The organism is Chryseobacterium paludis (assembly GCF_025403485.1).
GTDB lineage: Bacteria > Bacteroidota > Bacteroidia > Flavobacteriales > Weeksellaceae > Chryseobacterium > Chryseobacterium paludis.
On sequence record NZ_CP099966.1, the window covers coordinates 2,306,859 to 2,537,544 of the forward strand.

General features: G+C 34.7%; 204 protein-coding genes, 6 tRNA genes, 3 rRNA genes, 1 pseudogene and 1 riboswitch (2 of these 215 only partly in view). Of the genes and pseudogenes, 115 read left to right on the plus strand and 99 right to left on the minus strand.

All coding sequences use genetic code 11. The features are described from left to right. On the minus strand, window positions 1-1,768 hold the 5' portion of the coding sequence (locus NG806_RS10295; RefSeq protein ID WP_261512960.1) for a TonB-dependent receptor. 1,337 nt of this gene lie to the left of the window's left edge; only the first 1,768 of its 3,105 coding nucleotides appear in the window; the start codon lies at window positions 1,766-1,768; its stop codon lies off the left edge, out of view. 242 nt (window positions 1,769-2,010) lie between these two features. On the opposite strand from NG806_RS10295, the gene ligA reads away from it, so the two are divergent. The 6 genes from ligA to NG806_RS10325 all read left to right on the plus strand — a co-directional run bounded on the left by ligA (window position 2,011) and on the right by NG806_RS10325 (window position 13,392). Then, window positions 2,011-4,017 carry an NAD-dependent DNA ligase LigA gene (ligA, locus tag NG806_RS10300; RefSeq protein ID WP_261512962.1) on the plus strand — a complete coding sequence of 669 codons (2,007 nt, stop codon included), beginning with the start codon at window positions 2,011-2,013 and terminating at the stop codon, window positions 4,015-4,017. Between the two features lie 113 nt (window positions 4,018-4,130). Beyond that, on the plus strand, window positions 4,131-6,428 hold the full coding sequence (locus NG806_RS10305) for a T9SS type A sorting domain-containing protein (protein ID WP_261512963.1): 2,298 nt from the start codon (window positions 4,131-4,133) through the stop codon (window positions 6,426-6,428). Between the two features lie 210 nt (window positions 6,429-6,638). Further along, window positions 6,639-9,344: a DUF7619 domain-containing protein gene (locus NG806_RS10310; protein ID WP_261512964.1), complete on the plus strand. Its 2,706-nt coding sequence runs from the start codon at window positions 6,639-6,641 to the stop codon at window positions 9,342-9,344. A 114-nt stretch (window positions 9,345-9,458) separates the two neighbouring features. Beyond that, a complete protein-coding gene (locus NG806_RS10315) occupies window positions 9,459-10,106 on the plus strand; it encodes an MgtC/SapB family protein (RefSeq protein ID WP_261512967.1) in 648 nt (215 codons plus the stop codon). Window positions 10,107-10,277: 171 nt separating this feature from the next. Beyond that, entirely contained in the window at window positions 10,278-12,416 is a 2,139-nt protein-coding gene (locus NG806_RS10320) for a S46 family peptidase (protein WP_261512968.1), read from the plus strand. A 181-nt stretch (window positions 12,417-12,597) separates the two neighbouring features. Next, entirely contained in the window at window positions 12,598-13,392 is a 795-nt protein-coding gene (locus NG806_RS10325; RefSeq protein ID WP_261512969.1) for an MBL fold metallo-hydrolase, read from the plus strand. Between the two features lie 127 nt (window positions 13,393-13,519). On the opposite strand, the gene NG806_RS10330 is transcribed toward NG806_RS10325, so the two are convergent. From NG806_RS10330 to NG806_RS10370, 9 genes and pseudogenes are all read right to left on the minus strand, one after another. Beyond that, window positions 13,520-13,645, minus strand: a complete 126-nt coding sequence (locus NG806_RS10330) for a hypothetical protein (RefSeq protein WP_261512970.1) — start codon at window positions 13,643-13,645, stop codon at window positions 13,520-13,522. A 30-nt stretch (window positions 13,646-13,675) separates the two neighbouring features. Continuing rightward, window positions 13,676-13,783 (minus strand): 5S ribosomal RNA (gene rrf, locus NG806_RS10335). A 158-nt stretch (window positions 13,784-13,941) separates the two neighbouring features. Then, window positions 13,942-16,696, minus strand: a 23S ribosomal RNA gene (locus NG806_RS10340). Window positions 16,697-16,903: 207 nt separating this feature from the next. Then, window positions 16,904-16,977 (minus strand) — tRNA-Ala (locus NG806_RS10345). An 88-nt stretch (window positions 16,978-17,065) separates the two neighbouring features. After that, a tRNA-Ile gene (locus NG806_RS10350) sits at window positions 17,066-17,139 on the minus strand. A 218-nt stretch (window positions 17,140-17,357) separates the two neighbouring features. After that, window positions 17,358-18,874 (minus strand): 16S ribosomal RNA (locus NG806_RS10355). Together the 16S, 23S and 5S rRNA genes with 2 tRNA genes alongside form the textbook arrangement of a ribosomal RNA operon. A 636-nt stretch (window positions 18,875-19,510) precedes the next feature. Next, entirely contained in the window at window positions 19,511-19,837 is a 327-nt protein-coding gene (locus NG806_RS10360; RefSeq protein ID WP_261512971.1) for a hypothetical protein, read from the minus strand. Further along, window positions 19,812-20,363 (minus strand): annotated as a pseudogene (locus NG806_RS10365) (TonB-dependent receptor plug domain-containing protein); the annotation flags it as partial. The gene NG806_RS10360 and the pseudogene NG806_RS10365, both read right to left, overlap by 26 nt. 131 nt (window positions 20,364-20,494) lie before the next feature. Next, window positions 20,495-23,374 carry a M16 family metallopeptidase gene (locus tag NG806_RS10370; RefSeq protein WP_390882588.1) on the minus strand — a complete coding sequence of 960 codons (2,880 nt, stop codon included), beginning with the start codon at window positions 23,372-23,374 and terminating at the stop codon, window positions 20,495-20,497. A gap of 335 nt (window positions 23,375-23,709) precedes the next feature. On the opposite strand from NG806_RS10370, the gene NG806_RS10375 reads away from it, so the two are divergent. The 19 genes from NG806_RS10375 to NG806_RS10465 all read left to right on the plus strand — a co-directional run bounded on the left by NG806_RS10375 (window position 23,710) and on the right by NG806_RS10465 (window position 46,400). Beyond that, complete coding sequence (locus NG806_RS10375) at window positions 23,710-26,037, plus strand: DUF4347 domain-containing protein (RefSeq protein WP_261512972.1); 2,328 nt, start codon at window positions 23,710-23,712, stop codon at window positions 26,035-26,037. Window position 26,038: 1 nt separating this feature from the next. Continuing rightward, complete coding sequence (locus tag NG806_RS10380; protein ID WP_261512973.1) at window positions 26,039-26,530, plus strand: hypothetical protein; 492 nt, start codon at window positions 26,039-26,041, stop codon at window positions 26,528-26,530. Between the two features lie 184 nt (window positions 26,531-26,714). Then, window positions 26,715-28,040, plus strand: a complete 1,326-nt coding sequence (locus NG806_RS10385; protein ID WP_214829187.1) for a sigma-54-dependent transcriptional regulator — start codon at window positions 26,715-26,717, stop codon at window positions 28,038-28,040. Between the two features lie 442 nt (window positions 28,041-28,482). Next, entirely contained in the window at window positions 28,483-30,177 is a 1,695-nt protein-coding gene (kdpA, locus tag NG806_RS10390; RefSeq protein WP_261512974.1) for a potassium-transporting ATPase subunit KdpA, read from the plus strand. A gap of 173 nt (window positions 30,178-30,350) precedes the next feature. Further along, window positions 30,351-32,390: a potassium-transporting ATPase subunit KdpB gene (kdpB, locus tag NG806_RS10395; RefSeq protein WP_214829178.1), complete on the plus strand. Its 2,040-nt coding sequence runs from the start codon at window positions 30,351-30,353 to the stop codon at window positions 32,388-32,390. A 12-nt stretch (window positions 32,391-32,402) separates the two neighbouring features. After that, window positions 32,403-32,960 (plus strand): K(+)-transporting ATPase subunit C, encoded by a 558-nt coding sequence (locus NG806_RS10400; protein ID WP_261512976.1) that lies wholly within the window; start codon window positions 32,403-32,405, stop codon window positions 32,958-32,960. A gap of 259 nt (window positions 32,961-33,219) precedes the next feature. Then, window positions 33,220-34,590, plus strand: a complete 1,371-nt coding sequence (locus NG806_RS10405) for an outer membrane beta-barrel protein (RefSeq protein WP_214829174.1) — start codon at window positions 33,220-33,222, stop codon at window positions 34,588-34,590. Window positions 34,591-34,615: 25 nt separating this feature from the next. Further along, on the plus strand, window positions 34,616-35,701 hold the full coding sequence (locus NG806_RS10410) for a porin (protein ID WP_261512978.1): 1,086 nt from the start codon (window positions 34,616-34,618) through the stop codon (window positions 35,699-35,701). Window positions 35,702-35,758: 57 nt separating this feature from the next. Continuing rightward, complete coding sequence (locus NG806_RS10415; protein WP_214829170.1) at window positions 35,759-36,868, plus strand: sensor protein KdpD; 1,110 nt, start codon at window positions 35,759-35,761, stop codon at window positions 36,866-36,868. Window positions 36,869-36,873: 5 nt separating this feature from the next. Next, the gene (locus NG806_RS10420; RefSeq protein WP_261512980.1) at window positions 36,874-38,589 is read left to right on the plus strand and encodes an ATP-binding protein; all 1,716 of its coding nucleotides are present in this window, start codon (window positions 36,874-36,876) and stop codon (window positions 38,587-38,589) included. A 398-nt stretch (window positions 38,590-38,987) separates the two neighbouring features. After that, window positions 38,988-39,152: a hypothetical protein gene (locus NG806_RS10425; protein ID WP_261512981.1), complete on the plus strand. Its 165-nt coding sequence runs from the start codon at window positions 38,988-38,990 to the stop codon at window positions 39,150-39,152. 113 nt (window positions 39,153-39,265) lie between these two features. Beyond that, entirely contained in the window at window positions 39,266-40,228 is a 963-nt protein-coding gene (locus NG806_RS10430) for a S41 family peptidase (RefSeq protein WP_261512982.1), read from the plus strand. Window positions 40,229-40,250: 22 nt separating this feature from the next. Beyond that, on the plus strand, window positions 40,251-40,724 hold the full coding sequence (locus NG806_RS10435; RefSeq protein ID WP_261512983.1) for a hypothetical protein: 474 nt from the start codon (window positions 40,251-40,253) through the stop codon (window positions 40,722-40,724). Between the two features lie 15 nt (window positions 40,725-40,739). After that, the gene (locus NG806_RS10440) at window positions 40,740-41,492 is read left to right on the plus strand and encodes a helix-turn-helix domain-containing protein (protein WP_261512984.1); all 753 of its coding nucleotides are present in this window, start codon (window positions 40,740-40,742) and stop codon (window positions 41,490-41,492) included. A gap of 21 nt (window positions 41,493-41,513) precedes the next feature. Further along, window positions 41,514-42,665, plus strand: coding sequence for an FAD-dependent oxidoreductase (locus tag NG806_RS10445; protein WP_261512985.1), 1,152 nt, complete (start codon window positions 41,514-41,516; stop codon window positions 42,663-42,665). 168 nt (window positions 42,666-42,833) lie between these two features. Further along, a complete protein-coding gene (locus NG806_RS10450) occupies window positions 42,834-44,147 on the plus strand; it encodes a DUF389 domain-containing protein (RefSeq protein ID WP_261512986.1) in 1,314 nt (437 codons plus the stop codon). Between the two features lie 96 nt (window positions 44,148-44,243). Then, window positions 44,244-44,801, plus strand: coding sequence for a YdeI/OmpD-associated family protein (locus NG806_RS10455; RefSeq protein WP_214829156.1), 558 nt, complete (start codon window positions 44,244-44,246; stop codon window positions 44,799-44,801). A gap of 7 nt (window positions 44,802-44,808) precedes the next feature. After that, window positions 44,809-45,474 carry a hypothetical protein gene (locus NG806_RS10460; RefSeq protein ID WP_261512987.1) on the plus strand — a complete coding sequence of 222 codons (666 nt, stop codon included), beginning with the start codon at window positions 44,809-44,811 and terminating at the stop codon, window positions 45,472-45,474. 116 nt (window positions 45,475-45,590) lie between these two features. Next, entirely contained in the window at window positions 45,591-46,400 is an 810-nt protein-coding gene (locus tag NG806_RS10465) for a TraB/GumN family protein (RefSeq protein WP_261512988.1), read from the plus strand. Window positions 46,401-46,481: 81 nt separating this feature from the next. Here NG806_RS10465 and NG806_RS10470 read toward each other — a convergent pair whose 3' ends face one another. The 3 genes from NG806_RS10470 to NG806_RS10480 form a co-directional block, all read right to left on the minus strand. Then, window positions 46,482-47,042: a cysteine hydrolase family protein gene (locus tag NG806_RS10470; protein WP_261512989.1), complete on the minus strand. Its 561-nt coding sequence runs from the start codon at window positions 47,040-47,042 to the stop codon at window positions 46,482-46,484. Window positions 47,043-47,053: 11 nt separating this feature from the next. Continuing rightward, window positions 47,054-48,319, minus strand: coding sequence for an MFS transporter (locus tag NG806_RS10475; RefSeq protein ID WP_261512990.1), 1,266 nt, complete (start codon window positions 48,317-48,319; stop codon window positions 47,054-47,056). A gap of 85 nt (window positions 48,320-48,404) precedes the next feature. Next, the gene (locus NG806_RS10480; RefSeq protein ID WP_261512991.1) at window positions 48,405-49,019 is read right to left on the minus strand and encodes a TetR/AcrR family transcriptional regulator; all 615 of its coding nucleotides are present in this window, start codon (window positions 49,017-49,019) and stop codon (window positions 48,405-48,407) included. 202 nt (window positions 49,020-49,221) lie between these two features. Here NG806_RS10480 and NG806_RS10485 point away from each other — a divergent pair, with 202 nt between their 5' ends. The 5 genes from NG806_RS10485 to NG806_RS10505 all read left to right on the plus strand — a co-directional run bounded on the left by NG806_RS10485 (window position 49,222) and on the right by NG806_RS10505 (window position 51,500). Beyond that, window positions 49,222-49,824: a suppressor of fused domain protein gene (locus NG806_RS10485; RefSeq protein ID WP_261512992.1), complete on the plus strand. Its 603-nt coding sequence runs from the start codon at window positions 49,222-49,224 to the stop codon at window positions 49,822-49,824. 9 nt (window positions 49,825-49,833) lie between these two features. Further along, window positions 49,834-50,130 (plus strand): hypothetical protein, encoded by a 297-nt coding sequence (locus NG806_RS10490; protein ID WP_261512993.1) that lies wholly within the window; start codon window positions 49,834-49,836, stop codon window positions 50,128-50,130. Between the two features lie 36 nt (window positions 50,131-50,166). Next, window positions 50,167-50,802 carry a LysE family translocator gene (locus NG806_RS10495; RefSeq protein ID WP_261512994.1) on the plus strand — a complete coding sequence of 212 codons (636 nt, stop codon included), beginning with the start codon at window positions 50,167-50,169 and terminating at the stop codon, window positions 50,800-50,802. A 90-nt stretch (window positions 50,803-50,892) separates the two neighbouring features. After that, window positions 50,893-51,267 carry a hypothetical protein gene (locus NG806_RS10500; protein ID WP_261512995.1) on the plus strand — a complete coding sequence of 125 codons (375 nt, stop codon included), beginning with the start codon at window positions 50,893-50,895 and terminating at the stop codon, window positions 51,265-51,267. Between the two features lie 98 nt (window positions 51,268-51,365). Continuing rightward, on the plus strand, window positions 51,366-51,500 hold the full coding sequence (locus tag NG806_RS10505) for a hypothetical protein (RefSeq protein WP_261512996.1): 135 nt from the start codon (window positions 51,366-51,368) through the stop codon (window positions 51,498-51,500). Between the two features lie 91 nt (window positions 51,501-51,591). Here NG806_RS10505 and polA read toward each other — a convergent pair whose 3' ends face one another. The 23 genes from polA to tssO (NG806_RS10620) form a co-directional block, all read right to left on the minus strand. Then, on the minus strand, window positions 51,592-54,417 hold the full coding sequence (polA, locus tag NG806_RS10510; protein WP_214829136.1) for a DNA polymerase I: 2,826 nt from the start codon (window positions 54,415-54,417) through the stop codon (window positions 51,592-51,594). A gap of 113 nt (window positions 54,418-54,530) precedes the next feature. Then, window positions 54,531-55,031, minus strand: a complete 501-nt coding sequence (locus NG806_RS10515) for a hypothetical protein (RefSeq protein WP_214829134.1) — start codon at window positions 55,029-55,031, stop codon at window positions 54,531-54,533. Between the two features lie 7 nt (window positions 55,032-55,038). After that, window positions 55,039-56,697 carry an ICP22 family protein gene (locus NG806_RS10520; protein WP_214829132.1) on the minus strand — a complete coding sequence of 553 codons (1,659 nt, stop codon included), beginning with the start codon at window positions 56,695-56,697 and terminating at the stop codon, window positions 55,039-55,041. 111 nt (window positions 56,698-56,808) lie between these two features. Further along, the gene (locus NG806_RS10525; RefSeq protein ID WP_214829130.1) at window positions 56,809-57,204 is read right to left on the minus strand and encodes a hypothetical protein; all 396 of its coding nucleotides are present in this window, start codon (window positions 57,202-57,204) and stop codon (window positions 56,809-56,811) included. A gap of 6 nt (window positions 57,205-57,210) precedes the next feature. After that, window positions 57,211-58,809: a hypothetical protein gene (locus NG806_RS10530; RefSeq protein WP_261512999.1), complete on the minus strand. Its 1,599-nt coding sequence runs from the start codon at window positions 58,807-58,809 to the stop codon at window positions 57,211-57,213. A gap of 1 nt (window position 58,810) precedes the next feature. After that, window positions 58,811-59,068, minus strand: coding sequence for a hypothetical protein (locus tag NG806_RS10535; RefSeq protein WP_214829121.1), 258 nt, complete (start codon window positions 59,066-59,068; stop codon window positions 58,811-58,813). Continuing rightward, window positions 59,043-59,933 (minus strand): hypothetical protein, encoded by an 891-nt coding sequence (locus NG806_RS10540; RefSeq protein WP_261513000.1) that lies wholly within the window; start codon window positions 59,931-59,933, stop codon window positions 59,043-59,045. The genes NG806_RS10535 and NG806_RS10540 overlap by 26 nt, the downstream gene beginning before the upstream one ends. 8 nt (window positions 59,934-59,941) lie before the next feature. Then, window positions 59,942-62,107 (minus strand): type VI secretion system Vgr family protein, encoded by a 2,166-nt coding sequence (locus NG806_RS10545; protein ID WP_261513002.1) that lies wholly within the window; start codon window positions 62,105-62,107, stop codon window positions 59,942-59,944. A 253-nt stretch (window positions 62,108-62,360) separates the two neighbouring features. Continuing rightward, window positions 62,361-62,774, minus strand: a complete 414-nt coding sequence (gene tssD / locus NG806_RS10550) for a type VI secretion system tube protein TssD (protein WP_214829116.1) — start codon at window positions 62,772-62,774, stop codon at window positions 62,361-62,363. A gap of 394 nt (window positions 62,775-63,168) precedes the next feature. Beyond that, on the minus strand, window positions 63,169-64,167 hold the full coding sequence (locus NG806_RS10555) for a DUF2931 family protein (protein WP_261513003.1): 999 nt from the start codon (window positions 64,165-64,167) through the stop codon (window positions 63,169-63,171). 63 nt (window positions 64,168-64,230) lie between these two features. Further along, on the minus strand, window positions 64,231-65,223 hold the full coding sequence (locus NG806_RS10560) for a DUF2931 family protein (protein ID WP_261513004.1): 993 nt from the start codon (window positions 65,221-65,223) through the stop codon (window positions 64,231-64,233). 63 nt (window positions 65,224-65,286) lie between these two features. After that, a complete protein-coding gene (locus tag NG806_RS10565) occupies window positions 65,287-66,282 on the minus strand; it encodes a DUF2931 family protein (protein ID WP_261513005.1) in 996 nt (331 codons plus the stop codon). A gap of 72 nt (window positions 66,283-66,354) precedes the next feature. Further along, complete coding sequence (locus tag NG806_RS10570) at window positions 66,355-67,359, minus strand: hypothetical protein (RefSeq protein WP_261513006.1); 1,005 nt, start codon at window positions 67,357-67,359, stop codon at window positions 66,355-66,357. Next, entirely contained in the window at window positions 67,352-69,031 is a 1,680-nt protein-coding gene (locus NG806_RS10575) for a T6SS phospholipase effector Tle1-like catalytic domain-containing protein (RefSeq protein ID WP_261513007.1), read from the minus strand. The genes NG806_RS10570 and NG806_RS10575 overlap by 8 nt, the downstream gene beginning before the upstream one ends. A 2-nt stretch (window positions 69,032-69,033) precedes the next feature. Continuing rightward, window positions 69,034-70,971, minus strand: a complete 1,938-nt coding sequence (locus NG806_RS10580; RefSeq protein WP_214829106.1) for a type VI secretion system Vgr family protein — start codon at window positions 70,969-70,971, stop codon at window positions 69,034-69,036. A 39-nt stretch (window positions 70,972-71,010) separates the two neighbouring features. Then, window positions 71,011-71,880: a lytic transglycosylase domain-containing protein gene (locus tag NG806_RS10585; RefSeq protein ID WP_214829104.1), complete on the minus strand. Its 870-nt coding sequence runs from the start codon at window positions 71,878-71,880 to the stop codon at window positions 71,011-71,013. An 80-nt stretch (window positions 71,881-71,960) separates the two neighbouring features. Continuing rightward, window positions 71,961-74,456, minus strand: coding sequence for an ATP-dependent Clp protease ATP-binding subunit (locus NG806_RS10590; protein WP_261513008.1), 2,496 nt, complete (start codon window positions 74,454-74,456; stop codon window positions 71,961-71,963). Window positions 74,457-74,499: 43 nt separating this feature from the next. Continuing rightward, window positions 74,500-74,664, minus strand: coding sequence for a hypothetical protein (locus tag NG806_RS10595; protein ID WP_261513010.1), 165 nt, complete (start codon window positions 74,662-74,664; stop codon window positions 74,500-74,502). 192 nt (window positions 74,665-74,856) lie between these two features. Further along, window positions 74,857-75,261, minus strand: a complete 405-nt coding sequence (gene tssD, locus NG806_RS10600) for a type VI secretion system tube protein TssD (RefSeq protein WP_214829098.1) — start codon at window positions 75,259-75,261, stop codon at window positions 74,857-74,859. Window positions 75,262-75,585: 324 nt separating this feature from the next. Continuing rightward, window positions 75,586-77,985, minus strand: a complete 2,400-nt coding sequence (gene tssR / locus NG806_RS10605) for a type VI secretion system protein TssR domain-containing protein (RefSeq protein ID WP_214829096.1) — start codon at window positions 77,983-77,985, stop codon at window positions 75,586-75,588. A 45-nt stretch (window positions 77,986-78,030) separates the two neighbouring features. Further along, on the minus strand, window positions 78,031-78,942 hold the full coding sequence (locus tag NG806_RS10610; protein WP_214829094.1) for a PKD domain-containing protein: 912 nt from the start codon (window positions 78,940-78,942) through the stop codon (window positions 78,031-78,033). A 41-nt stretch (window positions 78,943-78,983) separates the two neighbouring features. Continuing rightward, a complete protein-coding gene (gene tssO / locus NG806_RS10615; protein WP_214829092.1) occupies window positions 78,984-79,505 on the minus strand; it encodes a type VI secretion system TssO in 522 nt (173 codons plus the stop codon). A gap of 5 nt (window positions 79,506-79,510) precedes the next feature. Continuing rightward, on the minus strand, window positions 79,511-80,041 hold the full coding sequence (gene tssO / locus NG806_RS10620; protein ID WP_214829090.1) for a type VI secretion system TssO: 531 nt from the start codon (window positions 80,039-80,041) through the stop codon (window positions 79,511-79,513). A 210-nt stretch (window positions 80,042-80,251) separates the two neighbouring features. Between tssO (NG806_RS10620) and NG806_RS10625 the strand changes: the two genes are divergently transcribed. The 8 genes from NG806_RS10625 (at window position 80,252) to NG806_RS10660 (ending at window position 87,178) form a co-directional block, all read left to right on the plus strand. Beyond that, a complete protein-coding gene (locus NG806_RS10625) occupies window positions 80,252-80,899 on the plus strand; it encodes a LuxR C-terminal-related transcriptional regulator (protein WP_390882591.1) in 648 nt (215 codons plus the stop codon). Window positions 80,900-81,037: 138 nt separating this feature from the next. Further along, on the plus strand, window positions 81,038-81,328 hold the full coding sequence (locus tag NG806_RS10630) for an HU family DNA-binding protein (protein WP_002984212.1): 291 nt from the start codon (window positions 81,038-81,040) through the stop codon (window positions 81,326-81,328). A 365-nt stretch (window positions 81,329-81,693) separates the two neighbouring features. Beyond that, a complete protein-coding gene (locus NG806_RS10635; RefSeq protein WP_214829086.1) occupies window positions 81,694-83,253 on the plus strand; it encodes an Rne/Rng family ribonuclease in 1,560 nt (519 codons plus the stop codon). 73 nt (window positions 83,254-83,326) lie between these two features. After that, window positions 83,327-83,794: an OsmC family protein gene (locus tag NG806_RS10640; protein ID WP_261513017.1), complete on the plus strand. Its 468-nt coding sequence runs from the start codon at window positions 83,327-83,329 to the stop codon at window positions 83,792-83,794. 121 nt (window positions 83,795-83,915) lie between these two features. Then, a complete protein-coding gene (locus NG806_RS10645) occupies window positions 83,916-84,545 on the plus strand; it encodes an NUDIX hydrolase (RefSeq protein WP_214829083.1) in 630 nt (209 codons plus the stop codon). Between the two features lie 27 nt (window positions 84,546-84,572). Next, on the plus strand, window positions 84,573-85,379 hold the full coding sequence (locus tag NG806_RS10650; RefSeq protein WP_089029229.1) for a lysophospholipid acyltransferase family protein: 807 nt from the start codon (window positions 84,573-84,575) through the stop codon (window positions 85,377-85,379). Window positions 85,380-85,396: 17 nt separating this feature from the next. After that, window positions 85,397-85,834 (plus strand): hypothetical protein, encoded by a 438-nt coding sequence (locus NG806_RS10655; RefSeq protein ID WP_214829077.1) that lies wholly within the window; start codon window positions 85,397-85,399, stop codon window positions 85,832-85,834. A 6-nt stretch (window positions 85,835-85,840) separates the two neighbouring features. Then, window positions 85,841-87,178 (plus strand): UDP-N-acetylmuramate--L-alanine ligase, encoded by a 1,338-nt coding sequence (locus NG806_RS10660; protein ID WP_261513019.1) that lies wholly within the window; start codon window positions 85,841-85,843, stop codon window positions 87,176-87,178. Window positions 87,179-87,215: 37 nt separating this feature from the next. Here NG806_RS10660 and NG806_RS10665 read toward each other — a convergent pair whose 3' ends face one another. The 3 genes from NG806_RS10665 to NG806_RS10675 form a co-directional block, all read right to left on the minus strand. Continuing rightward, window positions 87,216-87,662, minus strand: a complete 447-nt coding sequence (locus NG806_RS10665; RefSeq protein ID WP_261513020.1) for a lipocalin-like domain-containing protein — start codon at window positions 87,660-87,662, stop codon at window positions 87,216-87,218. A 43-nt stretch (window positions 87,663-87,705) separates the two neighbouring features. Continuing rightward, on the minus strand, window positions 87,706-88,767 hold the full coding sequence (locus NG806_RS10670; protein ID WP_261513021.1) for an NAD(P)H-dependent flavin oxidoreductase: 1,062 nt from the start codon (window positions 88,765-88,767) through the stop codon (window positions 87,706-87,708). Window positions 88,768-88,959: 192 nt separating this feature from the next. Then, window positions 88,960-89,835 carry an aldo/keto reductase gene (locus NG806_RS10675; RefSeq protein WP_261513022.1) on the minus strand — a complete coding sequence of 292 codons (876 nt, stop codon included), beginning with the start codon at window positions 89,833-89,835 and terminating at the stop codon, window positions 88,960-88,962. A gap of 125 nt (window positions 89,836-89,960) precedes the next feature. Here NG806_RS10675 and NG806_RS10680 point away from each other — a divergent pair, with 125 nt between their 5' ends. Further along, a complete protein-coding gene (locus NG806_RS10680; RefSeq protein WP_261513023.1) occupies window positions 89,961-90,395 on the plus strand; it encodes a GNAT family N-acetyltransferase in 435 nt (144 codons plus the stop codon). Continuing rightward, on the plus strand, window positions 90,396-90,872 hold the full coding sequence (locus NG806_RS10685; RefSeq protein WP_214829059.1) for a GNAT family N-acetyltransferase: 477 nt from the start codon (window positions 90,396-90,398) through the stop codon (window positions 90,870-90,872). It abuts the gene before it with no gap. Here the strand turns inward: NG806_RS10685 and NG806_RS10690 are convergent. Next, window positions 90,849-91,745: a LysR family transcriptional regulator gene (locus NG806_RS10690; RefSeq protein ID WP_214829057.1), complete on the minus strand. Its 897-nt coding sequence runs from the start codon at window positions 91,743-91,745 to the stop codon at window positions 90,849-90,851. The two genes, NG806_RS10685 and NG806_RS10690, sit on opposite strands and share 24 nt — an antisense overlap. A gap of 119 nt (window positions 91,746-91,864) precedes the next feature. Between NG806_RS10690 and NG806_RS10695 the strand changes: the two genes are divergently transcribed. Continuing rightward, window positions 91,865-92,449, plus strand: a complete 585-nt coding sequence (locus NG806_RS10695; protein WP_261513024.1) for a Crp/Fnr family transcriptional regulator — start codon at window positions 91,865-91,867, stop codon at window positions 92,447-92,449. 15 nt (window positions 92,450-92,464) lie between these two features. Here the strand turns inward: NG806_RS10695 and NG806_RS10700 are convergent, their stop codons facing one another. Next, window positions 92,465-93,211, minus strand: a complete 747-nt coding sequence (locus NG806_RS10700; protein WP_261513025.1) for a metallophosphoesterase family protein — start codon at window positions 93,209-93,211, stop codon at window positions 92,465-92,467. Between the two features lie 192 nt (window positions 93,212-93,403). Here NG806_RS10700 and NG806_RS10705 point away from each other — a divergent pair, with 192 nt between their 5' ends. The 8 genes from NG806_RS10705 (at window position 93,404) to NG806_RS10740 (ending at window position 99,121) form a co-directional block, all read left to right on the plus strand. Next, on the plus strand, window positions 93,404-94,018 hold the full coding sequence (locus NG806_RS10705; protein WP_261513026.1) for an NAD(P)H-dependent oxidoreductase: 615 nt from the start codon (window positions 93,404-93,406) through the stop codon (window positions 94,016-94,018). Then, a complete protein-coding gene (locus NG806_RS10710; protein WP_261513027.1) occupies window positions 94,018-94,902 on the plus strand; it encodes an NAD-dependent epimerase/dehydratase family protein in 885 nt (294 codons plus the stop codon). The genes NG806_RS10705 and NG806_RS10710 overlap by 1 nt, the downstream gene beginning before the upstream one ends. Window positions 94,903-94,912: 10 nt before the next feature. Next, the gene (locus NG806_RS10715) at window positions 94,913-95,200 is read left to right on the plus strand and encodes a putative quinol monooxygenase (RefSeq protein ID WP_261513028.1); all 288 of its coding nucleotides are present in this window, start codon (window positions 94,913-94,915) and stop codon (window positions 95,198-95,200) included. Between the two features lie 80 nt (window positions 95,201-95,280). Further along, window positions 95,281-95,955: a type 1 glutamine amidotransferase domain-containing protein gene (locus tag NG806_RS10720; RefSeq protein WP_261513030.1), complete on the plus strand. Its 675-nt coding sequence runs from the start codon at window positions 95,281-95,283 to the stop codon at window positions 95,953-95,955. Window positions 95,956-95,979: 24 nt separating this feature from the next. Then, window positions 95,980-96,963: an aldo/keto reductase gene (locus NG806_RS10725; protein ID WP_261513032.1), complete on the plus strand. Its 984-nt coding sequence runs from the start codon at window positions 95,980-95,982 to the stop codon at window positions 96,961-96,963. Window positions 96,964-97,047: 84 nt separating this feature from the next. Then, entirely contained in the window at window positions 97,048-98,019 is a 972-nt protein-coding gene (locus tag NG806_RS10730) for a cyclase family protein (protein ID WP_214829041.1), read from the plus strand. A 57-nt stretch (window positions 98,020-98,076) separates the two neighbouring features. Beyond that, window positions 98,077-98,601: a PPC domain-containing DNA-binding protein gene (locus tag NG806_RS10735; protein ID WP_214829039.1), complete on the plus strand. Its 525-nt coding sequence runs from the start codon at window positions 98,077-98,079 to the stop codon at window positions 98,599-98,601. 28 nt (window positions 98,602-98,629) lie between these two features. Further along, a complete protein-coding gene (locus NG806_RS10740) occupies window positions 98,630-99,121 on the plus strand; it encodes a VOC family protein (protein WP_214829037.1) in 492 nt (163 codons plus the stop codon). 78 nt (window positions 99,122-99,199) lie between these two features. Here NG806_RS10740 and NG806_RS10745 read toward each other — a convergent pair whose 3' ends face one another. From NG806_RS10745 to NG806_RS10765, 5 genes are all read right to left on the minus strand, one after another. Then, window positions 99,200-100,744 carry a RagB/SusD family nutrient uptake outer membrane protein gene (locus tag NG806_RS10745; protein WP_261513033.1) on the minus strand — a complete coding sequence of 515 codons (1,545 nt, stop codon included), beginning with the start codon at window positions 100,742-100,744 and terminating at the stop codon, window positions 99,200-99,202. A gap of 10 nt (window positions 100,745-100,754) precedes the next feature. After that, complete coding sequence (locus NG806_RS10750; protein ID WP_261513034.1) at window positions 100,755-103,655, minus strand: SusC/RagA family TonB-linked outer membrane protein; 2,901 nt, start codon at window positions 103,653-103,655, stop codon at window positions 100,755-100,757. 397 nt (window positions 103,656-104,052) lie between these two features. Continuing rightward, window positions 104,053-104,496: a carboxymuconolactone decarboxylase family protein gene (locus tag NG806_RS10755; RefSeq protein WP_214829025.1), complete on the minus strand. Its 444-nt coding sequence runs from the start codon at window positions 104,494-104,496 to the stop codon at window positions 104,053-104,055. 4 nt (window positions 104,497-104,500) lie between these two features. Further along, entirely contained in the window at window positions 104,501-104,932 is a 432-nt protein-coding gene (locus NG806_RS10760) for a DoxX family membrane protein (RefSeq protein WP_261513035.1), read from the minus strand. Window positions 104,933-104,995: 63 nt separating this feature from the next. Beyond that, window positions 104,996-105,568, minus strand: coding sequence for a Crp/Fnr family transcriptional regulator (locus NG806_RS10765; RefSeq protein ID WP_214829021.1), 573 nt, complete (start codon window positions 105,566-105,568; stop codon window positions 104,996-104,998). 66 nt (window positions 105,569-105,634) lie between these two features. Here NG806_RS10765 and NG806_RS10770 point away from each other — a divergent pair, with 66 nt between their 5' ends. After that, a complete protein-coding gene (locus tag NG806_RS10770) occupies window positions 105,635-106,000 on the plus strand; it encodes a DUF1304 domain-containing protein (RefSeq protein ID WP_214829019.1) in 366 nt (121 codons plus the stop codon). A 159-nt stretch (window positions 106,001-106,159) separates the two neighbouring features. Here the strand turns inward: NG806_RS10770 and NG806_RS10775 are convergent, their stop codons facing one another. After that, window positions 106,160-106,540: a winged helix-turn-helix transcriptional regulator gene (locus NG806_RS10775; RefSeq protein WP_214829017.1), complete on the minus strand. Its 381-nt coding sequence runs from the start codon at window positions 106,538-106,540 to the stop codon at window positions 106,160-106,162. A 92-nt stretch (window positions 106,541-106,632) separates the two neighbouring features. On the opposite strand from NG806_RS10775, the gene NG806_RS10780 reads away from it, so the two are divergent. Both NG806_RS10780 and NG806_RS10785 read left to right on the plus strand, forming a co-directional pair. Further along, on the plus strand, window positions 106,633-107,622 hold the full coding sequence (locus NG806_RS10780) for an NADP-dependent oxidoreductase (RefSeq protein ID WP_261513036.1): 990 nt from the start codon (window positions 106,633-106,635) through the stop codon (window positions 107,620-107,622). 4 nt (window positions 107,623-107,626) lie between these two features. After that, window positions 107,627-108,097 carry a cupin domain-containing protein gene (locus NG806_RS10785; RefSeq protein WP_261513038.1) on the plus strand — a complete coding sequence of 157 codons (471 nt, stop codon included), beginning with the start codon at window positions 107,627-107,629 and terminating at the stop codon, window positions 108,095-108,097. A 150-nt stretch (window positions 108,098-108,247) separates the two neighbouring features. Here the strand turns inward: NG806_RS10785 and NG806_RS10790 are convergent, their stop codons facing one another. Together NG806_RS10790 and NG806_RS10795 are read right to left on the minus strand one after the other, a co-directional pair. Next, complete coding sequence (locus NG806_RS10790) at window positions 108,248-108,715, minus strand: thioredoxin family protein (RefSeq protein ID WP_214829012.1); 468 nt, start codon at window positions 108,713-108,715, stop codon at window positions 108,248-108,250. Next, complete coding sequence (locus tag NG806_RS10795) at window positions 108,712-110,781, minus strand: TonB-dependent receptor plug domain-containing protein (RefSeq protein ID WP_261513039.1); 2,070 nt, start codon at window positions 110,779-110,781, stop codon at window positions 108,712-108,714. Before NG806_RS10795 ends, NG806_RS10790 begins: the two co-directional genes overlap by 4 nt. Window positions 110,782-110,898: 117 nt before the next feature. On the opposite strand from NG806_RS10795, the gene NG806_RS10800 reads away from it, so the two are divergent. From NG806_RS10800 to NG806_RS10830, 7 genes are all read left to right on the plus strand, one after another. Further along, complete coding sequence (locus NG806_RS10800) at window positions 110,899-112,050, plus strand: homogentisate 1,2-dioxygenase (RefSeq protein WP_214829228.1); 1,152 nt, start codon at window positions 110,899-110,901, stop codon at window positions 112,048-112,050. 65 nt (window positions 112,051-112,115) lie between these two features. Then, complete coding sequence (locus NG806_RS10805) at window positions 112,116-113,390, plus strand: acetyl-CoA hydrolase/transferase family protein (protein WP_261513041.1); 1,275 nt, start codon at window positions 112,116-112,118, stop codon at window positions 113,388-113,390. A 108-nt stretch (window positions 113,391-113,498) separates the two neighbouring features. Continuing rightward, window positions 113,499-114,278 (plus strand): hypothetical protein, encoded by a 780-nt coding sequence (locus NG806_RS10810; RefSeq protein WP_214829008.1) that lies wholly within the window; start codon window positions 113,499-113,501, stop codon window positions 114,276-114,278. Window positions 114,279-114,508: 230 nt separating this feature from the next. Continuing rightward, window positions 114,509-115,639 carry a 4-hydroxyphenylpyruvate dioxygenase gene (hppD, locus tag NG806_RS10815; protein WP_214829006.1) on the plus strand — a complete coding sequence of 377 codons (1,131 nt, stop codon included), beginning with the start codon at window positions 114,509-114,511 and terminating at the stop codon, window positions 115,637-115,639. Between the two features lie 71 nt (window positions 115,640-115,710). Then, a complete protein-coding gene (locus NG806_RS10820; protein ID WP_214829004.1) occupies window positions 115,711-116,166 on the plus strand; it encodes a hypothetical protein in 456 nt (151 codons plus the stop codon). 224 nt (window positions 116,167-116,390) lie between these two features. Then, window positions 116,391-117,638, plus strand: coding sequence for a fumarylacetoacetase (gene fahA / locus NG806_RS10825; RefSeq protein WP_261513043.1), 1,248 nt, complete (start codon window positions 116,391-116,393; stop codon window positions 117,636-117,638). 104 nt (window positions 117,639-117,742) lie between these two features. Then, the gene (locus tag NG806_RS10830) at window positions 117,743-118,564 is read left to right on the plus strand and encodes a flavin reductase family protein (RefSeq protein WP_214829000.1); all 822 of its coding nucleotides are present in this window, start codon (window positions 117,743-117,745) and stop codon (window positions 118,562-118,564) included. Between the two features lie 69 nt (window positions 118,565-118,633). Here the strand turns inward: NG806_RS10830 and NG806_RS10835 are convergent, their stop codons facing one another. The 4 genes from NG806_RS10835 to NG806_RS10850 form a co-directional block, all read right to left on the minus strand. Next, window positions 118,634-119,449 carry an arylamine N-acetyltransferase family protein gene (locus tag NG806_RS10835; protein ID WP_261513044.1) on the minus strand — a complete coding sequence of 272 codons (816 nt, stop codon included), beginning with the start codon at window positions 119,447-119,449 and terminating at the stop codon, window positions 118,634-118,636. Window positions 119,450-119,473: 24 nt separating this feature from the next. Beyond that, entirely contained in the window at window positions 119,474-120,133 is a 660-nt protein-coding gene (locus NG806_RS10840; protein ID WP_261513045.1) for a hypothetical protein, read from the minus strand. Window positions 120,134-120,200: 67 nt separating this feature from the next. Further along, window positions 120,201-121,097 carry a helix-turn-helix domain-containing protein gene (locus NG806_RS10845; protein ID WP_261513046.1) on the minus strand — a complete coding sequence of 299 codons (897 nt, stop codon included), beginning with the start codon at window positions 121,095-121,097 and terminating at the stop codon, window positions 120,201-120,203. A gap of 27 nt (window positions 121,098-121,124) precedes the next feature. Continuing rightward, complete coding sequence (locus NG806_RS10850; protein WP_261513047.1) at window positions 121,125-121,964, minus strand: alpha/beta hydrolase family protein; 840 nt, start codon at window positions 121,962-121,964, stop codon at window positions 121,125-121,127. Between the two features lie 153 nt (window positions 121,965-122,117). Here NG806_RS10850 and NG806_RS10855 point away from each other — a divergent pair, with 153 nt between their 5' ends. The 9 genes from NG806_RS10855 to hxpB all read left to right on the plus strand — a co-directional run bounded on the left by NG806_RS10855 (window position 122,118) and on the right by hxpB (window position 130,054). Then, on the plus strand, window positions 122,118-122,891 hold the full coding sequence (locus NG806_RS10855; protein ID WP_261513049.1) for a HipA family kinase: 774 nt from the start codon (window positions 122,118-122,120) through the stop codon (window positions 122,889-122,891). Beyond that, window positions 122,878-123,261 (plus strand): DUF3037 domain-containing protein, encoded by a 384-nt coding sequence (locus tag NG806_RS10860; protein WP_214828991.1) that lies wholly within the window; start codon window positions 122,878-122,880, stop codon window positions 123,259-123,261. The genes NG806_RS10855 and NG806_RS10860 overlap by 14 nt, the downstream gene beginning before the upstream one ends. Before the next feature lie 23 nt (window positions 123,262-123,284). Beyond that, window positions 123,285-124,304 (plus strand): alpha/beta hydrolase, encoded by a 1,020-nt coding sequence (locus tag NG806_RS10865; RefSeq protein ID WP_261513051.1) that lies wholly within the window; start codon window positions 123,285-123,287, stop codon window positions 124,302-124,304. Between the two features lie 262 nt (window positions 124,305-124,566). After that, a complete protein-coding gene (locus tag NG806_RS10870) occupies window positions 124,567-126,408 on the plus strand; it encodes a carbon starvation CstA family protein (RefSeq protein WP_261513052.1) in 1,842 nt (613 codons plus the stop codon). 49 nt (window positions 126,409-126,457) lie between these two features. Then, window positions 126,458-126,551: riboswitch (TPP riboswitch) on the plus strand. Window positions 126,552-126,612: 61 nt separating this feature from the next. Beyond that, window positions 126,613-127,410: a hydroxyethylthiazole kinase gene (gene thiM / locus NG806_RS10875; RefSeq protein WP_261513053.1), complete on the plus strand. Its 798-nt coding sequence runs from the start codon at window positions 126,613-126,615 to the stop codon at window positions 127,408-127,410. After that, window positions 127,407-128,042 carry a thiamine phosphate synthase gene (gene thiE, locus NG806_RS10880; RefSeq protein WP_261513054.1) on the plus strand — a complete coding sequence of 212 codons (636 nt, stop codon included), beginning with the start codon at window positions 127,407-127,409 and terminating at the stop codon, window positions 128,040-128,042. Before thiM ends, thiE begins: the two co-directional genes overlap by 4 nt. Further along, window positions 128,039-128,872: a bifunctional hydroxymethylpyrimidine kinase/phosphomethylpyrimidine kinase gene (gene thiD, locus NG806_RS10885; RefSeq protein WP_261513055.1), complete on the plus strand. Its 834-nt coding sequence runs from the start codon at window positions 128,039-128,041 to the stop codon at window positions 128,870-128,872. Before thiE ends, thiD begins: the two co-directional genes overlap by 4 nt. Next, window positions 128,859-129,509: a thiaminase II gene (gene tenA / locus NG806_RS10890; RefSeq protein ID WP_261513056.1), complete on the plus strand. Its 651-nt coding sequence runs from the start codon at window positions 128,859-128,861 to the stop codon at window positions 129,507-129,509. Before thiD ends, tenA begins: the two co-directional genes overlap by 14 nt. Then, a complete protein-coding gene (gene hxpB / locus NG806_RS10895; RefSeq protein WP_261513057.1) occupies window positions 129,500-130,054 on the plus strand; it encodes a hexitol phosphatase HxpB in 555 nt (184 codons plus the stop codon). The genes tenA and hxpB overlap by 10 nt, the downstream gene beginning before the upstream one ends. A 114-nt stretch (window positions 130,055-130,168) precedes the next feature. Here hxpB and NG806_RS10900 read toward each other — a convergent pair whose 3' ends face one another. After that, a complete protein-coding gene (locus NG806_RS10900; RefSeq protein WP_214828969.1) occupies window positions 130,169-132,898 on the minus strand; it encodes a TonB-dependent receptor plug domain-containing protein in 2,730 nt (909 codons plus the stop codon). A 123-nt stretch (window positions 132,899-133,021) separates the two neighbouring features. Next, the gene (locus NG806_RS10905) at window positions 133,022-135,352 is read right to left on the minus strand and encodes an ATP-dependent helicase (protein WP_214828958.1); all 2,331 of its coding nucleotides are present in this window, start codon (window positions 135,350-135,352) and stop codon (window positions 133,022-133,024) included. A gap of 258 nt (window positions 135,353-135,610) precedes the next feature. Between NG806_RS10905 and NG806_RS10910 the strand changes: the two genes are divergently transcribed. The 5 genes from NG806_RS10910 (at window position 135,611) to secG (ending at window position 140,013) form a co-directional block, all read left to right on the plus strand. Further along, on the plus strand, window positions 135,611-135,772 hold the full coding sequence (locus NG806_RS10910) for a bacteriocin-like protein (RefSeq protein WP_214828956.1): 162 nt from the start codon (window positions 135,611-135,613) through the stop codon (window positions 135,770-135,772). 54 nt (window positions 135,773-135,826) lie between these two features. Continuing rightward, complete coding sequence (locus NG806_RS23090) at window positions 135,827-135,976, plus strand: bacteriocin-like protein (protein WP_449243640.1); 150 nt, start codon at window positions 135,827-135,829, stop codon at window positions 135,974-135,976. A gap of 165 nt (window positions 135,977-136,141) precedes the next feature. Continuing rightward, the gene (locus tag NG806_RS10915; RefSeq protein WP_214828955.1) at window positions 136,142-137,455 is read left to right on the plus strand and encodes a M16 family metallopeptidase; all 1,314 of its coding nucleotides are present in this window, start codon (window positions 136,142-136,144) and stop codon (window positions 137,453-137,455) included. A gap of 51 nt (window positions 137,456-137,506) precedes the next feature. Continuing rightward, window positions 137,507-139,540, plus strand: a complete 2,034-nt coding sequence (locus NG806_RS10920; protein ID WP_261513059.1) for a M16 family metallopeptidase — start codon at window positions 137,507-137,509, stop codon at window positions 139,538-139,540. Window positions 139,541-139,662: 122 nt separating this feature from the next. Then, the gene (secG, locus tag NG806_RS10925; protein ID WP_214828951.1) at window positions 139,663-140,013 is read left to right on the plus strand and encodes a preprotein translocase subunit SecG; all 351 of its coding nucleotides are present in this window, start codon (window positions 139,663-139,665) and stop codon (window positions 140,011-140,013) included. Window positions 140,014-140,063: 50 nt separating this feature from the next. On the opposite strand, the gene NG806_RS10930 is transcribed toward secG, so the two are convergent. Both NG806_RS10930 and recR read right to left on the minus strand, forming a co-directional pair. Next, on the minus strand, window positions 140,064-140,903 hold the full coding sequence (locus tag NG806_RS10930) for a glycosyltransferase family 2 protein (protein ID WP_261513060.1): 840 nt from the start codon (window positions 140,901-140,903) through the stop codon (window positions 140,064-140,066). A gap of 1 nt (window position 140,904) precedes the next feature. Beyond that, on the minus strand, window positions 140,905-141,516 hold the full coding sequence (recR, locus tag NG806_RS10935) for a recombination mediator RecR (RefSeq protein WP_214828947.1): 612 nt from the start codon (window positions 141,514-141,516) through the stop codon (window positions 140,905-140,907). Between the two features lie 111 nt (window positions 141,517-141,627). Between recR and NG806_RS10940 the strand changes: the two genes are divergently transcribed. From NG806_RS10940 to NG806_RS10950, 3 genes are all read left to right on the plus strand, one after another. Next, complete coding sequence (locus NG806_RS10940) at window positions 141,628-142,233, plus strand: LURP-one-related/scramblase family protein (RefSeq protein WP_261513061.1); 606 nt, start codon at window positions 141,628-141,630, stop codon at window positions 142,231-142,233. Window positions 142,234-142,252: 19 nt separating this feature from the next. Further along, window positions 142,253-142,741 carry a hypothetical protein gene (locus NG806_RS10945; RefSeq protein WP_261513062.1) on the plus strand — a complete coding sequence of 163 codons (489 nt, stop codon included), beginning with the start codon at window positions 142,253-142,255 and terminating at the stop codon, window positions 142,739-142,741. A 194-nt stretch (window positions 142,742-142,935) separates the two neighbouring features. Beyond that, window positions 142,936-144,381 (plus strand): aminoacyl-histidine dipeptidase, encoded by a 1,446-nt coding sequence (locus tag NG806_RS10950; protein ID WP_261513063.1) that lies wholly within the window; start codon window positions 142,936-142,938, stop codon window positions 144,379-144,381. Window positions 144,382-144,565: 184 nt separating this feature from the next. Here NG806_RS10950 and NG806_RS10955 read toward each other — a convergent pair whose 3' ends face one another. Both NG806_RS10955 and NG806_RS10960 read right to left on the minus strand, forming a co-directional pair. After that, window positions 144,566-144,895, minus strand: a complete 330-nt coding sequence (locus NG806_RS10955) for a 2Fe-2S iron-sulfur cluster-binding family protein (protein WP_089029176.1) — start codon at window positions 144,893-144,895, stop codon at window positions 144,566-144,568. 12 nt (window positions 144,896-144,907) lie between these two features. Continuing rightward, a complete protein-coding gene (locus tag NG806_RS10960; protein WP_214828939.1) occupies window positions 144,908-145,963 on the minus strand; it encodes an NAD(P)/FAD-dependent oxidoreductase in 1,056 nt (351 codons plus the stop codon). A gap of 150 nt (window positions 145,964-146,113) precedes the next feature. Here NG806_RS10960 and NG806_RS10965 point away from each other — a divergent pair, with 150 nt between their 5' ends. After that, window positions 146,114-146,884 carry a DUF3108 domain-containing protein gene (locus NG806_RS10965; RefSeq protein WP_214828937.1) on the plus strand — a complete coding sequence of 257 codons (771 nt, stop codon included), beginning with the start codon at window positions 146,114-146,116 and terminating at the stop codon, window positions 146,882-146,884. Between the two features lie 86 nt (window positions 146,885-146,970). Here the strand turns inward: NG806_RS10965 and pheS are convergent, their stop codons facing one another. Both pheS and NG806_RS10975 read right to left on the minus strand, forming a co-directional pair. Continuing rightward, window positions 146,971-147,981, minus strand: a complete 1,011-nt coding sequence (pheS, locus tag NG806_RS10970; protein ID WP_214828936.1) for a phenylalanine--tRNA ligase subunit alpha — start codon at window positions 147,979-147,981, stop codon at window positions 146,971-146,973. 132 nt (window positions 147,982-148,113) lie between these two features. Then, window positions 148,114-148,773 (minus strand): YceI family protein, encoded by a 660-nt coding sequence (locus NG806_RS10975; RefSeq protein ID WP_214828934.1) that lies wholly within the window; start codon window positions 148,771-148,773, stop codon window positions 148,114-148,116. A gap of 75 nt (window positions 148,774-148,848) precedes the next feature. On the opposite strand from NG806_RS10975, the gene NG806_RS10980 reads away from it, so the two are divergent. Then, entirely contained in the window at window positions 148,849-149,784 is a 936-nt protein-coding gene (locus NG806_RS10980) for a sulfate/molybdate ABC transporter ATP-binding protein (protein ID WP_261513066.1), read from the plus strand. A gap of 339 nt (window positions 149,785-150,123) precedes the next feature. Here the strand turns inward: NG806_RS10980 and NG806_RS10985 are convergent, their stop codons facing one another. Further along, window positions 150,124-150,468 carry a zinc ribbon domain-containing protein YjdM gene (locus NG806_RS10985; protein WP_214828930.1) on the minus strand — a complete coding sequence of 115 codons (345 nt, stop codon included), beginning with the start codon at window positions 150,466-150,468 and terminating at the stop codon, window positions 150,124-150,126. A 253-nt stretch (window positions 150,469-150,721) separates the two neighbouring features. Here NG806_RS10985 and NG806_RS10990 point away from each other — a divergent pair, with 253 nt between their 5' ends. The 18 genes from NG806_RS10990 (at window position 150,722) to NG806_RS11075 (ending at window position 168,217) form a co-directional block, all read left to right on the plus strand. After that, window positions 150,722-151,927 (plus strand): RsmB/NOP family class I SAM-dependent RNA methyltransferase, encoded by a 1,206-nt coding sequence (locus NG806_RS10990; protein ID WP_214829224.1) that lies wholly within the window; start codon window positions 150,722-150,724, stop codon window positions 151,925-151,927. 246 nt (window positions 151,928-152,173) lie between these two features. Continuing rightward, a complete protein-coding gene (locus tag NG806_RS10995; protein WP_261513068.1) occupies window positions 152,174-153,838 on the plus strand; it encodes a GLPGLI family protein in 1,665 nt (554 codons plus the stop codon). A 319-nt stretch (window positions 153,839-154,157) separates the two neighbouring features. Further along, the gene (asnB, locus tag NG806_RS11000) at window positions 154,158-155,828 is read left to right on the plus strand and encodes an asparagine synthase B (protein WP_261513069.1); all 1,671 of its coding nucleotides are present in this window, start codon (window positions 154,158-154,160) and stop codon (window positions 155,826-155,828) included. 231 nt (window positions 155,829-156,059) lie between these two features. After that, window positions 156,060-156,869: a hypothetical protein gene (locus NG806_RS11005; RefSeq protein WP_214828924.1), complete on the plus strand. Its 810-nt coding sequence runs from the start codon at window positions 156,060-156,062 to the stop codon at window positions 156,867-156,869. Window positions 156,870-157,093: 224 nt separating this feature from the next. Beyond that, window positions 157,094-158,494 (plus strand): MFS transporter, encoded by a 1,401-nt coding sequence (locus NG806_RS11010; protein WP_261513070.1) that lies wholly within the window; start codon window positions 157,094-157,096, stop codon window positions 158,492-158,494. Between the two features lie 120 nt (window positions 158,495-158,614). Beyond that, window positions 158,615-159,490 (plus strand): pirin family protein, encoded by an 876-nt coding sequence (locus tag NG806_RS11015; RefSeq protein WP_214829218.1) that lies wholly within the window; start codon window positions 158,615-158,617, stop codon window positions 159,488-159,490. 131 nt (window positions 159,491-159,621) lie between these two features. Continuing rightward, a complete protein-coding gene (locus tag NG806_RS11020; protein WP_261513071.1) occupies window positions 159,622-159,939 on the plus strand; it encodes a GNAT family N-acetyltransferase in 318 nt (105 codons plus the stop codon). 56 nt (window positions 159,940-159,995) lie between these two features. Then, a complete protein-coding gene (locus NG806_RS11025) occupies window positions 159,996-160,895 on the plus strand; it encodes a pirin family protein (RefSeq protein WP_261513072.1) in 900 nt (299 codons plus the stop codon). A gap of 32 nt (window positions 160,896-160,927) precedes the next feature. Then, complete coding sequence (locus NG806_RS11030; RefSeq protein WP_261513073.1) at window positions 160,928-161,461, plus strand: NADPH-dependent FMN reductase; 534 nt, start codon at window positions 160,928-160,930, stop codon at window positions 161,459-161,461. Beyond that, on the plus strand, window positions 161,461-162,039 hold the full coding sequence (locus NG806_RS11035) for a TMEM175 family protein (RefSeq protein WP_214828907.1): 579 nt from the start codon (window positions 161,461-161,463) through the stop codon (window positions 162,037-162,039). The genes NG806_RS11030 and NG806_RS11035 overlap by 1 nt, the downstream gene beginning before the upstream one ends. Beyond that, window positions 162,039-162,257 carry a (4Fe-4S)-binding protein gene (locus NG806_RS11040; RefSeq protein WP_214828905.1) on the plus strand — a complete coding sequence of 73 codons (219 nt, stop codon included), beginning with the start codon at window positions 162,039-162,041 and terminating at the stop codon, window positions 162,255-162,257. Before NG806_RS11035 ends, NG806_RS11040 begins: the two co-directional genes overlap by 1 nt. Beyond that, window positions 162,257-162,655 (plus strand): OsmC family protein, encoded by a 399-nt coding sequence (locus tag NG806_RS11045; protein WP_214828903.1) that lies wholly within the window; start codon window positions 162,257-162,259, stop codon window positions 162,653-162,655. The genes NG806_RS11040 and NG806_RS11045 overlap by 1 nt, the downstream gene beginning before the upstream one ends. 1 nt (window position 162,656) lies before the next feature. Then, window positions 162,657-162,941 carry a GNAT family N-acetyltransferase gene (locus NG806_RS11050; protein WP_214828901.1) on the plus strand — a complete coding sequence of 95 codons (285 nt, stop codon included), beginning with the start codon at window positions 162,657-162,659 and terminating at the stop codon, window positions 162,939-162,941. 110 nt (window positions 162,942-163,051) lie between these two features. After that, entirely contained in the window at window positions 163,052-164,581 is a 1,530-nt protein-coding gene (locus NG806_RS11055; RefSeq protein WP_214828899.1) for a sodium:solute symporter, read from the plus strand. Between the two features lies 1 nt (window position 164,582). Then, window positions 164,583-165,104 (plus strand): hypothetical protein, encoded by a 522-nt coding sequence (locus tag NG806_RS11060; RefSeq protein WP_261513075.1) that lies wholly within the window; start codon window positions 164,583-164,585, stop codon window positions 165,102-165,104. 104 nt (window positions 165,105-165,208) lie between these two features. Beyond that, the gene (locus tag NG806_RS11065) at window positions 165,209-166,063 is read left to right on the plus strand and encodes a transketolase (RefSeq protein WP_353050475.1); all 855 of its coding nucleotides are present in this window, start codon (window positions 165,209-165,211) and stop codon (window positions 166,061-166,063) included. A 32-nt stretch (window positions 166,064-166,095) separates the two neighbouring features. Continuing rightward, entirely contained in the window at window positions 166,096-167,259 is a 1,164-nt protein-coding gene (locus NG806_RS11070; RefSeq protein ID WP_261513076.1) for a hypothetical protein, read from the plus strand. A gap of 10 nt (window positions 167,260-167,269) precedes the next feature. After that, complete coding sequence (locus NG806_RS11075) at window positions 167,270-168,217, plus strand: transketolase family protein (protein WP_214828891.1); 948 nt, start codon at window positions 167,270-167,272, stop codon at window positions 168,215-168,217. A 53-nt stretch (window positions 168,218-168,270) separates the two neighbouring features. On the opposite strand, the gene NG806_RS11080 is transcribed toward NG806_RS11075, so the two are convergent. The 5 genes from NG806_RS11080 to NG806_RS11100 all read right to left on the minus strand — a co-directional run bounded on the left by NG806_RS11080 (window position 168,271) and on the right by NG806_RS11100 (window position 175,233). Beyond that, window positions 168,271-168,687: a nuclear transport factor 2 family protein gene (locus NG806_RS11080; protein ID WP_261513077.1), complete on the minus strand. Its 417-nt coding sequence runs from the start codon at window positions 168,685-168,687 to the stop codon at window positions 168,271-168,273. Window positions 168,688-168,689: 2 nt separating this feature from the next. Then, a complete protein-coding gene (locus NG806_RS11085) occupies window positions 168,690-169,214 on the minus strand; it encodes a TetR/AcrR family transcriptional regulator (RefSeq protein WP_261513078.1) in 525 nt (174 codons plus the stop codon). 165 nt (window positions 169,215-169,379) lie between these two features. After that, a complete protein-coding gene (locus NG806_RS11090; RefSeq protein ID WP_214828879.1) occupies window positions 169,380-169,757 on the minus strand; it encodes a hypothetical protein in 378 nt (125 codons plus the stop codon). 68 nt (window positions 169,758-169,825) lie between these two features. Beyond that, complete coding sequence (locus NG806_RS11095; protein ID WP_214828877.1) at window positions 169,826-170,296, minus strand: Lrp/AsnC family transcriptional regulator; 471 nt, start codon at window positions 170,294-170,296, stop codon at window positions 169,826-169,828. Window positions 170,297-170,430: 134 nt separating this feature from the next. Then, window positions 170,431-175,233 carry a translocation/assembly module TamB domain-containing protein gene (locus tag NG806_RS11100; protein WP_261513080.1) on the minus strand — a complete coding sequence of 1,601 codons (4,803 nt, stop codon included), beginning with the start codon at window positions 175,231-175,233 and terminating at the stop codon, window positions 170,431-170,433. Window positions 175,234-175,237: 4 nt separating this feature from the next. On the opposite strand from NG806_RS11100, the gene tsaD reads away from it, so the two are divergent. Together tsaD and NG806_RS11110 are read left to right on the plus strand one after the other, a co-directional pair. Further along, on the plus strand, window positions 175,238-176,254 hold the full coding sequence (gene tsaD, locus NG806_RS11105) for a tRNA (adenosine(37)-N6)-threonylcarbamoyltransferase complex transferase subunit TsaD (RefSeq protein WP_261513081.1): 1,017 nt from the start codon (window positions 175,238-175,240) through the stop codon (window positions 176,252-176,254). Between the two features lie 270 nt (window positions 176,255-176,524). Beyond that, a complete protein-coding gene (locus NG806_RS11110) occupies window positions 176,525-177,235 on the plus strand; it encodes an RsmE family RNA methyltransferase (protein WP_214828866.1) in 711 nt (236 codons plus the stop codon). 10 nt (window positions 177,236-177,245) lie between these two features. Here the strand turns inward: NG806_RS11110 and NG806_RS11115 are convergent, their stop codons facing one another. Continuing rightward, window positions 177,246-177,908 carry a TrmH family RNA methyltransferase gene (locus NG806_RS11115; RefSeq protein WP_390882589.1) on the minus strand — a complete coding sequence of 221 codons (663 nt, stop codon included), beginning with the start codon at window positions 177,906-177,908 and terminating at the stop codon, window positions 177,246-177,248. Between the two features lie 163 nt (window positions 177,909-178,071). Here NG806_RS11115 and NG806_RS11120 point away from each other — a divergent pair, with 163 nt between their 5' ends. Both NG806_RS11120 and NG806_RS11125 read left to right on the plus strand, forming a co-directional pair. Beyond that, window positions 178,072-179,088 (plus strand): asparaginase, encoded by a 1,017-nt coding sequence (locus tag NG806_RS11120; protein WP_214828862.1) that lies wholly within the window; start codon window positions 178,072-178,074, stop codon window positions 179,086-179,088. 55 nt (window positions 179,089-179,143) lie between these two features. Next, a tRNA-Ser gene (locus NG806_RS11125) sits at window positions 179,144-179,230 on the plus strand. A 194-nt stretch (window positions 179,231-179,424) separates the two neighbouring features. Here the strand turns inward: NG806_RS11125 and NG806_RS11130 are convergent. Together NG806_RS11130 and NG806_RS11135 are read right to left on the minus strand one after the other, a co-directional pair. Further along, window positions 179,425-179,757 carry a hypothetical protein gene (locus NG806_RS11130; protein WP_261513083.1) on the minus strand — a complete coding sequence of 111 codons (333 nt, stop codon included), beginning with the start codon at window positions 179,755-179,757 and terminating at the stop codon, window positions 179,425-179,427. Between the two features lie 349 nt (window positions 179,758-180,106). After that, the gene (locus NG806_RS11135) at window positions 180,107-180,838 is read right to left on the minus strand and encodes a hypothetical protein (RefSeq protein WP_261513084.1); all 732 of its coding nucleotides are present in this window, start codon (window positions 180,836-180,838) and stop codon (window positions 180,107-180,109) included. Between the two features lie 293 nt (window positions 180,839-181,131). On the opposite strand from NG806_RS11135, the gene NG806_RS11140 reads away from it, so the two are divergent. Both NG806_RS11140 and NG806_RS11145 read left to right on the plus strand, forming a co-directional pair. Continuing rightward, window positions 181,132-182,322: a glycoside hydrolase family 88 protein gene (locus tag NG806_RS11140; RefSeq protein WP_261513085.1), complete on the plus strand. Its 1,191-nt coding sequence runs from the start codon at window positions 181,132-181,134 to the stop codon at window positions 182,320-182,322. A gap of 14 nt (window positions 182,323-182,336) precedes the next feature. Further along, on the plus strand, window positions 182,337-183,443 hold the full coding sequence (locus NG806_RS11145) for a DUF4861 domain-containing protein (RefSeq protein ID WP_261513086.1): 1,107 nt from the start codon (window positions 182,337-182,339) through the stop codon (window positions 183,441-183,443). 108 nt (window positions 183,444-183,551) lie between these two features. On the opposite strand, the gene NG806_RS11150 is transcribed toward NG806_RS11145, so the two are convergent. The 3 genes from NG806_RS11150 to NG806_RS11160 all read right to left on the minus strand — a co-directional run bounded on the left by NG806_RS11150 (window position 183,552) and on the right by NG806_RS11160 (window position 187,648). After that, window positions 183,552-184,253 carry a hypothetical protein gene (locus tag NG806_RS11150; RefSeq protein ID WP_261513087.1) on the minus strand — a complete coding sequence of 234 codons (702 nt, stop codon included), beginning with the start codon at window positions 184,251-184,253 and terminating at the stop codon, window positions 183,552-183,554. 108 nt (window positions 184,254-184,361) lie between these two features. Then, window positions 184,362-185,894, minus strand: coding sequence for a M20/M25/M40 family metallo-hydrolase (locus NG806_RS11155; protein WP_261513088.1), 1,533 nt, complete (start codon window positions 185,892-185,894; stop codon window positions 184,362-184,364). Window positions 185,895-186,001: 107 nt separating this feature from the next. Continuing rightward, the gene (locus tag NG806_RS11160; RefSeq protein ID WP_261513089.1) at window positions 186,002-187,648 is read right to left on the minus strand and encodes a helix-turn-helix domain-containing protein; all 1,647 of its coding nucleotides are present in this window, start codon (window positions 187,646-187,648) and stop codon (window positions 186,002-186,004) included. Window positions 187,649-188,015: 367 nt separating this feature from the next. Here NG806_RS11160 and NG806_RS11165 point away from each other — a divergent pair, with 367 nt between their 5' ends. Next, window positions 188,016-188,240 (plus strand): hypothetical protein, encoded by a 225-nt coding sequence (locus tag NG806_RS11165; RefSeq protein WP_261513090.1) that lies wholly within the window; start codon window positions 188,016-188,018, stop codon window positions 188,238-188,240. 218 nt (window positions 188,241-188,458) lie between these two features. Here the strand turns inward: NG806_RS11165 and NG806_RS11170 are convergent, their stop codons facing one another. The 4 genes from NG806_RS11170 to NG806_RS11185 all read right to left on the minus strand — a co-directional run bounded on the left by NG806_RS11170 (window position 188,459) and on the right by NG806_RS11185 (window position 194,715). Next, window positions 188,459-189,916, minus strand: a complete 1,458-nt coding sequence (locus NG806_RS11170) for a TolC family protein (RefSeq protein WP_390882590.1) — start codon at window positions 189,914-189,916, stop codon at window positions 188,459-188,461. Continuing rightward, window positions 189,888-193,079, minus strand: a complete 3,192-nt coding sequence (locus tag NG806_RS11175; protein WP_261513091.1) for an efflux RND transporter permease subunit — start codon at window positions 193,077-193,079, stop codon at window positions 189,888-189,890. Before NG806_RS11175 ends, NG806_RS11170 begins: the two co-directional genes overlap by 29 nt. A 22-nt stretch (window positions 193,080-193,101) precedes the next feature. After that, window positions 193,102-194,184, minus strand: a complete 1,083-nt coding sequence (locus NG806_RS11180) for an efflux RND transporter periplasmic adaptor subunit (RefSeq protein ID WP_261513092.1) — start codon at window positions 194,182-194,184, stop codon at window positions 193,102-193,104. 141 nt (window positions 194,185-194,325) lie between these two features. After that, a complete protein-coding gene (locus NG806_RS11185) occupies window positions 194,326-194,715 on the minus strand; it encodes a hypothetical protein (RefSeq protein ID WP_214828833.1) in 390 nt (129 codons plus the stop codon). A 364-nt stretch (window positions 194,716-195,079) separates the two neighbouring features. Here NG806_RS11185 and NG806_RS11190 point away from each other — a divergent pair, with 364 nt between their 5' ends. Continuing rightward, on the plus strand, window positions 195,080-195,472 hold the full coding sequence (locus NG806_RS11190; protein WP_214828831.1) for a hypothetical protein: 393 nt from the start codon (window positions 195,080-195,082) through the stop codon (window positions 195,470-195,472). Between the two features lie 40 nt (window positions 195,473-195,512). After that, window positions 195,513-195,947, plus strand: coding sequence for an META domain-containing protein (locus NG806_RS11195; protein WP_214828829.1), 435 nt, complete (start codon window positions 195,513-195,515; stop codon window positions 195,945-195,947). 54 nt (window positions 195,948-196,001) lie between these two features. Here NG806_RS11195 and NG806_RS11200 read toward each other — a convergent pair whose 3' ends face one another. From NG806_RS11200 to NG806_RS11240, 9 genes are all read right to left on the minus strand, one after another. Continuing rightward, complete coding sequence (locus tag NG806_RS11200) at window positions 196,002-196,256, minus strand: SemiSWEET transporter (RefSeq protein WP_214828827.1); 255 nt, start codon at window positions 196,254-196,256, stop codon at window positions 196,002-196,004. A 79-nt stretch (window positions 196,257-196,335) separates the two neighbouring features. Further along, window positions 196,336-197,370 (minus strand): NAD(P)/FAD-dependent oxidoreductase, encoded by a 1,035-nt coding sequence (locus tag NG806_RS11205; RefSeq protein WP_261513093.1) that lies wholly within the window; start codon window positions 197,368-197,370, stop codon window positions 196,336-196,338. Window positions 197,371-197,424: 54 nt separating this feature from the next. Then, window positions 197,425-198,363, minus strand: a complete 939-nt coding sequence (gene porN / locus NG806_RS11210; RefSeq protein ID WP_214828818.1) for a type IX secretion system ring subunit PorN/GldN — start codon at window positions 198,361-198,363, stop codon at window positions 197,425-197,427. A 23-nt stretch (window positions 198,364-198,386) separates the two neighbouring features. Then, a complete protein-coding gene (gene porM, locus NG806_RS11215; RefSeq protein ID WP_214828816.1) occupies window positions 198,387-199,979 on the minus strand; it encodes a type IX secretion system motor protein PorM/GldM in 1,593 nt (530 codons plus the stop codon). Window positions 199,980-200,029: 50 nt separating this feature from the next. Continuing rightward, complete coding sequence (gene porL, locus NG806_RS11220) at window positions 200,030-200,725, minus strand: type IX secretion system motor protein PorL/GldL (protein ID WP_214828814.1); 696 nt, start codon at window positions 200,723-200,725, stop codon at window positions 200,030-200,032. Window positions 200,726-200,787: 62 nt separating this feature from the next. Beyond that, window positions 200,788-202,206: a T9SS ring complex lipoprotein PorK/GldK gene (gene porK, locus NG806_RS11225; RefSeq protein ID WP_214828812.1), complete on the minus strand. Its 1,419-nt coding sequence runs from the start codon at window positions 202,204-202,206 to the stop codon at window positions 200,788-200,790. Between the two features lie 107 nt (window positions 202,207-202,313). Further along, entirely contained in the window at window positions 202,314-204,167 is a 1,854-nt protein-coding gene (glmS, locus tag NG806_RS11230; protein WP_214828810.1) for a glutamine--fructose-6-phosphate transaminase (isomerizing), read from the minus strand. Window positions 204,168-204,193: 26 nt separating this feature from the next. Further along, window positions 204,194-205,750: a DUF4270 family protein gene (locus NG806_RS11235; protein ID WP_214828808.1), complete on the minus strand. Its 1,557-nt coding sequence runs from the start codon at window positions 205,748-205,750 to the stop codon at window positions 204,194-204,196. Between the two features lie 11 nt (window positions 205,751-205,761). Continuing rightward, window positions 205,762-206,532, minus strand: a complete 771-nt coding sequence (locus NG806_RS11240; protein WP_214828806.1) for a glycogen/starch synthase — start codon at window positions 206,530-206,532, stop codon at window positions 205,762-205,764. A gap of 171 nt (window positions 206,533-206,703) precedes the next feature. On the opposite strand from NG806_RS11240, the gene panC reads away from it, so the two are divergent. Then, on the plus strand, window positions 206,704-207,552 hold the full coding sequence (gene panC, locus NG806_RS11245; RefSeq protein ID WP_214828804.1) for a pantoate--beta-alanine ligase: 849 nt from the start codon (window positions 206,704-206,706) through the stop codon (window positions 207,550-207,552). 97 nt (window positions 207,553-207,649) lie between these two features. Here panC and NG806_RS11250 read toward each other — a convergent pair. The 3 genes from NG806_RS11250 to NG806_RS11260 form a co-directional block, all read right to left on the minus strand. Then, window positions 207,650-207,722: transfer RNA gene (locus NG806_RS11250), tRNA-Lys, on the minus strand. A gap of 67 nt (window positions 207,723-207,789) precedes the next feature. Next, a tRNA-Leu gene (locus NG806_RS11255) sits at window positions 207,790-207,872 on the minus strand. Between the two features lie 35 nt (window positions 207,873-207,907). Beyond that, window positions 207,908-207,980, minus strand: a tRNA-Lys gene (locus NG806_RS11260). Between the two features lie 116 nt (window positions 207,981-208,096). Here NG806_RS11260 and NG806_RS11265 point away from each other — a divergent pair. Next, window positions 208,097-208,612 carry a shikimate kinase gene (locus NG806_RS11265; RefSeq protein WP_214828795.1) on the plus strand — a complete coding sequence of 172 codons (516 nt, stop codon included), beginning with the start codon at window positions 208,097-208,099 and terminating at the stop codon, window positions 208,610-208,612. On the opposite strand, the gene NG806_RS11270 is transcribed toward NG806_RS11265, so the two are convergent. Beyond that, window positions 208,607-209,050 (minus strand): RNA-binding S4 domain-containing protein, encoded by a 444-nt coding sequence (locus NG806_RS11270; protein ID WP_214828792.1) that lies wholly within the window; start codon window positions 209,048-209,050, stop codon window positions 208,607-208,609. The genes NG806_RS11265 and NG806_RS11270 overlap by 6 nt on opposite strands. Window positions 209,051-209,104: 54 nt before the next feature. Here NG806_RS11270 and NG806_RS11275 point away from each other — a divergent pair, with 54 nt between their 5' ends. Next, window positions 209,105-209,854, plus strand: coding sequence for a hypothetical protein (locus tag NG806_RS11275; RefSeq protein ID WP_214828789.1), 750 nt, complete (start codon window positions 209,105-209,107; stop codon window positions 209,852-209,854). A 70-nt stretch (window positions 209,855-209,924) separates the two neighbouring features. Here the strand turns inward: NG806_RS11275 and NG806_RS11280 are convergent, their stop codons facing one another. From NG806_RS11280 to NG806_RS11300, 5 genes are all read right to left on the minus strand, one after another. Continuing rightward, a complete protein-coding gene (locus NG806_RS11280) occupies window positions 209,925-211,442 on the minus strand; it encodes an FMN-binding glutamate synthase family protein (RefSeq protein WP_214828786.1) in 1,518 nt (505 codons plus the stop codon). A gap of 53 nt (window positions 211,443-211,495) precedes the next feature. Continuing rightward, complete coding sequence (mtaB, locus tag NG806_RS11285; protein WP_214828769.1) at window positions 211,496-212,842, minus strand: tRNA (N(6)-L-threonylcarbamoyladenosine(37)-C(2))-methylthiotransferase MtaB; 1,347 nt, start codon at window positions 212,840-212,842, stop codon at window positions 211,496-211,498. A gap of 66 nt (window positions 212,843-212,908) precedes the next feature. After that, window positions 212,909-213,499: a DUF1572 domain-containing protein gene (locus NG806_RS11290; protein WP_261513094.1), complete on the minus strand. Its 591-nt coding sequence runs from the start codon at window positions 213,497-213,499 to the stop codon at window positions 212,909-212,911. Between the two features lie 70 nt (window positions 213,500-213,569). Next, window positions 213,570-215,657, minus strand: a complete 2,088-nt coding sequence (locus tag NG806_RS11295; RefSeq protein WP_261513095.1) for a T9SS type B sorting domain-containing protein — start codon at window positions 215,655-215,657, stop codon at window positions 213,570-213,572. Between the two features lie 163 nt (window positions 215,658-215,820). Then, window positions 215,821-216,618, minus strand: a complete 798-nt coding sequence (locus NG806_RS11300; RefSeq protein ID WP_214828760.1) for a hypothetical protein — start codon at window positions 216,616-216,618, stop codon at window positions 215,821-215,823. A 200-nt stretch (window positions 216,619-216,818) separates the two neighbouring features. On the opposite strand from NG806_RS11300, the gene glgP reads away from it, so the two are divergent. Then, window positions 216,819-218,480 carry an alpha-glucan family phosphorylase gene (gene glgP, locus NG806_RS11305; RefSeq protein ID WP_214828757.1) on the plus strand — a complete coding sequence of 554 codons (1,662 nt, stop codon included), beginning with the start codon at window positions 216,819-216,821 and terminating at the stop codon, window positions 218,478-218,480. A gap of 87 nt (window positions 218,481-218,567) precedes the next feature. Here glgP and NG806_RS11310 read toward each other — a convergent pair whose 3' ends face one another. Then, a complete protein-coding gene (locus NG806_RS11310) occupies window positions 218,568-218,753 on the minus strand; it encodes a DUF6496 domain-containing protein (RefSeq protein ID WP_200244190.1) in 186 nt (61 codons plus the stop codon). An 11-nt stretch (window positions 218,754-218,764) separates the two neighbouring features. Then, on the minus strand, window positions 218,765-219,238 hold the full coding sequence (locus NG806_RS11315; RefSeq protein ID WP_214828755.1) for a hypothetical protein: 474 nt from the start codon (window positions 219,236-219,238) through the stop codon (window positions 218,765-218,767). Between the two features lie 119 nt (window positions 219,239-219,357). On the opposite strand from NG806_RS11315, the gene NG806_RS11320 reads away from it, so the two are divergent. The 6 genes from NG806_RS11320 to recG all read left to right on the plus strand — a co-directional run bounded on the left by NG806_RS11320 (window position 219,358) and on the right by recG (window position 229,576). Beyond that, complete coding sequence (locus tag NG806_RS11320) at window positions 219,358-221,487, plus strand: S9 family peptidase (RefSeq protein ID WP_261509726.1); 2,130 nt, start codon at window positions 219,358-219,360, stop codon at window positions 221,485-221,487. Window positions 221,488-221,631: 144 nt separating this feature from the next. Continuing rightward, entirely contained in the window at window positions 221,632-223,287 is a 1,656-nt protein-coding gene (locus tag NG806_RS11325) for a peptide MFS transporter (RefSeq protein WP_214828749.1), read from the plus strand. 132 nt (window positions 223,288-223,419) lie between these two features. Further along, window positions 223,420-225,171, plus strand: coding sequence for a peptide MFS transporter (locus NG806_RS11330; protein WP_214828746.1), 1,752 nt, complete (start codon window positions 223,420-223,422; stop codon window positions 225,169-225,171). Between the two features lie 109 nt (window positions 225,172-225,280). Further along, window positions 225,281-226,753 carry a peptide MFS transporter gene (locus NG806_RS11335; RefSeq protein WP_214828743.1) on the plus strand — a complete coding sequence of 491 codons (1,473 nt, stop codon included), beginning with the start codon at window positions 225,281-225,283 and terminating at the stop codon, window positions 226,751-226,753. Between the two features lie 44 nt (window positions 226,754-226,797). Next, window positions 226,798-227,331 (plus strand): thioredoxin family protein, encoded by a 534-nt coding sequence (locus NG806_RS11340; protein WP_214828740.1) that lies wholly within the window; start codon window positions 226,798-226,800, stop codon window positions 227,329-227,331. A 160-nt stretch (window positions 227,332-227,491) separates the two neighbouring features. Beyond that, entirely contained in the window at window positions 227,492-229,576 is a 2,085-nt protein-coding gene (gene recG / locus NG806_RS11345; RefSeq protein ID WP_261509729.1) for an ATP-dependent DNA helicase RecG, read from the plus strand. 599 nt (window positions 229,577-230,175) lie between these two features. Here the strand turns inward: recG and NG806_RS11350 are convergent. Together NG806_RS11350 and NG806_RS11355 are read right to left on the minus strand one after the other, a co-directional pair. Continuing rightward, the gene (locus NG806_RS11350; protein ID WP_261509730.1) at window positions 230,176-230,622 is read right to left on the minus strand and encodes a response regulator; all 447 of its coding nucleotides are present in this window, start codon (window positions 230,620-230,622) and stop codon (window positions 230,176-230,178) included. Continuing rightward, window positions 230,615-230,686, minus strand: partial view of a helix-turn-helix domain-containing protein gene (locus NG806_RS11355; RefSeq protein ID WP_214828731.1) — the end only. Its footprint extends 510 nt past the window's final position; 72 of the gene's 582 nt are visible here — the last part of the coding sequence; its start codon lies off the right edge, out of view; its stop codon occupies window positions 230,615-230,617. Before NG806_RS11355 ends, NG806_RS11350 begins: the two co-directional genes overlap by 8 nt.

The window sequence follows — 230,686 nt, forward strand, 5'->3', positions numbered from 1 at the left end:
GATTCAATTCTGCCTTTGGATAACCTCCGTAATCTAGTCTTAAACCAGCCATTAAATCAAGACCTTTAGCGATCTTAGTTTGAATCTGACCGTATACACCTAAATTGTAAATATTCGATTTCACAGAAGGATCATCCATCAAAGGAACTTCTCTGTAATATCTGTACGCAATAAGATTGTTGAAATTATATAGATTATCTCCCCCATTCACTGTAGGATTTTCCCTGAAATGGAATCTTCCGTTCACCTCACTTCCGTATATAGATTTTGCCATTGTATACATTAAATCTGCTCCGAAAGTATATTTAATTTTATCTGTATTGTAATATAAATTATCAACAATCTGGAAAACATTATTTCTAAAACTTTCCTGTCCAAAACGGTGACCTCCAATCTGGATATTTGTCGCTTTATCTTTTCCGTCTATACTTGAAACAACGTTCTCAACGATCGCTCTGGGAACAGCATGTCCCAATTCGTCATTCTGATAACTATCTTGTGATGTGAATAAATACTGGGCTTTTAATTCGTTCGTCATATTAGGCTTTAAGTTGGATCTTAAAGTCAATAATAAACTGTTATCTAAGTTCTTATCATTTCCATAAGATTCAAATGCATTAATTGACGTATTGTCTCCTAATCCGTTTTTATTTAAATCGTACGTAAAGTTGTTTCTTAATGTTAATAAGTTATTAGGATTGATCTGCCAGTCTAAACGTAAAAATGCTGCATCAGAATTTCTTACTTTGTCAAAACTTCCAAACTGAGGGGTATTTCCAACTCCGTATTTAGCTCTTGCAATATCTAAGAATTTATTTAAAGTAGCCGTTGTTGTATTTAATCTCAATTCATCATCATGCGATTTAATATCTGCAATCTGCAAAGGTCTTGAATCTAACTGATGATCCCAAGCCACAAAAAAGTGTAATTTATTTTTGATAATTGGGCCTCCCAATGAGAAACCAAACTGAGAAGTCGAGAAATCATTATTAATCTTGTTCCCTCTGATATCATACTTACTGGAAAGCCAATTTGTTCTTAAATATTCCCAGGCACTTCCTGAAAATTTATTGGTTCCGGACTTTGTTACAGCACTTACTGTTCCCCCCCCACTTCTTCCTAAGGTAACATCATATTGATTGGTTGTGATTTTAAATTCACGAACCGCCTCTATTGAAATAGAAAACGGAGCACCACTTCGACTTGTCGTAGAACCTGCAGAAGTTGGATTTTTTGCTGTCATTCCGTCAATAGTAAAGTTAGTAGAAGATCCTAACTGACCTGAAATACTTCCGTTTTTACCACTTAAAGGAGATAAATCACTAAGACTGGTGAAGTTTCTTCCATTTACTGGTAGAATTCCGATGTTTTTAGCAGAAATAGCTGTAGTTGCCCCAAGGTTTCCAATTTTATTTTTCAGATTTCCTGTTACAACTACTGTTTCAATCACCTTTTCATTACTTCCAAGATTGACATCTACAGTAACCTGATCTCCAAAATTGACATTGTAACCTTCTCTTTTTTCATCATTTACAATAACCGTATAAGGTCCACCAAGTGGAATCTCCTTGAAGATATACTCCCCTTTTGAATTCGTCTCCGTTTCTGTTCTAAAACCCGTTGACTCATTCACAATGGTTACCTTCACTTTTTCCTGGGTGTTAGTTCCGGTGATTTTTCCGATAATAGAGGCCTGCGTTGTCTGTGCATAAGCCAGTGTTCCAAAGCTTAAAAACAACAATCCTAATACAATCTTTACTTTTCTCATCTTTTCAAATTAGCTGGGGCAAAGGTATTGGGTCTGATGTGGCTAAGTGTTTACGAAAGCTTTAACATTTTTTTAATTAAATTATAACCATATGTTAAATAATTACTAATAAAACATTTATCAATTACATTATCAACCACTTATACCACATTACAAAATCTTAATTTTCTGTGATTATTTAATTGTCTTATTTTCTAAATGATATTTGTTTTAGTTATTTTTGCTCAAAAGAAAGAATCGCAATGTCCGAAAACATTCAACAAAAGATAGAGCAGCTTCGTAAAGAGCTTCATCAGCATAATGAAAATTATTATTTACTGGATGAACCTACCATTTCAGATTTAGAATTTGATCTGTTACTAAAGGAGCTTCAGGATCTTGAGGCAAAACATCCTGAATTTCACGATGTGAATTCTCCCAGTATGCGTGTTGGTGGTGGGATAACCAAAAATTTCCCAACCATTCTGCATCAATTCAGAATGTATTCTCTAGATAATTCTTATGACTTTGATGATCTTGAAGATTGGGAAAAGCGTATTATTAAAACCATTGATGATCCGGTAGAGTTTGTTGCTGAACTAAAATATGATGGAGCTTCCATTTCTATCCTTTATGAAAATGGGAAGTTGATACAAGGGGTTACCCGTGGGGATGGATTTCAGGGAGATGAAATCACAGCTAACGTACGTACCATTTCAGATATTCCATTAACCTTGAAAGGTGATTTTCCTTATCGTTTTTTTATGCGTGGTGAGATATATCTGACCAGAAAAAATTTCGACAAAATCAATAAACTCCGTGAGGAAGAAGGTCTGGATCCTTTCATGAATCCAAGAAATACCGCAAGCGGAAGTCTAAAGATGCAGGACAGTGCTGAAGTTAGAAAGCGTGGACTTTCATCTGTATTATATCAATATATTTCTGAAGAAGTCCCAGCAGAAACGCATTGGGAATTGCTTCAAAAAGCCCAGACCTGGGGTTTTAAAACATCTCAACAGGCAAAGCTTTGTAAAACGTTAGATGAGGTAAAAGATTTTATCACTTTCTGGGACACAGAGCGACATAACTTACCATTTGAAATCGATGGAATTGTATTAAAAGTTAATTCTTTACAACAGCAAAGACAGCTTGGATATACTGCAAAATCACCTCGTTGGGCCATGGCTTATAAATTTAAAGCTGAAAAGGTAGAAACAGAGTTACAAAGTGTTTCTTATCAGGTAGGAAGAACGGGTGCTATTACTCCGGTTGCGAATTTAAAACCTGTTTTACTAGCCGGAACGATTGTCAAGAGAGCCTCCCTTCATAATGAAGATATCATTAAAAAACTTGAGCTTCATGAACATGACTTTGTTTATGTAGAAAAGGGTGGCGAAATTATTCCTAAAATTGTTGGGATCAACAAAGACAAAAGAAACAACGCAAGCAAAGAAATTGAATACATCAAACATTGTCCTGAATGTGGAACAGAACTTATAAAAGTGGAGGATCAAGCCATCCATTTCTGCCCGAATGAGCTGCATTGTCAACCACAGGTGGTTGGAAGAATGATCCATTATGTTTCCAGAAAAGCTTTAAATATAGAAAATTTAGGAAGTGAAACGATTGAACAATTATATAGAGAAAAACTGATCGAAAACCCTGCAGATTTTTATACTTTAACGAAGGAACAGCTTCTACCCCTGGAAAGAATGGCAGAAAAGTCAGCTCAGAATATTATCTCAGGAATTGAGAAATCAAAAGAAATTCCTTTTGAAAAAGTTCTTTATGGAATTGGTATCAAACATGTTGGTGAAACGGTTGCAAAGAAACTGGTTAAAAATTTTGCAACCATAGATGATTTAAAAGCTGCTACTGCTGAAGAACTCTGTCAGGTTGAAGATATAGGATCAAAAATCGCCTATAGTATTGAAGCCTTTTTCAATAATTCTGAAAATATTTTAATGTTGGAGCGCCTAAAATCTTATGGAGTTCAGCTGGAAAAAGGAGAAAACACAAATGAAGTTTTATCGAACGTCCTTGATGGAAAAACATTTCTCTTTACCGGAAAACTATCTTTATTCACAAGAGAATCTGCTGAAGATATGGTAGAAAAGCATGGTGGAAAAAATATTTCTGCTGTTTCTAAAAATCTTAATTTCCTTGTTGTAGGTGAAAAGGCAGGAAGCAAATTAAAAAAAGCTCAGGATATCGGAACAATTGAAATACTTGATGAACAGCAGTTTTTGGATTTGATAGAAAAACAATAAAAATTTTATAGTTTTCACTAATAATTAACAAATAAGCCATTGAGATATAGTCTTAATGGCTTACTTTTGCTCATCTACTAATAAACTAAAAAATAACAAACTAATAATAATCCATGAAAAAAATCTACTTAATCATTGGTATGATTATGTTTACTGTGTTTCAAGCACAGATTGTAAATATTCCTGATGCAAATTTTAAAAGCTTACTGGTCTCTGATTATCCATATATGGCCAAAGACCTTTATGATAACAATACAATCATCGACACAAATCATGATGGAGAAATTCAGCTGTCCGAGGCTGCTAATATCAGTAAATTAGATTTAGATATAGATCAAATGCCAAGCTATTCAAGTCTTTTTAATAATATTGTTTCAACAGTAGGAATAAAAAGCTTCACTAATCTTACAAACCTTTCTATAGATAACTTCCCGTTATTGCAAACCATTGATCTAGGTAATAGTCCTTTATTGCACAAATTAGATATTAGCAGATGTTATGTACTATCATCAGTAAACATTCAAGGTTGTACTCAATTATATGATCTTGACATTTTTTTTAGTAATATACCTTCTATTGATCTGTCCGGATTAACAAACTTGTACGAAGTGAGCATGACGCAATGTCAGCTTTCTAATATATATTTTAACAATAATATTAATCTCAACAGCCTATCGTTAACATCAAATCATCTTCAAACATTGCCTTTAAATCAAACACCCAATTTAAAATTTTTAGTTATTGCAGGTAATCAATTTACAACACTTAATTTTAATGCTTTCCCAAATCTTCAATCTTTAAATTGCACATACAATCATTTTACAACTATTGATCTATCTCAAAATGCAAGTCTACAATCTTTTGCCTGCGACATGAATCCTAATCTTCAATCTTTATTTATTAAGAATGGAATCAATAACTTTACACAAAACTATAATTCAACTTTCTCCAGTACTCCAAATCTTGTTTATATTTGTGCAGATGACTCTGAAATTTCCAATGTAGTTGCTCTATTACCATCTACAAGTTCATGTGTTGTAAACTCATATTGTTCCTATACTCCAGGTGGAACATTTTACACAATCTTAGGGAAAACAAAGTATGATGGCAATAATAACGGATGTGATATTAATGATATAAGCAAAGCTTTTCAAAAATTCAACATTACTAATGGAACTACTTCAGGTAGTGTGATAGCAAACAACTCTGGAAATTATTCGATTCCTGTACAAGCAGGTTCCCATACAATAACACCTGTTCTTGAAAATCCAACCTATTTTAATATTTCACCTATAAGCGTCACAGCTAACTTTCCAGCTCAAGCAAGTCCATTAACTCAAAACTTTTGCATGACAGCTAATGGGACTCATAATGACCTTGAAGTAGTTATAATCCCTGTTACTGCTGCAACACCCGGTTTTGATACAAAATATAAAATCATTTATAAAAATAAAGGTACTACAACACAATCAGGAACTTTGATTTATAATTTCAATGACGATCTGATGAACTATCTAAATTCTACGATTGCTCCCAATTCACAATCAACGGGAATTCTATCATGGAATTTCACCAATCTTTTGCCTTTCGAGACCAAAGAAATTATAGTAACTTTTAAATTAAATACACCAACACAAATACCTGCTTTAAATGGTGGGGATATATTGCATTACACTGCACAGGTTAATGCAGCCACAGATGATACACCGGTAGATAATACATTCACTTTAAACCAAACTGTAGTTAATTCTCTCGATCCGAATGATAAAACGTGTCTTGAAGGAACTTCTATTACTCAGGCTAAAGTTGGAGATTACGTTCATTATCTTATCAGATTTGAAAATACGGGTACAGCCAACGCGCATAATATTGTGGTAAAAGATGAAATTGATGCTACGAAATTTGATATTTCAAGCTTAGTATCTCTTCATGGAAGTCATAACTTTGTAACAAGAGTAAATTCGAATGTTGTAGAATTTATATTTGAAAATATTCAACTTCCTTTTGATGATGCCAATAATGATGGATATGTTTCATTTAAGATCAAAACAAAATCCAATTTGGTTATTGGGGATAGTTTCAGCAATACAGCTAAAATCTATTTTGATTATAATGCACCTATCATTACCAATACTTCTACGACTACTGTTCAAAATACTTTAGGAACAATCGAAAGTAATAATGATAAAACTCAATTCAGTATTTATCCGAACCCTGTAAAAGATGTTTTATTCATTAAATCAAAAGAGAATATTGTAAAAGCTGAAATTTATGATGCAACAGGAAGAATTTTGAGTTCTGTAAGCGTAACCGATAATTCGATCAATACTTCTGAACTTACGAAAGGAAATTATATCATCAAATTATTCACAAAAGATAAATCTATCATGCAGAAGTTTATCAAGAATTAATTTAAACTCATTTATAAAGCGCCAAGACTGTCTAATAAGACAGTCTTTTTTATTCAAATTATGACAATAAAAAAATTGAAAACCTTATTGAAAACCAATAAATTAATTTAATACAAAAGGAAAAAAATAAACCATTGAGATTACATCTTAATAGCTTACTTTTGTGCGTTTTTAACTAACGAAAAAATTTAATGCAATAATATAAACCGCATGAAAAAAATCTACATCATTATTTCTTTAATTTTATTTTCTGTGTTTAATGCGCAGATTGTGAATATTCCGGATGCGAATTTTAAAGCAAAACTCTTATCTTCAACTAATTCTAATGAAATAGCAGTAAATGCTTCAGGAAATGGCTTTAAAATTGATGCAAATGATGATGGAGAAATTCAAGTGTCAGAAGCATTAGTTGTAGCCAAGCTTAAGATTGAAAATAATTTAGGTTCAATTGTGGATGTTACTGGAATTAATGCATTTATAAATCTTAAAGTACTTACTATTAGTGATAACAATTTAACTTCTTTAAGTTTAAATTTACCATTTTTGAATTATTTAAGTGTAGGTTCAACTCAGTTATCGGTAATAAATATTGCAGCTTGTACCAGTCTTGAAACAGTATGGCTTTCTAGTAATAATACAAGCTTATCTCTTAATAATAGTAATGTAACTTTTTTGAGCTTAGATGGGCTTAATCTTCAGACAATAAATTTACAGGGTTGTCCTGCCCTTAAAAATGTGCAATTAAGTGGTATAGTTCTTCAAAATATAAATGGAAGTAATATGTCCAATCTGGAAGAGGTAACTATTACTGATGCACCTCTTTTATCACAAATAAACTTTAGCGCTTCGCCAATGATTGAAAAATTCACCATCAATAATACTGGCCTACCTAATTTAAATCTTGCAAATTTTACTAGTCTTGAGCTTTTAAGCGGTACAAATAATTCATTTCAAAATGTTATTTTAGATGGTTGTATCTCTCTTTTAAGTATTAATTTGCCCAATAATCATATAGCAAGCTTAAGCATGGGTAATGTAAATAACATTGCATCTATTACTTTATCAAAAAATAATTTAACATCTCTTTCTCTAAACAATCTCAATAACTTGGGTCATTTGGATTGTAAAGAAAATAATATTTCAAATTTAACTTTAAACAATTTACCAAATCTCCAAAATTTATATCTCACTTCCAATCATCTAACAAGTCTTAATCTTTCAAGTACACCAAAAATTAGTTCATTACTATGTAGTTATAATCAATTAGCAAATTTAGATTTGAGTTTACTTACTAAGTTGCAAACTATTGAATGCTCAAATAATTTATTACCAGAGCTTAATTTTACTAATAACAAATTATTATCTTATTTACAGTGTACAAACAATCCTAATCTTACAAAAATATTTCTCAAAAACGGCTCATCTCAACCTATTTCTTCCACTTACTTATTTCCAAATCCAAGTCTAACATATATATGTTGTGATGATGAGGAAATGGCTCTTTTCAATTATGCATACAGTAACAACGGTAGTACCGTTATTAACAGTTATTGTTCATTTACACCTGGAGGCCCTTTCTACACTATTGAAGGAAATACAAAGTACGATTCAAATAATAATGGATGTGATGTCAATGATAATAATAAAGCCCTTCAACATTTTAAGGTAATTGGTGGTGGATTAACTGGAAATGCCTTTGCTAATAGTTCGGGGAACTATTCAATCCCTGTACAAGCCGGTTTTCAAACAATAATTCCTGTTCTTGAAAATCCAACCTATTTTAACATCTCGCCTTCAAGTTTTACCGCAAATTTTCCAACTCAAGCAAGTCCATTAATTCAAAATCTTTGTGTGACAGCTAATGGGACTCATAATGACCTTGAAGTAGTTATAATCCCTATTATTGCTGCAGCACCTGGTTTTGATACAAAATACAGAATCGTATATAAAAATAAAGGTACTACAACACAATCAGGAACTTTAATTTATAATTATAATGATGATCTGATGAATTATCTAAATTCTACGATTTCTCCCAATTCGCAATCAACAGGAATTTTATCATGGAATTTCGCCAATCTTTTACCTTTCGAGACCAGAGAAATTATAGTAACTTTTAAATTAAATACACCGACACAAACACCTGCTTTAAATGGTGGGGATATATTGCATTACACTGCACAGGTGAATGCAGCCACAGATGATACACCGGCAGATAATACATTTACTTTAAATCAAACGGTGGTTAATTCTTTTGACCCAAATGATAAAACTTGTTTGGAGGGATCTTCTATTACTCAGGCCAAAGTTGGAGATTACGTTCATTATTTAATTAGGTTTGAAAATACCGGTACAGCTAATGCACATAATATTGTGGTAAAAGATGAAATTGATGCCACGAAATTTGACATTTCAAGCTTAATACCTCTTCATGGAAGTCATAATTTTGTAACAAGAATCACTAATCCAAATGTTGTAGAATTCATATTTGAAAATATTCAGCTTCCTTTTGATGATGCTAATAATGATGGATATGTTTCCTTTAAGATCAAAACAAAATCTAATTTGGTTATTGGAGATAGTTTCAGCAATACAGCTAAAATTTATTTTGATTATAATGCACCTATCATTACAAATACTTCTACAACTTCTGTTCAAAATACTTTAGGAACATCGGAAATTAATAATGATAAAATACAATTCAGTATTTATCCGAACCCTGTCAAAGATGTTTTATTCATTAAATCAAAAGAGAATATTATAAAGGCTGAGATTTATGATATAGCGGGAAGAATTCTAAGCTCTGTAAGTGTAACCGATAATTCGGTCAATACTTCTGAACTTACAAAAGGAAATTATATCATCAAATTATTCACAAAAGATAAATCTATCATGCAGAAGTTTATCAAGAATTAATTTAAACTTATTATAAAAATCTAAGACTGTCTTAATAGACAGTCTTTTTTTATCTGCTTTCGTTATCACTTAAGAATTTATTGTACTTTTATTCAAGGTTTTAATTTTAGACAAATGGATTTTCTACAAGATCACTATTCTATACAAAATGAGTTGTTATTGATATTCATCTCAGTAATGCTTGGGCTTTTTATAGGGGCAGAAAGAGAATACCGAAATAAATCAGCGGGACTCCGAACTTTTATCCTGGTATGCTTCGGATCTTGCCTATTCACTATTTTATCTATAAAAATAGGAGTTGAAAATCCCGACCGTATTGCTGCAAATATTATTACAGGTATTGGTTTTTTAGGAGCCGGAGTTATTTTTAAAGGTGATAACAAAATAGATGGAATTACGACAGCCACAACGATATGGGCAACAGCTTCAATAGGAATGGCCATCGGTTCTGGATATGTTTACTTTTCTTTATTAGGAACTGCTTTAGTGCTATTGGTTCTTAGTTCACTTAGCTACCTTCAAAACTTTATTGATAACAACCATAAAATCAGAGAATATAAAATAGCTATTTCAGCTTCAGATCATATTAGTCATTGTGAAGAATTATTCAGAAATAATCATTTAAAGTTTCTTATTATGAGGCAACAATATGCCCAAGGAAGTTTAACAACAACATGGAGGCTTACAGGAAATACTAAACATCATGAATTCTTAATCAAGCAAATGATGAATGACCCCAAAATTATATCTTATCAGTTTTAAAGTAATAATACTTTATGCTATATCTCAATCAAAAATACCTTTATCACAATACAAATATATTTTTCACCAGAAGGTATTAAGTACCCTTTTATTTATATCTGCGCGTGTTTTCAGCACATTTTGTAACCTATAATTTTAATTTTCTTCGTAAATTGAGCAAAATTTTTGATTATGATAAAAAAGATACTTTTATCTGCATTTCTTTTGCCTGCTGTGATGGCTTTTGCTCAGCAATACGGAGGAATGTGGATCCCCACGGAGCTGAATGAAAAGGAAATGAAGGACCTGGGAATGAAAATCTCTGCAAAAGACATCTTCAACCCTCAAAAAGCAAGTATTAAAGATGCTGTTGTACAATTCAACGGTGGTTGTACTGCTGAGATCATTTCACCAAAAGGGCTACTACTGACGAATCATCATTGTGGTTACGGGCAGATTCAGGCTCATTCTACCGTACAAAATGATCTTTTATCTAATGGTTTCTGGGCAAAAAACATGAGTACAGAACTTCCTAACCCGGGAGTAACAGTAGATTTTATCGTAGATATCAAAGAAGCAACTGATCAGATTTTAGAAGGAACAGATAACCTTACAGAGCCTGAACTTTCAAAGAAAATCAACACCAATATTGAGATTTATAAAAACGCTCAAAAAATAGAAAACTACCAATCTATTTCTGTAAAATCTATGTATTATGGTAATAAATATTACGCTTATACAATAGAGACCTATAAAGATATTCGTTTGGTCGGTGCACCACCACAAAGTATCGGAAAATTCGGAAGTGACACAGATAACTGGGTTTGGCCGAGACATACAGGGGATTTCTCTATGTTCAGAATTTACGCCGATAAGAATAACAAACCCGCAGAATATTCAACAGACAATGTTCCTTATGTACCGAAACATTATCTTCCGGTTTCTATCAAGGATAAAAATGAAAATGATTTCACATTTGTATTCGGTTTCCCAGGAAAGACAACGGAATATCTTCCAGCTATTGCAGTTGAAAAGATCATGAATGAAATTGATCCTGCGAAAATAGCGGTTCGTGATGTTGCTTTAAAAACCTTGGACGAGAAAATGCGTACTGATAGCGGAACACGCATAAAATATGCATCAAAATATGCATCTGTAGCCAACTACTGGAAAAAATGGATCGGTGAGACTGAGGGTCTTAAAAAGTCCAATGCAGTTGAGAAAAAAGTAATGTATGAAGGTTCTTTGGTTGCTAAAAATCCTGAAATTAAAACAACTTTAGATCAATTAAATAAACTGTACACAGAACAAGCTCCTTATGCTTTAAACAATGCATATTACTCTGAGGTGATCAGAAATGCAGAAACTTTAGCATTAGCTAACTTGTATTCTAATTATATTGCTTCTGTAGAAGCAGGAAGAATGGATGAAAAGGCAATTACTGCTTTAAAAAATAAATTAACTTCATTTTACAAGGATTACAGTCCTGAACTTGATGCAAAAGTAACTGCTAAATTGCTAGCATTGTATGCAAACAAAACAGCACCACAATTTCTACCTTCCGGGTTTGATAAGTTCAAAAATGAAACCCAGAATATCCAGAATATAGAAGAAATTTCTAAAAATTCTGTTATCACAGGTAGAACAACTGTAAATGGAGCTTCTCTAAGTTCTGATATCGACAAAGCATTTTCTAATCAGGATAAGTTGATCAAAACGCTTAAAAAAGACCCTGTTTATCAATTATTTTCAAATATAAAAGATACTTATACTAAAACCGCTGATCCTCAGTTTACAGGAATTCAGACAAAAATTGATGCTTTACAGAAAAAATTCATGGCGCAGCAGATCACAACAGATAAAGACAGAAAGTTCTTTCCTGATGCGAACTCTACACTTCGTGTAACGTATGGTAAAGTGAAAGGTTCTAGTCCCAGAGATGCTGTTTCTTATGGTTATCAGACACACCTAGCTGGGGTTATAGAAAAATATGTTCCTGGAGATTATGAATTTGATGTTCCAAAAAAACTAATTGATCTTTATAACAAAAAAGATTTTGGAAATTACAAAGATAAAGGTGGTGATGTTCCTGTAGGATTTACAGCTACCAATCATACAACAGGAGGAAATTCCGGAAGCCCTGCTCTAGATGCTTATGGAAATTTGGTAGGATTGAATTTTGACAGACAATGGGAGGGAACAATGAGTGACATTAATTATGATCCTCGTTTCAGCAGAAATATCATGGTTGACACTAAATATATTCTATTCATTATTGATAAATTTGCCGATTCCAAATGGCTGATCGATGAGATGAAAATTATAAAATAATTGTTTCTACAACTATAAATTTTAAAACCTATTTAATCACTTAAATAGGTTTTTTTGTTTTTATATAAACTTGCAAATCATTCTATTGGAATCTAAGGATAACTGTTACACATAGGTAAAATCTATAGAAAATTAATTTAATGAGATCAAAGCAGTTTGTAACTTTAATAAAAACTCTTTTATGAATGATAATCATCTTAAAATGTGTACAGAATGTGGCACACAATATCCCGAAGACCTTACAAATAATATATGCATCATTTGTGAAGACGAAAGACAAGCAGTGCCTCAAAGTGGACAGTCCTGGACAAATCACGAAAAGCTATTAGAAAATCATAGTGTAGAAATAAAAAAGCTCAACGACAGGCTATATGAATTCTTAATTACACCTAGATTCTCTATCGGACAGCGAGCTCTATTTGTAATCTCGGAAAGTGGTAATATACTTTGGGACTGTATCCCTCTGCTTGATGAAGGGGTTATAGAATTCATTAAAATTAATGGTGGCCTAAAAGTTATTGCATTCTCTCATCCACATTACTATTCAAATATGAAAATGTGGGCAAAAGCTTTTGGTTGCAAAATTTATATTCATGAAAAAGATAAAGAATGGATAGTGAATGGTGGAAGTTTCATAGAATTGTGGAATGGCAATAATATCAAGCTATGGGACGAATTCAGGCTCCATAATATTGGTGGTCACTTTGAAGGAAGTTCTGTCATAGAAATACCTTGGATGAGCGAAAACGGAACTCTTTTAATTGGAGATACTATGTATTTATCTCCATCAATGAAACATTTTGCAACGATGAGAAGCTATCCAAACAGAATCCCACTTCCGCTAAATGAAATTAAAAGAATTGAAAAACGCTTTGAAGAAATAAACTTTGATACCATTTATGGCTTTTACTCTTATCAGAATGTTGAAAAAAATGCAAAAGAAATTGTAAATAACTCATTTGACAAATATCAGTAATGGATGGTACTTAAAAATGTAAAATGGAAAGTTTACCAGCAGAGTTTTAAGTTTTGGCTAAAGCCTAGTGGATTTTGATTTATATGGAAGGTGGGCTAAAGCCCACCTCTATTGATAAAGCTATTATTTAAAAAGTAGTAGTAGTAGTAGTAGTAGTAGGAGGAGGAGGAGGAGGAGGAGTAGGAGGAGGTTCATTATTCATCATTGATACTGGGTTCTTTTTACATGATGTAGGTAACAAAAAAAGTCTCATACAAACTAATGTATGAGACTTTTAAATAAAAACTGGCGGCGACCTACTCTCCCGCTTTCGCAGTACCATCGGCGCTGGTGGGCTTAACTTCTGTGTTCGGAATGGGAACAGGTGAGCCCCACCGCTAAAACCACCCTAAAGAAGGTATATAACGTAGAATGTACTTTGTATTAACGTAAAACCTATTGATCATTATCATTAATACTTTTTACTATTGTACATTTTACATGTTTTTTATCGATAAAAACGTTCACAAAGACAAAACCTTTATTGCGCAATTAAGTGCCTACCAATTAGGCTATAAATCTACGGGTAATTAGTACTACTCGGCTATGCTGTTACCAACTTTACACCTATAGCCTATCAACGTGGTCATCTCCCACGACCCTTAAAAGATGTCTCATCTTGAGGCGAGTTTCGCACTTATATGCTTTCAGTGCTTATCTCTTCCAAACGTAGCTACTCAGCGGTGCACCTGGCGGTACAACTGATACACCAGAGGTTTGTTCAATTCGGTCCTCTCGTACTAGAATCAAGCCCTCTCAAACATCTAACGCCCGCAATAGATAGAGACCGAACTGTCTCACGACGTTCTGAACCCAGCTCGCGTGCCACTTTAATGGGCGAACAGCCCAACCCTTGGGACCTTCTCCAGCCCCAGGATGTGACGAGCCGACATCGAGGTGCCGAACCTCCCCGTCGATGTGAGCTCTTGGGGGAGACTAGCCTGTTATCCCCGGAGTACCTTTTATCCTATGAGCGATGGCCCTTCCATGCGGAACCACCGGATCACTATGTCCTGCTTTCGCACCTGATCGACTTGTAGGTCTCACAGTCAAGCACCCTTATGCCATTACACTCTACGCACGGTTACCAAGCGTGCTGAGGGTACCTTTGAAAGCCTCCGTTACTCTTTTGGAGGCGACCACCCCAGTCAAACTACCCACCACGCAATGTCCTTCTAAAAGAAGTTAGGCTCCAAGTAAGTAAAGGGTGGTATTTCAACGTTGACTCCACAAACACTAGCGTGCCTGCTTCAAAGTCTCCCACCTATCCTACACATTACTTACTCAAAGTCAATACGAAGTTATAGTAAAGGTTCACAGGGTCTTTTCGTCCCATTGCGGGTAATCGGCATCTTCACCGATACTACAATTTCACAGAGCTCATGGTTGAGACAGTGCCCAGATCGTTACACCATTCGTGCAGGTCGGAACTTACCCGACAAGGAATTTCGCTACCTTAGGACCGTTATAGTTACGGCCGCCGTTTACTGGGGCTTCAGTCAAACGCTTCGGTTACCCTAACGCCCTTCCTTAACCTTCCAGCACCGGGCAGGTGTCAGACCCTATACAGCATCTTTCGATTTAGCAGAGTCCTGTGTTTTTGATAAACAGTCGCCTGGGCCTCTTCACTGCGGCCAGCATTGCTGCTGGCGTCTCTTCTTCCGAAGTTACGAGACTATTTTGCCTAGTTCCTTAACCATGATTCACTCTAGCACCTTAGGATTCTCTCCTCGACTACCTGTGTCGGTTTTGGTACGGGTTGCTTCACTTCGGCTTTTCTTGGAAGCACTTTCCCTGCAGCAGCTTCGCCCGAAGGCTAGGCCTTGACTATTCCGTCAGTCTCCAGCAAGTACGGCACTCCGTCCCCTTTTTAGTGTGAGCAAGTATGGGAATATTAACCCATTGTCCATCCACTACCCCTTTCGGGTTCGCGTTAGGTCCCGACTAACCCTCAGCTGATTAGCATGGCTGAGGAAACCTTAGTCTTTCGGTGAGGGGGTTTCTCGCCCCCTTTATCGTTACTTATGCCTACATTTTCTTTTCTGTACGCTCCACAATGGCTCGCGCCACTGCTTCTGTGCAAACAGAATGCTCCCCTACCAGATGTACATAAGTACAAATCCATAGCTTCGGTAATATGTTTATGCCCGATTATTATCCATGCCGGACCGCTCGACTAGTGAGCTGTTACGCACTCTTTAAATGAATGGCTGCTTCCAAGCCAACATCCTAGCTGTCAATGCAGTCCAACCGCGTTGCTTCAACTTAACATATATTTGGGGACCTTAGCTGTTGGTCTGGGTTCTTTCCCTCTCGGACATGGACCTTAGCACCCATGCCCTCACTGCCGTAGAACATTTATTAGCATTCGGAGTTTGTCAGGAATTGGTAGGCGATGAAACCCCCGCATCCAATCAGTAGCTCTACCTCTAATAAACTTATATACGACGCTGCACCTAAATGCATTTCGGGGAGTACGAGCTATCTCCCAGTTTGATTGGCCTTTCACCCCTACCCACAGGTCATCCGAAGACTTTTCAACGTCAACCGGTTCGGTCCTCCACTCTGTGTTACCAGAGCTTCAACCTGCCCATGGGTAGATCACAAGGTTTCGCGTCTAATCCTACTAACTATACGCCCTATTCAGACTCGCTTTCGCTCCGGCTCCGGACCTGAAGTCCTTAACCTCGCTAGTAAAATTAACTCGTAGGCTCATTATGCAAAAGGCACGCCGTCACCCAACATGTGGGCTCCGACCGCTTGTAGGCGTACGGTTTCAGGTTCTATTTCACCCTTCTATTCGAAGTGCTTTTCACCTTTCCTTCACAGTACTTGTTCACTATCGGTCTTTCAGGAGTATTTAGCCTTGGAGGATGGTCCCCCCATATTCAGACAGGATTTCACGTGTCCCGCCCTACTCATTTATCATCAAAATATACCTTTCAAATACGGGGCTATCACCCTCTATGGCTGTTCTTTCCAGAACATTCTTTTAAATATATAAAGACTTTTGGGCTAATCCGCGTTCGCTCGCCACTACTTACGGAATCTCTTCGATTTCTTTTCCTCCGGGTACTTAGATGTTTCAGTTCTCCGGGTTTGCTCCTCTTACGAGGTGACTGGTCTTCAACCAGCCGGGTTGCCCCATTCGGACATCTCGGGATCAATTCGTGTGTGCCAATCCCCCGAGCTTTTCGCAGCTTACCACGTCCTTCGTCGCCTCTGAAAGCCTAGGCATCCGCCATACGCCCTTAACGATTTCTTTCCTAATTATTAATTAGTTCAGTATTTTTTGCTCAGCATTGCTGCCAAGCTATTTTTTGTAAACTCAAACGCTTAATTGCGCTCGGTTTTCTCTTTGTGATATTTTTACCGTTAATGTCAATGATCTTAATGTCTTTCTGCTTGTCTGATGAATGAATATTTGTTTTGGCTCTATTCATTATACTTTTAAATCAGACTCACAAAACTGTGGAGAATAAGGGAGTCGAACCCTTGACCTCCTGCGTGCAAGGCAGGCGCTCTAGCCAGCTGAGCTAATTCCCCCTCTAGTCAGACTTCAGATTACAGATTACAGATCCCAGAATTAAATCTGATCCCTACCATCTATTATCTTCCCGTCTTTTTCAATTAGTAGTCTCGGGCAGGCTCGAACTGCCGACCTCTACATTATCAGTGTAGCGCTCTAACCAGCTGAGCTACGAGACTGTCTTGTTAGACTTTTAGATTAAAGACTCCAGATATCAGACCTCATTGTCTTTCTTCTTTTATCTTTCATCTTGCCTCTCTTCCCTATACTAATTTCTAGTGGGTTTTGTATTTTTATATATATAATCAACCAAATAAAAAACTAAAGCATACTTTAAGTAAGTACATGATACACTTAAGTATCTTTAATTTTGTTTATCGTCCCGAAAGACGCTCTAAAATGAGATGTTCCAGCCGCACCTTCCGGTACGGCTACCTTGTTACGACTTAGCCCTAGTTACCTGTTTTACCCTAGGCAGCTCCTTTTACGGTCACCGACTTCAGGTACCCCAGACTTCCATGGCTTGACGGGCGGTGTGTACAAGGCCCGGGAACGTATTCACCGCGCCATGGCTGATGCGCGATTACTAGCGATTCCAGCTTCATAGAGTCGAGTTGCAGACTCCAATCCGAACTGAGACCAGCTTTCGAGATTAGCATCCAGTCACCTGGTAGCAGCCCTCTGTACTGGCCATTGTATTACGTGTGTGGCCCAAGGCGTAAGGGCCGTGATGATTTGACGTCATCCCCACCTTCCTCTCTACTTGCGTAGGCAGTCTCACTAGAGTCCTCAACTTAATGCTAGCAACTAGTGACAGGGGTTGCGCTCGTTGCAGGACTTAACCTAACACCTCACGGCACGAGCTGACGACAACCATGCAGCACCTTGAAAATTGTCCGAAGAAAAGTCTATTTCTAAACCTGTCAATTCCCATTTAAGCCTTGGTAAGGTTCCTCGCGTATCATCGAATTAAACCACATAATCCACCGCTTGTGCGGGCCCCCGTCAATTCCTTTGAGTTTCAAACTTGCGTTCGTACTCCCCAGGTGGCTAACTTATCACTTTCGCTTAGTCTCTGAATCCGAAAACCCAAAAACGAGTTAGCATCGTTTACGGCGTGGACTACCAGGGTATCTAATCCTGTTCGCTCCCCACGCTTTCGTCCATCAGCGTCAGTTAAGACATGGTAACCTGCCTTCGCAATTGGTGTTCTAAGTAATATCTATGCATTTCACCGCTACACTACTTATTCCAGCTACCTCTACCTTACTCAAGACCCGCAGTATCAATGGCAGTTTCATAGTTAAGCTATGAGATTTCACCACTGACTTACGAGTCCGCCTACGGACCCTTTAAACCCAATAAATCCGGATAACGCTTGCACCCTCCGTATTACCGCGGCTGCTGGCACGGAGTTAGCCGGTGCTTATTCGTATAGTACCTTCAGCTTTCCACACGTGGAAAGGTTTATCCCTATACAAAAGAAGTTTACAACCCATAGGGCCGTCGTCCTTCACGCGGGATGGCTGGATCAGGCTCTCACCCATTGTCCAATATTCCTCACTGCTGCCTCCCGTAGGAGTCTGGTCCGTGTCTCAGTACCAGTGTGGGGGATCACCCTCTCAGGCCCCCTAAAGATCATTGACTTGGTGAGCCGTTACCTCACCAACTATCTAATCTTGCGCGTGCCCATCTCTATCCACCGGAGTTTTCAATATCTAATGATGCCATCAAATATATTATGGGGTATTAATCTTCCTTTCGAAAGGCTATCCCCCTGATAAAGGTAGGTTGCACACGTGTTCCGCACCCGTACGCCGCTCTCAAGATTCCGAAGAATCTCTACCGCTCGGCTTGCATGTGTTAGGCCTCCCGCTAGCGTTCATCCTGAGCCAGGATCAAACTCTCCATTGTATGTTTGTCTGACTCACTCAAAGTTATTTTACGCTTTAGTTTTTCCTTACTTGGTTGTTATATTATTTTTCAATGATCTCTCTTCTTCCGCTTTATACCGTAGCCTCATTTTCTGTCGTTTGGACTACTGATTTGCGAGTGCAAAAGTAAATGTTTTTTTTGATGTGACCAAATTTTTCCGAAAGAAAATTTAAAGTTTTTTTAGTAACCTTAATCCCTATCTCTTATTCAATCCTATACTCTCCTGCGCTCCCTTAATTGGGACTGCAAAGATACAAACTTTTATCAATTATCAAAATAAAATATTATTTATTTTTCTAACCTTCAGTCCTATTTACTTATCGTCTGCGCTACCTACTATCTCTCGTTTTCAGTGGGGCAAAAGTAGAAACTTTTGGTATATCTACCAAGCTTTTCACAAACTTTTTTAATGTAAAATATATAACTAACTGACTTTCGGTATTAAAAATTTTAATCAAGATCTCAAAACGTACAAAAAATAAGACGACTGACACATCTTAAGCTATCCAAATATAAAAAACTGACCTAAAAAAGTCAGTTTTCATATACTATATTATATGTATCAATAATGATGAACTATGTACTCATTCTCAAATGAGCCATCATCATAGAATTTTAATATGACATAACCAGGAGGTGTTTCCTGATAATAGAAGGGTTTCGCGGAATGTTTATCACCTTCACCCCACCAAAATCCAGACATCGCGCCATTACAGAAATAGTATACATCATTATACCAGCTCTGTCTAGCAGGTGCTGATGCCCACTAAGGCATCCTTTTACTTTATCTCTATGTTTATAAAAAAGATCTTTAAGGACTATGTGGTCTTTATGCTGTCCTCCTTCCCAGGTTCCGGTAACAGTAAGTATAGGATAATGCGACATGATCAATACATATTCCCCCTGAGGAATATTATAAATTATATAATGGAGTTGCTGCATCGTGTTTATATTCCATAACAGTTAATGGATCAGTTACCAGCTCCGGTAATTTCCCAACCGTTCTACTAGGCAGTATTGGTATTCACAGATACATTTAACTGTCCTCCCTTTGCTAACTGTCCTCCTTTTGCACTTTTAGTCGTGATTAATACGACTCCAAATGCTGCTCTTGCTCCATATATTGCAGCTGAAGATGCATCTTTAAGAACTGATACGTTTTCTATATCTGCAGGATTCAATCTTGGGAGCTCTTCACCACTATAAGGTACATTATCTACTAATATCAAAGGCCTGCCTCCGTTCACACTGGTAAAACCTCTTATATTAAAGTTCGCTGCTGAAGTAGCCCTTCCATTATCAATAGTAATATTAAGGTTAGGAATAAGTCCTTGAAGTCCAGCTCCAATATTGGTAATAGGTCTGTTTTCAAGTTTCTTGGCTGAAATCATATCTACCGCTCCGGTAAGATTAATTTTTTTTGCTTTCCAAAGCCTACAACCACTACCTCATCTATATCTTTAGATATGGCAAGTGTATCCGTTTTTGGAGAATTTTCTTTCTTTACACGTTTTTAAACCAATACAAGTAGATTAAGGTTTCTGAATAGAATAAGAATAGAATAAAAATAAACCCCGAACTAAGTCGGGGTTTATATATTTAGTGTCCAAAAATGTCTTTCAGACCTATTTCTTTAAATGTTCCCATTTCATTAACGGCTTCCATATTCAGGTTTTCTTTCTTCCCGATAATAGCTGTATTAAAATGCAATGGTTTTATCTCTGTTTGATAGAATTTTTTTACAACTGCAAAGTCCAGGCTTTGGATCTGTTCATAAATATCTTTTCTGAAATCGTGAGCAACTCCTATTTTTTTTAACCTTAATGTATTAAAGAAAATATTTGTTCTTGTTACTCTTGTTGAAGCAATCTGCTTCATGGCAGTATTTTTAGCATTCTCAAATTGAATGGATACCTCTGGAAGATCGTTCATCAGTTCAGACATGGTATCTACGGCAATTTGTAATTTATCCGGTTGCGTTCCAATATAGGTTGAAACATAATCCGGATGTCCCAATTCTGAATTAGCTGAATAGGAAACATATGCTGAATAGGCTAAACTTTTACTTTCGCGGATCTCCTGAAAAACAATAGACGACAAACCTCTTCCGAAATATTCATTGAAAACATTGATCTTCCCAAAATTCAAAATATTGACATTCTTTCCTTTGCCGATTTTACTCATTTCCATCTGCACCATATCGTAATTTGTGAAGTAAACATTTCCCTTGGTTTCTGGCTCAGGGTATTCTTTAGGTTCAGGAATTACAAGACTTGATACCTCAACATAGTGATCAATATAATTTTTGAAGCTTTCATAGTTTTTCCCGTAGAAAAATAACTGATAAGGAAATTTGAATAAGTTTTTCATCCGATCAGTAAATTTCTCTACGGCACTGCTTTCCAACTCTTCTTTAGAGATAACATCTGTAAAACGTGAGAATTCTCCCAATTTTGTATAATTCGTTAAAGCTGTCATGATTCGGTTTTTATCCTTTTTCACAGCTTCACGATTTTCTAAAACCGTTTCTACAAACTGACGATAGACTTCCTGATCAGGTTTTATATTCCGCATCCAATGCTGGAGGAGTTCAATTCCCTGTTGAATGTTTTCTTCCAAACCGCTTAATGAAATTAAAAGCTGATCATTGGTCGTTTTGAAATCATTACTCACTCCTATTTTAAAGAATTCTTTCTTCAAGTCTTCAGGTGAATACTTATCGGTTCCTAAATACTGAAGTAATTGTGTTGAGATTCCTAAATCACGTTCATTATCACTTCCAAAAGGAAAAATAAAATACGCTTGCGCAATATCATTATATTTATTCTTAACGAAACTCAGCTTTTTATCTTTAACAGTATCTGTTAGGATCTCTTTATCATAATCAATAAACTCCGGTTGAATATCTTCAGTTTTTTCCGCTAAAATCTGTTTTAAAAACTCTGACTGTGCTTCTCTATTAATTTTAATTGGCGTAATTCCAGGATTTTCAACCCTAATCAGTTTGTCATTAACTCCTTTTTCTTTGTTGATAATTACATAATTATCAACAAAGAAATCTTTCGCAAAATCTACAACATCTTGTTTAGTAAATGCAGCATATACATCCATTTCATTAAGTTCCTCCGCCCAGGTTCTTCCTTTAATATAGGTATCATAAAGATTTGTTGCCAAGCCATCTGCTGTCTCCAGCGCTTTCATTCTCTGAAGCTTGAAATCATTAATAATAGCCGGAAGCATCCAATCCGGAAATTCTCCTTTTTTTACCAGTTCGATTTGCTCTAAAACCATATCCTTTGCTTCATCCAAAGTCTGCGTCTCCTTAGGAACCGCTACAATTGAAAAATAGCCATATTGTTTTAAACCTACAGAAAAGGCTTGTGCCCACAGCATTCTTTGAGTTTGATTAATATGGAGATCCAATAATCCGGCCTCTCCTCTATTACTCATAATGTTAGCTGTAATATCAGCCAATATTGCTTCCTTAGTTCCATAACTATCCGTTCTCCAGGCCAATTGGACTCTTGGAGTCGTAGGGCTTTTTACCGTTCTTTTTACAATTGCTGTAAGTGGTTTCTCAATAACAGGCGTTTTCTTTGGTAATTCCTTGTATGGAATAGCTCCAAAATATTGATCAATAAGCTGAATAGCATCTTCAAAAACCAAATCCCCAACCATGACCATAGCATAATTATTAGGAACATAATATTCATCAAAATATTTATGAATTGCCTTCATAGAAGGGTTCTTTAAATGTTCCGGCTTTCCTAAAGTAGTTTGCTGACCATTAGCATGCGTTGGAAAAAGTGCATCCATCAGTTCATAATTCACAAGCCTTGAATCATTATCCTGAGCTCTGTTAAATTCTTCATATACAGATTCCAATTCTGTATGGAAAAGGCGTAAAACAACTTCCGAGAATCTCTCTTTCTCAACTTTCAGCCATTTTTCCAACTCGTTATTCGGAATATTATTCTTATAAACCGTTTCATCAAACCAAGTATGGGCATTGGTTCCGCTAGCTCCCAATGAAGAAATTACTTTATCGTATTCATTGGCAATAGCATATTGACTGGCTTCCTGAGATACCGCATCAATTTTTTTATAAATATCCTTCTTTTTTTCGGCGTCCGGTTCTGCTTTATGCTGTTCGTAAAGTTCTGAAATCTGATCAAGCAAAGCTTTCTCCTGAGTCCAATCCTGAGTTCCGATTTTGGAAGTTCCTTTAAACATCATATGCTCAAGGTAATGTGCTAAGCCTGTATTATCAGAAGGATCATTATTACTCCCGGTTCTTACAGGGATATAGGTCTGAATTCTTGGCGCATCAAAATTTTGAGCAAGAAAAACCTTTAATCCGTTCTTAAGAGTATACACTCTTACCCCGTTTTCATCGTGAGTGATGCTTATATATTCGTAGTTGTTTTTATCTGTATGAATCGTCTCCTTATATCTTTTGTCCGTCATATGTAAATTCATTTTCATTCTTTAAATAGAATGCCTTACAAATGTAAGGAATAGAAAAAGAAGACTTTCCAATTTTATTAATTTTTAAATCTATGGTGACGATTTATTATTCCAAATGAATTAACATTAATTTTTCGTATTTACCACAAAACTTAACGGAAAGCTTCTCATAGCCGGATTATCGTTAAAAATAATCACAATACAGTGAAAACTAATTGCAAATATTAACTTAAAATTACATTATCAATAATTATATTTTATTATTTTTATATAACCAACACCTAAGCACCCAAAATATTATGAGAAAAATTTTATTCAGCATTTTTTTGTTCATATTTATATTACATATGTGCAAAACGTCACCATCTGTTTTTATAGACGCTTCACTATCAAACTTTCCAACCGTAAAAATCAAGGAAGAGAAAAAGGCTTTTCACATTTTCTCTCATGGAAGGCCTGGTGAACTTTTTATTAATGGACAATGGTTAGAAAAAGAGAAGATATTATATTTTTTAAAAGACAAAATAAAAGAGCAAAAAGAACTTCTTATTTACGGCTGTGAATTCGCAAAAGGTAAAAAAGGAAAAGAAGCTGTTCATTATCTTGAGAAAAAATTAAATATAAAGATCTCAGCCTCTACGGATCTTACAGGTTTGGATGGCAATTGGACTCTTGAATATGGTAAAAGCCTCCAAACACTAAAATTATCAGCATATAAGGGAAGTTTACAATTAGATAATCTTCATTATCTTAATCCTATTGTATTTACCAATTATCCACTTGATATTACTCAGGAGTTCATTTATCTTTCTACACCATCCCTGTCAAATATTACAATTTCTGTCAATTACGCTTCAGGAAATGGTAATCCGAGAATGTCTGTTTTAGATATCAACAGTAATACCTCTGCAATTATCACTGACGGGTTGATTACGATAAGCAATACCCAGCCTAAAAGAATCAGTTTTATCAATCCATCCAATACCGTAATTACACCAGGACAATCTCCTATCACATTACCTTCTACAAGCGCAGGAACAATTATTTCCGGTGATACTGCAGGACTTGTATTTGCATCCACCGGTAATTTTTATGTTAACTATAGGGGGCGGCAGACCAATCATGCAGGAACAGTTCTTACCAAGGGCGAATCAGCTTTAGGAAAAGAATTCAGATGGGGAGGCTCTCCAACGCAAAATCCCACAGCTACCGAAGATGTAGGTAACATCCTCTCTGTAATGGCCACTGAAGACAATACAAACATAGACATATCAGATATTAAACCTGGTGTGGAGTTCCTAAACGGTACTAATCCCACACCACTTATCGGCACTTCATTCCATAGAACCTTACAGAAGGGGGAAACATTTATACTTTACGCACCAGTAAAAACAGGTGGAATAACAATACAAGATACAGGATGGCTGGGATCAAAAATTATATCAAATAAAAACGTAAGTGTCGTTGTAGGAGGACTTATGATGTTAGGAGCTTCTGGCACAGCGAGAGATTTTGGTCTGGATCAGCTTATTCCCGTTAATCAAATAGGTGTTGAATACATTGTTATGCAGGGAGCAGGTGGAAATAATGAAAGGTTAATTGTTGTAGCAACTGCGGACAACACTACTATTACTTTAAATGGATCTCCTACTCCTTTATTAACATTAGCAAACGCCGGGGATTATGCCGTTATCAATGCAGCTGGAAACTTTAATGCAAATGGGAATTTATATCTTAAAGCCAGTAAGCCATCCTATGTATTTCACAAAATATATGGGAGTGCTGGAGGTGCTACCAATAATATTGTTCTGGTCGCCCCATTATCGTGTTTTGGTCAGAATGAAATTGATCTGATTCCCGATGCCCATAAAATTGGCAATACCGGTTATGCAAATACCATATTATCAATTCTTACGACGGCAGGAAATACACCTACTGTTACCATTAACGGAAATGCTGTTGTGCCTTCTCAAAGTGCAGGAACAGTAGATGGAAACAGCACCTGGGTAAGTTATAGATATCCGATAGGAGATGCAGTAAATGATGTAAAAAATGTAAAAGTAACATCCACAGGAACTATTCAGGCGGATCTGCTGGGAGCTGATACAAATGCTGGTTTCGGAGGTTATTTTTCTGGTTTTGGAACTACTCCAATAGTAACCATCTCACTAAGCACTCCTTATCCCCAGGCTTGTATAGGACAATCTATTTTATCTGTCCCTACAGGTTTGGGTACCTACCAGTGGTATAAAGACGGAGTCCTTATTCCGGGAGCAACAAATAATACTTACACATTGCCTATTACAGATATTTCCCCTGCCGAATACAGTATTATAGTAACTACACCCGGAGGATGTACTATTAGTTCTAACTTCGTTAAAAGTGATACATGTCCTTGTTCTAAGCCCGGCACAACCGGTACTCCCAACTCTGGAACTAAGTTCGGCATATCGATTAGAAATGCAAGAAGTTCGAGTAACTGGCCTCATGACGTTAACAATGGATTTGTAGCTCTGGAAGGTAATAGCAAAGGTTTTGTTATTACAAGGATCAGTAATCCTGAAACATCGATCACACAACCGGTGGAAGGAATGATTGTTTATGATACAGATGACAGCTGTATTAAGCTTTATAATGGAACATCTTGGAACTGTATACAACAAACCTGTAATTAATATGAAAAAGCTAATATTATTAATATTTATACCTGTTGCGTTAAACGCACAAGTTGCTATAGGAAAAGAACAAGTAGATGGAAGTGGTATTTTAGATTTTACTACGGGAACTACTAATGGGATCATCTTACCTCAGGTATTGGATAGTGAAACCATGACTTCTACGGAGCCCGGAACATTGGTTTTCGATTTAACCACATCCAGAGTAAAATATTTTAATGGTGCATGGGTAGATCTTTCTGACAAAACGGGAACCAGCCCTACCCTTATTACTGGAAATGATATTACCGATCGTGGGGTTATTATTGGAGCTGCCTCTTCAACTGCAAATGGAGTTTTGGTTTTAGAATCAGCTGATAAAGCACTTATTCTTCCTAAAATAACAGATCCTGTAACGAATGTAAAATCCCCAGTTGCGGGAATGATCTGCTATGACCCTACTACCAAACTTATTTGTGTTTATAATGGTAATGAATGGTTTTTCTGGAAATAAAACTCATTAAAAAAGAAGAAAAATATAAACCTTTACCGAATCTGGTAAAGGTTTTTATTTAAGAATAGTTTTTTTGTTATTTTCTATTTGGTTTTATCTAATCTTATCTAAAATATCAGGAATATTGGGTTTGTATCTTGAACTTTGTTTAAGTTTGCATAAGGTTTTACCTAAAATATATACCATGTCCGGAAATATTCTTATCATCGATGATGAGCTCAAACTTCTCAAACTTTTGGGAATGATCCTTTCTCAGGAAGATTTTAATGTAAAAGAAGCTTCTACCGCACGTTCTGCTATGACGATGCTCGAACAATATGAGTTTGATGTTGTTTTAAGTGATGTCAGACTTCCCGATGCATTTGGAGTTGAACTTGTAAGATCCATCAAAACAAAATATCCACATCAGGAGATCATTTTGATGACCGCTTTCGGGAATATTACTGATGCTGTTCAGGCCATGAAGAACGGAGCTTATGACTATCTGGTAAAAGGAGATGATAACGATAAAATTATCCCTCTGGTGTATAAAGCTTTGGATAAAGTAAAAGATAATAAATCTAAAATTGTTCAGAAAAGTGATATACAAAAGGGGTTCGATCAGATTATAGGAAGCTCTTCTGCCATTCTTCAGGCTAAAAAACTGGCTGAAAAAGTTGCTTTAACAGATGCTACTGTACTGTTGACAGGAGAGACGGGAACCGGAAAAGAGGTTTTTGCCAATGCCATTCATGAAGGAAGTGATAGAAAGAAAAATAATTTTGTCGCCATCAACTGCTCTGCATTCAGTAAAGAAATTCTTGAAAGTGAACTTTTTGGCCATAAACAAGGATCTTTCACAGGAGCAATTAAAGATAAAAAAGGATTGGTAGAAGAAGCCAACGGCGGTACTTTATTTTTAGATGAAATCGGAGAAATGCCTATTGAGCTTCAGGCTAAATTACTTCGTGTACTTGAAACCCACGAATTCATGAAAATGGGTGAAACAAAAGTTTCAAAATCAGATTTCAGATTAATTGCTGCAACAAACAGAAATCTGGAAGACGAAATCAAACAGGGAAATTTCAGGGAAGATCTGTATTTCAGACTGAATGTTTTTGAAATCAACCTCCCTCCACTTCGTGAAAGAAAAGAAGACTTAAAAGTATTAGCCAAAAACTTCGTTGATATCTTTTCACATAAACTTCACCTCACTTCTGTAGAGGTTTCGGCAGATTATTATAAAACATTAGAAAAAAACGACTGGAAAGGAAACATCCGTGAGTTAAGAAATACGATAGAAAGGAGTTTAATTTTAATGAATGACCATACTCTGGATGCTGAAAGCCTTCCCCATTATTTAGAAAAAGTAACAGGCGATAAAGATTCTTTAAGCATCAGGTCTTTAGAAAAAGAACACATCCAGAAAGTTCTGCATTACACCAAAGGTAACAAAGCTGAAGCCGCGAGACTGCTCGAGATTGGTATTGCCACGTTATACCGCAAGTTGGAAGAGTATGGATTAAGATAAATACTACCCTATCATTTTAATAAAGAGCCTATCATTTTGATAGGCTTTTCTGTTTTTGGCAGGTTCTCAAATAGCACACAACACTCTATTACAAAGCAACTTAACAAAAAAAACAAAAAAATGGATTCTTTTTTGGCATTAGAGATATAGAATAAAATATTTTAAAATGACTATTTCAAAAAAAACATTCAAAAAACGAGATCATTCGAAGTTTAGCTTCCTGATCGTGTCGTATGTACTGTTTACCCTTTTAACTTTAATTGTAACGCTATGATGTTGGTAATTTTATTAGTACTGAGTGCCATTTTATTTTGGCTTTTGTATAAATCCGTTGAATTTTTTGATAAAATATAAAGCTATGTGGAGTTTATTTTTTCTTTCAATACTAGCCTTTGTGTATATCTGCTATGTTTTAATAAAACCTGAAAAATTTTAATCAGCCATGAATACAGAAATTTTAGGCATCGTAGCGATGTTCGCAATCACATTGGTAATAGGGATATTTTTAGGTAAATATATTGCTAATGTCTATGGTCATAAAAAGACTTTTTTAGATCCTGTTTTTCAGCCTCTTGAAAACTTTGTTTATAAGATATCAGGGATTAATCCTAACCGTCAGATGAATTGGAAACAGAATATGTTTGCCATGCTGACGATCAATCTTGTTTGGTTTGTCATTGGATTTTTTATCCTGCTCAACCAATCCTGGCTTCCACTAAATCCCGATGGAAATCCAGATATGTCACCCGATCTTGCTTTCAATACAGCAATTTCTTTTTTAGTGAATTGTAATTTACAGCATTATTCCGGAGAAACGGGAGTAAGTTATTTAAGTCAATTATACTTAATGTTCCTTCAGTTTGTAACTGCTGCAACGGGAATGGCAGCTATGGCTGTACTTTTCAAAGCGTTTAAGGAAAAATCAACGTCGGAATTAGGAAATTTCTTCGATTTTTTTACAAAATCTATGGTCAGAATATTAATTCCGATCAGTATTATTGTTGCTTTTATTCTTTCTGCTAATGGAACTCCTATGACTTTTGATGGTAAAGATCATATCACAACCTTAGAAGGTCAAAAAGTAGATGTTTCAAGAGGTCCGGCTGCTGCTTTTGTTTCTATTAAACATTTAGGAACAAACGGAGGTGGTTTTTTTGGCACCAACTCAGCACATCCACTTGAGAACCCTAATTATATGACGAATATGACAGAGATGATCGCTCAGATGATCATTCCGTTCGCATTGGTTTTTGCTTTAGGATTTTATTTAAAAAAGAGAAAACTTTCCTGGACAATATTTACGGTAATGACCATCGGTTTTCTGGCCCTTACTATTCCTAATGTTATTAATGAAACAAATGGCAACCCACTCATTACACAAATGGGTACTGATAGTCATTTAGGAGCTATGGAAGGTAAAGAAATTCGTTTTGGAAGTGCTGCATCAGGCTATTGGAGTATTGCTACAACAGTAATTTCTACAGGTTCTGTAAATGCAATGCACGACAGTACCATGCCATTATCGGGAATGAATCAGCTTCTTGCCATGATGATCAACTGTTTCTATGGAGGTTGTGGTGTTGGAATTCTGAACTACTTCATATTCATCATTCTCGCTGTATTCATGAGTGGGCTGATGGTAGGAAGGACACCAGAGTTTATGGGTAAAAAAATTGAGGCTAAAGAAATGAAAATTGCAATGATTGTTGCCTTATTCCACCCTTTCTTAATTCTTGTCGGAACAGCTCTAACCGCTTACTTACCAGAATTTGGAGCTAAAACATTAAATAATCCAGGATTTCATGGATTCAGTGAAATGCTGTATGAATTTACTTCTTCTTCCGCTAATAACGGATCAGGATTTGAAGGGCTGGGAGATAATACACCATGGTGGAACATTTCTACAGGAATTGTGCTTTTACTTTCAAGGTTTATTCCAATTATAGGTCCTATTGCTATTGCTGGGTATCTGGCTGAGAAAAAATACATTCCGGAAAGTGCAGGTACTTTGAAAACGGATACGGCCACATTTGGATTCATGACGTTAGCCGTGATCCTCCTTATTGCAGCCTTGTCTTTCTTCCCGGCACTTACATTAGGGCCAATCGCAGAACAACTTCAATATTTTTCTAAATAAATGAAATTAAAACCAATAGTAAACCATTAAGAAATTCAGGATACTAAGAACTCAAAACTAGTTTATAGTTCATAAAACATTCACTTGAAAAATATTATCCATTTCAAATCTTAGGTCTTCTATCAACCTTAATGGTTCACGTTGGTTTCAAATTATATAACTCTTTCAAAAAAATGAAAAATCAATCACAAACATTGTTTCAAAAAGATTTGGTAAACGAAGCTATCAAACAGTCTTTCGTAAAACTGAATCCGAAAATTATGTTTAAAAATCCCGTCATGTTCCTGGTCGAGATCGGAACAATCATTATGTTTATTGTGAGCTTATTCAGCTTAACGGGAGACAAAACACAGGGAAGTTTTTCCTATAATTTCTTAGTATTCATTATTTTATTTTTCACGGTCTTATTCGCCAATTTTGCTGAAGCTATTGCTGAGGCAAGAGGTAAAGCACAGGCAGACACCCTTAGAAAAACCCGTGAAGAAACTCCTGCTAAGCTGATCATTGATAATAAGCCGGGATTTCAGGTGGAAACTACATTAAAAATGTCTGCCGAAATGAAGCTTGGTGATATTTTCTTTTGTGAAGCGGGTGATCAGATCCCTATGGATGGAGAGATCATCGAAGGTTTAGCGACCATAGATGAATCTGCAATTACTGGAGAAAGTGCACCGGTCATTCGTGAAGCTGGCGGAGATAAAAGTTCTGTAACCGGAGGTACAAAAGTACTTTCAGATCGTATTAAAGTGAAAGTAACCACAAAACCTGGAGAATCTTTTCTTGATAAAATGATTGCCCTTGTTGAAGGTGCTTCACGACAAAAAACACCTAACGAAATCGCATTAACTATACTTTTAGCAGGGTTTACCCTTACATTTATAATTGTTACCCTTACTTTAAAACCTTTTGCAGACTACGCGCAGACACCGATTACCATTGCGGCATTTATATCACTTTTCGTTTGTCTGATACCCACAACGATCGGAGGTCTGCTTTCTGCAATTGGAATTGCCGGGATGGACAGAGCCTTAAGAGCAAATGTTATTACCAAAAGTGGTAAGGCAGTAGAAACAGCGGGAGACATTGATGTTTTACTTCTTGATAAAACAGGAACGATTACCATCGGTAACCGTAAAGCAACACAATTTCACCCAGCTAACAACATTAAACTGGAAGAGTTTATTAAAGCTTCAGCACTAAGTTCAGTAGCTGATGAGACTCCGGAAGGAAAATCAATTATTGAATTAAGTGAATTAAAACCTCAGGATTTATTGGTTCCCAGCCCTACTTATATCGAATTTACCGCTGAAACAAGAACTTCAGGAATTGATTTCGAAGATACAAGAATCAGAAAAGGAGCTTATGACACCATTAAAAAACTGACTGAAAAAGCGGGAAACATCTTTCCTCAGGAAACTCAGGATGCCACCACAAAAATTTCTGAAAACGGAGGAACTCCATTGGTTGTTTCTGTAAATGAAGTGGTTTGGGGAGTGATTGAGCTTCAGGATATTATTAAAACCGGAATTCAGGAACGTTTTCAGCGTTTGAGAAAAATGGGTGTTAAAACGGTGATGGTGACCGGAGACAATCCTTTAACAGCCAAATTTATCGCAGAAAAAGCTGGTGTTGATGATTTCATAGCTGAAGCTAAACCTGAAGATAAAATGAATTATATCAAAAAAGAACAACAGTCCGGAAAACTTGTGGCGATGATGGGAGACGGAACAAATGATGCACCCGCTCTTGCTCAGGCTGATGTAGGTGTAGCAATGAACAGTGGAACACAGGCTGCAAAAGAAGCCGGGAACATGGTCGATCTTGATAATGACCCTACAAAACTAATTGAGATTGTAGAAATAGGAAAACAGTTATTAATGACACGTGGAACCTTAACCACTTTTAGTATTGCCAATGACGTTGCTAAGTATTTTGCCATTATTCCGGCACTGTTTATCACCTTCATTCCAGCTCTTCAGAAGTTAAACATTATGAACCTCCACAGCCCTGAATCAGCAATTTTATCGGCGATTATTTTCAACGCGATTATTATCCCGATCCTGATTCCATTGGCTTTAAAAGGGGTCGCTTATAAACCGATCGGTGCAAGTGCCTTGTTAAGAAGAAATCTCTTGATCTATGGTGTTGGGGGGATCATCGCTCCATTTATCGGGATAAAAGTTATCGACCTATTCATCAGTTTATTCTTTTAAAAAATTAAAAAAATGAAAAATTATATTTTATCAGCATTGAAACTGACTTTTGTAATGCTGATTCTTGTAGGGGTTTATTTGATCTTTGTTTATGCAGGCTCAAAAGTATTACCTACTCAAGGAAATGCAGAAATCATCAATCATAATGGACAAAAGTTTTACGCTAATATCGGACAGGATTTTAAGTCTCCAAAATATTTTCACGGTCGTCCATCCGCAGTTGATTATAATGCAGCGGGAAGCGCAGGAAGTAACAAAGGACCAAGCAATGCAGAGTATCTTGAAACGGTACAAAAAAGAATTGACACTCTAAAAATGCAGAATCCGGAAATGACTGATACAAAAGTTCCTGTAGAATTGGTTACAGCAAGCGGAAGTGGATTAGATCCTGACATTTCTGATGAAGGAGCCCTTTATCAGGTAAAAAGAATAGCAAAAGAAAGAAATCTTCCGGAAGCTAAAATTGAAAGTCTTGTGAAAACAAATACTGAAAAACCTCTTATAGGACTTTTCGGACCTTCAAAGGTGAACGTATTAAAACTCAATATCGCTTTAGATCAATTAAAATAAAAAATATATTCATTTTCTTTTTGTCTTAAGAAGACCCATCTGGTCAAATAAAATTCAATAAGAAAACTTCAATTAAAAATGAATTCTGTTTCCTACAATTCTACATGGACGGGCATCAAAACTTTCAAGTTCAAATAGATCCCGTTTCCTAATCATAAAACATTCTTATCGTGAACAGAATTCATTTTCTTATCATCCTTTTTAAGTGGAAAGTTGTTTCCACGTATTACTGCAACACATTATTATCAATATTTATATAATGAAATCAAAAACTTTTCAAGCAGCATTTTTCTTAGGACTTACTGCTTTAAGCCAAATCAATGCCCAAGAAATTAAAAAAGATTCAGTTTTAGGCAAACCTAAAGATTCCTTAATCACAAAAACTGAATCCAGAATTCCTTTTGACGGATATGATCTTACGTGGATCAATGGTCAAAATCGTCAGACAGACTTTCCTTTAACCCTAAAAGACAAAGATGGAGAAACTATACTTACTGGTGTAACGTATGTAGATGCTTATTACAATTATGATTTTAACCGTCCAAAGGATAATACCCATACTATTTCTTCAGCCATAGGACGTTCTAATGAAGTAACCATTAATATGGCAAGTATTGGATTAGAAACCAATTATAAGAACATAATTGGGCGTTTATGGTTGCAATATGGACAGATGGGTTCTATTGTTCAGGACCTCGATGGTACTGTGAATCACGGTAAAAATACAAGCGGAGGCAACTTAAAAAACATTCGTGAAGCTTCTGCAGGGTATCATTTCGATGTGATGCATGGTTTGAATGTAGAAGCCGGTATTTTCATGAGTTATATTGGGTTGGAAAGTTACGTTTTAGGAGAAAACTGGAATTACCAGAGAAGTTTGGTGTGTGATTTTACTCCTTTCTACTTCCAGGGAGCAAGAATTCAGGCTTTTCCTTCAAAAAAATTCAAAACCGAGATTTGGGTTCTCAATGGATGGCAGACTTATAATTCATGGAATACAGGTCTTGGATTAGGAGTTTCCAATTATTACCGTCCTAATGAAAATTTACAATTGGTAGCCAATTTTTACCTTAATGGAAAAGATACCAGAAACAATCCCGGAGTTCGCCGATTCCACCATGATCACAGTATTGTAGCCAGATATTACAAAAACAAAGAAAGTAAGGGATTATCTCAGGCAGCATTCAGTATCAATAACCATTATGGATTTCAAAGTGGTGGTGGTATAAAAGCTAAGGACAACTATATGATCGGTACTTCTGTTGCAAACAGACTTTGGTTCCACAACAATAAAATTGCTTTAACCCTAAGAGCGGATGCGGTTTCAAATCCGGGTGCTTATTTAGCATTTACGCCTTCTCCTGTTGCTCAGAATGATTTTAATGATGCCATTGCTTCTGGAGAAAAGCTTAAAATGTTTCAGGGAACAGCAACCGTGGATATTATGCCTAATCAGTTTGTAACATTCAGATTGGAATATGGATTCAGAAAAAGCAACATCCCTTATTTTGCAGGAAGAGATGGAACAACCAGTCCGGACGGATGGATAGACACTCCTATAGAGTCCTGGAGACCTGATCTTAGAAAATCTGACAGCAGGTTTACATTAGCCGTAATGTTCAGATTGTAATACATTATTTAACTATTAAAACTACATGAAAAAATATATTGTTGTTGGGATATTATTAGGAATATTTTTTCCAAAAGCTCAAACTTCGGATTCAACAAAACTAAGTCCTAAAATAAAATTCTCTGCCTATGCGGAACTCTTTTATACTTATGATTTTAATGAACCGGCTAATCATCTTCGTCAAAATTTTTTATACTCATACAATAGACATAATGAAGTAAATCTTAACTTAGGATTGGTAAAAGCGTCTTATGAAAGTGATCAGCTTCGTGCTAATCTTAGTTTAATGGCAGGAACTTATGCTCAAGATAATATGGCAGCCGAACAAGATGCTTTACGTTATGTAAATGAAGCTAATATTGGAATTAAAATTTCCAAAAATAAGAACTTATGGATCGATGCGGGAATAATGCCATCCCACATTGGTTGGGAAAGTGCGATAGGAAAAGACAACTTCAATCTGACAAGGAGTCTGGCAGCAGAAAATTCTCCTTATTTTGAAACGGGTGCCAAAATTTCCTACACCTCAGATAACGGAAAATGGTTTTTAAGTGGATTGGTATTGAACGGATGGCAGCGTATTGCAAAACCTGAAGGTAATCAGACCATTTCTTTCGGGCATCAGGTAACCTACAAACCCAATGATAGAATTACATTAAACAGCAGTTCATTCATAGGAAATGATAAGGCAAAAGATGATAAAAGAATGCGTTATTTCCATGATTTACATGGAATTTTCCAGGTGACAAAACAGTTTTCTACGATCTTAGGTTTTGACATTGGAGCGGAACAAAAAACAAAAGGAAGCGATCAGTACAACATCTGGTATACTCCGAATGTTCTGATGAAGTATCAGTTCGATGATAAATGGGCATTGGCAGGAAGATTTGAATATTATAATGATAAAAATGGAGTAATCATCGACACAAAAACTCCAAACGGCTTTCAGACCTTCGGATATTCTGTGAATGTAGATTATGCCATTTTGAAGAATGTCGTATTTCGTACAGAAGCCAGAGGCTTTACTTCAAAAGATGCGATCTTTGTACAAAATAATGAGTTGAAACAGGGGAATTTTTTCATTACAACAAGTCTTGCAGCTTGGTTTTAATAATAAATTTAGCCACAGAAAAAAGTGTTTAAAATAAAATTAAAAAGAATAAAATCAATGTCATCAGCAGAACAATTTTTAGAACTGATCCAAAAATCCAAAAAAGGAAAATTCAAGATCTATATTGGAATGAGCGCCGGTGTGGGAAAAACCTTTCGTATGCTTCAGGAAGCTCATGCTCTCTTACGAAATGGTATCGATGTAAAAATAGGTTATATTGAAACCCACGGTCGGGAGGAAACAGTCGCGTTAGTTGATGGCATTCCAGAAATAGCAAGGAGATCCGTATTTTATAAAGGGAAAAATCTCGAAGAGATGGATCTGCAATCCATTATCAATGAACATCCTGAAGTAGTTCTTGTAGATGAACTGGCACATACCAATGTGGAAGGTTCAAAAAACAAAAAAAGATGGCAGGATGTTCTTGAGATTCTGGATAATGGAATCAATGTGATCAGCGCAATGAATATTCAGCATATTGAAAGTCTGAATGAAGAGGTCAAAAAAATTACTGGTGTAGAGGTTTCAGAGCGTGTTCCGGATAAAATCCTTGCCCTTGCTGATGAGGTTGTAAATATAGATTTAACAGCTGATGAACTTTTAACAAGATTAAAAGAAGGAAAGATCTATAAAAAAGATAAAATTCAGACGGCATTAAATAACTTTTTCCAAAGCGGACATATTCTACAACTTCGGGAGCTTTCATTAAAAGAAGTAGCTACACACGTTGAGAGAAAGGTTGAAACTGAAATCAAAACTGAAAACTTTAAGCCTATTAAGTTTCTCGCCTGTATCAGTAGTAATGAAAAAATTGCCAAAAATATTATCCGGAAAACAGCTCGTCTGGCCAGCTATTATAACAGTCCATGGACTGTTTTATACGTTCAGAAACCTTCTGAAAATCCAGAAAAAATAGCCTTAAATAAGCAACGATATTTAATTAATAATTTTAATTTAGCACAAGAAATGGGTGCTAAAGTAATCCGGATAAAGGAAAGCAGCGTTCATAAAGGAATTTTGGACTATGTGATTCAGCATAATATCACAACAGTCTGTATTGGAAAACCCCATTCTCATTTCTGGCAAAGACTTTCAGGTTACAGTTGGATCTACACATTAATGAACCGATTGAACGAACGACAGATAGACATTATCATTTTATCTTAAGAGTAATGAAACTTAAAACTAAACTCACACTAGGCGTAGGTCTTTTATTTTTGCTGATCGTTTTACTATCAGTGATAGGCTCTGTATACATCAATAAATTAAAATCGGATACAGAGAAAATTCTTACTGCAAATTACAACAGCTTAGAATATTCTAAAAATATGCTGATCGCCTTAGACAGGATGAGTACAGACAGCGTTGTTTCCGTAAGGGATTTTGAAAAAAATAATGCTTTACAGGAAAATAATCTTTCAGAAATTGGTGAAAAAGAAATCACTCAGAATCTTAAGATCCATTTTGGCAGCTATTTGAAGCAACCAGATTTTAAAAAAGAAAAGCTCATTCGTGAAGATTTAGTAAAGATCATGTCTTTAAATATGAAAGGGATTGAACGAAAAAGTGATACCGCAATAATCACTGCTGAACGTGCCACATTCTGGATTGTAAGTTTAGGAACGGTTAGTTTTCTGATCGCTTTTATTCTCTTATTTAATTTACCACAAACCATTGCGGAACCAATTAATCAGCTCACCTTTAGTATTAAACAGATCGCCAATAAAAATTATAATGAAAGAGTTCATTTTAAAGGAAGCGAAGAGTTTAGTGACCTTGCGAATTCTTTCAACATCATGGCTGAGAAATTACAGGAATATGAAAGTAGTACGCTTTCTACGCAGCTGATGGATAAAAAACGTATTGAAACACTTGTCAACAATATGCACGATGCCGTTATTGGTCTTGATGAAAATAATTTCATCTACATGATCAATGACGAAGCTTTGAATATCACCAATCTTCGCAAGGAAGAAATTATTGGAAAAACAGCGCATGAAGTTGCTGTAAACAATGATCTGGTCAGGGAGCTTCTTAAAAATATGGATCATCCGGTAAAAGATCCGATCAAAATTGTTACGGATAATAAAGAAAACTACTTTGAACAGGAAATAGTTCCCATTAATATTGCAAAAACGGGTGAAAAAGAGAAAAAATATATTGGAAAAGTAATCTTGCTACGAAATATTACTCCTTTTAAGGAACTTGATTTTGCAAAGACCAATTTTATAGCTACTATTTCTCATGAGCTTAAAACACCAATTGCGGCAATAAAAATGGGTGTTCAGCTTTTAGGAAATCAAAAATTTGGTGAACTGAACGGTCAACAGCAAGAGCTTCTTAAAAGCATCAATGATGATGGCCAGCGTTTATTAGATATCACAGGGGAACTTCTCAACCTATCACAAGTTGAAACTGGAAATATCCGCCTGAATATTAAGAGTTGCTCTCCCAAAGAGATCGTTCTTACTGCCATTAAAAATGTTGAAAAACTAGCTGAGCAAAAACATATTGCTATTACCACAAACTTTCTTTTAGGTGATGATGATTTTGTTTCTGCAGATTTTGATAAAACGGTTTGGGTAATGAATAATTTCCTGAGCAATGCTATTAAGCATTCTTTTCAAGATGAGAATATTCAGATTTTGGTTGAAAAATCAGAAGCAGTCATTCAGTTCAGTATAACAGATACCGGAAGTGGAATTGATGAAAAATACCATCGTCAGATTTTTGACCGCTATTTTCAGGTTCCCGGTGAGCACCAAAATGGAACAGGTCTGGGATTAGCTATTTCAAAAAACTTTATTGAAAAACAGCACGGTGAAATCGGAGTAAAAAGCTCTCCGAATCAGGGAAGTACTTTTTATTTTGAATTGCCTTTAGCTTAAGTTAAAATTTTAAGATAAGATTTCATAAATTTGGTTGTTATAAATTAATAACCAAATTTAGCTTATCAATTAAGGTAATAATGAAAGAAATCCATTTTTATTCAAGTAAAATTAAGAGCTTATTTTTACTTTTGGGTTCAATTGGTTTTTGTTTATTACTCAGTCAATTTTATAGAAAGTTAGGAAATGAGGGCTTGGGTAAAACTATTCTATTCTACTTTGCATTCACTATTTTCATTTTTTCATCCATCTTTTCAATGTTATTACTATTGAGAAGAAAGCCATTATTAAGTATTACTGACACAGAAATTATTATTTATTATTTATTGAGAAAATCTGTTTCAGTAAAATTTAAAGAAATTTCAAAATTTTTTACATCTAATACGAAATTTCGAGGAATGAAAACAACTGAATACATCAATATCGTTATTAAGTATCCTAAAAATGTTCCACAGAAAAAATTTCCCGTATATTCTAGTGCTCAAAATATGATACAGACTGATATGTTGAATATTAAAACGAGTGAATTACTAAAAATATTAAATAAAAAATTGAATAGCTAAAAGCTCTTTCCAATTTTAGATAAATTACAACCAGTCCCTTATCATTATTAAAAACCATTGCTTTCCCATATTATAAGTATCTTGGTTCGCTTAAAAGCTATTGGTAATTACTTATGAAAAAAATTCTATTATTTGCTTTGTTGAGCTTCATTTTCACCCACAAGGTTTACGCTCAAGAAACTCCTGCCTCCTATGTTGAAAAAGCCATTCAGATTATGGAGCAAAATTCCGTTAATAAAAAAAGCATCGATTGGGCAACGATCAAAAAAGATGCTTTGAAGACTGTTCAGGAGAAAAAGGAAATTAAGGAAACCTATCCTATCATCAGAGATATTTTAGAAAAATTAGGTGATCACCATTCAAAATTATACGAACCAGAAGTTGTTGCCGACTATTTAAAAAGACATCAAGATGTAGGACTGCCATTTCCATATCCTAAGGATAGTCTAATTGACAAGAAAATAGCTTATATCTCCGTTCCTGCTATTGCTAACTTCAACCAGGAAGATTGGAATGAGTATGTACATTCGTTTTATGATAAGGTGAAAAATTTAGATAAAAGCAACCCAACGATATGGATAATAGATCTTAGAAATAATGAAGGAGGCATGTTTTCACCCATGTTAAAAGCAATTTATCCATTTTTAGATGCTGAAAAGGTAGTTGGTTCCATTGATAATTCTGAAGGAGCCAGTTTTTATTCTTATAAAAATTCAGATATCTACTTTGGAAAGCAAAAAATAGCAAGTATTCCAATTCCAGATATCACATTAAAAAATAAAAACAAACCTATTTACATTTTAACAAATAAAAGAACGGCAAGTTCAGGGGAATTTGTTGTGGCAAGCTTTGTCGGACAAAAAAATGTAAAAATAGTGGGATGTAATACAATGGGATTGACCTCTGACAACTCCGAATTTAAATTGCCTGACAATGCTTTTCTGGTTCTTACTACTGGAACTCTCATCAACAGACAAAAATACGCATATAAAGAAGTTGGAAAGGGGATTGCAGCTGATATTGAAGTGAAAAGTGATCAATTGAGTGATTATATCGATAGAATTAAAAAATTATAAAGTTTAATTTAAAAATAAATTCATGCATAAATTAAAAATTATTTCAACTGTTTTATTAATACTAGCATTCAATTCTAAGATTCTTGCTCAGGCATTCAAGTTAGATGAACTGGAAAAGTTCAATCAATTAAGTATGGATTCATTTAAAAATGAGATCAAAAAACTTAATTACAAATATTATGACAAAACAGAAAGCTCTGAATTTACTTTATATGAATATGACAGCAGCGATTATCAATATAAGATTGGAAAATTTCAATATACAACCGATAAATCATCAGACAGAATAGAGTTTCAGTTCAAAGCAAAAAATGAATATAATCAATATCTAAAGGCAGTTACCGGTTTAGGATATAAACAAACTGAGACCGGAAAGATACCGGGAGGAGAAACCTATGTTGATTATTTTAAAAACAAAGATCACATCAGACTCATTTCCCCTAAGACTGGAGAACCTAACGATCCATATACTATTTTGATTTTTAAAAAGCTTTAATATCTGATAGGTTTCATGAATGATCTGATGTATACATCCTCTGCTCCACCCGTTTCTCTTAAAGACTTTGTTGAGAGTTTCTGGATGCTGGATAATCCATCGGAAAATAAAGAAGTCGTTCTTTTACCCGATGGAAGGATAGATATCATATTTTCACAGTCCCCAACAGAGCCTTTTCATATTGTTCTTTTAGGAATCGGAAGCCACCCGGAAGAAATAGTTATTGCTGAAAAAACCAAAACCTTTGCTATAAGCTTTAATCTACTGGCTACGGAATATATCCTTCATGAGAGTGTATCCGATCTTCTGAACTATGCGAAAAATCTACCTATCGATTTTTGGGAATTCAGTGCGAATGACATATCGGATTTTGACCAATTCTGTATAAAAGCATCCAAGAAAATAGAAGGTGAACTTTCGAATCAAAAAATTGATGAACGGAAACGAAAACTTTTTGATCTTATCTATTCCTCGAATGGTGCCATCCCGATCAAAGAACTGTCAGAAAAGGTGATATGGAGCGAACGACAGATCAACCGGTATTTTAATCAGCAATATGGTATTTCCTTAAAGGCTTATTGTGGAATTCTACGCTTCAGAGCTTCCTTTAAACATATTAAAGAAGGAAAACTATTTCCCGAACAAAACTTTAGTGACCAGTCTCACTTTATTAAGGAAATCAAAAGACTTTCAGGATTTCTACCCAAAGAACTCAGTCAAAACAAAAACGACCGATTTATACAATTTTCCGTCCTTCCCAAGAAGTAATTTTGCATCATAATTTTAAAGATGATGATTACACAAAATAAAAAAATAGCCATTATTGGCGGTGGTCCGGGAGGACTTACTTTAGCAAAGCTTTTACAACTTAAAAATGTTCAGGTTCATGTCTATGAGCGTGATAAACATAAAGATGTCCGTGTACAGGGTGCTACTTTGGATCTGCATGAAGAATCAGGATTGGAAGCACTTCGAAGAGCAGGATTAATGGATGCCTTCAAAGCAAATTACCGACCTGATGCAGGGAAATTAAAAATTTTAGATAAAGATCTTAATCAATATCTCAATGAACATGATTCAGGGAGCTTTCATGATGAAGATCGTCCGGAGATCGACAGAGCACCCCTTAGAAAAATTCTATTGGAAACATTGGAACCAGAAACGGTGATTTGGGATAGTCAGTTTGTTTCTATGGAAAAACAGGAAGGTGGTTGGATTTTACATTTCAAAAACGGTAAATCCTACTATGCAGACATCGTTATTGCTGCAGATGGAGCTAATTCAAAAATACGTTCTTACATCACAGATGTTCAGGCAATATATTCTGGTGTCACAATTATTGAAGGTAATATTTATAATGCACAAATGAATGTTCCAAAGCTTTGGGAACTTGTTGATGGAGGAAAAATTTTTGCCATGGATGAGGAAAAGACTTTATTATTCAGCACCAAAGCAGATGGTACACTGACCTTTTATACCGGATGTAAGGTGAATGAAACCTGGGCACAGGAATCCGGAATTGATTTCAGCAATAAAGAACAGATCTTTGAATGGTTTAAAAAAGAATATGAAACATGGAATGATATCTGGCAGGAATTATTTGAGACCAATGATTCTTCATTTGTGGTACGTCCTCAATATCATTATCCTCTAGATCAAACCTGGGAAACACTACCAAATTTAACGATGCTTGGCGATGCTGCCCATCGGATGCCACCATATGCAGGAGAAGGGGTTAATATGGCAATGCAGGATGCCTATGAACTGGCAGAATGCTTAACAGACGGGAAATCTGAGGATGTTCAAACTGCTCTTTCCTGTTATGAAAAGCAGATGCAAAAAAGAGCTTCTGAGATAACTAAAATCACTTTAGACAATACTGTCTTGATGCATTCTCCTAAAGCAATTGAAAATCTGATGAAGATGTTTAGTGGTGAATAGAAGATAAATCCTGGAGCTGATGTTTATAATGGGACGTTGTTTTTAGTATTTAAAGTGTTATTTTGCATTTTTATTTATTTTTGGAATTAATTCTCAAACATATATATTTGCGAAAAAGTAGATTGAATTAACACTTTATTCTACCTTATTATTTTAACACATAATGAAATGAGAAAAACAATTTCCAATTTTTTAAACCTCCATATTGGGGAAGAAAATCCAACAATTGTTCTTGAAAATGTAACGAGTAATGTATCCTTCAGAGGTGCTAATCTCTGGATTCTGGCTTGTGCCATACTTATTGCTTCTGTAGGACTCAATGTAAATTCAACGGCAGTAATTATTGGTGCGATGCTGATCTCCCCTTTGATGGGTCCTATTGTAGGAGCAGGTTTTGCATTAGCGACTTTTAATTTTAGTTTATTAAAAAAATCAATGAAAAATTTGCTGATCGCTACGGTGGTCAGCTTAACGGTTTCCAGTCTGTATTTTTATTTAAGCCCTTTTAAAGATATCCAGTCCGAGCTGTTGGCAAGAACCTCACCTAATATCTATGATGTTCTGATTGCATTTTTTGGTGGAATTGTTGGGGCAGTCTCCATAACACGAATTGAGAAAGGAAACCCAATTCCGGGAGTTGCTATTGCAACAGCTTTAATGCCGCCATTGTGTACCGCAGGCTTTGGTATTGCAACGGGCAATTGGTCTTTTGTCGCTGGGGCATTCTATCTCTATACAATCAACTGCTTCTTCATCTGTATTTCTACATTCCTGATTATCAAGTTCCTTAAATATCAGGCAGTAGAAACTACTAATAAAGCTTTTGAAAAAAGGATCCGTTATGGAATTTCAATATTGATCATTGTGATGATCGTTCCCAGTTGTTATTTAGCTTACAACTTACTTAATCAGAAAAAATACAATCAAAATGTTGAAAACTTTATCGATAATGAGTTTTCAAAGAAAGGATATACCGTGATTTATAAAAAAGTAGATTATAATAGTAATCCAAAATTGATTGAACTTGTTTTTTTATCTACTAAATTTGATAGCACGGAAATAAAGAACTTCAATTCTTCATTACAAGATTTCGGAATAAAAAATACCAATCTGGTCATTAAACAAAACACCAGCGACATAAAAAAGGAAATTCTAAGTGAGATCAATCTTCAAAAAACAAATATCACCGAAAAAGATCTCCAGGTTAATGAGTTGAAGAATGAATTGAATATATATAAAATGGATAATCCTGAATTGGTAAAAGAAGTGAAAATCCTTTTCCCGGAAGTCCAGGAAATGGCCATCGGAAAACTTCAAAATTATATCACAGCTGATTCAACAAGTTTAGAGACTGCTTTTATATATCAATCCGAAACTAAGATAGATGAAAAAAAACTGAAAGCATGGTTAGCTAACAGGCTAAAAACAAGTAATATTATTTTGTTTAATACAACAAAAGATACGAGCAAAAAGAAAAAATGATAGGGACTTTTAATAGATTAAAAATAGATATGCGAATGAAATTTCATTCGCCTTTTTCATATAAATAATTTGAGTAAATTAGGATAAATAATATCCATGGAAGCACTTTTTTTCGAAACACCCAAAGAATTCAGAAAATGGCTGGAGAAAAACCATACTACAGAGACAGAAGTCATCGTAGGCTTCTATAAAGTTGGGGTTAAAAAACCATCCATGACCTGGTCTGAATCCGTAGATCAGGCTTTATGTTTTGGCTGGATCGATAGTGTAAGAAGATCCATAGATAAAGACAGCTACTGTAATCGTTTTACACCACGAAAACCGACAAGTATCTGGAGTGCCATCAACATAAAAAAAGTTGAAGACCTGACCAAAGCCGGATTAATGACACCAGCAGGTCTCAAAGCATTTGAATTAAAAAAACAAGAAAAAACCTCAATGTATTCTCACGAAAGAGAACTTGCAAGCCTTAGTCCTGAATTTGAGAAACAATTTAAAGACAATAAAAAGGCCTGGGATTTTTTCAACAACCAGGCTCCTTCTTATAAAAAGGTAATGCTACACTGGATTATGTCTGCCAAGCAGGAAAAAACACAGATATCAAGATTAGAAAAAACGATCAGAGAAAGTGAACAAGAAAAACGAGTAGTCTAATATTTCCATGGAAAAAACATTTAAACTAACAGGCGGTGCAAGAATCGGCCTTGCCAATGCTACCTATCCTTTTGCAGATCTTTATGTTGATGAAAACATATTGAAGATCAATGCCTCTCTTGTGGGCAATCTAGTTTTTCAACCGCAGGATGTTATTTCTATTCAGCCTTACACCTCTATTCCGTTAATTGGTCAAGGTATTAAGATCAATCATCGAGTGGAAAATTATAATTCAAATGTTATTTTCTGGACTCTTAAAAATCCGGAAACAGTCATAAATGAAATTAAGAGTACTGGATTTTTAGAAAACAAAAATTCTACACTCATTTCAAGGGATTCCAAAATTATAGAGCAACAGATACAGGGTGGATTTCCTTTAAAACCTTTTGTTTCTGTTTTTTTTATTGTTGCCTGGAACGCTTTTTTTATTTCTGATTTCTTTCCCATTTTCAGAAACGGAACTTCCCTGCCAGTATTTCCTGGCCCGGGGGTATGCTCTGCTTTGGGATTTATTTTTATTTCGGCTATACTTTCGTTAGTATCATCTGGTTTCAGAAGATTTATCTTAAAAGAAGGACGAAGTTTCGAAGACATTAAAAAACTAGCTATTTTCATATCGTTGATTACCGGTTTCATGTTAACCGTCTTTTTAGCCATTGGTTTTTCAAATTAAATCTGTAAGGTTAAACTTATTGTATATTTTCTGATTAAACCTGTCCACTCCAAAGCTTTTCCATACTTTAGCCAAATTAAAATCTATTAACCAGTTTATTAACTCTTACTTAATTTATGAAATATATTATTGCATTTAGTCTTTTCATATTTAGCCACACTTATTTTTCCCAAGATAAAACGGAGATCTATGTGATCGGAAATATCCATCAGAGCGTTCCCAATTATAATCCACCCATTTTATTAGAAATCCTGGAGAAAATAAAACCAGATATTATACTGCACGAAGTAGATAGCAAAGGAATGGAGGAGTATGAAAAGGCGACTGAATTTAAAGAAAACGAAATTACTGCCAGTACTCAGTATTTTAAAAAATATCCTAAAACACTGCGGGCTTCATTTGATTTTGAAGGAAGAAATCAATACAGGAAAGACAAAGGAATGGTTCCTACAGATAATTTAGCGGTACAATTAATTGACAGTTTATATAAAACTAAAAGTCTGGATGCAGCAGACACGAAAATATATGAGAGTTTTATTAACACAACTGAAGAATTAAAAAAAGTTGCTGAATTAGCTCCTAAGAATTTTAACAACGCTGAAAACGATAAAATTTGTGAGAAAAGACAAAACGAGCAATACCATGAATTGACTAAAATCACTGACAAAAGACCTGAATTTGCTAAAAGATTTGTTACCAAGCCCAATGGAGAAAAAATAAGCTATAGAGAAGGATTTAAATTGATGTCCGGATTCTGGGATCTTAGAAATCAAACGATGGCTGCTAATATTTATAAAGTGGCAGCACAAAATCCAGGAAAAAAAATAGTTGTTTTAACTGGTTTCTTACACCGCTATTACATTATTAAGCAATTGAAAAAAATAAACGATCTAAAATATGTGATCAAAGAGTTTTATGATCTGTAAAAGATTCTTGCTAAAGATGTTTTTTAATAAAATCAGAAAATAAAAGACCAGATTGCTTATCAGTAATCCGGTCTTTTATTTTTATTTGATCCAACGATCAAGGCTGATAACCTCTGCTTGGGACCGAAAAACTTTGGTGGTTAATACCTGATGAATTTCAGGATCCTTATCCTCACAACAATCTTCAATTACCGTTAACTGATAATCTTTATCTGCTGCTTCCCGGAGTGTAGAAAGAACCACTCCTGAAGTACTTATACCTGTAAGCACAAGATGCTGAATTCCCTGCCCTCTTAATACGACCTCCAAATCACTTCCTGTAAAGGCACTGAAGCGACGTTTTGTTACGATGACCTCATCATTATCAGGCTTTACATCCTGATGGATTTCCTGCCATTGAGCCACAAACTCCGGTGTCCACATATCCTTTCCAAATCTGGAAAAGGCTTTGTTAGACTCACTGATCTCAGGAGCCCCCGGTCGAAAGGAAACCACGACGTAAATAACAGGAATTCCGTTTGATCTCGCATGGGAAATTGCTTTTGAAACCTTATCAAGTAATGGCTTAGGGTCTTCAAGATTCTGTAAAATGGAATTTTGTAAATCCATAACTAATAAAGCTGTTTTGTTTGATTCTTGCATTTTTTTAAATATTAAATTGTTTTATTAGTGAATTCTTCCGTCTGTAAGGAAGATAATTGATCCTTTTTAGGAACAGCAAATAGTCTGTAAAAACATATAGCGATGAGAATAGCCAAAATCCCCTGAATCAATAGCGTATTACTGCTTCCAATATGTTCAGATGCATATCCTGTAAGTAAGCTGCCTAAAGGTAGCATTCCAAAAATAGCAGTGAGTAAAATACTGATTGCCCTTCCTTTCATATGAGGCGCAGCTTCGGATTGAACGATAATGTTACAGCTGGTCAATTGCATGACACTTCCGAATCCTGTTAGAACAACAAATAACATCGCCCAGTAAAAATCGGTAGTTTGAGAAAAAAAGATGAGACCAAGTCCTAGCACAACAGTACTGAGAACGAGATAAAACCGGAGCTTATCATTTCTTTTTAAGGAAGCCAGTAATATGGTTCCTGAGACGGCTCCCAATCCTATAAATCCAGAGATATAGCCGAAAGTGGAAGCACTCCCTTGAAAAGTTATTTTGGCAACTTCCGGAATTAAGGTATCATAAGGCAAAACCAATAATCCCATCAAAGAAAGCATAAGGATGACCAAACCGATTCTTGACTCATTTTTAAGGTAAACAATACCTTCTTTAAATTCTGACATTACTTTTTTGTTGGTTGTTTTCTTCTCATAAGCAGGAAGCTTCATCATGGAAAAGCAAACGATTACTACAATAAAACTTATAGCATTCATCACAAAACAGAAACCAACATTCCAGTGTTCCAATACAAAACCAGCCACTGCGGGTCCTAATACTTTACTTACGCTTGCTGTCGCAGAACTGAGAGATAGTGCACTTGGAACATCACCGTCCTCCCTAACCACCTGACTGATCATGGTCTGTCTTGCCGGAACATCAAAGGCATTGATAATCCCCAATACAACACTTAAAGCCAGGATTTGCCAAACAACGATATGATTGGTCAGAAATAAAAATGCCAATAATGAAGTCTGCAGCACCGCAGCAATTTGCGTCCATCGTATGATCGTACTTCGGTTGAAACGGTCTGCTGCCACCCCACCGGCAAATGAAAAAAGGAACGAAGGAAACTGTTCGGCAAACACCGTAACACCCAGCATAAAAGAAGAGTGGGTAAGTGAATAGATCAACCATACTATTGCCGTCCGCTGCATCCATGTTCCAAACTGTGATATAGAACGGCCTGCAAAATAATATTTAAAATTTTCACTTTTAAAAGCTCTGAATGTGCTTACGCTACTAATACTCATGGTACATTTTAATTCAATTAAGTTAAAACTTCAATCTAACTATTTGACAAAAAACATCAAAACGTCAAATTTTATTAAAAAAAATTTATCCTTTAATTTTCTCGACAATCATTCTGGCTAACATTTCAGCCCCTTCTTCCCATTGATCTTTATAATTTTCGCTTATCGATTCGCGACGGATACCACGAATACTGCTTAATAATACAAATATCAATGTATCCATAGTTTTCGAATCCGGCTCTGTAATATCACCTGCTTCTACTGATTCACTGATTACTTCTTTCAGTAATACCGTTTCAGAACGCATCATTCTCTGATGTATATCCCATATAATACTTGAATACTTGGAACGTTCTTCCTTATCCATATTTGCTTCAATAGTTGAAATAAAATTCCTCGTTTTGTTGAAACCTTTTACCTTCGCAAAGCAGAATGCCTGAATACGCGATTCTAATGTTTTCTCTTTATAGATAATCTTTTCAAGTTCACTTTTCACCTCATCCACAAGGGAAATCATTACCGCTTCGAAAAGCTCATCTCTATTTTTAAAATAATAATAAAGAGCACTTCTCGTCTTTCCCACCGCTTTCGCCACATCATCCATTGTCACTTTCTTAATACCATGACGTTGATACAGCTCCTGTGCAGTCTGCAAAATCTGACTTTTTAATAGTTCTTCCTGGGAAAGGGATTGGCTCATTTACTTTAATATATTGGAATCTGTTTCTGAAACATTTGACAAATTTACAAATTTTGTCAAAACAAAAATAATTTATTTGATATTTTTTTAAAATTTCAGAACTCATTCTTATTTATGGCTTAAAGCGTTTATCCTTAAAAAGATATAATTGAGTATATTCGTCTTGAGAATTAAAACCTGATCCAAATAAAAGACTAAAACCATGGGAATATTTGACTTCATGAAAAAGAAGGCAGGAAAAAAACTTCCGCCGGCAGAACAATATCTGAATCATCTTGACCGTATTTTTCAGCAAGAACCTGAATTGTATATGGAGAAAAGCCTCATAGAAGGTATTCCGGGTGTCACTACTATTGTGTATCGGGACATTCCTAAAAAAGGATATACAACAGCTTTCACTTATGGATTGTCATTGGTTCAGCATCCTGCCTGGAAAGTAGGCAGAGCAGAACTTTGCATTTCTGTCAGTTCACCTCGCTTAGATTGGGCGCAAGCTATGGGATATATTGCGAATAAACTTCGTGGAGACTGTCCTTTTTCTTATGGCCAACTTATCAATTTCGAAGAAAAGATAAGTGACGATTCTGAAATGGACGCATTTTTTATCTTTGCACCAAGTACAATTGATAAAGAAGACTATCTGCACATCGACATCGGAGCAGATTATAAGGTAAGTATCGCAAGTCTTTATCCGATGTACTCAGATGAGATCGAAGTTTATGAAAATATTGGTCTTGAAAAATTCTGGCATCATCCTAATTTTGATAATTATAAAGTGGACAGGAAGAAAATTAAAGGTGAATAAAAAGTAGGTATGAAAATACATCATTATGGATTTTGGATTTTTAAAGAAGGTCTCTTTGATCTTCTTGACTTTTTTCATAGAAAAATTAACTTACCCCTTACTGTCGATAATGAATTGGTCAAATATGAACTCCATTACACCGATGGCGAACAAAACCTTTGGTTTACACTTTTAATACATGATGTAATAACAATCAAAATAGCAAAAGATTCGAATGATAGGGATATTATATTTTTTAATATTGAGTATACAGATCTTGTAATCAGAGAGATTAAGGATTTGGAAGAATTTATAAATTCAAAGTAAATGGATCTCAATGATTTCTTATCTTTGCAATAAATTATGATTCCTATCCATGATCTTTTCTTCTTTCTCTTAGCCGCGTTTATTTTGGTCATAAGTCCGGGACCTAATATGATTTATCTGATTTCAAGATCCATTACACAAGGAAAAAAAGCGGGATTAACCTCACTTGCAGGTGTTGTCTGCGGTTTTTTATTTCACATTGTCATGGTTTCTTTTGGACTAACTGCAGTGTTGTTTGCTGTACCTTATGCTTATATCGTTTTAAAAATTCTGGGAACAATATATCTTTTATATCTCGCTTACCAGGCTATTAAACCAAACGGTAAAAATATCTTTGAAGTAGATAAAAATATGACAGCAGATGGACCTAAAAAATTATTTGCAGTCGGTTTCTTAACGAATGTTCTCAATCCAAAAGTAGCTGTTTTCTATCTGTCCTTTTTTCCTCAGTTTATAAAACCTCAGTACGGTTCTATCTTTACACAAAGCTTAGAGCTTGGATTAATACAGATTTTCACAAGTTTTACGGTCAATTTCATTATTGTTTTAACGGCAGCAAAGGCAGCTTCATTTTTTGCTAAAAATCCTATCTGGATCAAAGTGCAAAAATGGTTTATGGCGAGTGTGCTTACCTTTCTTGCTGTGAAAATGGCGTTTTCGAAAGCGAAATAGAAAGAAGGCTCTTAGAATTCTTAATAGTTATGGGAACCCGTAATTTTTTTTTGATTTCAAGATATTTTTGAGCATTGAAAAATAAGAATTATGTCATCAATTAAGTGCCCAAAATGTCAAAGTAACATAAATGACACCATAACCCAATGTACCAATTGTGGTTATTTCATTAAAAGTCATTTAGTAAATACAAATGTTCAAAATCCGGATCAAATAAAGAAACAAAGTAATGGATGTGGTATTGTTGTGTTACTCTTCTTTGGATTTTTGTTTTTATTTTTTTTAATAAAACAGTGTTCGAAGGCAGAAAATAACATAGATTATTCCAGCAAAATTGACACTAAACTATCAAAAGAGGATAGTATTAAAAATCAAGCAAGAATTGATAGTATAGGTAGAAAAGAAAAAGCCGAAGAAGAAAAGTTCTTGAAAACAAAGGCCGGAATGGTCAAAAGAAGATTGTAAGAACATTTCTGAACGTAAGATCTGGATTGGAATGCATTATGAAATGCTTGTTTACATGAGGGGAAGGCCTGATAATGTAAATACTTCAAATTATGGAGATGGACAAAACTATCAAGCTTGTTGGCATGACTATGATCCTTCTTGTTTTTACTTTGATGAAAGCCAAATCATTACTTCTTACAACTAAAGCTCAGACGTTATACGAACAGAGCATATTGATCAAAAGCTATTAATAAATAGATGTTCACAGTACCTCAGTCCAATATAAAAGAAAAAATGCTGAATAAACTTCAGCATTTTTTATATCATTAATGGAACTTAATTTTAATGTGCTTCCAGCCAGTTGTTCCCTACTCCAACTTCAACCAATAAAGGAACCTGTGTTTCAATGGCACTTTCCATTTCTGTTTTGATTAGTTTTGAAGCAACTTCAATCTCGTCAATTGGAGATTCAAATACCAATTCGTCATGTACCTGAAGTAACATTCTGGTCTTAAGTTTTTGTTGGTCCAGTTGCTGATCAATTTTGATCATTGCCATCTTTACTACATCAGCTGCACTTCCTTGTACTGGAGCATTAACAGCATTTCTTTCTGCGTGGCCTCGTACAACGAAATTGTTAGAGTTGATATCTTTTAGGTGGCGTTTTCTGCCTAAAATAGTTTCCACATAACCTATCTCACGTGCGTTTTTCACCTGCTCGGCCATATATTCTTTCAACTTTGGATAGGTCTCAAAATAGGCCTCGATCATCTGCTTAGCTTCTGATCTTGATAAGCCAGTTTGTTCAGCCAATGCAAAAGCACCCTGACCATAGATGATTCCAAAGTTTACCGTTTTAGCCTGACTTCTTTGTGTTTTTGAAACTTCCTCTAAAGGAATTTTAAACAATTTTGCCGCTGTAGAAGCGTGAATATCTTCACCATCCTGGAATGCTTTGATCATATTATCTTCCCCGGAAATTTCAGCGATTAAACGAAGTTCAATCTGTGAATAATCGGCAGAGATAATTTTCTTTCCTTCTCCTGAAACAAATGCTCCACGAATTTGTTGTCCTCTCAGGGTTCTGATCGGAATATTCTGCAAATTCGGATTCACACTTGCCAAACGACCTGTTGCCGCAGTTGTCTGAGAGAAATTGGTATGTACACGCTCATCCTTATCAATCTGAGATGGCAACGCATCTACATACGTTGATTTCAGTTTCTGATAAGTTCTGTATTCAAGGATATATTTTATAATTTCATGCTTTGAAGACAACTTTTGTAAAACATCTTCAGAAGTTGCATACTGTCCGGTTTTAGTTTTCTTAGCTTTTGGATCGAGCTGCATTTTTTCAAATAAAATTTCACCCAATTGTTTTGGCGAGTTCATATTGAATTCTTCACCAGAAAATTCAAAAATCTTAGACTCTAATTCTCTTAGATCATTTTCTAAATCAATACTTTCCTGAGCCAGCCACTTTTCATCGAGAGAAATTCCTTCAAGTTCCATTTTAGCTAAAACTTCCATCAAAGGCATTTCTATTTTAAAGAACAGATCTTCCAGATTCTCTTTCTTCAATTGGGGAGCAAAAAGTTCATACAACTGGAAAGTAACATCTGCATCTTCCGCAGCATAATCCGTTTGTGTCCTTAAATCAGCATCCCTGAAAGTTCCCTGATTTTTCCCTTTCTTTCCGATAATGGTTTCAATAGAAACTGGCTTATAATTTAAGTACACCTCTGAAAGATAATCCATTCCATGTCTCCCATCCGGACTCAGAAGATAATGGGCAATCATCGTATCGAACATTGCTCCTTTTACAGTGATGTCATATTGTTTTAAAATTTTATAATCGAATTTCAGATTATGGGCTACTTTCAGTAAATCTTCTTTCTCAAAAAACGGTCTGAAAATCTCCAATGTCTGTAGCACCTCACCTTTATCTTCTGACAAAGGAATATAATAGGCCAATCCTTTTTTATAGGAGAAGCTCATTCCTACCAATTCAGCTTCCAACTCGTTTAAAGAAGTTGTTTCTGTATCGAAACAAACCACTCTTTGTTTCAATAAATTATTAACAAGAATTTTTTGAGCTTTTGGATTATCGACGAATTGATATAAGTGCTCATTATGTTCTATAGTTGCTTTTGTAGAAGTTGCCTGATCGAGCTCTTCATAAGTAGCAAACAGATCAAGCTGGGTAACCTGACCTTTAACAATAGTTCCTTTTGATGTTTCAGATACCTCAACCTCTGCGACTACTACAGTTTCTGTAGGAGCAAAAGCACGATACAGATTTTCATACAATCTTCTGAATTCTATTTCATCAAAAACTTGTTTTACTTTTTCAAAATCCGGAGTTTCAAGGTCGTATTGTTCCTGATGGAATTCGATTGGAGCATCACAAATAATGGTCGCTAATTTTTTAGATAAAATTCCTCTTTCTGCCGAAGCTTCTATTTTCTCTTTTAATTTTCCTTTTAACTGATGAGTATTAGCCAGAAGGTTTTCAATGCTTCCATATTCTTTAAGGAATTTCATAGCTGTTTTTTCTCCTACCCCTTCCAATCCCGGAATATTATCCACAGCATCACCCATCATCGCAAGAAAATCAATGACTTGTTTTGGATCTTCAATTTCATATTTGGCTTTCACTTCCTCTACACCCAGAATTTCAATATCTCCACCTTTTAAACCCGGTTTATAGATTTTAATTTTATCTGTAACCAGTTGGGCAAAGTCTTTATCAGGAGTTACCATGAAAGTAGTATATCCTTCTTTTTCCGCTTTACAAGCAATAGTCCCGATCACATCATCAGCTTCGTAACCTTCTACTCCTAAATTAGGAATATGCATCGCTTCTAAAATCTTATGGATATATGGAACAGCAATTTTAATAGCTTCCGGAGTTTCACTTCGATTGGCTTTATAGTCGGCATAATCATCAGTTCTTACACTTGCTTTTCCAACATCAAACACAACGGCTAAATGGGATGGTTTTTCTCTTCTGATCAATTCGATCAAAGAATTGGTAAAACCAAAAATAGCAGAAGTATCTACTCCCGTACTCGTTAGCCTTGGATTTCTAATTAATGCGTAATATCCTCTGAAAATCATCGCATAAGCATCGATGAGAAATAACCTTTTATCTTGAGTTGCGTCCATATTTTCTATAATGAACAAATATAAGAAAATAGGAATATTTATGTTCTACAATTTGAGTTTTAAAAAATAAAAAAAAGACCTTAAATGAGATCTTTTTATTTAATTCTTCTTCCTTATGGATTGTAATTCAGATATGGATTATTGATTTTAAATTCATAATTAAATAGTTCCTCATTGGAAAGTTTTAAAAGGCCTTTAATATACTCAGGCAAAGATTCACCAAATTTGTTATTATAGGAACTCGTTTCCTGAATAGCACCGTTGCTCATTTCTACCGATTTAAGATAATCATTATTATAAACTATACTGACTACTGCTATGTTCCCATTTTCATCATATTCTTTTGAAATACCAAACATCACGTTTCCTCTGTTTTCATTGGTTTGTTCTATATCCCCGTTTGAATTATAAAGATGCTCAATTCCATTTTTATAGCCATTCTTATATTCAGCCTCAGATTCTATATCATCATTAAATCTCACATAAATCTCACCAGTAAAAGGTTTTTTGAATTCTTCATCTAAAAAATAGATAGCATATCCGTTAATATCATTTTTAGTGTATAAACGGTCATCAATATCTTCAAATCTGAATTCTACATTATTATTAATCATAAATTTATTAATTATGTCCATGGGTGTTTATTCCATCAGTTAAGAATCCACAATGTGGGCATCTTACTTTAGGCGGTGGCGTTCCGCCATTATTTTTAATCGCATTATTTTGTAAATCTCTATTATGAAGATCCATCTCTCTGATTGAATTTTCATCCACTGGAAGCCCTGCTTCTCGTCTAGCTTTTAACGCCTGATCATAAGCTCTGATTTCTGAATGTGCGGCCAATCTGTTGTCGGCGGTTTCAGGAAGTTCTATCTCACCATTTTTAATTTTAGCCTCATATTCTGCGACTTTCTGTTTAATAAGTGGATCAGCACCTCCTAATTCTGGAGGATCACTTAGCCATTTTTCATAGGCAGCTTTACCTGTAACATTATTTTTAAAGTTTTGTCCATAAAAAGTTTTTCCAGTCACCGGATCATATACTCCGGATAAACAAGGCCCCCTTTCTTTCGCACTTTGAGTTTCTACAATTTCTTTAGCCTTAGCTTCAGTATCTGCTATTAATTTGTCACTTGGTTTTTGAGGGGTGCTTTCATAAGCATCTCCTTTTTTGTTTTCTCCAGAATTATTATGTCCTTCATCTCCTTGACCCTTATTTCCATTTGCACCCTCATCTTCTGGAGTCTTATTTCCTTCTTCTTTTGGCTGTCCTTCCTCTTCAGGGCTTTGATTTCCATCTTCATCTTTTGGTTGGCCTTCATCTTTATTGGTATTGTTACCATCTTTATCAGAAGGTGTATTTCCATCTTTATCACCCCCTGTATTAGGCTCTTCAATGGGAGCAGGTCCTTTTGCCCGTATATTAAGCAAATATAAGAAAAGAAGATAATCTGATGGATGTGCCTGTCCTGAAAATATACGCTTTCCCATACCTATTTCCGGTACGCCTCCGTTAACTAAAGCGGCTCCGGCATCTCCGGCATCCTGTACATTTCCATATGCGTGTTCATTGGCTAAAGAATTAAGTCCAAAAAGAGCTCTGCTTCCACCCCAGATCCCGGTGAAACTTCCGGCAACATTCGATAAAACACTTGAAAACGTTGGTGCTGCTATTGCTAATGATCCTCCAGCCAGACCTGATACCAGAAAACCTCCGGCACCGACTGCAGCGCCACCCAGTGCACAGCCTGCTAATTGAGTAACATAGTTAAAACCTCCTAAAGCCAAAGCATGACCCCAGCTTTTTATCTCCGGAGCAAATTTTACAACCCCTCCAATAGAACAGGTCATTGTTCTGTTTCCTGTAATACCCGGAGTACCTGTAAGAAGAAGGTTATCTTTACTTCCATCCCAGGTCCTGGCAGTAGCATTTTTTTGTCCACATTTCAATGCACCATCAACTGCGGCAATAACACCTCCAGCGACTCCTGCTGCGGCACCAATAGCCATCATTCCGATAAGACCAATGGCAGCAACTCCGCCTGTACCTACAATTAATGCTACAACAACCACAACGGCAACAGCCGTTAAAAGAGCTGCCCAAAGCATATTCTTTGTACATCCGAAATCTATCCAGCTGCTTGTAGCAGTATCTGCTACAGTAATGTAGACTTCGCCTGAACTTTTTTTATTACTTTTTCTGGTTCCTTGTAATTGAGCGGGCATTGCTCCACTGGAACACATCCAGAAATCTTTTTCTGTGATAATTTTGTTTCCCATTTCTGATCACCTTCCCCAATTAATGTTGTCTAAATTATATACAATTTTATCCTATCACTTATCTGAATGCAGATAAATTTTATATTCAATTCTTCCAAATTTGCTATGTTATTAGAAGATCAGACAATTCCTTACGTTCCCCAAGAACACTCTTTTATTAAGAAATTTTATTTTACTGTCTTCTATCTTATAAACGAGTCCAAAAGAATATCCGGAATCTTCATCTACATTATATACTTGAGAAACGATGGCATCGAAACTGCCATCATTAAGTTTAATATTATTTTTATAGATCAAAACGACTGTTTCTTCACCGATGTCCTCTATTTCTTCTTCTGCCATTTCTATAGCTTCATCCAAAGAATCAGCTACCATTTTTTTGATACTTTTTTCACCAAAGTAAATAAACGGGGAGAAATTAATACCATTTTGAATATTTTCAATGGCTACTTCTTCTGCTTTTTCCACTTCAGACTGTAACTCTTGTTCTAAATCTTCGAATTCCATGTGCCTTTATTTTATGATTTTTATTTTAATAGGTGGTGGGCTCTTTAGCGCTTCTTCCAGAGCTTTTGATGGCCCTTTATCTTTAAATACCCATTCGACATCCCATCCATTCTCTGCAAGTTTTTTATCAAAGTCCACTTCTGCTTTAATATCTTTATCGTAAGGAACTTTTTTACTGGAGTAATCTTTTACTTCAACAGCCTTTTTGTTTGCGGCATCTCCAATATCTAAATTTCGGGTTTCCTGTCCTTTTTTCACCTGAACCGGATTTCCATTTTCATCGATCTTCATTGGAACCTCTCTTTCTCCCCATCCTATTTCTTTTTGATATTCATCTGCAGATTTGTTCCCTTTTTTTGCATTCTTCATATTTGCCTCATAACGGTTGCTCCATTCTTCATAAGATTTTTTATTTTTAACCTTAGGATTATTTTGATAAGCTTCCCATCTTGCTGCTTTATGTTCTGGTGAACCTGGTTCTGGTTTTGAAGGTTTTGGTTTTTTAGGTGGAATACTTTTTCCATCAGATTCAGCAAAAGCATCTCCTTTACCATCTTTCTTAGGCTGAGCCGGTTCATTCTCATTTTTATTTGCACTAACCCCTTCATCTTCGGGCGTTTTTTTATTTTCTTCTTTTGATTGTCCTTCTTCTTTATTGGTATTTCCATCTTTATCAGAAGGTGTATTTCCATCCTTATCACCTCCTGCATTGGATTCTTTTATAGGAGTAGGTCCTTTTGCCCGTATGTTTAACAAATATAAGAAAAGAAGATAATCTGATGGATGTGCCTGTCCTGAAAATATACGCTGACCCATACCTATTTCCGGTACGCCTCCGTTAACTAAAGCGGCTCCGGCATCTCCGGCATCCTGTACATTTCCATATGCGTGTTCATTGGCTAAAGAATTAAGTCCAAAAAGAGCTCTGCTTCCACCCCAGATCCCGGTGAAACTTCCGGCAACATTCGATAAAACACTTGAAAACGTTGGGGCTGCTATTGCTAATGACCCTCCAGCCAAACCTGATACCAGAAAACCTCCGGCACCGACTGCAGCGCCACCCAGTGCACAGCCTGCTAATTGAGTAACATAGTTAAAACCTCCTAAAGCCAAAGCATGGCCCCAGCTTTTTATCTCCGGAGCAAATTTTACAACCCCTCCAATAGAACAGGTCATTGTTCTATCGCCGGTAATACCAGGAGTGCCTGTAAGAAGAAGGTTATCTTTACTTGCATCCCAGGTTCTGGCAGTAGCATTTTTTTGTCCACATTTCAATGCACCATCAACTGCGGCAATAACACCTCCGGCAACTCCTGCTGCGGCACCAATAGCCATCATTCCGATAAGACCAATGGCAGCAACTCCACCTGTACCTACGATTAATGCTACAACAACCACAACGGCAACAGCCGTTAAAAGAGCTGCCCAAAGCATATTCTTTGTACATCCGAAATCTATCCAGCTGCTTGTAGCAGTATCTGCCACGGTAATGTAGACTTCACCTGAGCTCTTTTTATTACTTTTCCTGGTTCCTTGTAATTGAGCGGGCATTGCTCCACTTGAGCACATCCAAAAATCTTTTTCTGTAATAATTTTATGTCCCATATCACAGTTTTTTTAGAATTTGTTTTCTCCTATGGGCTTTTATTCTATTTCTATCATTAATCAATTGATGCTCGATACCATAACCGATTTTTCTGATAAATTTTTCTTGTTCCTTTTCATATTCTTTCTCAATGAATATGAAAAAACTTCTAATACAGTTTTTCTTATCGGATTTTAAAATAAATCCGAAACTATAGTTTCTTATAGAAATACCTTTAATATAAGATCTTACATCAGGAATTCGCTGTATTGTGTTCATTCGACATTTTATATTTAAAAATTTCGTCGCTATAAAATGTATATTTCAATTTTGTATAAAGATTTTCAGGATCAGCAATTTCTTCTCTGGTCAAAGAAGCTTCTATAATCCGCCCTGTATATTGATCTACTCTGTATATTCCTTTTTCCTGCAATGCTGTTTCCAGTTTTGAGACATCGATCTGATTGGAAAATTGAATGTAGGCTCTGTTATAAAATCCTATATTCAATAAAACAGAAGGTTCTCCAGAAATTTCTACAATCATTTCATCTGAAGACAGCAAAGGATTACTTATATTTTTCAGATCGAAACTCCAATGCACGTTAGCAGAATTAAAGAAGTTTAATGCATTTCCTTTATAATTTCCTGGAATCTTTCTCCCATAAATTTTATTGAAATACATAAGGAAAAATTCATTATTCTGAATGCCTTCTATTAATTTCGTCTCATCTTCAAAAATATTATCGTTCAGAACAATAGCATTTTTAATGTCGGGATTAATTTCTGCAATCTTCTCCATTTCAGCTCTTGTTTGCTTCCATTTGGATCGAATAATATTCATATTGAGTACCTCCGTTACCTTACCTTCAGTGTTTACTTTTAAATATAATTCATTATACAATCTTGAAAAAGCATTTGTTAAAGCCGCTACTTCTTTAATTAATGGATTATTTGCTTCCAGTAAAATATGATCCAGCAATATTATTTTTATTTCGATATGATCTTCGTTTATTTTTAAAACTGTAAAATCCCACCTTAACTGTGAACGGGAAGTCATATGTACGTTTACAGCTTTAATATCTGAATCTATTATTAAAGTATATTGTTCAGAAAATGTATTCTTTATTTTAAGAGAATCACTCATATTTATATTTAATTAATAAAGGCATCTCCACCATCTATTTTTGTCTGACCGCCTCCAATATGATTGGCAGGAGAAGACACATCAATTCCTTTTGAAGCTGAAAGACCTATTCCTTCACCACCAATTCCAATTATTTTTCCACTGAGAATAATGGTTCCATCAGATTTTAATGTAATTGAACTCGCTCCTGTTTTAATGGTAACATTCGTATCGCATTCCAGAGAAATGTTTCCGGCTTTATCCATAGAAAACATAGAATTTGAACCGCCGCCGTCTTTACTTCCAACGTTGATGGTATTTTTACTGCCTGTATTTACTGTATTATTATTTCCTACTTTAACTGTTTTATCATTATTGGCATTTGTTGTTGCATTTCCAGCTCCATCAAACTTCATATTAGCTCCTCCTTGGTCCGTTAAAAAGACAGAACCTGCACCATCATCCAATTCCAGTTTATTCCCACTTCTACTACTTAAGCTTTTGATATTATTTCCGGCTCCGCCACCACCTCCAACACCACCATGGAACATTCCGCCCATTACAAAAGGACGGTCGGGATGCTGATGAACGAAGTTAACGATTACCTGATCTCCTACTTCCGGAATAGCCATAAATCCCCGGTTTTTACTTACTTTATCACTGCCACCTGCATCCGGAGTCATCACTCTGATAAATTCTGTAGTCGTAGATCCGTTTTGCCAGTCGAATTGTACCTGTACCCGGCCTTGGTTCAGGGGATCTGTATTTGAAATTACTTTTGCAAATTGAGCTTCCGCTTTCGGAGCCACGAATTCCGGACGCGGAATAAATCCCGTATCCGAAGCAATAGCATCAAAAGTACCGGTATAATATCCTCTGGCATCAACTTCATGATTCACCTCCGTGATCATTAATTTCGTAAAATAAGAGGTCTGATTACTATCTGTTTTACGCATTTCTATATCTGCAATACATCCAGGATACAGAAACGGAACTGTGGTATTCCCAGAGGTGATGAAAACATCGGAAGCTTTACTTCCCGCAGTTCCTTTTTGGGAAGCATCAATATCCATAAACGAAGAAGCTTTAATAGGTGCTACTCGAAGTGATGGTGTCGTAAAAGTTTTCTCGGAAATTTCATATGCTCTTTTAGCAATATCTGAACTGTGATTTATTTTTGAATTGCCTGTTGTTAATTTTTCGTTTTTACTGCTGTTATAGCCATAAAAAGTAGGATTAACGTGCTGGGCTTTCATCCTGATCTTTACGTCGTTTACACTACTTCCGTAAGTGAGTTTAATAGGTTTTTCCTGTGGTGGAAGTTTTCCGAAATGCAACACTTCTCCATCATAATAGAATTGCTCTCCATATGCCTCAGCCATTCTTGCAAGGTAATTATAGTGGGTTTCTTCATATTGGGAGCTATAAGAGACATTTCCGTGTTGTGAATCGACTCTGAAATCAAATTTATTTTGTCCCAGACCTTCTCTGATTACCTGATCGGCAATACTATTCAAACTTATTTCCTGAGCTCCTCCAAAACTTTGAATATGTGGAGCTGCATCTAAAAGAACAGTAGGACTGGATCCTGTAAGCACAATATTTCCGAGACTTCCTTTCTCCTGACTAAAACCGACTTCAGTGATAACTCCAACAAAACTTCTCTCAGGACCGTCCTCAACATCTTTGTATTTGAATACTACTGTGATTCGTTTTCCTAAGAAATTCTGTGCTTCTTCCAGATTATGGTTTTCAGCACTACCTAGAGTATCGTGAGCAAGCATCAGGTCAAATTCATGATGCTTTATTGCACTTTGTCGTAATTTAAAATGTTTGAAATGCTTAACGATTTTTCCCTCGATTATAATTTCAAGTTTTACAACCCGATTAATACCCATTAACTGATTTTCAGGGATCGCATTAGCATTATGAATTTTAGAGGTAGGTTGTTTCGACCATACTTTATCTTCTACAATTGAAGGAGTATTAGGTTGTAAAACCTGGTTCATAAAAAGGTTGGAACCATTCTGAAACATACCGGAATAAGCTTGTGCCTGAGCCAGCTTTTGAGTTACTTTTTGAGTCTTACCGCTTGTTTTTTCTTGTATTTTTTCACTAGCTTTTTGTATCGCTTGTGTTTTGGTTGTATCTCCTAATTGTTCAATTGGGCTCTTTATATTTTTTGGAGCTGGCATTTTTGACGATTTATCATCCTTAAACATAGCCTTAGTATTTAGGTTTATATAACTGGTGTTACGAATTCAAATATCTGATTATTGTTCAGATAACTTTCTCAATTCTATCTAAAGCAAAATCATAAACATCTAATTAACAGATATATATGAAAAATTATTAGATTAACGTATCTCAAAACGAAAAAACAGAATAGTCAACTCTAGACGAGTAAACTATTCTGTACCAATTTTATTTTTACTAAGATGATTCGGATTATTTACCGCTTCCACCTGGCCATACTCCTTCGTATATACCATTACCGTAGTCGATTTTCTCTGCACTTACGATAAAGCTGATCAACATACTGTTTTCGTCAACAGCATCGAAGTCTACTTCGTGTTGGATTACATATCCATTCTCCCACTTCAAAGTAATTAGAGTTCCTTCTTCGTGAGATTTATTGAATGTAACTTCTCCAGTTGTTGGCTTATACTTACCATTTAATAAACTTTCTAAGATATCAGATTTCTCTGTAGCTTCGATCGTTAATTTTATAAGTGCGTTTGATGGATCTGATGCTACACGTCCTGAAACGTCTGTAGATCTGGAAACACTGTAGTTAAGTTTTAAAAGTTTTTGACCTTCGCCTCCGTTGAATTTTAAAATTCCTCTTGAATTTGCTGCCATGATTTGTAAATTTTAATCGTTAATATTTTGTGATGTGGTGTTCAATTATATAGCAAATATATACTCCTAATTTTAAAGCTGAAAGTTTTTAAAGGGTAATCTGAATTTTTGTAGTAATTCTACGATTTGGTGTAGTAATTCTACTACTTTAGAAATAAATAAACTCATAAACGACTGTAAAACAATGCATTAAATATATAAAACACACATTACACAATTATTTTTTTAACACTAAACAGAGAAATATTAACAAAAATTTAAGACAATTTCACATTTCATTATGATTAAGTAAAAAATTCTGCTTTAAGTTTTAAGAATAAGAAAACAAAAAAGCTATGAAAATTCACAGCCCGATATCCCAATAATCAAATCTTAAAAATCGTTGATTTTTTCCCTATTGTTTTTCGTACGAATCATGAAATTCTCTTTCGGTTTTGAAGATCCTTACGCTATCTACTGGAAAAGACTCTCCATTAAGATATACTTGAAATCCACTATTGTCAGGGGCTATCTTAAATTCTAAATTTCCTTTGTTTCCAGATTTTTTAAATGCTTCATTCGCTTTTTCCCAGTTAAAAAATGCCCTCCCAATATATTGTTGATCTTTTCCGGTTTCCCAGGTGAAATTTAATTCTTTTGGAATGGCTCTTTCTTTTATCGGAATATTATCAACCATGGGACGCAATATCACTTCTTCCTCTGCATTAAAATAGCTCAGATTCATTTCGAACAATCTTAAATTTTTATTTTCAGAGGTAATGACTGGCTTCCAAGAATACTTTATTCGATAATCATCCCATTCTTTTGAGCTAATCTCTAAAAACCTTTTCTTTTTCATTTCTTCACGCGTCACAGATAATTTGGAGAAAAATTTCTTTTCGAGTTCTTTATCATCTTTTACTTTTTCGGCCTGAAATCTACCTAACTCTATTTGAACAGCCCTAAATCTTAACCACACTACCACCATCCCTTTTGGTGCAAAGCCAAAAACTAAAGTTGAAAAACTATTGTAAGGATTCTCTGCACCGCTAAATTTTTCATCTCTTCCCAAGTTTTTATACTCCTGAAGTGGGTTAGAATAAAGAGAAGCTTCTCTTTGAGAGTAAGCACGCTGCATATAATCTTTTATTTTTTCAATAGGAAAATCAGCTTTTAAATGGTAAAATGTATCTTCATATCTCGAGAAATAAGTTATATCTGCACCAATAGGCGTTCCGTGCTGTTCAGTCCAACCCTTTCCAGATGTCCCCCATTCCCCAGATGTACTTCCATAAGGTAAACTGGCAGGAACTCCTTCTAAAGTTATTATTTTATCTTCAACCGGACTTACATCCATATCATTTTTAGGGTGACTTATTTCCACCTGAAATTCTGGCAACTTCTTTTCTTTCATTTTCTGGCAACTGAGTAAATGAAAGAAAAGCATTAGATATAATATAAAAAACTTCAATTAAAACTATTTATAGGATTCATGAAATTCTCTTTCGGTTTTGAAGATCCTTACACTATCCACTGGAAAGGGTTCTCCATTTAGGAACACTTGAAAAATACTGTTGTCAGGGGCTATTTTAAATTCTAAATTTCCTTTGTTTCCAGATTTTTTAAATGCTTCATTCGCTTTTTCCCAGTTAAAAAATGCCCTCCCAATATATTGTTGATCTTTTCCGGTTTCCCAGGTGAAATTTAATTCTTTAGGAACAGCACGTTCTTTAACGGGAATATTATTAATCCATGGACGAAGCATCACTTCTGTTTCACCATTGTAATATCTTAAGTTCATTTCAAAATTTTTCAAACCCTTATTTTCAGAGGCAATGACGGGTTTCCATGGATATTTATTTCTGTAATCTTCCCATTCTTTTGGGCTAACCTCTAAAAACCTTTTCTTTTTCATTTCTTCTCTGCTAACAGATAAATCGGCAAAGAATTTCTTTTCTAATTCTCTATCATCTTTAATAATTTCCGATTGATATTTACCCAGTTCAATCTGGATAATTCCAAAGCGCAACCAGACAACAACCATCCCTTTCGGGGCGAAACCAAAAACTAAGGTTGAAAAGCTGCTATATGGATTTTCTGCACTTCCATAATGCTGAAATCTGCCAAGATCTTTGTATTCTTCAAGAGGTTTTTTATATAAAGAAGATTCTCCCTCTGCATAGGCACGCTTCATATAATCTTTGATTTTATCTTCAGGAAAATCCACTTTCAAATGATAAAAAGTGTCTTCGTATCTTGAAAAATAGATAATATCAGCTCCTATTGGGGTTCCATGTTGTTCTGTCCAGCCTTTTCCAGACGATCCCCAGGAACCAGAAGAACTTCCGTATGGCAAAGTTGCAAAATCTCCTTCTATTGTTGGAATTTTATCTTTGACTGGTGTTATAATCAAATCATTATTTGGGCTGCTTATTTCAACATGGAACTCAGAAAGTCTTTCTTCTTTCATTTTCTGGCAACTGAGTAAATGAAAGAAAAGCATTAGATATAATATAAAAAACTTCAATTAAAACTATTTATAGGATTCATGAAATTCTCTTTCGGTTTTGAAGATCCTTACACTATCCACTGGAAAGGGTTCTCCATTTAGGAACACTTGAAAAATACTGTTGTCAGGGGCTATTTTAAATTCTAAATTTCCTTTGTTTCCAGATTTTTTAAATGCTTCATTCGCTTTTTCCCAGTTAAAAAATGCCCTCCCAATATATTGTTGGTCTTTTCCGGTTTCCCATGTGAAATTTAATTCTTTAGGAACAGCACGTTCTTTAACGGGAATATTATTAATCCATGGACGAAGCATCACTTCTGTTTCACCATTGTAATAATCAAGGTTCATATCAAATAACCGAAGTCCTTTGTTATCTGAGGTAATTAAAGGCTTCCAAGAATATCGGGTTCTATAATGATCCCATGTTAAAGGTAATGCTTCAGGATTAAGATCTCTTTTTTTAACTTCATCTCTGGTCATACTCCAATTAGCAAATAGTTTCTTTTCCAGCTCTTTATCATTTTTTATCACTTCCGCCTGAAATCTACCCAATTCTATTTGTACCGCTCGAAAACGAAGCCAAACTACAACCATTCCTTTTGGTGCAAATCCAAAAACTAAAGTTGAAAAACTGTTGTAGGGGTTTTCTGCACTTCCGAAACTTTCATTTCTCCCTAAATTTTTATACTCCTCAAGTTCTTTTGTATACAAAGAAGCCTCACTTTGAGCATAGGCTCTTTCCATATAATCTTTTACTTTATCTTCGGAAAAATCTACTTTCAGACGGTAAAAAGTATCTTCATATCCTGCATAGTAAGTAATATCTGCCCCTATAGGAGTTCCGTGTTGCTCTGTCCAGCCTTTTCCAGATGTGCCCCATTCTCCCGATGTGCCGCCATATGGTAAATTTGCGGGAATTCCCTCAAGAGTAGTAATCTTATCATCAACAAACTCTATACGGTATTGATTAGCCGGCGCACATATTTCTACATGAAATTCAGGTATTTCTTTTTCTTTCATCTTTTGGCAACTTATGTTTTGGATAAGGAGTGTAAAAAAAAATAATATTTTAATCAATCTATTCATGTCAGATTACTTTATATTCAATGGAGCAGGCTCTAAAGGCAATGGAGGATTCGATTGATTACTTTCAGTTTTATTTTTTTTCTCCATTAGTACTTTAGAACCTATCAGGCACTTCGCAGCAATGGAATTTTGACGATCATAAATGTATTTTTGGCTTGTAACTTTATTCTGATCTATTTTGGCATACTCATAAATAATAGCATTCTTTTGATCATATACAACACTGGACTTTCTTTCGTATTGATTTTTACTTTTATTAAAGGAATACTGATTCAAATTTACTTTGCCTAAAATCACTTGGTAATCCTGGTCCAAATATATTGTATTTTGGCTAAAAACAGAATGTATCTTATCAAACTTCGCCAATATGTTTTCAGGTTTCTCCTCCTCAATATCTGTCGTATTTCCTAATTTTAGCGGAGATTTTTGCACCCAATTATTGCTGATTACCTCTCCATTTTTTATTTTGATAATTCCATTAAAGGAAGATAGATCTTCCTCTTTCTCTAAAAAAAATAGTAAAAGATCATTATATGCTTTATTAACATTAAAAGTGTTTAATATATCTGCATCATTTTTCACTACTAAGTCGTTTACCCCTTTATCAAAAGGAATAAAGTAATTTCCAGAATTACAATCATCTTCCTTATTTTTAGTGATGAGACGTAAATTTGCAGCATCAGTATTTACATTAACATATATCTGGTTTTGATCGATTTGTCGATTTGTAATAATCAATCTGTTTTCACCTGAGCTGTTTCTCCCATATAACCGATATTCTGATTTTGGATGAACAGTTTTAAAGAATATAGAATTATCCTTTATTGATGCTATTCCTACGGCTACTGTAGAAGCTCCGATAGCAACAAATCGATTATCTGGAAAAATGTAAAGATAAATTTGTTTACCACCAAAGTAATACTGTCCCTCTATAGCTGGTAATTTTTGTCCATAACTTAAGCTAAAAATGAGTATTAAAAATAAGAAAATATTTTTTTTCAACTTATCCATCCTGTATATTTCTTTTTCGGTATTTCGCTTCTAATGCACCTCTTTCTTTTGGAGCATTATCATTGGGTCTAGTATCAAGTCCGATTTGGTTCGTCTTTGCAGACCAATGTAAATACTTATTTCTAAGTGCTTTCAAATCTTCGGAATCAATATAACTTAAATAAGAAATTGCCTTTATATCCTTTATATACTGAGAGGTGGATGGTTTTTTACCTGAATCATATTCTTTTACATACTTATTTCGCACATCATTACATGCATTCATATATGTAGACAACTGAGAATAAATTGTTTTAAGAAAATCATCATTTATTTTATGATTCTTTTCAATAACATCTTCCAGATAAACCACCTTATTATTTTTCGAATAATGAAACATCTGATTCAAAGGAATTTTATCGTAACTATTAGAGAGGTTTCTTGTTCCTACAAGGCCATAATACTGCGCACCTTTATTCCACCATCTGTCGTATTTGACATCACTTTGGTAAAAGTATTTAATCTTTAATTGATCCTCTTTATACCAACCTTCTTCTACTACAATTTTTTTAAATGCTTCACACTCTTTATGTGTTTCAGTATTATTATAGGCGTCGTAAGGATCACAATATAATACAGATATTTCGTCACCTATACCATAGGATCCACCAATATCCGAATGAACACCAGGAAGCGTAAATTCCAAGCCATATAATCCTGTACTATTAATATTCGTAAGGTCAAAATTATCTCTATATTCATCATCAGAAGCAAGTTGTAAGGCAAATTGCACTTTACCGCTACCAATTGCATCCAATCCTAACTGCTCCGTGTCATTACCAATACCAAAACCACCTCTATGATTTAATCCAAAAGATGCTACGGTATCATACAAACCAGCAAATCTGAATTTTATCTCTTTTACTTCCAATCCTTGTGCTAAGAGACAAGCTCCAAAATAACCATGCTGATTAATAAATTTATCCTTGGAACCATCTTTATCTTTGATTATCAAATATCCGTTTTTGATATATTCGGGAGGAGAAACCTGTATAACTGTTCTAGAATTAGTATATATTGCTGCAGCCTTTGAATTAGCTATATATACAAAATGTCTAGCAGCAGCAGATCCTCTACTGAATCCAAATACATTAACAGTAAGAATATTGATTGGTTTTATGTTGCCTTTTAATTTATCAACGATAGCCTGTGCTCCTTTTAAACAGCCTTTGGCTACTTTTGCTACCACTCCAGTATCTCCAGTCCCCTGTGCTACACCTTTCAGTATACTATCACTTTCTTTGTCCTCAGTTCCTATTCCCTCAATATACCATGACACCTGATTATCTGCACTGGGATCAATGGCATCATAACCTTTTGCTACATTAGTAAATTCATTATTATAACTATCATCTTTATCACTACTAGCTTCTTTAAAATCTCCCCCAAGACTGGTATTTGTTTTATTATTCTGTGTCCCATCAAAAAAAAGATTCAGACTAATATCTATTGTGTTAATAGGTTTATCATTAGGATTCACTTTCTGAGCTTTATTATAGCTCACTCCTGCTTCATTCCCCTTTTGTTCAACTGATACAGAACTATTATGATCTATGCCTTCTTTAGCATAGGTCAGATAGTTTCCACCTGTTCTCGTAGTGGTTTTACCCTCTACAAAATATTCGATACTCATTGTTAGTGATTTTTAGATTTCTCACCACTATTATTTTGAACTTCTTTTTCAGCGTGATGTTCAACTTTTCCTTCACTATTAACTTCAACTCCTTTTAGGCTTGTCAATTTATGTTCTTTTTCACCATAAACCTCCATATCACCTTTTACATAATGGCTCATTTTTCCAACAACATTCGTTGTAAAATCTGCGCCGGTAGTAACGTATTTCATGGAACCTACACTTTCTGTGTTGTTAAGCACGACAGTATCTGTTTTATTCATTCCAACATTGGTATTCATATTTTCTCCTACGTTAATATTCATATTCTTACAGTTAAACGTCATTGTTTCTGGCGCTGTAATAGTAATATTACTTCCCGTCGTATCTAAATGAATCTTGTTTCCTGATTTATCCGTAATGATGATGCTTTCATCTTCAGTGAAAATTATGCGATGTCCGCTTCTGGTCTGAATAGATTTTACACGGTTATCTACACCACCACCTAAACCAATACCTCCATGGAACATCCCGCCCATCACAAACGGTCTATCCGGATGACTGTGTACAAAGTTGATCATCACCTGATCTCCTACCTCAGGTATGGCTACATAACCTCTGTTTTGAGTGATCTGATCCGTTCCTCCAGCATCAGGAGTCATAACACGGATGAAATGAGTGATATCATTAGTCTGCCAGTCGAACCTCACCTGTACACGACCTTGACCTTCAGGATCGGTATTTGAGATTACGGTAGCGATCTGTGGCTCTGCTTTAGGTATTTTAAAATCCGGTTTTGGTAAAAATCCGGTATCTGAGGCAATTCCATCAAAACTCCCCTGATAATGGCCTATTGTATCTATTTCATGGGTTGTTTCAGTAATCATAATTCTTGTGAAATAATCACTTTCATTCGTGTCGGGCTTACGCATTTGTACATCTACAACACATCCGGGATGTAAAAATGGTACGGTTGTATTTCCAGAAAGTGAAAAAACACTTACAGCCTCACTTCCAGAATAACTCTTTTGGGAGTATTCTACATCAAGATGCGTTGAAGCTTTTACAGGAGCAACCTGTAATGCTGGAGTTTTAAAGATCTTGTCGTTATGAGCATAAGCCGTTTTTGCCAGATCACCTACATGTTGGATAGGCGTTGCAGCTGAAGTAAGTTTTTCATTTTTGCTGCTATTATATCCATAAAACTGAGGTTTGGTATGAACTGCCTTCAGCTCTACTTTAATATCATTTGCATTGCTACCATAGGTAAGTTTAATAGGTTTGTTTTGTGCCGGAAGCTTTCCAAAGTGGAGCACTTCGCCGTCATAGTAAAACTGTTCACCATAAGCTTCAGCCATTCTCGCCAGATAGTTATAATGGGTTTCATCATACTGACTACTGTAAATAATCTGCGAATAATCATTGGTATCTACTCTAATATCAAAACGGCTTTTATCGATGCCCTGCTTGATGACCTCTTCAGCGATAATTCCCATATTAACAGGTTGATCGCCGCCAAAGCTTTGGACATGAGGTGCACCATCCAAGAGAATCGTAGGGCTATAACCAGTTAAAACAATATTCCCTAAACTCATTTTTTCCTGACTGAACCCTACTCCGGTAATGATCCCTACGAAAGTTCTTTCGGGGCTGTTTTCTATGTCTTTATAAGAAATAACAGCAGTAAGTCTTTTCCCTAAAAATTTATTAGCTTCCTCCAACGTATGTGTTTGCCGGTTTCCTAATGTATCATGAGCTAAAGTAAGTGTAAACTCATGGTGACGCTGAGCACTCTGCTTTAGCTTAAAGTGCTTATAATAGCTAATTACATTACCTTCAATAACAAGGGATAATTTTACAAGACGATTGATGCCTGTGTGGTGACTATCAGAGACTCCATCCGCATTTTGTGAAGGACGAAAAGAAGGGGTTTGTGGTATATTTGGTGATTCTAATTTCATATTAACTTCATTTGGATTAAACTTTATCGTTTAGCATTTTCATTGGGTAGCTGTTTTATTCCCTCCTTTAATAGAGCGGCTAAGTATCTTATTTTTCTTTAGTAAAAAATCAGGCATTAAATCAATTGGCAGGTAGAATATACTTTCGCCACTTTGCTGAAGTTCCTCCATTATACCAGGGTTCCATGCCAGGATTTTATCAACATCTACATCAAGCTCATCAGCCACAATACTCAGATCGAATCCAGCATTAATATCCGTTTCTGCAAGTGAAACAGTTCCCGAATTTTGTCCAGTCCCATTCTGGAAGACCATATTCATCCTGGAGTTATTGTAATCATTCAATACATTTTGTAATTCACCTGTTGCATAGCAAGCATTTAAATATTTCTTAACATGATTGATCGTTTCCCCAGGTAGATATTTGCTGAAAATATGATATTGTGGAGATCCCGCAGCAGCCATTGCTTTGGAAATATTTCCTTCACCACAATTGTAAGCAGCTACTACTGTAACCCAATTGTTGTATTTTCTATATAGCTTAGCTAATGAAACAACTGCTGTTTTTGTACTTCTATATAAATCTGTACGGCTTTGCTCAGAAAGACCATACTGATTGGCGTGAGCGGTCATAAACTGCCAGACCCCTACTGCTCCAGCTCCTGAAACCTGTCTTCTGTCAAACCCTGATTCGATCAACGCGAGATTTCTTAAATGCTTAGGCAGACCTTTTTGAGAAAGTGAATACTCTATAAAATCAACGATCTCTTTGTTTGAGTTAATGATATTTTTATATCTTTTCACACTGTTTTCGGAAGTATCAGAAGCAGAAAGAAATTGCCCATTAACAAAATGAGTGGAGACCACCAATAATAATCCCGTTACAATATGTTTGAAATTAATTTTCATTGTAATATTTAATAATTAAATATATTTTAAGGTAAAACTAAAAATAAAACATTTTTAATTTTACCTTATTTTTTACAGACTTATACTACGTTCCACGTTAATTTGTCTTCTTCACTGTTCCAGTCTACATGAATCGTCTGCCCTGTTTTTACCTCTTCGCGAACAATCATTTTTGAAATAGGTCTTGCCAATTGGGCACGAATAACTCCTGAGATCTGTCTTGCACCATATTTACTGCTAAATCCTCCAAGGGCAAGGTTTTTAACAGCCTCATCACTGATTTTAAGTGTCATTCCCAATCTCGTTAATGAAGAATGAAGTGACTTTAACTGGATATTGAAAATTCGTTCGGCAATAGATTCCGTAATAGGTGCAAAAGGAATAATTTCTGTAATCCTTGCTAAAAATTCTGGTCTGAATCTCCCTGAATTAGACATAATCTGCATTAATGCTGAAGATCCGGGAACCTTTCCTTCTTCAAATTGTTTTACAATTTCTTCACTTCCAATATTGGAGGTAAATAGTATTATAGCATTACTGAAATCTCCTTCTTTTCCAAGTTTATCATGTACTTTTCCTTCATCCATAATCTGAAGAAATACATCAAAAACAGAATGATGTGCTTTCTCGATCTCATCAAACAGAACTACAGTATAAGGTTGCTGTCTGATCTTATTGACAAGCATTCCTCCTTCTTCATATCCTACATATCCCGGAGGAGCTCCATATAATAATGCTGCTGAATGTTCTTCTTTAAATTCTGACATATCAAAACGAACCATGGCTTTTTCATCATTAAAAAGAAGTTCAGCCATCGATTTTGCCAATTCTGTTTTTCCTGTTCCTGTAGGTCCCAGTAAAAAGAAAGATCCTATTGGCTGACCTGGTTTGTTAAGTCCGCTTCGGTTCTCAACAATAGCATCGGAAAGTATTTTTAAGGCATGGTCCTGACCTACCACTCTATTCAGTAAAAGCGATTCCATATTCAGAAGTTTTTCTTTTTCCTGAGCCTGGATCTTACCGATCGGAATATTAGTTTTTGCTGCCATCACTGCTGCCAACTCAAGCTTACTTACTCTCTCTCTTTTCTTTGAAGCATGTTCAAGCAGCTCTGTAAATGTATCATCAATGATCTTTTTGATCTGATCAACCGGCATTGAATTATCAATAGCAGGTTGCTCGCTCAAAGAACCCCACAAAATAGGACTGATCTTATCTCTTAATAAATTATAGTTCCAGATCAGCTCGTCAGCCTGATCTTTACTATCCAGATATTCTTCTTTTAAAATTGTTTCATAGATTGTTTTCCAGCTTTCCAGTTCTTTTTCAGAAAGCTCATCAAGCATTTTTATAGCAGCCATTGTTCTGTCTAACAAGTCAATTGCTGCATCGGGTAATTTTTTTCCTTTTGCATATCGTTTCGCCAATCGAACACATTCAGGTATAGCTGTTTTTTCAACTTCAATATTATGATGCTTTTTATATCCATCTAAAAGAACATCAATCATTTTTACACACGTCTTCTCATCAGGTTCATTTACGGTAAGCACTTCAAAACGTCTGTTGAAGGCTTGTTCCGGTTCGATAATTTTTCTATACTCTTCCTGCGTTGTGGCACCTATAACAGTAATCTCGCCTCTTGCTAATTCAGGTTTCAGAAGATTGGCAACATTTCCAATACTCCCTTTAGGATCTAAAAGGGTATGAATTTCATCAATGAATAAAATAGCTTTTTCTATCTTTTTACATTCGTTGATTACCTTTTTCAGGCGGTCTTCAATTTCGCCTTTATATGAAGTTCCCGCAAGCAAAGCTCCGGTATCCAACTCCAAAAGAGTTCCGTTCTTAAGCATTTCAGGAACATTCCCTTTTGTAATTTCAGTAGCAAAACCTTCTACCAAAGCTGTTTTACCAACTCCCGGTTCACCAATTATAATAACATTCGGTTTACTTCTACGGCAAAGAATTTCAACAAGCATTCTTAATTCTTTATCCCTGCCAATGATATTTTCCAGGGTTCCTTTTCTTGCTTGTGCTGTCCGATCCACACAATAATTTTTGATCGACGGAAAAGAGGAATCTGTAAAATCTGATGTATTAGAAAAAAGTGAAGAAATCTCACCATTTTCAGATGTACTGAAAGGCGAATCTTTTCTATATAAATTGAATATCTCATGCTCTCTTAATGGCAAAGATTTCAACTGTTGTAATGAAAATGCAACCTGAGGTTTCACGATAGCTGTAAGTATACAGATGGGGGTAATTTCATCTAAACCTAGTTTCAGCCTTATATCATCTGCTTCCTCTGTAATTAGATCCACATGCTCATCCTGTCCCACTTCGTCAGGAAGATGAGTTGTCTTAGGATAATCTTCAAGACGTACATCCGCCCATTCATAAAAATAACCCGGATCTTTATCAATGTTTTTCAAGAATTCATTGAGTCCGATATCTTTATGCATTAAAGCCTGCAAAAGATGCGGACCACCATAAGTGGCATTGTAATTTTCTCTTGCTATCGATTGTGCAATATGAAAAAGCTGTTTTACTGTTTCGTTGGTTACTAGTACTCCCATTGATAGTTTTCTTATTAATATATGTTGTTTAGTGTAAATAATTTCAGTGTAAAAAGATAGCCTTTCTTAGAAGAGAATCTCTCTTAAATTTCACCAGCAGCAACTGCATCGGATATCCGTCACTTATATGAAAATCCATCAGAACTTCATCAGTATTCTGTGAAATATTAAAAGATGAACCGTGCATTTTTTCAAGTGTGGTTGACATAACTTTGTGATTGTGGTGAAGTTTAAAGGTAAAAAAAAATATTTAATCTGTTTAAAGTATTACTTTATAAAAATATTATATCTATTACTATGACTATAGTGAACATAACTATGCATCATCTCAGGCAAAAAAGACTGTCTTTTGATGGACAGTCTTTTTCTTATGAATGTGGATTAAATGTGTCGCTTTTAATTAGCTCATTGGCCATAAACCTTCGAAAGCAGCCAAACCATAATCGATCTTCTCTGCACTTACTACAAAGCTGATCAACATGCTGTTTTCGTCTACTGCATCAAAATCTACTTCATGCTGAATTACATATCCATTCTCCCACTTTAAAGTAATCAGAGTTCCTTCTTCGTGAGACTTATTAAATGTAACTTCTCCTGTTGTTGGTTTATATTTCCCATTTAGCAAGCTTTCAAGGATATCAGATTTATCCGTAGCTTCTACTGTAATTTTGATAAGTGCGTTTGAGGGATCGGATGCTACTCTTCCTGATACATCTGTAGATCTGGAAACACTGTAGTTAAGTTTTAATAACTTTTGACCTTCGCCTCCGTTGAATTTTAAAATTCCTCTTGAATTTGCTGCCATTATTGTAAATTTTTTATCGTTAATAGTATTTTGTGACTCAGTGATTGTGAAACAAAGATAACATCCTTATTCCTTTCTTAAAAGCTTTTAAATGCAATTTTTATTTTTTGTAGTAGTTCTACGATTCAATGTTTTAATTATATGATAAAATACCTGTCAAAATATTCGAATATGCCTCATATGAATAGTTTAAAGCATCTTAAAAATTTTTAACACCAGGAAACATTTTAAGTCAAATTACGAAATATAAGCCTCTAATTTCCTTTAAATTAAACATAAAAAAGGGCGGAAATAAATTTCCGCCCTTTTACCTATCGTGAGTGATTAATGTTTAGTATATTCCGGTTCTTCCACAGGAAGCATCGTCGGCATGAAATATTCGTTCAGCCAATAGAATGTTTGTCCATTTTGCTGAATCTTAACCGCCGGATTATTTCTATGCGTTAGTAATCTTTCTGACAAATTTTTATAATTCAGAAAATATTTTCTTACCGTCTCATTTAAAACAATCTTAGACTTTTTCCATCCTTTAAGTTTGTATTTAGACATTAACTCTTCATCTGAGTTATCAAAACCTGTAGTCAATCCCACAGCATAAGACATTGGCTGCTCATACAGATCACCTTTATCTAAAAATCTCGTCGTTGGATTATACTTTTTGAGAAGTCGAACATATTCTTTAACTGCTTTAGACTGATTAAAATCTAATCTTTCAGCACCTGTTTTCTCATAAACTTCTTTATAAAAAGACTTAAGATTATCATATTCCGTTTCAGAAATCAAAATACCTTTTTCAAGGCCAGGCTGATAATCTTTTAACTCTTTGGGAATATAACCTTTCACTAAGAACGGACTTCCATAATTGATCAACTGTGCAGCAATTCCTGCAGGAACAGGATTCGTAAGTCCCGTGTATAAGTATTTATATTTTGCATCTACATCTGTTTTTCCAGCTCCTACTGAAGAATGGAAGTATTCATTCAGAGAGTGGTCGATTGTTGAATTGTCAAGCGTTACCTGAGAAATTAAACTGTCAACAGATTTTTTCAAATATCCAGGAGCTGCAATATCACCCTTTTTAGGGAAAATTACAAATCCTTGTGACATACTTTGCTTTGGATAATCCAGAGAGAAGAAACCTTCGTCTCCTTCAATAAGACTAAAGTTATTTTTGGTTAAAACATCACTCTGGTTAATGATCTTTTGTTTTTTAAGTTCAGCAATATTTTTTGCAGTATTCGCAACAATATTTTCTCCGAGCAATACAAAATCATTATAGGTATCAGAAGATCTGGCACTTGTCTGGAACATAATCAACCTTGCCTGCGCTTGCGTAAGAGAGTTAATCACACCAAACATATTTCCACTCTGATTAGCAGATGTACCAACTGTAATTACAAGGTTGGTCTCATCAGGAACTGAAGAAAGAAGATCTCCCGCCGCTATTAAACCTTCACTAACTGGTTGATATCCACTATTAGTCGGACAATTCATTTCATTAGACTTTTGATCTATGAATGTTGTTATTTTACTGTAATCCTGACTTAGATTAGATACAGCTACATTATCACCACATGTATTGTTTTTATATAGAACAACACCATATTTTACTGCATTGAAATAAGAAGGTTTTTCAAATCTCAGCTGTAAATCCTGTAATAAAGACTTCACAATAGGTGCATACGGAGTATTTGGTCCGCTGATATCTAATACAAATACAATATTTATTCTTTTATTTCTCTCGGTAATCTCTCGGTAACGATCAAAATAGATAGGCTCACCAAGTACATTGAAAACATAATTTTTACTGTAATCTAAAATATTAGTGAAATATTTAGTCTTCGAATCTGGAGTCGGAGTATCTTTTAATGCAAGTTTAACAGGGTAAATATTTTCAAGCGGTGTTCTTTTATTAACATCTGTTAAAAGAACTGCTGTTCTGTTTATTCCATCACTCCCACCAGGAGCGCCTTCGTGTAATCCTAAAGCAGTCTCTTTAACTTCTGTTGTATTTTTCATTTTTACCGCAGAACGCTCACCCCACGCTGAAATCACGTTTGAACTTACCCAGCCGTATAAACTTGTGCTGATACTGTCAATATCAATATTTGGTCTTTTTCCGACCAAAAATCTCTTATTATTCTCTGCTTGTTTATAGACATATACGATCTGTCCATTAGGAATTTTCACATTAGCATTTTCAATTAAACTAGGAGAATTGAAAACCATAATGGAATCATTTTTATAGTATCTTTCAGCACTTCTGATTACATCACTATTACTAGGAACTACTGCCACCCTTACCGGATAACCCGTTTTCTCATCTTTTAGTGAGCTGTTCCAAAGCAGAAGTTCGGATTCGGGAATCCAACCGTAGGTTTTAATAGATTTTGATGAGATTTTTTTCATTAAAGCATCAGGAACATATTCCGCTACTTTTACCATTCCATCTCTATGTTTTAGAACCATTAGAGGCTCTAAGAATTTAACTTCTTTATATGATTTTTCATCATTCTTATCAAGATACGCCGTATTTCTGGATCGATCTGAAATGGCAATCCAAGGAGCTGACTTTTTCGGATAGCCATTAATTACTGAGGCATTATCAATTTGCCCGTATTGTGCCGGTTCAGGAGTTTTTTTTGATGGTAATTTTACTTGACAACTTATAAGTAAAACTGAAACTCCAATATAATATGCTGCTAGAGGAAATTTATTTCTCATCCTAATTTTCTTTTATGATTTGGTGTTCCCAATAAAGGGTTATAATTATTTACTTTGGTTGATATCAACTTTGGTTACGCAGTTCTGTGTATCATCAAAATTAACTTTTACAGTTTGAATAATGGTATTCTTGTCAAACTGAAGTCCCGCACAGTACATGTAGAAGTTGTTCGCTTTACTATCATTTACTTTCACTACTGTATTTTCGTTATTACAAAGATATTTCTGAAGTAAATAATTATAGTGTGAATTGAAGTTGCTTCCATTTGCAATTTGCTGCAAATGTCTTTTAAAGTCATCATCGATCTTGGCATAAGCATCTTCTACACTTACTTCTCCATCTTCTAACTCATCGTAATAAGGAAGAATTTTGATATGGTGAATAACAGGTTCCAGACTTTGATTAGTGTACAATGTAACGATATAATCACCCGGTTGTTTATAAGAATAAATTGCCAGTTTATCTCTGGAATCAGTATTTTGAGTCTCACCAAATTTCCAGCTAAACTCCTTTGCATCTGAAATTGCTCTAAACTGCACATTCTCATGCTGCATTGCCTGAGATGGAGCTTCTATTGTTGTTTTAACCATCGCCGTATCTTTTGCTTTCTGAATTGCTCTCGCAGAAACTAATACGGGAAAGGATTTGGAGTATTTATTATCAATAATAAGCGTTACCGGATAATATCCCGGTTTGCTGTAAAAATGGAAACCACTGCTTTTTTCTGAAGTTTGACCATCTCCAAAGTTCCATTTTTTACTTTTGGCAAATTGTGTCGTATCCTCAAATACCAGTGTGTCTCCTACGCTTAAAGTAGATGGATAAACACTTCCTACAATATCATCTGCAGAATGAATGATTTTTTTCTGCAGCCATAATGCAACAAGAGCCGCAATTAGCAATGTCGCGACAACACCGATAATAATGTTCTTTTTGTTCTTTTCAAAATAATTCATAGTTATAATTGTGATGTGATTTGTGAATAATAATTTTTGATTTACTGGCTTCTTGCTTTTAATGCATTTTCCCGTTGAAATACCCGATCTTTTTTGTCTTTAAGACCGATCATGCATTCCTGATATTTTTTTTCAAAGAGTTTAATATCCTCAGATGTAGTGGAAATAATCTTTTTGTCATCAAAGTACATTTTGTAAAACAGAGAAATCTGGGAATAGGATTCTTTCCTGATATCAATAAAATCATTGCCAAAAACGTTATCAATATCTAGAATTCCCGTCTGGATATCGTTTTCAACAAATGGTTCAGTGGTTTCATCCTTAAGTCGGGTTATTTTAACGAATGTACTATCCAGTAATTTTAAGGTAACCTTTTGCTGTTGATCAAACTTTGCTTTTTGTTCAAGCTTTTGAATTGAAATAATATCGTCTTCCGAAAAAGGTGATTTAAACCTCTTCAAAAAGATGATTCCAAGAAATATAAGTGCCGCTAAAAGCATTAAAATCAAATAGAAAAATTGATACTGCTTTTCTTTTTTGGATAATGTAATCTGTCCTTGCATAACTATTATCTTTTTCTTCTACTTCCAGTGAACTTTCTGGTAGGATCTTCTTTCAGTATATTTTCCACATGCCCTACTTTACCTGTACAGCTGTTCAGGTCTCTTATGGCAATCCTTTTATGATTGGAAACATCTACAATGTGGTTTTTCAAAGCAAGCATACTACCTATTTGCTTCATTAGAATAGCATACTGTTTAAAGTTGTCAATGCTATCTTTTTTCATGATGTTTTTAACATCATTTATGTTATCAATAATATTTCTTCTTAGAAGAATATCATTTTCGGCTCTGTTAAGCATACCCATTCTACTGTAGATCGTATCCACCTGAACTCTGAGTATATCACTACGACCCAATAATTCGTTGTAGGCTTCGGCATCTCGACTCACGCCCTCTGTTTGTTCATCGTAACTCTTAAAAAAGAAAAATACGCTGGTGAATGAAACAGCGGCTAGGACAACAAAAGATAGAGCAAATTTCCAAATGCCTACTCTGACGTCCGACTTATTTAATTTTTTCTCTCTATTTGAAGACATAAATTGTGATTTGTTTTGGGTCTGTGAAAGTATAAAAAAAAAAATTCCTGCACAATATCTAACTTTTCCGTGATATACCCACCAATTTCTCATTTAAATTAAGATTAATTTTAACTTTCATAAGTTTTTCTTAATTTAGGCCTCTAAATTTAATTATCATAGGCCAAATCGATATTAAATATTAAAGTGAATAAAATTTTATCTAATACCGTGAGATTTTCAATAGCTGACAGTGATTTTTATTTTAAAAAAATACTTGTCAAAACACTTTTGGAAAATCCGTTTTACATGCTTCTTAATGATTGTAATAACGGGCACGAACTTGTAAACAGAATCTACAGAAGACAAGAAGATGTCTTTATTATTGAGCTTTTCATGCCCATATTGAGTGGAATTGAAGCTATAAAATACATCAGAAAAAGTAATACTGAAACGCCTATCATTACCTATTCCGGGACCTATCAGGAAGATATGGCTGAAATACTTTCTAAAATCCCAAACCTTTATTATTGCGAGAAAAAAAGTAACGTAATAAGGGATATCATTAAAGGACAGGTTACTTCAAATACGTTCAATTACGAAGCGTATTCCAAAGAATGGGAACAGCAACCTCTTGCTGTAATGGAATACATGGACAGACAGAAAAAGAGTCAGGAAGAGCTTTCTCCTACCGAGATACAATTGATGAAATTCTGCTACGAAGGCTTTAGTAATAAGGAAATTGGTGAGAAACTTAATCTAAGTACGAGAACCATTGACACCTATATTAACAGGCTAACAGAGAAGCTTGGATTAAAAACCAAACTGCATCTGATCCGATTTTGTGTAGAAAACGGATATTATAATTCCAGCATGTAAAAACATCTTAACGTAATATTCATATAGAGTAAATACAAAAACCTCAACCGTTTATCGAAATTTTTTTGCCACTAATTTGCTAGTATTCAATTTTTTTAACTAAATTTGCACACCTAAAATTTAAAATTAAAAAAGGAAATGACAAAGGCAGAATTGGTAAACACCATCTCAAATAAGTTGGGAACAGAAAAGAATGAAACACAGAAAGTTGTAGAAGCTTTTATGCAGGAGATCAGGACTTCTATGTATAATGGAGATAACGTTTATCTAAGAGGTTTTGGTTCTTTTATAATTAAAACAAGGGCTGCTAAAACAGGACGAAACATTTCTAAGAACACTGCAATTGAGATCCCTGCTCATAATATTCCTGCTTTCAAACCATCAAAATCTTTTGTTGAGAAAGTAAAGACTAAAGTTGCAGTAAAATAAAAATTAACTGAATATTAACTAGTTACTAAAAAATTTAAAATTATGCCAAGCGGAAAGAAAAGAAAAAGACACAAGGTTGCAACTCACAAAAGAAAGAAAAGAAGAAGAGCGAACAGACATAAGAAAAAATAATCTCTTTTTTCGAGATTCATAATATATTAATATAGTTGGTGTTTTTAATTTTTTAATTTACACCGACTATATTTTTATTTGTAACTATAGGATTCCCAAGGAATCAGGATTGGTTTTATTTATTGAAATAAATAGCATAACTTTAAATACTAATTCTTAAATTTAAAAATGAATTTATTTACAAAACACCATGCCTATTCCCTATAATCTTAACAATTTTATCTTATAACAAAATGAAGAAAGAACTAATAGTTTCGCATGAGGATGAACTTACAAAGATTGCATTACTGGAAGACGGAAGACTATGTGAACTTCATGAGGAAGAGGACAAAAGTGATTTTATAGTTGGAGACTTATTTATAGGAAAAGTAAAAAAACTGGCACCTAATCTTAATGCCGCATTCGTAAATATCGGTTATGATAAAGATGCTTTTTTGCATTATCAGGATTTAGGTCCACAATATCTTACGTATAAAAAGTTTTTAAAAGATACTATTTCTAAAAAGCAAAGCACTTCAAGCTTAAAAAATTTCGAGATACAACCCGAAATAGACAAAAACGGAACGGTAGAGAAAGTCATTGCTAAAGATGACATTGTTCTGCTACAAATTACCAAAGAACCTATCTCCACTAAAGGCCCCAGAATTTCTACCCAGATTTCCCTAACAGGGCGTTTTTTGGTTTTAATACCTTTTGACAATAAAGTTTCCATTTCTAAAAAAATCAGAAGTTTTGAGGAAAAGGAAAGATTGCGGACTCTTATTGAAAGTATCAAACCTGAAGGATTTGGTGTTATTATAAGAACCGTTGCAGAAGGAAAGAAAGTTGCAGACCTTCACAACGATATGAATCAGCTGATTCAGAAATGGGAAGGCACTTTTAAAAATATTCAAAAAAATAAAGTTCCATCTAAGGTCTTAAGCGAAGAAGATAAAGCTTCATCTATTTTAAGGGACAATTTCAATCAGGATTTCGTAAGCATCATTTGTGACGATGAACAGATGGTAGAGGAAATGAAAAACTATGTAGAGGTAATTGCTCCTGAAAGAAAAAATATTGTCCAGTTTTACGATTCTCACATTCCTCTTCTGGAATATTACAATGTTGAAAAACAGCTTAAACAAAGCTTTGGAAAACACGTCAACATTCCAAGTTCTAAGGGAGCTTACCTTGTTATTGAACATACGGAAGCTTTACACGTAGTCGACGTGAATTCCGGAAATAATATTACTACCGGAAATGCAGCCAATAAAGAACACGCTCTCAACGTGAATAAAATGGCAGCAACAGAAATTGCAAGACAATTACGTCTTCGTGATATGGGCGGAATTATCGTAATCGATTTCATCGATATGCCAAACGCCGATCACAGAAGAGATTTGTATGAACATCTGAAAGAAGAAATGAAGCGCGACAAAGCTCGCCACAAAATCTTACCTCCAAGTAAATTTGGATTGATACAGATTACCAGACAGAGAAATCGTCCGGAAAAACAAATCGAAACCAAAGAAGAAAACCCTAATAAAGACGGAGAAATAATAGCTCCTATTGTTATTGTGGAAAGGATGGAAGAAACCATCAGAAATATTATGCAAAAGGATAAAGGGAAACTTTATCTGCATGTACACCCATTCGTAGAAGCTTACCTTACTAAAGGTATTAAAAGCATCCAGATGAAATGGTTTGTAAAATATAAAAAATGGGTAACCATCGTCCCAAGGGATTCTTTTAAGTACTTAGAATACAAAATTTACAATTCTAAAAAAGAAGAAGTATCAGGATATTCTAATTAATACGAAATTATAGCCTCTAGTTTTCTAGGGGCTTTTTTATTTTTAAATTAGCAAAACCACTAAAAAATAGTCTATGAAAGAGCATCACTACACAGCCACCATCCAATGGACAGGAAACAAAGGAACAGGCACGAGCAATTATCGTAGCTATGAAAGAAGTCATACTATTTCAATAGCCAACAAAACAATCATCGAAGGATCTTCTGACCCTGCATTTCGGGGAGATAAGACCAAGCATAACCCTGAGGATATGCTTTTATCGTCTTTATCTTCGTGTCATATGCTCTGGTATCTGCATTTTTGTTCTGAGGCAGGAATCATTGTAACAGGTTATATGGATAATGCAACCGGAATTATGGAGGAAACAGCGAACGGCAGTGGTCGTTTTAAAGAAGTTATATTAAATCCTGTAGTGATTGTTACGGCGGAATCAATGATAGAAAAAGCAAAACAACTTCACGAAAAGGCACATGAATTTTGTTTTATTGCCAACTCTGTCAACTTCGAAGTAAAACATGTTCCAACTGTGTCGGTTAAATAAAATTTATGATAGCCACAGCATAAGCAAATCATAAACCTATATGCTAAAATAAGCTTAAAACAATGGTTAATTAATGTTAATGGCTATTCTTTTCTTCAAGATATATTGCTAAATTTGAGCTATGGAAAGTTTTGGAAAAGATTTATTAAGAAAAATTAAAAATGTAGAGCTACCTGGAGAGCATGCTCATGGGGTATTTTCCATACCCTCACGTCCTATTTTCAACCACGATGAAATCTTAAAAAAGAATCCAAAATTTGCCGCAGTAAATATTGTTTTATATTTAAAAGATGATGAATGGTATTTCCCATTAATTCAAAGAACTGTAAACGAACATGACAGACACAGCGGGCAGATATCTTTGCCTGGTGGAAAACGAGAAGAAATGGATAGAGATTTTGCTGAAACAGCAGTTCGTGAAACCTCGGAAGAAATAGGAATTGATAAACATTATGTAAGAGTTATAAGAGAGATATCACCTATTTATATTCCACCAAGCAACTTTTACGTTTACACTTACATCTCATATACCAAAAAGAACCCTGTTTTCATTTTACAGCAAAGTGAAGCTGTAGAAACGATCGAATTTCCCATCACTTCTTTTTTAAATCTTCCGGATCAACCAGAAATTATGGCTTTGGACAGCGCTGGCGGACAAGAAGTTCCGGTGATCAATTTTAATGGATACATTATTTGGGGCGCTACAGCAATGATATTAAGTGAATTCAGTCAGTTACTGAAAAAAATGTAACTTTGCACTACCGTGTTTAATTGAGAGATGGCGAAGAAAAATATTTTCACCGATGCATTCGGAACACCTTACTTTTTGAAAAGGTTAATTATTTTTATTTTAGGATTTGTATCTTATAGAAGATTCAATGGTTTTAATAAACTAAAGATAACGGGTACTGAACACCTGGTGGATCTTCCTGATTCTAATGTGTTATTTGTATCCAACCATCAGACCTATTTTGCAGATGTAGCAGCAATGTATCACGCATTTTGTGCTGTAAACAATGGTTATTTAAACACTATTAAAAATCCGATCTATCTGCTTAATCCGAAGATCGATTTTTACTATGTAGCAGCAGAAGAGACCATGAATAAAGGTATTCTTCCTAAGATTTTTAAAATAGCCGGAGCTGTAACTGTAAAAAGAACATGGAGAGCTGAGGGGAAAAATGTAAACAGAATGGTAGACCTTACAGAGGTTGATAATATAATGAAAGCTTTGGATAATGGTTGGGTAGCTACTTTCCCTCAAGGTACTACATCTGCTTTTGCTCAGGGACGAAGAGGTACTGCCAAGTTGGTAAAAAACCAGCGTCCGATTGTAATTCCTATTAAGATCAATGGCTTTAGAAGAGCATTTGATAAAAAAGGACTACGTGTAAAAGTAACAGGTGTAAAACCAACTATGGAATTTAAAGCACCGCTTGATATCGATTATGATAAAGAAAATGCCCACCAGATTCTTTTAAAAATCATGACAGCTATTGAACAAACGGAGGATTTTAATTTACTGCACCAATATGATGAAGAATTAAAAGCTAAAAAATTGGAACAAAAGGATTCAGATAATTAAAAAAAGGCAAATTAAATATGAAAAGGATAATAGGGATCTTATTCACAATCATAGTATTAGTTTCATGTAACAGTCAAAAAGTATATTCGGATTTCGATATAAGCTATTCTAAAAGCGGAGGATATGCTCCTGTCTATGAAAACTTGCTTATTAAAGATAATACAGCACATTATTCTTTTGAGGGTGAAGGAAAAAAGATCAAACAGGATTTTAAGGTTTCAAATGAGGACTTAAAAAAACTTGATAACGTTCTTTCTCAAAATAATTTTAGAAGAATACAGGAAGATCACAAAAAATTATACGATGCTGTGACAACTTCTATTAATATAAAAAAAGGTCCTAACGAAGGAAGCAGAACAGATGCAAGTCTTATTATGCCAAATTTTAAGACCAATTGGATAAACATTACCAATGCTTTCCAGGAAATCATTAATAACAACGTTAAAAAACAATAAGTAAAGTTGAAGACCCATTTCATTGCTATAGGCGGAAGTGCCATGCATAATCTTGCTATTGCATTAAAAGATAAAGGATATCAGGTGACAGGTTCAGATGATGCTATATTTGAACCCTCAAAATCAAGACTTGAAAATAAAGGAATTCTTCCCCAGGAGATGGGCTGGTTTCCTGAGAAAATCACTTCTGATATTGATGCCGTCATTTTAGGAATGCATGCTCATCAGGATAACCCTGAATTAGCAAAAGCAAAAGAATTGGGTTTAAAAATATATTCATATCCTGAATTCCTTTACGAGCAGTCAAGAAATAAAACCCGCGTCGTTATTGCCGGATCACATGGAAAAACGACAATTACTTCAATGATTCTTCACGTTCTGAATTTCCATCAGAAAGAGGTAGATTTTATGGTAGGAGCACAATTGGAAGGTTTTGACTGTATGGTAAAATTAACTCAAGACAATGACTTTATGGTATTGGAAGGTGACGAATACCTTTCCTCTCCTATTGATCTTCGTTCCAAATTCTTGTTATATCAGCCTAATATTGCTCTATTAAGTGGAATTGCATGGGATCATATCAATGTTTTCAAAACATTCGATGATTATATAGAACAGTTTAGAAAATTCGTAGCAAGCATAACTCCTGGTGGTGTTTTAGTGTACAATGAGGAAGATCCAGAAGTAGTAAAAGTCGTTGAAAATGCAGAGAATTTTTTCAGAAAAATACCTTATAAAACTCCAGAATATGAAATCAGCAATGGTAAAGTTTTACTAAAAACTGAAATGGGTGATATCCCTCTTTCTGTTTTTGGAGCACACAATCTATTGAATATGGAGGGTGCAAGAAACATCTGCCGACAACTGGGTATAATGGATGAGGATTTTTATGAAGCAATTATGAGCTTTAAAGGAGCTTCTAAACGTCTTGAAAAAGTAGAAAGAGCAGATAAAGCTACTCTTTATAAGGATTTTGCACATGCTCCGAGCAAAGTAAAAGCGGCTGTAAAAGCCTTTAATGAACAATTTAGGAAAGATAAGAAATACGGCTTCTTGGAGCTTCATACTTATTCAAGCTTAAACCCTGCTTTTCTGGAGCAATACGACCATGCAATGGATGGTTTGGATGAAGCTATAGTCTTCTATTCTGAAGATGCTTTAAAGATCAAAAGAATGGATCCTATCTCACCGGACCTGATCAAGGAAAAATTTAAAAACGACCATTTAAAGGTCTTTACCAATGCTGAAGAGCTTCACGCCTACTGGGATCTCTTAGATAAGACCCAAGGTGTTTTCCTGATGATGAGCTCAGGTAACTTTGGTGGTTTAGATTTAACGAAATAATAAAAAACTCCTTTCAGATTTGAAAGGAGTTTTTGTTTTAATTTATTCTCTTAAAAAATCTTGTGATAACATCATTGATTCCATCATTATCAAAATCCTCAAGTCTATCTTCCATCACCATGTCTGTCTGTGTCAACTGAGTAATATAGTAAGGATAATCCTGCTCTCCTTCATACCAAAACTTCTTATTAGCCGTATTAAAAGTATAATTTCTGGTTACTACATCAGTTTGGATACAATTATTACCTTGTGGGGCAAAGGTTATAGAGGTCATGTTTGTTGACTTAAACTCATGGGTACTTTTTTTCTTACATTCAGTTGAAGTCATGGTTTGTGTTTGTTGATTTTTAGATTTAAACACTTCAACTTTTTCAATATACCATTTTCCGATTATCGATGCATCATTTGAAGTATTAAAATCCTCACTATCACTCGCACAGGCTGCCATTGAAAATAAAGCGAATGGTAAAAATATTTTTTTCATATATACTCTCCTTTAAAGCCTGCAAAAATAAAACAATTTCTTCTTATATTTCCTTGACTTCGAGAATAAGATTTTTTAAGATATCAACTGTTGAAAGTTCACTGTAATTGTGGATTGACTGGCCTAACCAAATGTTTACAAAATCTGTATTGCACATTGTTTTGGCCACTTTACGCAACTCATTGGTCAATTTATTCTGATAAGGATAAGGTAAAACATATTCTGAATTATCTAATGTTTCAATAAATTTATTCTTAATTCCTCTTGCATAGCGACCTGAAAAACTTTTGGTTAAAACAATGTCTCTTTCGTTTACAGCTTTTAGCTTTTCTTTCTCAAATAGCCGCAAGGCACTTTCCTGGGAAGCCAATAAAATACTGCCTACCTGAAATCCCTTTGCACCGAGCTCTTTTGCAGCATATAATGTTCTTGCATTATAAAGACCTCCAGCATAAATGAGTGGAATACCAACATGATCGTATACCTGTGACAATAAAGACAAGCCACCAATTTGTGGAATGTTCTCAACATCAAAGGTCCCTCTATGACCTCCAGCTTCAATTCCCTGTACACAAATAATATCTATTCCTGATTTCTCTAATACCAGTGCCTCTTCTACTGATGTACAGGTTCCAATAAGCAGCACTCCATTTTCTTTTAGCTTTTGAATACTCTCACCATCCAGATTTCCAAAAGTAAAACTTAGGATCTTACAGCCTTCATCAATAATCACATCGATTTGCTCATGATAGCTATTTATTTTAATATTTTCAAGATCCGGAAGATTAACTTCTAAATGGCTTTCTTTTGCCAGCTGCTCGATAAAGAACTTGGTTTTTATAAATTTCTGTTGCAGATCATTCGTTATTTCAGGAATATAGTGGGCAAAAATGTTAACCGCAAAAGGCTGATCTGTTAATTTCTTTGTTTCCTGAATTAGTTTAGCAGATTGATCAGCAGATAAATCTGCCAAAGCAAGAGTTCCCAGACAACCGATATTCATTGAAGCGGCAACCATTTTCGGTGTACTTACTCCAAACATAGGAGCCTGAATAATAGGGTATTTTATACTTAGTTTTTCAGCAATTACAGTAGGCCATTCCATTGAATATTTTTATTTAAAATTACCTAAATATATTTGAATCCTTAAAGGAAGGAGATCATAATTACCTTAACCTGCCAAATTTCATCTTATTTATTCTGGTTAATCCTATCTTATCTCGATAGACAATTTTAAGTCCCATTATTGTAACTGAATCTTCACATTCAATTAAAACCTATACAATAATTTTTAAAATTAAATATCAGCCACAGATTTCAGCATTTTTTGTTCCCATTCAGGATCTTTCGGATCAAAGAACAATCTCTTCCCTGTATCTAAAGATCGTACTACATTCATTTCTTCTTCCGTTAATTCAAAATCGAAAACGTTAAAGTTCTCTTCAATTCTGGATGGAGTTACAGACTTTGGAATGATCACAAATCCTTCCTGTAAATGCCATCTTAAAATCACCTGAGCAACCGTTTTGTGGTATTTTTCAGCAATCGATTTCAATGATGTATTTTGTAAAAGTTCTGCATTTCCATTCCCTAAAGGACTCCAGGGTTGAGTCACAATATTATTTTCGCGATCGTAAACCTGCATTTCTTTTTGCTGGAAAATTGGATGTAATTCAATCTGATTGATCACAGGAAGAACGGTGGAATTTGCTTTTAATTCGTCCAATTTTTCAGCAGTAAAATTACAAACCCCAATAGCTTTGATTTTTCCTTCTTTATATAATTCCTCCAGTGCTTTCCATGCTCCTAAGAAATCTCCATATGGCCAATGAATAAGATACATATCCAGATAATCTAATTGCAGTCTGTCCAATGTTCTTTGAAATGCTGCTTTAGCTTTTTCATATCCGTGATCCTGTACCCAAAGTTTTGAGGTGATAAAGAGATCATCCCTATTTACACCACTATTTTTCACAGCACTTCCTACTGCTTTTTCATTAAGGTAAATAGATGCCGTATCAATCATCCTATATCCTGTATGAATTGCTTTTATCACTGCATCTTCACAAACTTTTAAATCATCAATCTGCCAAACACCAAATCCTAATGCCGGTATATCAACTCCGTTGTTCAAAGTAACAACTGGCTGCCCGATGTACGTTTTTTTCTGCATAATTCTTTATTTTAATTTTAATGTAAAGGTTAAACAAATTTGCAACAAAAAATTGAAATTTTGCTCCATACATCGCGCCTTTATGAAATTTTTAATTTGTTTATTTTTGTGTGAAATTATAAATTATGTCTTATCACATTGTAAAAGCGGGGAAAAAAGATTATCCTAGAATCATGGAAATTTGGACATCTTCAGTGAAGGCGACGCATGATTTTCTTAGTGAAAAGGACTTTGATTATTTTAAAGAAGTAATCCCAAAAGATTATCTTCCCCGATTGGATGTTTATCTGATAACGGAAAATAATGAAACTAAAGGATTTGCATCTGTAGCCGAAGATACCTTAGAAATGCTATTCATTCATGACGATTTTCGTGGAAAAGGTTATGGAAAAAAGCTTTATCAATTTATGAAAGACCAAATAGGATTCTCTAAGCTGGACGTCAATGAACAGAACCCACAAGCGATCGGTTTTTATGAAAAAATGGGGTTTAACAAGGTGGGGAGGTCTGAAAAAGACGGTTCAGGTAAAGACTACCCCATCATTCATATGGGTTTATAAATGAGTGATTTTATATTCTATAAAGTTGATCAGGAATCAGATATTCCTTATGAACTGTTATTGCTTGCTGATGAAACAAGAGAAGCTATTGATCAATATATTTTCAAATCTGATATTTATATCTTACATGATAACCTCAGGGATATCGCTGTTATGGCTTTATATAAAAACAATGATGCTGAATTAGAAATCAAAAATATGGCCGTCATCAGTGACTTTCGCAGTCAGGGTATTGGTACTTTTTTAATTGATAGAGCAAAAGAAATAGCTAAGCAAAACCACTTTTCATCACTCTTGGTGGGCACCTCAGATACAGGTTTCCAACAGATCAGATTTTACGAGAAAAATGATTTTGTTAAAAAAGAAATACGCAAAGATTTCTTTATTGAAAACTACTCTACCCCTATTTTTGAAAATGGAATTCAGATGCGGGATATGATCGTTTTAGAATTTTTAATTCATCACTTCTCTGAATAATTTTTTAATATGACCTATCTCTGACTGGTAGCTGGTTTTTTTACGGCATCCGAAGTATAATGTATTTTCTAACATCTTATCTCCTTCCCAGATCAATTGAATATCACCGTTTTCAATTTCATTTTTACATAAAAAATCAGGAACTACGGCTAATCCTGTTCCTCCTTTCAGACAGCGAATAATAGAATTAAGATTGGGAACGATATAATTAGGGCGAAAATTCGGTTTATGTCCAAAATTTAAGATCCAGAATTGAAACAGATGCTCCATATCACCAGTTGTTCCATACCATTTCTCCTGTTTAAGCCAGTCTTCGATCTTCGTAAAATCCTTCGTCTTTAATACTTTTTTAAAGCTCTCCACATCTACATCTTTGCCCCCTACCAAAATAATCTGCTCCGATGAAAAAGCTTCATGCTCAATATTTATAGAAGATCCTTTTTTAGGGGTAATAATAAGGTCTAAAATCCCTTTATCCAGCTGATCGATCATTTCAGGATATTGCCCAAAGCTGATAATCAAATTAAAAGGCAGTGAAGAAACATACTGCTCTAAAGTGGTTTGAAAAGTCTCAAAACACATTCCTACACTTATTGTTGGGGTATGTTTTTCAGTAGATTTCTGAAAATTCTTCTCTACATTTTCAAGTTTCTGAAGAGGCTCGAAAACCGCATTGTAAAGAACTTTCCCTCTTTCTGTGGGCATCATTTTACGTCCTGTACGGTCAAATAATTTATATCCTACATAGGCTTCCAGAGAACTTAAATGTAAACTTACCCCAGGCTGAGAAATAAATAAACTTTCTGCGGCCCCGGTCAAAGTACCAGTCTTATAGATCTCTTTAAAGGTGCGATACCATTCTAAATTAACCATATTAAAGTATTTAAATTATAATGCAAAATTACAAAATAATTAGAATACTAATAGATAGATGATACCTATGCTTCGAATTAACAATTATAATATCTTTGTATAAAGGCTATTCTTATACAATGAAAGATGACATTCACACATTTCACAAGTTTCTAAATTCCATCAGAGAAATTTCTAAAGAAGACTTTGATCTTATCTATCATTATACTGAGATCAGAGAAATCAAATCAGGAGAGATTCTGCTGCATGAAGGTAAAATTGCAAAGGAACTTTTCTTTGTGGCAGATGGCATTTTAAAAATTGCTTCTACCAATGAAAAAGGAAATGAAGTCATCCAATTTTTTATTAAAGAAAATAAGTTTTGTACAATCTTATATAGTTTCACAGAAGAGGTTATTTCCAGGGAGGAAATTATTGCTGCCACTCCCGTGAGAGTACTTGTTTTTCCAAAGAAAAAATTAAATGAATTGTTTGAAAAGCTTCCTTATTTTAAAAATATGCTGGAAAGCATTACGCAGCAAACCCTACTGGAGAAAATAAAGGTACGAAACCGTTTAATGGGTGAAGAAGCATCCATAAGATATCATAAATTCATTTCTGAGTACCCCGATCTTATGCTTAGACTTCCATTAAGTGATGTTGCATCCTATTTGGGAATCACCCAACAATCTCTTAGCCGGATCAGAAAGAATATCAATTTTTAGATTTTGTTTCCTTTTTTATTGAGATAATAAAACGTTCCCATTTCTTAGAAAAAAAGCATAATAATCTGGAATCTCACTGGCTTCAATTTTTTGAATAACCTCATTTATAGGATATTCCAGCTGAATAATTTCAGGATTTATTTTTTCTTCATCTAAGGTAAGAATCAGATAAGAGGCTAATCGATTCTCTTCTTTCGAGCGACCTACAGAACCGGCATTAATTGCCCATTTACCTTCCATCTGTTTTTTAAAGGATAAGTGGGTATGCCCCATTACAAGAACATCAGACTGAGAAGCATTCAGCATTTCCATAAAAACTTTATCATTTTCAGATTCATACAAGTAGGTATCATTGCTCTGTAAACTCGAGTGCACCAATTGAATGTTCCAATATTTCTTTCCTATTTTGTAGTTTAGTTTTAAATGAAAAGGAAGCTCTGCCAGAAATGATTTATTTTCATCTGTAATGTATTTTTTAGAATGATCAATAGCTGAAAATCTGGCTATGGTTTCTTCTTGAGAATGCTTATTTAACGGAACAACAGGAAGATCAAAAGCAATCCTTTCGTCATGATTTCCCAGTATACATGGAATATTTTTTTCTTTAATGATCTCAATCACTTCATTTCCCCATGGAGCAAAGTCTACCAAATCACCCAAACAGAATTTCTGTGTAATTCCTCTTTCATTAATATCATTCAATACGACTTCCAGAGCGGGAAGATTTCCGTGTACATCACTAAAGATAGCTATCTGTATCATACTTCATTCAATTTGCTAAACAAAATTACTGGAGAAATACCGTAATAAGATTAAAGGACAATATGATATTCACCCATAATTCTTTAAATTTAATATATCATTATTCTGATACTAAACTATAATTTATACTATTTTTATCATAGAACGACAGGAACTAACTTTGCACTATCAATTTTAAACAATCATAAAACAATGAAAAAAGTATTAATAATTAATGGTGGTCAAAACTTTGGACATTCTGGAGGAAAATATAATAAAACAATCGCTGACAACACATTAGAAGCTTTAAAAGATTTTGAAAATGTAGAAGTTAAGGTAACTAATGTTGCAGAAGGTTATGACAATAATGAAGAGGTTCAGAAATTCGTGTGGGCAGATTATATTATTTACCATACTCCGATCTGGTGGTTTCAGCTTCCTAATGGATTTAAAAAATACATCGATGATGTTTTTACTGCAGGTCATGCCAAAGGTATTTATCTGAGTGATGGCAGAACAGCAGAGAATCCTGAGATCAATTATGGAACCGGAGGAATGCTTGGCGGAAGAAAATATATGGTAACAACAAGTTGGAATGCGCCTGAAACTGCATTTACATTACCCGGAGAATTCTTTAGCGAAACAAGTGTAGATGATGGACCATTATTTGGGTTTCATAGAATGAATGCCTTTGTTTCTTTACAAAAAATGGATAGTTTCCACTTCCATGATGTAGAAAAGAACGCTAATATAGAACGTGATATGAAACTTTACCAAAGTCATATTAAAAATGTTTTTGAAAAAGAACTAAAACCACAATACGTGTAATGAAAAAGGTACTGATCACAGGAATTACAGGCTATATTGGTGGAACAATTGCCAAGAAGCTACAAGAAAAAAGCTATCATGTAATTGGCTTAGTTCGTAACAACGCACAAGTAAAAGAACTGGAATCATTAGGAATCGAATCCATTATAGGAAATATACATGATGAATCGGTTTTAAAATCTGCTATTGCGAATGCTGATGCCATTATCCACAACGCAGATTCTGCAGATGATGCTTATGCATTGGACAGTATCATCAATGCTTTGGAAGGAAGTGGTAAGACCTTAATTTTCACCTCAGGTTCGGCAATTCTCGGCGGAAAGGAAAATGGAGAAAAAAGCGATTTTGTCTTCACTGAAGATATTCCTTTAAATCCCAGGCTGGAAATGGCTTCAAGAGTTCTTATTAATGATTATGTTTTACGATCTGCTCAAAAAAACATCCGAAGTATTGTTATCGTACCCACAATGGTATATGGTACAGGCTTAGGTCTAAAAAAAGACAGCATCCAGATTCCGGCCTTAACTCAATTTTCAAAAGAAAAAGGATTTGGCATTTATTTCGGAAAAGGAGAGAATATATGGTCAAACGTACATATTGAAGATCTGTCAGATTTATATGTACTAGCTTTAGAAAATGCAAAGGCGGGTTCTATTTACTATGCAGAGAACGGTTCATCAACCATAAAAAACATTGCTGAGAACATCAGTAGAAAACATAATCTAAACCCGGCACAATCTTTAAGCGTACAGGAAGCAGTCAATAAATTTGGTCCTGCAGGAGGATATTTTGGTTTTGCTTCTAACAGTTTATGTAGTGCTGATAAAGCAAAAACAGAATTGGGTTGGAATCCACAATATTCTTCAATAGAAAACTTTATTTAATTAAATTATTATGAAAATATATCTTACAGCAATTATAAAAGCAAAAGAAGAACATCAGGCAGAAGTATTGGAAGTTCTTCAAAATATGGTAAAAGAAACCCGTAAAGAAGAGTCCTGCGAGCTCTACAGTTTACATCAGGGAATAGAGGATAAGAATGAATTTGTATTCTACGAAATATGGAAAGATGCTGCAGGACTTGAACAGCACAATCAGCAACCCTATATCCAGGCTTTTGGAGCTCTGATTGATGAAAAGTTGCAGGAAATTCCTCAAATTTATAAAACCAACATTTTGTAATCATGAAAAAACTTGCGTTTCTGGTACTCAGCCTATTCATGATAGGATTAATCAATTCACAAACAAAAAAATCAATTAAAATGAAAAAGAAAATTTTATTCGTTGTGACAAGTCATGACAAAAAAGGAGATACCGGAGAAAATACCGGATATTATTTAGGAGAAGTTTCTCATCCTTGGGAAGTTCTTCACCATGCAGGATATGATATCGATTTTGTAAGTCCTAAGGGAGGAACTCCTCCAGTTGATGGATTTGATCTTAAAGATCCTGTAAATAAGGAGTTCTGGGAAAATAAAGAATACAAAAACAAAATTGACCATTCTCTTACTCCTTCTCAGGTAAAACCAAACGAATATTCAGCTATTTTTTATGCTGGCGGTCATGGTGCTATGTGGGATTTTGCAGACAATACGGAACTCGCTTCCATTGCTTCGAAAATTTATGAGAACGGCGGAATTGTAGCAGGAGTATGCCACGGTCCGGCTGGTTTGGTAAATATCAAGTTGAATGATGGTAAATACCTCATTGATGGTAAAAAGATCAACGCTTTTACCAATGAGGAAGAAGCTGAAGTAAAATTAACGAACGTTGTTCCTTTCCTTCTGGAAGAGCAGTTAAAAGCAAGAGGCGCAAAATTCGAAAAATCCGGGCTTTGGCAGACGCATGTTGTAACAGATCAAAGAGTCATTACCGGCCAAAATCCGCAATCTGCAAAAGCTGTTGGTGAAGCTATTTTAAAAGAATTAAACAAATAAATTTCAAAAATTTTAAGACAACAAATGGAATATAGAAAATTAGGTAATACTGATCTCGAATTATCAGTCATTACTCACGGTGCTTTTGCCATCGGTGGAAATATGTGGGGTGGAAATGAAAAACAAGATTCTATAAACTCTATCCACGCTTCTTTGGATAACGGAGTAACCTCTATTGATACTGCCCCATTTTATGGTTTTGGATTAAGTGAAGAAATGATCGGGGAAGCCATTAAAGGAAAAGACCGTTCAAAAATTCAGTTATTAACTAAATTTGGTTTGGTATGGGATGGAAGTAATAATGGAAAAGGAGAGTTCTTTTTTAATGCCGAAGAAGCTGGTAAAACACTTCCGGTATATAAATTTGCTTCTAAAGAAAACATAATCAAAGAAGTTGAAGAAAGTTTAAAACGTTTGGGAACAGATTATATTGATCTTCTACAATTACACTGGCCAGATAACTCTACGCCTATCAGCGAAACAATGGAAGCTTTAGAGCTTTTGATCCAACAGGGAAAAATCCGTACTGCGGGAGTTAGTAACTACCTTGTGGAACAAATGGAAGAGGCTTCCAAAACAATTCAACTGGCAAGCAATCAGGTTTCATACAGCATGCTGAACAGGGCTATAGAAAAAGATATTGTACCTTATTCTTTGGAAAACAATACTGGAATTATTGTTTACAGCCCAATGGAGAGAGGTTTATTAACCGGTAAATATTTTAAAAAGGCTCAGCTAAAAGCTGATGATCATCGTAATGGGTATTTTGCCCAGTTTGATCTTGAAAAAGTAAAAACCTTCTTAGAAACTCTGGAAGTTATGGCAGAGGAAAAAAATGCCAGCGTTTCTCAATTGGTATTACGTTGGACAAGCTTACAGCCTGCTATAAGTGTTGTATTAGCCGGAGCCCGTAATGCTCAGCAAGCTATTGAAAATGCAAAGGCAATGTCTGTTGATCTTTCTCAGAAAGAATTGAATACCATCAATTCAGCATTAAATAAAATATAATATAGAAACTTCTGTCAACAGGTTCTTTTCTCAGAAAATGTTGGCAGAGTTTTTCTTTCTTCTCAATCACTCAATTTACAGAAAATGAAAAATAATCTGATCACAATGTTCGGATTGGCAGCTTTATTGGCTTTTAATACAATATCCATTAAAGCTCAAAACCAATATATCAACCCTGAAGATCAATCATGGTATCCATCTTCATATGGTGCTCATGACGAAATAGGAGCAGCTAATCTTTTAACTCCTGATGTGGTAAAAGGAGCTATTACATTGGTAAAACAAGGTAAAACATTACCACTAGCTGTTGCTATTGATAAAAACCTTCCTGCTTTCCGCCATAGAAGTTTTAATTTGTACAATATCCAACCCGGGGAACAGGGTGGCCAAAGTATTGGCACCAATAAATTCACATTCAATGATGAATTGGTCAATGGCTGGACTGGTGTCGGAACACAGCTTAATGGAATTGGACATATCGGAATCAACAATACCTATTACAACGGAAATAAAGCTGCTGATTTTGTAACCGTAGAGGGCGTGAAAAAATTAGGTATTGAAAAAGTCCCTCCATTTGTAACCCGCGGGGTTGTACTGGATATGACCTCTTATTACGGAAAATCCATTGTTCCCGGAGGAACAGAATTTACAGCATCCGATATTAAAGCAGTATTAAAAAAACAGGGAATTAGCCTTAGAAAAGGGGACGTTGTCCTTTTTAATACAGGATGGCTTGAACTCATTGGTAAGGACAGCAAACAGTTTTTAGAAGTTGAACCAGGCATCGGCATGGAAGCCGCAAAATGGCTTGCCGATCAGGGTATTGTTGCTTTTGGAGGTGATACGTGGGCTTCTGAGGTTTATCCAAACCCAAAAAGTAAGGAAGAGTTTCCAATCAATCAATTTATGCTGGCTAAAAAAGGAATTTACAATCTGGAATTAATTGACAGCCGTCCGTTGGTAAAAGAAAAGATATGGGAATTTATGTTTGTTTTAGGACAGCCTCTTTATAAAGGATCTACTCAGGTTAACATCAATCCTGTCGCTATTTATTAAACTTTCAGTAATAATGTGTAATTTAACATAATCATTATTGAGCTTAAATTAATGAAAATGAAGATTTTAATCCAAAAATTTCGCCTTGTAGCATTACTGTTTTTTGTCACCGTACATATATTTGCTCAACAGGTCTCTAAGACAGAGATTCCACGTTACAATAAAACCCAAACCGGATATATCATGGTATTGCGTGAAGGCGATAATGTAATTGCAGAAATTGAAAAACTGGCAGTCAATGAAAAAATTCCATTTGCCAATTTCTCAGGAATTGGTTTTGCAAGTGAAGTCACTTTTGGATTCTACGATTTTAATAAGAAAAAATTCAATCCTAAAACTTTCAACCGTGTAGAAATGGGAAACCTAACCGGTTCAGTCGCCTGGAACGAAAAAGGACCTTCCATACATATTCATGGCATCGCAACAGATGAAAAATTTGATGCATATGGCGGTCATATTTTGTCATTAAAAGTAGGAACAGGTTCTATGGAAATTTATATTACATTGAATGACAAAAAATTGCAACGTAAAATTGAACAGCCTTTAAACGCAAATGTTCTACAACTGAATCAAGAGCCATAACACTTATATAATCACAAAATTTCAAACAATGGAAAAATCATCAAATCAAGGTTTTACCCGAGCTAATCATGTTGGTATTACCGTTAAAAATTTAGAGAAATCAATTGCTTTTTATGAAGCCTTAACGGGAACAAAAGTTTCCAATATCGATGAAATAGGAGGTGAAAGAATGGCAAAAACACAAGGATTAAAAGACACCCGTATCAAATATGCCAATCTGCATCTTGACAACCTCAATATAGATATCCTGGAGTATGTCATTCCAGAATCTGAACAAGCTTCCTATAAAAATGATCAGATCAGTGCTATGCATTTATGTTTTGAAGTTGATGATATCGATGCAGCAGTTCAAAGGCTAAAGGAAATAGGTATAGAGCCTCAGGGAGAACCTATTGTATTTCAGGAAGAAGATGGTTTAAAATCCGGATTTGGTACCGCTGTCGCTTATTTTCAGGATCCGGATGGAACCAATCTGGAAATCATTGCACCACAGGGACCTTTTAAAAGAAAAAATCACTGAAAATTTTTATAAACCTTTTACAAGCAAAAGAGCTTCTCAATATTGAGAAGCTCTTTTGTAATGATTACAATTTTCATTTTACCATTCCGGGTTTTGCTGACCGGCAAGAAGTGGATTAACACTTGTGGTCATTAATGGTATAGGCCACAGAAATCTTTTATCCGTATAAGGAATACTGTTTGTTAGATTTCCAGAATATGGAATTCCTATTGTATAACTTGAAGCTGAAGGAAATCCATTTGGCACTTTTGCTGGAATTCCATAGGTAGGTGCAATATCATCATTGATCAATCTATGTATATCTGCCCAACGAACCCCCTCACAGCTCAATTCTATTCTTCTTTCTAACAGAATAGCTTTTATCATACCTTCTTTATTAGAAAAAGATGAGCTGGTGTAGGCTTCTGTATTGGGGGTTTCTAATGCTCTGTTTCTAACTTCATTAAGAAGTAACAACGCACTTGTCATATTATTTAATCTTGCATGAGCCTCGGCTGCTGCTAATTTCATTTCGGAGAATCTAACAATTGGTGATGCATCAGAAAATGTTGTTATATCTTTATATTTCCTGGTAAATCTGGACCCGGAGACAACATCTGTAACCGATCGTCTTTTATCATCTTTCAGCCACAAAGGATTATTCCATAAAATAGGACTGATGGCTATTAAAGAACGACCACTAAATTGCGAAGCTAATGCTCCGTTGACTCCCGGGTTATTATTTGCTGTGTTAATGATAGAAAAAATAGACTCTGTATTGGTCAGGTTGTTATTAAATACTGTAAGAGGGTTGGATTCTAAAGTATACATAGAGGTTAATTTATTATATTCTTCTATTACCTTACTCCAGTTTCTCATATTCAAATAAGCTCTTATTTTAATAGCAATTGCAGCTCCTTTGGTTATTTTGCCTATTTTATTTATTCCCTGTCTTTGAGCATTACCAGGAAGACCATTTTCTGCAAAGTTCAAATCTTCAAAAAGCTTCTCATATCCCTCTGCCACAGTACCTCTACCTACCTGCATTGCCTGCTCTATAGTAGCTTCAGTATCTACCCCAATTGTTCTGTAGGGCACTCCCATGGAAGATCCATTGTCTAAATGATAAGGTCTTGAAAAATGCTTCAGAAGTTCCAAATGAGCCAAAGCTCTAAAAAATAAAACCTCTCCCTTATATATATTTCCCTGATCCTCAGAAATTACTTTATTGTTCACGGCTCTATTAATCCCCTCATTAACAAGATTAGCTCTGTTAATAAGTCGGTAGGCATCACTCCAATAATATGCATTATTGGCAGTAGTAGGATCATAATTAGACTCATAAGTCAATTGATAGAATGCTTGTGTATTCACTACATCTTCTCCCCGTACCTCATTTTGCTGAAAATAAGCTGCGCCAAAAACATAGCCTCTTGCACTGTTCGATAATGGAGTACTGCTATAATATCCAATTTGTGCTGCATTATAAACTCCATTTACCGCCAACTGAACCAATTCAGGAGAAGTAAATGCCAATTCAGGATTTGGATTATTAAAAGATGTAGTATCTAAAATATCCTGTTGGCATGAGCTGAATACCAATCCTACAAAAACTAATAGTATATATTTTTTTAATTTATTCATCATAATATTTTTAAAGGGTAACATTTAATCCAACTGAAAAAACTCGCTGTCTTGGGATTCCATTAAAATCCAAACCATTAACCTGCATTTCCGGATCTGCACCTGAATATTTAGTAATAATGAATGCATTTTGTGCCTGGATATAAAGTCTCATTTTTTGGATATTAATTTTATTCAAAAATTCTCGTTCTAAACTATAACCTAAAGTGAGGTTATCGAATTTTATAAAGTCTCCCTTTTCTATAAACCTACTATTGGAAACCGATGGCCCGTTTACTCCCGGATCATTACCCGCCATCAGCCTTGGAGTCCATCCATCACCAGGATTTTCCGGGCTCTGCCATCTTCCCATAATTTCTTTAGAATTATTAACAAGATTCTGACTCAGCATTTCTCTTCTTGTAATGTTCATAATATAGTTTCCACCACTAAACCTCATCAGAGTGCCCAAGTCGAAATTATGATACTTCACTGATAAATTGAAAGCTCCAAAATATTTTGGGATTGTATTTCCTAATAATTGATTCTCCGGAGCTTTTCCACTCTGAGAGACATTGCTCGGATCATCCTGATTAAAAACATTATATAATCTTGTATTTAAATTATATTGTACCAAAGAACCATCCAACCTGTAATAAACAGGATTACCATTAGCCGAATTTACCCCCCAGTATTTTATTCCATACAACTGGTTCATAGAATAACCTTCCTTATGTACTCTGTAAAAACGGTCGAAATTTCCCCAATCCACATTTCCAGGGAAAATATCTGCCCCTTTATACAATTGTGTGATTTTATTATTAATCAATGAGATGTTACCGCCAATATTTAATTCAAAATTGTCTTTTTTAATAGGGGTATAGTTCACTGTCAGTTCCCAACCTTTATTCTTCGCTACCCCAATATTTGAGCTGTATTGATTGTCTGGGATTCCTAAAGAAGGATCAACAGGAACCTGCTGAATCATTTCATCAATATTATTTACAAAATAGTCTAAAGTAACTTTAAGCTTATTACCTAAAAAGCTCATATCCACACCATAATCCAACTTCTCACTTCGCTCCCATCTCAATGAGTTAACTCCCATCTGGAAATAGCCTAATCCATTAGAATCTCCATACCTAGCTGGTCCATATAAAGACATATATGGATAATTTCCAATACTACTATTACCTACTCTACCATAAGAAGCACGAACCTTTAGCTCATTGACAATATTTTTAGCTTTTTCAAAAAAGCTCTCATTACTCACATTCCATCCTAACGAAGCTCCTGGGAAATACCCTACTCTACCCTCTTTAGGAAGAGAAGACAAATCATCCCTTCGTATTACTCCCTGGAAAAAATATCTTTTTCCAAAATCATAATTAAATCTTGCCAGATAGGATATCAATGCAAATTCTGTTTTTCCTCCCCCTGAAACCGGGGTTCCATAAGAACCTGAAATTACATTCGTATTAAAATAAGAATCACCCAAATCTATTCCACCTCCAAAAAAGGAGTTCTGATTTTCTTTCTGATATTCATTCACCAATGTAATTCCAATTTTATGCTCTCCAAAACTTTTGTTAAAGTTTAATATATTTTGAATATTATACCTTTCCATAGTTGTATTGCTGTTTTGGATCCGCCCATTGCTACCCCGCCCATCTCCATGAAATGCATTCCAGTACATTAATCCCTCATTCTGAGATCGATCTATGCTCATCTGAAGCTTATAGGTAAGAGATGGTAATATTTTTATTTCTCCATAAACATCTCCCAGCACCCGTAGTACTTTGGACTGCAATCTATTGGTATTAAGAACATACATAATATTTGGAAGATTATTTGCAATATGCTCCGTGTTTTGCCCTCGCCCTGTAATTGTATTGGTGCCTACAACATCAATATTATATCCAAATGGACCATCTGCTCTATATATAGAAGTATTCGGTAATTGTTTTACAGCATTAGCCATCGCTCCTGAGAGAGAATTGACCCCCGAATTAAGGGATTGATATTCTGTTCTCGTTACTCCCAGATTAGCACCCATTTTCAGCCAGTTGGTCACTTCCTGATTTACATTAAAACGGGCTGTAAACCTTTCCATGCCATTACTCAAAATAATTCCATCCTGTTTAGTATAGCCTACAGATCCAAAATACGAACCCTTACCCAAACCTCCCTGAAGAGATATATTATGGTCTGTTTGAGTTGCTGTTCTTAAAACCGCTTTTTGCCAGTTTGTATTATATTCTGTTCCAAAGGCCCAAGGTGCTCTCCCTGCATTTGTTCTTTTTTCATTAGAAATCGTCAGAAAATCTGGTGTCTGAAGAAGATCAAACTGTTTAACAACCTGGGCAAGTCCTGTATAGGTATTGTAATCTAACTGAAATTTACCTTTTTTACCCTTCTTTGTCGTAATGATCATTACTCCATTGGCAGCCCTGGAACCATAAACAGCAGCGGCAGCTCCATCTTTTAAAATTTCTATACTCTCTATGTCCGAAGGGTTAATATCTCCCAAGGCATTGCTTGGAGCATATCCTCCCGTATCACCTGTGAAAATTGGCATCCCGTCTACTACAACCAAAGGATAAGTTCCTGAATTAATGGAATTTATTCCTCTAATATTGATAGCAGGAGGTGCTCCTACCATACCTGAACTGGTTGTTACATTGACCCCTGCTGCTCTTCCAGCCAGCTGAGATTCAAAACTAGCAGTGACCAGGCCTGCCATATCTTCAGCTTTTACCTGTGACATTGCTGCTGTTACCTCGCTTTTCTTCTGTGTTCCATAACCCACCACCACTACCTCTTCTATTTTTTTTTCTTTAGTGACTGTATCTTTCTTTGTACTCTGGGCATAAGCAGACTGTCCGATAAAAAAGAGGACCGCAGTACTTAGCAAATGTTTTTTTATATCCATATTAACAAAAATTTAAAAAGTGAGTTGTTTTCCCAAAAGTATGTTAACAGATATTAATCCTCCATGAACTGAAAGTGATTTATTTACTAGGCAGGAATGTCAATTCATCAATTTTTTTTCACAAAAAATATATTCAATTACTATTTTAATCACAAACATTAAAAAAACGTCTAAATAATAAATATTTTAACAATATGCTTATTTTAATTAATTCTAAATAATTAAATATTTGAAGGATAAAAAAAGATTATTCCATATTTCAAATACTGAGAAAAAAGAGGATAGGATTGACAAGAAGAGTATAAATTATTAAATTATCTGGATGATTTAGGTAATAATAACAAGAAGAGCTTTTCATATGAAAAGCTCTTCTTGTTAAAAAAACAATTTAAAAAAATTATTTCATGATCGGCAAATGTGTGCTTATCGCAATTCTGTTCCATGCATTAATCGTTACAATAGCCATAATGATTTGTGAAATCTGAGTTTCATCAAAAAATGATTTTGCCTTCTGATAAGTCTCTTCTGTTAAACCTTTATGACTAATTAAAGTAATCTCTTCTGTCATCATAAGCAAGACCTGTTCTTCTTCTGTAAATAATTCTAAAGCTTCTCTCCATGCATTTAAAAGATATATTCTTTGTGGAGTTTCTCCATACTTCATGGCATCCTTTGTATGCATATCCAAACAAAATGCACATCCATTGATCTGTGAAGCTCTGATTTTAATTAATTCCTTTTGAATAGGGTTTAAAGAAATAGTCTGAAGATATCCCTCTAATCCCATCATTGCTTTGTAAGCTGCTGCATCTGTTTTTGCGATGTTCACTCTTGTACTCATAATATTATATTTTTTTGGTTAATTGATCTAAACTAAATGAAAACTCTTGTTGGCTTGCCAGTAAAAATGCAGCGGCACTTCCTACCCAAACTGAATAATCTAAAGGTGCTTTTACCCCTAAAGCTATACTCATGGATAATGCAAAAATCAACAACAAAAATCCTGCACCATAAGCTGCTATTTTGGTTTTGTATCCTACAAGCAATAACAGTGGAATAGCAATTTCAAAGAATGTGGCTGTATAAGCTGAAAACTGACTTAAACTTTCGGGTAGAAAAAAGGTTAGTTTTCTGGTGTATTCCTCAAAATTCGCCCAGTTTCCCCAAGCTGAATTTTTACCCCAGAATCCGAATCGGTCTGCCACTGCGGAAAGCATTGTTATGGCAATCGCCACTCTTAAAAATAACTGCGAAAATTGAACTTTTTGATTAGTCATTGTATTAGCTTTTAATAACATGACAAAATTCGGACTTTTAATTCTAAATAATCTTAAACTGGTTTAAGAACGTAATTTCGCTCTTATTTCGCTTAGATATTCTGGTGTAAAACCTAAAAAAGAAGCAATTAAATATTGTGGAATCCGCTGAATAAACCATGGATACTGTGTACTGAAATGAATATAAAGATCCTCTCTTGTCATTTCATATAAATAACGGATCCTTCTTTCCGAAGCGGCATAAGCTCTCTGATAGATCATCCTGAAATAACGTTCCATAACCGGATGCTTTTGCAATAACAGTTCCTGGGTTTCAAGATCGATAACTAAAATCGTTGACCGCTCTACTGCCTGTATCGTAAACTCAGTTTTGATTTGCCTTTCATAGGCAAAAGTATCTGTCATCCACCAGTTTTCAACAGCAAACTCAGTCGTATGTTCTACTCCTTTTTCATTCACAAAAAACTTTCTGAGACATCCGTTTAAAACAAAGTACATGGATTTACAGACTTCACCCTCAAGAAGTAGATTCTGTTTCTTTTTAACTTCCATTACCTGGAAAAAAGACAATACAGAAACATAATCCGCATCATTGATGGTAATAAATTTATCCAGATGTGTTTTAAAAGTATCCATTTTGAAATTTAGTAATCAAACTTAACTTTATTTTTTTAGTTTTACAATGACAAAAAACAATTAATCATGGAAATCGTTGCAAAAATTTTGATCGGATTAGTAGCATTAGAACATATTTATATTCTCTGGATGGAAATGTTTGCCTGGGAAACAAAAGGTAAAGAAGTTTTCAAAGCTGCGTTACCAGCGGAAATGTTCAAGCCAACTAAAGGGCTGGCAGCCAATCAAGGTCTTTATAATGGTTTTCTGGCTGCAGGATTAACATGGACTTTCTTTATCAAGGACGCAGAATGGCAAACTAATATTGCTTTATTTTTCTTGAGCTGTGTTGCTATAGCCGGAATTTACGGAGCTATTTCTGCAACAAAAAGAATATTCTTTGTTCAGGCTTTACCCGCTATTTTAGCAATCATCGCGGTACTTTTAAAATAACATTTATTTTCCCCGCAGATTTTACAGATGGCGTAGATGCTAACGTTAAAAAATCTGTATGATCTGTAAAAATCTGTGGGACATTATAATCTATCACATGTAAAGCCCAGAAGGGCTTCAGCTTTTGAATGTTTTAATTTTTAAATCTTTCAATCACCTTTACCCACCCATCGATTCTTTAATCTTTTCCCGATGGTGAATTCCCCAATTAACCAGAGTTTCTGTAACCGGAAGCACCGACTTTCCATACTCGGTTACTGCATAAGTTACCGTAATTGGTTTGGTATCCTGAATCGTACGGGTGATCAGCAAATTGATTTCCAGCTCTTTTAGTTCCTTACTCAACATTTTTGCAGAAATTCCATCAATCCCTCTCTGGAGTTTTTTAAAATGAATCAGCTGATCAGTTCGGTTGGTCAGATAACGTAAGATCATCAGCTTCCACTTTCCTCCTAAAACATCCAGACTATCGCGCATTGCGAATAATTCTTCGGTACATGTGGCTTCACGTTCTACCCCGTTTTCTATAATTTTTGACATAATAGTATCCTTAAAGTTACTAGTTACCAATAGTTAACTAGTAGCAAATATAAACTATTCTGGTTTTACATTTGTCCTATAAAATTGTTATAATGAAAACAGTCATACTTAATAAAGATTTCAAACTAGAAGATGGTTATATAGAAAAACCGTACCCTAAAAATAATGAAGTTTTAATTCAAATAAAAGCCAGTGGATTTAATCCCATCGACTATCAGATGATTGAAAATGAGCTTGAACGCAAGCTTGTCAGTTCTCCTGTTTTAGGCCGTGAACTCTCAGGAATTATCATTGGTAAAGGAAGTGATGTTTCCCAATTTGAAATTGGAGACGAAATATTTTGTGGCAGCGGCTCCATGGGTAGTAATGGTTCTTATGCAGCATATATTACAGTTCCAGCGGCTATTGTTGCATTAAAACCTAAAAACATTTCTTTTGAACAGGCAGCAGCTATTCCATCGGTAGGAATGACTGCATTACAAACTTTTAATCGTATGTCATTAAAGTCTACCGATACTGTTTTGATCACTGGAGCTACCGGAGGAGTCGGATCCTTTTTGATCAAACTATTACTCGCTAACAGTTACAACAATATAGTTGCAACGGTAGGATCAGAGGACAACAGAAAGTTATTGCTTGAAATGGGGTTAAAAAATAATCAGATCATTAATTATAAAGAAGACCGGCTGGTAGAAAATTTAATTAAAGCAAATGATAATCTGTCTTTTGATATCGGAGTTGATCTCGTTGGTAATTACATGTCCGAGGTGACCGCCGAAGTACTGAAAATCCATGGAATGTATATAGATGTGACTGCGCTAATCAGTAAAGATGCCAAAGAATTACTATTTAATAAAGGAAACATAATCATGAACATCTCGAATTATACCTTTAGCATGACGAAGAATTATGATTATTATAAAAATAGTTTAACCAAGATTTCTAACCTTATCGAGGAAGGAATAATCGTTCCGCCAAAATATAAAGTGATTGGAAATCTTTCTTTAGAAACCGTTCTTCAAGCTCATCAAATGCTGAAAAACAACCTTACTCAAGGAAACAAATTAATTATGTCCCATTAGATTTATGAATAAAATACCAAGACGCGTTGTAACAGGGATTCAAAACGGAAAATCAACTATTGTTGAAGACAAGGAAGCAGAAAATGCAGTAGAGCATTTACCCGGACTCCTTATTTCAGATATCTGGAATACTCAGAAAGCTCCTGCAAGCCTGGATTTTGAAGTTCCAATTCCCAATACAGGATTTCCTCAAACTCCCAAAAACGGAACCTACTTCCGATATGTGGTCATTCCACCTGATAAAGACCTTGGAATTGAGTTTAAAGCCGGTGAACTTCATCCTATGATGCATCAGACTCAAACCTTAGATTACATTGTTATTCTTTCAGGTGAACTGCATTTAATAATGGAGGAAGGTGAAACACTTCTTAAAGCAGGAGACATTGTGATACAAAGGGGAACGAACCATGCCTGGAGTAACCGTTCTGATCAACCTTGTATTCAGCTGGCAATTTTAATGGATGGAGAAGTGTGATTAAAAGATGGATTTATCTCAGCTTTTTAATCTGCGAGAGATTATTAATCAAATTATTTTAGCAGCATCAAGAACTTTCGCAGGTTAGGCTGATTTTCTATACTATTTAAATCAGTATTATCTGAAAAATAAGTGTAAAAATAGTAATTATTATAAAGCAGAAATTTCTTTAAGTTTCTGTTTCATTATTTCGGGTTTAAATTCTCCTTCATGGTAATAGACCAGATTCTGATCAGCATCCAATATAATCCACAGCGGATAAACTGGTTGACTTTTATTTTTAGATAATGCCAGAGCTAGCTCATGGATCCCGGAATTTCCATTCGGGAGATAGTTAAATTCTTTCCCTTCAAAACGAATCTTTTCTTTAGTTTTCTCCGCTTCGAAATTGATAAAATAAAAATGATCATTAATAAAATTAACAAGATCTTTATCTTTATTCAGATTAAAAGACTCAATTTTACAAATGGCACACCATCCGGTATACAAATGAATGATAACAGGTCTCTGATGTTTATTATGTAGGGTTTCAAGTTCAGAAAAAGTACCCTCTCTCATCTTTTGAGAAAGACAAAAGTAGGGCACTAACATTAAAAATAAAATTAAAAATATTTTCATTTCAAAGTATATCTTACTCCAAAAAATCCACGTATTCCCTGCATTGGTGCGTAGCCATAAGCAGTATCAAACTTGTAATTATTGGGGTTATTAATAGGATCATTTACATGCTGATCAAACGGGTCAAACGGCCTCATCAATGGATCTTTAGGTGTAAAATTTAAAAGATTTTTAATCCCACAATACACTTCAAACCCTGATTTAAAAGATTTCGAAACCTGAATATTAGCCAAAGAATAGAATGTAGAATACTCAGGACGGAAGTCATCCGGTAAAACCGGTAATCTCATCGGTCCATAAAACTGACCTGTAAAATCTACTGTAAGAGCATTCTGAAATTTATACGTCAGGCTATACGTTCCACTCCATTTTGGAGCATGAAGCTGTTGAATTTTGCCATTTTCACCATCCAACTTCTGAAATACTTCTAGATAAGTTACACCAAGGTTGACAGTCAGAGGAAAACTGAAGCTGAAATCTACATTCATCGACGCTCCTTTTGAAATGCCATATCCGTGAAGGTTATCATAAATAATTTTTCCGGGATCTGTATCAAAATCACCTACGATCTTATTACTGAAATAGGTATAGAAAGCAGAAGCATCAAGATTAATCAAACGATCTCCTACTGGAATTTTCCAGATGTAATTTAAATTTCCATTAATTGATTTTTCAGGTTTTAAATCAGATTTGATCACCACTTCCCGGGAACCCGTTAGAGCCGCATGATCTTCAGTAAATAAATTCACCACCCTGAAACCGGTCCCGAAATTAAACCGGAGGGTATGGTATGGATTAGGTGAAAATTTCCATGCAAATCTTGGTGAATGAACAGAATGATGGATCCTGTCGTAATCATATCTGTAACCAAGCAATATTGTGTTTTTAGAATCTATTTCCCATTGGTCCTGTATAAAAGCTCCTAAAATGGGAGACTTCATGGGTTCGTTCATAAGTCCGTCTCCTGATGAGGTTCCCGGAGTATTGTCATCGTAAAATGTCCGCTTATAAGTAGCTCCCAAGATCAAATCATGATTTCCAAATTTTTTATCCCAATACGTCTGAACGAAAGCCACTTTCTGCTTTGCATCATAAGGATTTGTTCCATAAAAGGAATCCTGATTATGATAGTTATAGGAAAATTGGGTAATAACCTGTTCCTTCAAAGGCCATTGATATACACCTAAAGCTTCCATTCTATTGGTATAAATACTTTCACCATATATTTTATTACCCCCTCTATCAGACCTATTCCATTGCATTTCCCCTCCAAAACGATCCTCATATAAGTAACGTAACGCTAAACTTGCCAGCCTGTTTTCTTTTCTCTGAAAGTTCCATTTATTAAAAACAGATATCCTGTTCTGTAGGGTAGCATCTGTAAAGTTATCTTTGTTCTGATCTATTCTCTTAGTAAAATTGAAATAGTTAAGACTTAATAATGAAGCCGCCTTTTTTCCAACATTGAATTTCGTTGATAAATCAATATTATCTTCACTCCAGGTACTTGTCATAAAATCTACACTAAGCCTCGGAGCTGTTAAGGCATTTTTTGTAATGATATTAATAACACCACCCATTGCTTCGGAGCCATAGAGAGATGAAGCAGGACCTTTCACTACCTCTATCCTCTCGACCAGGCTATTTGGAATTCCACTCAGTCCATAGACTGTGGATAATGAGCTCACAATCGGCATTCCATCGATCAGAATCATAGTATAAGGTCCTTCAAGACCGTTGATATGAATATCTCCTGTATTACATACAGAACAGTTCAATTGGGGACGTACTCCATTAACCATCGAGATGGCTTCAAAAATACTGGGCGTTGGATTCTTTTGAAAAAACTTCTGACTATAAATTTCTACCGCTACCGGGCTTTTAGATCTGCTCATCGGTTTTAGTGTTCCCGTGATCACTACGTCATCGATCAATTTCGTTTTGATCTCTTTTTTGGGAGTAGCTATAGAATCGGGTCTTGGAGCTTGATTTAAACTTAAACTGTCTGTTTCCTGAGAGAAACAATAGGATGATAAAAGTACAACAGAAAATAATATTCGCTTCATGAAATAATAAATGTTAGGTAAATCTAACAATTATTTTCGAAACAAAAAACTCTATGATAAATATCCTTAAAAATTATTCGTCAAAAATTATTAAATTTGAGAAAATATAAAGGTAAAATGAGATATAATCAATCTGGGAAAATCCCACAGAAAAGACATACGATTTTTAAATCTCCAGAAGATAAATTCTACTATGAGCAACTTTTCGGAACCGAGGGCTTTCATGGTATTTCTTCTTTGCTCTATCATATCCACCGACCTACTCAGATAAAATCAATAGGAAATGCAAAAGATGTAACTCCTAAGATTGCTGTTGATAAAAATGTAACTCCAAGAATGTTCAAAGGAATGCAGGTAACTCCTGAAGATGACTTTTTGGAAAGCAGAAAATTCCTTTTGGTGAACAATGATCTGAAAATGGGGTTATCAAAACCTAGAAAATCAACTGATTATTTCTATAAAAATGCTGAATGTGATGAACTTTTGTTTGTTCATGAAGGCACCGGAGTTTTAAAAACATTTGTTGGTAACCTGGATTTCTCTACCGGTGATTATCTTATTATTCCAAGGGGAACAATCTATCAGGTAGAAGTTCATACTGAAAATACTGTATTTTTTGTACTGGAAAGTCATTCTCCAATTTATACTCCAAAGCGATACAGAAATGAATTTGGACAACTTTTGGAACATTCTCCATTCTGTGAGAGAGACATTATCGCTCCAACTTTTGTTGAACCTAAAGATGAAAAAGGTGAGTTTTTAATTAAAGTAAAAAAAGAAAATCAAATCACTGACTTCATTTATGCAACGCACCCTTTTGATGTCGTAGGCTGGGATGGTTATTTTTATCCTTATAAATTTAACATCAAAAACTTTGAGCCTATAACAGGAAGAATTCATCAACCACCTCCAGTTCACCAAAACTTTGAAGGACATAATTTTGTCGTTTGTTCTTTTTGTGCCAGAATGTATGATTACCATCCATTAGCTATTCCTGCACCATATAATCATTCTAATATTGACTCTGATGAGGTTTTATTCTACACAGAAGGTGACTTTATGAGTCGTAACCATGTTGATCTTATGGACTTCAGTCTTCACCCTGGAGGAGTTGTTCATGGGCCACATCCCGGGGCAATGGAAAGAAGTATCGGTAAAAAATTCACTGAAGAATATGCTGTGATGGTAGATCCATTCCGTCCTTTAAAAATCACTGAAGAAGCTATGAAAGTAGAAGATCCAACCTATAAAACTTCCTGGTTGGAATAAACTGTAAAAACACAAATGACTGTAAACAACAGTCGGTATAAATATTATTTCAAAAAAAATTTAATATGTACAATTATATTAGTGCAGAGGAAGCCGTATATACTGTAAAAAGCGGAAATCGTGTATTTTTTCACGGGAGTGCATGTACACCCAATTACCTGATTGATGAATTAGCCAGACAATCCCACAGATTAGAAAACGTGGAAATGGTTTCCATTACTCAGCAAGGAAATGTTGAAATTGCAAAACCACAATATAAAGACAACTTTTTCGTCAATTCTTTATTTGTTTCAACTCCTGTAAGGGATGCCGTAAACTCTGAAAGAGGTGATTTCGTTCCCGTATTTTTAAGTGAAATTCCCATCTTATTCAGGAATAACATTTTACCTCTTGATGTAGCATTAATTACTGTTTCTCCACCTGACAAACATGGCTTCTGCACATTAGGTACTTCTGTAGATGTTGCAAGAGCTGCTGTAGATACTGCTAAAATAATTGTTGCTATCGTAAATCCTTTAATGCCGAGAACTCACGGAGACGGAATGATACATATTAGCAGAATAAACAAACTGGTATGGCATGAAGAAGAACTTCCTACGGTAGATTACGGATCAAAAGTAGGCCCTGAGGAAATGTTAGTTGGAAAGAACGTTGCCGATCTTATTGATGACAGATCAACCATCCAAATGGGTATTGGAACTATTCCGGATGCTGTATTGAAATGTCTTGGAAATCATAAAGACCTGGGAGTTCATACAGAAATGCTAAGCGATGGAGTAATAGATCTTATTCAAAATGATGTCATTAACAACAAATACAAAGGTTATAACGATAATAAAACAATTACCAGCTTTTGCTTTGGAACAAGAAAATTGTACGACTATGTAGATGACAACACTGTTTTTGCTTTTAAGGATGTAAGTGACGTGAACTTCCCAATCAATATCATGCGAAACAAAAAGATGGTTGCCATTAATTCTGCTATAGAAATCGATTTGACTGGACAGGTTTGTGCAGATTCTATAGGAACTCTACAATACAGTGGAATTGGTGGCCAAATGGACTTTATGAGAGGTGCTGCCTTAAGCGAAGGAGGAAAACCTATTATTGCGATCACGTCAAGGACTAAAAAGGGAATTTCAAGAATTGTTCCTTACCTGAAACAGGGAGCAGGTGTTGTTACCACGAGAGGACATATCCATTATGTCGTTACAGAATATGGAACAGCCTACCTGTATGGAAAAAATCTACGCCAACGGGCTCAGGAATTGATCAGTATTGCTCACCCTGATGACAGAGAGATGTTGGAACAAGCCGCTTTTGAAAGATTTAAACATTAAATAATTTCTTTTGCATTAAACGATCTGTAAACTGACCAAAAAGGGATAGACAAAAGACCTTCTAAGTCTTTGGCAGTATTTTTGATAAACCCTTTTAAAGTTAGGCAATTGAAAACGATATATAATTCGATAAGAGAGGAAATAATAAAACATTCCAAGGTAAAAAATTCGGTTTTAGGTAATGTTAAAGATTGGAAGAGGAGTCATTATATTATTCTCTCCGAAATTATAAAAGATGAACTATCAGGATCTGAAGAACTGAAAGGAGGTAAAAAATTTGAAATAGGAAGTACTATTTCTCATGTTACACTGCAGCGTTTTTTTGAAAATGATTATCAGGATAAAACACATAACGATCTTCGTTTTTTAAAAACACTGGATAAGATATGCATCTTTTTAGGATTTAAAGATCTCAATGCTTATATTCAGTTTATAAGGGAGAATAAACAGGATCATAATTCTGAAGATGAAGAGTTCTTCAGTAATATCATATACAACTATTGTTCTACAGTGTTTGAGTTTTACAAACAGTTTCCTTCTCATAATACTCAACTTTTTAAAGATCTTGTTTTCGATGATTCCCCTTTTTTGGAAAGAGCCACGCAGTTTAGTAAAGAACTATGTGACAGAGAGTTTAAACTTATTACAAAAAATAATCGCTCCAATTTTGAGGTTTTTGATATCCATATGGTTACTGATGAACCTGACAAAAAAATATTGGAATCTCAGGAATTTTGGAATCTCTTATTTAAAGTTGGCGAAACAGGTGAAGAAAATTTTGTTAATCAGTTAAACACCCAAATTTACTTTATCAAGAAAATAGATAACGTCTGGAAAATATGGGATAATTATAACCCTGATGCAGGGAGACTAAATCATAAAAAATGAAAGCCGTAGTGTCCTACGGCTTTCAAATTTTCGAAAATATTTTTTTTTCACTTGTCTTTGTAGATACAAAAATAGATAACCATCCTGTAACATACTAAACTTAAACATACTTAAATGAACTTTTCTTTAAATCTATGTTAAGCCTCACTAAGGATTTCCTATTAATACTTTTGCCATATCTAAGATTTTTGTAATTTGCATACCTATAAAAATAAAAGTAAAAAGAAAATATGTCAACACTTACATTTGCCGAAAAAATTGCTCAAGCAGAGAATTTTTTGCCAATTAATGGCACAGATTACATTGAGTTTTATGTAGGAAATGCTAAACAGTCTGCTCATTTTTATAAAACCGCTTTCGGTTTTCAGTCTGTAGCATACGCTGGTCCTGAAACAGGAGTAAGGGATCGTGCTTCTTATGTTCTTCAACAGGGAAAAATAAGATTAATCTTAACGACAGGACTTACCTCTGAATCTCCAATTAGTGAACATGTAAAAAAACACGGAGATGGAGTAAAAGTTTTAGCACTTTGGGTGGATGACGCTTACAAAGCTTTTGAAGAAACCACAAAAAGAGGTGGTAAACCTTATTTAGAGCCTGTAACTTTAACTGACGAGCATGGAGAAGTAAGAATGTCCGGAATTTATACTTACGGAGAAACAGTTCACATGTTTATTGAGAGAAAAAATTATACAGGTCCATTTATGCCTGGTTATGAAAAGTGGGAAACTACTTATCAACCGGAAGAAGCAGGTCTTTTATACGTTGACCACTGTGTAGGAAATGTAGACTGGAACAGAATGATCCCTACTGTTGAATGGTATGAAAAAGTAATGGGCTTTGTAAATATCCTTTCTTTTGATGACAAACAGATCAATACAGAATATTCTGCGTTGATGTCTAAAGTAATGTCCAACGGAAACGGATTTGCTAAATTCCCTATCAATGAGCCAGCTGAAGGAAAGAAAAAATCTCAGATAGAAGAATATCTTGATTTTTATGAAGGTGAAGGAGTTCAACACATTGCGGTTGCTACCAAAGATATTATCCATACTGTAACAGAACTTAAAAAGAGAGGTGTAGAATTCCTTTCTGCTCCACCAGAAGCATATTACGATATGGTTCCTGAACGAGTAGGTCATATCGATGAGGATCTTAAAAAATTACAAGATCTTGGTATATTAATTGATCATGATGAAGAAGGATACCTTTTACAAATCTTTACTAAGCCTGTAGAAGACCGCCCTACTCTTTTCTTTGAAATCATTGAAAGACATGGTGCACAAAGCTTCGGAGCAGGTAATTTCAAAGCATTGTTTGAAGCATTAGAAAGAGAACAGGATAGAAGAGGTAATCTTTAATTCCCAGATATCAATACTAAGTTTTGTCAGGATGCAAAGTCTTGACAAAACTTTTTTTTAAAACACTTAATATGAAAAAAATTGTATTTGGAATTTTATTTTTCAGTGCACTGGGCTTGAAAGCTCAATACGGAACACTTAATGAAATTCTCAACAGACTTGAAGAAAGAAAAGGCATCAATCAGCATCTGGAAAATGTAAATATTGACGACAAAAAATTTGTCTTTATTAAAGATTCCGATGACCATACAGAAAGGGATTTCATTATTATTAAAGGTAATAATGCAACTTATGTAGAAGTTTTCGATGATAAGGCTACAGGTGAAAGCAGTTCTAATGTTTTTACCGGTGATATCGTCAGAAAAAAGAATATTGTTTCTTTAAGAGCTAATATTCTAGAAGGTAAAAAGGTTCCCATTCCGGTTACCAAAACTTTATTATTAACGAGACAGGATAATATACTTTACCTGATTGACGTTAATACTAAAGACAGATGGATCGATGAAGCATCGTATTCAAAAAAATAATATACATATCTTGAGGGCGCTCGTTATTGCGGGGAGCGTAGTGAGAAAGTAATTTATTTAATATCTCAATATTTGGTCAGTACTTAATGATTTTATCATAATCAAGGATACTGATGAGTTTAAAAATATTTAGTTGGAAACTTTGCTTTTCTACTACGGCCACTTGAGATATTAAAAACCTAAAATTTTAACAGATTTATTAATCTCAATTAAATTACAATCTTATGAAATCATTTGTAGAGTATTCCTCAAATTCAGACTTTTCTATACATAATATTCCTTTTGGAGTAGCGGTTTTCAATAAAGAATATATTGGATGTTGTACAAGAATTGGGGATCAGGTTATTGATCTGGCCAGCTTATTCGATTTAAGTTACTTTGAAAATATTGAAGGACTTGATGACAACGTCTTTGAAGCTTACACCCTGAACGAATTTATCGAATTAGGAAAACCTGTCACTAATGCTGTTAGAGCTAGAATCCAAGAATTATTACAGGAAGGTTCCATTTTATCTAAAGATCAGAAAACCATAGAAGATGCGTTCTATGATCTTGATAAAGTAAGAATGATCATGCCTATTCATATTCCAAATTATACAGATTTTTACAGCAGTATCGAACATGCAACTAATGTTGGAAAAATGTTCCGTGATCCAGCTAATGCTTTACTGCCGAACTGGAAACATTTACCTGTAGGATACCATGGTAGAGCTTCTTCAATCGTTATTTCAGGAACAGATATCAACCGTCCAAAAGGTCAGATGAAACCTGCCGATGCAGATAAACCAATCTTTGGTCCTTCGAAACAGCTGGACTTTGAATTAGAAATGGCTTTTGTTATCAATAAAAACACCGATATGGGTGAAAGTGTTTCTACAAAAGAGGCTGAAGACGCTATTTTTGGAATGGTTATTTTCAATGACTGGTCTGCAAGAGATATTCAATCTTGGGAATATGTGCCACTAGGACCATTTTTAGGTAAAAACTTTGGTTCATCGATTTCTCCTTGGGTGGTTACTTTAGAAGCACTGGCTCCTTTCAGAACAGCTTCTCCAAAACAAGATCCTGAAGTTTTAGATTACCTAAAATTTGAGGGTGATAAAAACTACGACATCAACCTTGAAGTATACTTACAGCCTGAGAATGGAGAAGAAAACCTAATCTCAGAAAGCAATTACAAGTTTATGTATTGGAATATGACCCAGCAACTGGCTCATCATACTGTAAACGGTTGTAATCTGGAAGTGGGTGATATGTATGCAAGTGGTACTATTTCAGGAAGTGATCCAAAATCATTCGGTTCTATGCTTGAATTAACATGGAGAGGCCAAAATCCTATTCAATTAAACAATGGCCAGGAAAGAAAGTTCATTGAAGATAATGATACTGTAACGATGAAAGCCTGGGCTGAAAAAGACGGTGTAAGAGTAGGCTTCGGTGAAGTATCTGGAAAAATCATTCCTACATTATAAAAAAAGTTTAAACACTTAAGTTAAAATAATTATGCTAAAATTAAGTTCACTTTAGTTTTTGTAATACTAGATTTTCAAAAGCTAAAGTAGCTTAAGTATAAAATATGAAAACAGTTATCCCATCCGAAATAACCGCTGTACAGCTTCAGATGATCATGCAAACCGCTGTTGCTCCCAGACCAATTGCTTTGGCATCAACAGTTGATAAAAATGGTACAATAAATTTATCGCCTTTCAGCTTTTTTAACATGTTCAGTACAGTTCCGCCAATTTTGATCTTTTCACCATCAAGAAGAGTTCGTGATAATACAACGAAACATACGCTGGAAAATGTTCTGGAAGTTCCGGAAGTGGTCATTGGAACAGTTAATTTCCCCATAGTACAACAAATCTCTTTAGCGTCAACAGAATATGAGGATGGCGTGAATGAATTCATCAAATCCGGGCTTACCATGAAAGATGCTGACATGGTAAAACCTAAGCTTATTGAAGAATGCCCCGTTAATTTTGAGTGCAAGGTTTTAGAAATAAAATCTTTAGGAGAACAGGGAGGCGCTGGTAATTTAGTTATTTGTGAAGTACAAAAAATTCATATCAGAGAAGAATACCTCAATGAACAAGGTAATCTGGATCAGGCAAAACTGGATATGGTTGCTCGTTTAGGAGGAAACTGGTATTCCAGAAATAATGAAAACAATCTCTTTGAAGTACCAAAACCTTTGGTAACAAAAGGAATTGGCTTTGATCTTCTTCCTGATGCTATAAAACTAAGCAAAGTATTTACAGGTAACGATCTGGGAATGCTTGCCAATGTGGAAGTTCTTCCTTCAGAAAGTTGCTACGCAGATGAAGATATTCATAAAAAGGCTCAGGAACTTTTACTGAAAAATAATATTGATGAAGCCTGGAAAATTCTAGTGATTTAATTATATATCTAAAATAAAAAAAGATGGTTTTTTAAACCATCTTTTTTTATTTTACCCACTTTCAATAGATTATGCTACTCCACTAAATTTTTTGATAAGAACGACCTTATCTTTAATATTATTTAAGTTAATATGGAATACATTTTCAAGCAAAATAAACAAATCTTCATGATTAATGACATCAATATTTTCTCTGGTCCCATTGTTATAGCGTATGTTTAGAGATTTATTGTTTAACGTGTAACGAGCTATTACATCCACTTTTGTCACAATAAGATTTTCTCTAAAGATGGAAGATGGATTCGTAGCGATATACCAGTTAGCAACTTCTACATCAGTCTGCTCGGCAGGTTCTAAAGAAAATTCATAGATCGGCATATTTTCTTCACCAATTAAAGATAGAGTGTAAATATGATTATTTGAAGATATTTGAAAAAGACCATTGGGCGTTATTTGTTCATTCTCTGACTGTAAAATTAGCGGAGATGTTAGCGTCACTGTCCCAAATCCCGAATCCACAAGATATTTTTCTCCGCTCAGGGTTACAGTAAGCAACATATGTGTACGAGCAGCTTTCCCTTCCTTCTCTCTTCCCCATAAAACTCTTCCAAGATGAGCGGTAACATCAAAGCCTATTGTTTCTAAAACATTTTTCAGCAAAACATTTTGTTCATAACAATATCCACCCCTGTTTTCTATCACCAATTTATTAAAAACTGATTCTATGTCAACCTTCGGGACATACCCTGTATAAGTATCAATATTTTCAAATGTAATGTATTGAGGATGCAATTCATGGATATTTTTCAAGGTTTCTATATTAACAGCAGCATTCCCTGTAAAATGTATTCGCTCAAAATATTTTTTCAATTCTGTATGTATCATTGTATTTTATTATTAAAATTAATATTATTTGAATAACCTGATGGAAGCAAAAATTCCAAAATTATTTTTCACTATCCTTTCCGGACCATAAGCATCAAAGTTTGCCCCAAATCCAAAACTATAATCATGATGACTGACCCCAGCTCTTATCATTAAATAACTTCTCGCATGATTACCGTTTTTAACAGACTGCGCATATAGTCCTTGAAGTCTTGAATATACCTGCCAATTCCCGTTCAGTTTTGGTTTATATTCCAGCATTCCAAAACCCTCCACATTACTATTATCAGACAGATCTACTCTGGGACCGAAAACGATGGTCATATTTTCTGCTACATAAGAATACAATACCATAACACTTGGCCTTAAACCTGTAGATGGTGTATAATGTATTCCTCCAAGTATGCGAAAGCCTTTCAGAAATTCATACGCCAAGTTGAATTGTGACATGGCATCTTTGGCATTCTGTTCGTTCCATTTTGAAGAAATATTACTGACACTGAAAAAAGAAAGTCCATGGACATCTTTAAAATTTTTATTGATATTCAGTTGAGAAGCAATTCCCACATTGCCTGCAAGTACTTCAAAAGCAACAGGAGCATTTAGCTTTTCTTTCACATCACTCGTCTGAGCCTTAGCCAAAACGAACCCTAAGAAAAACATCAACCCGCTTTTAAAATCCATAATTTCAAACTATTATATTGCAAATTTCAGCAATAAAACAGGCTTACATATAGAACAAACAAAGCAATTAATAGGACAAATCAATCCTCTTCCTATATTGATTGGGAGAAACACCAATGTGTTTTTTAAAGAAACGGGTAAAATAGGACGGGTCTTCAATTCCTAAAGAAAAAGCGATATCCCCGACACTTAATTGAGTATTGGAGAGCAGTGATTTAGCTTCCATCGTCAGAGTTTCACTGATAATTGACGAAGCCGTTTTTCCGGTTGCCATCTTTACAGATTTATTTAAATGATTAGGAGAAACATGCAGCATATCCGCATATTCCTGAATGCTATGAACAGTATTAATATATTGAGTAATTGCTTTTCTAAAGTGGAAAGCGATAGTTTCGTTTGCAGTAAGAACAATAGGTGGAAGATCTTGTATAATAGATTTTATCTCTGCTAAAAATGTCTGCAAGTATGAGATGATCAAATTGACATCATTCTGCTTATACAATTCCTTCATCCTTTTCAGAAGATATAAAAGATTCCCCTTCGTATTGTTTGCTATTGTGATACGATGATCATTTTTTAAATCTAAGTAATTAAGTATTTCCTGAAGGGCCTTAAATCCATTATCCCGTGAAAGAAGATCATCTGGAAAATGGCAGTAATACCCCTCGACATCATCTGAAAACTTCTCCATGGTCCTTATTTTATACGGCGGTAAAATCATTAAGGTAGATTCAGGAATAGAGTAAGAATCCGAGCATACCGTTTTTATGAGCTCGCCTCTGCTCACAAATACAAAATCATTAACGGTCAAACGATGTGGAAGAAATGGAAGATGAACTTTGTTTTTTTGAATAGCAAGATCAATTATAAAAAAGTCATTTGATTCTTTATGGTTAAAATTTTCAGTACTGTTCTGAAGTACTGTTCTAAAATTTTCAGGATCATATTGCGGAATTAAAGTCATACTTTATTAAACAAATTTACATTTGCCCTACATTTTCAGATTAATAAAATCAATACATTTTTCCGTAACCGTATTTAAATCTTGAGGAAGACCAGCTTCAGTCCAAGGTTCTTTTGCACCAAAAGTATGATTGGCATTTTCAACTAAAAACAATTCGGAATTAGGGTTCAAAATATGTAAATGTTCTGCATTCTTTACCTCTACACTTTCATCATTTGTTCCATGGACAATCAATAAATGAGCCTTTGCCATTTCTGTAGCCATTTCTACATCAAAACGATGAGCATCTTGTTCAAAATTTTCATAGAACTGGTAATAATGAGGCATCTCCTGTTTAGTTCTTCCATTTAAAACATAATAAACTCCTTCGTTTTTCCATTTCTCCAAACTAGCCCCATCTGGAAAACGGTCTAAAGTATCTACACTAGCTAATGTAATCAACCCATTAATTCGTTCATCTTCAAAAGTTTTAACAATGGAAATCCCACCCCCTCTGCTGTGGCCTATCAGTATTATTTTCTGATCATCAACTTTGGGATCCTTAATAAAATAATCAATCACTACTCCCAAATCTGAAAGCTCTTTAGAATAGTTATTCTTACCAAAAGCTTCTAAATCTGCAAAATTATCAGGATCTTCTACAGTTGTTCCATTATGTGAGAAATTAAACTTAACAAAGAAAAATCCGGCTTTTGCAAATTTTTCAGCCATCAGATTCCAGGCTCCCCAATCTTTGTAGCCTTTATAACCGTGAACAAAAATCACTAAAGGTAGTTTGTTATCCGTTTCGGAATAAAACGCATCAGCAAGGAAATCCCTGGTTTCAGGATTTGAGAGGATTATATTTTGTTTTTTTGTGATTTCCATATTTCTTTTTTTAGTTAAAAGTGAAAGTCCTTATGAGATGCAATTAAACTTATCTTATGATAAAATGACTTTATCCTTTTTGCTACTAACTTAATTTCAACTAAAAATATTAAAAATAGAAACAAACACAAAGTAAAATCTTATTTTTGCGATATGTTGGATTTAAGAACGGTAACCGTAATGCGTTATATCCTGCCTTTAAGAGAGGGTGGATCTCTTCCTGCTTTGGCGGAAGCTGATGACGATTTTAAATATGTGTTAAAATTCCGTGGTGCAGGTCATGGAGTAAAAATGTTGATATCAGAACTTTTGGGTGGAAAAATCACAGAAGTTTTAGGATTAAAAATTCCTGAATTGGTTTTTGTAAACCTTGATGTTGATTTTGGGAGAACTGAAGCAGACGAAGAAATTCAGGATTTACTGAAATCTTCAGAAGGATTAAATCTTGGTCTTCATTATCTTTCCGGATCTATTACTTATGATCCTGGTGTTGTTATTGACCCACTCTTAGCCTCAAAAATCGTATGGCTGGATGCATTTATTACCAATATCGACCGTACTTACAAAAACACCAACTTATTAATGTGGCATAAGGAACTCTGGGTAATTGATAATGGAGCTTCTTTTTATTTCCATCATTCATGGGAGAATTTTGATACTGCTGCAAAAACACCTTTTAAATATGTAAAAGATCACGTTTTACTTCCTAAAGCTAAGATGCTGGATGAAGCTGATCAGTGGGCACATGAAGTTTTAAATGATACCGTGTTCAGGGAAATCGTTAATTTAATCCCTGAAGATTGGTTACAGTGGAATGACGCTGATGAAACTCCTGAGGAGATTCGTGAAGTATACTTCCAATTTATGAAAACAAGGCTAGAGAATTCACAAATCTTTCTAAACGAAGCGAAAAATGCAAGAGGATAAAATATACGAATACGCCGTAATACGTTTGGTACCAAAGGTTGAAAGAGAAGAATTTTTCAATGTAGGTCTTGTTATGTTTTCAAAAAAGGAAAAATTTATCCGGGCTGATTTTTATCTGTGTCCCGATAAATTCAATCTTATGCACAGTAAACTGGACTACGAAGATATTATTCAAAATCTGGAAAGTTTTAAAAAAATTGCCAATGGAGATAAAGACGGTGGACCTATTGCACAATTGGAACTTCCAGAACGTTTCCGTTGGTTAACCGCTGTACGCAGCTCTGTTGTTCAAACCTCAAGACCTCATCCCGGAAAATCCAAAGACCTGGAAAAAACTTTTGGTAAACTTTTTGAGGAGTTAGTAAAGTAACTAATTTCCTCAAAAAAAATCATATGAAATCATTTAACAACCATACTACATTATACAGGTTTTTATTAAACCTGTTTTTTGTTTTATCTTTAAGTGCATTTAATTTAAATTTCTCTCAAAATCAAATTCAATCACAAACTCCCAAAAGTATACTCTTACAGGAAAAAACAACTGTTTCAGAAAATATTTTTTATAAAACTAATAAAGAAGGCTCTGTAGCTTTAGATATTTACAGCCCTAAAAACAGTTCCGATGAAAAACATCCTGTTCTTATTTATGTGCATGGTGGAGGTTGGATAGGAGGTGATAAAGTGATACACGCTGATTCATATATAGAAAATATGATTCTAAAACTTGTAGAAAAAGAATATACCGTAGTGAGTATCAACTACACGCTGGTGAATAAGGATGTCCATTTTCCTCTTCCTATTCAGGACACTAAAGATGCCATTAGATGGGTAAGAAAAAATGCCGATAAATATCATTTTGACACCAATAATATTGGTCTTTTCGGAGCATCTGCAGGAGCTCATCTCTCATTATTGGCAGCTTATACTGAGGACAACGAGTTTGTTGGAGCTCCAGAGCTTTCACCCTATTCGGCAAAAGTGAATTATGTTGTAAATAATTTTGGACCAACTGATCTTAATAAATTACTACATACCCGTGTAGGAAACGTGGGTGCTTTTTTTGTCAGCCTGTTTTCAAAAAAAATTGTTGATCTCAGGGATAAGCTGATCTTAGGAATCTCAGGTTATGATATAAAAAAAGACAAAAGAAAAGTGATCGATTATTTTAAAACCTTATCTCCTGTAACCTATATTGACAATGCTACACCTACTCTGATTTTACAAGGTAATAAAGATAAAATTGTTCCCTTGAAACAATCTGAAATATTAAAAAGAAAATTAGATAAAAAGGACATAAAAAATAAACTAACCATTGTTGAAGGAGGAATACACGGTTTTGGAACAACCGATAAATCCTATCTCAATCGGCTTGTTGATGAAATGGTAGACTATATCGTATCTCAAAAAAAATAAACCCAGTAAATGATGATGAACGAGTAGTGATTAATTATTAAAACCGATTAATAAATATAGTTCACAAAATCAACACCACAATATATATACTGGTTTATAGTACTTTAACACATAAAAAAGCTTTCCACTTTATTAATTTGCTAAATTAATATACATATCTATATTTTTTATTCATAAATTAATTAACTTGGCCATTGTTTAAATTATTCAAAGTAAAATAAACAAAAAATTTAATTATTTATTCATAAAAAACTAAGATGATATGGATTTCCTAAATAACATAAACGCCTTAACTTTAGTTTTCACTTCAGTCCTTATTTTCGCAATTGCCTACCGTTTCTACGGGATTTTTCTGGCCAATAAAGTATTGCGTCTCAATGATAAAAATACAACCCCTGCATTGGAATTTGCCGATGGTAAGGATTATGTTGCCACTAACAAAAATGTTCTTTTTGGGCATCATTTTGCGGCCATAGCTGCTGCAGGACCTCTGGTTGGACCTGTACTCGCAGCTCAATTCGGATATCTTCCAGGTGCTTTATGGATCTTGATCGGCTGCGTCCTGGGAGGGGGTGTACATGATATGGTTGTTTTATTTGCCTCTGTTCGCCACAAGGGACAAAGTTTAGCTACCATAGCTTCTAAAGAAATTGGAAAAACAACAGGAACCGTTGCCGGTTTTGCCATTTTATTCATCCTGATTCTCACGTTGGCAGGTTTATCACTTGCCTGCATCAATGCCATGCACGAGGCATCATGGTCTCTCTTTACAGTAGTGATCACTATGCCTATCGCTATTATCATGGGCTTAATTATGCGCTACCGAAAAAATAGTGTGACCTTTGCCAGCATCTTAGGCGGTGTGCTTTTGATCGCAGGTATTATTGGTGGGCATAACCTGATGCAGAATGAAACAATGAATAATCTATTTTCCTGGGATATTACTACTATTTCTATCGCTATTCCTTTATATGGTTTTTTAGCTTCAGTATTACCTGTTTGGTTACTTCTGGTACCAAGAGACTATCTTTCTACCTATTTAAAAATCGGAACCATCGTCATGCTTGCCATAGGCGTAATTGCTATACATCCAACGGTACAAATGCCAGCGATCAGTCAATTTGTAAATGGTGGTGGCCCTGTTATAGGAGGCCCGGTTCTGCCCTTTATTTTTATAGTGATTGCTTGTGGGGCCATTTCAGGATTCCACGCCGTTATTGCAACCGGAACCACACCTAAAATGCTGAATAAAGAAAGAGAAATTCTTTTTGTAGGTTATGGGGCGATGTTGGTAGAAGGATTTGTTGCCCTTATGGCTTTAATTGCCGCCTGTACTTTAATGCCCGGCGACTATTTTGCGATCAATACCCCTAAAGAATCTTACGATGCATTTCTTGCGGCACATCCTTCTCTTCACGGAGTAGACATTGATTACTTTTCTCAAAAAATAGGCATCGACCTACATGGAAGAACTGGTGGAGCTGTTTCTCTCGCCGTAGGAATGGCTCATATTTTTAATAAGATCCCATATATGGATCAGCTGATGGCTTATTGGTATAACTTTGCGATCATGTTTGAAGCTGTATTTATCCTTACTGCCATTGATGCCGGAACAAGAGTAGGACGGTTCTTTTTACAAGAAATGCTGGGCTCTGTCATTCCAAAATTCAATGATAAAAACTGGATACCGGGAATCATTATAAGCAGTCTTATTTTTACTTTTGCCTGGGGCTATCTGGTCTTCACAGGAAATGTAAGCAGTATCTGGCCATTATTCGGAATTAGCAATCAACTTTTAGCAGCCTGTGGACTCATCGTGTGCACTACGATGCTTATCCGGCTGAACAGAGGAAAATATGCACTTTGCTCAGCTATTCCAGGAGTATTTATGGCAATCATCACATTTTGGGCTGGCTATATTCAGGTAACAGTTATCTATCTCCCTAAAGAACAATATCTACTTGCTACACTAGCAGTTGTTGCCATGGCATTAATGCTTATTGTATTTATTGGTGCTTTTAGAAAATGGTATGAACTTTTAAAAATCAATAAATCTGAAACTGATTTTTATGGAGAAACCGTAAAGGAACTGGTAGAAAGATAAAAAGATCCTTTGCTGGTTCTTTGCCTGCTCTGATAATTTTTATACATTTGTCTTGCTTTAGGGGTATTCTGAAAAAGAATTGAGAGAGTCCCTTTGAACCTGATACGGCTTACACCGACGTAGGGAAAAGCAAAAAGACATTCTCTACAATGTACTTTTGTTTTGGATTTTTTCCTGAAGCTATTTTTATTTTAATCAATAACAATGGACAAAAATCTTTGGGAACTGGTACAGTTGGTAAAACAACACTCTCCTCTTGTACATAATATCACGAATTATGTTGTGATGAATAACACAGCTAATGCTCTTTTGGCTGTCGGAGCTTCACCTATCATGGCTCATGCAAAATCTGAAATTCATGAAATGGTCAATATTGCCCATTCAGTGGTCATCAATATTGGGACACTCGATGAATACTGGTCTGAATCGATGTTAATCGCTGCTGAAGCCGCACATTCAGTAAAGAAACCCTGGGTTTTGGATCCGGTAGGTGCAGGAGCAACAACTTTTCGGGATGCTACTTTAAATCAGCTCCTGCAATACCAGCCTACAGTGATAAGAGGTAATGCCTCTGAGATTATTGCACTTGCTAAAGCCAATACGAGTATTACTAAAGGGGTCGATAGCACAGCAAAAAGTAGTGAAGCCATTAACGCTGCACATTTTCTCGCAGATCACTACCATACAATCGTATGCATTTCCGGTGAAACAGATATCATTATAGATAGTCAACAAATATTTCTTATCAGCAATGGACATCCGATGATGACTAAAGTAACAGGTCTTGGATGTTCTGCTACTGCAATTATCGGAGCATTCATAGGTATTACGGAAAATATAAGTGAAGCTGTGGCAGCTGCAATGGCATTGATAGGTATTGCTGGTGAACTTGCTGTTTTGGAAAGCAAAGGACCAGGAAGTCTCCAGGTCAATCTTATTGATAAATTGTATAACATGACGGAAAAGGAATTTATCAGTTATTTAAAGATAGAAAGAAAATGAGTTTACATCCTTTTCCTTATCAACTTTATCTTGTGATCTCTGAGGCAGATTGTATCGGAAGAAGTTTTCTAACAGTTGCCGAAAAGGCTATTCTTGGTGGCGTAGATATTATTCAGCTGAGAGAAAAAAACTGTTCTAATAGCGAGTTTATCAAAAAAGCCAGTCAACTGATTGAAATTACAGACAAGTATAATATTCCACTTATTATTAATGATAATATTGAAGTTACAAAAAATATAAATGTAGCCGGAATTCATGTAGGTAATAATGATGCAAAACCTACTTATCTCAGACAACAGCCATTTCTTCAAAATAAAATCATAGGCTACTCTATAGAATATCTGTCTCAACTTGAAAATGAACAGACCACAGAATCTGATTATCTTGGAATTAGCCCTGTATTCAGAACGAATACAAAATCTGATACGGTGACAGAATGGGGACTTGATGGAATTACAAAGATCAGACAGCTCACAGAAAAACCTTTGGTGGCAATTGGTAATATTCATCTCACTAATGTTAAGGATATTATAAACGCCGGAGCAGATTGTATCGCTGTGGTTTCGGCCATATGCAGTGCTGATGATCCTCAAAAAGCTGCTTATGAATTAAAAAATGAAATTCTAAAATGAAAAAGTATACATATCCATCGGTATTAACGATTGCCGGATTTGACGGAAGTGGTGGTGCAGGTATTCAAGCTGATATTAAAACAGCCTCCGCGTTAGGTTGTTTTTCCACATCGGTCTTAACCGCTTTACCTGTACAGAATACACAAGGCGTAAGAAAAATCTACCCTATTCCTGTAGAAGCTGTAGCAGATCAGATAGAAGCTATTCTGGATGATATTTTCCCTGATGCCATTAAAATCGGAATGGTTCACACCCCGCAACTGGTAGAAGTCATTGTTTCAACACTAAGTAAATACAAAAAAATACCTCTTGTTTTTGATCCTGTAATGGTAGCAACAAGCGGACATAGGCTTATTGAAGAAGACACCATTACAGCTATTATAGAAAGACTCTTTCCTATTGCTGATGTTATTACTCCAAATATGGATGAAGCAGCCATTTTAGCTCATATGAAAGTAGAAACTCTGGATGATCTTTATACTGCGGGAAAACAGATCAAACAATTGGGCTGTAAAAGCATTCTTCTTAAAGGTGGACATCAGGAAACTTCCATGATCACATCCTTATTCTATGATGAATACGAGAATTACCACTGTTTTGAAACAATAAAATTTAACACCAATAACACCCATGGTTCTGGCTGTACACTTTCCTCTGCTATTGCAGCTTATTTGGCCCTGGGGAAAACTTTATATGACTCCGTTTCTCTTGGTCAACAGTATATTTATCAAGCTATAGAAAATGGCAAAGATGTAAAAACCGGCCTGGGAAATGGTCCGCTTAATCATTTTTTTAACCCTCAAAAACTCGTCAAAAATGAAATGGTCTGAACAAACCTGGCAAAGTATTGAAGAACGATATCAATCTATTCTGAAAATGCCCTTTATAAAAGAATTATCAGATGGTACCTTACCACAAGAGAAGTTTAAATTTTACATGGTTCAGGATTCCTTATATCTTGAACATTTTGGAAGAACACTTTCAATGATTGCTACAAAAATTCACGATCTTAAGGATGTACTTGCCTATATGCGATTTGCTGAAAATGCCATCGTAGTGGAAAATGCATTACATGAGTTTTATTTTAAAGATTTTGGGGTTACTGATAAAGGAGTATTAGAACCCGCCTGTCATCATTACATCCATTTCCTTAGAAGTACTGCAGCTATAGAATCTGTAGAAATTGGTGTTGCCGCGGTATTGCCCTGTTTCTGGATCTATAGAGAAGTAGGAGATTACATTTACAAAAACCAAAACACAGTTAATAATCCCTATCAGAAATGGATTGAAACTTATGGTGGTGACGAATTTTCTGTTGCGGTAGACCAGGCCATTGCAATCTGTGATAAAATAGCAGAAAATGCGACCATGGAAACAAGAAAAAAAATGACTGAAGCTTTTATCATGTCAACCCGGATGGAATATCATTTCTGGGAAGCAGCATATGACCTAAAGACATGGATATAAAATCTAAAAGAGCCGTAATTTTCGATATGGACGGTGTTCTCATTGATAGTGAGAAATTCTGGAAGCAGGCTGAATATGAAGTTTTCAGCTCTTTAGGAGTTGAGGTCACTGAAGAATTAAGCAAGCACACACAATCGATGACGACTTCCGAAGTAGCTCGATTCTGGCATGAAAAATACCCCTGGGAAAACGCTGCACTAGATGTTATAGAACAGCAAGTCATCTCAAGGGTAATTGAATTGATACAAACAGAAGAATGTTCTGTTGCAGGTATAAAAAAGTTTATAGAAGATCTTAAATTAAAACAATATAAAATAGGCTTAGCCACCAACTCTCCTTACAGAATTATTCAAACTGTTCTGGATAAAATAGGGGTCACCCATTTATTCGATCACATTACCTCAGCAGAATTTAAAAAGCAAGGCAAACCTCATCCTGCGGTATATTTTACTTCAGCAAAAAATCTAGATGTTGATCCACAATATTGTTTCGTAATAGAAGACAGCCATTCCGGTATTATTGCTGCAAAAAAAATGCGGGAATGACTGTTATTGCTTTTACTAATCAAAATCCTGATATTTATTTTGATCTTGCAGATGATAGGATCATCAGTTTTGAAGGTCCCTTACCCGCAATATTTAACTAGATGAAATAAAGTTTTAGAAATTAAAATTTAATCTCGTGAAGACATACCTACCATTCTGTCCAAACTGTGAAGTGGAACGTGAGTAGATAAACTGGTCATTATTACTGGATGCCGGAAGATTTTTCGTAGGATAAATATCAAAGACATTATTGACTCCTAACGTTAAACCAACATTTTTCGTAAACTGATACGCTACAGAAACATCCGTAATCACTTTATCTGCAATCTTTTGATGTTCATCAAATGCAATAATCCCATCTCCATTAGCATCTAAAACATCCGCTCCGGTAACTTTTCCGAAATACGTATTTCTAAGATAGAAACTTGCATTTTTCCAGGAAACACTATGTGACAAAGTAGCTTTTACTCTTGGAACAGCTTCTTCAAGGTATATTCTTGATTTCTCAGAAAAATAAGTATTTTCCAGATTAGCAGATTCCAGTAAACCTGATGAATGAACATTTCCTACTTTTTTGGTCTGGTTAAGATTAACAGCAAAGTTATTATCCAATTTTACTTCAGAAAATCTCGCATTGTGCGTAATTACAACATCCAAACCTTTGGTTTCTGTATCTATCGCATTGGCAAAAAATTGTCCCGCATTGACTCCTGCTTTATCAAAGGCCACTTTTGCTGCATCAGGAACCGCAGCTCTTGTAAATTGATCGGTAAGGATAATTCTATTTTTAATTTTAGTAAAATATCCATCAGCTGTAAAGGTTAAGTTAGCCGAAGGAATTCTATAAGTAAATCCGAAGCTTGCTGATTGGGAAGTTTCCTGTTTCAGTTTTGGGATATCTAATAATCCGGCAATTTCTGAATCATTACTAAAAGTTCCAACATCAAGCAGCTGACCATTTGTAAATAATGTTGAAGTCACATTATAATAGATCTGATGGATAGAAGGAGCTCTGAATCCTGTAGATCCGGCAAATCTCAGATTTAAATTTTTATCAAGCTTGACTCTTGAAGCAATTTTATAATTAAAGGTAGAGCCAAAATCTGAATAGTTTTCATATCTCGCTGCCGCATCTACCAATAGCCAATCTGTAAAGTTGAACTCAAAATCAGCATATCCGGCAACAGATTGTCTGTTTTTATTTACAGCATTATCAGGCCTGAAACCACTAAAAACCTGTGATCCACCAGGAAGAAATTGCGTACCATTTCCGAAGAAATCAGTAGGTCTTGGAGTACTCCCGTTCCATACATTTCCATTTACATCATAGGTTGCATAAGAAGCTTCCTCCCCTGCTGTTATTTTAAAATTCTCATAACGGTGTTCTGCCCCAAAAGCAATATTGATCCCCTGCCAAACATCATATTTTTTTGAGAAATCGAGATTTATTGTGTTTTGAGAAAACCTCAATCCTCCAGCACTAAACTCATTTGGTGAAGCAAATCGCAAAGAAGTATTTCCTGTATTCTGGATATTGTAATCAAAAGAATTCTGTCCATAGGTATTACTGAAATCAATATTCCATCCTTCCCAGTTTCCTTTGATTCCTGCAGAAAGAGATAAATCCTGAATATCTGTTGCGATCTGAGGTAGATAACCATCCGGATAAAGCCCCGTAAAAGTTCTACTTTGATTAGGTCTTCTGAAAAAACCTCCCGAAGTTCCATGTCTGAAACTATATCCTCCAAATGTATAGACTTTCCAATCATCATTAATAGGAACTTCTATATTGGCAAAAAGCTGATGATTATTCAGTTTTGATTGTCCTACTTGCATATTGAAATCCTTTCTGTCTAATCCTCTATACGCCAGTTCCTGATCACTAACATCACGCCCTAATATCCCCTGTAATGCTCCAATTGTATGAGCCCCCTGGATTTGATTCTGAAAATCCTGAGAAAAATAATTTACATTCTGGGAATACTGATGAATATAATTTACGATCTGCTGAGAGTTGGGCGTATTATTAATGTCTGTGAATAATGTGGAAAGATTTACGCCATCATTCAAAGCTCTTTTTTCAATTGCGTTATAAGCATTATATATTGCTCCACTTTCTGTTCCTGCTCTATAAGTAGGATTTCTGAACTGAGAAGTCCAGGTAATATTATAAAAACCACCTTTCTTTCCTATTTTATTACCATAATTCAGGTCAACCTGAAAATTTTGACCATCAAAATTTCCGGTATGGTCATTGGCTGTTGGAGTAAGATTTCCACCATATGTAAATTGTCCGGTCAGTTTGCCGGTGTCTCTTTTTAACCCTAAGTTGATCACTCCTGCAATGGCGTCTGAACCATATTGGGCAGCTGCCCCATCTCGCAAAACTTCTATTCTATTGATTGCAAAAGAAGGAATTGCGTTCAGATCTGTTCCAACCGTTCCCCTTCCAGGAGTTCCATTAACGTTAACTAATGCTGAAGTATGTCTTCTTTTCCCATTCACCAAAACCAATACCTGATCTGGACCAAGTCCTCTAAGCTGAGCAGGATCCAAATGATCCGTACCATCTGAATTGGTCTGAACCGTAGAGGTAAAAGAAGGGGCAATAGCATTTAAGATCTGGGAAATATTGGTTTGAGGTAAAACCAATGAAGATTCTTTTATATTAAAAACATCTACAGGAACCGGGCTGTCTACTTTAGATCTTGCTCCACTTCGAGAACCTAATATAACCACTTCTTCTACATTAGCCGTCTTTACTGTATCTTTTTCCTGTGCATAAGCATACGTTCCCAAGAAAAATAAAACAGAAGCCGAAAAAATTGTCTTTCTATTTTTCATACATTTTATGTTAAGATTTCTTTAACTTTTTTTGAGGAGCAAATGTATGTCATATTTATTAGTCTACAAAACAAGTGGACTAATAATTTATAGAAAATGTTAATAGCTGATATCTATTCTTTTTTAAATCTTGGTTAGTTTCGCGTATTTCAGAATAAGATTTTTTTCTCCTTCATGCATGAAAATAACTTTTGCTTTGATATTCTGAGGATCAGTTCCATCCAGGAAAGTAACTTCGCCAATACCAAAGCGGTCATGCCTTACCCTGTCGCCAATCTCAATGTCCTGAGAAGAAGCTCCGCTTGGGTTGATAATTTTAGCTGTACTTACAGGTTTTAATTTCCTTGGTTCAGCAATAGGTTTCGCATCATCACTCTTTTCAATCGTTTTCTTTTCAACTTTTTTAAAGCTTCTCATTTCAGAAGGATGCTCGTCAAAAATATTAGACTTAAGGCCACTTTGGTTTATGAAACGCTTTTCCATTGCCGGATTAATGAATTCCAGATATTCCTCATCAATTTCACTTAAAAATCTTGAAGGCTCAGCATCTGTAATTTTTCCCCATTGAAAACGGGAAATAGCATAAGAGAAAAAAGCCTGTTTTTCAGCTCTTGTTAAAGCAACGTAGAAGAGACGTCTTTCTTCCTCCAGATCTTCTCTGGTTGCAGAACTCATAAAACTCGGGAAAAGATTTTCTTCCATTCCTACAAGGTGTACCACAGGAAACTCCAAACCTTTTGAAAGGTGAATGGTCATCAGGGAAACCATATCTTCTTCCTCTTCCTTAGCTTGTGTATCTGCAGAAAGGGCAATATTCTCGAGGAAATTAGATAAACTGGGATCTCCATCTTCCAACTGCATCTGTTCTTCAATGAAACCCTGCATCGAATTCATCAATTCCTGCACGTTTTCCACTCTCGAAATACCTTCCGGAGTTCCATCGTCTTTTAAAAATTTGATCAAACCACTTCGCTTAGCCACTTCCATAGCTACGCTGTAAGCCGTTTCGGTTTTTAATAATACCTGAAAGGCTTTGATCATGGACCAAAAATCGTTCAGTTTATTAAGAACGCCATTATTGAAACCTAACTGTTGCGAATACATTGGTAGATTATCTAATACTTTTGAAACAGATACATTATGAGCATCTGCAAAAACAATCAGTTTATTTTGAGTAGTTTCACCAATTCCTCTTGTAGGATAATTGATAATTCTTGTCAATGCCTCCGAATCATTTTCGTTAATCAAAAGACGCAGGTAAGCAATTAAATCCTTCACCTCTTTTCTTTGATAAAAAGACAGGCCTCCATACACTTTGTACGGAATATTTTTACGTCTCAATGCATCTTCAAAAGCACGCGTCTGAGAGTTTGTTCTATATAAAATAGCGAAGTCATTGTATTTTCTCTGATCTCTGTTACGAAGTTCCCAGATATTTCCGGCTACGAAATTTGCTTCATCAGCATCGGAAAGAGAACGGTAAATTTTTATTTTATCTCCTTCTTCATTTTCACTGAATACGTTCTTCTTGAACTGTTGAAGGTTTTTTGCGATCACTACATTAGCTGCATTTACAATCGTTTGTGTGGAACGGTAATTCTGCTCCAATGAAACTGTTATTGCGTCCGGATAATCTTTTTTAAAGTTTAGTATATTATAAATATTTGCACCACGGAATGAATAAATTGACTGCGCATCGTCCCCTACCACACATATGTTTTCAAATTTTGAAGCTAATGCTTTCACAATAAGATACTGCGAATGATTGGTATCCTGGTACTCATCTACCAGAATATATCTAAACCGGTCCTGATACTTTGCCAAAACTTCAGGGAAACGGGTAAGCAATTCATTGGTCTTTAACAATAAATCATCAAAGTCCATGGCTCCATTTCTAAAACAGGCATCTACATATTTTTCATAGATCTTCCCAATAAATTTCATATTGGCCTTTTCATCAGCTTCCATCAATTCAGGATTATTGAAATAGGCCTTTACTGTGATCAGGTTGTTTTTATAATTTGAAATTCTTGCCTGAACTTTTTTAGGTTTATAAAGGTCAGCATCAATATTCATGTCTTTCAGTACTTTTCTGATCACATTCAAAGCATCTTGCTGATCATAAATCGTAAAGTTTGAAGGATAGCCTAAATAGTGTGCCTCACCTCTTAAAATTCTCGCAAATACAGAGTGGAAAGTTCCCATCCAAAGGCTTCTTGCATTGCCTGGCCCTACCACCTTTGCAATACGCTCCTTCATCTCTTTTGCCGCCTTATTGGTAAAGGTAAGTGCTAAAATATTAAAAGGATCGATTCCATTAGTAATCAAATGGGCAATACGCATGGTTAGTACGCGAGTTTTCCCGGAACCTGCTCCTGCAAGCACCATTAGTGGTCCCTGTAAAGTGGTAACGGCTTCATATTGTGATTCATTTAATCCTTTCAAATAGTCCATGCTGCAAAAAAATTTGGGAATACAAAAATAACGTATTAAAAGGAGAATTCAAACTGTATATAGTCTCCAGTTTTCAAACTTATTTATTACCAACCATCTCTGAAAAAAAACATTTCACGCTTTTAATCTCGGTACATTATCCCTGCTCTATGACTTATTAACACATTGAAACTATAAGTAAATAAGATATTTACACTTAAAATAATCAACTTTACAATTATTTTTTTATCTTAGTTGATAACTAAAAATTAAAATAATATGAAAAATTTAAAGTCAATTTCAAGAGAAAATTTAAAAACAATTAAAGGAGGACTTAAGTATTGTGGTGATGGTACACCATGTGGTGCAGGCTGGTGCTGTGCAGGAAGCGCTTGCAGACCAATCAATTCTTCTTACTGTTTGATAGTACCGGAAGAATAATGCAATAATTTTTGTAATTATCCAATAATTGAATTTCAAACTAAATTAAATGATATGAAAAATCTAAAAACAATTTCCAGACAAAATTTAAAAACGATTAAAGGAGGACTAATACAATGCGGTGAAGACCTGCCACCATGCGCAACAGGATGGTGCTGTGCTAAAAATAGCTGTAGACCGTTAAGTCATCCTTATTGTCAATAATAAATCACCTTACTGATACCATAATAAATACCCCTGTAAATACAGGGGTATTCTCTTTGCCTGAGATACTCTAATATTTAATTTTCATATTCAATAACAATGAAAAAATCAAATTTGTAACAAGTAAGCTTTTTTAATGACTAATTGACAAACAATTTCGACTTTATGAAAAAACGACTTCTTTCTGTTGCTGCTGTAGCTTTCTTTGGAATGATGCTGAATGCGCAACAAATCAAATTCGAAGAGTATGATTTACCAAATGGTTTACACGTAATTCTTCATCAGGACAATACGGCACCAGTAGTTACAACAGGGGTAATGTATCACGTAGGTGCTAAGGATGAAGTAAAAGGAAGAACCGGTTTCGCTCACTTCTTCGAACATCTTTTATTTGAAGGAACACCTAATATCAAAAGAGGTGAATGGTTTAAAATTGTTTCTTCCAACGGAGGACAAAACAATGCCAATACGACGAATGACAGAACTTATTACTATGAAACCTTCCCTTCGAACAATGAACAATTAGGTCTTTGGATGGAAGCTGAAAGAATGCGTCAGGCAGTGATCAATCAAGTAGGTGTAGACACTCAGAGAGAGGTTGTAAAGGAAGAAAAAAGATTAAGAATGGATAATCAGCCTTATGGAAATCTATTTTCAACTATCCAAAAAAACCTATTTACCAATCACCCATACAACTGGCCAACTATTGGATCAATGGAGGATCTGAACTCTGCAAAATTGGAAGAGTTTCAGGCATTTTATAAAAAATATTATGTTCCTAACAACGCCACTCTTGTTGTAGCAGGAGATATCAAGCCAGAACAGACAAAAAAATGGATCGAGGAATATTACGGTGGAATTCAAAAAGGTACTGTTACTCCAAAAAATTTCCCGAAAGATGCGCCTATCACTCAGGAAAAAGAAGTTACGGCAACCGATCCTAACATTCAGCTTCCAGCTTATGTTTTTGCATACAGAACACCTGCCAATAAGGAGAAGGATGCTTATATCTTAGATATGCTTTCTTCTTATTTAAGTAATGGAAAATCTTCCGTTTTATATAAAAAATTAGTAGATCAGGAGAAAAAAGCGCTTCAGGTAGCTGCTTTCAATCAGGGGCTTGAGGATTATAGTATCTTTGCTTTCTTTGCTATTCCAATGGGACAGACTACAAAGCAAACTTTACAGTCTGATATAGACGCTGAAATAAAAAAACTACAAACAACTTTAATTTCTCAGGAAGATTATCAAAAACTTCAAAATCAATTTGAAAACCAGTTTGTAAATCAAAATTCAAGTATTCAGGGAATTGCTGCTTCACTAGCAACAAACCACGTATTGATGGGTAATACCAACTTAATTAATAAGGAAATTGACATTTACAGATCGATCACAAGAGAAGATCTGCAAAATGCTGCTAAAAAGTACCTGAATCCTAACCAAAGAGTAATCATTAATTACGTACCTGAAAAAAAATAATCCTAGATAACTTTAGGTTTAAAAGTGATTATAACAAACAATTATTTACAAATGAAAAAGCAATTAACATATATAGCGGTAGCATTTTTATTTACTGGAATGCTTTCAGCACAAAAAATAGATATTAATGCGATGCCAAAGCCAGGACCCACTCCTGCCATTAACATTGCAAAGCCAAAGACTTTCCAACTAAGCAACGGCCTTACGGTAATGGTTGTAGAAAACAACAAATTACCAAGAGTAAGCGCTAATCTTTCTATGGACAGACCTCCTTATTATGAAGGAAATGTGACAGGTGTAAGCCAGATCATGGCAGAACAGTTCGAAAACGGAACAACAAACATCAGTAAAGACGAATTCAATAAAAAGGTTGACTTTTTAGGTGCTAACTTAAGCTTTTCTTCAGCGGGCGCTTTTGCGAGTTCACTTTCAAAATATTTCCCAGAAGTATTAGGTTTAATGGCTGATGCTATTATAAACCCTAAATTCTCTGCTGAAGAAATTCAGAGCTCCAAAGAAAGAGCAATTGAAGGTTTAAAATCTGAAGAAAAAAACGCTTCATCTATTGCATCAAGAGTTTCTAATGCTTTACAGTATGGAAAAAACACATCCAGAGGAGAATTTGAAACCGTTGAATCCATCAATAAAATTCAGCTTGCAGATGTTCAGAATACGTATAAAAAATACTATTCTCCAGACAACGCATACTTAGTGATCGTTGGAGATGTTAAATATGATCAGGTAAAATCTTTGATTGAAAAGGCATTTAATAGCTGGAAAAAATCAAATACTGCATTTACAGCATTAGAACCCGCTTCAAACGTAGCTAAAACCGAAATTAATGTTGTTGACGTACCTTCAGCAGTACAGTCAGTAGTTTCTGTAGGAAACTTGAATACACTGAAAATGAAGGATACCAATTATTTCCCTGCAACAATTGCTAACTACATTTTAGGTGGTGGTGGTGAGGCCAGACTTTTCATGAACCTTCGTGAGAAAAATGGGTTCACATATGGAGCTTACTCCAGCATGAGTGCCAGTAAGTATTCTCCTGATTTCTCCGCTGAAGCAAGTGTAAGAAATGAAGTTACCGACAAAGCGGTTAAAGAATTTATGAATGAGCTAAATGCAATTTCTACAGTAAAGCCGGAAGAACTTGAAAACGCTAAAGCTAAACTGAAAGGAAACTTCATTATGTCTTTAGAAAAACCTGAGACTATCGCAAGATTTGCTTTAAATCAAAAAGTTCAGGATCTTCCTTCTGATTTCTATACAAATTATCTGAAATCAATTGATAAAGTAACTGCTGCTGATGTTTCAAACGCTGTAAAAGCTACGATCCTTCCTAATCAAAGCAGAATTTTCATTGCTGGTAAAGCTTCTGACATTTCTGAAGGATTGGAAAAATTAGGATACCCTGTAAAATATTTTGATAAAGATGCCAATCCTGTAGCAAAGCCTGCCGCTCAAAAAGTTGACGCAAGCGTTACAATAGGTTCTGTTGCTGACAAATACATCAATGCAATTGGTGGATTAGCTGCTGTTCAGAAAATCACTTCTATTTCTAGCGAAGCTACTACTAAAGTACAGGGAATGGATATGACCATGAAAATGATACAGGCAAAAGAAGGAAAAATGGCTATGAACATCAGCATGATGGGAAATACAGTTCAAAAAATTGTGTTTGACGGGAAAGATGGTTATATGGAAGTTCAAGGAAAAAAAGTTCCTTTAAGTGACAAACAGAAAACAGAAATGTCTCAGGAAAAAGAACTATTTCCGGAATTAAACTTCGCTAAGTCTGCGGAATACAAATTAGCAGGAATCGAAAAATATAACAATGAAGATTCTTATGTAGTGAAAAATGCAAAAGACACTTACTACTACAGCGTAAAAACTGGATTAAAAACCGGAGAAGTAAAAGCTGGAGAACAGGGCTCTACTCCTACAAGCTATGCCGATTATAAAGATGTATCTGGCGTGAAATTGCCTCATACGATTCTTCAAAATATGGGCGGAATGGATATTAACCTTGCGATAAAATCTTATCAGATCAATCAGGCAAAAGATTCTGATTTTAAATAAGGATAATCTCTTTTAAAGAAAAGACGGCAACAAATGTTGTCGTTTTTTCTTTTTACTAAAATCTTATTTTGTCATTCGGTAAAAAAAGATTAAATTTGCCCATTCAAAAAGATATCAAATTAATGGATTCTATATTTATACTATTGATGGTTCTTGTTATGATTGCTAGCATTTTACTAGTAATTATTGTTATGGCTCAAAACCCTAAAGGTGGAGGCCTTTCGAGTACTTTCGGAGGTGCATCATCTGCACAGTTTGGAGTACAAAGAACCAATGACTTCATGGAAAAAGCAACATGGACTTTAGGAGGAACGATCATCGTTCTTATTCTGATAAGCGTTATTGTTACAGGAAAACCTTCACAAACAGCTCCGGTTCAACAACCAGCTAAGAAAGAAGCTCCTGCAAAACAATCTACGCCTGCTTCTCAAACAAGCACACCTGCAAAGACTCCTATTGCACCAGCTAAATAAGCAAATAATATTTTTATATATTTAAAAAGCAACTCTACCGGAGTTGCTTTTTATTTTAATTTAATCTTTTCTATTTTGTGTCGAAGTCTTAATCCGGCTTTTAAAAATGAATACTGAATCGGTTTTGATTCTTTATAGTATTTGCTGATAAAAATTTCCATTGCTCCATAGAACCTTTCCAGGTAAATCTCATCTTTTACTGTACTTTCGCCCTTATGATGCAGTATTGAAGCCTTACCATAATAATAGTTTTTCAAGCCACTTCTGAGCAAGGTATAACAAAGATCAATATCTTCTCCATACATGAAATAAGCCTCATCCAGGCCTCCTACATTTTCATAAATATCTTTTTTAACAAGAAAAAAAGCTCCCGTGATCACTTCTACTTCATTAATTTCATTTTCACCGATATCATTTCGATAATAAGATTTTGAATTGTTATTTTTAAAATTGACAAATAACTTTTCAAAAGAATTGAACATATCAGGAACAGAACGCTTACTTTCAGGCAAAAATACACCATTAGCATCATGCATTCTAACACCCAAACATCCAAAATCAGTTTGTGAATCAGCGAAGCTTAAAATATCATTCATATAAAAGCCTTCGAGTTCCGTATCAGGGTTTAAGATAAGAATATATTCGCCGGTTGCCGTTCTTATAGCTTTATTATTAGCTTTAGCAAAACCTTCATTATTTTCAGAATCAATAAAATGAAATTCCGGAAATTCCGTGATAAGATCTTTCCATGAAACATCTGTAGAAGCGTTATCAATGACAATTACTTCATATGCAATTCCCTCTATATATTTTTGAATAGATAAAAGACAATTTCTAAGTAATCCAGTAACGTTATAATTAACAATTACAATTGATAGTTTTGTGTTCATTTTAGTCCTTTTCGTTATAAGGAAGTCTGTTGATAATCGATCTACCCAAAGAGATCTCATCTGCATATTCAAGCTCATCCCCTACTGATATACCTCTGGCAATACTTGAGAAGCTCACATTGAAATTTTTGAATTTTTTATAAATATAGTAGGCTGTAGTATCACCCTCCATCGTTGCACTAAGAGCAAAAATAAACTCTTTTACTACACCTGCATTTAATTTTCTTTCGATACTTGGAATATTCAGCTGGTTAGGACCTACACCTTCCATTGGAGAAATTTTTCCACCCAAGATCAAATACTTCCCTGTATATTTCCCCGTATTTTCAATCGCAATAACATCACGAACATCCTCTACGATACAGATCACTTCGTCATTTCTTTTAGAACTGCTGCATATCTCACAAATTTCAAAATCAGAGAAATTATGACATTCTTTGCAGTACTTTATTTCATTAACAAGATTGATGAGAGAATTTCCAAGACCTACTGCCCTGGAATTCGGTTGTTTCAATAAGTGAAGTGCCAAACGCAAAGCTGTTTTCCTGCCAATTCCGGGAAGTCCTGAAATCTCATCCACTGCTTTTGCCAAAACTTTACTTGGATAATCCATAATTACAAAAATAATATAAAAAGATGAGTATTTAAGGGTTTACAAAGCTTAAATACTCTCCTTTCCAATAAAAAATCTATCTTTGAGAATTATATGAAAAAAATAAACTAAATGGTACTTAAGAACCTTAATTATCCACTGGATTTTAAATTTAAAATCACAACATTAGCCAGTGATTTCAACATTACGGACAAAAATGGAAATTACGTTGCCTATGTTCGTCAAAAAATGTTTAAACTTAAAGAAGATGTTATTGTTTTTAATGATGAAAGCAAGTCTCAGGAGCTTTTCAGAATACAGGCTAACAAATGGATCGATTTTAATGCTTCTTATTCTTTAAATGATCTGATTGATAAAAAGAACTTTGGAAGATTAGCAAGAAAAGGAATGCGTTCTCTGTGGAAATCCACTTACAATATTCTGGACTCAAATGATCAGCCAAAATTTACGGTAGCAGAAGATAATGCATGGACAAAGTTTTTTGATGGAATGGTAAGTGAAATTCCAATTATCGGAATGTTTACAGGATATTTCCTTAACCCTGCTTATACGGTAAGAGGTGTGGATGGCAAGGAATATTTTAAACTTAAAAAAATGCCTTCTTTCTTTGGCAGAAGATTTCAGCTTGACAGATTGATTGATATTGATGACGAAGACGAAAGCTTAGTTGTACTTTCTTTATTAATGATGGTTCTATTGGAAAGAGCCAGAGGATAAATGCAATAAACCACAAACAATGAAATATCTTATTATTCTCTTTTCAGCGCTCTTATTAGTCGCTTGTAAAAAAGACAAAGAACCTGTTTCCAATTCTGCACCTAAAGATTCACTGAATGTTGTTCAGGACTCTTCGAAAGTAGAAGCATCAGGAAAAATTTTAGTTGAAACGATCACATTCCCGAAAGAAATCAAAGAATGCTCATGTTATTTTGCAAAAAGCAAAGCTGATTTTGAAGCGGAAAAATACATCTACGCAGATGATGCCGGAAAAACAGCATATATGAAATTGGACGGAAAAAGATTAGCAATGAATCTTATCTCATCCAGTGATATGGAAGCTGATGAACAATTGACGAAAGAGATTGAAAATGATAACTATAAAATTTCAGTAAAAGGTAAAAAAATAAAAGGTGAAGAAGCCTTATTATTTGAAGGTACGATTACAATAGAAAAACCAGATGGCACTGTAATCACTTTACCAATTTATGGTGAATGTGGATGTTAAAAAGTAAAATCAAATAACTATTAAAGTACTAAAATGCAAAATCGTTTATTATTGTACTGGCGTTAATTTATAACCTTCCAATCCAACGATTTATTATTTTAGTGATTTTTCATTTCACAATAACACAATAAAAAGAATGCTCCTGAATTTACGGGAGCATTTTTTATTTCGTAATTTTGATAAAAATAAATTTTATGGAATTATCCAACATAGAACCACAAATTATCTGGAAAAATTTCTCCAAATTAAATGCGGTTCCAAGACCTTCAAAAAAAGAGGAAAAAGTAATAGCATTCATCAAGGCATTTGGTGAAAATTTAGGATTACCTACAACAGTCGATGAAGTAGGGAACGTTATTATCAAAAAGCCAGCTACTGCTGGAATGGAAAACCGAAAATCTATTGTCCTACAGTCGCACCTTGATATGGTTTGTCAAAAAAACAGTGATGTTAATTTTGACTTTGAAACTGAAGGAATTAAAATGGAGATTGATGGGGACTGGGTAAAAGCCAAAGGAACTACATTAGGAGCTGATAATGGTTTAGGGGTAGCTACGATCATGTCAATTTTAGAAAGCTCTGATATTCCTCATCCTGATTTAGAAGCACTTTTCACAATAGATGAAGAAACAGGAATGACGGGAGCTTTAGGATTAAAGCCAGGTCAGCTAACCGGACAAATTTTATTAAACCTAGATACAGAAGAAGACGATGAAATAGATATCGGTTGTGCAGGAGGAATTGACGTTACGATTACTCAGAATTATGGATTAGAAGATTCTAAAGGACAAATTGTAAGAATTGAAATCAAAGGTTTACAAGGTGGACACTCGGGAATGGATATCCACAAAGGGTTTGGAAATTCAAATATTATCCTGAGTAGATTGCTTTATAATGGCTTAGCTAAAGAAAATATACAGCTTATTTCAGTTGATGGTGGAGGCTTAAGAAATGCTATTCCAAGAGAGGCTGTTGCCACAATTTCCGTAAGAAATGCCAATGAGTTCATTGAAGAGCTGGCAAATGGTCTTAAAAAAGAAATTTTAGAGGAATTTGCCACTGTGGAACCAGGCCTTCAAATCAATATTGAAAACTCAACAAGTTCTGACAAAGCAATCTCTGAAGAAGATTCTAAAAAGATCATTTTAGTTTTAAAATCTCTTCATAATGGGGTTTATAGAATGAGCCCAGATGTAAAAGATCTTGTAGAAACATCTAATAATGTAGCAAGAGTAGAATTGAAAGGAGGAAGTTTAAGAATTTTAAACCTTTCAAGATCATCTGTAGATTCAAACAAATATGCGGTTGCAGAGCAATTAAAGTCTGTTTCTGAATTGGCTGGAATGCAGGTAGAATTTAGTGGCTCTTATCCGGGATGGAAGCCTAAACCAGGTTCTGAGATCGTTCAACTAATGGAAAAGATCTATACTGAAAAATTCAAAGAAACGCCTCATGTTGTCGCTTGTCATGCCGGTTTAGAATGTGGGATCATTGGAGCTAATTATCCTGAAATGGAAATGGTAAGCTTTGGACCTACCATCAGAGGAGCTCACTCTCCAGATGAAAAAGCAAATATCCCTTCAGCACAAAAGTTCTGGAGCTTCCTAAAAGAAATTTTAGCGAATATTCCTCAGAAATAAAACAATAAAATTTCTATATTGAATATCCAAAGTCGTTTGATTTTGGATATTTTTTTGCAAAATGAATTATCGATTTTTTATTAGAATGTTTCAATAAAAATAATAATGAAGGTATTCTTTGAGATAAACAAAAAACTCCTGAAAAATATTTTTCAGGAGTTTATATTTTTAAGTTAAAAATTTTCTAGGGGTATGGAGCAATTTCCACTTCAAGTCCTTCCATTTCTTCTACCATATGCAGCTGGCAACCCAGTCTGCTGTTCTCCTTCACATGGAAAGCCTCCGCTAACATTGCATCTTCTTCATCTCCCATTTCCACTAATCCCGGATCATTGATCACATAGACCTGACATGAAGCACACATGGCCATTCCTCCACAAACACCGATTGTTCCCTCTTCAGCTAATTCATATGAACGGATAATTTCCATTAAGTTCATAGACATATCCGTTGGTGCAACAACGTCATGAGCTACCCCCTCTCTATCGGTAATTTTTATATTGATATCTGACATAATTTTGCAAAATTAGTCAATTTTTTTCACAACTGCTTTCTCTGCTTCTTTACGGCTTCCATCAAATCCGTCTACTCCACTTACTGTTGTATATTTTAAAACGTATTTTTTACCTGGATTTAATCTGTTATAAACACTTTGACACATTAATGTTGCCTCATGGAAACCACACAGAATAAGCTTTAATTTACCAGGATATGTATTGATATCTCCGATCGCGTAAACTCCATCAATGTTGGTCTGATAATCTAGAGCATTGTTTACAACAATGGCATTCTTTTCAATATTAAGTCCCCAACTGGCAATATCTCCAAGTTTTGGAGTTAAACCAAATAAAGGAATGAAATAATCTGTCTCGAGATCATAAGCTTCTTCTCCATCTTTCTGCACAGTGATTGCAGAAACCTTACCCTCTCCTTTCACACCAATAACCTCAGCGGGAGTAATTAATTTTATTTTTCCGGCATTCTTTAGATCCTGAACTTTTTCAACAGAATCCAAAGCACCCCTAAATTCATTTCTTCTGTGAATCAGAGTCACTTCACTTGCTACATTTGACAAGAAAATACTCCAGTCCAAAGCAGAATCTCCACCTCCGGCGATTACTACTTTTTTATTTCTGAAATGCTCAGGCTCTTTTACAAAATACTCAACTCCTTTTTCCTCATAGTCGGCAATATTTTCAATAGTTGGTTTTCTAGGTTCAAAAGTACCCAATCCACCTGCGATAGCAATTGCTTTTGCTCTGTGTACTGTTCCTTTATTTGTAATCACCTCAAACCACTCTTCATCTACTTTAGTCAGCGTTACAGCAGTTTCTCCTAAGGTAAATCCCGGTTGAAACTGTTTGATCTGTTCCATTAAGTTATCAACTAAATCTCCTGCATTTACTGAAGGATAACCTGGAATATCGAAAATAGGTTTTTTAGGATAAAGTTCAGCCAATTGTCCTCCAGGTTGAGGAAGAGCATCTATAATATGGCATTTCATTTTAAGCAAACCAGCTTCAAATACTGCAAAAAGTCCAGTTGGCCCTGCTCCTATAATCAATATATCAGTAGTAATCATAACAAAATTTAATTTTACATATAGCTGCAAATTTACTAATTTTAACGACAAGCTGATTTAATTGAGTCTAAATAAAAACCTGAGATTTATCAAATAACAGGAAAAAGAGAAAAATTTTAATTTTGGCAGCGTTTTTGTAAAAACCATAGTATGAAGAAAATTTTCAATATCCTTGCATTATTCGTATTCTTTTTGGGCTTTGGTCAGATTGAAAATATAGCGGATGGTGAATCTATTACCTTTAGAATCCATTACGGAATTCTAACCGCTGGAAATGCAACCCTCACAACACAAAAGACAACCTACAAAGGTTCTCCGCATTTGTATGTAAAGGGAACAGGACAAACATCTGGTGCTGTAAAAGCATTCTTCAAGGTGGATGATTTGTATGAAAGCTTCATTAATACAGAAACAGGACTTCCCAGTTTTTATGTAAGAAATGTAAAAGAAGGCAGCTATCGCCAACATTTTGAAACGGTCTTCAATCACAACAACAACACACTGATCCTAACTGATAAAAAAACACCTGCTAATGGTTCCAAGGTAATAAAGTCGGTAAAAGGAGTACAGGACATGCTTTCCTGTTTCTATTACCTGAGAAGTCAAAGTCAGACAGATTTAAAAGTAGGAACAGTCATTAACATGAACGTATGGATTGATGATGAAATGTTTCCTTTCCGTTTGAAAGTGATCGGTACCGAAGACCTAAAAACAAAGTTTGGAAAGATCAATTGTTTAAAAATTATTCCTTCAGTAATAAGTGGAAGAGTATTTAAAGAAAAAGAAGGCGTTACCATGTGGGTTTCAAATGATGCTAACCACGTACCTATGCTGTTAAAAGCTGAATTAGCAGTTGGTTCTTTAAAGGCAAGTATTGATGATTATAAAAATGTGAAGTATCCGCTGAAGTTTACAAAATAATAGATGACCTTTTTTAAATTTTACTTTTAAAGTAAACCACAATAAATAAGAAGTAAAAAGCCTCCGAAATATCGGAGGCTTTTCTATTATAAAGTTTTAAATTGCTCTAAAGTTCTGATATCGTTTTCGAAGAACATTCTGATATCACTCATTTGATAAAGAAGCATTACAATTCTTTCGATACCCATTCCAAAAGCATATCCTGAATATTTCTCTGAATCAATATTTACATTTTTCAATACGGCTGGATCTACCATCCCGCAACCCATAATTTCTAACCAACCAGTACCTTTTGTAATTCTGTAATCAGTTTCTGAGTTTAATCCCCAATATACATCAATCTCTGCACTAGGTTCAGTAAAAGGGAAATAAGAAGGTCTCATTCTGATTTTAGATTTTCCAAAAAGCTCAGTAGTAAAAAACTGAATCGTTTGTTTTAAATCGGCAAAACTTACATTCTCATCAATATACAAACCTTCAATCTGATGGAAAATACAGTGAGAACGAGAAGATACCGCTTCATTTCTGAAAACTCTTCCCGGAGATAAAATTCTTATGGGCGGTTGGTTTTCTTCCATATAACGGATCTGTACTGAAGAAGTATGAGTCCTCAACAGAATATCCGGATTTTGCTCTATAAAGAAAGTATCCTGCATATCTCTTGCCGGGTGATATTCGGGAAGATTAAGTGCTGTAAAGTTATGCCAGTCATCTTCAATTTCAGGTCCGTCTGCTACAGCGAATCCAATAGATTTGAAGATCTCAATAATTCTGTTCTTCACCAAGTTGATAGGATGTCTTGATCCAAGCTCTAAGGGAAAAGCAGGTTTCGTAAGATCATCTTTCTCCAGAATAATAGAAGATGCAGAAGCACTTTTCAAGTCTTCTAATTTTATGGCAATAGCCTGCTTCAAAGAATTAACCTTTTGTCCGAATTCTTTCTTCTGATCATTAGGAACTTCTTTTAATGTTTCGTAAAAATCGTTTAGAACTCCTTTCTTACCATTATACTTGATTCGGAAATTTTCGATTTCCTCTTTAGATGTAGTATTGAAGCTGTTTACTTCAACGAGTAGTTCTTCTATCTTTTCTATCATTATTTTACCCTTTCAAAATGTTTTGCAAAAATACGATTTTTCAGTTTAAAAACTTTCTTATTTTATCATAAAAAAAATCTGCCCCTTATTCAGAGGCAGACTTCAATCACTTATTTCACTTAAATAAAAAAATTATTTCTTTTCTAAAGCTTTAACGTTGATCTGAAGAGTTACCTCATCTTTAATGACCCCGTTTTCAGCAGGAGCCTGGAATTTCACCCCAAACTCTTCTCTTTTAATATCTTTTGGCTCAGTTGCCACAGTTACCTCTCCTTCTTTCACAGAAACATTAGCTTTAAGCTGAAGTGGTTTTGTAATTCCTTTAATTGTTAAATTACCATCTAACAAGGTATTGTAATCACCTTCAGCAGCCGGTGTAACTTTAGTAATTTCATAAGAAGCAGTTGGGAATTTTTCAACTTCAAAAAAATCACCACTTTTCAAATGTCCATTTAATTTTCCCAGTTGGTCAGCATCATCTTTCAAATCAACTGATGTTAAAGAATTCATATCAGCAACGAATTTTCCACTTTCCAGTTTCCCTTCTTTTACTGTAAGATCTCCACTTTCAAACTTGATCGTTCCAAAATGGCTTGTGCTTTCGGATTTAAATACTTTATATCCTTTCCATTCTATTTTACTATTTAAAGTATCTAATGCATATTGAGTACCATCTTTTGTAGTTGCAACATCATTACTTTCGCTGGTAAGCGGTTTATCTTTTTTACAAGAAACCACTACAGCTGTAGCAAAAACGGCAGGGATAACGAAATAAAACAGTTTTTTTCTCATTTTTGATATTTTTTTATTACGTCCGCTAAGATAATAAAAAAAATAATTCTTTTATAAAAATACTACATTTGTAATATGCTATTAGAGATAAACAATTTATACTTTTCACACCGCGAAGATCAACCGCTTTTCCAAAACCTGAATATACGATTTGAGGAGGGCAAAATCATTGCATTGGCAGGAGAAAGCGGATGTGGAAAATCTACATTATTAAATTTAATTTATGGACTTTTAGACTGGGAAAGTGGAGAAATTATTTTTGATGGAATTCCACTTTTAGGTCCTAAAGGAAATCTTGTTCCGGGAGAAGCTGAAATGAAATTTGTAGCTCAAAATTTTGATCTGATGCCTTATTCAACGGTTGCTGATAATGTGGGGAAATTTATTTCAAATATTAATTTAGCTAAAAAAAGTGAAACTGTAGCGGAGCTTCTTGAGGTGGTAGGACTGGAGGAATATGGTAACGTTTTCCCAAAAAATTTAAGTGGCGGTCAGCAACAAAGAGTTGCCATTGCAAGATCACTCTCGGTGTTACCTAAATTACTTATTCTGGATGAACCTTTTAGTAATATTGATTTTCCACGAAAAATAGAACTTCGTGAAAGACTTTTCAGATATGTAAAACAGCACAATATCTCTTTAATTATTTCTACTCATGAGCTTCAGGATATTATGCCTTGGATTGATCAGATCGTTATCCTCCAAAATGGCAGATTAATTCAAAACAACAATCCTGAAGAAACTTATAAAGAACCTTATAATTCTTATGTAGCAAAGCTTTTTGGAGAAGTAAATATTTTTAATGAAAATGAAATAAATGATTTTCAGATTTCAAAGTTCTTTTATTACCCACATGAAATTAAAATTTCCGAGAATGGCTTAGATGCTGAAGTTCTGGAAAGCAGATTTGCTGGCAATCATTACTGGAATAAAATCAGTACGAAGAATAGAGACCTCATTGTTTACAGCAACAATAAACTGGAGAATCCGATTAAAATCACATTTGAATAGAAAGTTAAAAAAATAAAATATCGAAATCTAAGCGGTCATCTTTATTTTAATAACCCGTTTGACGATTTCAGTTAATCAACACATTTACTTATAGTTAATGTTAGTTTGTGGATAAATAATAAAAATCTAAGAATTCATTTTTAAAACTTTTTCTTACATTTGTATTTCCACAGCATAAGGAAACTTTTGGTTAATTCTCTTTCTGCCTCCAGGACAAACATTAGCAGAATCCTGCAATCTAGTCTTTGAAAGATTACACTGTCCAATCTTTTCCTTTTTTTGTTTTCTATAGACAAAAAATGCGTCCAAAGACGCACCAATATAGTTAAGAAATTTCTTCTAAGCTTTCTTTACAAACTCCGATTTTAGTGCCATTGATCCAAAACCATCAATTTTACAATCTATATTATGATCACTATCTGGTCGTAAACGGATATTTTTTACTTTAGTCCCTGCCTTTACTGGCTTAGGAGCACCTTTTACCGGTAAGTCTTTAATGACTACTACAGAATCTCCATCCTGCAATTCATTTCCATTGGAATCCAGTATTTTTCCTGAATTTGCAGCTTCAGCAGTAACTTCCTCCGCATTCCATTCATAGAAACACTGAGAACATACCGTCATATTATCACTTGGATAAGTAAATTCAGAACCACACTTTGGACAAAGTACAATATCACTCATATCTTTAAATTTCTACAAAGGTAGAGCTTTTTGAATGATAGAGTCAAGAGATGGAAATGGAATTCGAAAACCAAGAGTTAAGAGAAAAGAACAAAGAGAGAAGATAGATTGGTTTATTAGAGGAAGCAACATTTTATACTACTTCTGCCTTTATTTTCAAATCCACTTCTTCTCTTCAGAAGGCTAAATCTCTCAAGTATTAATTCTCAACTATAATTTGTACTTTTGCAGATTGAAAACAGGAGAAGCAATTATGGAACTTATTCACAGAAACTTAGCAATCGGAATTCACGATGCCCTACAAGAAACATTTTTTGAAAAAAATAAATACGCCGATAAAGTAATTGAAAGACTTTTAAAGGCTCATAGAAAATGGGGAAGTCAGGACAGAGCCGTTGTTTCTGAAATTTTTTACAATATCATACGTTGGAAAAAACGTTTGGAATATTATATGGGAGAAGGTGTAAAACCCAATAATGTTTATAAACTGATCATTGCTTATTTGCTTTGGAGTAAAACAAACTATAAAAGATTTGAAGAATTCGAAGGGGTAAAGATCGCTGATATCATTACTAAATTAAAAAAAGGTACAGTTCCTACAAAAGCAATTGAACATTCAATCCCGGAATGGTTAGCTGAAACTTTAGAAAAAGAATTAGGTGCTAACTGGGAAAAGGAAATGAGAGCTTTAAACGAACAGGCTCCGACAGTTTTAAGAGCGAATTCTCTTAAAACAACGCCAAAAGAACTGATCTCTGATCTATCCGATGAAGGTGTTACTGCTTTTACTGTAAGAAATTATCAAGACGCGGTACAATTAGAAGAAAAAAAGAATGTCTTTTTAACTACAGCTTTCAAAGAAGGATTATTTGAGGTTCAGGATGCCTCTTCTCAAAAAATCGGATATTTTCTTGATGTAAAAGAAGGACAAAGAGTCGTTGATGCTTGCGCAGGAGCAGGTGGAAAGACGCTTCACCTTGCTGCTCTAATGGAAAACAAAGGACAGATCATCGCTTTAGATATCTACGAATGGAAATTAGCAGAATTAAAACGTCGTGCAAAAAGAGCCGGAGCACACAATATTGAAACCCGCATGATTTCCGACAATAAAGTAATCAAACGCCTTCATGAAAAAGCTGACAGACTTCTTATTGATGCTCCTTGTTCAGGTTTAGGGGTTTTAAAAAGAAATCCGGATAGTAAATGGAAAATTGATCAGGCTTTCATTGACAGGATCAAAACAGAGCAGCAACAAATTCTACAGGATTATTCTAAGATCCTTAAAAAAGGTGGAAAAATGGTTTATGCGACATGTTCTATCCTACCTTCTGAAAACAATGGACAGGTTAAAGAATTCCTTAAAAACAATCCTGATTTTAAACTGATCAAAGATGAAAAGGTAATGCCTAGTGAAGGTTACGATGGGTTCTATATGGCACTGATCGAAAGACTTGCTTAATTAGAATTTCATTATTTAACATACAGCTACTCCACTTTCCTGGAGTAGTTTTTTGTTATATACCAATCCACCACCTCGAACTTAATATTTTAAACCAAAGGACATCTTATGATATTATGATAAAAATATTTTTATAATTCCGTAACATTCTTATTATATGTAACACCTATTATATCAAAAACCAATTTTAATTCGCAAAATAGACATGTATTACTAATTCTATCTTTGTGATAAACCCCTATTACTATGTATAAAAGAATTTTATTAAGTCTATCTATTTTCGTATTTTTTGTTACGAACGCACAGACGTATGAAATTCAATACATCAGTTCTTATAACGGAAAAGAACAAGCAGACCAATCTCCTACCTTTATATGGGTAAATTCTGAGGAAAATTATATTCTCAATAATTCAATAAGAGAGAAGAAAAGTGAATATCCATTTGAGATTACAAAAGTAGAGAAACCATCTAACACGATCGTTTCTTATGCTTTTTTAAAACCCTCTGAAACGATTTCTACATCGGATAAGGAATCGGTAAGCAAGCAAACTTTTGAATTAACCAGTGAAACTAAGAAAATATTAGGGTACACCTGTAAAAAAGCGGTTACCAAAATAAATTCCAACACTATTGAAGTTTGGTACACCAATGATCTAAAAATAAACGGCGGGCCATCAACATTAGGTCAAAATATGGGTTTGGTATTAGAAATTGAACGAAATAAAAACTCATTAATTACAGCCAGCTCCATTAAAAAAGTTAAGAAAGCGGATATTGATGACATTATAAAAGGTCAGATCAGAACTACTGATCTGTCAGGATATAAAGATCTTCTCTGGAAAAGCAGGTTTACCACTTTAAATATCTTTGAAAATGAAATTATTAATTTTTCAGATGAGTCAAAATCCGATGAGAAAGTAAAAAGATTCGCCAATGGAACTATCATTTTAAAAAAAGTAAAGTTTCCTAAACTATCTGATGGTGAAAATATTTTTGTTGAACTAAAGCAACAATCTAATGGTGACGCCTATGACAGAACGGGAACCGTATTTTTCATACCCCAAGATAAATCGCAATCTTTTTTTGATGGTTTGGAAAAAGGAGCCAAAACACTTCCTGTTTATGAAAATGGAAATGGAAAACAATATTATGGTATTACTTCAACGGAAAACTATGACCCAGGTATTGAAATGATGCGTTTCTTTACCGCTTTTGGTATTCAGAAATTTAATCATATCCAGTTGAAAGGAAAAGACTGGCAAACAATAAGTCCTTACCGACAGGATATTACAGATCTAAAGCCTTCTTTATCAGAAAAAGAACTTTGGATCGGTACATTTATAGGTAATTATGACAAAGGTGGACATAAGGTAAGCCTTGATATTACGATTCACAAAAGCGAACAGACCATTCATAAAAATAATATGGTACTACCACTGTTCAATACAGTAAATATTATGGAAATGGCTGGTCAGGATTATTCAACAATGTTCAATCAAGATAGAGGACTATTTGTAGAATTCACTTTGAAAAAGGATCTTAAAAATGTACAATTAAGGTACATTACTACTGGTCATGGCGGATGGGAAAATGGTGATGAGTTTGTTCCAAAGGCCAATTCTATATTCTTAGATGGCAAAATGACATTCTCTTTCACACCATGGAGAACAGATTGTGGATCTTATAGACTATATAATCCTGCGTCAGGAAATTTTCCGGACGGCCTTTCTTCCTCAGATCTGAGCAGATCAAACTGGTGTCCCGGAACACTTACCAACCCTAACTTTATTCCATTGGGGGATCTTAAAGCAGGTAAACATAATATCCAGATAAAAATCCCACAGGGACCAACAGAAGGCACAAGTTTCAGCTCATGGAATGTCTCAGGTGTTTTACTAGGAGTCCAATAAAAACAAAACCTTCTTGTGATATTAGTCACAAGAAGGTAAAAACACAAATGATGAAAAAAAATTATTTCGAGCCACAAAGTAAATGTAAAAATTCATATAATTAATTACCATAGATTAATAAATATATCGTTTTAATTTCGTATGAATAGTAGCATTAGTTTGTAGTGAAAAATATCAACCAAAATCATTTATTCTCATTAAATTAATTTATATTTTTAATTAAATTCAATTAATAAGTTAAAAATATTAACTTATATTTAATTTATATTGTCTTTTTTAAATTACAACCCTACTTTTGTTTCTAAATAAATGATAAAAAATGTGTGGAATTGTATGTTTGTTTGATGCGAAACAAAAAACTGAAATATTGAGACCTCAGGTCTTAGAAATGTCAAAAAAAATCCGTCATAGGGGTCCAGACTGGAGTGGTGTTTTTCAAAATGAAAAAGTAGTATTCTCTCATGAAAGATTGGCAATCGTGGATCCTACTTCTGGAAAACAACCGTTATTTTCTAAAGATGGAAATACCGTCTTAGCTGTAAATGGAGAAATATACAACCACAGAGAATTGAAAGAAGAATTCCCTGACTATGAATTTCAAACTCAATCTGACTGTGAAGTTATTTTGGCTCTTTATGAAAGATACGGAAAAGACTTCCTTGAAAAACTAAATGGTATTTTTGCTTTTTCACTTTATGACATAAAAAATGATGTTTATCTTATTGCTCGTGACCATATGGGAATATGCCCTTTATATCAAGGCTGGGACAGAAGTGGAAACTTTTATGTAGCTTCAGAATTAAAGGCACTGGAAGGGGTATGTAAAACAATAGAGACTTTTTTACCGGGACACTATATATATAGTAAGGATGGCAATGAAATCCAACAATGGTATAAAAGAGACTGGGTAAACTTCGATGAAGTAAAAGACAACGAAAGTGATATAAAAAAACTTAGAAAAGGACTTGAAGATGCCGTCCACAGACAATTGATGAGTGATGTTCCTTATGGTGTATTATTATCCGGAGGTTTAGACTCTTCTGTTATTTCTGCAATTACAGCGAAATATGCAAGACAAAGAGTTGAAAGCGGAGATACTCAGGAAGCATGGTATCCAAGATTGCATAGTTTTGCCGTAGGACTGGTTGGATCTCCTGATCTTACAGCCGCTAAAAAAGCCGCAGAACATATAGGATCTGTCCATCATGAAGTCAATTTTACTGTACAAGAAGGGTTGGATGCCATTCGCGATGTTATTTATCATCTTGAAACTTACGATGTAACAACGATAAGAGCTTCAACTCCAATGTATCTTTTAGCAAGAGTTATTAAATCTATGGGAATAAAAATGGTACTCTCTGGTGAAGGTTCTGATGAACTTTTTGGTGGATATTTATATTTTCATAAAGCACCGAATGCAAAAGAATTCCATGATGAGACGGTAAGAAAATTAGGAAAGCTTCACCTGTACGATTGCTTAAGAGCAAATAAAGCTTTAATGAGTTGGGGAATTGAAGGTCGTGTTCCTTTTCTGGATAAGGAATTCATGGATATAGCCATGTCCATTAATCCGAAGGATAAAATGATCAATGTCGCTGAAGGAAAAATAGAAAAATGGATCTTAAGAAAAGCTTTTGAAGACACGCTTCCGGAGTCTATTGTCTGGAGACAAAAAGAACAGTTCTCTGATGGTGTTGGCTATTCATGGATTGATACTTTAAGAGAGGTCGCAGAAAAAGAGGTTACCGATGAAATGATGATTAACGCAAAATTCCGGTTTCCACTGAACACTCCTCAAAATAAAGAAGAATACCGATACCGTACTATTTTTGAAGAGCATTTCCCAAGTGAAACCGCAGCAGCAACTGTACCATCTGTACCGTCAGTTGCTTGTTCAACCCCTATTGCATTAGAATGGGATGAGGCATTTAAAAAGATGAATGACCCAAGTGGAAGGGCAGTAAAAGTACATGAAACATCGTATGAATAATTAATCTTTGAGAGATAGATTTTTTGGAGTTAGACCATCAGAATAAAAATTATTCCGATCTGATTCTAAAGCCTCACATCCTATCTTCTAAAGTAAAATTTATTAATCCTGTAGCAATACAGGATTTTCTTTTGAATTAACAGCAAGAATATTGACAGATTTTAACCGACAATCAAAAATAGTATCTAATAAATAATTATATTTGGAAAACGAAAAAATCAATTTTATAAAATGAGAAGAACCATTACTATCTTTTTTGCTTTATTATCCATAAATTTTGCTTTTGGCCAAGGTAAATTTGGTAAATATCTTAACTCAAAAAAACTTGCCCTAACTTATAAGACTGTAAAGGATAACGAAAAAGAAAACTACTATCAACAATATTACTGGCTGGCAAAAGCTGAGCAATTAAAAACATATCCTCACCTTAAGGATGTAAAACCAATTGTTTTATATGAGTTTGTAAAAAAAGTAAACCCTCAAAATCTAACTAAAAAATTAGATGCAAGAGGTAAAGAATTAAGAGAAACAGCGGAATTATCTCTAAATCAATATTTTAAAAATAAAAATTTTGAGAACAATGCTGTTTTGATGTACAATCTCGAAACGTATGTGGATCCTTCTCAAGGCGAATATTTCACAAAAGTAGATCCTGAAAAAATTAAGGAACTGGTACCAAAAGAATTATTTGCATTCAACTCTCTAAACAAAAAAACTCAGGAAGAGAAAACATACTACCTTTGGATCGACAAGAAGAAAGATGATTTTAATATTGTAGATATTATTCCTAGTGAAGAAGATAAAAAATTCTATGCTTCTTTAAAGCAATACCTTCCGGGATATAAGTTTTCAAAATATGTTCCTTCTGTGAAAAAAGGAAATAAAACAGATAAAACAGATGTTGATTTTTACTACATCATGCCATTTGAACAGAACACGGATAACATTGAGTATAAAACAACAGATTTCAAAACTTTTATTTTAAGCCAGTACAGAAAAGCTGGGGATGAATGGAAAGGAGTAGAAAAAACTAAAAAATAAATTAAAAAGTCTTGTGAAATTTCACAAGACTTTTTAATTTTATAGATATTTCTTATATCTAATAATAAATTCTATTAAGTTTTTTAATGCGTTAATTTGAGCAATTTATAAACAAAGGAAAGAAAATAGGTTCTTCTTTTAATTCCACTACTACATTTTTAATCAACTCAAATTAGCTGAAATTTTACTGATATAAATTATTTAAAGATTCTAGCTGATATAAAATGTCTGAAACCAACTCGTCCACAACATCTATTAAAAAGATCCTCCCATTGATTCTTGCCACTGCCATTTTTATGCAGATGCTGGATTCAACAATTTTAAATACTTCCTTACCTTCTATAGCAAAAGATCTGAAGGAATCGCCTTTGAATATGCAGAACGCTATTATCAGTTATGTTCTGACATTAGCGGTTTTTATGCCTGCAAGTGGTTTTTTAGCAGATCGATTCGGAACGAAAAAGGTCTTTATTTTCTCTCTTGTACTCTTTAGTCTGGGTTCATTATTTTGTGCCTTATCACAGAACCTCACGCACCTTGTTATTTCAAGAGTAATACAGGGAGTTGGTGGCAGTTTGATGACTCCTGTTGGAAAATTAGCTTTAATAAAAACATTTGATAAAAATGAACTATTAAAAGCGATGAATTTCGCCATTATTCCTGCACTTATTGGCCCTGTCCTCGGTCCTCTTGTTGGAGGATATATGGTAGATTACCTATCGTGGCACTGGATCTTTCTTATTAATATCCCTATTGGGATTTTAGGAATTATTTTAGGAATTAGATTCATGCCTAATTATAAATCTGACGATGTTGATTTCGATCTAAAAGGATTCATGATTTTTGCGGCAGCCTCTCTCCTGCTTTCTATCTCATTGGAACTTTTTGGAGATTTACAGAATACGACTCCCGTTCTTCTTGTTTTTATTCTGGGCTTCTTATTTCTATACTATTATTACAGACATGCAAAAAGAGGTGGAAACCCTATATTTCCTTTAAACTTATTTCAGGTGAGAACATTCCGTGTAGGAATTGTGGGAAACATGGCCACTCGGTTAGGAATCAGTGCTGTTCCTTTATTACTCCCCTTAATGATACAGATTGCTTATAAACAATCTGCAGTTACATCAGGCTGGATTATTGCCCCTATGGCATTAACAGCGATATTTGGAAAGTCTTCAGTTATCAAGATCTTAGACAAATTCGGATATCGCCAGACCTTAATGGTCAATACATTCATTATCGGAACATTAATATGCCTGCTTGCTATTCCAAATATCCATACTTCCTTATACTGGTTTGTTCCTATTATTGCTGTTTTGGGATTTTTCAATTCCATTCAGTTTACTTCTATGAATACTATTTCCATCGCAGATTTGCGAAACTTCCAGACCAGTAGCGGAAATTCTCTGATATCTGTAAATCAACAGCTCGCTATAGGTTTTGGGATCGCCTTCGGTCTTATTGTATTAAAAATATTTGAAAGCACTGATCTTATTAAAGGAGAAATACACAATGCATTCCGTTACACTTTTCTTACGGTTGGCATACTTACGATTCTCTCAGGATTGGTCTTCAGAAGGCTTCATATTTCAGATGGTAAAAACATGAAATCCAAAGAATAACACCTTTATTCTCAATCCTTAACAAATCTGTGAAAATCAGATCTGTACGAACTTAACACAGATCAATGCAATTGATCTCCATCTACTCTATTTTTGTTTGTATAAAAAATCAACATTATGATGACAACTAAAAAAGTAGAAATGGTGATATCACCAAAACCTGCACATTTTGTAGGTGATGGTTTTAGAGTTCATAACTTTATACCAGGAGCATCCGGATTGGACATGAAAAGAATGGATCCTTTTATTATGCTCGATTATAATTCAAAATTTCATTTTAACGGATCTGAAAAACCTAGAGGCGTGGGTGTACATCCACACAGAGGTTTTGAAACAGTAACAATAGCTTATAAGGGAAAAGTCGAACATCATGACAGCTCAGGTGGCGGCGGCATAATCGGAGAAGGAGATGTACAATGGATGACTGCAGCAAAAGGAGTTCTGCATAAAGAATACCATGAAAGAGAATGGTCCAAGACCGGAGGAATTTTTCAGATGGTTCAGCTTTGGGTAAACCTTCCTGCTAAGGATAAAATGAGTAAACCAAAGTATCAGGCTATTCAGAATTCAGATATGAAATTGGTCGATCTTGGAGAAAATGGATCAATTGAAATAATAGCTGGAGAATATAATGGAAATAAAGGTCCGGCCTTTACTTTCACTCCTGTACATATGATGAATGCTAAGTTAAAAGCTGGTGGAAAAGCTGACTTTCATTTTCCTGACCATTATAATACCGCAGCTCTTGTGATTGAAGGAAGTATTATGGTGAACGGAAGCGAAAAGGCTGCAAGTGATCAGTTCGTATTATTTGAAAATCAAGGTGAAGATTTTACTATTGAAGCAAGCGAGGATGCAATCGTACTGATCATTAGCGGAGAACCAATCAAAGAGCCTATTTTTCCACACGGCCCTTTTGTAATGAATACAAGAGAGGAAATCATGCAGGCTTTTGAAGATTTCAACACCGGAAAGTTTGGATACCTGGAAGATTAACTAACAAATTAAGGAAATTAAGCAATAATTAAATAATCTTAATCTTAAGCCGATTATTTAATTATTGCTTTTTATTACCTTTAACGAAACACTTTTAAGCATTATAAATATTATAATTAAAAAAATACATAATGAAATCAGAGTTTGAACATATTCCTTTAGTTAAAAATGACTCAAAGAAAAGATTTGAAATAGAAGTAAACGGACATTTTGCTTTTATTGATTATCGTGAAATGGGCAGTCAGATAATTTTAGTACATACAGAAGCTGAACCAGAATTAGCAGGAACAGGAGCCGCGGCAGCTGTTGTTGAGAAAACCCTTTGTTATATTGAAGAAAATACCAAAAAATTACTTCCACTCTGTCCTTATGTTTTCGCTTATATTAAAAAGCATCCGGAATGGAAACGTATTGTCGATGACAGATTTGAAGGATACAGTAAACTTTAATATCACAAAAAAGTAACAACACTTTAATTAAATCAATTTTAAAAGAGCACATTATTATGTCAAATATTGGACTTATCATAGAAGAAAAAGCTGCAGATATAGGAAATTTTTTGGTGGGAAGACTTTTACCTTTCCGTGAAAAAAGAGCAGTTGGTCCGTTTGTTTTTATAGACCATATGGGACCATCAGAATTAAAAGATTATCAAAATCTGGATGTGCCGCCACATCCACATATCGGACTATCTACTTTAACTTATTTGCTTGAGGGTTCTATTTTTCACCGTGACAGCATTGGAAGCGCCATGGAGATAAAACCTGGAGCAGTTAACTGGATGACCGCGGGAAAAGGCGTTGTTCATTCTGAAAGAACACCTGAATATTTAAGAGAAACGGATAAAAAACTTCATGGTTTTCAAATCTGGGTAGGACTTCCAAAACACTTGGAGCAAAGTGAGCCAACTTTTCATCATATCGAAGCAGACGAGCTTCCGGTTTGGGAGGATGGTGAAATTCATTATAAATTAATTGCTGGAGAAGCATTTGAAAAAAAATCTCCGGTTCCTGTACACAGTAAATTATTTTTCATTGAAATAAAAACCAAAACCGCACAGAAAATAAGTATAGGACAGGATCTGTATGGTGAAGCCGCTATGTACGTTTTAGATGGAACAGTAAATATCGAGGGAAATACTTATGGATCAAAACAGCTTCTAATAGCCAAAGACACTAAGCTATGTGAGTTTGAAATGAGTGAAAATGCTACTGTTTATATTTTCGGAGGTGAACCCTTCGATGAAGAACGATTTATATTCTGGAATTTCGTAAATTCGGATAAAGAATTACTTGATCAGGCTAAGGTAAACTGGAATGATCAAAACCATGATGCTTTCCCATTAGTTCCTGGAGATGACCAAGACTTCGTTCCACTTCCAAAATCAATTTTGAACAGAAAATAAATTGGATCAGAGCCAAACAACTTAAATAACCAATGAAAATATTAGCATTTGCAGGAAGCACTTCTTCCACTTCGATTAACAGAGAACTGGTAAAATTTGTGTTAAAAAGTTTTCAAAATGAAGAGATCAATCTCATTGATTTGAATGACTATAACATGCCTGTGTTTTCTGTGGATCTTGAGAAAAAAGGTTTTCCAGATCCTGCTCATAAATTTTTAAAAGTAATTGGAGACTGCGACGTGATTATCTGTTCCCTTGCAGAACATAACAGGTCATATAGTGCTGCATTTAAAAATGTTTTCGATTGGGCTTCTAGAGTTAATGTAAAAGTATTTCAAAATAAACCGATGCTTTTAATGAGTACTTCTCCTGGTGGCTATGGAGGTGGAAATGTGATGAATACTGCAAAAACCTTTTTCCCGCAATTTGCGGCAGAAGTTAAGGATACTTTTTCCTTACCAAAGTTTTATGAAAACTTTGATCTGGAAAGTGGCGTTATCAATCCGGATATGCTCAAAGAACTGAATGATAAAATTGAAAATTTTAAAAACCAGATTACAGGATAATGACCAAGGGAAGACTAGAAGCATTCAGTGATGGTGTCTTAGCCATTATCATTACCATCATGGTCCTTGAACTCAAAGTACCGGAAGGAGATAGCTGGGCGAGCCTTAAGCCCATTGTTCCAAAGCTCTTAGCATACATATTCAGTTTTATTTATGTTGGGATCTACTGGAATAATCACCATCATCTTTTTCAGGCTGCAAAAAAAATTAATGGAAGTGTACTTTGGGCAAATCTGCATTTACTCTTCTGGCTTTCATTGATGCCCATTGCAACAGAGTGGATCGGAAATACCCGTTTTGCTAAAAATCCTGTTGCCGCTTATGGTATTGGACTGATTATGTGTGCCATTGCATATACTATCATGGAGAATTTAATTGTACAATGTGAAGGGGAAAATTCAAAATTAAAAGATGCAATACATTCAAAATTTAAAGAATACATTTCAATTGTATTTTACATAACAGGAATCGTAACTTCTTTTTTTTATCCTTATATTGCTATCTGTTTTTATTACATCGTTGCTCTTATATGGCTCATTCCTGACAGAAGAATCGAAAAAATATTAAAAGAAGAATAATGGAAACGCACGAATATAATAATGGAGATCTTGCTGTGATCTGGATGCCAAAAAAATGTATCCATTCCGCAATTTGTGTAAAATTGCTTCCGCAAGTTTATAACCCTAAGGACAGACCCTGGATAAAGGTTGAGAACGCAACAACACAAGAACTTAAAGATCAAATCGAGCAATGTCCTTCAGGGGCATTGAGTTACAAATTCAATACTGAAAAATAATGGGGGTAACCGTAAAAGCAAGTTTAGGAAAAACAAAATATTATACGGAAGTAATAGCCGGTGAAAATAAGATCATTACGGACGAACCCATTGATAAAGGAGGACAAAATAAAGGTTTCAATCCTTTTGAAATTCTGGCCACTTCTTTGGCGAGCTGTACTGCTGCGACTTTAAGAATGTACATCGACAGGAAAGAATGGGATGTAGAGAAGATTAACGTAGAGGTTGATCTGGAAAACTTTCCGCTTTCCAAAAGAGCTGTTTTCACAAGAAATATCAGCTTTGAAGGAACCAACCTGGATGATGATCAAATGAAAAGGCTTCACACTATTGCTGATGCCTGCCCTATTCATAAAATTTTAACAAACGATATAGAAATACTAACCAAATTTTCATAATATGACAGAGGTAAAACAAAACAACGACGAAAAACACGGAAGTTTTGAGGCTTTCATAGACGGAAACCGCGCAGGATTAATGACTTATACCTGGGCTGGAGAAGAAAGATTCATTATTGATCATACAGAAGTAGAAGAAGCGTACAACGGAAAAGGCGTTGGTAAAGACATGGTTTTAGCGGCAGTAGATTTCGCAAGAAAACAAGGCAAAAAAATAATTGCGCTTTGTCCTTTTGCGAAAGCTACTTTCCAGAAGAACGAAGACCTACAGGACGTCGTAGTCTAGCTGACGAGAAAAAATACTTTGTAAACCTTTCAGGAATCTACCCTGAAAGGTTTTTCTTTTTTATCAGAACATAAAAAAACTATATTTGTAAAATTTTAATTGCAAAAAATATGTCTCCAGTTATATTATTGTCCATTATCGTTGTATACTTTGCGCTGCTCCTTTGGGTAGCTTATAAAACGGGTAAGGGAAGTGACAATGAGAGTTTCTTTATTGGAAACCGTAAAAGTAACTGGATGCTCGTTGCCTTTGGAATGATCGGCACCTCTCTTTCGGGGGTAACTTTTGTGAGTGTTCCAGGTGCAGTGGGTAAAGACAGTTTTTCTTATTTACAGATTACACTAGGGTACCTTATAGGTTATATTGTCGTTGCTTACGTCCTACTCCCTTTATACTACCGATTAAAACTAACTTCAATTTATGGCTATCTTCAGCAGAGAATGGGACAACTTTCATACAAATCAGGAGCGTGGATATTCATTGTCTCAAGATTGGTAGGTGCTACAGCCAGGTTATATTTGGTTGTCAATATTCTTCAGGTAACTATATTGGATAATTTAGGAGTTCCGTTTATTGTAACCACTTTGATCATTCTTGCGATGATTATTCTTTATACTTATGAAGGTGGCGTAAAAACCATTGTATGGACAGATACGTTACAGACTTCATGTATGCTCCTGGGCTTGATTATTTGTACCGTTTATATGCTTAATCATTTGGATCTAAGTGTTGGACAAAGCTTAACAGCAATGAGTGATAAAGGCTACACTAAAATATTCGAAATGGATTTTAATTCTCCCGGTTTTTTTATAAAGCAGATTCTTGCTGGAGCATTTATTACCATTACCATGACCGGAATAGATCAGGAAATGATGCAGAAAAGTCTTTCTGTAACCAGATTAAAGGATTCTCAGAAGAATATGGTTACGCTTGGGTTTATTTTACTGGGTGTGATTTCATTATTCCTTTATATGGGTGGGCTTCTTTATCTTTTTGGAGAAAGCCAAGGAGGTCATTTTACTGAAATCATAAAAGACGGCATCCCTAAAAAAGAATTCTTATTGGGTGGTAAAGAGATTTTTGGAGATAAAATTTTCCCTGAAGTGGCATTAAATCATATGCCTGGTTTTATTTCAATTATATTCATTATAGCTTTAATTTCAGCCTTATTTCCAAGTGCGGATGGCGCTATGACGGCTCTTACGTCTTCATTGTGTATCGATATTTTTGGAATGAAAGAAAAGAAAGACTGGACTGACAAAAAGAAAGAAAAATTCCGCAAAAATGTACATTTGATCGTTGCATTTTCTTTCCTGATAATGGTTGTTATTTTTAAGATGATCAATGATAATTCCATGATTGGATTGATCTTAAAATTAGCCGGATTCACTTACGGTCCGCTTTTGGGTCTTTTTGCATTTGGTATTTTTACAAAATATAAGGTTGAGGATAAACTTGTTCCTTACGTCTGTATTGCGGCACCCATAATTTCTTATTTCATCGATAAATATCAGGTAAGTATTTTCGGTGACTTTAAAATAGGATTGGAATTACTTATCATTAATGGTTTACTGACGTTCTTTGGCCTTTGGCTAATCAGAAAAAATAATTCTAAATCACATTTAAAAAAAACAAAATAATATGAAAAAAATTATTCCACTTTTATTGGTTCTTTTTGCTTGTGGCTTTCTTTCTGCACAGGAAAGTTTTGAGGTTTCAACATTAAGAATCGGACCTTATAAAGTATTTATGAAAAGTGCAGAGATTGAAAAGTATTCCGGAGCAAAATTAAGATTAACGAATGGAGAATTTAAAAATTCGGTAAAGTACAGTGGAGAAACCATTATGATCAGCACCTCCCAGGAATATGATAATGAAGGGAAAGAGACCAATGGTTACAGTATATATGGTGTTTCTACTACCAGTAAGAAATTTAAAACAAAAAGTGGTATTGGTGTTGGAAGTACGAAAGATGATATCATTAATGCTTACAAAAATTATCCAAGCTACAGTACATATCCTGGATGGGATGACCAAGGGAAACAGGTTAAAAATGAAAGTTATTTCATACTGAACGACACTGATGCAGGAACAGTATTATCTTTCAAGATGGTTAATAATATTGTCACTGAAATTTCAGTATCCCTTAACGAAGGCTGCTAAAAAGATAAATTCTTTAAATAATTCAAAATCCGAGTTTTCCGCTCGGATTTTGTATTTCCATAAGCCATTAAAAAATTGTAAATTCGCGTGCAAATAAATCAGATATAATGAGTAAAAGTATCGAAGAGTTAAAATCTCTTACTACGCAAATCAGAAGAGACATTTTAAGAATGGTTCATGCTGTTAATTCAGGACATCCAGGCGGAAGTTTAGGTTGTACAGAGTACTTCACAGCACTTTATGGGAAAGTATTGAACTATCATCTTCCTTTCACTATGGAAGGTAAAAATGAAGATCATTTCTATCTTTCAAATGGTCACATTTCACCGGTTTATTATTCTACTTTAGCTAGATTTGGCTTTTTTCCGGTAGAAGAATTAAAAACTTTCAGAAAGCTAAATTCAAGATTACAGGGTCACCCGACTACTCACGAGGGATTACCTGGAATCCGTATTTCTTCAGGATCTTTAGGACAAGGACTTTCTGTTGCTTTAGGGGTTGCTTTAGGGAAGAAATTAGATGGTGACCAATCATTAGTTTACTCTCTTCATGGAGACGGAGAATTACAAGAAGGTCAGGTTTGGGAAGCTTTAATGTTTGCTGCTGCTAAAAAAGTAGATAATATTATCTCTACTATTGACTATAACGGTCGTCAGATCGATGGTGACACAGATGATGTATTAAGTTTAGGAAATCTACATGCTAAATTGGAAGCATTTGGATGGACTGTTTTAGAAGAGAAAAACGGTAACGACCTTGAGGCAGTGATCGCTATTCTTGAGAGAGCAAAAGCCGAAACGGGGAAAGAAAAGCCTGTTGCTATTATCCTTCATACAGAAATGGGTGCTGGAGTTGATTTTATGATGGGAAGTCACGCTTGGCATGGTAAAGCTCCTAATGATGAGCAGTTGGAAACAGCATTCAAACAACTTTATTTGGAAGCTCCGGCAGATTACTAATATCTTAGATGATCACATTTATTAAGTTTTCCATGAAAAAATTCATCTTAATCTGTCTGCTTACAAGCTTTATTTTGGGAATAGCGCAAGAGAAAAAGATTTCTTTTGCTAAAGAGTTCAATTATCAGATGATTGATAAAAAAGCTCCTATGCTATCTTTAAAAATGTTTGCAAGTAACAACAATGAATTTCTTACCAAATTGAACATTAAGGATGTTCCAATGTATTACTATACAGATGCATTAGGAACAACTTCTGTTTCATTAGAAATGAACAGCCGTCTTAGTGGATCAGGGTTGGGTGCATTGATGTATCTTGGTTATAGCAATTACGGTTATGGAGAGAAGGAAGAGTATACTTTGGAAGCCAAGAAGCTGGGTACAAAAGAAACTATTTTAGGAACATCTTGTTCACATTATCTGATCAATTACCGATCAAAGGATGGTACAAAAAAGGAAAATGAAGATTTGAAATTATGTATTGATGATCAGTCATCTATTAATAACATGAGTGTATTTAGTGGACTTTTGAATCAATATCTTCCAGGTATCAAAATGAAAAATTCAGGTTTAAGCGGACTTATTTTAAAAGCGGGTCCTGAAAAAACTTATGACAAAGAGTATTTCGTTTTGGCTTCAATTAAAGATTCTAAAGATCAGGTGTTTTTTGATCATAAAAAAGCAATGACTGATCAGCAAAGAAAGCAGGACTCTATCATGATTGCCTATAAAAAACAGGAAGAAGAATATGCAAAAAATGATTCTGCATATGCAGTAACAGATTCTACAGCAGTTATTGCTGATTCAGCAACGGCGGCTATAGATCCATATTCAGATCAGGCCTATTATTACATTCCGGATTATACTTCAGACTACAAAAAGAATCAGGATGAAGATGGAAGCTTGGCTATTACCAATATTCCAAGTGAAACTCTTTGGAAAGGACTTCCTTCACATTGCAAAAATTTCGAAAAAGATCTTCCTAGCTTTGATTTTAAAGAGCTTAAAGGACATGTAAGAAATTATGTAGGTCAAGTCTGTGATATGTACCTTACACAATCTTCCGGACATAATGTAGGAATTAAACTGACTTTAGATGAAATAAGACGTGAAGTTCTTTATCTCAATACTATTCAGGAAACACTTAATCAATCTGATAAGAAGAAATTAAATAATTATTTAAAAAATCTAGATTAAAAAAATAAAAATGAAATATACATATACAGAAAAAAAGGATACACGTTCAGGATTCGGAGCCGGATTAGCTGAACTTGCTGATAAAAATCCAAATGTAGTAGCACTTTGTGCAGACCTTATTGGTTCTTTGAAAATGGAAAAATTCATTGAAAAAGCACCAGAAAGATTTTTCCAGATAGGAATTGCTGAAGCTAACATGATTGGTATAGCTGCAGGTCTTAGTATTACGGGGAAAATTCCTTTCACGGGAACTTTCGCCAATTTCTCTACTTCAAGAGTATATGATCAAATTCGTCAGTCTGTCGCTTATTCAGGGAAAAATGTAAAGATCTGTGCTTCTCACGCTGGTCTTACATTAGGAGAAGATGGAGCTACACACCAGGTATTAGAAGACATCGGTATGATGAAAATGCTTCCTGGAATGACGGTAATCAACCCATGTGACTACAACCAGACAAAAGCAGCTACTATTGCTATCGCCGATTTTGAAGGCCCGGTATATTTAAGATTCGGAAGACCTACAGTTCCTGTATTCATTCCTGAAGATATGCCTTTCGAAATTGGAAAAGGAATTCTTTTACAAGAAGGTACGGATGTAACGATTGTCGCAACAGGACATTTGGTTTGGGAGTCTCTTGTGGCCGCAGATGAGCTTGAAAAAGAAGGGATCTCTTGTGAAGTGATCAATATCCATACTATTAAACCGTTAGACGAGGAAATCATCTTAAAATCAGTTGAAAAAACCGGAAAAATTGTTACTGCTGAAGAGCACAACTATTTAGGAGGTTTAGGAGAGTCTATTGCTGGAATGTTGGCAAGAAAAAGACCTACAAGACAGGAATTCGTTGCAGTACATGATACTTTCGGAGAATCCGCTACTCCTGCTGAACTAATGAAAAAATATAAAATTGATTCTGCTGCCGTAAAAGAAGCAGTAAAAAGAATTTTAGAGAAATAATTTATCTTTAAAATATTCATTAAAAGCATCCCAATGGGATGCTTTTAATCTTTTTAGTTTTTGAATTTCCGATCTTCTTCTTTTATAGCAAGATCATTAATGCTTGCGTATCTTTTTTGCATAAGCCCATTCTCGTCAAACTCCCAATTTTCATTTCCGTAGGCTCTGTACCAATCCCCATTTTTTGTCTGATATTCATATTCAAATCGAACAGCGATGCGATTATCCGTATGTGCCCAATATTCTTTTTTAAGTTTATAATTAAGTTCTCTTTCCCATTTTTGACGAAGAAATTCAACAATTTCTCCTCTTCCGTTTATAAATCGATCTCTGTTTCTCCATTCACTATCTTCTGTATAAGCTTTGGAGACTCTTTCAGGATCCTGACTGTTCCAGGCATCTTCTGCCAATTGAATTTTTTCCTTTGCCGTTTCTAGAGTGAAAGGTGGAAGTGGGTGTTTCTGTTCCATTATTATTGTATTAAATTGGTCACTATTCTTTTAGATTTCTCTACTAATTCATTCGACTTAAATAGCTGGCTCTCTATTATACTGCTTTCAAAAAGAAGATAAATATGATCACATATATCATCCGATAACATTTTTTTAAAATAATTCCGAAGCTCCAGTTTATGGTCCTGAATGGCATTTAATATTTTAGTATTATCTATAGGGATTTCTGATAAGATGTTCAAAAAACTACATCCTCTAAAGTTCTCCTTATTGTTCATATAGATCAGAAAATCAAAAGAAGCAATTATCCTATCTTTATAGTTTTTTCCTGTTGCAATGAAACTCTCCAGCTCATTAAACCAATAATGATGTCTTGTATTGAGAAATTCAACACATAAATCCTCTTTGGATTTAAAATGCTGATAAAAGCTTGCTTTAGCTACACTCGCTTCCGAAATGATTTGATTGATCCCTGTTGAATTATATCCCTGTGTAGAAAACAATTTCAGTGTAGTTTCTACAATTCTTTCTTTAGGAGATGTCATAGTAATATGTTTGTACAACAAATATACAATAAAACATCATACGGACAGACAAGTCTGTCTGATTTATTTTAGATAAAACAATTCAAGGATATACTTATTGGATCAGCAAGATTGCCGACCCACTTTATAATACAAAAAAGCCTTCAAAAATGAAGGCCATATATACTATTTAAAGAATTTCCATTTGGGAATTATAGCCAGCATACCAAATCCTGTAAAAAGGAAAAGGTTGGTAACATCTGTATATAAAAATGTAGACAGATAATAGTTGTGCATAAAGAAGTGCAAAACCAATAATACGGGAAAAGTAAAGATCCCAATTTTTTTATAGAAGAACATCAGAACAAGGCTGACCATCATCAATAGATCTAAAGAAAAAATGATATAGAAGTACCATCTTGGAATATTAAGATATTCGTGTTGTAAATACTCATCCACATCTATCCCCAACCCCATGATCGTAAATAGCATTAAAGATGCAAATGCTAAAATAAAACCCCATCCTTTCTTTGGATCTTCATCAAAGTAACTGTATTCTTCCATAGGTACAAAAATAAAGAACTTATGAGTAATTTCATAAGTTCTTCTATAATTATTCGTTTACAATTTGATTAAATAGAAATAGCGTTGATTAATCTATTCTTATCACTTAAGTATTCTTCCATAGAAATCATACTCTCAGTTCTCATTACGTCCTGAATATCATCTATTTGATAGATAATTCTCTTCGCATCTTCAGTATTCTTAGCTCTTACTTTACAGAAAATATTATATTTTCCAGAAATCACGCTCGCTTCGATTACATTAGGAATAGTTGTTAATTCCTTTAAAACCTCTTGCGTACGGTTTGATTTAGTTAAAAGAACTCCGATGAAGGCTGTAAAATGATAGTCCAACTTACCATAATCGATATTAAGGGATGACCCCAAAATAATACCTGCATCTTCCATTTTTTTCACTCTTACGTGAATTGTACCCGCAGACACATCCATCTGTTTAGCAATTTCAGTAAAAGGCATTCTTGTGTTTTCTACTAAGAAATCAAGAATCTTTTTGTCTATTTCGTCCAGTTGATAGTTCATATTAGTTAAATTACAATTTTCTTAAAAAATCTATGTATTTTTTGCAAATCTATAAAAAATAATTTAACTAAAAAAATTATAACAATAATTAACAATAATTAACACAGATGATAAAAATCATTAAAATATTCAAATTATTTACCCTCTGCTTTTAGGGAATCTGTTTTTATTTCCTTTTTCACATCTGGTTGTTTTTTATCTTTTCTTTTCCTTTTAAATAAAGAATTGAAGCTTTTACTCCAAACAACACCGCCTCCATAGGCTTGATTTGCAGATCCGTTAGTGCCGGTTCCACCTGGTCCCATTCCGATATTCGTAGGTTTAGAGTACCCTCTTAAAACTAAACTTCCGTCATTTTTCTTAGAAATATCATATTCAATAGATCCCTCGCCGGAGAGATAATTAGCTTCAGTACTCTCAGTTTTCGTTAATGGAATTCCCAAACCGGTCTTCACTTTTATCCTTGGGGAAAGTGCAAAACTTACCCCCGCATTCGCCCGATCTCCAGTGTTTGAATTCTGATCGCCTTTTACGTAATTTAAGTCGATCTGGAATTCATTACTCATTGTATTAAGAACTGAGCCCAATTGCTTTAAAAGCATATTATATCCTGAAGATTCAGCTACTCCGGCAACATCGACACCCACTCCACCGGTATTTGAAATATTAAAACTATTTAACAACAGTATAGAACCAAACTGAAGAACCTTTTCACCCTCTTGACTCATTTTAGCAGCCAGCGTTTCTTTTACCTGACTTGATACATCCAGAGCAGATACATCCAGATCTATTTTAGGATCAACAAGAGATTGCGTAATATTAGCCTGTAGCAATATACTTATAGGCTGAAGATTACCCATATTTAAATATTGTCCTGCATTGGAAACCATTCTCACATAGTTGGCTGTAATATTCAATGCCGGCTTCATAGCATCACCATCCCAACGGATACTGCTGCCCTTTTCTATCTGGAATGTTTTATTAAGAATTGCTTTTGAAACAAAGGTCCCATTATCCACTCTATAGGTTCCAGCCATAGCAATACCCCCTTGTCTGTTCATTTGGAATTTCAGGTTCTTAGCCTCTCCTTTTACCGTAATATTCCCCACATCATCTCCAACCAGAACATTTACTGTCGTTCCCTTATCAACATCAAGAGAGAAGTCAATATGCATATTAGCTCCCGTTTTTTTCTTATCTTCAAGTGTTACCAAGCCATCTTTTCCTTCTTTTAAGAACCTCAGCATTTTAAATTCTTCAACATTGGAAGTTGAACTTGAATTAAACGTAAATGTACTTCCACTAAGTGCTTTCATATTAGGTGTCGTAATACTAAGACCCGACACAGGACCATCAATATACAGATCTCCCTGGCCATATACTCTACCCCAAAATAGATCAAGATCTTTTTGGGTACTATTAAGCACCAATAAATTATCTGCCCTCATTACAAGGTTGACCCCCATTGAAGAGAGTGTCTCAAACTGTATAGCTCCTGAAATATTTCCTTTAGAATTGGATCTTCCATCATGAACTTCAATATTATTAAGAATCGCCAGACCTTTTGATAATGGTATAACGGTATCATCAAATGAATAATCAACTCCTGTAAATAAGAGTTTTAATCCAAATTCTTTTAAAGCAATATCACCACTGTAGTCAAGATTTTTCAAAGTCCCGTTTATTTTAAGATCTCCTGTAGCTTTTCCTCTAAGGTTGCCAAAAATTGACCGTACAAACTGCTGCGCAAAGGAAACATTGAACTCACGCATCTCTGCCACAAGATCGATTGTAGGTGAAGAAGTATTATTATTAACAGTTCCTGTCAGATGTAGATTGTTATTTCCGATAACCCCGGCAGAAGTTACTTTTACATCTATATCATACACATTCAGCGAAAAACTGTTTGTAGCAGAAATGGTAAGGTCTCCCATATCACTTCCGTTCATCTTGATATCATCAACCGTTAAATCAACCAATGGTTGAAGGGTGCTTTTATCCATTCTTATTTTCACACTCCCATTTGCCAGTCCCTTTAGATTCATAGAGTTTCCACCAGACTGCATTTCCAGAAGTTTTTCAATAGAAAAGTCATTGATATCAGCGTCTACGTAAAAATCTTTAGCTGATTTAAACGTGGATTCTTTAATGAACAATACGCTTTTATCAGAATAGATTTTCAGGTTTCTGATCTCAAAATCGCTCGTTTTTTTCCTGTACGTTATCGAGTGATCAAGTTCCGGACTTGTATCTATAGCCCAGGTTACCTCGTTGAACTTTACTTCAGTGGGATCAAATTTGAATACAAAATCACCAAACTCGTTGGTGGACTGATTTACATTGATGGCATATTCTTTAAGCTTGTCCTCCAGTTCATCTTCAGGACTTCCATGTTTAAATTTAGTGGCAAGATGAAGAGTTGTGTTATTTTCATTCTTTCCACTGAGCGTAATATCTTTGAGTATATTTTTGTTATACTGAACCTTATTTATTTTTGCATACAGTTGCTCATCAAGATTGGCTGTATTTATTCTGACCATTACACTATCAACCAAAGCACTGTCTCTGGTGATATTATCTCTCGCATTTATCTTATATGCAGGATTTGCTTCTGCCAATGCCTTATCTGCTTCTGTAATCTCAACTTCTTTGGTCATCATATACTTTAATGAAGCTGCATCTACATTAAGAATGAGATTATTTGAATTACCATCATACTGTCCCTCAACTAATGCTCCCTGGGGAAGTTTCAAATCAGGTAAAAAATAACTCACTAATCCTTGCTGAACATCAAAATTCATTGCAAAATTCTGCCCTCTATATAGCTTTCTTGGTGGTGGTCCAACTAAGATCTTCCCTAATCCATTCTCAACCATCCCCGCAAGATCCGCCAAATTATACTTGCCGGAAATTTTTCCATTTACTGCTCCTGGAGCATCAACGGAAATAACCCTACCTCCAGCTTCAATAAATGTTTTTAATTTAGCATTTGGAACTATATACTTCTGTGTCGCGGTCGCAAAATTGATATTATTGGCCTCTACATCCAATGTCAGATCATTAAGAGATGACATCGCCATTTTTCCAACCACCTTCCCACTTACGATCTGATTTCCAGGTTTATTAGTAAAATAATTCATGTTCAGATAGGTAACATCAGCATTTACATCTGTTGCAATTCTTGATGTACTGAAATCAATAAGTCCTTTTATCGTAGCTTTAGCCTGCTCATCATTTACTGTGATTGTTCCATTATATTTTTTGTGATCCAATAAACCGTCCAGATAAAGATTGTTAATTTCTTTATTCATGATCTCAATACTTGAAATCTGAGATTTTGTAGTCAGCCGCATGGTATTAACATCGAAGCTTTGTCCATCGATATCAAATTTCCCTGATATTAATCCTACTGATTTATTTTTTGTAATGACTGAAGTATTTAGGTCTGTTGCTTCCACATATCCAGAGTACTTTGGCATTGCCGTACTATATCCTGTAAGAGAAAGTTTAGAAATCTTAGCCTGTCCGATTCCCGTCATTAAATTACCATTGGGAATATAGATCTGATCAGGATTCACTCTTGCTGATCCATTGTATTTTAGTTTTCCAAAATCATCTGCAAAGTTCTTCATCTTTTTAGAGATAAATGAAGGCATCATTACTTTTAGATCTTTATAGGTAAAGTCTGTAGAAAGGTTATTTGTTTCGATCAGGAATTTACCCTTTAAAAGATTATTTACCTTCATGGTCTGAGTCGCAATATTCACGTCAGGATTTCTAATAAGGAAATTTTCAAGGTAAAATTTATTTAATGGCCCTGTCATTTTCCCAGAAACATTAAAGGGCTTAAAGTTATCCCAATTGGTAACAAAGTAACTGATATCATAACCACTTAGCTGACTTCCCTGATTAAGATTCATATCCCATCTTACCCTATCTGCAAAATCTGCCCATGAACCATTATTAAGATTAAACTTAATATCTCCCTGTAAAAGAGTATGATCTGTATTTAGGGTTAAATCTTTAAGAGAAAGGGATTTATGAGTCAGTGACAATTCAGTGGAGAAAGTATCTACAAAGTGAGATTTTCCCCATCTTGTAGTTACAAAAGATAAGTTATTAATAAGTGCTGAAATGTCAGCTCCATTAACTTTTAAATTAGGGGCTTTCAGGTTAAATTTAGTGGCAGTCAGCCATTTCCCTGCTTCACCAGGTGAATTTTGATTAACAATCGAAACCTTAGAATCTACGATATGTACTCTGGAGTTTAATTGGAAAGCAGGTTTTTTAGGATCTCTTTTCTTTCCATTATCAAACAATTGTGTAAAACGTATGAAGTTGGAAATGCTATCCCCTTTATAAGTGATTACTTTCACATCTGCATTTACCATGGTAAGGGAATTAAAACTCAGCGAGTTACTTTTCCCTGAAATTGCCCCAGCCGCCAGTGACAACCAATCTGAATTGGCACGAAATTCCCGGGCTTTAATAAACTCTAGCCCTTTATAATCTTTAACTTTTAATCCTTTAATAGTAACATTCCCGAAATAATTCACTTCCACACTTTCTGTGGACATTTTTGCTTTGAAATCTTTATTAACGATTTGCAATGCCTGATCAGCTGCCCATTGCTTAGTAACAGGAAGATTTATAATAACTATAACCGCAACAATAAGGGAAAAACCTAACCAGAATAAAATGAGCAGAAGCCTTGCCCACCAGGAATAGCTGGTAACATCTTTAGCAGCCTGCTTGCCAAACTCCTGGGCAGTTTCCACAGGATGATGAACGGCATCTGAAGCCAGTTCAGATGCCTCTTTTACGGTTTCTTTTACCTTCTCCTCTACATTTTCTACAGTCTTTTGTACCTGATCACTTAAGTTTTCAGTTACAGATTTTTTATTCTCATTTTCGTTATTATTCTCTAACTTTGCCATTATTATGAGCGAGTCTATAATTTTAGGTATCGAATCGTCTTGTGACGACACATCAGCAGCTATCATCAAGGGGAATACTATTCTCTCTAATATTGCTGCAAATCAGGCAATTCACAAAGAATATGGTGGTGTTGTTCCTGAATTAGCTTCAAGAGCCCATCAGCAAAACATCATTCCCGTTGTTGAAAAATCTCTCACCAAAGCAAATATACAACAAAATGCGATTTCTGCTATAGGATTTACACGCGGACCAGGACTTTTGGGTTCCCTCCTTGTGGGTACTTCTTTTGCTAAATCTCTGGCTATGAGTTTAGATGTTCCATTAATAGAGGTAAACCATCTCCAGGCACACATTTTAGCGCATTTTATTGACGATGCAAATCCTATGCCGCCAAAATTCCCATTTTTATGCCTTACTGTGAGTGGTGGTCATACCATGATCGTGTTAGTAAAAGATTATTTCGACATGGAAATTATGGGCAAAACAATAGATGATGCAGCTGGTGAAGCTTTTGATAAAATTGGAAAAATATTTGATCTTGACTACCCGGCGGGTCCTATTATTGATAGGTTGGCTAAAGAAGGAAATCCCGATGCTTTTAAATTTAATAAACCTAAACTGGAAGACTACAATTATTCTTTTAGCGGGATAAAAACTTCAGTATTATATTTCATTCAGAAAGAAGTAAAAAAGAATCCTGATTTTATTAGAGAAAACCTCAACGATTTATGTGCTTCGGTTCAAAAGGCCATTATTGAAATTTTAATGAATAAACTTGAAAAAGCAGCAAAAGAGCTGAATGTCAATGAAGTTGCTATCGCAGGCGGTGTTTCTGCCAATTCAGCATTAAGAGAAGCAATGCAGGTAAATCAGAAAAAACTAGGCTGGAATATTTACATCCCAAAATTTGAATACACTACAGATAATGCTGCAATGATCGCGATGGTAGCGCAGTTAAAATTTGAAAGAGGAGAATTTACTGACTTAAGAACAAGTGCTATTTCGAAATATGACCTATAAAAAGGTACATCATTAATTTATCGATTCACATAAAAGAAGAACTGCCATGAAAATTATGGCTCATACTAATAAGGTCCTTCATGGAAATCGAATAATAGCAAATCATATTTTTTTAAATATCGCTTTTGGTTTAACAATAGAGGTAATTGGGTCTTTAATTCTTTAAACCAATCTGGAATTTTAAATAATGAAGATTAAATTAATTGAGGGATCAATCAAAAATCTCAGTTTATTAATTTACAGTTCAACGATTTAACAATTTGGCAAAAAATGAAATTATTTTACGGACATATAGAAGATCATAAAGTAACTATCAATGATGAAGAACAGCAACATATTGTGAAAGTTCTTCGGATGAGAAATGGAGAAGAAATTCATGTAACTGATGGCAAGGGAAATCTGGCTTCCGGAAAATTGGTTTTAGAGGGTAAAAAAGCTATTCTTAATGTTTCTGAAATTAAAACTTATATCCCGGATTTTAATCCTAAACTTCATATTGCAATTGCACCCACCAAAAATATTGATCGAATTGAATTTTTCGTAGAAAAAGCTGTAGAAATGGGTATTTCCGAAATTACATTTTTGATCACAGAAAAAACAGAACGTAAAAACATTAATATTGATAAGATAAGAAAACAAAGTATTGCCGCGTCTAAGCAAAGCCTGAGGTTTCATTTTCCCATTGTAAATGATCCTGTAAAGTTTTCAGATTTTATTAAAAACATAGATCCGAAAAATACTTTTGTTGCTCATTGTCATGAAAACCTGGAAAGAATTGAGCTTAATAATATCCCAAAACTAGATCACTACACCTTCTTTATTGGTCCTGAAGGGGATTTTTCTGAAAAAGAAATTCAAAATTTAGCAGAAAATAAAGTAAAAGCAGTATCTCTAGGAAACCAACGACTTAGAACTGAAACAGCAGGTATATTTGTAACATCCTGGAATTATCTCAATCTGAATCCCAACACAAATAGCTAACCTCTTAAAATCATCGCTTTAAGTATTGCTCTAGAATTTGATGACCACTTCTAATGGAATTAACTGTCCAGCGTATCTTCATCTCCAAAAGCTTTTGTTCATTAAGTTTATAATCTATACCAGATCTAAGGAGTTTCTGTTTCAATTCATACATACAGATTCCCGCTGCAACTGAAACATTAAAACTTTTTGTAAAGCCATACATTGGAATAGCCAGTGTTTCATCCGCAAAGTCCAGTACCTCTTCTGAAACTCCTTCCAGTTCGGTTCCAAAAACCAAGGCAATAGGCCCTGTGATCTGATAATCAGGAAGCATTACGGCATTTTTTTCCGGTGAAACAGCTAAGATCTTATACCCGCTATTTTTGATTTCCTTGAGAGACGAAATATTTTTTGGCATTTTTTGTACCTCAACCCAGGTTTCAGCTCCTTTAGTCACTGTAAGATTGGGATTAAAAACATTCTCCTCTTCCATCGCTACAACTTTATGAAACCCACATGCTTCAACAGATCTTACGATTGCTGCTGCGTTTCTGAATTGATAGATATCTTCCATCACAGGAAGCACAAAATCAGAGCTATCCTGGGAAAAGTGTTCAATCTTCCGTAATCTTTCCTCTGTTAAGAACTGTTTTAAATACTCAAAAGTTTGTGCTAAATCTTTCATCTGCATTAGTCTTTTCTTTTTTTATAGCCTGATGTAACGCTAACAATTATAACCTGATTTTTATAAAATTTTTCCATAAGCCTTTCATTCATTTTCAAATCTTTGCAAATTAACGTAATTTTGAGATTATAAACCTGAGCAAGATTCAACTTCTTAATAAAAAGTATACATGAAACGAAAAGTTCTGTTGATATATACCGGTGGTACGATTGGTATGGAGAAAGATTATGAAACCGGAAGTCTCCGAGCGTTTGATTTTGGCAATATCTTCGAAAAGATGCCTGAAATGAAACTAATGGAATGTGAAGTTTTCGTGCATCCCTTTGCAAAACCACTGGATTCTTCAGATATGGGACCGGAAGAATGGAAAATTATCGCTCATTATATCCATAAGAATTATGATAACTATGACGGCTTTTTAGTTCTTCACGGCACAGACACCATGTCCTATACAGCTTCAGCTTTAAGTTTTATGTTAAAGGGATTGAAAAAACCCGTTATTTTTACGGGATCACAGTTGCCGATAGGAGATCTAAGAACTGATGCTAAGGAAAATCTTTTAACAAGCCTGTATTACGCCAGTTTATATGAAAATGATGAAGCCGTTATTCAGGAGGTTGCCATCTACTTTGAATATAAATTATTAAGAGGAAACAGAACTTTAAAATATTCTGCCGAATATTTTGATGCTTATGCTAGTCCAAATTATCCTATACTTGGACAATCTGGGGTTCATCTTAACATTGTAAAAGACAGCTTATACCGCTGTGATCCCAATGTAGAATTTCATGTTGATGATCATATTTCTGAAGATATCTTATTCTGGAGGATTTTTCCAGGAATGCACTTAAGTCATTTCAAGGAAATCCCTAAAATGAAAGTTTTGATCCTTCAGGTTTTCGGATCAGGAACCATTTTTAGCAGCGAAAAAACACAAGAAACATTACAGGAAATCCGGAACAACGGAACTGAAATCGTTGTGGTAAGTCAATGTATTTCAGGAGGTATTTCATTTGGCAAATATGAAAACAGTAATATTTTCTCAAGAATAGGTGCTATTAGTGGAAAAGATATGACAGCAGAAACTGCCATTACAAAAGCCATGCACCTAGTTGATAATCCAAAATATTCCGGGAACTTTGCTGATAATTTTTCTAAAAGCTTATGTGGAGAAATTACAGACTAATCGCTTTAATTATTTGTTAATTCAAGAAAATACATTACTTTTGCAATCTCGAAATAGAGAGGTGTCCGAGTGGTTGAAGGAGCTACCCTGGAAAGGTAGTATACGGGTAACTGTATCGAGGGTTCGAATCCCTTCCTCTCTGCAAAACAATTGATAATCAATTAAAACATTTACACCCAATAAGTTGGGTGTTTTTTTTTGAATCATTTATGAATATTATTTTTATTTAGATCATGATTCATGAGGTATAATGATCAAGAAAAAGCATTATAATAATAAAAAACGACTTCTACAGTAGAAGTCGTTTTTTTATATTTTTCTGAAAATCCTGAAAGATTATTTTTTCAGATCTGCTTTTACATCTTTATAACCATCTGCTACTGCATCTGCACCTTTTACAGCGGTCTTTTTAACATTTTTTGCACCTTTGGTTGCCGTTTTGCCAACCCATTTCGTGCTTTTTTTAACACCTTTTTTCGTAGCTTTTGCCCCTTTTTTAGTTTTATCTCCAACCCATTCAGCACCATCTTTCACTCCTTCTCCTGTTGCTTTCGCTCCTTTTTCAATTGCAGTACCAACATTTTTTACTTCTTGTTTTACAGTTTCCTGAGCATTAACAGCTGTTGCAAATAATCCAAAAGCTAATAAGGCAAATAATTTCTTTTTCATATTTTTATTTTTAAAATTAACCTGATAAATATAACATAAAGCAAGCCAAATGTATATAATCCTAAAAAGATTAATGAAAATAATTTAATCAAATTGAAAAAATAACCTACGACAAACAGAGTTTACTCAGGTTGGGAATACAAAATTTTATCTGTCGGAACTACTGATAGAAAATATGAAATTGAACTTTTAACTTCAGCCTGCCTGACGCAAATCATATCGGAATTACGAATACAATTGTAATATCCAATTTTCATGTTCCTTTCTTTCTGAAAAAAAATAAAGCAATGAAAACCAATGCTTTATTTTTCTATTTTAATATAATAAATTTATTGATACTTAATCAATCTTACAAACGACTAACAGTCAATTGATATGTTTTTGCTACATTTCCATTATTAGTAATGGTATAAGAGTCAACTGTCGGCTTCATAACCGTAAAGTCAAATTGCGTTCCTATCCCTCCATCAGCACAATTGGTTACGTTGGCAAAAGTTACAGTCCACGTTCCTGAAGTATTTGCTGAAGGTGCAATAGGAGCAATCGCAGGATTTCCTATTTTGTCTCTTGCTACTCCAGAGATGTAACCTAAGGATAAGCCATTATATGCAAAACTGGTTATCATTGCCCTGGCACATCCGTTTGTTGATTTTACAATAAAAAGACCACTTGCAATATTAACTGTAGCGGGTACAGTAACTGTTGCACTTGCACCAGGTGCCACTGTTACACTTTCACTGTAGCTGTACGACGTCGCAACCACATCACTAGTAGTTAAATCTCTTGTCAGTATATCATAGCTCGCAGGAACCTGTCTAACAAGATTTCGAATTCTGAGACTTTGATTTTTGGCGTCTACATCCAATGATCTTTGAGGATTAGCATTTCCGACACCGACATTTCCGGAGGCCGTCACTACAAAATCATTTGCTTCTTGAGCAGCCGTTGGTGCACCGGTAACGGCATTGTCTTTTGCGCCGTCTACATGTAAAACAGCCTGAGGATTAGTTGTCCCAATTCCAACCTGTGAATAATAAGATACATATAAACATAGACAGTAAAAAATAATTGATTTTTTCATAATTTGATTGGTATTTAAGATTAATATATATAATAATTTAATTACAAATAATCTTACTCGAGAAAAAACAAATTTTAGTACAACCTAATTCAACCGCTAGATATTCTTAATAAGAATATTATCAATCATATACTCAAAGATATAAAAAAAACATCTCAAATGTATTATTAGAATCGTTAAAAAGTTAATTAACAGGCTAATAGAAATTCCACCAATCTTTCATGGTTTAATAATATCTTTTTAATCAAATTCATAAAATTTAATTAAATTGTACATAAGAATAATTACAATTCATGATTTTACAAAAATTAACTGTATTAACCTTTATGGTTATTAATATAATTGCGGCGGCACAGAACAATAAGAAAGAGATGTCAAAGCTTATTCGAAATGAATTTGAATTTGCTGAAAAGCAATATAAATATTTGATAAAATCTGTCCCTCCAGATAAAATGCCCCAATCTTATAATGCTTCTTCGAATAAAATTACGACCAGAGATATTACCTGGTGGTGTTCAGGATTTTATCCGGGTTCATTATGGATGATCTATGAACAGACTAATGATCCAGAGATAAAAAAAGAAGCGGAAAGAACTTTAAAAATAATCGAACCTAATAAAACATTTACCCGCGATCATGATTTGGGGTTTATGATGTTCAGTAGTTTTGGCAATGCATACAGAATTACTAAAGATCCTGCTTATAAAGAAGTGATCTTAACATCTGCGGAGTCTTTATCTACAAGGTTTAAACCTGGAATGCAGGCTATCTTGTCTTGGGATAAAATGGCAGATTTCAAAGGACCAGTGATCATTGATAATATGATGAATCTGGAACTGCTGATGTGGGCCGCCAAAAATGGAGGTAGTAAAAAAACTGAAGAAATAGCTATTACTCATGCTAATACAACGATAAAAAACCATTTCCGTCCTGATTACAGTTCATATCATGTTATCGATTATGATGTAAATACGGGTAAGGTTTTAGGGAAAAAAACTTTTCAGGGTTATTCAGATTCTTCCGCCTGGGCACGAGGGCAAGGATGGGCTCTATATGGTTATACGATGATGTATCGATTTACAAAAAATGAAAAATATTTAAACCAGGCTCGTCATATTGCAAAATTTATTCTGAACAATCCTACTCTTCCAGAGGATAAAATTCCATATTGGGATTTCAACGATCCAAAAATTCCAGAAGTTCCCCGCGATGCTTCTGCTGGTGCTATCATAGCCTCGGCACTTTTGGAGTTAGGTCAATATGTAGAAAAAGATGAAAGAGCAAACTATGCAGATGCAGCCCGCCAAATGATAGTGAGTTTATCTGGAGATAAGTACCGTTCACAATTAGGCGAGAATGGTGGTTTTCTTCTAAAGCACAGCACAGGAGGCTTACCTCTTAATTCAGAGATTGATGTTCCGCTAATTTATGCAGATTATTATTTTCTGGAAGCTTTGAAAAGATATAAAGACTGGTATCTATAATAAATTCATTTTTAATGAAAGCAATACAATGGGTTATAGTAATGGTAGGCATAGGATCATTGGTTCATGCACAACAATCTACAATACTATTGAAACTACAGCTTAAAAACAGCCTCGATCTTCAGCGTAATACACAGTCAATAGAAATCCCGTTGAAAAAGGTTAAACTTCTTATTGGTAAAACTTTCAGGATCAAAGAAACGTCTACAGGTAAGGAAATACCTTATCAATGGCTCAAGAACGGTGATCTTCTTGTTCAGGGTGATTTTACAGCTAAAGAAACAAAAAAAATAGAATTCTCTCAAACGCCATCACAATCCTTAAGCAATATGGTGTACGGAAGATTTATACCTGAACGTTTAGGAGATTTCGCCTGGGAAAATGATAAGATCGCCTTCCGTATGTATGGTAAAGAATTGGAAAAAGTTCCTGAACAAAATGGATGGGGAATGGACGCATGGGCTAAAAGAACCGACCTAATGGTAATCAATGAATGGTACAAATTAAATAATTATCATGAGGATAATGGAGATGGTTTAGATTTTTTTCAGGTTGGAAAAACCTTAGGAGCCGGAGACATTTTACCTTACATCAGTGGAGAGTTTGTTTATCTTGGAAATTATACTTCATACAAAATTCTGGAGGAAGGACCTCTACGTTTTACTTTTGAGCTTACCTATCCTCAAGTAGAAAAAGGTGGTTACGAAATTTCTGTTGTCAAAAGAATTAGTCTCGATGCAGGCTCTCAACTTAACAAGTCTGTAGCTACCTATCACTTTTCAGGCAGACAAACGCTTCCTGTTTTCGCTGGAATTGTTCATTGGGATGGCAAAGGTGAAAAGGTAGCAGACCAGAATAATCATTTAGCTGCTTACTGGCCTGAGAATTCAAAAAACGGGATTGTAGGAACAGGGATGCTTTTTCCTTACGCTAACTATTATATTGTAGATAAGAATAAACATTTAGGATCAGAAATTATTTTGAGTAATAAACAATCTGTGACCTTTTACGCAGGAGCCGCATGGGATAAAGCAGGAGAAATTACTTCCGCTAAGGATTGGGAAAAATATCTTCAGGAGTTTTACCTAAAACTTAAATATCCAATACAGGTTTCCAAATAATAAAACAAAATCCTGATCAATTGATCAGGATCTGTCTGTTTGAATAATATGAGATATTGTTCAAACCATAATTGAGTTATAATGAATGTTTTGGTGTCGTTTGTCATACTAATTACACATGGTAAGAAACTGATGGCTCATCTGTACTTTGAATCTGGCATCTGATTTTAACTTACTATAAATCGTAGCTTCTATAGCCTGTACAGCTTTTAGTTTCTGATCAATGAAATTAGCAATCTGTACCACAGAGAAAATAAAATCTCTATATACTGCAATATTAACCGTTTGTCCGTAACAAGGTAAATAAGCCTTTAAAAAGGGAATTGTCTGCTGATGGAGGTTATAATTCACACAATAACCGGCTCCTTCTTTAGAAGTAATAATTTCATAATTATTAATATAATCAAGAACATTTTCTTCTTTTGGAGAAATCGATTTTTTTGTAAAATGACGATTAACTTTATCCAGAATATGTTGAGCATATTCCATCATCGTAATTGTTTTCCATTCAAAAACATGATTGATATTGTTTTTACTGTTCTTCTTTTCTTTTCCATTTTCACAACTGGTACAAAAGGAAAGACCAATCTTTTCATAATATGGAAAAAAACAATCTTTGATCTGAATGGAAGCATCAGTCTGAACTCTGTCATTTCCAAAATTATAATACAAATAAGGACGATACATATCTGTGAAGCTTTTCAGAAAATCAATTTCACTGGTATTGTGATACTCTTCAAACCATTTTTCAAGGTTATCGTAATAATGACTTTCAAACTCTTTATAACTTAAGTAAAACGGCAATTCCATAGCTTTATATTTTGGTGAGACAAAGCTATTTCAGTAATGCGACAAAACTTGACGTGTTATTATTAATTTAAAAAAATTAATTAGTGAAAAATGAGAAGATGAAACTATTTATTTGTCATAGTTTTTCATAATATACTCAAAGTACTGAATCATTTTCATATAATTTTCTATGCTTATATATTCGTTGGTACTGTGAATACTCTGCTTTTCTGCATCAGTGATCTTTATTGGCATGAATCTATAGACATTCTTACTAACGATCTGATATTTATAAGCATCCGTTCCGGCCATTGTGAGATATGGTGTGGTAATAGCATTCGGGTAAATCTGCTTAATACCTTCCTGAATTAGTTGATAGGCTTTAACATTTGTAGGCGACACAGCAGAAGCTTCCCTTGTATTATCAATCTCCTCTACTTCAACATCAAAACCTTTTGTAGCTTTTTTAATATGATCCCTGATGTCTTTAACGGAGTCTCCTGAAAGAAGTCTGAAATTAACAACAAATTCAACTTCCGGAGAAAGTACATTCGTTCCATCACTACCTTTCATCATGGTAAGAGCTGTTGTAGAGCGAATTAAAGCATTCGTAGAATTATTCTTGGCAAGTTGGGAAAGTAATACCGATTTTAAAAGCCATTGATTGGAAATAGCAAGTCTATTTACAAAAGGCATTGTTCCACCAATATTATCAAAAAATTCCTTTATTAAAGGAGTAATCATGGGTTTCATCTGATCTTCTTCCAACCTCTGCATAATAACCGCCGCTTTACCAATAGCACTTTGCATAGGAGGCATGGAAGAATGGCCGCCTAAACCTTTTACCTTTATTTTTGCAGAGAGAAATCCTTTTTCAGCGCATCCCACTACCGCTACATCAGAATCTATTCCTTTAATACTTCCTTTCTGTAATATTAAACCTCCTTCATCATAGACGGCATCAAACTTCAATCCTTTTTCTTTAAAGTGTTTGGCAATCTGCTTTGCTCCCTTTCTTCCTCCAACTTCTTCATCAAATCCCAAAGCCAGATAAATATCCCGTTGTGGAAGTGCCCCGCTTTTAATCATATTGGTAAGAGATTCCATCAAAGAAAATAACATTCCCTTCATATCTATCGCACCTCTTCCATAGATCCTCCCATCAGCAACTGCTCCCGAAAAAGGTGCATAATCCCAATCTTCCGATACTTTTGTTACCGCAGGTAAAGCCTTATCATTAGGCCTGAAAATATCTTGTGCATTATTTTTGATGTCAGCGTCTCCGGGAGGAACGACATCCATATGTGATAAAAAAAGAATAGGTTCAAGATCTGGTTTACTCCCTTTTAACTTAAAAACCAATCCATATTTATTCACTTCATAGTTTTCTGTATTCTGATATACTAAAGGATAAGATTTTTTCAGATATTCTTTAAACTGATCAAATGGTGCATAATTGAAAACATCCAAATCACCTGCTGATACAGTTGGAACTTTTATTCCGCCTGAAAGCCTTTGGATTGCAGAATCATTTTTCACCCATTTTACTTCAGCAACTGTGGTTGTATTATTTTTCTTAAATGGATAGGTAAAAGTTTTAATCAGAAGTATTGCTACCAAAATAATTACAATACTTAAAATTGCTAAAAAGAATTTTTTCATGATAATTTGGTTTTGTGATGGCTTTCCAATAAATATAACAAAGATATTTCTATTAAAAAAACTTAGAATACAAGACCAACCTTCAATGACGTTCGAATAATAAATATTTAAATAGGATTAAAAGCCGAAAAATTATTCTTGTTATCAAGTTCCTGTCTCCTTTTCCTGATAAAATCTGTTGGACGGATTCCATTAATTTCATAAAACAAATCTGAAAAATTTTGTCTGGAAGCTATACCACATTCTTTAGCTAACGTTTCAATTCTATATTTAAGATATTCTTTATTTTCAAATAGCTGTCTGGTTATATAATTGATCCTAAGCTCACTTAAATACTTATTGAAATTCATCCCCTTGCAATCATTAATCACCTGTGAAAGGTAGTTGGAATTGGTTCCCATTTGGCCGGCAAGTTTATTAATAGTAAGCCCTTTCTGAGTATATTCCTTCTTGTCTTCAAAAATTTTTAATTTTCGAAGTAATTCTTCTACTTTGTTTTCATCTAATCCTGTTTTTTTCTCTTCTGTCTCTATAGGCACAAGAGATTTCTCAAAAATCAAATTCTGTTGTAGGCTAAATTTTTCTTCTAAAATAATATATTTTCGTTGTACATCCTTTTCTCTTCTGTACCTTATAATCAATAAAATTGCAAGCAGAACAGCCAATAAAATCAGGCCAACAATAATAGATCTTCCCCATGAGTTCGCCTTCTCTAATTTACTCTTTTCTTCAAGCAGCGTTTTTGTATCAAACTCTTTATGGATCTTGTTTGATAAGTAAATAAAATCTCTTGAGATAATACTGTCCGCTTTTAAAAGCTGGCTGGTAAAATATAATTGTTGTCCCTGATCTCCTTCTTTTTTATAATGCTTGATCAATATCTCATAATTCTCTCTGAGTTCAGGAAGGATAAACTGATGCTTTTGAAAAATTGAATCTACTTTTTTGAAATATGAAATTGACTCTGCATTATTTTTTAACCCTGCATAACTTTTACCAACGTAAAAATAATCTACAGAAAGTCTGGCAAAATCTCCACTTTTCTTAATCGGAGGAATTGATTCTTTTAAGTATTCTGTTGCGGCTAAATATTCGCTGTCATCATATTCTAAAATCCCCTTAGAAAGTAGGAAGTAGCCTTTTTCCTGTTCATAATCACTATCACTGCCTGCTTCTTCAAGTCCTGTCTCAATTGCTAAGGTTGCCTGATCTGGCTTTTTTAGGTTACGATAACAAATAATCAGCTGATGAAGACTATTAAGATAACCTTTCTTATTGTTATAAACTTCGTTGGGATGTAAACCCGATTTGGATTTAGGATTATAATAATCAATGCATTGCTCAAACAATTTTGAGGCTTCTTCGTAATATCCCAAATAACTTTTTACAACCCCAATATGATATAAATTCTGATATTTTAAAAAATCGTTCTTTGTATTTTTAGAATACTCATAGGCTTTAAGGTATTCATTAAGTGCTGCCTGAAACCTCTTGTAGTGATAATAATATACCACACCCTTTTCCAGATACGCCGTGCTAATCAGATCCCTATCTCCTGATAGCTTCGCTGCCCATATTGTACTATCTGCGTAGATAAGCTTTTTCTCATTGGAAGAAGCATAAAATACACCGTCTTTATATCCCTGAACTAGCTTATCATAATTCTTCTCTCTTTTCGCTTTATTAATATAAGGTTGAATAAATGGAAATGCTTCCGTATTATTTTCTTCGAAATTTTCGTATTTAACTCTCAACTTATAATAATCGCTATACCCTTCTTGGGAAAAGAAAAGTTTAAAAATTACTAAAAAGATTATAAAAAGTAGCTTTTTGATCACATTGAATGATTAATGGTGCCTATATAGTAATCAAAAATACACAAAATCATTTAAATCTTATCAAACATTCATGAATTAATACCTCCCATTCTAAAATCAAAAAACAAACATACAATAGGCTGTATATCAACTATTTATAATTGTCCTTATTTACGAATTAGGACGTCTTAATTGCCGAATAGAGACAACAAGTACTTTTTTATGTCATTTTATGCATATAATTTCGAACTCAGAATTCTGAATGATAAACCTGGCCGGGATAACCTTTTAACTCTGAAATATTATGAAAAAGATTATCTCATTAAAAACATTTCCACTACTAATTGTAATAGCAATGACATTAGGTGCTTGCAGACAGGATGATGAAAATGATTTTCAAAAGGCAAAAACAAGTGTTATTGACAGTAAAATAACGAACACTAATCAATTAAAAACGACCAATGATGAGAATCTGAAAGAAACAGATCCACCCGTAAAGAATGGAACTCATTGGAAAGCCCAACAGTAATACAAATAAGGTATTCTGGGATTACTAAGAACTAACAACCATGTTTATATATAATTTAGTTGCTATATGCAGGTAAATTGCAAAGGACTCAGTTTAATTACCGAGTCCTTTTTCTATACTTAAAGTTATCAGAAAACTGGCTTATTCAATTGCAGAGCAAAAAAAGAGACTGTCTTTCGACAGTCTCCTTCTATTAAAAAAACATTAAGGATTTATAATCACTTCCAGCCTCCGCCTAAGCTCTTATAAATATCAACAACTGTACTCAGCTGTTTTTCTTTAGCTTCTACCAATTCCATTTTGGCATCCAAAGCGTCTCTTTGATTTAAAAGTACCTCAAGGTAGTCTGCTCTTGAATTTCTGAATAATTGATTGGCAATATCGATTGACTGATCTAAAGCCTGTGTTTCCTCAGATTTCAGCTTATAATATTGGTCTATATTTTTAACCTTCGACATTAAGTTTGCAACATCCAGATAAGCATTTAGAATGGTTTTATCGTACTCATATAATGCCTGGATCTGTTTTGCATCGGCCGTCTGAAAATTAGCTTTAATCGCAGTTTTATTAATCAGAGGTCCCGCTACTTCACCTACTAGATTATAGGCAATAGATTCTGGCATTTTCACGAGATATGATGGCTTGAATGCCTCCAATCCCAATGTTGCAGAAATTTCCAAAGAAGGATAAAATTCCTTTCTTGCTGCCTCTACATCTAATTTCGCAGATTTTAATTCCAGTTCAGCTTGTTTTATATCCGGGCGATTTGCTAATAACTGCGCAGGAATACCTGTATAAACTGTTTGCGGAATTGTTGACATAAAGCTTTCTTTTGTTCTCACAATCGGCTGTGGGAATCTTCCTAAAAGTGCATTGATCCCATTTTCTTTTTCGGTGATCTGCTGACGGATTGTATACTCTGTTGCTTTGGATTTAGCCAGTTCGGCTTCAAATTTCTTTACCGCTAATTCCGTAGCCGCTGCCGCTTGTTTCTGTATTTTAGAGATCTCTAAGGCTTTCTCCTGAAGCTTAATATACTGTTGAATAATATCCAACTGGTTATCAAGAGACAACAACTCGTAATAATTATCAGCTACTTCCTCAATAAGGTTCGAAAGAATAAAATTCTTTCCTTCAACTGTAGATAAATAGTGGGCAACTGCCGATTCTTTCTCAGTTCTCAATTTTTTCCAGATATCAATTTCCCAGTTAGCCATTAATCCACCTTCAAAATTCCCCAATGGATCCGGCATTTCTCGACCTGGTTCAATCTCTGTAGTAGCATCACCAGCTCCTTCACTGGTATAACGACCGGATTTTTTCACTCCAGCTCCTATTGTGGCTGCCACAGTTGGGCTTAGCTTTCCTTTTTTATAAAGGACTCCGCTTTTTGCAATTTCAATTTCCTGTAAAGTAATCAATAGTTCCTGATTATTTTTCAGGGCAGTTTCTATTAAGCTTACTAAGTTTGGATCTGTAAAAAACTGTCTCCAGGGTGTTGTTCCGCTATTGGAATTAGCATCCTGCTGCTCGTTTTCTCCAAAATTCTGAGGTAAATTTTCTTTTACCTCGTCTTTTATAACGGTCGCCATTGGAGCTTTACAACTTGCTACAACAAGTGATAATGCAATGGCTGTAAGAATTGATTTAATCTTCAAATTTTCCATCATGTTCATAAGGTTCAGTTTGTTCTGTTAAAGGATTCTCTTCTTCATATCTTGCCAGTCTGGATTTTTCAGCTATCGTTCCGAAGATGTAATACAATCCAGGAATGATCATTAGTCCGAAAATAGTTCCTATAAGCATTCCTCCAGCCGCAGCTGTTCCAATGGTTCTGTTTCCTACAGCTCCAGGACCCGTTGCCATTACCAATGGAATAAGTCCGGCAATAAATGCAAATGAGGTCATTAAAATAGGACGGAAACGGATTGTAGCTCCTTCAATTGCTGCTTTCATTACAGGAATGCCTTCTTCTGCTTTCTTCTGTACGGCAAACTCAACAATCAACACAGCATTCTTTCCTAATAGTCCGATTAACATTACCATTGCCACCTGAGCATAGATGTTGTTTTCTAATCCTAAAAGTTTAAGGCATAAAAATGCGCCAAAAATACCTGTAGGAAGAGAAAGAATTACCGGTAACGGAAGTATAAAACTCTCATATTGTGCGGAAAGGATCAGATAGACAAAGCCTAAACACACCAAAAAGATAAATACAGCTTCATTTCCACGGCTAACTTCATCTTTGGAAATACCAGCCCAGTCGATACCAAATCCTCTAGGGAGCGTCTTATCAGCAACTTCCTGAATTGCTTTGATCGCCTGACCACTACTATAACCAGGAGCAGGAGTTCCACTTACCTCGGAAGAATTATACATATTATGTCTTGTGATCTCTGATAGACCATATACTTTTTCAAGCCTCATGAAATCAGAATAAGGCACCATTTGTTCTTTATCATTTTTAACGTATAATTTCAAAAGATCACTCGGTAAAGCACGATATTGCGGACCTGCCTGAACAATTACTTTATAAGGTCTGTCAAAGCGGATGAAACTCGTTTCATAATTCGAACCAATCAATGTCGACAGGTTGTCCATAGCACTCGCAATAGTTACACCTTTCTGTTCTGCCAGATCGTTATCAACTTTCAGCATATACTGAGGGAAACTTGCAGAGTAAAAAGTAAATGCTGATCCCAGTTCAGGTCGTTTTTTTAATTCCCTTACAAAATCGTTACTTACCTGTTCCATTTTATGATAATCCCCACTTCCAGCTTTATCCAGTAATCGAAGTTCGAAACCACCTGCAGCTCCATATCCCGGAATAGACGGTGGCTGGAAAAATTCAATATTAGCACCAGGAATATTTTTAGCCTTTTCTTCAAGCTTTTCAATAATTTCCGCAGCAGATTCTTTACGATCTTCCCAACTTTTTAAATTGATCAAACAAGTTCCTGAATTCGACCCCGTACCCTCCGTAAGGATTTCATAACCTGCAAGAGAAGAAACTGACTGTACGCCATCAATATCCTCTGATTCTTTTAACAGTTCTTTTGCTATCTGATTCGTTCTCTCTAAAGTAGATCCTGGAGGTGTCTGAATAATTGCATAGATCATTCCCTGATCTTCACTTGGAATAAATCCTGAAGGAAGCGAATTACTTAGAAAGAAAGTACATAAACAAAAAGCCAATAACAGAGGTAATGTAAACATCTTTTTAGTCACTGTTTTATTCAGCAGCTTTTCATATTTCCCAGCACCCTTAGTAAATACACCATTGAATTTATCTAAAAATATTGTGATCAGATTTCTCTTTTTAGCTTTCCCGTGATTATTCTTTAATATTAAAGCACATAATGCGGGAGTCAATGTCAAGGCTACAATTCCTGAAAGGATAATTGCTGAAGCCATCGTGATCGAAAACTGACGGTAGAAAACACCAACCGGGCCAGACATAAAGGCAATAGGGATGAAAACGGATGCCATTACTAAAGTAATTGCGATAATTGCACCACTGATCTCATGCATTGCTTCTTCTGTTGCTTTTAGTGGAGAAAGTCCTTTCTCTTCCATTTTAGCATGGACAGCTTCAATTACTACAATTGCATCATCGACGACGACCCCGATCGCCATAACTAAAGCAAAGAGCGAGATCATATTTAATGTAATTCCAAAAGCGGACATTACAGCAAATGTTCCAACCAATGAAACAGGAACTGCTAAAGCTGGAATTAAAGTTGAACGCCAATCTCCTAAAAACAGGAATACCACAATTGCTACCAAAATAAATGCTTCGAATAAAGTATGCACGACCTTTTCAATAGAGGCATCCAGGAATCTTGAAACATCATAACTGATATCATAATGCATCCCTTTTGGAAAAGAGTTTTTCTGAAGGTCAGCCATCAAAGTTTTTACATTCTTAATAACGTCACTTGCATTTGAACCATAAGATTGTTTTACAGTAATCGCCGCAGAAGGTTTCCCATTTAATGTTGAATAAATATCATACATTGAACTACCAAACTCGATATCGGCAACATCTTTTAATCTTACAAATTCTCCAGCTGACTTAGCCTTTAGAATGATATTACCATAATCCTTTTCATTACTAAAACGACCAGGATATTTTAGGATATATTCGAATGATTGAGAACGTTTTCCGGAGCTCTCTCCTGTTTTACCTGGAGAGGCTTCTAAGCTTTGCTCATTTAAAGCTTCCATTACTTCATCTGCCGAAATATTGTAGGCTGTTAATCTGTCTGGTTTTAACCAAACACGCATTGCATATTCACGGGTTCCAAGAATATCTGCAAATCCAACTCCACTTACCCTTCTCAATTCAGACATTACATTAATATCTGCATAGTTGAACAGGAATTTCTGATCGGCCTTTGGATCATCACTGTATAAATTAATATACATCAACATGTTTGGTTCTTCACGGGTAATTTTCACCCCTTCACGAACTACCAGCGGAGGTAATTTATTAACCACCGAAGACACACGGTTTTGAACGTTTACAGCAGCAACATTGGGATCAGTACCCAAGTCAAATACAATTTGAATAGAGGCTTCACCGTCATTTCCGGCATCTGAAGTCATATACTTCATACCTGGAACACCATTTAAACCTCTTTCTAAAGGAATAACTACAGATTTAATTAACAGTTCATTGTTTGCTCCCGGATATTCCGCTGTAATATTTACTTTGGGTGGAGAGATGGAGGGAAACTGTGTCACGGGCAATTTTACCAATGACAGAACCCCCATAAATACGATAATCAATGAGATTACGATAGACAGAACAGGTCTGCGAATGAATTTCTTAAACATACAACTTCATTTTACGAGTAGACTACTCTGCTTTTAATTTCAATGATTGAATTACTTTTCTAGGGTCCTGGAATTTCACTTTTACTTTTTGATCATCTTTTACTTTTTGAACTCCTTCTAAAAGAAATTTATCTCCTTCCGAAAGTCCAGAAGCAACCACATAAAGATCTGGTAATTCGTAAGCTACTTTTATATTTTTAGATTTCAATACGCCATCTTTCCCTACCACAAATACATATTTCTGATCCTGAATTTCGTACGTTGCTTTTTGCGGAATAATTAGAGCATTTCTAAGGGGCAATGTCATTCTTACTTTTCCAGTTTCTCCATTTCTCAACAATTTATCTGGATTTGGAAACTTGGCACGGAAAGCAATATTTCCTGTCTCATTATCGAATTCCCCTTCAATGGTTTGGATCTCTCCTTTCTGAGGAAGCGCATCCCCATTTGCCATAATTAAAGTTACTTCTTTACTTCCCCTATCAGCAGCATGCATCTGATAGTTCAGGTATTCGGGTTCTGAAACATTAAAATAGGTATAGACATTGGTGTTATCAGACAAGCTTGTCAATAGATCACCTTCATCAATCAAGCTCCCTAACTTCAATGGAATTCTGTTGATAATACCAGAGTAAGGTGCTTTAATATCTGTAAATGATAAATGAATCTGAGCTAATTTCATTTCAGCATTGGCAGCATCTAGTTTAGCTTTTGCCATTGCTTTTTCATTCTTTGAAACAATATTATTATTAGCTAATGTACTGGCATTTCTCAGCTCAATATTAGCTTGCTCTACTTCAGCTTTAGATTTCATTAATTCAGCCTGATATAGCTGAGGCATAATTCGGAACAAGGTCTGTCCTGCGTGAACATACTGACCTTCATCTACATAAATCTTTTCAAGAAATCCTTTTTCCTGTGCGCGGATCTCAATGTTTTTTACGGATTGAATCTGAGTAACATAATCCTTATTAATTACTGTATCCATCTTTACCGGAGACGTAATTGGATATGTTGTGACTTCTTCTTTTTCTTCCTTCTTCTTATTGCAACTAGCAAATAACAAGAGGGTGCTTAGCGCTATGCCTGAGGCAGCTCTTTTCATAATTTTGAAATTATATAAATCGTTAATGTTTAATAGAATAGAATGGTAATAAAGATTAAACGTTATGATGATTACCAGCAAACACAACGCAGGAGTATTCCGCTCTGATAGGAGAGCAGAAAATAAATCAAAAAATGAATTTTATATTCTAATAGAACGTATCAGAATGAATTTTTTTACGGAGGAATAATTAGAAATAAAACCTTGTATAGCAGGTTTTAGCCGTTTGTAATTAAACAATCCAAAGAAGTATACTAAACTACAGACACTTACGAAAAGTACCACATTTTGCACGGTATCCGAAAATTGGAAATCATCTTCAATCAATTCCAAAGAATTATTTCCGACATTATCCGGCGCTTGCTGAATAGATAATTTCTCGTAGGTCTGATTTAAGCGATTTGCCTTTTTTGGTAAGTGGTGAGAAGTATGATCAGGAAAATGATTTTGTAATGTTTTGACATTGATCTTACTTTCCACTATAAAAAGCAGAAATAAGCTTGTCAAAAAGTATACAATATAGGTTCTCATTTTGAAGTGGCAAAGGTAAGCTTAGATTTGAATATTATTATACAGATTAACAAAATTTAACTCACCTTGAAAAATTCTGAATCCAAATTATTACAAAAATATAAAACTAAAGATTTAAGATTTAAAAAGACTTTACACCTTCTTCAGGCCATTTATGAATCAAAAAAACAGCATAAAAAAAATTCTTAAATAAAAAAAATATAGTTAAAAAAACAAAAATAGGTTTTTTGAAACCAACATATTTACCCACAATATATATGAATATTTATTTAATTTATTAAAAATTAACAAATATCCCGTAAAAAAATTGTAATTTTACACATTATAAACATCTAACCAATGAAAAACCAAATCACTTATAATTATGAAAAAAATATTTTATCCCATCATTATTGTTCTGGCTGTTGTATCAGTAACAGCGTGTAAAAGTTCGGCAAAAGATGAACCCGAAATTACAGCAACCCATCCTGTGGAAACGGATGAAATAACCAAAGATGTTTTTACAGACAGCTATGGAGACAAAATAGAAGTTGCTATTAATAATACAGAAAATACGGTAGTTGTTCATTTGAACGGTAAATCTTATGAGCTTAAGAAAAACAAAGATTTACCAGATTATACTGCATCCAATTCAGAATACCAATACTCAAATATCAGAGGCAATATCACTTTCCTGAAAAGAAATGTTGACATGGTTTTATTTCATCATAAGCAAGACAAAAAAGACTCTGGATCCAGCAAAATGGCTTCTTACTAATTAACCTTAAATCTTAGGTGTTTAAATAAAAACAATAACTATGAAAAAATTACATTATTACTTATTGACACTTTTTACATTTGCCCTTATTGTAGGTTGTACAAGTAAGACCGTACAACAAAGCAATAATGACATTACTGGAAAAACATGGAAACTAACGGAAATTAACGGGCAACCCATAAAGCTTAAAAACCCAAAGAACAACCCATATTTCTCATTAAATACAACTGACATGAGATATGAAGGGAATGCCGGATGTAATGGAGTAGGTGGCTCTTTTGAAATCAAACAGGACATAATGCGTATAAAATTCAATCAAGGAATGTCTACTATGATGGCCTGTGAAGATTTAGAAACTGAGCAGCTTTTTACCAAAGCATTACTTGCAACAGATAATTATTCTGTAAATGGAAATACCTTAACACTTAATAAGGCTAAAATGGCTCCACTGGCAAAGTTTGTTCTACAAAAATAAAATTAATATTTTGAATAATAAAGGCGCTTTACCTGAGGTAAAGCGCCTTTAATTTTATTTTTTATAAATCATATAACATATCAAAAGAGAAATATTCATGAGCACAGCAAAAGCATTGGATAAAATAATTGGAAGCTCATTCTTTAATATGCCATACCATACCCATAAAGAAAGACCAGATATAAGTACCAAAAGCATAATCCAGGAAATATCCTCAACATTTTTCTCTTTCAAAACCTTTAAAAGCTGAGGTACCATTGATATAGAGGTAAGTATACCTGCTACAATTCCAAGAATATTTACATTCATTTTGTTTAGATCTATCAGTTTGAAGATAGGAAATTAGATCAAATTGTTTAGATAAATTTTAAAATATTTAGCATTAGTTTTATTTAAAACGGGACAGGGAAACTTCATCTGGTAAAGAAACCTCCTCTTCAATAAACTGATACAGCCTTTTAGAAAAATAACATCCATTCAAAATTCCTCTCGCACCCAACCCATTGAAAACATACAAATTCTGATGCTCCGAATGTCTTCCTACAATAGGTCTTCTATCCTTTACAGTAGGCCTGAACCCAAAGTTAACTTCACGTACTTCAAAATCATTTGGATACAATTCAGACAGCGCCTTTATCAACTGTTCCACCGCAGAATCATCGATGTGATGATGGAGTTGCTCTCTGTCATAGGTTCCACCATAAAAATGGAGACCATTATTTACTGGAAATAGAAAATGTTTCTTTTTAATCGTAACATCTTTTTGAATAGCTTCAGAAAGTTTGACTTTTATGTGATGTCCTTTATTTGGAATTACAGCAATATCAGAAAAAAAAGGGTTGTCTTTCACTCCCATTCCTTCGCAAAAAATAACATGCTTAAAGGAGATATCTTTATATATATTATCAGATGTATTTAACTGATTATAATCGAATTTTTCTTTTACCAGTTGTTCATTTCTCTCAAAATATTTGAAAAAATCACTAAAAAATCCATCCACATCTAGTCTTGCAGACTGATTTACTTTCCCCGTGGAGAAAGGATTATTAACCCCATCCAAATGTTGAAATTCTTTATTTAAGAATTCAGAAAGATCTTCATTATCTGATTTCTTTAACCAGAGGCTCTGCTCATTTTCGTCATGGAAAATCCGATGAATAGGATTGGTAATTAAATAGTTCTTTTTGGTATATGATTCAATTTCCAAAAGACTATCCTTCAGAAAGTCTATCTGCTGTTGAGCAAGCCAGAAGGTCGTGAATTTTTTTAGAACTACAGGATTAATAATTCCTGCAGAAACTTGTGAAGCGCTTTTCCTTCCTTCAGAAAAAATAATAAAAGATTTATTATTCTTAATTAGCTGATGGGCAAAAAATAGTCCCGCATATCCATCTCCTACAATAATATAGTCTATATTTTTCATAATAAAAAAACCTGAGTAAAAGTACTCAGGTTTTGTATAAATATCAAGTGAAATCTAATAATTCCACATATCATTTTCCATATCTAGAATCTGACCTTTAATTCTGTCACTTTCTTCTAATTGCTCATCAGCATTCTTAGGAATGTAATCTTTGATTACACCATCTCCTAAACCTCCTGAAGATTTGTAGATAATTGACGAGAATCTTCTTGCATTGATAATATCATCAAAAGATAAATCAGCTGACGAATTTTTTCTGTTATACACAAAATTATTCGCTAATATCTCTCTTGCACTTGGATAATAGATCCAGAATAGATCAATCAACTCATCATTACTGGCAAGCGGTTTACCATCTGGTCCGATAACACCTTGAACAGCTGGATCTGGTCCCATTGCAGCAATACCAAGAGGTCTGTATTTCATTTGACCATCTCTTTTGTCAATAAACCACATACCCATAATCTTTAATACTTTCACCTTTTCAGTTGTTGTTTTAAAGACATCAGTGTACTCCTTCTTCTCCTGCTCAGTTAATGCTCTTCCAGAATTTAAAATATCAATAGCAGCATCAGCAACTCTTACACTTTCTAATCTCTTTTGAATTCCTTCAGGAGTTAGCTTAGTTACAAAATTCTCATCATCATATACTTCCTGAATTTTACCACTTGTAGCTGCATCCAATAATAACTGATACAAAGATCTTGTTTGAGTAGCAAGTAGACCATCAGGATTATCATAGTATAATGGCTGATTAATCTTATCATTCATATCAATAATCTCCCAAACAAACATACTCTTTAAGATATCTTTATCTTCTACAAAACCATATTCCAAAGGCTTTACAGTTTTATCGACAATCGTATCTCCAACTTTTTGTTTATTTTCAGCTCTCATTTGTCTGAACTCTTCCGGAGAAGATGCATTCAGAATAGTCTGGGAAAAAGCAAACCCCGAAACTACTACTAAAAAAGTGCTTATATATTTTTTCATAATATTATTTTAACTTATTAAAATTACTGAACATTGATTACAACAGGAGAGATATTTCTCAATGTCTGGTTTCCTAAACCTGTAGCAGTTGCTTTAATATCAAAGATATAAACTACATCTCCTGCTCTCACGTTTTTAACTAATCCAGCAGCTTCATCAAGGCTATTACCTTTGATCAATAGTGCCGCTCTACCTGGTACTTTTACCATAAACTGGTTAACAGTAAACGAAACCGGGAAGTCGAAATCAGGTAATGCTGCCTGTACCATTTGATTTGGAATTGAAGTAGCTGGAATATTCAATACCGTTTGGCCTCTCATTTGACCTTGCGGATTAGGAACATTTTTAATTCTATATTCAAATACCTGAGAAACTGTTTTACCATAAGGATCAGTTCCCGACAATGTCAATTTAATAGTATTTCCAGTAGAAGGAGTAATATTCCATTTTCCAGGACCAGTTCCTTTTACAACAGCACCAGGAGCAGATAATGATAATTTAGAATTATCAGCACCTAAGATAGATCCCGATACAGGATTCTCCAATCCTCTATACATTACATTCATCTTATCTGCTGAAAGTAACAATCCTTTTTCTAGTTTTACTTCTCTTGGTCCGGCAATTACATTATAAGTATGCGTCCAAGGGAAACTTTGAGGCTTACCAGAAGCATCTGTTAATGTAATATTACCACTTAAAGTATGTTCGCCAATACCTGATCCAGAAATTGGGATAATCCCTTTTCCATTCTCAAGTTTGCTTACTCCTGTAATATTGATCTTATTACTTGTTGAATAAGTTCCTAACATAACTTTAACTTCTGCCTGCTTACCAGACTGGATATCAACCGGTCCAGAAACAATTGGCTCATAGCTGCTAAATTTAATGCTAGCATCTACTTTTTCTTGAAGTAATAATGCCAATGCATCAGATTGTACGTTTCTAGCATCATTCTGGATAATCTCTAAATTAGAGATCGCAGCAATAAGTGGCTGATGATAAAATTTATTCTGAAACCAAGTCTTCTCATTTGGTGATTTTCCTTTTGGATATTCAGCAATAAGAGATTTGTTAGCTCTTTCAACTAAGTCTTTTAACTGCGCATTGTTTCCAAAAGTAGCATTAATGTAATTTCTTACATCATCTATTTTACTTTTTAGTTCCAATGCTCCTTTCGAAGGTGAGTTTTCATCTCCATCAGCAAAGAAATAATGTGTTGTTGCATCATTATTGTTAAGTGCAGCAAAATTTTCGCTTACATCAACATCTTTCTTTGTTTCAGGATCTTTATCATGAAAGTCTGATTCCTTGTTAAGGGTATTTTTAATACCTTGAGCTGCAACAACCAATGCATCAATCTTTCCTTTTAAAACTTTATATTGTTCCCAAGGTTGTTGATAGGTATCTGGTACCTGCTGAGCTTTAGCTTCTAATGTTTTTTCAAAAATTTTCTCATTCTTTTTCTCCGTTAAAGTTCTTGTTTCATTAAGAGCTTTTGTAGAGTCATAATATGATCTGATGATTTCCGCATCAATATTTAGGGCCATCATAGCGATGAACACCAAATACATAAGGTTGATCATCTTCTGACGTGGAGTCTGTTTTCCTTGTGCCATTCTTTTTCTTTGTTTTGGATTAAAATTTAAATTTAAAAATGGTTAGGAAATTATGACTTCATAGCGGTTAGCATACCACCATAAACTCTATTTAAATTATTTAAGTTAGATGTTAAACCTTGTAACTCCTGATTGAATTTTTCTGAATGCTCAGCAGACTTCTGCATATCTGCTACATATTTGTTAGCAAATTCTGATTGTCTTTTACCATTCTCCAACTGCATTGTATATAAAGCATTCATGCTTTCCATGTGTTGAGCTGCTTTATTTAGTTGGTCGTTATATTTGTGAGTAGAAGCAGAAACGTCTACTGTTTGGTTGATTTGATCAACAGAGTTTGAAAATTTATCAATTCCTGTTCTTAATCTATCGAATAATTGAACATCTAATTTAGCATCTTGCAACATCTTATCCAATTTCGAAGAAAGTGAATTTTCTAGTTCTGCAAATTGAGCTGCAGCATTATTTCTAGAAGATACATTAGAGTGAAGCGGATTTGGGTTTGCATGTTTATCTAATAATTCAGGATATACATTTTCCCAAGCATAAGACTCCTCAGACTTTGGAGGGTCAAAAGCGAAAATAATGAAGATGATAGCTTCAGTAATAAGCCCTACAGTAAGAGCAACGTTACCACTGATTGGCCCCAAGTTAATGTGAGTAATCTTAAGCCAAGCTCCAAGAATTACAATTGCAGCACCGAATGAATAAAAGAAATTCATCCAAGCATCTTTAGTCTTAAACATATAAGTTAGTTTTTTTTAATGATTAAAAATAAATTGTATTGAAAAATAATTGTTTGATCTGATTATCTGTTAACTCTTCTTGGTTTAACAGCAGCCTCAGGAATATCCTGTACAGTTCTGAATCCAATATAACTTCTAGCCGAATCTTTTCTTTCCCAATCTCTTGCACCAGTCATAAGCATTGCACCTATATCTTTCCAAGAACCTCCTCTTACAGATTTTTTAGAATCTGTTTTATCTTTAGTTGAAGGATTTAAAGTTGAAGAAAATCCGTATGAAGAATTGTTATAAGAAGATTCTGTCCATTCAGAAACGTTTCCAGCCATATCAAATAACCCAAATCCATTTTTCTTAAATTTCTTTACTGGAGCTGAATATGTATAAGTCCCTTTCTTATCATCTTCCATATAATTACCTCGTTTAGGTTTAAAGTTTGCCAAGTAGCAACCTCTGTCATCCATTAAATATGGACCTCCCCAAGGATATGTAGCATTTTGCATACCGCCTCTTGCTGCATATTCCCATTCGATCTCTGTAGGTAAACGGAATTGTAATGGTCTTTGTTTTCTTCTTTTCAAGCTTTCATTGTAATCTGTTTTCAATTTAGATCTGAAGTTACAATAAGCTCTTGCCTGATCCCAAGTTACCCCAACAACTGGATAATCTTTATAAGCTTTGTGCCAGAAATACTGTTCAAATAAGGGCTCGTTATATGCAAAGTGAAAATCTTTTACCCAAACTGTAGTATCCGGATAGATCGCGATGCTTTTACTTTTAAGGTAGTTTACTCCTCTTTCGTTGTCAGCAAGTGCAGCATCCATGTCTCCCCACTGATAATTATATTTTAATTTACTAACATCTAGGATTCTTTCATTCCCCATTCTAGAAGAAGCTGGCAAATACAAAGATTCTAGAACTTCCGCATATTCAACATCAGGATATTTTGTAGTATTCCAATGTAATGGGATTTTCCAATCTAATTTTTTACTTGCATCGTAACTACCGTCATCTCTTCCTCCCTGTCCTTCTAAATATTCTTGATAAGGAGTTAGGTTCTCTTCTTTTTTAGCAAGGTATGCATAATCTCCTATGCTTGCACCTCTGCCTCCGCCTTCGCCACCTTCTCCAGCAGCTTCAGCAAGTAGAGTTCTAGCAATAGAGTCTCTTACATAATTAATGAATACTCTGTATTCTGCATTAGTAGTTTCTGCTTCATCCATAAAGAAAGACGAAACGGTTACTGTTTTTAATGCTGATTTTTCAGGGGTATGTGTAATATCCTGATCAGCTAAACCTGCAATAAAAGATCCTGCAGGAATCGCAACCATACCGTATGGTCTTTCAGCAACAAATGATTTAGTTTTTTCTCTTGGTATCAACTCTCCTTTTGTTCCTGGCTTCCCTACAGAAGAGCTACCACCACCTGAACAAGATACCGACGCTACTGACGCAGACAATAATAATAGAAATATCCTTTTCATGTTAATTTTTATAATTAAGCCGTAAATATATAATTTTTTTAAGAAACTTTTAAGATTTTTTTTGAAATAACGCTAGAAATCTAAATTTATTTTATTTCCTAGTATTTTTATTCTACAGTTACCGACTTAGCGAGGTTTCTAGGCTGATCTACATTGGCTCCTCTATATACTGCAATGTAATAAGCTAAGAGTTGTAAAGGCACCGATGCAACGATCGGAGAAAAGCATTCAGACGTCTCAGGAATCTCAATAACATAGTCTGCCATTTCACTTACCTGTTTGTCTCCTCTATTAACAACAGCAATCACTTTCCCTTTTCTAGCCTTTATTTCCTGAACATTACTTACAATCTTATCATAGTGCCCCTTTTTAGGAGCAATAATAACGATTGGCATATTTTCATCAATTAAAGCAATTGGGCCATGCTTCATTTCTGCAGCAGGATACCCTTCTGCATGGATATAGGAAATTTCCTTCAATTTTAAAGCACCTTCTAAGGCTGCAGGGTAATTGTACCCTCTACCTAGATATAAGAAATTCTGAACTCCAACGAAATCTTTAGCTATGCTCTGTGTTAATTCATGTGTAGAATTCAAGACATCTTCTATTTTCTTTGGAATGGCATCCAATTCTGAAATAAGGCTCATGAATTCGGCATTTCCAAGGTTACCGTTATGTTTACCTAGTTTAAATGCTATCAACGTTAGAATCGTAAGCTGAGCTGTAAAAGCTTTTGTTGAAGCTACTCCAATCTCAGGTCCAGCATGTGTATATGAGCCGGCATCCGTAATTCTTGCAATAGATGAATCTACCACATTACATATACCATATATAAATGCTCCTTTTTCTTTAGCTAATTTTAAAGCAGCCATTGTATCAGCTGTTTCTCCAGACTGAGAAATTGCAATTACAACATCTTTATCCGTAATAATAGGATTTCTATATCTGAACTCTGATGCATATTCTACTTCAACAGGTATTCTTGCATATTCTTCTATAAGATATTCACCTATAAGACCAGCATGCCAAGAAGTTCCACAGGCAATTATAATTATTCTGTTGGCATTCTTAAATTTTTCAACATGATCCCAGATCCCTGCCATTTTTATTACGCCCTCATCTACAAGTAACCTTCCTCTCATTGTATCGTGAATGGACTTAGGCTGTTCGAAAATTTCCTTAAGCATGAAGTGCTCATATCCCCCCTTCTCTATCTGCTCTAAGTTCAATTTCAATTGTTGAATTTCAGGTTCTATTTTAGAATTCTCTTTGATCGTTCTAATGTCAACCCCTCCTTCTAAGGAAATTGTTGCCATATGCCCCTCTTCTAGGTAGATCGCTTCTTTCGTAAATTCTACAAAAGGAGATGCATCAGAAGCAATAAAGTACTCTTTATCACCAATTCCAATAGCTAAAGGAGAACCTAATCTACCAACTACTAAAACGCCAGGATAATCTTCATGCATAACCGTAATAGCATAAGCTCCATATACTTCATTCAAAGCATACCTTACAGCCGTTGGAAAATCTATTCCAGCATTTATATCCATAAAATACTGAATAAGATTTACTAATACCTCAGTATCTGTTTCAGACCTGAAGGTAAATCCCTTTTCAGTAAGCATCTTTTTAATGGTATCATAGTTTTCAATGATTCCATTATGGATAATAGCAATTTTGTTATTATTAGATAAATGCGGGTGAGAATTTCTATCACTTGGAACTCCGTGAGTTGCCCAACGGGTGTGCCCCATCCCCATTTTTGCAGTACCTTTTAGTTGACTCGAAATATTGACAAGATCATCAACTTTTCCTTTTGTCTTTTCAACTTCAAATGAATTATTCTCTTTTTCCAGAACAATTCCTGCACTGTCATATCCTCTGTATTCTAGTCTTCTAAGACCATTTATAACTACATCGTAAGCATCTTGAAAGCCTGTGTATCCAACTATTCCGCACATAATTTATTTGGTGTATTTTTAAAATTTTACTTTGTCGCGTATGTAATTTTTAACTGCATTTTTTTAGCATTGCTAATATCAGATCCTACTAATACAGCTCTATCCACTGTGTATGCTCTTGATGTGTATTTAGCTCCTGCTAAACCTGAATTATCTGACTTAGATAGGAAACCACCAATATCAATTCTAAAAGATTTATAGGTATTAACTGATGTTCCTTCAACTAGATCTTTTACTGATTTTGTAACAACAAAGTCATAGTAAGCTGGATTTTTATCTAAATCATAGGCTTTATATATACTAAAATTCGGAGTACCTGCTAGGGTAAGCACATCACTGGTAAAGTCTGTTTTTATTGGATCGGTTGCTTTTTCTTTATCATTTTGTAAGAAAGTAAACAACACTGGTTTCTTATAATTATTACTCCACGTTGAAGCATCAGTGTAGATTCTTATCTTAGCACTAATAATAGCAGCTTTATTTTTTTGATATAATGTTTTAAGATCATTGATTGCCGCATCAGGAATTTTCACTCCAATAGAAGGACCACCCATTCCCTGAGCAAATAATTTTGCATCACCTGTTTCAGTATTTCCAATTACTGCATTACCTAATGCAGATCCTACTCTGTTATATTCATATTGACCAACATGAGTATTACCAGCTCCTAAAGCAAATGCATAAGTCGCGGGTGTCTTAGTGGTTGTCCCATTTTCAGTCTTATCATATTTGTAATACATGATTAACTCCATATCATTAGGAGAAAACTGGAATAAATATCCATCACTCTCCTGAACAGAGATTCTAAGACCTCTGAAATGTCTTATAAAGTTAGAAGCATCTGCCAACTCAGGTTTTCCTTTTTTATCAATAATTTTTTCCTGAAATAATGTCTTCGCATTATCTAATGGAATTCTTATACCTGGTGTTGTTGTAGTAAATATTGAACTGTTATCAGAATCTTTGGTAATGGCAACTGTATTAATAGTTCCTTTAAATTCTTTTGAGCCCAATACAGTGGTATTATAAGCAAATGTCGCATTGGACTTAACTTCATCTGTAGCAGCTTTTAAGAAATCGGTAACTTCATTAACATTAATAGTAAGCGTTTTTTTAGTTCTACCATATTTGTTGATAGGATATGTTTTTACCTCTTTCTTTGCTGGTACATTCCCGTCTGGATAAACATAATTTTCATCTGTAGTCGTCGTAAGGGAATCCGAAGCATATGTAGGTTTCAAAACCAAAACCACTGAATCTACCTTAGCATTGGTCCCAAAGTCGGGATCATAGGTAGATAATCTTAGCTGTGTAACATAAGATGCCCTTTGCATTCCAAACTGTCCCTCATTAAAAGCACCAAGAATAGCCGCTCCTAATTGAGTAGCATCACTTTTAATAGTATCATTATTTTTGATGTTAAAAGCAATAAGGTCATAAGATTTTTCATTTCCATGAGCTGCTCCATCTAAAAATAATTGTTCCCCTAAAGAATCCGGATCCGGTTCACAATTATAAAGTAATACACTGCCGAAAATTGCCAGAGAAAGTATGGCAAAAGTTCTTTTAATAGTACGAGTCATTAAATGTCTTTTTAATAAAGTTTGTTTATAGAGTCTACATCAAGATATTCCGATTTAGAAGTTGATGTTTCGTTGAATGCTTTATCGAGCTCTCCATCTAAAAATTCATCTCCTTTTACAACACCATCAACATAGTTCATGCTTTCAATTACAAAACTTTGAAAGCTTGGCTTATCTAACGCTTTTAAGCCCGAAATATTATCGAATTCTAATTTTTCTCCAATTTTATCATTTAGAGGAGCGTCCTTCTCATTATATAAAGAAAGAACAATTTTAGCGTCTTTAAAGTAAGTATCGGATTTGTAGTAGGTTTTAAGATAAATAGGAACAAAAGAAGCCATCCATCCATTCAAATGAATAATGTCTGGAACCCAATTAAGTTTTTTAATCGTTTCTATTACTCCTCTCGCAAAGAATATTGCTCTCTCATCATTATCTTCAAAAGCAACGCCATCATCTTCAAAGTAATATTGTTTTCTTTTGAAATACTCTTCATTATCTATGAAGTATACCTGAAGTCTTTCTCCAGGAAGAGATGCTACCTTAATTATTAAAGGCTGATCCAGATCATTAATGATAATATTCATTCCTGAAAGACGGATAACCTCATGAAGTTGAAACTTCCTTTCACTTATTTGTCCAAATCTTGGCATAAAAACTCTTACATCATTGCCTTCATTGTGCATTTTAAGTGCCATTTTGTTTACCACAGTAGCCATGTTCGTATCTTCCTGATATGGATACATTTCTGTAGTAATGTACAGTATTTTTTGATTCGGCATAAATTTCTATCTAATTTTTTGTAAAAATGCTTTAATGTGCAAAATTACAAAAAAACATCCAACATTATTTTAATTAACATTATTTTACGATAATTACCTTTTCCAAATTATCAAAAACGCATTTTATTATCTGATATTTTTACTATTTTTGAATTGGTATTAAAATTAACTATGGAAGTTCTAAAAAACAAAAAAACACTTCAGGATTTCATTGAGAGACAGAAAGAAATGGGAAAAAAAATAGGGTTCGCACCAACAATGGGAGCTCTGCATAATGGACATCTTTCACTCTACGAAATGGCCAGAAAAGAAAATGATCTTGTAATTTCTTCAATTTTTGTGAACCCTACTCAGTTCAACAACTCCGACGATTTGGCAAAATATCCCCGTGATATCAATAGAGATATACTTATTTTACAAAATTCCGGATTAGTAGATGCTGTTTACATTCCTGAAATTGTGGATATTTATCCTGAGAAAGCTCAAAGCCAACATTATGATTTTGACGGGTTAGAAAATGAAATGGAAGGCAAATCAAGACCTGGACATTTTGATGGTGTGGGTACTGTAGTAGAAGAGCTTTTCAGACAAATACAACCAGACAATGCTTATTTTGGAGAGAAAGATTTTCAACAATTAGCCATTATTAAAAAAATGGTTGAGAAAAAACAACTTCCAATAAAAATTATGGGAGTTCCTATTTACAGAGCAGAAAATGGACTTGCACTAAGCTCAAGGAATCAACGACTTCATGAAGATCGGAAAGAAGCATCAAAAATTATTTATGCTACATTAAAAAAAGTCAATGATTGGTTCCGTGTAGTCACAGTCCCTGAAATCAAAGACAGAGTTAATGATATTTTTGATCAGCAACATGGTATGAAGCTTGAATATTTTATGATTGCCGATGAGCACACATTAAAGGAAACTGATTTCTTTTATAAAGACAAATCATACAGAGCCTTTATTGTTGTCATAGTAGATGGTGTAAGATTAATAGACAATATGCATTTGGATTAAGAACCAACATAAAAAATCAAAGGCTTCCGGAAGGAAGCCTTTGAACACCAAATCACAAAATATTAATATGAAAAAAATTTACTTTTCAGTAAACTTGTGACCCGGCTGGGATTCGAACCCAGGACCCATACATTAAAAGTGTATTGCTCTACCAGCTGAGCTACCGAGTCGGTCATTAAATTTCTAATTTACAAATTTTAAATTAATAATAATCCAAAATTCACATTTTCTTTGCAGTGCCTGCGACTGGACTCGAACCAGCACATCCTTAGGAAACCACCCCCTCAAGATGGCGTGTCTACCAATTTCACCACGCAGGCAAAAAAATTACAGAATCTAGTAAAATTTTTGCTAGTGACCCGGCTGGGATTCGAACCCAGGACCCATACATTAAAAGTGTATTGCTCTACCAGCTGAGCTACCGAGTCGGCCACTTATTTTAAACAATTTTCATTTAAGTAATGTCCCTTGTTTTAAGTGGTGCAAAGATATAACTTTTTTTAATTTCTCAAAACTTTTTCGCAAATTTGTTTAAAAATATTTCATGATAATTTCACTAGTCGGATACATGGGTTGTGGCAAATCACACATTTCCAAAATTTTAAGCGAAAAAATAAATTTTAAATTAATTGACCTAGATAAAGAGATTTCCAGGCGAAATAAATCAACCATTCCCGAAATCTTCGAAAAAAAGGGAGAAATCTACTTTAGAAAGCTGGAAAGAGAAACTCTGGAAGAAATACTGGCCACCGAGGAAAATCTTATTTTAAGTCTGGGTGGAGGAACTCCTGTTTACTATAATAATATGGAGATCATCAATAACAATTCTAAAAGCATCTTTTTAAAAGCTTCTATTGGCACATTAACAGAAAGGCTTTCAAAACAAAAAGAGAAAAGGCCTATAATAGCCAATATCTCTGATGAAAACCTCCCTGAATTTATTGCCAAGCATTTATTTGAAAGAAATGAATATTATAATAAAGCTTTGATAAGTGTAAATACAGACTCAAGAGAGCCTGACGATATCGTAAATGAAATCATTGAAAAACTTTATCTATGATTTTTCCTCTTTATCTTCTATTTCACTGTTTTCACCAAAAAAGTCGTCCCAGTCTGTAAAATCTGAAGCAATATCATTTTCAACATATCCGTCCATGTCTCTTCTATCTTTTTTAGTAGGTCTTCCTTCGCCTCTATTTCTGTAATAGTCCTGAGACATTTTGCGTAGTTTAAGCAGTTCATATTGTTCTTTGTCTGTGACATCTTTGATATGAAGAGATACTAATTTTGCCCCAATCCGGCTTTTAGGAATCTGAATTACTTTAATTTTATAGTCTACCTGATTTTTACGGATTTTTATTACATCACCTTCTTTTACCTCCTTAGAAGACTTTACAACAGCGTCTCCAATAGAAACTCTGTTCTTTTTAATCTCCTCAGTTGCAACAGTTCTCGTTTTATAAAAACGAATGCTCCATAAAAATTTATCTATTCTCATAATTTTTTATACTTTTGCCGTTATATTATTTGTAAAGTAATTAAAGTTTTTGAAATGAAAAAAATATTTTTATATATCCTTGCAGGATCTTTATGTTTTTCAGCTTGTAAAAAAGATGACGATCCACAAACATTTGTAGAACCCGATGACGTTGCAGTTCGAAACACTTATGATGATCAGGCGATCCAAAAATTCTTAAATGATAACTATTTGGATACCCAAGGAAATGTAAAAGCTTTTAGCGCCACTGATACTATTGATGATCATGAGAAAAAACTAGCTGAGCTAAATCCGGTAAAACTTCCTTCAGGAGTAATCTATATTGTAAGAGCAGGTGCTCAACCTACTCCGGGGAAAGCAATTGGTGCTACTGATAACCTAAAAATGATGGTTAGAGCAGGCAATTACCTTGCTGTAAATACTGATGGCACAGTTTCACTTACAATTTCTCCTACAGTTCCTTATCTGGTTAATACAATTAATGGATCTGGATCTCCCTTGGTAGATCCTATGTGGTATTATGTTAAGAAACAAGTTTTAAAGGATGCAACAACGGATGCTGCTAAAGACAGAAAGTTTTATGAAATTGAAGGTTTTCAAGAAGGATTAAAATACTTTAAAGCTGCTTCTCCAGCTTTAGCAGATGAGGCTCCATATAACCTACAGGGAGTTATCTTAGTTCCTTCAAGAGCTGCTTTTGGAAGGGATGCACACTATAATTACACCGGATATTCTCTTCAAAACAGAACATTTATCTTTAATTTCCAAGTTTACAATACAACAACAAGACCTGTAGACGAGTAAATTAATGCTCTATAAAGCATACAAATAAATAAAAAGCGCTTCAATTAAATTGAAGCGCTTTTTATTTATTTTAAAGTCTTGCTTTTTGTCTTACATTCCCTAAAATATCCGGGAAATAAAGATCAGCCAAATGATCAAATTCATCACCTCTCATAAACATAGAAGCATCAACCTCTTCATAAGAACTTCTGCCCGCAGCTGCAATTAACTCATTACAAGTGTGAAGGGTATTTTTATGAAAATGATATACTCTCTCACTTTTATCCGTAACATCCAAACCTTTAATTAGCATTTTATCCTGAGTAGCAACACCAGTTGGACAGTTATTAGTATTACATCTTAAAGCCTGAATACAACCTAAAGAAAACATAAATCCTCTGGCATTATTACACATATCAGCTCCCATAGCAACTGCTCTTAAAATATCTAAACTTGTCAAAACTTTACCGCTGGCAATAACTCTTAATTTATTTCTTACGTTATAGTTATTAAGCGTTTTATTTACGAAAATCAATGCGGGCTCTAATGGCATTCCTACTCCATCAGAAAATTCCGGAGGTGCAGCTCCTGTTCCACCCTCAGCTCCATCTATTGTAATAAAATCAGGATAGATCTTCAACACATTCATCTGAACACAGATATCTTCAAATTCCTTTGTATCACCAATACACAATTTAAAACCAACTGGTTTCCCTCCTGAGAGGTTCCTTAATTGTTCCACAAACCTTAAAAGTCCTGCAGCATTAGAAAACGCAGAATGTGACGGTGGAGAAATAATAGTCATTCCTGGAGTAACGTGTCTTATTTTTGCAATTTCAGGTGTATTTTTCACCCCCGGCAAAACACCTCCATGTCCAGGCTTTGCGCCCTGAGATAATTTGATCTCAATCATTTTCACAGTCGGCATCGTTGAATACTTAGCAAATAAGTCAGGATTAAACTTTCCTTCTTCATCTCGACATCCAAAATATCCAGTCCCAATCTGCCAGCAGAGATCCCCGCCTTCTAAATGATGTGGAGAAATTCCTCCTTCACCTGTATTATGATAAAAGCCTCCTTTTTTAGCTCCTCTGTTTAACGAAATTTGTGCTCTGTCACTCAATGCTCCAAAACTCATTGCTGAAATATTGAATAAAGAAGCATGGTAAGGCTGTGAACATTGTTCCCCGCCTACCCAGACTCTTGGTAGCTCTTCAGAAGGAGACTTTGCGTAGATCGAATGCTTTATTCCTTCATATTTTCTATGATTAACTTCCAGCTGAGTTCCAAATGGAACGGTATCACTTAAGTTTTTGGCACGTCTGTAAACAGCAGAACGCTGGTTTCTGGGAAATGGCTTCCCATCAGTTTCCCGTTCAATAAAATACTGCTGCATTTCCGGAGAGATATCTTCAAAAAAATACCGGAAATAACCTAGTACCGGAAAATTTCTCAGTATTGCATGTTTTGACTGATAGGTATTATATACACCTAATGCATAGATTGCCGATAGCAGAATTGGGATCCAATAATGCGCTCTGATTAGTAAAGCTATAATCCATGTAGCAATTACTAATACAATTCCCCAAGATAAAAACTTATCTCTCATAGAATGTTGTATTTAAAAGTTAAAATAAATTTAGTAGAAATTTTGCAAAGAGACTATGCTTTTGCTAAAAAACTTTCGTAAGATGACTGCACAGAAACCGTGCCATCTGACAGGATTTTTTCTAAATTTAGAAATTCTATTTGGTTTACAGATGCCTGATCAAAATCTTTCTGCACTCTCACATAATTTTCTGTGAAGCCGAACATCTTGCCGTCTTTATTTTCATGCTCCCAGAGTATAGGAAGCGTTTTCCCAAGCTGGGTCTGATAAAATGACATCTTTTTCTTTTCGGAAAGAATACGCAACATCTTATTGCGTTTTTTCCTTTCAGGAATAGGAACAATATCCTTCATTTCCGCTGCTTCGGTATTTTCTCTTTCAGAATAAGTAAATACATGCAGATAGCTGATAGGAAGTTCATTCAGGAAGTTATATGTTTCCATAAATTTTTCCTCAGTTTCACCTGGAAAACCTACAATTACATCAACACCAATCGCAGCATGAGGCATAACCTCACGAATTTTATTTACTCTGTCCTTATACAACTTGGTTAAATAACGACGTTTCATTTTTTTCAATAAATCATCGCATCCTGACTGTAAAGGAATATGGAAGTGAGGAACAAAACTTCTGCTTTTTGAGACCAATTCAATACTTTCATCTTTCAGAAGATTAGGTTCAATGGAGGAAATACGTATCCTCTCAATACCATCAACCTGATCGAGTTCAGAGATCAGATCCAGAAAAGTATGTTCATGTCTTTTATTTCCAAATTCACCTTTCCCATAATCACCGATATTAACTCCTGTTAGAACAATTTCTTTAATATCTCTTCCAGCAATTTCCTTAGCATTAGTCAGAACATTTTCTATCGTATCTGATCGTGAGATCCCTCTGGCTAAAGGAATGGTACAGTATGTACATTTATAATCACACCCATCCTGAACTTTTAAGAAAGCTCTGGTTCTATCCCCTATAGAATAGCTTCCAATAAAAAAATCTGTTTCTTCGATTTCACAAGAGTGGACAAGACCGTTACTTTCCGACTTTTCTAAATCGTCCAGATAACTTAAAATATTGAACTTTTCCTTGGCTCCAAGAACCAAATCTACCCCATTTATCTGCGAGATCTCTTCGGGTTTTAACTGCGCATAACATCCAACAATGACTACTAACCCTTCAGGATTAGCCTTCATTGCTCTCTTTACATGAAGTTTACATTCACGGTCTGCATTTTCAGTTACTGAACAAGTATTGATAACATACACATTTGCCTTATCATCAAAACTCACCTTATCATAACCTGCATCTGTTAATTGACGGGCAATAGTAGAAGTTTCTGCAAAATTTAATTTGCAGCCAAGGGTATGAAATGCGGCAGTTTTGTGAAAATTTGACATTGAGTAGTCCTGAATTTTATGGGTGCAAAGATAGTAATTTAAATAAAAACTCTGAATCGATTCAGTCTATTGTTTATATTCTTCTCTTACCTCATGATTATTTTCGAAACAAACAGGTGAAGAATTAGAATTTAGACCTTCGCCCTCAAGTTTATTCTTTATTTCTTCATTAAATTCCTGAGATTTATTTCTTGCAATAGAAAGTGTGTTCCAATCATTATTTTTCATCATTTTTGCAATATAAACGATCTGTCCTATATGATAAGGATAATGAGCCAGCTGGCGAAAAACAGCATCTATAACCAAATGTCCCTCACCTCTTATATAAATAGTAGTATACAAGTTTTCTTCATTAATTTGGTTCAAAGCATCAAAAACACATTTCCAACCTGCTTCCCAAAAACCAATTGCTTCTTGTTTTGTTTTAAAGGTATTTACAAATTCTTCATTACGTTTCCGTCCCGGTTTTTCTCCATCTTCCGTAAGGAAATTTGTCCATCTTGAAATCATATTTCCTGCAATATGTTTTACAATAACTGCAATTGAATTACTTTCAACATTATACTGCCAAAACATTTGTTCATCTGATAATTGTTCAAAAGATTTATCTCCAAGAGATTTATAATATTCGAAACGTTTGATAAATAGTTCTTTCATACTTTAAAGTTAATAAAAACTTTAAAGATAAAACCATCTTAACAAAAGATGGCTTTATCTTGTTTTAGCACTACTCTCTATTTTTCACCATGATCCAACTAGAGAATTTAACAGGAGTATTTTTCTTATCATTCTCACTCCAGGTTACAGAATACCAATAGGTTCCAGTCGGAACTTTTTTACTTCCGTTGGTTGTTCCATCCCATTTATAGCCATTTGTTTTATCTGCCTGATGAACTTTATTGCCATATCTATCGAAAATATTCAATATTAAGTTTTGCTTGTGAGCCAGTGCAGAATAATCGATCACATCATTGATACCATCACTATTAGGTGTAATTACATTCACCAGGTTCGGAACTGTTACTGTAATATCAATAGGTTCACAATCATATATATCTTTTACATAAATATGACAGTCTCCTCTAGGAACATTGTTAAATACATTAGAATCCTGCCAAGTGATATTATCAAGTGAATATTTATAAGCTGGAGTTCCCCCTACAACATTTACAGTAATGGTATTCGTTGAGATATCTACATTTGATATTACAGGCTGCTCGGTAGGATATACTTTCACGGTCTGGGTTGTAATGCATTCCCCCGTCTTTAGTTTGACCCAATATGTTCCAACTGATACATTTGTGATTGCTTGAGTTATAGCACCCGTACTCCATAGATAGGAAGCAAAGCCCGGTCCTGCATCCAATGTTGTGGTATCCTCCATACAGATGATCTTATCAACCAGAACACTGGATTTTACTGGCGGCAAAACAATTAAAGTAATTTTTGCAACGGTGAAACAATTGTTTGAATTGGATACTCGCACATAGACAACACCATTTGGGGCAATATATGCTGCGAGAGTCGCAATTTGATTAGTTCCATTGATAGCATCTGTTAGAGAAGGATAATATTTTTTAGTCAACCCTACAGGACCTGTAGGTGTTACAAGAGCAGCAGTAAGATTAAATGAAGCTGTCGAAGGATTAGTTTCAATAAAGCATGATCTTAAAGTGGCTTCCTGTACAACAATAGGAGGATAAAAATTTAATGTAATTTTTGCTACTGCAATACATCCAAACTGAGAAGTTATTTTTACATACACAACCCCTGCAGAAGATATATAAGCACTTGGGTTTATAATTTCATTAATTCCCGCATTAAGATCATTCATCGTCAGATAGTACTTTTTGGTAACATTTGGAAGACCAATAACATTAGCACTCGTCAGGTCGAATACCGCTGTTCCCATGTTGTTGTTATTACAGGCAGTTAATGTTACATCATTGCCTGTTATCGTTCCATCTTTGAATTTAAAATTTCCTGTCTGCCTACATTTATTAATAGGATTGTTTGGATTTGCCGGATCTGTATAGCTGATACTATAGTAATAAGTGGTTGCTGTATTAATAGTAATTGGAGTTAAGATAGCATTATTTCCACTTAATGCATCATTTTGAGTGGTATGATAGGTAATATTAAAGTTTGGATTTCCATTAAGAATACCTGTTGATAAGGTACTGAAATCAAAAACTGCGGGGTTTGAACATACAATTATTTCTCTTGGATCTGCTGGATTAGCTGCAGGAATTCCAGGTGGATTAAAAGGATGGGGCTGTATTAAAGGATCAGTAAATGGAGATGCTAAAGTAGCTGTTCCACCCCAAACTAAATTAAAAGTAAAGACCGTTGTTGAAAAATTATCAACATATAAAAAATAGGTCTCCCCTGGTAATACGTCCAAATATTTAACGAAACCATCTCCAAATCCGGGTCCTTCACTTGTATCTGTTGCGGTCATATTCATACCTGTTGGATAACCCGCAATAGTTCCATCGTTTGAAGAACATCTGATAGGTGTTCCTTTTGTAGCACAGGTTTTGTTAGGTCCATAAATAGCCCAGTCGTAATCTACAGGACCTGTTGGGTTAATTTCAAATGTAAGGGTACCACCTGTAGCAATTGTAAATGAATACCAGGTTGAATTATTTTCAACCTGTAAACAACCACCAAGGGTTTCATTTATGGCACCGGGACCTGAAGGAGTGTATGTTATATTTGCATTACCACAAACTGCGATTGCAGTTACACAATCAGCCTGAGAAAAGAAAATTTGTGATATAAGCAAGAAAGCAATAAGTAGATTTTTCTTCATAAAATACATGTTTTTGTTAAAAATTAATCAATAATTAAATCAATACACAACACATATATCAAATATACTTATTATTTAATTAAAAATAATAAAAATGTTAAAATCGTAAATTAACTTCGATTAAATGAAGAATTTATTGAATATTAAAGGGTGTTTGTGACGATTATTTTATACTCGTCATATTTCCACAAAGATTTTCAAGATGAAAAATTTTATGAAATGGACTTTTTACTTCATTGAGATGTTCCTTATCCTGAATAAAAGTATATCGTGATGCAATAGAGTTCATATCGGAAACGATGACCAACCAACATTCGTCTACAGAAGTGTCATAATAGGGAAATTTTTCATTTTTCTTTTCAATTAATTCCAAGATCTTATCAGAACAAAGCTCATCAAATAAATTCATACTGTATTCGTGAGTAATAAAGACATTTCTACGGTGCGAAGATTTTCTAAGACTTTTCACACAGCCTACCGGCTTATTTTTTTTTATGCTTTTGTAAATGGATAAAATACTTTCCTGTTGCTCCTCCAAGATATCAAATTTAAAATCCGAGTGAAATTCTAAAAAATAAACACCACGATATTTCGTAGTGTCTTCTTGTTCTAATAATATTTCAGCCTGACGGAAAATCTTGTTCAAATTACTTTCAATCTTCTTCATTTCCAAATGATTGATCACCTCTGTTAGCTCGATCCCAATTTTTTTATCATTCAAATTAGCGATAAAATCGGGGCTTTCACAGGTAAGATTTTCAAACTTAACATCAGGGAAATGATGCATAAACGAATTCAGCAGTAAAATTTCTGATTTTTTCTTATATTTTTCCCGATCATGAAGTTGTGATTCATCTATTTTACGATGATACTTCTCTATCGGCTTTTTTTTCAAATGTCGATTCAGGTAATATAAGCTTAGATTCTTGATTAAATCTTCATCTGAAAATACCTTTTTCATCCTCTTCGTTTTTATTATTGTTAATAAAACATGAAACCTATAGTTTTATTCGAGAAGTTTTTGATTATCAAAAAATTACACTTAAAGGTAAGTAAAAAAACTATTCAACAGATACTTTTAAAAATAATTTGTTAAATAATTAATGTAGAGTTTATTTTCATTATCAATACCTTTGGCTATCTAATCTAAAACTCTGGTTCATGGATTTTAAAAATTTTAAAATACCCTTTAACATCAATCCTCAATATACGAAGAAAGTAGCCTATTTTTCTATGGAATTTGCTCTCGAGCAAGTTTTAAAGATCTATTCCGGAGGTCTCGGTTTCCTTGCTGGTTCTCATATGAGAAGTGCTTATAATCTGAAACAGGATTTTATAGGAATAGGTATTCTCTGGAAATTCGGATATTATGATCAAGCTAGAAATCATGATCAGACATTACAGCCCGTATGGACAAAAAAAATGTATAGTTTCCTTGAAGATACGGGAATAAAATTTCAAATAGAAATCCATAGTGCGCCAGTTTGGGTAAAAGTCTGGTATCTGGATCCAGAAACATTTCATACAGCACCCATGTTTTTTTTATCTACAGATGTTCCTGAAAATGATCACGTTTCAAAGACCATCTGCCACAAACTATATGATGCCAACGAATCGACCAAACTGGCACAATACATTTTATTAGGAAAAGGAGGCGCAAAATTACTGGATGAAATGAATCTTGATAGGGATATTTATCATCTTAATGAAGCACATGCTCTTCCTGCAGCATTCTATTTACTAAAAAAATACAAGGGAGACCTAAACAAAGTAAAGGAAAAACTGGTCTTTACAACCCATACACCCGAAGAAGCAGGAAATGAAAAACATAATCTGAAATTATGTTATGACATGTCCTATTTCTCTGATTTCAGCATGGAGGAAGCAAAAAGCATTGAAGGAGCTCAGGATGATCGTTTTAATCATTCACTTTGTGCGCTGCAGATGGCTAAAGTAGCCAATGGGGTTTCTCAGCTGCATGGGGTTGTTTCAAGAGCGATGTGGAGTAAATATCCTGGAATTTGCGAGATTAAGTCAATCACCAATGCACAGGAATTTAAATACTGGGCCGATAAACGACTTTATAACGCTAAAGACGAAAGAGACGAAACGGTATTCGATTATCGTAAAAAATATTTAAAAAAGAGACTTTTCAAGATCGTTGCAGATCAAACCGGAAATTTATTCGATCCAAATATCTTTACAATTGTTTGGGCAAGAAGATTTGCAGGATATAAACGAGCTGATTTACTTTTACATGATAAAGACAGATTTTACAAATTATTAAACAATCCTAAATATCCGGTTCAAATTATATGGGCAGGAAAGCCTTACCCAATGGATTACACTGCAATTTCCACCTTTAATACCCTTGTTGAAGAAAGCAATAACCATAAGAATATGGCTGTTTTAACTGGCTATGAGCTCTCTTTAAGTAAATCTTTAAAACAAGGTTCAGATCTATGGCTTAACAATCCAAGAGTTCCCAGGGAAGCATCTGGAACTTCAGGCATGACCGCCGCAATGAATGGCTCCGTAAATCTTTCAACAGATGATGGATGGATTCCTGAATTTGCAAAGCATAAAGAAAACTCTTTTGTAGTTCCAAAAGTCGACTACATGAATATGAGCATTTACGAACAGGATACTTATGATCTAAATAAATTATATGAGATTCTGGAGAATGATATTATCCCAACTTATTATAACAATACAAATGCTTGGAGAAAAATTCAATACAATGCAATGGATGATGTTAAAAACCAATTCAATAGTGATAGAATGGCCGATGAATACTACAAGATCCTTTATAATCACCAGTAGGATTAGGCTACAAATTATAAAGGAGTAAAAAATTAAACGCCAAAAAATTAAACAAAAAACGTGGAAAATTCCACGTTTTTATTTGACTTAATCCTTTTTCTTCTTAGGCACTTTTAAACCTTTTTCTCTGGCCTCTGAAATACCAATGGCAACCGCTTGTTTTTGACTGGTTACTTTCTTTCCAGAAGAGGATTTTAATTTACCCTCTTTGAATTCGTGCATTACTTTTCCTACTTTGTCTTGAGCTTTGTCTGAATATTTTGTCTTGCTCATCATATTATTTTTTAAGATTTTGGCAGGGAAACCCCTAATTCATAAACTTTAGCATGTTTCAAATACTTTGAACGTTCTCTTGAAGTAACCGATTCCAGTCGATCATTTTTGATCACAATAATCGGATCTTCCATATTTTCAATTTCAAAATTGGCGAAATACCTTTCTTCCGGACTCGTTTTATCATTTTTAGCCTTTATTTTTTGCAATTCTTCTGCATATTTCTTAAATCCAGGATCCGAGGAATGAATGAATTTATATTCATCACCAGCATCTACGTAATAATGAAGTTTTTTTTCTATTAAACCTGCTTCTTCTGAAATCTGAGGGTTGTCATTTCCATCTTTAAAACTTACTTCTACTAAAGTTCCTCCTTTTTTCTGAGCACATCCCTCAGCATCTTTAAAGCTAGAAAACCCTGTGTATACGATTTGATCGTTCAAAACATAACGGTTTAATTTCTGATTGAATGCATTCGTTTCCATAATTATTATTTTAGCTTGATTTATATAATACATCCAATTTTTTTGCCAAAGCCTTATCTAAAAAAGCTTTTTTGTGCATTTGATAAAATTATTATCTTTGAATCTCTTTAAAATTAGAAATGAAAAAAATCCTATTAACTCTTAGTATTGCTGCTGTATTTCAAAATCTATCAGCACAAGAAATTACATTAGACAAAATATATTCAGGATATTACCGCGGAAAGGGCATTGCTGGAATTACTTCCATGAAAAATGGAGAAAATTATCTGGTTATTGAACAGGGTGGAATTGCAAAATATTCTTACAAAACTTCCCAAAAAGAAGGAAATATTGTTGATGGACAATACCAGAGTTATGAGTTTTCTGATGATGAGTCGAAGATCCTCTTACTTAAAGATAGTCAGCCAATTTACAGACATTCCTTTTTAGGCAAATTTGATGTTAAAGATTTAAAATCAGGAAAAGTAACCAGCTTAAATGATGGTAAAACAGTGCAGGAGCCAAGATTCTCTCCGGATGCCAGTAAGGTAGCGTTCATTTCTGAAAACAATTTATTTTTCCAGGATCTAACCTCTGGAAAAATTACCCAGATAACTACAGATGGAAAGAAAAATTCTATTCTCAATGGATTGGCAGACTGGGTATATGAGGAAGAATTCGGACACGCGAGATTATTTGAATGGACAAAAAACTCGGATGCACTTGTTTTCGTAAAATCAGATGAGAGTCAGGTTCCGGAAATATACATTCCTATCTACGGTAAATCATTGTATCCGTCGGAAATGCGTTATAAATACCCTAAAGCAGGAGAAAAAAATTCTATTGTTTCAGCACAATTATACCGTCTGGATTCAGGAAAAACAATACCATTGAATTTAGGTTCTTTTAAAAATTATTACATCCCCAATGTTTTTCAAACTGCAAAAGCAGATGAAATGGTGTTAATTACTTCTGAAAGAATACAAAATGCTTCAGATATTTTAAAAGTTAATACAAAGACCGGAGCAGTTCAGAAGTTGTTTACGGAAACTGACGAAAAATGGATTGATACAGATAGCCCTACATTAGAATTTCTTGAAGATGATTCATTTCTTTGGGGTTCAGAAAGAGATGGCAACCGTCATTTATATTGGTATGACAAAGATGGCAAGCTGAAAAAACAAGTTACAAAAGGAAATTGGGAAGTAACAGATTATTACGGTTACAATCCAAAGTCTAAAGAAATTTATGTTCAGACCACTGAGAAAGGAAGTATCAACAAAGTGATTTCCAAGATCAATATAGAAAACGGAAAATCTCAACTGATCTCAAACGCAGAAGGAAATAATTCTGCCAATTTCAGTAAGAACTATAATTATTTTATCGAGACCTCCTCTACAGTTTCAAAGCCATTTACTTTTGTCTTAAAAGACGGAAATGGTAAAACTGTAAAAGAATTACAAAACAACAATGATCAGCTACAAAAACTAAAAGCTGACAATTTTGTTGATAAAGAGTTTATTACTATTCCAAACTCAGTGGGTGATCAAATGAATGCATGGGTGATGAAACCTAAGAACTTTGATCCAAACAAAAAGTATCCTTTATTTATGTTTCAGTATTCAGGACCTGGTTCTCAACAGGTGGCTAACACCTGGGATACCGGAAATACTTTATGGTTTAATCATTTAGTTCAAAAGGGATATATTGTAGCTTGTGTAGATGGACGTGGAACAGGATATAAAGGAGCGAAATTCAAAAAAGTAACCTACATGAATTTAGGGAAATACGAAATTGAAGATCAGATCACTGCTGCAAAATGGTTTGGAAATCAATCCTATATTGATAAAAGCCGAATCGGAATGTTCGGTTGGAGCTTCGGAGGTTATATGACGAGTTTAGCTATGACAAAGGGAGCTGATGTTTTCAAAGCGGGGATTGCTGTTGCACCAGTTACCAACTGGAGGTATTACGATTCTGTTTATACAGAAAGGTTCATGAGGACTCCACAGGAAAACGCGGAAGGATATGATAAAAATTCCCCAACAGAATATGCCAACCTATTAAAAGGAAAACTCTTATTGATTCACGGAACTGCTGATGATAATGTACATTTCCAGAATTCCATGGAATTCTCTGAGGCATTGATTCAAAACAAAAAACAGTTTGATTTCATGGCTTATCCGGATAAAAATCACGGGATTTATGGTGGCCAGACAAGACCACAACTGTATGAGAAAATGACAGATTTTATTTTAGATAATTTATAATCTAGTATCAAATAACCTATTAAACCTTCTAATTTATTTTAGAAGGTTTTTTAATATTAATTTCATTAATCGTTTTGCAAAGAGTAATTTATTTTATCAATTAAAATTAAAAACTTACTTTTGAGAAATTTGAAATTTGAATCGATGAAGACTAAACATCCTAAAGGCCTGCCTTTTCTCTTTTTTACTGAAATGTGGGAACGTTTCGGGTATTATTTAATTCTCGGAATTTTTGTTCTTTACGTTATTGAGCCTACAGGGTTGAAAGGTGGTCTCGGGCTGCCCGACAAAACTGCTGATGATATTTTTGGAACTTATATCGCTTTGACCTATTTAACACCTTTTATTGGTGGATTTCTAGCAGATAGAGTTTTAGGTTATATCAAATCTATCTATTTAGGAGGAATTTTAATGGCTGCGGGTTATATCGGGATGGGAGTTTTCAAAGATCTACCTTTATTTTATGGGTCTTTAGCATTAATTATTATCGGAAACGGTTTCTTTAAACCAACCATTTCTACCCTTTTAGGAAATCTATATTCTGAAGAACCTTATAGAGCAAATAAAGATTCTGGCTACAATATTTTCTATATGGGAATTAATATTGGTGCCTTTATCTGTAATATTATCGCCGCTTTTATGCGTAATAAATTCGGATGGGGTGAAGCCTTTATTACTGCTGGAGTAGGTATGCTAGTTGGTATGATAATTTTTACCATTGGAAGAAAACATTATATCCACGCAGCTCAGATGAAGCCTGTACAAGAAGGAGATACCAAACTTTCTGAAATCTTAATTAAGGTTTTCCTACCAGCGATCATAGCTGGAGCAATTGGATGGTTTGTACCTAATAATATTTTCGGAAGTGACAGTACAGATGCATTTATTTTTGCCTGTATCCCTGTTATTTACTTTTATGCTTCTCTTTATTTTAAGGCAAAACCAGAAGAAAAAACTTCTATTGGAGCCTTGTTATCTGTATTTTTGATCAGTATGTTTTTCTGGGCAGTTTTCAAACAGAATGGAACAGCATTAACGAGATGGGCTAATTATTACACAGACCGAAGTGTCCCTGCAGCTATAGAAAAGCCTTTAGAAGACATCTATATGGTAGATGGGAAAAGCTATAAAGATAAAGAGGTTCCTGTTTATGATGATCAGTATCAATCTCAAAAAGATAAAGACGGAAAAACAATAAAAACAACCGGCAAAGATGTCTATTTTAAAAATATTTCCTCTGAGCAACGTGCAGAACTTGAAAAGAATCCCGAGAAGCAGGTATTTCTGTACAATACGGAATTATTTCAATCCATCAATCCATTTTGGGTTATTGCTTTAACACCTTTAGTGGTTGGATTTTGGGCCTTACTGCGAAGAAAAGGAAAGGAACCATTAACTCCTACAAAGATTGTTTTGGGACTGTTTATTTCTGGATTATCCTGTCTGGTAATGGTTTTAGCAGTAATAGCCGGAGATAATGGAGCGGTTAAGGTTTCTCCATGGTGGCTGGTTGCCGGTTATGGAGTCATTACAGTCGGCGAACTTTGTCTTTCTCCAATGGGATTGTCTTTTGTTTCCAAGCTCTCGCCACCGAGAATCACAGCACTTATGATGGGTGGCTTTTTCCTTGCTAATTCTGTGGGGAACAAACTTTCTGGAATCTTAGCAAGCACCTGGTATAACTATGACAATAAAGTAAATTATTTCTTAGTAAACTTCGCTTTATTAATTTTTGCAACGTTATTAGGCCTTTCTATGTTAAAAAGATTGAACAAAATCATGAAAGAAAAAGGGCATTAATCATCCCTTTTAGATAGATAATAAAGCTGTAGCAGAGTTCTACAGCTTTTTTATTAAATATAAAATTAAAAACTTGCCAAAAACTCAAAAAAAACTATATTTGCTAGTCTTAACAAAAATTAACAATAAAATATGGATAATATTGAAGCATTAAATCCGAAACCGGATGAATTTGTAGAGAATAAAGGTTCCAGACATCCAAAAGGATTATGGGTTCTTTTCGGAACAGAAATGTGGGAACGTTTCAACTTTTATGGGATGAGAGCATTACTTACCTTATTTATGGTAAATTCTCTCTTAATGAAGGAGGCTGATGCATCTATTATTTATGGGGGTTTTCTTGCTTTATGTTATTTAACACCTCTATTAGGAGGTTTTATTGCAGATAAATATCTGGGAAACAGAAACTGTATTATCTTAGGAGGAAGCCTTATGGCAATTGGGCAGTTTTTACTTTTCCTGAGTGCATCTACATTTTCTGAAAGCTTAGGCGGAGCAAAAACCTTTATGTGGTTGGCTTTATTCATTATTATCTTTGGAAATGGTTTCTTCAAACCAAATATTTCCTCAATGGTAGGAAGTCTTTATCCTAAACAAGAAAAATCTAAATTGGATTCGGCGTTTACCATTTTCTATATGGGTATTAATATCGGAGCGTTTTTAGGTCAGTTTATTTGTCCCTATTTAGGAGATGTAAAGGATTCTGCAGGAGTTAGAGATATTTTCGCTTTCAAATGGGGATTCCTGGCTGCATCTATCGCAATGATTATAGGAACAGTAACATTTTTCATCCTTAAAAATAAGTATGTTGTAACTCCTGAAGGAAGACCAATCGGAGGATTACCTAAAAACAGTACCAGCGCAGACTTTGAAGAAGGAGAAACACAAACTGCAAAATTTTCAGGAAAATCTATGGGAATAGCAACTGTATTATTTGTTGCTCTTTTCTTTGTGTTCAGATATGTTCTAGTAGGTGAATTTGGATTCAATTCTGTAGGAATGGGACAGCTTATCAAAGGGCTTATTTATCCATTTATCTACGCTGCAGGGATCTCTCTGGCATTTTTGATCATGAGCTCTGCTGAAAACAAAGTGGAAAGACAAAGAATCTGGGTAATTTATATTGTTTCATTCTTTATTATTTTCTTTTGGGCCGCTTTTGAACAGGCAGGTTCATCTTTAACTTTTATCGCAGATAACCAAACAGACAGAAGTATTTTTGGTTGGAATATGCCGCCATCTATGGTACAAATCTTCAATGGACTATTTGTTGTAGCATTGGCATTGCCATTCAGTATCCTTTGGGATAAATTGAGAGCTAAAGGAAAAGAGCCGGTATCTCCAATGAAACAGGCAATAGGTCTTGCCTTAATTGCTTTAAGTTATTTCATTATCGCTTACAATGTAAAAGATCTGGGAAATACAGGTTTATTAGCCATCAAATGGTTAATGTTATTATATTTGATTCAAACAATGGGAGAGCTTTGTTTATCACCAATCGGATTATCATTGGTAGGTAAGCTTGCTCCAAAAAGATTTGCTTCATTGTTGTATGGGGTTTTCTTTATCTCTAATGCTGCGGGTTATGCCTTAGCAGGTTCTCTAGGGGCTATTATTCCTGCAACAGGAGACAAGTTTGTAAAAGCTGAAAAACTGGGTGTAAATCTACAGGATGTTTTGGATAAAAAAGTAACACTTACTCCTGAGCAATTGGCTTTATTTGAGAAAGAACAATTACCTATTGCCAATACAACTTTTGCGGGTGTAGAAATTCATAATTTATTTGAATTCTTCATGGTATTCGTTGTACTTTGTGGTATCGCATCTGTAATTCTTGCCATACTTTCACCAAGATTAAAGAAAATGATGAACGGCGTAGGCTAGTTTCATTAATAAAATACTATAAAAAACCTCTGCTAAGTCAGAGGTTTTTTTATAAATTAGCGAATCCGTTTCAAAATGAAACATCTTATTTTATTATTGTTCAATTAATATGTATACATTAGAAGAAATACAAAATTTTAAAGGAAAGTATCCTAAACAGCTTTGGACGCTATTCACGGTAGAAATGTGGGAGCGTTTTTGTTTTTATGGGATGCGTGGTGTTCTTACGATTTTCATGGTGGATCAATTAGGTTTATTAGAAGATAAAGCGAACTTACAATATGGCGCCATACAGGCTTTCATTTATGCTTTTACTTTTATTGGCGGAATTTTTGCCGATAAAATTTTAGGATTCAAAAAATCCTTGGTTTTTGGAGGTATTATCATGTCAATCGGTAATCTTATTATTGCCTTTTCCCCACACGATTTCTTTTATTTTGGTATTACCTGCTCTATTATTGGGACTGGGTTCTTTAAACCCAATATTTCTTCCATGGTAGGAGAACTTTATAAAGAGGATGATCCGAGAAGAGATGCCGGATATGGCTTATTCTATGCAGGAATCAATATTGGTGGGCTTTTAGGTGGTGCTCTGTGTGTTTATCTGGGAAAATATTACTCCTGGTCCTGGTGCTTCCTTGCAGCAGCTATTGTGATGATTCTAGGTTTAATTACTTTTTTTGCTACGAAAAAATCCTTAGGTCCTATTGGAGACTCACCGTTGCAAGTACTTCCACAATCAAAAAGAACTTTACGCGAAGTATTGGTCTATATTGGTGCATTATTAAGCATGCCGCTTATTTTCATTATGGTGAAGAATACAAATTATACAGATTACTTTATGTATTTAATAGGTATTGCAGCTGTTGGGTATTTTATAGTTGAAACACTAAAACAAACCTCTCCTTATCAAAAGAAACTTGTTGCAGCATTTATATTTATCTTCATGTACTTTTTGTTCAACTCTATTTATGAGCAAAGTGGCGGATCTTTATCTTTATTCGCGAAAGACAATTTAGTACATAAACTTTTAGGCTTCGGGATGGATCCCAATGTGATAAACAATAGTGCTAACTCTTTTTTCATTATTATTTTTAGTCCGCTGATCGGTTTAGCATGGATTGGTTTAAATAAAAGAAAACTTGAGCCTAATACCATTAACAAGTTCGGAATTGGATTTTTATTCCTGGCTGCAGGATTCTTTTTATTTTATAGCCTGAGATATTTTGCCGGTTCAGATGGTAAGTCTTCACTCAACCTATTTACTTTTACATGGTTGGTCATCACCTTTGGAGAGCTGTGCTTAGGACCAATAGGAATGTCCATTATCACCAAATTATCACCAAAGAAAATGTTTGGTATGATGATGGGATTATGGTTTTTGGCAAGTGCATTCGGACAATTTGCAGCAGGGAAAATCGGAGCCAGCTTATCTGAGGCTAATACAGGAAATACTAACATGAGTAAACTTGTTGCTTATACTGATGGATATAAAACATTGGGAATCTATGCATTAATTGCCGGAGTGGTATTAATTTTGATGTCCTCCTTTGTGAGAAAATTAATGCAAGATGTAAAATAAATGTAAGCTTATTATGCTTATTTTTATTAATAATTAAAAATTAAATGAAAAAAATTCTAAGCATAGTAAGTTTGTTTTTAATCACCTTCAGTTTTGCCCAAGTCAAATGGATGACTATTGAGGAGGCGCTAAAGGCTCAAAAACAAAATCCTAAAAAGATCCTTGTTGACTTTTATGCAGATTGGTGTGGCCCATGTAAAATAATGGACAAAAAGACTTATGGACATCCGGTTATAGCTCAAATTTTAAACGACAATTATTATCCGGTAAAATTCAATGCAGAAGAAAAAGGTGATATTGAAATCTTTGGAAGAACATTTTCAAATCACGATAAAGAGTATAAAAAAGGCAAAAATTCTTTGCACGAATTTACCCAATATATGAATGTGGCTGCGGTTCCAAGTACTGTTTTTCTGGATGAAAACGGAGGTCCCATTACGATCCTTCAGGGTGAACTTTCAGCGATTGAGCTTGAACCTTATTTAGAATTCATTTCTAAGGATTTATATAAAAAAATTCGAACCCGTGAACAATGGGAAGATTATCAGAAAAGATTCAAATCTAAAATAAAGAATTAAAAATCAAAGACTTTCAAATTATGAAAGTCTTTTTTCTTAAAAAATTTGAAATTTTATTCTATTTTGCCGAAATTAGGGCTCGCTTACAAAAATGAATAGCTGATATGGAATCTCATTTTTCTCACTAATTCATCTATTATTGTATTGAGCTTTTATCTGAATGACTTTAGAAACTTCCATAGAATATGTCAAGGGAATCGGTCCCGAAAAGGCTAAACTCATTAAAAATGTGTTGGGAATTTCTATTGTAGAAGATTTATTAAACTTCTATCCTATTCGTTATTTGGATAAAAACAAAGTGTATAAGATTGCCAACCTTCAGGAAAGCAATATCGAAATTCAGCTAAAGGGAAAAATTACAAGTGTTCAGGAAATACAGACAGGTAAAACCAAAAGACTTACTGCAAAATTTAATGATGAAACGGGAATGATGGATCTGGTATGGTTCCAATATTCAAAATGGCTAAAGGAGCAGCTACCAATTAATAAGGAAATCTATATTTTCGGAAAGATCAATTTATTTAACAATCAATTTTCAATGCCACACCCGGAGATTGAAATTGAGGAAAAAAAAGAAAATGACAATCGTCTAAGACCTATTTATCCCAGTTCAGAAAAATTAACAAAACGAGGTCTTAATCAGAAATTCTTTCAAACAATTCTTAGAAATATCTGCAAAGAAATTCCTAATCTTATTCAGGAGAATCTACCTGACTATATGATGCAGTCTTTTAAATTTTTATCAAGGCAACAAACTTTTTTGAATGTTCATTTTCCTCAAAATCTAGAATACTTTGAAAAAGCAAATTACAGATTAAAATTTGAAGAATCCTTTTTCTTTCAGTTGGGTTATGGCTTAAAAAAGATCCATCATAAAAGTCAATCATTTGGAAATCCTTTTCCAATTGTTGGTGATTATTTTACCGGTTTCTACGAAAATCATCTTCCCTTTGAGCTTACTAATGCCCAAAAGAAGGTTTTAAAGGAAATTCGACTGGATATGAAGAAACCTATCCAGATGAATAGACTTTTACAAGGCGATGTTGGATCAGGCAAAACCATGGTTGCCCTGCTGACTATGCTTATTGCAATGGATAATGGATTTCAAAGCTGCATAATGGCTCCGACTGAAATTTTGGCGCAACAACACTACAACGGAATAAAGGAATTACTGGAAAAAACAGATATTAATGTTCGCCTATTAACCGGCTCTACAAAAGCTTCTGAAAGAAAAATAATCCATCAGGAACTTGAAAATGGAGAACTCTCGATTTTAGTAGGAACGCATGCAGTATTGGAGGACAAAGTAAAGTTTAAAAACCTTGGTTTAGCTATTATTGATGAGCAGCATAGATTCGGTGTTGCCCAAAGAGCTAAACTATGGGCAAAAAACAAAATTCCACCCCATATTTTAGTAATGACCGCTACTCCTATCCCAAGAACACTTGCTATGAGCTTTTATTCTGACTTGGATGTGTCTGTGATTGATGAAATGCCTGTGGGTAGAAAACCTATCGTAACCGCACACAGAAGAGAAAAAGATCGAATGTATGTTTATAATTTCTGTAGAGATGAAATTAAAAAGGGCAGGCAGGTCTATTTTGTGTATCCCTTAATTGAAGAATCTGAAACCTTAGACTATAAAAATCTGATGGAAGGTTTGGAACACGTCATGGAGGCATTTTCAGAATATAATGTCAGTATGCTTCATGGAAGAATGAAACCTGACGAAAAAGATGCAGCCATGAATTATTTTGCCTCGGGAAAAGCTGAGATTATGGTTGCCACCACCGTTATTGAGGTGGGCGTAAATGTACCTAATGCTTCTGTTATGGTTATAGAAAGTGCTGAAAGATTTGGATTATCACAGCTTCATCAATTACGTGGCCGTGTGGGCCGTGGAGCTGAACAAAGTTATTGTATATTAATGACATCTGATAAACTATCTACTGAAAGCAGAACCCGTATCAGAACAATGACGGAAACGAATGATGGTTTTAAAATATCCGAAGTAGATATGCAGCTACGCGGTCCCGGGGATATCCTGGGAACTCAACAAAGTGGTGTTGTTGATTTTAAAAGACTGGATCTGGTAAAAGATTCAGCAATTATAAAAACGACTAAAAAGGTCGTTGAAAAAATTCTGGAAACAGACCCTCTTTTAGGCAGAATCGATCACCAGATCATAAAAAATTATTATTTAAAGTATTATAAAGGGAAAAATAAATGGAGCAAAATTTCATAAAAAAACCGCAAAAAGAAAAAGATCTTTCCGCGGCCCCCTTATAAAACTGTTATTTAGAAGAAATTACTTTCGTTCAGTAAAAAATTTATTTAGTAGAATGCTTACTATCTTGTGATGTAGTGTGGAGTGAAAATATTTATAGCATTTGTATTTTTGCCAAAGCCACTACTAAATAAATTTTTAAAAAACAAAATGAATTATGTTTCCAACTTACTTATTATAAAAACTAACTGTGTTTGTCGAAAGGATTTTAAAAGAAACGAATATAAATATCCCCCCAACGATCGAGTTTTCATGATTGTACCGTTTTGTTTAAAGATCTTCTTCGCTTTTCCGTTGGAAATTAATAATCCATTTTGTTTTACTAACATCGTGATTAATATAATTTACTTTCAAGATTTGAAAAAATAATTATTTACATTAATTGTTTTATATGATTAACTTGTGTTAGCACGTTTCTTGTACAAATTTCATCTATTGTTACTAATAACTATTTATATTATTATATTCAATAGTTATAAAATTTTCACCTTTTAGTGAGTATTATGTAATAAATATAAATCGTCTCTAAACTAAAAACCTAAAAAACTCAATATTCATCATACTTTAAGGATAAGATTATCCTTATTCAGTCCAGATGTATGATACTGCCAATTAAGTGTCACAACTTCGGAAATCACTCTTTTTAAATCTTTATAATTATCCGGTTTCTTGATATAAATATTCGATCCTTTTACAAAAATTCTTTCCACATCTTCTTCTGATAAAGCCTCTGCATATACTCCTGTAATGATATTACTTAATCTAAAATCCATTTTTATTTCATCCAGACATTCTAAAATACTCTTTTGAGGAATATGATAGTTCATCAATAACATCTCAGGAATAAGAGCTTCAGCATTGTTAAGGTATTTCATTAAATCTTTACCATTCTGAAAAGACTGAACTTTTACTGCTATTTTTAGATCTTTAAGTATATTTTTAAATAAAATAACATTTCCTTCATCGTCATCAACGAGGATCGCATTCAGATACTCTTTAGTCATACAGCATTTTATTAGTAACAATGACACTTTGTTCTTTTCGTCTCTTGCCGATTATTTTATGAAA

Coding starts and splice junctions, on each gene's coding strand:
- NG806_RS10770 (WP_214829019.1), top strand. CDS start 105,635: ATGGAAATCGTTGCAAAAATTTTGATCGGATTAGTAGCATTAGAACAT.
- polA (WP_214829136.1), bottom strand. CDS start 54,417: ATGGACGCAACTCAAGATAAAAGGTTATTTCTCATCGATGCTTATGCG.
- NG806_RS11295 (WP_261513095.1), bottom strand. CDS start 215,657: ATGAAGAAAAATCTACTTATTGCTTTCTTGCTTATATCACAAATTTTC.
- NG806_RS10530 (WP_261512999.1), bottom strand. CDS start 58,809: ATGGGACATAAAATTATTACAGAAAAAGATTTTTGGATGTGCTCAAGT.
- NG806_RS11280 (WP_214828786.1), bottom strand. CDS start 211,442: ATGAGAGATAAGTTTTTATCTTGGGGAATTGTATTAGTAATTGCTACA.
- NG806_RS11300 (WP_214828760.1), bottom strand. CDS start 216,618: ATGAAAAAGGTATTTTCAGATGAAGATTTAATCAAGAATCTAAGCTTA.
- NG806_RS11235 (WP_214828808.1), bottom strand. CDS start 205,750: ATGACTCGTACTATTAAAAGAACTTTTGCCATACTTTCTCTGGCAATT.
- NG806_RS10595 (WP_261513010.1), bottom strand. CDS start 74,664: ATGTCAACCACACTTGAAAAAATGCACGGTTCATCTTTTAATATTTCA.
- NG806_RS10465 (WP_261512988.1), top strand. CDS start 45,591: ATGAAATATATTATTGCATTTAGTCTTTTCATATTTAGCCACACTTAT.
- NG806_RS11290 (WP_261513094.1), bottom strand. CDS start 213,499: ATGAAAGAACTATTTATCAAACGTTTCGAATATTATAAATCTCTTGGA.
- NG806_RS10705 (WP_261513026.1), top strand. CDS start 93,404: ATGAAAAAAGTATTAATAATTAATGGTGGTCAAAACTTTGGACATTCT.
- NG806_RS10475 (WP_261512990.1), bottom strand. CDS start 48,319: ATGAGTATTAGTAGCGTAAGCACATTCAGAGCTTTTAAAAGTGAAAAT.
- NG806_RS10710 (WP_261513027.1), top strand. CDS start 94,018: ATGAAAAAGGTACTGATCACAGGAATTACAGGCTATATTGGTGGAACA.
- NG806_RS10565 (WP_261513005.1), bottom strand. CDS start 66,282: ATGAAAGAAAAAGAAATACCTGAATTTCATGTAGAAATATGTGCGCCG.
- mtaB (WP_214828769.1), bottom strand. CDS start 212,842: ATGTCAAATTTTCACAAAACTGCCGCATTTCATACCCTTGGCTGCAAA.
- NG806_RS10745 (WP_261513033.1), bottom strand. CDS start 100,744: ATGAATAAATTAAAAAAATATATACTATTAGTTTTTGTAGGATTGGTA.
- NG806_RS11060 (WP_261513075.1), top strand. CDS start 164,583: ATGAAAAAAATTATTCCACTTTTATTGGTTCTTTTTGCTTGTGGCTTT.
- NG806_RS11080 (WP_261513077.1), bottom strand. CDS start 168,687: ATGGAACAGAAACACCCACTTCCACCTTTCACTCTAGAAACGGCAAAG.
- NG806_RS11100 (WP_261513080.1), bottom strand. CDS start 175,233: ATGGCAAAGTTAGAGAATAATAACGAAAATGAGAATAAAAAATCTGTA.
- NG806_RS11035 (WP_214828907.1), top strand. CDS start 161,461: ATGACCAAGGGAAGACTAGAAGCATTCAGTGATGGTGTCTTAGCCATT.
- NG806_RS11115 (WP_390882589.1), bottom strand. CDS start 177,908: ATGCAGATGAAAGATTTAGCACAAACTTTTGAGTATTTAAAACAGTTC.
- NG806_RS10865 (WP_261513051.1), top strand. CDS start 123,285: ATGAAATCATTTAACAACCATACTACATTATACAGGTTTTTATTAAAC.
- NG806_RS11195 (WP_214828829.1), top strand. CDS start 195,513: ATGAAAAAATTACATTATTACTTATTGACACTTTTTACATTTGCCCTT.
- NG806_RS11010 (WP_261513070.1), top strand. CDS start 157,094: ATGTCTGAAACCAACTCGTCCACAACATCTATTAAAAAGATCCTCCCA.
- NG806_RS11090 (WP_214828879.1), bottom strand. CDS start 169,757: ATGGAAGAATACAGTTACTTTGATGAAGATCCAAAGAAAGGATGGGGT.
- kdpA (WP_261512974.1), top strand. CDS start 28,483: ATGAATACAGAAATTTTAGGCATCGTAGCGATGTTCGCAATCACATTG.
- NG806_RS10415 (WP_214829170.1), top strand. CDS start 35,759: ATGTCATCAGCAGAACAATTTTTAGAACTGATCCAAAAATCCAAAAAA.
- tssD (WP_214829116.1), bottom strand. CDS start 62,774: ATGGCAGCAAATTCAAGAGGAATTTTAAAATTCAACGGAGGCGAAGGT.
- NG806_RS10715 (WP_261513028.1), top strand. CDS start 94,913: ATGAAAATATATCTTACAGCAATTATAAAAGCAAAAGAAGAACATCAG.
- NG806_RS10375 (WP_261512972.1), top strand. CDS start 23,710: ATGTGCAAAACGTCACCATCTGTTTTTATAGACGCTTCACTATCAAAC.
- NG806_RS11205 (WP_261513093.1), bottom strand. CDS start 197,370: ATGAAAAATATAGACTATATTATTGTAGGAGATGGATATGCGGGACTA.
- NG806_RS10305 (WP_261512963.1), top strand. CDS start 4,131: ATGAAAAAAATCTACTTAATCATTGGTATGATTATGTTTACTGTGTTT.
- NG806_RS10785 (WP_261513038.1), top strand. CDS start 107,627: ATGAATAAAATACCAAGACGCGTTGTAACAGGGATTCAAAACGGAAAA.
- NG806_RS11200 (WP_214828827.1), bottom strand. CDS start 196,256: ATGAATGTAAATATTCTTGGAATTGTAGCAGGTATACTTACCTCTATA.
- NG806_RS10505 (WP_261512996.1), top strand. CDS start 51,366: ATGGACAAAACTATCAAGCTTGTTGGCATGACTATGATCCTTCTTGTT.
- NG806_RS11025 (WP_261513072.1), top strand. CDS start 159,996: ATGTCAAATATTGGACTTATCATAGAAGAAAAAGCTGCAGATATAGGA.
- NG806_RS10910 (WP_214828956.1), top strand. CDS start 135,611: ATGAAAAATTTAAAGTCAATTTCAAGAGAAAATTTAAAAACAATTAAA.
- NG806_RS10635 (WP_214829086.1), top strand. CDS start 81,694: ATGAAGAAAGAACTAATAGTTTCGCATGAGGATGAACTTACAAAGATT.
- NG806_RS10590 (WP_261513008.1), bottom strand. CDS start 74,456: ATGGGAGTACTAGTAACCAACGAAACAGTAAAACAGCTTTTTCATATT.
- tssR (WP_214829096.1), bottom strand. CDS start 77,985: ATGAGAAATAAATTTCCTCTAGCAGCATATTATATTGGAGTTTCAGTT.
- NG806_RS10610 (WP_214829094.1), bottom strand. CDS start 78,942: ATGAATTATTTTGAAAAGAACAAAAAGAACATTATTATCGGTGTTGTC.
- NG806_RS11015 (WP_214829218.1), top strand. CDS start 158,615: ATGACAACTAAAAAAGTAGAAATGGTGATATCACCAAAACCTGCACAT.
- NG806_RS10800 (WP_214829228.1), top strand. CDS start 110,899: ATGAGATATAATCAATCTGGGAAAATCCCACAGAAAAGACATACGATT.
- NG806_RS10445 (WP_261512985.1), top strand. CDS start 41,514: ATGATGATTACACAAAATAAAAAAATAGCCATTATTGGCGGTGGTCCG.
- NG806_RS10945 (WP_261513062.1), top strand. CDS start 142,253: ATGAAATATCTTATTATTCTCTTTTCAGCGCTCTTATTAGTCGCTTGT.
- NG806_RS10320 (WP_261512968.1), top strand. CDS start 10,278: ATGATAAAAAAGATACTTTTATCTGCATTTCTTTTGCCTGCTGTGATG.
- NG806_RS23090 (WP_449243640.1), top strand. CDS start 135,827: ATGAAAAATCTAAAAACAATTTCCAGACAAAATTTAAAAACGATTAAA.
- NG806_RS10500 (WP_261512995.1), top strand. CDS start 50,893: ATGTCATCAATTAAGTGCCCAAAATGTCAAAGTAACATAAATGACACC.
- NG806_RS11265 (WP_214828795.1), top strand. CDS start 208,097: ATGATAATTTCACTAGTCGGATACATGGGTTGTGGCAAATCACACATT.
- NG806_RS11275 (WP_214828789.1), top strand. CDS start 209,105: ATGAAAAAAATATTTTTATATATCCTTGCAGGATCTTTATGTTTTTCA.
- asnB (WP_261513069.1), top strand. CDS start 154,158: ATGTGTGGAATTGTATGTTTGTTTGATGCGAAACAAAAAACTGAAATA.
- NG806_RS11330 (WP_214828746.1), top strand. CDS start 223,420: ATGGATAATATTGAAGCATTAAATCCGAAACCGGATGAATTTGTAGAG.
- NG806_RS10310 (WP_261512964.1), top strand. CDS start 6,639: ATGAAAAAAATCTACATCATTATTTCTTTAATTTTATTTTCTGTGTTT.
- NG806_RS10740 (WP_214829037.1), top strand. CDS start 98,630: ATGGAAAAATCATCAAATCAAGGTTTTACCCGAGCTAATCATGTTGGT.
- NG806_RS10845 (WP_261513046.1), bottom strand. CDS start 121,097: ATGACTTTAATTCCGCAATATGATCCTGAAAATTTTAGAACAGTACTT.
- NG806_RS10680 (WP_261513023.1), top strand. CDS start 89,961: ATGTCTTATCACATTGTAAAAGCGGGGAAAAAAGATTATCCTAGAATC.
- NG806_RS10405 (WP_214829174.1), top strand. CDS start 33,220: ATGAAATCAAAAACTTTTCAAGCAGCATTTTTCTTAGGACTTACTGCT.
- NG806_RS10950 (WP_261513063.1), top strand. CDS start 142,936: ATGGAATTATCCAACATAGAACCACAAATTATCTGGAAAAATTTCTCC.
- NG806_RS11180 (WP_261513092.1), bottom strand. CDS start 194,184: ATGAAAAGAGCTGCCTCAGGCATAGCGCTAAGCACCCTCTTGTTATTT.
- NG806_RS10850 (WP_261513047.1), bottom strand. CDS start 121,964: ATGGAAATCACAAAAAAACAAAATATAATCCTCTCAAATCCTGAAACC.
- NG806_RS10750 (WP_261513034.1), bottom strand. CDS start 103,655: ATGGATATAAAAAAACATTTGCTAAGTACTGCGGTCCTCTTTTTTATC.
- NG806_RS10685 (WP_214829059.1), top strand. CDS start 90,396: ATGAGTGATTTTATATTCTATAAAGTTGATCAGGAATCAGATATTCCT.
- NG806_RS11005 (WP_214828924.1), top strand. CDS start 156,060: ATGAGAAGAACCATTACTATCTTTTTTGCTTTATTATCCATAAATTTT.
- NG806_RS10440 (WP_261512984.1), top strand. CDS start 40,740: ATGAATGATCTGATGTATACATCCTCTGCTCCACCCGTTTCTCTTAAA.
- NG806_RS10960 (WP_214828939.1), bottom strand. CDS start 145,963: ATGATTACTACTGATATATTGATTATAGGAGCAGGGCCAACTGGACTT.
- NG806_RS11335 (WP_214828743.1), top strand. CDS start 225,281: ATGTATACATTAGAAGAAATACAAAATTTTAAAGGAAAGTATCCTAAA.
- NG806_RS11145 (WP_261513086.1), top strand. CDS start 182,337: ATGAAAGCAATACAATGGGTTATAGTAATGGTAGGCATAGGATCATTG.
- NG806_RS11175 (WP_261513091.1), bottom strand. CDS start 193,079: ATGTTTAAGAAATTCATTCGCAGACCTGTTCTGTCTATCGTAATCTCA.
- NG806_RS11315 (WP_214828755.1), bottom strand. CDS start 219,238: ATGGAAACGAATGCATTCAATCAGAAATTAAACCGTTATGTTTTGAAC.
- pheS (WP_214828936.1), bottom strand. CDS start 147,981: ATGATAGAAAAGATAGAAGAACTACTCGTTGAAGTAAACAGCTTCAAT.
- NG806_RS10795 (WP_261513039.1), bottom strand. CDS start 110,781: ATGAAGCGAATATTATTTTCTGTTGTACTTTTATCATCCTATTGTTTC.
- NG806_RS10695 (WP_261513024.1), top strand. CDS start 91,865: ATGAAAGATGACATTCACACATTTCACAAGTTTCTAAATTCCATCAGA.
- NG806_RS10900 (WP_214828969.1), bottom strand. CDS start 132,898: ATGAAAAATAGAAAGACAATTTTTTCGGCTTCTGTTTTATTTTTCTTG.
- NG806_RS10675 (WP_261513022.1), bottom strand. CDS start 89,835: ATGCAGAAAAAAACGTACATCGGGCAGCCAGTTGTTACTTTGAACAAC.
- NG806_RS10990 (WP_214829224.1), top strand. CDS start 150,722: ATGGAACTTATTCACAGAAACTTAGCAATCGGAATTCACGATGCCCTA.
- NG806_RS10480 (WP_261512991.1), bottom strand. CDS start 49,019: ATGAGCCAATCCCTTTCCCAGGAAGAACTATTAAAAAGTCAGATTTTG.
- NG806_RS10460 (WP_261512987.1), top strand. CDS start 44,809: ATGGAAAAAACATTTAAACTAACAGGCGGTGCAAGAATCGGCCTTGCC.
- NG806_RS11310 (WP_200244190.1), bottom strand. CDS start 218,753: ATGAGCAAGACAAAATATTCAGACAAAGCTCAAGACAAAGTAGGAAAA.
- NG806_RS11185 (WP_214828833.1), bottom strand. CDS start 194,715: ATGAGAACCTATATTGTATACTTTTTGACAAGCTTATTTCTGCTTTTT.
- NG806_RS10380 (WP_261512973.1), top strand. CDS start 26,039: ATGAAAAAGCTAATATTATTAATATTTATACCTGTTGCGTTAAACGCA.
- NG806_RS10955 (WP_089029176.1), bottom strand. CDS start 144,895: ATGTCAGATATCAATATAAAAATTACCGATAGAGAGGGGGTAGCTCAT.
- NG806_RS11130 (WP_261513083.1), bottom strand. CDS start 179,757: ATGAAAAAGAAATTATTTGCCTTATTAGCTTTTGGATTATTTGCAACA.
- NG806_RS10400 (WP_261512976.1), top strand. CDS start 32,403: ATGAAAAATTATATTTTATCAGCATTGAAACTGACTTTTGTAATGCTG.
- NG806_RS11075 (WP_214828891.1), top strand. CDS start 167,270: ATGAAATATACATATACAGAAAAAAAGGATACACGTTCAGGATTCGGA.
- NG806_RS11050 (WP_214828901.1), top strand. CDS start 162,657: ATGACAGAGGTAAAACAAAACAACGACGAAAAACACGGAAGTTTTGAG.
- NG806_RS10640 (WP_261513017.1), top strand. CDS start 83,327: ATGAAAGAGCATCACTACACAGCCACCATCCAATGGACAGGAAACAAA.
- NG806_RS10840 (WP_261513045.1), bottom strand. CDS start 120,133: ATGGATTTTAAAAGCGGGTTGATGTTTTTCTTAGGGTTCGTTTTGGCT.
- thiE (WP_261513054.1), top strand. CDS start 127,407: ATGAGTTTACATCCTTTTCCTTATCAACTTTATCTTGTGATCTCTGAG.
- NG806_RS10650 (WP_089029229.1), top strand. CDS start 84,573: ATGGCGAAGAAAAATATTTTCACCGATGCATTCGGAACACCTTACTTT.
- NG806_RS10575 (WP_261513007.1), bottom strand. CDS start 69,031: ATGAGTATCGAATATTTTGTAGAGGGTAAAACCACTACGAGAACAGGT.
- NG806_RS10985 (WP_214828930.1), bottom strand. CDS start 150,468: ATGAGTGATATTGTACTTTGTCCAAAGTGTGGTTCTGAATTTACTTAT.
- NG806_RS11045 (WP_214828903.1), top strand. CDS start 162,257: ATGGGGGTAACCGTAAAAGCAAGTTTAGGAAAAACAAAATATTATACG.
- NG806_RS10700 (WP_261513025.1), bottom strand. CDS start 93,211: ATGATACAGATAGCTATCTTTAGTGATGTACACGGAAATCTTCCCGCT.
- kdpB (WP_214829178.1), top strand. CDS start 30,351: ATGAAAAATCAATCACAAACATTGTTTCAAAAAGATTTGGTAAACGAA.
- porN (WP_214828818.1), bottom strand. CDS start 198,363: ATGAAAAAATATATAAGCACTTTTTTAGTAGTAGTTTCGGGGTTTGCT.
- tssO (WP_214829092.1), bottom strand. CDS start 79,505: ATGCAAGGACAGATTACATTATCCAAAAAAGAAAAGCAGTATCAATTT.
- NG806_RS10570 (WP_261513006.1), bottom strand. CDS start 67,359: ATGGATAAGTTGAAAAAAAATATTTTCTTATTTTTAATACTCATTTTT.
- NG806_RS11350 (WP_261509730.1), bottom strand. CDS start 230,622: ATGACTAAAGAGTATCTGAATGCGATCCTCGTTGATGACGATGAAGGA.
- NG806_RS10410 (WP_261512978.1), top strand. CDS start 34,616: ATGAAAAAATATATTGTTGTTGGGATATTATTAGGAATATTTTTTCCA.
- NG806_RS11020 (WP_261513071.1), top strand. CDS start 159,622: ATGAAATCAGAGTTTGAACATATTCCTTTAGTTAAAAATGACTCAAAG.
- NG806_RS10435 (WP_261512983.1), top strand. CDS start 40,251: ATGCATAAATTAAAAATTATTTCAACTGTTTTATTAATACTAGCATTC.
- NG806_RS10330 (WP_261512970.1), bottom strand. CDS start 13,645: ATGAGACTTTTTTTGTTACCTACATCATGTAAAAAGAACCCAGTATCA.
- NG806_RS10870 (WP_261513052.1), top strand. CDS start 124,567: ATGGATTTCCTAAATAACATAAACGCCTTAACTTTAGTTTTCACTTCA.
- NG806_RS10835 (WP_261513044.1), bottom strand. CDS start 119,449: ATGATACATACAGAATTGAAAAAATATTTTGAGCGAATACATTTTACA.
- NG806_RS10670 (WP_261513021.1), bottom strand. CDS start 88,767: ATGGAATGGCCTACTGTAATTGCTGAAAAACTAAGTATAAAATACCCT.
- NG806_RS10525 (WP_214829130.1), bottom strand. CDS start 57,204: ATGGAATTCGAAGATTTAGAACAAGAGTTACAGTCTGAAGTGGAAAAA.
- NG806_RS10315 (WP_261512967.1), top strand. CDS start 9,459: ATGGATTTTCTACAAGATCACTATTCTATACAAAATGAGTTGTTATTG.
- NG806_RS10995 (WP_261513068.1), top strand. CDS start 152,174: ATGTATAAAAGAATTTTATTAAGTCTATCTATTTTCGTATTTTTTGTT.
- NG806_RS11240 (WP_214828806.1), bottom strand. CDS start 206,532: ATGCCGAATCAAAAAATACTGTACATTACTACAGAAATGTATCCATAT.
- NG806_RS10425 (WP_261512981.1), top strand. CDS start 38,988: ATGAAAACAACTGAATACATCAATATCGTTATTAAGTATCCTAAAAAT.
- NG806_RS10455 (WP_214829156.1), top strand. CDS start 44,244: ATGGAAGCACTTTTTTTCGAAACACCCAAAGAATTCAGAAAATGGCTG.
- recR (WP_214828947.1), bottom strand. CDS start 141,516: ATGGATTATCCAAGTAAAGTTTTGGCAAAAGCAGTGGATGAGATTTCA.
- NG806_RS10495 (WP_261512994.1), top strand. CDS start 50,167: ATGATTCCTATCCATGATCTTTTCTTCTTTCTCTTAGCCGCGTTTATT.
- NG806_RS11170 (WP_390882590.1), bottom strand. CDS start 189,916: ATGAACATGATGGAAAATTTGAAGATTAAATCAATTCTTACAGCCATT.
- NG806_RS10325 (WP_261512969.1), top strand. CDS start 12,598: ATGAATGATAATCATCTTAAAATGTGTACAGAATGTGGCACACAATAT.
- tssO (WP_214829090.1), bottom strand. CDS start 80,041: ATGTCTTCAAATAGAGAGAAAAAATTAAATAAGTCGGACGTCAGAGTA.
- NG806_RS10535 (WP_214829121.1), bottom strand. CDS start 59,068: ATGAACACAATACAGCGAATTCCTGATGTAAGATCTTATATTAAAGGT.
- NG806_RS11325 (WP_214828749.1), top strand. CDS start 221,632: ATGAAGACTAAACATCCTAAAGGCCTGCCTTTTCTCTTTTTTACTGAA.
- porM (WP_214828816.1), bottom strand. CDS start 199,979: ATGGCACAAGGAAAACAGACTCCACGTCAGAAGATGATCAACCTTATG.
- NG806_RS10855 (WP_261513049.1), top strand. CDS start 122,118: ATGTTGGATTTAAGAACGGTAACCGTAATGCGTTATATCCTGCCTTTA.
- NG806_RS10940 (WP_261513061.1), top strand. CDS start 141,628: ATGGTACTTAAGAACCTTAATTATCCACTGGATTTTAAATTTAAAATC.
- NG806_RS10560 (WP_261513004.1), bottom strand. CDS start 65,223: ATGAAAGAAGAAAGACTTTCTGAGTTCCATGTTGAAATAAGCAGCCCA.
- NG806_RS10420 (WP_261512980.1), top strand. CDS start 36,874: ATGAAACTTAAAACTAAACTCACACTAGGCGTAGGTCTTTTATTTTTG.
- NG806_RS10545 (WP_261513002.1), bottom strand. CDS start 62,107: ATGCCAGCTCCAAAAAATATAAAGAGCCCAATTGAACAATTAGGAGAT.
- NG806_RS10915 (WP_214828955.1), top strand. CDS start 136,142: ATGAAAAAACGACTTCTTTCTGTTGCTGCTGTAGCTTTCTTTGGAATG.
- NG806_RS10385 (WP_214829187.1), top strand. CDS start 26,715: ATGTCCGGAAATATTCTTATCATCGATGATGAGCTCAAACTTCTCAAA.
- NG806_RS10975 (WP_214828934.1), bottom strand. CDS start 148,773: ATGAGAAAAAAACTGTTTTATTTCGTTATCCCTGCCGTTTTTGCTACA.
- NG806_RS10980 (WP_261513066.1), top strand. CDS start 148,849: ATGCTATTAGAGATAAACAATTTATACTTTTCACACCGCGAAGATCAA.
- ligA (WP_261512962.1), top strand. CDS start 2,011: ATGTCCGAAAACATTCAACAAAAGATAGAGCAGCTTCGTAAAGAGCTT.
- glgP (WP_214828757.1), top strand. CDS start 216,819: ATGGATTTTAAAAATTTTAAAATACCCTTTAACATCAATCCTCAATAT.
- NG806_RS10540 (WP_261513000.1), bottom strand. CDS start 59,933: ATGAGTGATTCTCTTAAAATAAAGAATACATTTTCTGAACAATATACT.
- NG806_RS10655 (WP_214829077.1), top strand. CDS start 85,397: ATGAAAAGGATAATAGGGATCTTATTCACAATCATAGTATTAGTTTCA.
- porK (WP_214828812.1), bottom strand. CDS start 202,206: ATGAAAAGGATATTTCTATTATTATTGTCTGCGTCAGTAGCGTCGGTA.
- NG806_RS10965 (WP_214828937.1), top strand. CDS start 146,114: ATGAAGAAAATTTTCAATATCCTTGCATTATTCGTATTCTTTTTGGGC.
- NG806_RS10760 (WP_261513035.1), bottom strand. CDS start 104,932: ATGACTAATCAAAAAGTTCAATTTTCGCAGTTATTTTTAAGAGTGGCG.
- NG806_RS11340 (WP_214828740.1), top strand. CDS start 226,798: ATGAAAAAAATTCTAAGCATAGTAAGTTTGTTTTTAATCACCTTCAGT.
- thiD (WP_261513055.1), top strand. CDS start 128,039: ATGAAAAAGTATACATATCCATCGGTATTAACGATTGCCGGATTTGAC.
- NG806_RS10820 (WP_214829004.1), top strand. CDS start 115,711: ATGAAAAAAATTGTATTTGGAATTTTATTTTTCAGTGCACTGGGCTTG.
- fahA (WP_261513043.1), top strand. CDS start 116,391: ATGAAATCATTTGTAGAGTATTCCTCAAATTCAGACTTTTCTATACAT.
- tssD (WP_214829098.1), bottom strand. CDS start 75,261: ATGGCAGCAAATTCAAGAGGAATTTTAAAATTCAACGGAGGCGAAGGT.
- NG806_RS11135 (WP_261513084.1), bottom strand. CDS start 180,838: ATGAAAAAATCAATTATTTTTTACTGTCTATGTTTATATGTATCTTAT.
- glmS (WP_214828810.1), bottom strand. CDS start 204,167: ATGTGCGGAATAGTTGGATACACAGGCTTTCAAGATGCTTACGATGTA.
- recG (WP_261509729.1), top strand. CDS start 227,492: ATGACTTTAGAAACTTCCATAGAATATGTCAAGGGAATCGGTCCCGAA.
- NG806_RS11140 (WP_261513085.1), top strand. CDS start 181,132: ATGATTTTACAAAAATTAACTGTATTAACCTTTATGGTTATTAATATA.
- NG806_RS11150 (WP_261513087.1), bottom strand. CDS start 184,253: ATGGAATTGCCGTTTTACTTAAGTTATAAAGAGTTTGAAAGTCATTAT.
- NG806_RS10780 (WP_261513036.1), top strand. CDS start 106,633: ATGAAAACAGTCATACTTAATAAAGATTTCAAACTAGAAGATGGTTAT.
- NG806_RS10860 (WP_214828991.1), top strand. CDS start 122,878: ATGCAAGAGGATAAAATATACGAATACGCCGTAATACGTTTGGTACCA.
- NG806_RS10665 (WP_261513020.1), bottom strand. CDS start 87,662: ATGAAAAAAATATTTTTACCATTCGCTTTATTTTCAATGGCAGCCTGT.
- NG806_RS10920 (WP_261513059.1), top strand. CDS start 137,507: ATGAAAAAGCAATTAACATATATAGCGGTAGCATTTTTATTTACTGGA.
- NG806_RS10735 (WP_214829039.1), top strand. CDS start 98,077: ATGAAGATTTTAATCCAAAAATTTCGCCTTGTAGCATTACTGTTTTTT.
- NG806_RS11040 (WP_214828905.1), top strand. CDS start 162,039: ATGGAAACGCACGAATATAATAATGGAGATCTTGCTGTGATCTGGATG.
- NG806_RS11155 (WP_261513088.1), bottom strand. CDS start 185,894: ATGAAAAAATTCTTTTTAGCAATTTTAAGTATTGTAATTATTTTGGTA.
- NG806_RS10905 (WP_214828958.1), bottom strand. CDS start 135,352: ATGGACTATTTGAAAGGATTAAATGAATCACAATATGAAGCCGTTACC.
- NG806_RS10645 (WP_214829083.1), top strand. CDS start 83,916: ATGGAAAGTTTTGGAAAAGATTTATTAAGAAAAATTAAAAATGTAGAG.
- NG806_RS11120 (WP_214828862.1), top strand. CDS start 178,072: ATGAAACGAAAAGTTCTGTTGATATATACCGGTGGTACGATTGGTATG.
- NG806_RS10580 (WP_214829106.1), bottom strand. CDS start 70,971: ATGAAATTAGAATCACCAAATATACCACAAACCCCTTCTTTTCGTCCT.
- NG806_RS10360 (WP_261512971.1), bottom strand. CDS start 19,837: ATGCAGCAACTCCATTATATAATTTATAATATTCCTCAGGGGGAATAT.
- NG806_RS10490 (WP_261512993.1), top strand. CDS start 49,834: ATGAAAATACATCATTATGGATTTTGGATTTTTAAAGAAGGTCTCTTT.
- NG806_RS10725 (WP_261513032.1), top strand. CDS start 95,980: ATGGAATATAGAAAATTAGGTAATACTGATCTCGAATTATCAGTCATT.
- NG806_RS10790 (WP_214829012.1), bottom strand. CDS start 108,715: ATGAAAATATTTTTAATTTTATTTTTAATGTTAGTGCCCTACTTTTGT.
- NG806_RS11030 (WP_261513073.1), top strand. CDS start 160,928: ATGAAAATATTAGCATTTGCAGGAAGCACTTCTTCCACTTCGATTAAC.
- NG806_RS10830 (WP_214829000.1), top strand. CDS start 117,743: ATGAAAACAGTTATCCCATCCGAAATAACCGCTGTACAGCTTCAGATG.
- NG806_RS11190 (WP_214828831.1), top strand. CDS start 195,080: ATGAAAAAAATATTTTATCCCATCATTATTGTTCTGGCTGTTGTATCA.
- hppD (WP_214829006.1), top strand. CDS start 114,509: ATGTCAACACTTACATTTGCCGAAAAAATTGCTCAAGCAGAGAATTTT.
- NG806_RS10930 (WP_261513060.1), bottom strand. CDS start 140,903: ATGAACACAAAACTATCAATTGTAATTGTTAATTATAACGTTACTGGA.
- NG806_RS10515 (WP_214829134.1), bottom strand. CDS start 55,031: ATGATTAATAATAATGTAGAATTCAGATTTGAAGATATTGATGACCGT.
- NG806_RS11070 (WP_261513076.1), top strand. CDS start 166,096: ATGAAAAAATTCATCTTAATCTGTCTGCTTACAAGCTTTATTTTGGGA.
- hxpB (WP_261513057.1), top strand. CDS start 129,500: ATGGATATAAAATCTAAAAGAGCCGTAATTTTCGATATGGACGGTGTT.
- NG806_RS10805 (WP_261513041.1), top strand. CDS start 112,116: ATGTACAATTATATTAGTGCAGAGGAAGCCGTATATACTGTAAAAAGC.
- NG806_RS11110 (WP_214828866.1), top strand. CDS start 176,525: ATGAAATTATTTTACGGACATATAGAAGATCATAAAGTAACTATCAAT.
- NG806_RS11095 (WP_214828877.1), bottom strand. CDS start 170,296: ATGAACTATCAACTGGACGAAATAGACAAAAAGATTCTTGATTTCTTA.
- NG806_RS10430 (WP_261512982.1), top strand. CDS start 39,266: ATGAAAAAAATTCTATTATTTGCTTTGTTGAGCTTCATTTTCACCCAC.
- NG806_RS10765 (WP_214829021.1), bottom strand. CDS start 105,568: ATGGATACTTTTAAAACACATCTGGATAAATTTATTACCATCAATGAT.
- NG806_RS10775 (WP_214829017.1), bottom strand. CDS start 106,540: ATGTCAAAAATTATAGAAAACGGGGTAGAACGTGAAGCCACATGTACC.
- tsaD (WP_261513081.1), top strand. CDS start 175,238: ATGAGCGAGTCTATAATTTTAGGTATCGAATCGTCTTGTGACGACACA.
- NG806_RS11085 (WP_261513078.1), bottom strand. CDS start 169,214: ATGACATCTCCTAAAGAAAGAATTGTAGAAACTACACTGAAATTGTTT.
- porL (WP_214828814.1), bottom strand. CDS start 200,725: ATGTTTAAGACTAAAGATGCTTGGATGAATTTCTTTTATTCATTCGGT.
- tenA (WP_261513056.1), top strand. CDS start 128,859: ATGAAATGGTCTGAACAAACCTGGCAAAGTATTGAAGAACGATATCAA.
- NG806_RS11055 (WP_214828899.1), top strand. CDS start 163,052: ATGTCTCCAGTTATATTATTGTCCATTATCGTTGTATACTTTGCGCTG.
- NG806_RS10755 (WP_214829025.1), bottom strand. CDS start 104,496: ATGAGTACAAGAGTGAACATCGCAAAAACAGATGCAGCAGCTTACAAA.
- NG806_RS10485 (WP_261512992.1), top strand. CDS start 49,222: ATGGGAATATTTGACTTCATGAAAAAGAAGGCAGGAAAAAAACTTCCG.
- NG806_RS11320 (WP_261509726.1), top strand. CDS start 219,358: ATGAAAAAAATCCTATTAACTCTTAGTATTGCTGCTGTATTTCAAAAT.
- NG806_RS11165 (WP_261513090.1), top strand. CDS start 188,016: ATGAAAAAGATTATCTCATTAAAAACATTTCCACTACTAATTGTAATA.
- NG806_RS10370 (WP_390882588.1), bottom strand. CDS start 23,374: ATGAATTTACATATGACGGACAAAAGATATAAGGAGACGATTCATACA.
- NG806_RS10555 (WP_261513003.1), bottom strand. CDS start 64,167: ATGAAAGAAAAGAAGTTGCCAGAATTTCAGGTGGAAATAAGTCACCCT.
- NG806_RS10690 (WP_214829057.1), bottom strand. CDS start 91,745: ATGGTTAATTTAGAATGGTATCGCACCTTTAAAGAGATCTATAAGACT.
- NG806_RS10730 (WP_214829041.1), top strand. CDS start 97,048: ATGAAAAATAATCTGATCACAATGTTCGGATTGGCAGCTTTATTGGCT.
- NG806_RS10450 (WP_261512986.1), top strand. CDS start 42,834: ATGAGAAAAACAATTTCCAATTTTTTAAACCTCCATATTGGGGAAGAA.
- NG806_RS10720 (WP_261513030.1), top strand. CDS start 95,281: ATGAAAAAGAAAATTTTATTCGTTGTGACAAGTCATGACAAAAAAGGA.
- NG806_RS10630 (WP_002984212.1), top strand. CDS start 81,038: ATGACAAAGGCAGAATTGGTAAACACCATCTCAAATAAGTTGGGAACA.
- NG806_RS10470 (WP_261512989.1), bottom strand. CDS start 47,042: ATGCAAGAATCAAACAAAACAGCTTTATTAGTTATGGATTTACAAAAT.
- thiM (WP_261513053.1), top strand. CDS start 126,613: ATGGACAAAAATCTTTGGGAACTGGTACAGTTGGTAAAACAACACTCT.
- secG (WP_214828951.1), top strand. CDS start 139,663: ATGGATTCTATATTTATACTATTGATGGTTCTTGTTATGATTGCTAGC.
- NG806_RS10585 (WP_214829104.1), bottom strand. CDS start 71,880: ATGAAAATTAATTTCAAACATATTGTAACGGGATTATTATTGGTGGTC.
- NG806_RS11270 (WP_214828792.1), bottom strand. CDS start 209,050: ATGAGAATAGATAAATTTTTATGGAGCATTCGTTTTTATAAAACGAGA.
- panC (WP_214828804.1), top strand. CDS start 206,704: ATGGAAGTTCTAAAAAACAAAAAAACACTTCAGGATTTCATTGAGAGA.
- NG806_RS10520 (WP_214829132.1), bottom strand. CDS start 56,697: ATGGGAAACAAAATTATCACAGAAAAAGATTTCTGGATGTGTTCCAGT.